Origin of the sequence: Mucilaginibacter sp. KACC 22063 (assembly GCF_028736115.1) — a bacterium.
In the GTDB taxonomy this organism is placed as follows: domain Bacteria; phylum Bacteroidota; class Bacteroidia; order Sphingobacteriales; family Sphingobacteriaceae; genus Mucilaginibacter.
Genome location: NZ_CP117877.1, coordinates 864,802 through 1,095,487, shown reverse-complemented (window position 1 = coordinate 1,095,487; position 230,686 = coordinate 864,802). Strand labels below are relative to the sequence as shown.

Here is a 230,686-nt window from a genome sequence, read left to right as displayed (position 1 = left end):
TTGTTCTATAGGAACAAGGCTTTAAGTTTTGCTGCCCGATTAGGGGCATTGAGTGCCCGAAAGGGCTTTAAAAAAGGTTGGCGCCGACCTACTCTTCCACGTTTTACCGCAGTACCATCGGCTCTGGCGGGCTTAACTTCTCTGTTCGGAATGGGAAGAGGTGGACACCGCCGATATAGGCACCTGAATATTTTTAGTTATTAGTCATTGGTCATTAGTGCATTCGTCATTGACTGACTTACGGACTTTGCTGACTTTTCTGACTCATTAACTTGACATATTATTGAAAGAAGTAGTTGAAGCTGAGAGAACAACAGCTTATTTGTTGTTTTGATGGTGGTGTGACCGGAAAGGTCACACCACTTATCTGTTGCGAAGAAAGCTTCGGGCGATTAGTATTACTCGGCTATGATGTCACCACCTTTACACCTGTAACCTATCAACGTGGTAGTCTACCACAACCCTATAAGGAAGTCTCATCTCGTGGCTAGTTTCGCACTTAGATGCTTTCAGCGCTTATCTATTCCCAACGTAGCTACTCTGCAGTACAGCTGGCGCCATAACAGATTCACCAGAGGTTAGTCCAACCCGGTCCTCTCGTACTAAGGTCAGCCCCACTCAAACTTCCAACGCCCACAACAGATAGGGACCGAACTGTCTCGCGACGTTCTGAACCCAGCTCGCGTGCCACTTTAATCGGCGAACAGCCGAACCCTTGGGACCTTCTCCAGCCCCAGGATGTGACGAGCCGACATCGAGGTGCCAAACCTCCCCGTCGATATGAGCTCTTGGGGGAGATCAGCCTGTTATCCCCAGCGTACCTTTTATCCTTTGAGCGATGGCCCTTCCATGCAGAACCACCGGATCACTATATCCGTCTTTCGACCCAGCTCGGCTTGTCTGCCTCACTGTCAAGCAAGCTTTTGCTATTGCACTCCGCGTACGGTTACCAAGCGTACTGAGCTTACCTTTGAAAGCCTCCGTTACCTTTTTGGAGGCGACCACCCCAGTCAAACTACCCGCCAAACAATGTCCCCCGCTTTGCAGGGTTAGACACCAAATACAGAAAGGGTGGTATTTCAACGTTGACTAACTGACTCCTAGCGAAGCCAGATCACAGTCTCCCACCTATCCTACACATCCTGTATCCGATATCAATGTTAAGTTGTAGTGAAGGTGCATGGGGTCTTTCCGTCCCGTTGCGGGTAACCGGCGTCTTCACCGATACCACAATTTCACCGAGCTCATGGCTGAGACAGCGCCCAGATCGTTACACCATTCGTGCAGGTCGGAACTTACCCGACAAGGAATTTCGCTACCTTAGGACCGTTATAGTTACGGCCGCCGTTTACCGGGGCTTCGATTCAATGCTTCGCCTTGCGACTAACATCCCCTCTTAACCTTCCGGCACCGGGCAGGTGTCAGGCCTTATACGTCATCTTTCGATTTTGCAAAGCCATGTGTTTTTGTTAAACAGTCGCCTGGGCCTTTTCACTGCGGCTGCATTTCTGCAGCGCCCCTTCTCCCGAAGTTACAGGGCCATTTTGCCGAGTTCCTTAGCCATGATTCACTCGAGCACCTTAGGATCCTCTCCTCGACTACCTGTGTCGGTTTACGGTACGGGTTTTTATGACCTGAAGCTTAGCAGGTTTTCTTGGAAGTCTGATTACCATCACTATCCACTCCCCCGAAGGTTTGCGGTACTATCAGCTTTCAGCAGAACTCACGTACTTTACTATGTGTCCTATACCTACGGCCTTTAACGTTCTATTCCGTCAGAACGCGGATGTGTCACTACTCCGTCACTGCATCGCAGTCATAAAAAGTACTGGAATATTAACCAGTTGTCCATCGGAATCTCCACCCGGATTATCCTTAGGCCCCGACTAACCCTGATCCGATTAGCGTTGATCAGGAAACCTTAGTCTTTCGGTGGGCGGGTTTCTCTCCCGCCTTATCGTTACTTATGCCTACATTTGCTTTTCTATAACCTCCACAGCAGCTTACGCTACTGCTTCGCCGGCGATAGAATGCTCCCCTACCAGTGTATTATTCATACAATCCATAGCTTCGGTATACCATTTAATGCCCGTTTATTATCCATGCCCGGCCGCTCGACTAGTGAGCTGTTACGCACTCTTTAAATGAATGGCTGCTTCCAAGCCAACATCCTAGCTGTCTGTGCAGCCGGACCTCGTTAGTTCAACTTAATGGTAATTTGGGGACCTTAGCTGATGGTCTGGGTTCTTTCCCTCTCGGCCCTGGACCTTAGCACCCAGAGCCTCACTGCAGCGTATATTATCAAGCATTCGGAGTTTATCTGGATTTGGTAGGATTTGACTCCCCCGCACCCAATTAGTAGCTCTACCTCTTAATAACTTTACCGCCACGCTGTTCCTAAAAACATTTCGGGGAGTACGAGCTATTTCCCAGTTTGATTAGCCTTTCACCCCTACCCACAACTCATCCGGAAGCTTTTCAACGCTTATCGGTTCGGTCCTCCAGTACGTGTTACCGCACCTTCAACCTGGTCATGGGTAGATCACAAGGTTTCGCGTCTACCTCCTCTGACTGCACGCCCTATTCAGACTCGCTTTCGCTTCGGCTTCGTGCCTTAAACACTTAACCTTGCCAGAGAAGAGTAACTCGTAGGCTCATTATGCAAAAGGCACGCCGTCATCCGTTGCCAGACTCCGACCGCTTGTAAGCACACAGTTTCAGGTTCTATTTCACTCCCCTGTTCGGGGTTCTTTTCACCTTTCCTTCACAGTACTAGTTCACTATCGGTCTCTCAGTAGTATTTAGCCTTACCGGATGGTGCCGGCAGATTCCCACAAGGCGTCTCCGACCTCGCAGTACTCAGGATCCCACTAAGTCAATATTACTTACGCTTACGCAGCTCTCATGCTCTTTGGCGGGGTTTCCCACCCCCTTCAGCTTCATTTTATTGTACTATGTCGTGGTCCTACAACCCCAGGTATGCCGTAACATAACTGGTTTGGGCTCCTTCCCTTTCGCTCGCCACTACTCAGGAAATCACTATTGTTTTCTCTTCCTCCGCTTACTTAGATGTTTCAGTTCAGCGGGTTAGCGCATTTGCGATCATTCTTCAAATGATCAGGTTTCCCCATTCGGAAATCTCCGGATTAAGTCTTATTTGCAAATCCCCGGAGCTTATCGCAGCTTATCACGTCCTTCTTCGCCTCTGAGAGCCAAGGCATCCCCTGTGTGCCCTTTCTTACTTTCTTCTACGCATACCGCTTTTGCTCGGTATGGTATGTCTTTATTTGATTCTTGTTATCTGTTGTCTGTTTCCTGTTAACGGTATTGCTACCCAACTGTCAACTCGCAACTCGTAACTGTCCTCTACTGTTGTTTTCTCAGTTTATTCAATTACTTCTTCCAATATGTCAAAGAACTTTTTTAAGCTTATGTGCTGAAAGTCTAAAGCTTAAAGCTTTTAAGGGCTTTGTGCTTTTCGCTTTCTGCTTTCCGCTTAAGCGTGGAGAATAACGGATTCGAACCGTTGACCCCCTGCGTGCAAGGCAGGTGCTCTAGCCAGCTGAGCTAATTCCCCAGTTATGATGTCTGTTGCCGGTTGCCGGTTATCTGTTGCCAGTACTTTTTACTTTCAACTTTTAACTCTTTACCTTTAACTCACCCTGTAGTCTCGAGCAGATTTGAACTGCTGACCCCTACATTATCAGTGTAGTGCTCTAACCAAACTGAGCTACGAGACTTTCTTTTGCAGTTCCGAGTTGTGAGTTCCGAGTTCCGAGTCAGCTTCGCTGTGCTAACTGCTAACTCTTCTTTCTATCGCTCCAAACGCTTTGCTGCCGATCTTGTCTTGTGCCTTACTTTTTCAGTTAGTTCACATTCCCTGATGGCTTCATCTTCTGGGTTTCTCTTTTCAGAGTAGCAAGTACCAAGTATATCGTAGCAAGATCTTCTCTTGTTTCCTATCTCTTGTTTCTTGTCTCTGTCTTTTCTCTTTTATAATAAATAAGATAACATGTAACGAGGCTTTTCCTAATTCCTGTCGTTTGACTGATAGTTTGGGATACTGCTCCAGAAAGGAGGTATTCCAGCCACACCTTCCGGTACGGCTACCTTGTTACGACTTAGCCCCAGTTACCGATTTTACCCTAGGACGCTCCTTGCGGTTACGCACTTCAGGTACTCCCAGCTTCCATGGCTTGACGGGCGGTGTGTACAAGGCCCGGGAACGTATTCACCGCGTCATTGCTGATACGCGATTACTAGCGAATCCAACTTCACGGGGTCGAGTTGCAGACCCCGATCCGAACTGTGAACAGCTTTTTGAGATTGGCTTCCTGTTGCCAGGTCGCTGCCCTCTGTACTGCCCATTGTAGCACGTGTGTAGCCCCGGACGTAAGGGCCATGATGACTTGACGTCGTCCCCTCCTTCCTCTCTACTTGCGTAGGCAGTCTGTTTAGAGTCCCCACCTTAAATGCTGGCAACTAAACATAGGGGTTGCGCTCGTTGCGGGACTTAACCCAACACCTCACGGCACGAGCTGACGACAGCCATGCAGCACCTAGTTTCGTGTCCCGAAGGACTGATACGTCTCTGTATCATTCACTAACTTTCAAGCCCGGGTAAGGTTCCTCGCGTATCATCGAATTAAACCACATGCTCCTCCGCTTGTGCGGGCCCCCGTCAATTCCTTTGAGTTTCACCCTTGCGGGCGTACTCCCCAGGTGGAATACTTAACGCTTTCGCTTAGACGCTGACCGTATATCGCCAACATCGAGTATTCATCGTTTAGGGCGTGGACTACCAGGGTATCTAATCCTGTTTGATCCCCACGCTTTCGTGCCTCAGCGTCAATCGCACTTTAGTAAGCTGCCTTCGCAATCGGTGTTCTGTGACATATCTATGCATTTCACCGCTACTTGTCACATTCCGCCTACCTCAGCTGCATTCAAGCTCATCAGTATCAAAGGCACTCCGATAGTTAAGCTACCGCCTTTCACCTCTGACTTAACAAGCCGCCTACGCACCCTTTAAACCCAATAAATCCGGATAACGCTTGGATCCTCCGTATTACCGCGGCTGCTGGCACGGAGTTAGCCGATCCTTATTCTTACCGTACATTCAGCTTCTCACACGTGAAAAGGTTTATTCCGGTACAAAAGCAGTTTACAACCCGTAGGGCCGTCTTCCTGCACGCGGCATGGCTGGTTCAGACTTCCGTCCATTGACCAATATTCCTTACTGCTGCCTCCCGTAGGAGTCTGGTCCGTGTCTCAGTACCAGTGTGGGGGGCCATCCTCTCAGATCCCCTAGACATCATGGCCATGGTGAGCCGTTACCTCACCATCTAGCTAATGTCCCGCATGCCCATCTTTATCCTATAAATATTTGATCATTGAACGATGCCGTTCTGTGATTTTATGCGGTGTTAATCTCTCTTTCGAGAGGCTATCCCCCTGATAAAGGTAGGTTACATACGTGTTACGCACCCGTGCGCCACTCTCATGAAGAGCAAGCTCCTCAATCCCGTCCGACTTGCATGTATTAGGCCTGCCGCTAGCGTTCATCCTGAGCCAGGATCAAACTCTCCATTGTAAAATGTTTTGTTTGTATCCAGACCCTATTACTCAAAATAGAAATCTGTATTTGAAGGCGAAAGTTTTTGAGCTTAAAGCTTAAAGGTAATCCTTTCTGCTTTTCGCTTTTGTCTTTCAACCTTATTGTATCTTTATACAGTATCCCTATCAGTTTAGATTTAATTAAATTAAATTGACTTTCTTTTAGGTTGATAACTTGGTTACAAGTTACCCGCTTCGCTACATGTTATTATCTTATTTAAAGAACTTTGCGCCGCCGCTCACGCTTAGGCTTCTTATGTTGGGCTTCGAGCTGCCAGTTTTCAGTGGCCGGTTATCTGTTGTCCGTATGAACTTTCAACTCGTAACTTTCCGCTTTCAACTAACCGCTTTCTGCTTACTTTCTCTTTTCATTTCCGATCCGGAGTCGCTCCGTTTCGTTTGGGACTGCAAAGGTAGAAGTCTTTTTCTTTTCTCCAAAATTTATTTGAACTTTTTTTTTCAAACTTTCTTCTGGTTACTCCCCGCTTCAGCTTCCTTCAAAATCAGCCTCCACTTATTCGTTTCCGCCTTTTTTCGTTTTCTCCGCCTTAGCTTCCTTCCCGCTTTTCAATCTCTTCCCGCTCCCGTTCGGAGCGGCTGCAAAGGTGATCATTTTTTTCTATTCTCACAAGTACTTCCCAAAAGTTTTTTTTCTTTTGTTTCTTTAGCAGAAACATATCTAAAAAACATACTTTAAAAGCCACTTATTCTCTCTCACTAACACTTGCATCTTTTCAAAAAACAATCCCGCTATCTCTTTTGCGGGCTGCAAAGGTAGCCAAGTTTCCTGCTTATGCAAACCATTCTTTCGAAATTGTTTTAATTATTTTATAACAAGCTTTATATCAGACTAAAAAGTTTATAGCAATTGTAAAAAGGGGGATATTATATCTTATTCATCATTATAAGCGTTAAAAGATGTTAAATACCATACTTAGCTAAACCTATTATATATAGCATATCTATATTAGCGCCCAAATAAATAATTGACTCATTTACTATAATCAACTATCTTTGCAGGATGTTTAAACAACAACGCTTATTTACAACTGGCTTAATTATATGCACTTTACTTGCGTTAGGCAGCTGTAAAAGCAAATTTGAGAAACTTAAGGCCAGTAACGACAACGCCAAGAAGTACCAGGAGGCCATGAAGTACTATAATAAAAAGGACTATACCAAGGCACTTGATCTTTTTGACGATCTATCACAACGTTACCGCGGCCGTGATGGTGCTGAAGACCTTTTTTACTATTATGCTTATACTAACTATAAGCTGAAAGATTACACATCGGCCAGGTATCACTTTAAAAACTTTGCAGATACCTATCCTTCAAACTCACGCGCAGAGGAGTGCCGTTTTATGGCTGCATATTGTTATTATCTTGACTCGCCTATTTATTCGCTTGATCAGGAGAACACAACCAAAGCCATTGAAGCCTTACAGTTGTTTATCAACCTTTATCCTAAAAGCGAACGTGTAGCTGAAGCCGGTAAGTTGATACAAAACCTGCGCGACAAACTTGAGCAAAAAGCTTATGCCAACGCGAAACTTTATCTAACAATCGGCGATTACCAGTCGGCAGTTATTGCATTTGGTAATGTACTGCGCGACTATCCGGATACTAAGTATGCAGAAGAAATGGATTTTCTGACCATAAAGGCACAATATAAATATGCACAAAACAGCTTTGACTATAAACAGGAAGAGCGTTTTGGACAGGCCGCTTCTTATGCCGACCAGTTTATAGAGAAGTATCCGCAAAGTAAATACATGAGTAGCGCACAGTCTTTAAAGAAAGACAGCGAATATGGCATACAACATGCCAAACAGTTACTTGCACAAGCAGAGACAGACAAAAAGCTGGCTAAGAAATTAGCAAAGAAAGATACGGTTACCACACAGCCGCCATCTGAAAAGAACAACGATAATCAAAAAATGCCGTAATATAACATAGGAAGATATGAGCAACATTAGCAATACCAAACAAACAACAGTAGCAAGCAGTACTGTAACCCGCGATCTTCGCGAGTTAGACGTTGATACTGACAATCTTTATGAGTCAATCGTTATCATGTCAAAACGTGCTAACCAGATATCAAATAATATTAAAGAAGAATTACATCAAAAACTATCTGAGTTTGCATCTTCAAATGATAACCTGGAAGAAGTTTTTGAAAACCGCGAGCAAATTGAAATTTCAAAGCATTACGAAAAAATGCCTAAACCAACTTTAGTTGCCGTTCAGGAATTTTTAGAAGGTAAAGTATACCACCGTAATCCGGCAAAAGAACAGCAATAACATTACATTTGCTATTGAAGCCTCTCTGTAAGCACAGAGGGGCTTTTTTATGATTAGGGATAGTGATGTTTTAACTATCTTTAACAGCAGCTTTTTGAAACCAGCTTTAAAATAGATACACTTGCGCAATTATGCTCGAAGGTAAAAAGATTGTATTAGGCATTAGCGGCAGTATAGCCGCTTACAAATCGGCAACGCTGGTAAGGCTGCTAATTAAAGCCGGTGCAGAAGTACAGGTAATTATGACAGATAGCGCCCGGGATTTTATCACCCCGCTAACCTTATCCACCCTATCAAAAAATCCTGTACTTACTAAATACTTTGAGCAGGAAAGCGGCGAATGGAATAACCATGTAAAATTAGGGTTATGGGCAGATTTAATGATCATAGCGCCCATCAGCGCCAACACCTTGGCAAAGCTGGCCAACGGAATATGCGATAACCTGCTGGCTGCTACCTATCTTTCGGCACGTTGCCCGGTTTATTTTGCACCGGCTATGGACCTTGATATGTGGAAACATGCTGTTACACAAAGTAATGTGGCCAAACTACTTCAATACGGAAATAAACTGATTGCACCGGAACGCGGCGAACTTGCCAGTGGCTTGCATGGCGATGGCCGTATGGCCGAACCAGAGCACATCGTTGATATTTTATGCTCAACACTTAAAAAAGGTAATCAGTTAACCAATCAAACTATTGTTGTTACGGCAGGGCCAACTTATGAAGCCATTGACCCGGTAAGGTTTATTGGCAACCACTCGTCTGGAAAAATGGGCTTTGCTATTGCTGATGAATTGGCCAACAGGGGAGCAGATGTGGTACTGATTACAGGGCCAACCAGCGAAGCAACGGCGAATAGAAATATCCTTCGCATTGATGTGACATCGGCTGATGATATGCTTAAAGCCTGCCAAAAGCATTTTGAAACTGCTAAAGCATGTGTGATGAGCGCTGCCGTAGCAGATTATACGCCTGCACAGCCAGCCAAACAAAAGATAAAAAAGCAAACCGGAGACTTGAACATTGAACTGAAGAAAACGGTTGATATATTAAAAGTACTGGGCGAAGTAAAACGCAAGGACCAGGTGTTAGCAGGATTTGCGCTTGAAACTGAGAACGAAGAGCAAAACGCCATTGCCAAAATCCAGAAGAAAAACCTGGACTTTATTGTGCTTAACTCTTTAAATGATGCCGGGGCTGGCTTCAAAACCGATACTAACAAAATCACCATTATTGACCGCGACCTTAAAAAAACATCTTTTAATTTAAAAAGCAAAACGGAAGTGGCCAATGATATTTGTGATAAACTAACCAAACTGATATTACAATGAGAAAATTGTTTGTTTGCTTTGTAATGCTCATAGCTGCCTATACCGGTTATGCCCAGGATTTAAATGCCCGTGTAACGGTAGTTGCTCCAAAAGTAGCCACAACAAACAAACGTATATTTGAGTCGCTTGAAAATGCAATGAAAGACTTTCTGAACGGACGCAAGTGGAGTGTAGATCAGATATTGCCTAATGAAAGGATCGATTGTAATTTCCTGCTTAATGTCACCTCTTGGGATGGTTCAAGTTCATTTTCAGGTGAGCTGCAAGTACAATCTACACGCCCCGTTTATAATGCATCGTACAACACAACGCTTTTTACCATCAATGATAAAGACATTGACTTTAGCTATACCGAAGGCCAGACGATAGATTATAACAATCAGACCTTTTTAAATAATCTAAGCTCTATCATGGCGTATTACGCCTATATTATTTTAGGCTTTGATTATGATAGCTTCTCAAGATATGGCGGTACACCTTATTTTGCCAATGCCCAAAACATAGTAATCAACGCACAAACATCTTCTTTTAAAGGATGGCGGGGATCTGACAATAACATTAACCGTTACTGGTTGTCTGAAAACCTTGCTAATAAAACATACATTCCGTTAAGAAGCTTTTATTACGACTACCATCGCAACGGACTTGACCTGATGGCTGACAACGCAGGCCAGGCCCGTAAAAACATCCTGGCTTTATTACCCTCCTTAACACAGTTAGACAGGTTGCGCATCGGTGCTACCCTGCCTACGCTCTTCTTTTCTGCCAAAGCAAACGAACTGATCAATATTTTCAACGGGGCTGATCCGCAGCAACGTATCTCTGCTTATAACATCCTTACAGAAGCCGACCCGGCTAACGGAACTAAATATCAGTTACTCCGAAAAAATTAATTTCAAAAATCATTTGCATTTACGAAAACCATCGTAGATATTTGTACGAAGAGATTCGTATATTATGAGTGAGATAAAAGTAACCGAAAGTGAGTTAGAGATATTGCAGGTTTTATGGCAACGCGGCGAGTGCACCGTACGCGAGGTTCATGAAGAACTGGCGAAATCAAAAGACTCGGGATATACTACTACCCTTAAGCTAATGCAGATTATGCATGAGAAAGGATTGGTTGACCGTAACACATCTACCAAGACACACGTCTATAAAGCATTGGTAAGTAAAAAGGATGCACAGAAAAGTGCGCTGGACAAGATCATCAATACCGTGTTCACCGGTTCCACTGCCGACTTAGTGATACAGGCCTTGGGCACACACCGTGCCTCAAGCGATGAGATCGAATCTATAAAGAAGTATTTGAACCAGTTTGAAAACCCTGAAAAATAAAAGTTATGGAAATGTTGCTGCATAATTTAAGCGAAGTGGTTGCTGTAAGTATCATTCATTCTTTATGGCAATGCCTGCTGATCTATTTTGTACTACGCATTTTATTGGCGGGATTGTTCGGCTTTAATGCCAACACAAAATATCACATAACCAATGCAGGCCTACTTTTATCGGCAGTATGCTTTTTGTATACCTTATTTAACCAGGCATCAAACTATAGCTGGCAGCTTACATCACAGGCAGCAAATTTTAATCACCTGCCTTTATGGCTAATGATTAAACACACTATAGCATCTTCAAATAACCGTTATGAGTTAACTATAGCCCGTTATCTGCCTTACATTACCACTACCTATGCAATAGGTTTACTTTTTAATAGCCTCCGCCTGCTTACAGGTTGGTTACAGATACAACAACTGAAACAACAGTCGCAAACAGACTATGCGTTGCAGCAAACCGTAAATCGTTTATGCGCTGTGCTTAAACTGAATAAAACAGTAACCCTGCTTTGTTCAGATAAGATCAGTATTCCCTGTATCACCGGTTACCTGAAACCGCTCATATTAATGCCACTCTCTTTGGTAAACTACCTGTCTGTACAGGAAGTGGAGTCTATTTTATTGCATGAACTGGCCCATGCAAAACGCAACGACTATCTGATCAACCTGCTGCAGCAGGTAATATCGGTGGTGTTGTTTTTTAACCCGTTTGTTTATTTAATGAGCCGTATCGCTAACCGCGAACGTGAAAACAGCTGCGACGACATGGTAGTACACTTTACCGGCAAGCCGCTTATTTATGCCCAGGCTTTATTAAAGATCGAACAAAACAGTGTGCAGCAATGGCAGCTTGCACTTGCCGCCACTGGAAAAAACAAGTTTCATTTACTTAACCGAATTGAAAGAATTATGAAAACAAAAAAGCCTACAGCTAACATTAAACAAGTACTGTTAGCATTCACCATACTTGCCTTTAGCTTAAGCTGCATTGCATGGCTTAACCCATCAATTGCAAAAGGCAGGTTATCAGTAAAAAAAATAAAGCTGGATTTAGCTGCTATTGTAGCAGATACCACTCTTACAAAAAAGACAACCAAATCAGAAAGCAAGACAGCACATAATGGTAAAAGAAAAAGGACGATTCATGTCAATAATGAATTCATCACAGAAGGCATGAATGATCCGAAACTTGAACAGCTATCTGCCGATGTACAAAAACATGGTGATGCCATCAGCAAATATTTTGAGAGCGAAGACTTCAAAAAAATGCAGGCTGATATGGAAAAGGCAGGTGCTGATATGGAAGCATACTATAACAGGGATGAGATAAAAAACCTGCAGCGCAACCAGGAAAAGTTGAGTAAAGAGATCGAAGCAAGATGGGGTGACAGTGGCGAGACCCATGAAATATCTAAAAAAATGGAAGCCATAGGCAAAAACATTGAAACTTACTTTAACAGCAGTGCTTTTAAAAAGCAGGATGCTCAATTAAGACGAAAATATAATATCCCGCAGAATTACAATTACAAGAATGGCAATAACGAAAACTACCGTAAATATCAGCAAGAGCTAAATAAATATATCCCGGCAGAGATTACAGCTCAAACAAACGAACTAAAAGATCTGGGTAATAAAATTAGCAGTCATTATGAGTCTGCTGAATTTAAAGCACAAATTAACCAGGCAAAGCTGATGGGTGACAGCCTTAGAAAAGTTTTTAATAGCGACATGGTTAAAATGCAGAAAGAAAAACTGCAAAAGCTTTCTGAGCAAATGCGCAATTACCAAAACAGCCCGGCATATAAGCGCGAACAGGAGCAATTAAAAATAGCAACTGACAAACTACGCCAATACACCAACAGCGATGAATTTAAGAAGAAAGTAAAGGCATGGAAAGAGAATGAAAAGGCTATGAATCTTAATAATGACGAAGACAACCCTTCGATTATATTATCTGCTCCGCCAGAGGTAACTGCCCCGGCAGTACCTGACGTTCCGCAAGTAACTGAAAAACCTGCACCGGCACCAGAACCCGCAAATCCATAACAACCTGCAGTTTTCTAAACTGTATATTAAATATGTAATTTAGTATCCTCATAACGGGGATACTTTTTTTATGCTTAAACAGCTCACCATAAATAATTACGCATTAATTGATAACCTGCAAATCAGTTTCAATAACGGCCTGAACATACTTACAGGCGAAACAGGTGCAGGTAAATCAATTATACTTGGCGCACTGTCACTCATTTTAGGGCAGCGTGCAGAAAGCCGGTACTTTTTTAATCAGCAAAAGAAGTGCGTGATCGAAGGGCAATTCGGTATATCGGGTTTTCATTTAAAGGAGTTTTTTGAAGATAACGATCTGGACTATGAAAGTGAAACCATACTTCGCCGTGAGATTTCTGCCGATGGGAAGTCGCGTGCGTTTGTTAACGATACGCCGGTAAACCTAACTCTGCTTAAACAGTTAGGCGAAAAACTGATTGACATCCACTCGCAGCATGCCACAGCCGAAATTAATGACCCGACGTTTCAGCTATTAGTGGTAGATGCTGTTGCAAAGCATTCTGCTTTACTGGCAGATTATCAGTCGAAGTATAAAAGTTATAAAAGCAACACAGCTAAACTACAACAGCTCATAGCCGATAATGATAAGGCAAAGGCTGATCTGGATTATTACCAGTTTCAGTTTGATGAACTGGAGAAAGCCAAATTACAGCCTGATGAACAGGAAGAGCTGGAGCAGGAGTTAAATGCCTTAAATAATGCAGAAGAAATTAAGAAGAATCTTTTAGGTGCAGTTTATCTTTTGCAGGAAGGCGAATCTGCTGCTTTGTTACAGATTAAAGAAGCGTCACAGCAGCTTGGTTCAATAGAAAGATACAGCAATGCCGCTGCTGAATTACGCGAACGTTTAAATAGTGTGGTGATCGAATTGAAAGATATTGCCGCAGAAGCAGATCAGTTAGAGCAGCACACCGTGACAGACGAGGCCCGTGCCGATGAAATGAACCAACGCCTCAGCATGATTTACAACCTGCAAAAGAAGCATCGCACTGCTAATAATGCCGAACTATTACAATTGCAGGACGAGCTATCGGAAAAGATACAGCAGGCTATGTTTGGCGATGAAGCCATTGAAAATTTGCAAAAAGAAATTGAGCTGCAAAAGCATGAACTCGATGAAATTGCCGAACAACTTTCTGCCAATCGTTTAAAAGCCATTCCTGAAATAGAAGCCGAAGTAATTAATACCCTGGCAGAAATGGGCATGGGCAATTCACTGTTGAAGATACAGCATCAAACACTCAGCAACCTTACCCCTACCGGCACAGACCAGATAAAATTTATGTTCACTGCCAATAAAGGCCATGCCCTTGCAGAAATGAGCAAGGTAGCCTCTGGCGGTGAGTTATCGCGATTAATGTTAAGTATAAAATCACTGATTGCACGTAACACTGCTTTGCCTACTATCATTTTTGATGAGATTGATACTGGTGTATCAGGTGAGGTAGCCAATAAAGTTGGTCAGATCATGGAACAACTGGCTGCAAACCTGCAGGTGATTACCATTACGCACTTACCGCAGATAGCCAGTAAAGGCAATAGCCATTATTTTGTATTTAAAGACAACAATGGCGATATCACCAAAACGCAAATACGGCAGTTAAGCGAAACCGAACGTGTTACCGAAATTGCCAAGATGCTAAGCGGTGACAAACCCGGCGAAAGTGCATTACAAAATGCAAGGGAGTTGCTGAATAGTTAACCCAACCATGAATAAACTTTTAACCTTTACCTTTTTGCTTGTTACACTTTCGGGAGCAGTGTATGCACAGAAAGTTGTAAAACGCGACACGATAAATATCAGAGGTTATATTTATGATGCCGATGGCAAACCAGCAAGGGTTTATTTGCTTTCAAAAAGCTACAGCCTGTCTATCGAAGGTAAACACATTGATGCACTTAGTGATAGTACAGGGTTCTTTCATATGGAAGGCTTAAACCCAGTAGACACAATATCTATCCTGACATTTCAATACGTTCCGCCCATTATACTTAATGGCAGCAGGTACGTGCAGGTTACTTTGCCTCAATTTCGACCTAAAACTTTAAACCCAATAAATGTAGAGGCAGCAAGAACTAAGACAAGGGAATTGCAAACGTTCAACATCATAAAGCCAGAAAGTAAATATTCTTTTTTTCCTGACTTTGAGTCGCCGGTAGATTATCCAGGTGGATTAGACAAACTTCAAAAACTTGTAGCAAAGCAAATTACTTATCCTCAAAAAGCAATTGATAATAACATAGAAGGAACGATTGAAATTGCTTTTTTAATTAACAAGAAAGGCAATATGACAGATTTTAAAATTGTAAGAGGATTAGGTTACGGCTGTGATGAAGAAGTAATCAATGCCTTAAAAAAAATACCTAAATGGAAGCCCGCTGTATATTACGGGCACCCATTAAATACTCCGGGAACTGTAAGTATAAACTTTAAACTTACTGATAAATAATTTTTACCTTTACCACCCGATTAACAATCACATATTATGGCTTATAATCTATTAAAAGGCAAAAAAGGAATTATTTTCGGCGCACTTGACGAAAAATCTATCGCCTGGAAAACCGCGCAACGCTGCCACCAGGAAGGTGCCGAGCTGATATTAACCAATGCCCCTATTGCTATGCGCATGGGTGCCATTAATCAGTTAGCCGAAGAGGTTAACGCACCTGTTATTCCTGCTGATGTTACTGTAATGGCCGATATTGAAAATCTTTTCACCCAGGCAAAAGAACATTTCAATGGTGGTGTCGATTTCATTTTACATTCAATCGGCATGAGCATTAACGTACGTAAAAGCATCGCCTACACCGAGAACAACTACGACTTTACCCACAAAGGTTTTGATATATCTGCATTAAGCTTACACCGTATTTTACAGGTAGCCCTTAAACAAGACGCTATTAACGAGTGGGGTTCTGTTGTTGCCTTAAGCTACATTGCTGCACAACGTGTATTCCCTAACTACAATGACATGGCTGATAACAAAGCTGTTTTAGAAAGTATTGCCCGTAATTTTGGTTACGAATATGGTACCCGCAAGCATGTGCGTATCAATACCGTATCGCAATCACCTACCCGCACAACTGCTGGTTCTGGGGTTAAGGGCTTCGATGGTTTTATCGACTTTGCTGAGAAAATGAGCCCGCTTGGTAATGCAAGTGCAGATCAGTGTGCTGATTACTGTGTAACATTATTCTCTGACCTGACCAAAATGGTAACTATGCAAAATCTTTTCCATGATGGTGGTTTCTCTTTCACAGGTGTTACTCCTGCTGTTATAGAGCAAATGGAGAAATAAGCCAGAGCAAAAAATATTTTTAAGCTATTCTTGACAGAATGGCTTTTTTTATGATCTTTGATACATAACTAATAAATTAGTTTATGTTAAGATTTGTATTTCTCCTCATATTAACGCCTTTATTTGGCTTTGCCCAGTATGCTGTAAAAGGCAAAATAATCAACGAAAGCGATGGCAAACCCATTGCTAAAGCAAGTATATATTTGAGCAATACCACCATTGGCACCACCACCGCTGATGATGGAACATTTAGTTTAAATAATGTGAAGCAAGGCCAATATGATTTTATTGCTTCTGTTGTAGGGTTTGAGAGTGCCCAGCTTAACATCACAGTAAATACTAACTTAAACCTGGAAACCATAAAGCTAAAGCCAACTACAACGCAGCTTAACGAGGTAGTGATAAGGCCTGACAAAGAATGGGAGCAGAATTATGCCATGTTCAAAACACAGTTATTTGGCATGACAGACTTTGCAGCGAAATGCAAAATCTTAAATCCCGAAATATTAGATCTTGAAAACGACAAGCAAAAGCATTTACTTACCGGAAAATCCAATGGCTACTTGGATATTGTGAATGACGCGCTGGGCTACAAGTTGCACTATAACTTGGTTAGTTTCGAATTCGACTATCGGCATAACTCCTTTTATTACCAATGGTCGGTTCTTTATGAAGAATTAAAAGGCAGTCGTTCGCAGCAAAAGCGATGGAGCAAAAACCGGGAAAAAGCTTATTATGGTTCTGCCGAACATTATTTTAAGTCTGCACTCAACAGTCAAACAGAGCGTGAAGGCTTTAAGACACTAACATTGCTTAAAAAGCCAAATATGCTTCGCCCGCCCGACAGCCTGATTCGCGCAAAGGTCAGAATGTTTGATGCTCTGGTCAAGGCACATTCCAGCAGGCAAAACAGTGATTCATTAAATTACTGGCTGAATAAATCAAGCCTGCCCAAGATCAATCAATACCTGATCAGCAAACCGGTGCATATCGATAGCATGATCCACCGTACCGATGTTAAAGGGATTTATGCATTGGCTTTCAAAGATTATATGTACATTATCTTTAATGAAAGCATTAAGAAAGCCGATGCTTATAATTATGAAGTCTCACCAAATACTTCGGTTGCGCAAATTACCGACCCATACCTGTTTTTCGATACTAATGGCGTAATAGCCAATTTGCATGGCGTGATTTATGAAGGCGATTGGGCCAGGCGAAGAGTAGCAACGCTTTTGCCGGTAGACTATGAACCCGAACGGAAATAAAAAAAGCTTACCTTTTCAGGTAAGCTTTAATTTTAATTAGCTCGCAAATTATTTTTGCTCTTCTTCTTTTTCTGTTTTACCGGTGTCATTACTGGCTTTACCAGAAACTTTGATGGCATCTTCTTCTCTATTGTAATCCACTTCCATGGTATCACCTTCAGAAATCTCACCTTTCAAAATCTCTTCAGCAATTGGGTCTTCCAGATATTTCTGAATGGCTCGTTTTAACGGACGGGCACCAAAGTTTAAATCATAACCTTTATCGGCAATAAAGTCTTTAGCGTTGTCGGTCAATTCAATTTTGTAACCTAAGCTGTTGATACGGCCAAATAAACCTGCAAGCTCGATATCGATAATTTTGAAGATATCCTCTTTTGTTAAAGAGTTAAATACGATCACATCATCAATACGGTTCAAAAACTCAGGAGCAAAAGCACGCTTCAACGCATTTTCGATCACACCTCTTGAATGTGCATCAACCTGGTTCATTTTAGCAGCAGTGCTGAAACCAACACCCTGACCAAAATCTTTCAACTGGCGCGCACCAATGTTTGATGTCATGATGATAATGGTGTTTCTAAAGTCAACCTTACGACCAAGTGAGTCTGTTAACTGGCCTTCATCCAGCACCTGTAAAAGGATATTGAACACATCAGGGTGAGCTTTTTCTATCTCATCCAACAATACTACTGCGTATGGTTTACGGCGTACTTTTTCAGTTAACTGTCCACCTTCTTCGTAACCTACATAGCCCGGAGGCGCTCCCACCAAGCGAGACACAGCAAATTTTTCCATGTATTCGCTCATATCAATCTGGATCAAAGCATCCTCGGTGTCAAACATAAAGCGGGCAAGCTCTTTGGCAAGCTCTGTTTTACCCACACCTGTTGGGCCAAGGAATATAAATGAACCAATTGGTTTTTTAGGATCCTTTAAACCGGCACGTGTACGTTGAATAGCTTTAGTTAATTTCTTAACCGCATCATCCTGACCGATAATTTTACCCTGGATGCTGGTAGTCATGTTCAACAGTTTCTGGCTGTCGCCTTGTCCTACTTTTTGTACCGGGATACCGGTCATCATTGCTACCACTTCGGCAACATTATCCTCGCTTACAGTGTAGCGTTTAGATTTTGTTTCTGCTTCCCAAACACCTTTAGCTTGTTCAAGCTCTTCTAACAAGTGTTTTTCAGTATCACGAAGTTTTGCAGCTTCTTCATATTTCTGGCTGCGAACCACACGGTTTTTCTCAACCTTTATCTGCTCAATCTTTTGCTCAATATCCAGTATGTTTTGTGGAACATGGATATTAGTCAAGTGAACGCGAGAGCCAGCTTCGTCTAAAGCATCAATTGCTTTATCCGGTAAAAAGCGGTCGGTTATATAACGTGCAGTTAAAGTAACACAGGCTTCAATAGCTTCCGGAGTATAAGTTACGCCATGGTGCTCTTCATATTTCTCTTTAATTCTGTTAAGAATTTCGATAGTTTCTGAAGGTGAAGCTGGTTCAACCATTACTTTCTGGAAACGACGGTCTAACGCGCCATCTTTCTCAATGTACTGACGGTACTCGTCTAACGTAGTAGCGCCGATGCATTGAATTTCACCCCTTGCCAATGCCGGTTTAAACATGTTTGATGCGTCAAGAGAGCCTGAAGCACCACCTGCACCAACAATGGTATGAATTTCGTCGATGAACAGGATAACGTCCGGAGATTTTTCAAGCTCGTTCATCACCGCTTTCATACGCTCCTCAAACTGGCCGCGGTATTTAGTACCAGCAACCAATGAAGCAAGATCAAGCGTTACTACACGTTTGTTGAATAACACACGTGATACTTTACGCTGAACAATGCGCAATGCCAAACCTTCTGCAATGGCTGATTTACCTACGCCCGGCTCACCAATTAGAATCGGGTTGTTCTTTTTACGGCGTGAAAGTATCTGAGACACACGCTCAATCTCTTTTTCCCGGCCAACAATCGGATCCAAACGGCCTTCTTCAGCAGCTTTTGTCAAGTCGCGGCCAAAATTATCCAGAACCGGAGTTTTAGATTTAATGTCTGATACCTTTTTAGGCTGGCTGAATGATTCTTCTTCTTTAAAGTCATCATCACCACCTGTTGGCGAACCAGGCATTTCGTCTGTAATGTTGTTTTTGTGTGACTCCACCTCTGCTTTAAAAATTTCGTAGTTCACGTGGAACTGCATCAGCAGCTGCGAAGCAATGTTATCTTCGTCGCGAAGAATAGATAATAACAAGTGCTCTGTACCAATTACATCGCTCTTAAATATTTTCGCTTCAAGATATGTGATCTTTAATACTTTTTCTGCTTGTTTAGTTAAAGGGATGCTGCCGATATGCACATTAGTTCCTGATGTGCCTTTAACTGCATCCTCTACCGCACGGCGTAATCTGGATGTATCAACGTTTAAGCCTTTCAGCAATTTGATAGCTATCCCGTCTCCATCGCGGATCAACCCAAGCAAAAGATGTTCTGTACCTATATAATCGTGGCCAAGACGTAAAGCCTCTTCCCTGCTATAGGAAATAACATCTTTTACGCGCGGTGAAAATTTAGCTTCCATAAAATACCTTTCAAATTAAATTGTAAACGCCCTGATGCATGAGTTGTTCTGACCCGGGCGAAGTAATTATATATTTACAACAATATTGCCAACTTTTTGCTTTGCTATAAAACTTTAATACTGTGGCAGGCAATCTATTAAATATTGCTTTAAAAAGATAATTTTTGTGATTAAAAACCCTGTTCAAAAGCACATACACTATGTTTGATCATTTTAACCCCAAATGGTTTATCTTAAACTGTCGCATTGCATCATAGCTTTATTTACACAAGCAATTTCGTCATTTGTAATGACATTAAGGCATAACAAGTTTTCTACATATTAACATTGGCATCAACATACTAAGCCACTCTGATAAAAATACGATAACTCCAATGTAATGGTTTGCTGTTATCGCCGTTTAACTTATTTGCTATATTCTTATCAGTTAAGCATATTTACACCCAATTTAAAGTATTTTCCATGAAAATTAAACCAATATTATGGGTAGCCATGCCTGCAGTACTTGCTGCGGCTTGTAATACCAAACCCAAACCGCAGGACGAAACCCCTAAGCGTACTGTATTTTTTGATAAAAGTGGTATGGATACCACAGTAAAGCCCGGCGATAACTTTTTTGAATATGCCAACGGTACATGGTTAAAGAAAACCCAGATACCGGCTACCGAGCGTGGCTGGGGTTCATTTTATACTTTGTATGATGACAACCAGAAAAATTTACACCATATCTTGGATGAGATATCAAAACAGGATAACAAAAATGGCAGCAAAGAGCAAAAGGTAAGCGACCTGTACCTGAGTGGTATGGACACAGCTGCAATTGATAAAAAAGGTTGGGAGCCCGTGAAGCCTCTGCTTACAAAAATTGATGCTTTAAAAGACAACAAACAGGTACTTGAATTCTCTGCCGACCAGTTCCAAAACGGTGATGGTTATCTGTTAGGGTTTTACGTGTCTCCTGACGATAAGAACAGCACCAAGAATGTTGCTCAGTTTGGGCAATCGGGCATTACTTTACCCAACAGGGATTACTATTTCAAAACCGATCCAGAAAGTGTAAAAATCAGGGCAGAGTACCTTAAATATATTGCAAAACTGTTTACATTAACAGGTGTTGATACTGCCACTGCTGCCAAAAATGCCAAAACTGTTTTGGCTTTGGAAACAGAGATTGCTAAATCGCACGCTACTCCGGTTGAGCTGCGCGACCCGGTAAAAAACTACAACAAATTTGTAGTAGCTGATCTGCAAAAGAAATTACCAGGCATGGACCTGAACAATATCTTTTACCGGATGGGTTTCAAAACCGATACCGTTTTAGTTGGCCAGCCTAAATATTATATGGCTTTAAACGAACTGCTGAAAACACAGCCTGTTGATGCCTGGAAAACTGAATTGAAATTTGTTACCCTTACCCGTGCTGCTGGTTACATGAGCAAAGATTTCAGAAAAGCACATTTCGATTTCTTTAATACGGTCCTTTCTGGTCAGAAAAAACCAAAAGAACGCTGGCAAGATATGATCTCGACAGTTGACGGCGGCTTAGGCGAACTATTAGGCCAGCTTTATGTGGAGCGTTACTTTACTCCGGATGCAAAAAAACGCATGAAAGAACTGGTTGATAACCTGCAAAGCGTTTATGCCGACCGCATTAAGAACCTGGATTGGATGAGCGAGGATACCAAGAAAAAAGCATTGGAAAAACTGAATGCTTTCACTAAAAAGATCGGCTACCCTGACAAGTGGAAAAATTATGATGATGTAAAGATTAGCCGCGATGATTTTTACAAAAACATGGAAGCCATTAGCAAACACGACTATACCGTTCAGCTAAACAAATTAAACAAACCGGTTGATAAAACCGAATGGGGTATGACACCGCCAACCGTTAACGCTTACTATAATCCAAGCTTTAATGAGATTGTGTTCCCGGCAGGTATATTACAATTCCCATTCTTTGATAAAGATGCGGATGATGCTATTAACTATGGTGCTATCGGTGCAGTAATTGGCCACGAAATGACCCACGGATTTGACGACCAGGGTAGCCAGTACGACAAAAACGGCAACCTGAAAGTATGGTGGACTAAAGAAGACGAAGCTAAATTTAAAGCTAAAACCGCTGCTATCGCCAATCAGTACGACCAATATGTTGTATTAGGCAACTTACATGTAAATGGCAAGCTTACTTTAGGCGAGAACATTGCCGATAATGGCGGTGTTGCTATTGCCTATGAAGCATTTAAACGCACCAAGCAAGGTAAAGGCACAGACAAGATCGACGGCTTTACCCCAGATCAGCGTTTCTTCTTGTCATTTGCACAGGTGTGGCGCATAAAAGATCAGGATGCATTTTTACGTATGCGTATCAGCGTTGACCCACACTCGCCAGAAATGTACCGCACCAACGGCCCGCTTTCAAACACAGATGCTTTTTACAAAGCGTTTAATGTAAAAGGAGGCGACAAAATGTTTAAACCAGAAGCCCAGCGTACCAAGATCTGGTAATCATATGATAATCACCTGCTGATTAAAAAGGGGAGCTTTATTAAGCTCCCCTTTTTTTGATACAATTAACTAAACTTTTTTTTAGCTAAAATTTGCTTTCATAATTTATTGCTAATATCTTTAGTCAAACAAACTTCAACACTAATTCTTATGTTTAAAAAGCCCCTATCGCTTAAAGGGCGCATCAGAAGAACTGAATATGCGCTTTCATTTTTTGTTTATGCTGGCATAGCCTTGTTTGCAACGGCAGCTATTTTTGCGCATGGCTCAATGCTTTGGCTTTTAGCTTATCCATTGCTTTTATGGTTCGGTATTGCACAGAATACAAAACGGTGCCATGATGTCGGCAATTCTGGCTGGTACCAGTTTATCCCTTTTTACGTTTTAGTGCTGTTATTTGCAGGCAGCCAACCAGGCACTAATCAGTACGGGGCTAACCCCAAAGGTAAGGAAATGCCTCAACCGGCAACTGTTGCTATATAATAACAAACACAGCCGCTTATGTAAGCGGCTGTGTTGTTTAAAGTTTTTCATTACCGATAAGCATCAAATGAGTCGGAATAGGCTACATTCCTGATATCTGTTGGATGGTCGCCAAAATTAATTTTAAGCCTGTATTGATGCCCGTTTTTTGAATAGATGACAGGTATATTTTTGAACTTATAGTTAGATATGACTGGCTTTTCTTTTGTGATTGTGTTGACAATCGCAGCACGATCAGGAGCTTCTGCGTTGATATCCAATACAATCTCCCTCCATTTATTATCAAGTAACTTTTCAAGGCTTACATAATAATATAGGGTGGACTGACTGAAAATCTTGTACTTAATCAACCTATCTTTTGATGCATTTTGCTTACTAAGTATTTCAACCTTAAGAGATTGTTGCTGTGCATTGCATGAAAAAACAGCGCAGGTAAAAAAAGCAACAGCAAAAATGTTAAGCAATAGTCGATATTTATTTATCACTGCCTGCAAAAGCACTTGTATTATCACCTTTATAATCTACCATTAAAGCAACCTTTGTAAATGACTGCCTCACGCCATTTAATAAATTGAAAATTTGAGCGTTTGTTTCTATACACCCCTGTGAGGATCCTTTCTGCGAATCATGTAAATAAAAATTACTTCTGCCAAAGGTGTTTGTAATTTTATCCGGGAATAATCCGGCTCTTGTGTTGCCCCAACCAGGATATATAATGGTTTGTCCCCTTTCGTTGGTAGTAAAAGCAGGTGTTTTCTTTATTCTTTCATCTTTACCGGATAGTGATTCATCACTTTTTTTATCAGATTGATTGATCCTGTTAGGATTAGGCATTAAGAATATCCAATATTTTCCTTTGGGAACCGACCCGGCATCTTTTTGATTAGTATTATGCGATTGTTGGTAGGCAGGTAAATCAGACGAAGCTTTATATTTAGCTATCAGCATTCCCGTTTGCCCATATGAGCCTCCATAGCAATAAACAAAGGCACCATCATATTTTAACCAAACCGGAGCATTGTCCTGAAACTTGTCTTCGAGACTATATGAATGAGTGTTTGTATTAAATATTGCATTCAAGGTTGCAATTTCAGATAATGTTAAGCTTTCCATAGGTATGGGTTTATTAATCTAACGAACCGTTCACCTAATTGTTACTTAAAATTATTTACCATAAGATAAAAAAGCCCATTGTTAGCTTAACAATGGGCTTTAATTATTTTCGGATATTACTTATTAAACCAGTTTTTTATACCTGATCCTTTTGGGCTCGATATCGCCTAAACGTTTCTTGCGGTTTTCTTCATATTCGGAATAGTTACCCTCGAAGAAGTAAACCTGTGAATCGCCTTCGAAAGCGAGGATATGCGTACAGATACGGTCAAGGAACCAGCGGTCGTGGCTGATGATTACCGCACAACCTGCAAAATTCTCTAAGGCCTCTTCTAATGCACGTAAAGTATTAACGTCAATATCGTTGGTAGGCTCATCCAGCAGCAGCACGTTCGATCCTTTTTTCAAAGTAATGGCCAGATGAACACGGTTACGTTCACCACCAGAAAGTACACTTATTTTTTTCTGCTGGTCTGCACCATTGAAGTTAAACTTAGAAACGTATGCACGCGAATTAGAGCTTTTGTTACCCAGCATAATGTTATCCAGTCCGTCAGTAATGTTTTCCCATACTGATTTCTCAGGGTCAAGGTCATCATGCATCTGGTCAACATAACCTAATGCAACAGTATCACCTACACGGAAAGTACCTGCATCAGGCTGATCCTGCCCGGTAATTAAGCGGAACAGTGTTGTTTTACCTGCACCGTTAGGACCTATGATACCCACTATACCGGCAGGCGGCAACGCAAAGGTTAAGTTCTCGAACAGCACCTTATCGCCATAAGCCTTGGTCACGTTATTGGCTTCAATAACCACATTACCCAAACGCGGGCCTGGCGGAATGAAAAGCTCCAGTTTTTCTTCTTTTTCCCTACCCTCTTCAGATGCCAGCTTTTCGTAATTAGCCAAACGGGCTTTACCTTTAGCCTGGCGGGCTTTAGGAGCCATGCGCACCCACTCCAGCTCACGCTCCAATGTTTTCTGGCGTTTGCTTTCAGTTTTTTCTTCCTGCGATAAACGCTTAGCTTTTTGATCCAGCCATGATGAGTAATTACCTTTCCATGGAATACCTTCGCCACGGTCAAGCTCAAGAATCCAGCCAGCTACGTTATCAAGGAAATAACGGTCGTGGGTTACAGCGATAACTGTTCCCTCGTACTGCTTTAAGTGTTGTTCTAACCAATCAATAGATTCTGCATCCAGGTGGTTGGTAGGCTCGTCAAGCAGCAGTACATCAGGCTGTTGCAACAATAATCTGCACAACGCCACACGGCGGCGCTCGCCACCAGATAATACAGAAATTTTGGTATCAGGCTCAGGGCAGCGCAATGCATCCATTGCACGCTCCAGTTTAGTATCAATTTCCCATGCGTTAACCGCATCAATTTTATCCTGCAATTCGCCCTGGCGAGCCATCAGCTTGTCCATTGCATCTGCATCTTCATAATATTCAGGCAAACCAAATTTTTCATTGATCTCCTCGTACTCTTTCAGGATAGCAGTTATTTCAGCAACGCCTTCCTCCACCACTTCACGCACCGTTTTTTCCGGATCAAGATGTGGTTCCTGTGCCAGGTAACCAACCGTGTATCCCGGTGAAAACACCACTTCGCCCTGGAAAGATTTGTCCAGGCCGGCAATGATCTTCAGCAATGAAGATTTACCGGAACCGTTTAAACCGATAACGCCGATTTTAGCGCCGTAGAAAAAGGAGAGATATATGTTTTTAAGAACCTGTTTTTGTGGCGGGTAAATTTTACTTACACCAGCCATCGAGAATATGATCTTTTCGTCTGCCATTGTAGTTTATAAAAGAATTCAAATATCCATCTTATAAATTGGGAATACAAGCTGTTGCAAAAAGTTATCTTCATCCTTGTGTCCTATCTCCTTTTTCTTTCTGATGTCCTTTATGTTAACAATCAACTTAATGTTAACAAATAAATAATCAGGTATTTACGTTTATCTGGAAATGAATTACATACTTTTATAAACCTCACTATAAGGTTGCTGAAAATTTACCTAATACAATTTTTATGACCTGGAGAAAATTTAGCGGTGATGTACTGCAAACACCCATCCTTGAAGAAGTAGAAAAAACCATCGAGCGTGAAATCCTGCTCGGCAACAAACTGAAAGTATGTATCGGCACTGATTCGCAGGTAAAAGGCAACGTGACCGATTTTGCTACGGTCATTGTTTTTTTACGCGAGCAACGCGGCGGCTTTATGTACATCCACCAGGAACGTACTTCGCAAAAAATGAGTATTAAAGAGCGCATGCTTACCGAAGTGCAAAAATCAATCGACATTGCTTACAAACTTTGTGATTTGCTGGACATTTATGAAGTTGACCTGGAAGTACATGCCGACATCAACACTAATCCAATGTTTAAATCAAACCAGGCGCTGCACGAAGCCATGGGTTATATCTTAAGCATGGGATTTGTATTTAAGGCCAAGCCCGAAGCATTTGCCAGCTCGTACTGTGCCAACAAAATGGTACAATAATAAAGCTTGCCTTTATCAGTCAAACACTTAACAGCTGACTTTGTTAGCTGTGTGTGAAAACATATCAACTAACCTGGCAGCAAACCATGCCTATCACACTCGAAAAGGCATGGCAATTCTTTTCGTCGCCCCTTAATTTAAGCAAGATCACCCCGGCAGACATGCGGTTTACTGTTACATCCGACTTTACGGAGGATACCGTAATGTATGAAGGGATGCTGATCACCTACAAAGTATCACCCTTATTAGGTGTAAAGCTGGATTGGGTAACGGAGATCACACACATTAAGGACAAGGAATATTTCATTGATGAACAACGCTTTGGCCCATACGCCTTGTGGCACCATGAACACCACTTTAAAGAAGTTGAAGGCGGCGTACACATGACAGATAAATTAACCTATGCCATTGGATACGGACCTTTAGGCAAAGTAGCTAATGGCCTGCTGGTAAAAAATAAAGTTAAGCAGATATTTAAGTTCAGAGAAAAGGCGGTTAACGAGCTATTTGGCGTACCGACAAACTAAAATAACCCAAACTGGTCAATCATCCAGTTGCTCAGATATTCAAATAATGAAGGTGGTACCTCGTGCCCAAGATTAGGGTAAACGAATAATTTATATTTCGATTTAATTTCGTTCAACATCACAAACTCATTGTAAGGCGGGGCAAGATTATCAAGCATACTTATACCGATAAGCGAATAGCATTCAAGATTTGGCGAAAAATTTTTGAGATCGAAGTAATCAAGCGTATTAAGGATCCTGCCCATTGGTATGCGCCTTGCTCTCGAATACTTAACAAAATCGCTCATGGGCCAATCGGAATTGCCAATCAAGTTGCGGTAATCGCAAAACACGGGGTTATTGGCCGAGCATAGTTTAATGCGTTTATCAAGGCTGGCTGTAGCAATAGCCAGGTACCCTCCCATACTTCCGCCAGAAATAATGATATTTTTTGAATCCAGTTCGGGCCTTGAGAAGATAAAGTCTACCGCCCGTATACAATCCATTATAGCTCCCCTGTAAATGTATTTGTACCTGTTTTCTACACCAGTTGTAAGGTAACCATCCCTGCTTGGGTTGATCTTATCTTTACTGTTACCCTGTCCGCGTACGTTAAATGAAAATACGGCAATTTCATTAGAGCCAAAAATGGGCTTTACGCCAACACCGCCATATCCCGGCACTACCAGCCAAACAGGAAATTTATCTTTGGGCTTACGGTCATGCTTAATGGTGAGCCATCCTCTTACGGTAATATTTTCGTACGACTTCATTTCCACCAGGTAACAATCTGTACCATTACGGCTTAACTGGGGCTGTAATGTCATAGTGGCATTCATGGGCACCTTAGCGAGTGTGTCGCGAGTGTCTTGCCAGAAAGAATCGAATCCGGAAGGTTTTGGCGTATCAGACTTTATCTTTTTAGGATCAACACCAAACACCCTGCGAATGGTATCATCGTAATCGGTTACATTAATGGTAAGGTTTAGTTTATATACGCCAAACTTCTGGGCAGGCATGTGCAAAGAAAGTTCCCTTGCTTCTTTTGTTTTGAGTTTTATCGGCTCGGATCCCTGATTTAAGATTTTGTTATGAAGATCCATGATGGTGTAGCCAACAGTGCCTTCCTGCAACTCGTTGGTATTGTTGCGCACACTGATGTCATAACCTATTTTTTCATTTTGACGAAATAGCGCATCCTTTGTTTGTGCATTAGCTGCAAAAACAACATCGTCTTCAAACGCTGTTTTTATAATAGCGGTTTTCACATCATTAAAAGAATACAGAGTCACTACAATAGCACAGCAAACCGCAAATAACAATGCTTTAAAAACCTGATGTATTATTTTTCTCATACTCACTTATCACCCTCTCGTTAACACGCACAGCGATACAATTTAAAACAAACCAAACTGATCCATCATCCATTTACTCAGGTATGAATAAATCTCAGGCGGTACTTCGTGTGCAAGTTCAGGATAAACGAACAATTTATAGTTATTCTTCAAATTGCCCAGCATTACATATTCGTTATAAGCAGGTGCAAGGTTATCGAGCAATCCGATACCTATAAGCGCTTTACACTGCAGGTTGGGTGCAAAGTTTTTAAGGTCATAGTAATCAAGCGTATTAAGTATGCGGTCTAATCCCACACGCCTTTCACGCCCGTATTTAACAAAGCTTTTCATCGGCCACTCTTTACTGCCTACCAAAGAGCGGTAATCACAAAAAACAGGATTATTAGCCGAGCATAGCTTAATACGTTTATCAAGGCTGCTCACTGCAATTGAAAGATAACCACCCATACTTGCCCCAGAACACAGGATATTATCCTGGTCAAAATCCGGCCTTGAGGCAATGTAATCTACAGCACGCATGCAATCCATGATCACCCCCCGATAGATATACTTCCACTTACTCTCCACGCCGACACTTACGTATGCTTCTTCCGTGGGGTTAATTCTATCGCGGCTGTTACCTACCCCCCTTACGTTAATAGCAAGTACGGCAAGGTCAGATGTACCGTAAATTGGTTTTACCCCGCGCGGCCCATAACCTGGCAGTACCAGCCAAACGGCAAGTTTATCTTTAATTTTGTGCTCTTTAGGAATAGTCAACCAACCCCGGATCACTACGTTTCCGTAAGAATGCAATTCGACCAGATAGCAACTGATCCCATCCCGCTCCATAGAAGGCTGTAAAGTAACTTTAGCCTGCATTGGGGTGCGCGCAAGTGTATCAATGGTTGTTTGCCAAAAGCCGTCAAAATCGCCCGGCTTGGCAAAGTCAGATTTAATTTTTTTAGGGTCTACGGCAAAAACGCGGCGAATGGTATCGTCATAGTCCGTAACGTTAACCGTGATATTTAGCTTGTACATACCCGCTGATTGCGAAGGCATTCGCAAGCTGATTGACTTTTTACCGTTCTTATCAAGTTTTACATGAACCGAATCCTGTTTCAGTACCTGATCTTTCCATGAATAGATGGTGTAGCCTACATTTCCTTTTTGATCATTATTGGTATTGTTCTTTAATTCAACATCATAAACAATCCTTTCACCCGAACCAAAGATTGCCTCTTTTTTTGCTGGTTTGGCTGTAAAAACTATATCATCTTCAAAAATGGCAGTTATTCTTTTAGCTTTTCCGTCAGGAAGTGTGTGTGCTGTTACTATTGTAGAAACAAGCATTATAATTGCAAACACATATACCTTTGTAGTAATTATCCTGTTGTACATTCAGCTTAGAACTTATTAATAAATGACAAAGAAAAATTACTGCCTATACCTGTGTTACGGCCAGCCACAAACTGGTTGTAACCTACAAAAACTGAAAAGTCTTTGGTAAAAGTATGACCCGCGCTAATTGAGGCTTGAACGTAAGAGAAATCTTTATTGGCAGCCAGGTTATTATCAAACTGCTTATAATCACTATGAGAATAAACGCCGTTGCCTGAAAAAGCCAACTGGTTTTTAGGATCGAGGTTGATACCGAATGATGCTGTACCGCGTAATTGTTGCGGGCCAGTGCTTGACGAATACTGACGCCCGCCAAGCTCAACGGTATAATAAAAACTTTTGCTGGCACTTAATTTCCCGCTGCCAGAGCCTATTATCTTCACATCGGTACCAAATGCCTGATATCCTAAGTTTTTATCAGCAGTATTTGTATACAGCGGCACAACAATGGTACCCTGTACAGCCAGGTAAAATTTAAACTTAATGTTCGTAATATAAATGCGTCCGCCTATCTCTGCATCACCCAATCCGCTTACAGTCGATTTTAAACCTGAGTTAGTAAAGGTGTTGGATACATAAGGTATCGAGGTAACAATAGTTACCACACGGCTGGCGCCAAACTCGCCATATAAATACATACTCAATGAGCGGAAATAGCCGTTGTCATCATATTGCTGTTTGCGGCCATTCTCATCCCATTTCTGGTCTGCATTAAAATAAGTACCGGTTAATGATAACAGAACCTTTCCCGGACGCACAGGCCATGCCCCGGCATTAGCGTTGCTGATACCACATGAAACAACAATGAGCGTAATAATTAAAAATTTGCAATAATGGCCGAATGGGTAACTGGATGTAAATTTATGATGCATATGTTCAAATAAAACTGACCGTATATAGCTATTACGATGCCGAAAAAAGCAACTGCATTAAAGTTAACTATTTTGAGCTTTTAATTAAAAAGTTAGACTTACGTATATAATGATTAAGCGGCTCTTCAATTGTTTTAAATAGTAATACCGACAGGGCGTTTAATATGATAAAAGCATACAAAATATTCAGGCTATCGTATTCAAAAGGCGAATGCCAGTCTACCCCCCACTTGTCATACCATTCAAAAACTTTATCGTTCAGCTGGTTCATCCAGTTGTGGATATAGTGATAGATATATCCCAGGTGAATAAGATAGAATATGTACGAGCTTTTGCCCAATAATTCTACAAATGGATTGGCCAGCACCTTCTTTAAAACTGTTGTTTCTGTAAGCAGTCCGTAGAAAAACAATGCGATGGACATGGCCAGTAAATAGTTATTGGTAACAATACCAAGCGGATGTTGTAAGCCTGCATTCCATCCTTTTGGAACCGGCAACAACGACATAATGAACGGGCAAACAAATATGAATAAGAACCCGATGTAGGTTAAAGGCAGGCTATTGGTACGTGAGAAACCTTTTCTTTGTACATACAAGGCCAATTGAATGCCGGCAAAAAATTCAAAACACCGACCCAGAAATGTATACAACATCATGAAGGTAAAGTTGCCGAAGAAGCCGTACCAGTTCACATTTCGGAATATAATTACCAGCAAAGCACCGAACCCAGTGATCAACAAAGGCTGTATGTAAAACTTTTTATACTTCTTCGCAAAGAGAAATATAAAGGGGGCAGAAAAGTAAAAACATTCTTCCACCGTAAGCGACCATCCTTGTGCAATACCCGTAAATTTAAGATCATTAAAAAAACCACGAACAAAGGTGATGTTCATCAGCATTAAGGTGAAAGGATAAGGAAAATCCGCCGTGATGCTTACATCACCTGTAGAATAAAAATAAACGAATGCCCCAATGGTGATCAGGAAGTACATTGGATAAATGCGCGCAACCCTGTTTTTGAGGTATTGCCTGAACCAATCTTTAGTTAAATGAAAATTATTATAATATCTGAAAGCAATTAAAAAACCTGATAGCACAAAGAAGATGGTTACCCCAATGTGGAATTCCTGGAAAAATCTTTTCACAAAGTGGGGAAAAGATTCATCAAATGTGTAATCGTAATGGGATATAAAAACAAGATACGCCGCTAAAGCACGCACACCAGTTAAAGCGGGAATATAGTTTTGTTGTAAGCGTTGAGACAAAGCCGGTAATATGTTTACTGTTAAGTACCGAAAAGTACAAACTAAATACCAGTAATTTAAATTAATTACAATGCAGAACCTTGAACCACCCCACGCTCAATAATGCGCTTATCAATAAAATGCTGAATTTCTGATTTTTTAAGGTCCCAGTTAGGCGCAATCAGTAGTTCCCAGTCAGAAATACCGAATAACCGTTGAATTACGACATCCGGCCTTACTAAAGGCAAAAGTTCACATAGGAAATCTGCATATTCTTCCAGGCTAAACAATTTAAAAGGCTCGCGTTTGTATTTTACGCCCATTACAGAGCCTTCAACAATATGCAGGTGATGAAACTTTACAAACTTGATTTGTTCATGGCGGTTAATTTCATCAGCATATTTCAACATCATTTCTTTGGTTTCCCACGGAAAGCCGAAGATGGTATGCACACAAATATCAAGTTTGCTATTTTTTACCAGGGCAAGCGCTTTCAGCAAATCATCATGTGAGCATCCCCGATTGATCTGGTTCAGCGTATCGTTATAAATGGATTCCATCCCCATCTCCAAATCAACATCAAACCTGTCGGTATAACTTTCAAGCAGGGCAATCTTTTCGGCATCAATACAATCGGGCCTGGTACCTACCGATAGACCTACAATATGTTCAGTATTGATACTCAACGCCTCGTCATACAGCATTTTAAGGTAATGCGCAGGTGCATAAGTATTGGTATTAGGCTGAAAATAGATGATAAATTTATCGGCCTTGTTGCCTTTGCGGGCACGCTCCATACCCTGTATCACCTGCTCGCGCAGGGAAGGGTTTTTACGGGAAACAGATGGCGTAAACGAATCCACATTGCAATAGGTGCAGCCGCCATAGCCTTTTGAGCCATCGCGGTTTGGGCAGGTAAAACCACCATCAACAATAACTTTAAACACCCGCTGGCCGTTGTATTTTTGCCTTAACCAAGGGCCGTAATTGTTGTAGCCTTTCTCCCATTGCGCCGTTGCCGAATCCGTTAACATCATATTAACCACAAAGATACAGTTTTAATCCGGCTAAGGTTATCTTGCATAAACTGATTACAATTTGATTACCGCATACCGTGCTGTAACATTTACTATGCAAGCATAGTATTAACATTAGTAATTATTAGATTTGCCTTACCGGTTATAAAATTTGCATGGAAAACATCACAGTATACAAGCCTAAGCACAAGGTTCGATTTGTAACAGCTGCCTCATTGTTTGACGGCCATGATGCTACGATAAACATTATGCGACGCATCTTACAATCTTCAGGTGCAGAAGTGATACATCTTGGCCATAACCGGTCTGTTGAAGAGGTGGTGACTTGTGCTATACAGGAAGATGTGCAGGGCATAGCCATGACATCATACCAGGGCGGGCATATCGAGTATTTTAAATATATGTTCGACCTGCTAAAAGAACGCGGTGCCGGGCACATTAAAATATTTGGTGGTGGCGGTGGTGTTATCCTGCCGGATGAGATTGAAGAACTACAGCAATATGGTATTGCTAAAATATTTTCACCGGATGATGGCCGCCGTATGGGTTTGCAAGGCATGATCAACAGTATGCTGGAGCAATGCGACTTTGAAACTAAAACCAGCCTTAATGGCGAATTGAAACATCTGCCCGAGAAGGATAATAAAGCCATTGCCCAACTGATTACGCTTGCCGAAAATCATCCGGAGCAATTTAGAGCCTCATTAAAAGCTCCCTCTCTTTTGGAGAGGGCTGCGGGTGAGGCCATTCCGGTTCTGGGTATAACTGGTACGGGCGGTGCAGGTAAATCATCCTTAGTTGATGAAATTGTACGCCGCTTTTTGGCAGAGACGGATAAAACATTGGCCATTATATCAGTCGATCCTTCAAAACGTAAAACCGGCGGTGCCTTATTAGGTGACCGCATCCGCATGAATGCGATCAACAGCCCAAGGATTTACATGCGTTCCTTAGCGACAAGGCAGGCTAACCTCGCACTGTCTGGATATGTACAGGAGTCAATAGACATTTGCAAAGCAGCGGGTTTTGATCTCATAATTGTGGAGACATCGGGCATTGGCCAAAGCGATACCATGATTACGGACTACTGCGACGTGGCCTTATATGTAATGACACCGGAATTCGGCGCAGCCACTCAACTCGAGAAAATCGACATGCTCGACTTTGCAGATTTAGTAGCCATTAACAAGTTTGACAAACGCGGCGCATTAGATGCTATACGCGATGTTAGGCGGCAGTATAAACGTAACCACATGCTTTTTGATGCCAGGGATGAAGACATGCCGGTTTATGGCACCATGGCATCGCAATTTAACGACCCGGGCATGAACAGTCTTTTTGATGCACTGATGAAAGTGATCAAAGAAAAAACTGGAATTGCGTTTAACCCGGTAGTGCCGACTGATGTGGAAGAACCGGAAAAAAGTTACGTTATTCCGCCTGACCGGATCAGGTACCTGGCAGAAATTGCCGAAAGCAGTACAGCTTATAACAATTGGGTTAACGAACAATGCAAAATTGCTCAGCAGCTGTACCAGTTGCAAGGCAGCATCAGCCTTTCGCAAAACTTCTCAAAAGGAGAAGATTTTACTGCCGGGCTTCAGGACATATACAACCAACTTGAAGAACATTTGCATCCTGATTGCAAGCGTTTGTTAAAAGAATGGCCCGATACCTTGCTCAGATACAAAGCAGATAACTTTATATACAGAGTACGTGATAAAGAAATAAAACAACCGTTGTTCACCACTTCATTATCACAGTTGCGTATTCCGAAAGTGGCATTGCCAAAATACGAAGCCTGGGGAGATATTTTACGCTGGCTGTTAACAGAAAATGTCCCAGGTGAGTTTCCTTATGCGGCAGGTGTATTCCCGTTAAAACGCGATGGCGAAGACCCTACCCGTATGTTTGCCGGTGAGGGCGGACCAGAGCGTACCAATAAACGTTTTCACTATGTATCGCTTGGCCAACCCGCACACCGCTTATCCACTGCTTTTGATTCGGTTACGCTTTATGGTGAAGACCCGCATACGCGTCCAGATATTTATGGCAAGATCGGCAATTCAGGGGTAAGCATTGCCACACTTGATGATGCTAAGAAGCTTTACTCAGGCTTCGACTTGTGCAGTCCGTCAACTTCGGTATCCATGACCATTAACGGCCCTGCCCCTATGCTACTCGGCTTTTTTATGAATGCCGCGATAGACCAGCAATGCGAGAAATACATCATCGAAAACAAACTTGAACATTTGGTAGAAGCTAAGTTTAAAGAGTTGTACGATGATAATGGATTGGCAAGGCCGGGATATAGTGCCTCACCCCAGCCCTCTCCAAAGGAGAGGGAGCTAAATCAGCATTATGGATATGAAACTGCTGACTTAAAGTTTTGGGAGATACTGAAAAACAACTCCAAATTAAACCGACAAAACCCAACAGAGGCCGAAAAAACTTTGTGGGCAAATCTTAGAAATAATCAAACAGGATTTAAAATAAGACGGCAGCATGCTGTTGATGGTTATATCGCTGATTTTATTTGCTTAGGAAAAGGGCTGATTATTGAAGTTGATGGTGGTTATCACGAGTATACAAAAGAACAGGATGAGATCAGAACCAAAATTCTTAAAGAAAAAGGATTTGATGTAATCAGATTCAATAATGAAGATGTGCTTAACAATACAAAGCAGGTTGTAGAAAAAATCACAAATCAACTCAACCAGCAACCGGAAAGAAAAGTCCTCTCCTTTGGAGAGGATTTAGGTGAGGCTCTTCTTCCTGAAGGGAATAACGGGCTTGGCCTTATGTTGCTGGGCTTAACCGGCGACCAGGTACTGCCAGCTGATGTATATCAAAAAATTAAAGCTTATGCTATAAGCACCGTGCGTGGCACCGTACAGGCAGATATTTTGAAAGAAGACCAGGCGCAGAACACTTGTATATTTTCTACAGAATTTGCCTTAAGGATGATGGGCGACATCCAGCAATATTTTATCGATGAAAAAGTTCGCAACTTTTATTCTGTCTCCATTTCGGGCTATCACATTGCCGAAGCCGGTGCCAACCCTATAACACAGCTGGCATTTACGCTTGCTAATGGGTTTACTTATGTAGAATATTATTTGAGCCGGGGCATGCACATTGATGACTTTGCCCCTAACCTTTCTTTCTTTTTCTCTAATGGCATTGATCCAGAATATGCTGTCATCGGTAGGGTGGCTCGCCGTATATGGGCAAAGGCCATTAAAAATAAATATAAAGGCAACGACAGATCCCAGAAACTGAAATACCATATCCAAACAAGCGGACGGTCATTGCACGCGCAGGAAATTGATTTTAACGATATCCGCACTACGCTGCAAGCGCTTTACGCTATATATGACAACTGCAACTCGCTGCACACTAATGCCTATGATGAAGCTATTACCACACCAACCGAAGAATCGGTAAGGCGGGCAATGGCTATTCAATTAATTATTAACCGCGAATTGGGATTAGCCAAAAATGAGAACCCTATTCAAGGGGCATTTATCATTGAAGAGCTGACCGATTTGGTTGAGGAAGCTGTACTAACAGAATTTAAGCGCATTAATGACCGCGGCGGTGTTTTAGGTGCAATGGAAACCATGTACCAGCGTAGTAAAATACAAGAGGAGTCGCTTTATTATGAAACCCTTAAACATACGGGCGAATATCCGATCATTGGTGTAAACACTTTCCTTAACAAAAAAGGTTCACCAACTTTAATACCGGCCGAAGTGATACGAGCTACAGAAGAAGAAAAGCAATACCAGATTGCTGCGCTCGAAGCATTTCAACAGCGCAATGCAGATAAAGCTCCTGCTATGCTTAAAAACCTTCAACACTCGGCAACTAGTGGCGAAAACATTTTTCAACAACTGATGGAAGCTTGCAAGTACTGTTCTTTAGGGCAGATCTCACATGCCCTATACCAAGTCGGCGGGCAATACCGAAGGAATATGTAATTCAAACCTGTTTGTTAGCTTTGCTTTATGCAGATCATCGAAGATAAAAGCTTCACAAAAGTTACGGTTGAAGAGATCAGGAAACAAGGGGCGCAGTTTGAGAATTGCTCTTTTATATATTGCGATTTAAGAACTGCACATTTATCGAATCTGGTATTTATTGATTGCCATTTTAAAGATTGTTATATGGCAAGCTGCTCGCTTCAAAATACCGGCTTGCAAAACGTAAAGTTTACCGATTGCAATTTAACAGGTGCAGACTTTAGCAAAACACGCGATTTTTTGTTTGAAGCGCACTTTGATAACTGTGTACTTGATAACACCATATTTTACAGCCGGAAGAACAAAGGCGCAAAATATATTAACTGTTCATGCAAAGAGGTTGATTTTACACAAGCCGATCTTACCAATGCCGTGTTTGATAACTGCAACCTGCACCGTGCCATATTTGATAATACCAACCTAAAAGGAGCCGATTTCACAACCTCATACAATTATATCGTTGATCCGGACAGGAACATAGTCAAAAAAACTAAGTTCTCTGTACATGGCTTGCCTGGGTTACTCACCAGGTACGATATTGTAATTAAGTAAGGGCTATAAAATCTGGTAAAGTATCCAGTTATCGGTTTCAAATACCTTACGCAAGCTTACGTTACTGTTAGCTTGTTTAAACAGCACCACATACTTCACATTTAATTCTGTATAACTGTTAGCCGGGTTTTTGCCGCTTGCAATTAAAACATAACGGTCATATTTGTGGGGGGCTTCAATTGCGCTTAAATATTCGTTTTGATAAGGCAGGGTAAGTGCGCGTATATCACTAACAAAGCTGGCAATGGGGTAAGCAATAGCATCATCAACCAGTACATGTGATGTTATAGGCAGGCTGTTAATGTAATTGGCTACACTGCGTATTTCATCCTGGTTATCTATCACCTTTTTGTGCATCAAACTCGAGATAAAGTTACGTTCTTCCAAAATAGCAGAATTATTCATGATCTCATAACCTGTATAGATCGACAAAATGAAAAACACGCCTAAAACGATCTTAAACACGCCCTCATTGCGTATGCTTTGCACCTTGGTTACAATGCATAAGATGGACAGTACCAGAAACGAAAGATAATACTGCTGGGCTATAAAAATCTTTCCGTACTTTATTTTTAAAAACTCAATGAATAAAAAAGGTGTAATCAGCGTTAAAATTTGATATGTATTATCTTTAAACAGATAAAGCGCTACAAGTATCAAAGGGAAGTATATCAATACACGTACAGAGATAAGTATAGATATTTCGGGCAGGCGATGGTTCTCTGTATCCTGCAAAGTACTGTAATCTATTTTTTCGGCTAATACATTCCAGTTTGCATATGGGCTGTCCGTAAAATAGTTAAGGTCATTGGCGTGTGTAAGGTTAAGTATCTTATATATTAATACAGATGCCAACGGCAATACAAAAAGTATGATAAAAATAGCGGTAGACTTACTGATCAGCTTACGCCTTAGCGAGGGATTGTTAAAACTTAAAAACAATCTGAAAATTGATTCCTTTTCGCCCAGGTTAAGGGTATGAAGTGAAATAGATAATACCAGCGGAATAAAGAAAAGTGTAAGCCAAACAAACTTATAATCACAAAAAATAAGTATTACAAGGCAAATACTTGCAATTGAAATATGGAAGGTAGTGTTTGAATTGTAAAACTTAAATACGTTGAGAAAAAACAGGTAAAGAAAAATCATCACCATATAGGTGGACTTGCCCGAACAGGCCATGTACAATATCCCCGGATGCAGCAAAAACAAACACAGGATAGCAATAATATAAAACTCGTCGCCCGACCGTTTTAAAAGTGTGTTACAAATAATGTAAAACAAGATGGCAGTACCTATGGCCGAGGCGAGTATAGGTGCAAGCGAATAGTTAATAATGGTAAAAAAGAAAGTACCGTAAAAAGGCAGCAGCGGGGTTGTTAAACCCATTACTTTCAACCTGTTACCTACACCCTCAAATACGATTTTCCCCTTTTCAATTAAAAAAAGTTCTTCTTTATTGAAATACCCCAGCTTTACCAGATATACACTACAAATGATATAGAATGACGCCAGTACAAACGTCAGGAAAAGTAAGTATAGGTTTTTTGACCTGATCATTTCACAACATTAACCGAGTTATTTACCTTACTTAAACCATGATTGGTTTTTTCCCAGTAAAAAGGCTTAATAATTAGCTGGTATAACCCTTTATAGGCAGCAATAGAGTGCATTAACCAATATACCGGATTAGCAACTGCAAATAAGATAAGTTCGTAAAAACGGCGTTTAAACACGGCCATCATATTTACGTAGATCATTAAGATATTGCCAATTAGCAGGTTAAATATCGAGATGAACAATACCCAATCCGGAAATAATAACCTGATAGATTTAAGGTCAAATACCAGGTAGGCAATAAACACGCTTAATAAAAATGGGTATAGCAGAAATGTGGCCGGAGTTGCGCCGATAAAGAAATTAAATCCTAAAAAGCCTTTCCAACCTACTTTTTGCCATAACTTAACCGGGTTGCGCATGTGTACAAGGTACGTTTGCATATACCCCTTTATCCAACGTGAGCGCTGGCGTATCCAGTTAAATGGCTCGTTATTGGCTTCTTCGTAAGTGGTTGAATTTACAATAGCAATTTTATAACCTTTTGCGTAAGCACGCACGCCCAAATCCGCATCTTCAGTTACGTTAAACGGATCCCACGCGCCAAGTTCTACCAGGTTATCCAGTTTAAAATGGTTGCTGGTACCACCAAGCGGAATAGGAATATCCAGGGTATCAAGCCCCGGAAGCATGTAATCAAACCAGTATGAATATTCAAGTGTAAACATCCTTGTCAGGAAGTTTTCATTTCTGTTAAAGTAATTAAGCGCGCATTGGATACAAATAAAGTGTTCGGGCAGCTTATTAAACATGGCAACTACCTTTTTTAACTGGTCGGTATCCGGGATATCTTCTGCATCATAAATGGTGAGGTACTGCCCGCGCGAAAAGTGCAATCCATAATTACAGGCCTTCGGTTTGGTTTTAGGCATATGGTATGGCACCACTATCACCTCAAATATGGCCGGGAAATCCAGGTTACGCACTGCATTCAATGTCTTATCGTCATCCTCCTCAATCAACAGCTTAATATCCAGTTGCTCGCGCGGATAATCAAGGCTTTGCAGGTTCCATATCAGCTTCTTAATTAACTTATCTTCCTTATAAACCGGTAAATGGATCGTATAAATCGGCAGTTCGTCATTCTTTACTGATTTAACTTCTTCTTTAGTTACGGCCTGATGCAGCTCAAACCTGGAACCAACAAGTGCCAAAAACAATTTGAACGTAATGGCAATAAGAAATATAGAGCTTATAATTACATTGATGATGATAGACGTTAGCGTAAAACTGACGACCAGACAGGTAACCACAAAGGCGATGGTCCCAAAAATAAACATCAGTTGTGCATTGGTAAAGGTAACCAGAGCAGAACTTTCCGGGTCTCGGTTCAGCAACTCAAAAACAGCCGACTTTACATATTTAGTGCCGATAAGCTTGTGGCTCAACCAGGTAATATCCAGGTCAGACGCAACAATTATTTCAGGCTCACAATCATAAGTAAGGCGCACAAAGTCAATGAACAATTCATCACTCGGGTTAGCCATTAAGGTAACTATCTTACCGTTTTCCTTACGCAGCGGCAATGCCAGGTGTTCATCAGCAAACTTCAGGTCTACCTTGTTAAGTATCTCCATGTCATAAGCTTCTTCGCGTATTTGCTTAAAAACATGGCCTGCATGGGTTAATGAGCGTTCGTAATTTTTACGGGATATATAGCCGAAGTTGAGCAGTATCTTTACAAAAGACAAACCTGATCTTTGAGAGAAAGCATTGATCTTCTCTATATCGGCATAGGTAATAAAACCATCCTTCACCAACAGATCAGGTATAGGCCATTTATTAAACGACAGGTCTACATCCTGCTGTTCATCATAATAGCTTTTGCTATCTGTTACTTCGCTCAATTCTTCCGGCATTACCTAACGGTTTATCTTTGCTTACTCGTTAATAATTTCCTGCGACTTCTGTACTTTGAACCTTACATACAAGAATGCGATAAGTATAAGAATCAGAATACCTAATAAGATATACAGGTTATAGTTTTCCCAGAACTTTGCAAGCGAGCTTTTAGTATCAATGTACTCCAGGTTTTCGCTTGATTTGCTGATGTTAAACAGATATTTATTATTGTTTACGTCAGCAATACATACGTTACTTGACAGCGTTGATAACTGTTCGGTAATTGAACGCGAAGCAGCCAGAAACGCATTTGCCAGGTTTTTACCGGTAGCAGTTAACACCAGGCAGGCATTGTTGCTGCGGCCGTAAAATATCTGAGCCAAGCCATTTGAAACCGAATCAGAAACGGTATATACTACTTCGTTGTTATTGTTGTTATACAGCCTGAAATCATGATTAAATTTTATAGGTGCATCCGGAAATTCTTCGATCAAAGGATCATTACGAGAGAGCAGCGCAACTATATTATACTTTTTCAGGTCGCTTTTGTTATTCCGTATCTCATCAGAGTAAACAAACTCAGGGAAATTATTTGAATTGATGTTGTTGTTCAACTCATAAATAATTTCGCCCATTGCACCTGCTGCATAGCGTGCATAATCGCGGCTTACAACAATACGGGTAGAGCTCGAGTTAAATGCCTCGGGATATTGATAAAAACTCAGATCATTGGTAATAAATGGATTTTTAGATTCCAGGTATGATTTGTCTACATCAATTTCGGCAAAGAAGTTAGTAAAGCTGTTGGTACAGTTACCACTATTAGGATAAAACCTGAACTCGGCAATCAGCGTGTTATACTTATGATGCTGATAACGGTTAATGGTAACCGCAGTATTAAGTTTACCGGATGCGTCCAGCTTTTCGCTGCTGATCAGCATACCGTTAAGATAGATATTGAAATATCCGCGGTCATTTAAATTTAAGGCGCTGTAATTGGCTATAAACCTAATCTCAACCTCTTTAGGGGTAAAGCTAAAATCACTGTTCTTAAAGTTATAAACGCTTTTTAACGATCCAACACCCGATATAAAGTTGGTTAAACCACCTATCTGGCGTAGCGTAAGTTTTGACCGGTTCTCGTCAATAGTTTTAAAGAAGTTATTGGACGCGCTATTCACCAGCAGGTAATCGCCAAAGGTAGAATTAAGGATGTTCATGTTACCCAATGCGGTAACCGTTTTTTCATACCCTTGGTCATCTCCTCCGGTAATAAATAAGATCTCCTGCGGCATCTGGTGCGTTTGTATAGAACGCGTAGGCACCATTTGTCCATTTACGGTAATTAAGTTGGTTACCGTATCGGTAAGGTTAACAACAGATTTATGCAAGTAAAACAAGCCTTGTCCGCTCGCAGGGTTAATGCGGATCAGGGCGCGCCTGTTAGCCGGCAATTGGCTAATGTTACCTACCATTATATAATTGATAACAGAATCAGGAACATGGTCGGCCTGTATTACCTGGATGTTTTTTACGTCTGATTTTTTTAGACGGGCATAAGCCCATGCAACCGCTTTTAAATCATGTAATGATGGATTAACAGGATATACAATTGCTCTTTTTGATTCAAAGCAGTTTGATATGTTTACATTATTAAAGAAATTGGTATTGCTGCGGTTAAGCGCCAGATACGAATAACCTTTAATTTTCAACCACATGGCCGGATTGTCCAGATCGCGGCATTTATCATCAGATATTTGCAACAAGGTACGCACCTGTAATTTAAGGTAACGCCGATCAGGAGATAGATCATTCCTGCTAAGGTTTAGCGTTATTTTTTGAAGAGAATCTTTTGTAAGCCGGCTGCTGTAAACCGGGTTATCATTGATCAGTACATTGATGAATGATTTATCCTTAAGCAGCGCCTGTGACGGTTCGAAGTATAGCACCAGTTTACTGCCATTCATTTCCATATAAGGATCTATGCGGATATAGTAAGAACTGGAGCCGCTCATCCCGTTTATGGCGTCATCATCACGACCAAGCGATTTAAAGGTAATAACCGTTTGCTGTGCTGAAGCTGCTTTAATTAATAATACTATAAAAAACAGAAATGATAAAAATTTCTTCATCGGTTGTATTAATTGATCACGTTAAATTCTACTCTGAAATAATTGCCGTTATAATCGCTTCTGTAACTAAGCTCGCCCCCCATCTCCTGGGTCATTAATTTGGCAATGGATAAACCTAAACCAAGGCGGCTACCGGTAGCATTTTCGCTGGTGGCATCATTTAATGTCCTCAGTTTACCAAACATACCATCCAGTTCTTCCTGCCCAATAGCAATCCCCTCATCTATAATCTCAAAAACAAACTTCTGCCGTTGCAGGCTGGTTGCTATTTTTATGCTGTTGTTGGTTTGGGAAAACTTAATGGCGTTTGACATTAGGTTTTGAAAAACCTGCCCTGCAAAAACCTTATCCAACCTAACGTTTAAAGGCAGTTTCAGGATATTATCCACTAAGGTAATATTTTTCATCTGAGCTGTTTCTATCAGCCCTTTATATACATAGCGTACTTCAGCATTAATATCAAAAATTTCAAAGTTGAACTTGATCTCCGGCGATTCAATCTCCTTTACATCCATCAACTTGTTCAGCATATATTGCATCTTATCTGCCGAATCTGAAATATATTGTAAAAACTCTTTTTGATCGGTGCTGAGGCGGTATTCTTCTTCCTTAATCATACCCGTGCTCATGATCACCGATCCGATCAGGTTTTTTAAATCATGGCCGGCAATATTAATAAAGCTGTTCTTTTGCTCATCAAGCTTACGCAGTTTATCATACTGCATATCGATAATATTATTTTTCTCGATGATATCTTTATTCTGCTCCTTTAATTGCTGGTTTGATTTTTCGATAAGTATCTGCGACTTCACATCGCGTTCGGCTACCTTATACCTCGAACTTACAATTAAGCATGAAATTACGCTTGTAATAAAAAAGTACTGACCACCGTTGCTAATGAAAAGATCCAGCGTATACTGGGACGAGATGTTAAAGAACAAAGTAAGCAATACTATTGCAAAAACTACCTGTACTACAGAATTAACCGGCTCCCAGTATACCTGCAGGTTAAAAAACAAGATAATTGCAGAATAGATAAGAAAATAAACGGTTAGCTCCTGAATGTTAACAATGGTGCAAAGTATAGCCGCAGGTATGGAGAGTAATATAAATGCTATATGCAGCAAAATGCGATAATCAAACTTACGGGTTTGGAAAACACTGTACAAACCCATTATGATCAGAACAATAATGATACGTGCAATCAAAAACTGTATCCAGATATCGCCAGCATAAATAAAATCTACTATGCTTAATAAAGGATAAAGAAAGATAATTGTCCAAATGATATTGTTAGTCTGGTACCATGCTTTCTTATTGCTTTCTTTAGCAAATTCTTCTTTATTTATTTGAACAAACATTGATTAGTGGCTGGTATTATATCGATTTACAGAGCAAAATTGCGTGTTTAAGTTAAATGAAAAAAACCTATTTTAAAACATTTGCCTGTAATGGCTTTAAAGTACTCCGGTATATGGCAGTGCTTTTAATTGTCTTTCAAATAAGTGCAGGCCATACATCTGCAAAAACTAATCCAATGGCTATCGAAAGGGTCATTGCGTTTAAGCGGGCAGCGCAATTAAACAATGGGATCAGCATATCATGGCTGGAACAAACATGGAATAATAATGCTTTAAAAGCAAGGCCGGTTAATGCTTCAGATTTTGTATTACTTAAAAAGTTAGGCTTTAAAAGTATAAGGTTACCTGTTGCCTTTGAATACTACTACACTCAGAAAATAGCACTGTCAAAAGTATTTACGCAGGTAGACTGGGTGCTTAACCAATGTAAGATGCAGGGTTTAAAACTGATTATAGATTACCATTATGGCAAAATAGACGATAACAACTACATACTGGCTACAAACACTGCTGTAAGCCTATGGAAACAGATTTCATTACATTATCTTAAAGAAGATCCCAATCAATTAATGTATGAAATTTATAATGAACCGCCTCCGATGAATCCACAACTTTGGAAAGATGCCGCTTACAATATATGTATAGCAATACGGCAAATAGACAAAAGCAAAACCCTGCTTATAGGGGCATCAAATTATAATAGTATTTATGAATTGAGCCGCTTTGTACGATTGGCTGATGAGAACATTATTTATAGTTTCCATTTTTATGAACCTTTTATTTTTACACACCAGGGTGCAGAATGGGTAGGCAACCAGGTAGCAACAACAGGGGTTCCTTTTCCATATGATGGGAAAAAAATTCCCCAACTAAATTTTAAAGCAAAAGGAACATGGGGCGAAACAAACTATTATAAATATAATAAGGACGGCAATGCACAGGCCTTATTTGATAAGTTATCTATTGTAAACAACTGGGCTCAAAAATATAATGTCCCCATCATTTGTTCAGAATATGGCGTATATAACAAATATGCCGACCCTGATAGCCGTTGTAACTATATAAAGACTATGCGTACTACATTGAAATCGCTAAAAATACCCGGGATATTGTGGGATTATAACACTAATTTTTCCATCTTTGCAGGCAAACCATCTATAGCAAGTTTACCCCTATGCATGCACGAGGCTTTATTGAACAAATAATAGCAACTGAAAATAACTTTAGCAACATTAAAACTAGTACTTTTACAATCTGTTTATAGATTATGAGATTTTTTGCCGAGCAGCGAAGCGAAGTAATGAAGCATATTGAAAAATACATGCTTGAAAACATGTTTGAGTTTTTAAAGCCTGTAGAAGACATGTGGCAACCAGCCGACCTGCTTCCTGATGCGTCACGTGACTCGTTTTTTAACGAAATAAAGGAACTTCAGGATAGTGCACGAGGCCTCTCCTATGATCTTATTGCAGTATTGATCGGTGATACCATTACCGAAGAAGCTTTACCAACTTATGAATCATGGTTAACCATGGTTGAAGGCGTATCTAAAGATGAAGCCGGTGGTTGGATGAAATGGACCCGCTACTGGAGCGCTGAAGAAAATCGTCACGGGGATTTGCTTAACAAATATCTTTATCTTTCAGGACGTGTTGATATGCGCGCTATGGAAGTATCTACCCAATATCTTATTGCCGATGGCTTTGATATTGGCACGGGTACAGATCCATACCGAAACTTTATTTACACTTCCTTCCAGGAAATGGCTACCAACGTTTCGCACAGGCGTGTTGCTGCTCAGGCTAAAAAATATGGCGATACACTACTTGCAAAAATGTGTGGTGTAATTGCATCAGACGAAGCACGACATGCCAAAGCCTATAAAGCATTTATATCAAAAATATTTGAAGTTGACCCAAGCGAGGCCATGATCGCTTTTGAAGATATGATGCGCAAAAAGATTGTAATGCCTGCGCACTTTCTTCGTGAAGTAGGTTTAAAGATTGGCCAAACATTTGGGCATTTTACTGATGCAGCGCAACGCCTCGGTATCTACACTGCTATAGATTATGTTGACATCCTAAAACAGCTGATTGAAGAATGGCATATCGAAAGTATGCCTGATCTTAATGATGCCGGTGAAAAAGCAAGGGACTATATTGTAAAGCTTCCAGACCGTTTACTACGTGTTGCCGATCGTATGAAAAATCCGATGCTTGAGTATAAGTTTACCTGGATCAACAGCTAAGATTCTTCTCCGATATATTTGATTTGATCTCTTCCCGGAAACTCGAGAAACAGGTTGTTTAAAATATCTTCGAGCGTTAGCACATTTACATCATCTGTGTAATGCTCGGATTTTATTACGTTCATTTCTGTGCCCTTGATTTCAAATCTGAACAGAAAGCCGTCATACAATCCGGTGTTATATATTTCTACCCCCTCATCATTTATTCGCGTATCGAAGGCTAATTCCAACTGCCTTTGCTTTTGAAACAGTGGGTTTAACTTCTCATCAAGAAACTGTTTCAATTCTGTTAATGATACCGGCCTCGTTGTATTAATAATTTTCATACATTTTATTACAAGAGTATACAATCAATTGTTTGACGGCCTTTTAACACTTGCGATAAAACCACTATAATTGATAAACGTTTTTATCATATGCAATACAAATTATTAGGACGCTCTGGGCTTAAAGTTTCAGAGCTTTGTTTAGGTACAATGGGCTTTGGAACAGAAGGCGGCTGGGGTGCCGACCAGGAAACCAGCTTCGCCATCATGGATAAATTTACTGAAGCTGGCGGTAACTTTATAGATACGGCAAATATTTATAAGTTAGGAACCAGTGAAAAGATAATCGGTGATTATATAAGCAATCATGATCGTGACTATTTTGTTGTGGCAACAAAATATACTTTGAAAGATAACGCGACTAACCCGAATGCATCTGGCAACAATCGCAAAAACATGATGCGTAGCGTTGAGCAAAGCCTTAAACGACTAAAGACTGATTTTATAGATGTGTTGTACCTGCATATTTGGGATGACATTACACCCATCGACGAAGTATTGCGTGGGCTGGATGACCTTATAAAACAAGGAAAAGTTAATTATGCGGCTATAAGCGATACACCGGCATGGGTTGTAGCAAAAGGGAACACACTTGCAGAACCTATGGGTTGGAGCCAGTTCATTGCTTTACAGGTAGAATATAGCCTTATACAACGCACGCCAGAGCGGGAACTAATCCCGATGGCTAAACATTTCGGCATGACGGTTACTCCATGGGCACCATTGGCAGGCGGCGCACTTACTGGTAAGTATCTGCGTGGGGAACAAGGGCGGGTAAAAGCTGAAAGCAACAGACGTAATGAAAATAGCGAACGCATTACACGTGAGGTAATGACCATTGCTGAAGAATTAAACTGTACACCTGCCCATGTGGCTTTAAAATGGATGATGCAGCAAAACTTCTCCTGCATACCAATAGTCGGTGCTACTAAAGTTGATCAGTTACAAGATAATTTAAGAACGATAGATGTAACGCTATCCACAGATCAACTAAAACGTTTAGATAATGCCAGCAATATAAGCCTTGGTTTCCCCGGAGACTTTTTTAAGGAAGAAGCTGTCAGAACTAATTCCTTTGGCGGCTTTTACGATAAAGTAGAGAAACGTTAGATACATGATATAAAGCGCCCTTAAGCGCTTTTTTGTGCTCAGAGAATACAGAGAAGTTTGAAACTAACATTTTCCCCCAGTGCTTAAACGCAAAAAAGCCCTGTTCTTTAGGAACAAGGCTTTAAGTTTTGCTGCCCGATTAGGGGCATTGAGTGCCCGAAAGGGCTTTAAAAAAGGTTGGCGCCGACCTACTCTTCCACGTTTTACCGCAGTACCATCGGCTCTGGCGGGCTTAACTTCTCTGTTCGGAATGGGAAGAGGTGGACACCGCCGATATAGGCACCTGAATATTTTTAGTTATTAGTCATTGGTCATTAGTGCATTCGTCATTGACTGACTTACGGACTTTGCTGACTTTTCTGACTCATTAACTTGACATATTATTGAAAGAAGTAGTTGAAGCTGAGAGAACAACAGCTTATTTGTTGTTTTGATGGTGGTGTGACCGGAAAGGTCACACCACTTATCTGTTGCGAAGAAAGCTTCGGGCGATTAGTATTACTCGGCTATGATGTCACCACCTTTACACCTGTAACCTATCAACGTGGTAGTCTACCACAACCCTATAAGGAAGTCTCATCTCGTGGCTAGTTTCGCACTTAGATGCTTTCAGCGCTTATCTATTCCCAACGTAGCTACTCTGCAGTACAGCTGGCGCCATAACAGATTCACCAGAGGTTAGTCCAACCCGGTCCTCTCGTACTAAGGTCAGCCCCACTCAAACTTCCAACGCCCACAACAGATAGGGACCGAACTGTCTCGCGACGTTCTGAACCCAGCTCGCGTGCCACTTTAATCGGCGAACAGCCGAACCCTTGGGACCTTCTCCAGCCCCAGGATGTGACGAGCCGACATCGAGGTGCCAAACCTCCCCGTCGATATGAGCTCTTGGGGGAGATCAGCCTGTTATCCCCAGCGTACCTTTTATCCTTTGAGCGATGGCCCTTCCATGCAGAACCACCGGATCACTATATCCGTCTTTCGACCCAGCTCGGCTTGTCTGCCTCACTGTCAAGCAAGCTTTTGCTATTGCACTCCGCGTACGGTTACCAAGCGTACTGAGCTTACCTTTGAAAGCCTCCGTTACCTTTTTGGAGGCGACCACCCCAGTCAAACTACCCGCCAAACAATGTCCCCCGCTTTGCAGGGTTAGACACCAAATACAGAAAGGGTGGTATTTCAACGTTGACTAACTGACTCCTAGCGAAGCCAGATCACAGTCTCCCACCTATCCTACACATCCTGTATCCGATATCAATGTTAAGTTGTAGTGAAGGTGCATGGGGTCTTTCCGTCCCGTTGCGGGTAACCGGCGTCTTCACCGATACCACAATTTCACCGAGCTCATGGCTGAGACAGCGCCCAGATCGTTACACCATTCGTGCAGGTCGGAACTTACCCGACAAGGAATTTCGCTACCTTAGGACCGTTATAGTTACGGCCGCCGTTTACCGGGGCTTCGATTCAATGCTTCGCCTTGCGACTAACATCCCCTCTTAACCTTCCGGCACCGGGCAGGTGTCAGGCCTTATACGTCATCTTTCGATTTTGCAAAGCCATGTGTTTTTGTTAAACAGTCGCCTGGGCCTTTTCACTGCGGCTGCATTTCTGCAGCGCCCCTTCTCCCGAAGTTACAGGGCCATTTTGCCGAGTTCCTTAGCCATGATTCACTCGAGCACCTTAGGATCCTCTCCTCGACTACCTGTGTCGGTTTACGGTACGGGTTTTTATGACCTGAAGCTTAGCAGGTTTTCTTGGAAGTCTGATTACCATCACTATCCACTCCCCCGAAGGTTTGCGGTACTATCAGCTTTCAGCAGAACTCACGTACTTTACTATGTGTCCTATACCTACGGCCTTTAACGTTCTATTCCGTCAGAACGCGGATGTGTCACTACTCCGTCACTGCATCGCAGTCATAAAAAGTACTGGAATATTAACCAGTTGTCCATCGGAATCTCCACCCGGATTATCCTTAGGCCCCGACTAACCCTGATCCGATTAGCGTTGATCAGGAAACCTTAGTCTTTCGGTGGGCGGGTTTCTCTCCCGCCTTATCGTTACTTATGCCTACATTTGCTTTTCTATAACCTCCACAGCAGCTTACGCTACTGCTTCGCCGGCGATAGAATGCTCCCCTACCAGTGTATTATTCATACAATCCATAGCTTCGGTATACCATTTAATGCCCGTTTATTATCCATGCCCGGCCGCTCGACTAGTGAGCTGTTACGCACTCTTTAAATGAATGGCTGCTTCCAAGCCAACATCCTAGCTGTCTGTGCAGCCGGACCTCGTTAGTTCAACTTAATGGTAATTTGGGGACCTTAGCTGATGGTCTGGGTTCTTTCCCTCTCGGCCCTGGACCTTAGCACCCAGAGCCTCACTGCAGCGTATATTATCAAGCATTCGGAGTTTATCTGGATTTGGTAGGATTTGACTCCCCCGCACCCAATTAGTAGCTCTACCTCTTAATAACTTTACCGCCACGCTGTTCCTAAAAACATTTCGGGGAGTACGAGCTATTTCCCAGTTTGATTAGCCTTTCACCCCTACCCACAACTCATCCGGAAGCTTTTCAACGCTTATCGGTTCGGTCCTCCAGTACGTGTTACCGCACCTTCAACCTGGTCATGGGTAGATCACAAGGTTTCGCGTCTACCTCCTCTGACTGCACGCCCTATTCAGACTCGCTTTCGCTTCGGCTTCGTGCCTTAAACACTTAACCTTGCCAGAGAAGAGTAACTCGTAGGCTCATTATGCAAAAGGCACGCCGTCATCCGTTGCCAGACTCCGACCGCTTGTAAGCACACAGTTTCAGGTTCTATTTCACTCCCCTGTTCGGGGTTCTTTTCACCTTTCCTTCACAGTACTAGTTCACTATCGGTCTCTCAGTAGTATTTAGCCTTACCGGATGGTGCCGGCAGATTCCCACAAGGCGTCTCCGACCTCGCAGTACTCAGGATCCCACTAAGTCAATATTACTTACGCTTACGCAGCTCTCATGCTCTTTGGCGGGGTTTCCCACCCCCTTCAGCTTCATTTTATTGTACTATGTCGTGGTCCTACAACCCCAGGTATGCCGTAACATAACTGGTTTGGGCTCCTTCCCTTTCGCTCGCCACTACTCAGGAAATCACTATTGTTTTCTCTTCCTCCGCTTACTTAGATGTTTCAGTTCAGCGGGTTAGCGCATTTGCGATCATTCTTCAAATGATCAGGTTTCCCCATTCGGAAATCTCCGGATTAAGTCTTATTTGCAAATCCCCGGAGCTTATCGCAGCTTATCACGTCCTTCTTCGCCTCTGAGAGCCAAGGCATCCCCTGTGTGCCCTTTCTTACTTTCTTCTACGCATACCGCTTTTGCTCGGTATGGTATGTCTTTATTTGATTCTTGTTATCTGTTGTCTGTTTCCTGTTAACGGTATTGCTACCCAACTGTCAACTCGCAACTCGTAACTGTCCTCTACTGTTGTTTTCTCAGTTTATTCAATTACTTCTTCCAATATGTCAAAGAACTTTTTTAAGCTTATGTGCTGAAAGTCTAAAGCTTAAAGCTTTTAAGGGCTTTGTGCTTTTCGCTTTCTGCTTTCCGCTTAAGCGTGGAGAATAACGGATTCGAACCGTTGACCCCCTGCGTGCAAGGCAGGTGCTCTAGCCAGCTGAGCTAATTCCCCAGTTATGATGTCTGTTGCCGGTTGCCGGTTATCTGTTGCCAGTACTTTTTACTTTCAACTTTTAACTCTTTACCTTTAACTCACCCTGTAGTCTCGAGCAGATTTGAACTGCTGACCCCTACATTATCAGTGTAGTGCTCTAACCAAACTGAGCTACGAGACTTTCTTTTGCAGTTCCGAGTTGTGAGTTCCGAGTTCCGAGTCAGCTTCGCTGTGCTAACTGCTAACTCTTCTTTCTATCGCTCCAAACGCTTTGCTGCCGATCTTGTCTTGTGCCTTACTTTTTCAGTTAGTTCACATTCCCTGATGGCTTCATCTTCTGGGTTTCTCTTTTCAGAGTAGCAAGTACCAAGTATATCGTAGCAAGATCTTCTCTTGTTTCCTATCTCTTGTTTCTTGTCTCTGTCTTTTCTCTTTTATAATAAATAAGATAACATGTAACGAGGCTTTTCCTAATTCCTGTCGTTTGACTGATAGTTTGGGATACTGCTCCAGAAAGGAGGTATTCCAGCCACACCTTCCGGTACGGCTACCTTGTTACGACTTAGCCCCAGTTACCGATTTTACCCTAGGACGCTCCTTGCGGTTACGCACTTCAGGTACTCCCAGCTTCCATGGCTTGACGGGCGGTGTGTACAAGGCCCGGGAACGTATTCACCGCGTCATTGCTGATACGCGATTACTAGCGAATCCAACTTCACGGGGTCGAGTTGCAGACCCCGATCCGAACTGTGAACAGCTTTTTGAGATTGGCTTCCTGTTGCCAGGTCGCTGCCCTCTGTACTGCCCATTGTAGCACGTGTGTAGCCCCGGACGTAAGGGCCATGATGACTTGACGTCGTCCCCTCCTTCCTCTCTACTTGCGTAGGCAGTCTGTTTAGAGTCCCCACCTTAAATGCTGGCAACTAAACATAGGGGTTGCGCTCGTTGCGGGACTTAACCCAACACCTCACGGCACGAGCTGACGACAGCCATGCAGCACCTAGTTTCGTGTCCCGAAGGACTGATACGTCTCTGTATCATTCACTAACTTTCAAGCCCGGGTAAGGTTCCTCGCGTATCATCGAATTAAACCACATGCTCCTCCGCTTGTGCGGGCCCCCGTCAATTCCTTTGAGTTTCACCCTTGCGGGCGTACTCCCCAGGTGGAATACTTAACGCTTTCGCTTAGACGCTGACCGTATATCGCCAACATCGAGTATTCATCGTTTAGGGCGTGGACTACCAGGGTATCTAATCCTGTTTGATCCCCACGCTTTCGTGCCTCAGCGTCAATCGCACTTTAGTAAGCTGCCTTCGCAATCGGTGTTCTGTGACATATCTATGCATTTCACCGCTACTTGTCACATTCCGCCTACCTCAGCTGCATTCAAGCTCATCAGTATCAAAGGCACTCCGATAGTTAAGCTACCGCCTTTCACCTCTGACTTAACAAGCCGCCTACGCACCCTTTAAACCCAATAAATCCGGATAACGCTTGGATCCTCCGTATTACCGCGGCTGCTGGCACGGAGTTAGCCGATCCTTATTCTTACCGTACATTCAGCTTCTCACACGTGAAAAGGTTTATTCCGGTACAAAAGCAGTTTACAACCCGTAGGGCCGTCTTCCTGCACGCGGCATGGCTGGTTCAGACTTCCGTCCATTGACCAATATTCCTTACTGCTGCCTCCCGTAGGAGTCTGGTCCGTGTCTCAGTACCAGTGTGGGGGGCCATCCTCTCAGATCCCCTAGACATCATGGCCATGGTGAGCCGTTACCTCACCATCTAGCTAATGTCCCGCATGCCCATCTTTATCCTATAAATATTTGATCATTGAACGATGCCGTTCTGTGATTTTATGCGGTGTTAATCTCTCTTTCGAGAGGCTATCCCCCTGATAAAGGTAGGTTACATACGTGTTACGCACCCGTGCGCCACTCTCATGAAGAGCAAGCTCCTCAATCCCGTCCGACTTGCATGTATTAGGCCTGCCGCTAGCGTTCATCCTGAGCCAGGATCAAACTCTCCATTGTAAAATGTTTTGTTTGTATCCAGACCCTATTACTCAAAATAGAAATCTGTATTTGAAGGCGAAAGTTTTTGAGCTTAAAGCTTAAAGGTAATCCTTTCTGCTTTTCGCTTTTGTCTTTCAACCTTATTGTATCTTTATACAGTATCCCTATCAGTTTAGATTTAATTAAATTAAATTGACTTTCTTTTAGGTTGATAACTTGGTTACAAGTTACCCGCTTCGCTACATGTTATTATCTTATTTAAAGAACTTTGCGCCGCCGCTCACGCTTAGGCTTCTTATGTTGGGCTTCGAGCTGCCAGTTTTCAGTGGCCGGTTATCTGTTGTCCGTATGAACTTTCAACTCGTAACTTTCCGCTTTCAACTAACCGCTTTCTGCTTACTTTCTCTTTTCATTTCCGATCCGGAGTCGCTCCGTTTCGTTTGGGACTGCAAAGGTAGAAGTCTTTTTCTTTTCTCCAAAATTTATTTGAACTTTTTTTTTCAAACTTTCTTCTGGTTACTCCCAGCTTCAGCTTCCTCCAAAATCAGCCTTAACTTATTCGTTTCCGCCTTTTTTCGCTTTCTCCGCCGTAGCTTCCTTCCCGCTTTTCAATACATTCCCGCTCCCGTTCGGAGCGGCTGCAAAGGTGATCATTTTTTTCTATTCTCACAAGTACCTACAAAAGTTTTTTTTTGCTTTTGTGAGAAGCACTTTTCCCGTCTCTTCTCTATTCTTTCACCTTCGTCTTTTCAAGTAACAACCCTCATTGCTGAGGGGATACAAATGTACCAACTTTTACCCGCCCTGCAACCTTTTTCTTTACTTTTTTAAAACATTTACTTAATACGCTGGTTTCAAAGGGTTAAGCTGCAAGGGAAGGGTGTGATACGTACACTATATATAATATAATCTGCTTAATCCTTACCTTTGGATGATATGAATAGCACCAATTTTCCGCCTAATTTTATAGAAAGCCTAAGCGGAACACCCGGTTTTAATGAGGAAAATTTTATCAAATCTCATGAAAATAATCCTGCTCCTACATCAATCCGTGTAAATCCATATAAAGAAATTAAGGTGAAAAATGCACAACCAGTGCCATGGTGTAAAAATGGATACTATTTAAATGAACGCCCGTCCTTCACTTTTGATCCTTTGTTTCATGCCGGATGCTATTATGTGCAGGAGGCGTCGTCCATGTTTATTGACACCATTATTCGCCAGATCAAACAGAAAACAGAAAACAATCCGCTTAATATCCTTGATCTGTGCGCTGCGCCGGGCGGTAAAAGCACATTATTGGCATCTGCTATGTCTGCAGAAGATCTGCTGGTTGCCAATGAGATCATTAAAACCCGTGTACCTGTATTGGGCGATAACCTTACACGTTGGGGGCTTCCGAATGTGATTGTCACTAATAATGATGCAAAAGACTTTGGCCGTTTGCCGGGATTTTTTGATGTCGTACTAATAGATGCGCCCTGCTCGGGTTCGGGCATGTTCCGTAAAGACCCTGATGCCATGAGCGAATGGTCGGAAGCTAATGTGAACCTTTGCCATCAGCGGCAGGAACGTATTTTAGCGGATGCCTACCCTACCCTGAAAGAAGATGGTTATTTAATATATAGTACCTGCTCATACTCGATAGAAGAAAATGAGCAAATCCTCGACTGGCTTTGTGACACTTTCGCACTGGAAAGTATCCGGATAGCAACTAATAGTGAATGGGGAATTGTTGAAACCCAATCTGAAAAACATAAAGCATGGGGTTACCGCTTTTATCCTGACAAAGTGAAAGGTGAAGGATTATTTGCTGCCTGTCTTGTAAAGCGTGAAAGCAGCGGACAACATTCATCGCACAAAACAAAGTTCCAGAAGATTAATACGAAAGAGATTGCTCCTTTACATATATATATAAATCATCCGGAAGACTACCACTACTTCAAAGTAAACGACGAATGGTTGGTGATACCCGAACAGCATCGGGATAGCATGCTTTTACTGCAGCAATACTTATATATCAAAAAATCGGGCGTACGAATTGGCAAATTAGCGGGTAGAGAATTAATACCAGACCATGACCTGGCTTTAAGTAACATCATCAATAAAGATACTTTCACTAAAACAGCACTTAATAAGGATCAGGCTATAGCGTATTTGCGCCGCGATAATATTATCGATCTGGAAACTGCTCAAAAAGGCTGGAGCCTAATGGAATTTGAAGGGCATACATTAGGATGGGCCAAGTTGTTACCTAACAGGATTAATAACTATTATCCTAAGGAGTTGAGGATAATTGCCTCTCCCCAGCCCTCTCCAAAGGAGAAGGAGTAAGACTGCTTGTTCCAAAATATTCTTTTAAAGTCCTCCCTGTCGGGTAGGATTTGGAGGGGTTTAATACTCTCCCGTACTCAACATCACCAATGTACATGCCGAAAGGGTTTCTATCCCGCGCTCATTAGCCATGCGGCGCAATTCGCTATTGTCGGTACCCGGGTTAAAGATGATACGTTTTGGATGAGTATCTAAAATATAATCATACAATGGCGGCTGATTTTGCGGTCCAACATATAAGGTAATGGTATCTATATCGTTATGTACGGCTTCCGGCTTTTCAATTTCCACTCCGGCAACTTCCCCCTTTTTAATCCCTACATTAACAATGCTATGGCCGCTATTCACCAAACGGCTTGCAGCCAAGTATGCGTAACGGCTTGGATCGGGTGTAGCGCCGAGTATCAAAGTTTTTTTGTCAGGCATCATAATTTCTGTTTATATGATTAGTGACTCAAATATCATGCTAAAAGAGTTTTGTATCTGCCACAGCCCATGCGACTATTAAGCATTCCGAAAAAAGTAAAATATTTTAAAATGTTCTAAAACTATAATCGTCTGTATCTTTAATGCAATTGATTACAGCACATATGGCCGAAGACAAAGCTAACCATACCCTACAAACTATTAAAGCGTATGGTAAAAGCTTGTGGTCATTCATCCGTTACAGGGTAAAAAATGATGCTGATGCCGAGGACATTCTGCAGGATGTTTGGTACCAGCTAAGTGCAGCTGTAAACGCAGAGCCTATTGAACAAACCGGGGCCTGGTTATATAAGGTAGCCCGAAACAAAATCATAGACAAGCATAAAAAGAAATCGGAATCTTTAATCAACGATCTGTTTGGCAGCGATGACGAGGATGACGAAAGTTTAGGCCAGGATTACGAGTCACTTTTGTTACCAGAATTAAATACGCCTGAAAATGCTTACATGAACCAAATGGTATGGGACGAGCTTTTTGCTGCGCTTGATGAACTACCCGAAGAACAAAAACAGGTATTTATATGGCACGAGCTTGAAGACTTATCTTTTGCCGAAATGACAGATATGACAGGCGTGCCGATACAAACATTGGTTTCGCGTAAAAGGTATGCGGTCTTGCACCTGCGCAAAAGGCTTAAGCAATTGTATGACGAGATTATAAATAGTTAGATTAAAATATTAAAAAAATGAAAAAAGTATTATTTGAAGGAAAAGCACGCTTTGTGTTCATACCTATTATAGCAGCGGCAGCACTATCCGTTTTGAGTTTAGTGATTATGCAATTATGGAACTATATATTACCAGATGCCCTGCACGCAGGTACCCTTACATTTTGGCAGGCAATGGGCTTGTTTGTGCTATGCAAGATCTTATTCGGGTTTAGCAAAGGCAACAAGTTTGGCCCGGGTGGCGGCGCACCCTGGATGATGCGTAAACGAATGAAGGAGCACATGAACTCTCTGTCGCCGGAGCAGCGCGAAATATTTAAGAAGAAGATGAAAGAACGTATGTGTGATTTCAGGAACCGTGGATGGGATAATTTTGAATGGGAGCAAACTGTGAATAACCCATCAACCCCAAATCAGCCGGAATAAATCTGCGACAAGTCACTCAGCTAAAATATATCACATGAACATAATGGTATTTAAAACAAGTGTAACCAAAGCAAGGGAAGTTAGCAGGGTGAAAGCCTTGCTGACCGTACCTGCTATAAAAAACTGGAATTTTGATTTGGATGATTGCGACAGGATATTACGCGTAATCACCGATCAGTTTTCGCCGCGAGATATTGAATCTATGCTGCAAGGTGCCGGGTTTGCCTGCCAGGAATTGGAAGATTAACCAACAATAATCTCATTCAGTATAGCTATCTGTCCTGCATGGTAGATCTGGTGTTGAACGAAGCCATCTATCAGCTCTGCATAAGTGGTCACCGGTTCCGTATTACGCTCATCAATAATTGGCTGATCCCATTTTTCTGAAAGCAGGTCTTGTATTGCTTTTACCAGGTTTACATTTACCAGTTTCAGATCATCTTTATACATCTGCCATTTTTGTTCGTCAGGTGCGCCTGTCTCAGGCCAGTCGCCACTTAATGGAACGCCTGCCGGTTTTTCGTTTAACCTGTCAAGTACCTCTTCTGTCCAACTGATCATATGCAGCAAAATTTCTGCAATATTATGCGCAGCACCCGAAGGCTTTTCATAAGCAGCTTCAAAACTTACGTTATCTATGATGTGGTAAATGGCAGTGCCATACCAGGGCTGCCCTGAAAACGAATTTTCTAATTTGTATTGCAGGATTTCGGCTGTTGTTTGCATAACCTAATAACACAGTTAGTTAAACGATGTTTATTTAATCAGTTTGGCTGCGGCATTTGCACAGTTAACACCATCTATAGCAGCAGAGATAATACCACCTGCATAACCTGCACCTTCGCCGCAAGGATACAACCCTTTTATTTGCGGATGCTGTAAGGTCTCCCTGTCGCGCGGAATTTTAACCGGTGATGATGTTCTTGATTCCACACCTACTAATATGGCCTCGTTGGTATAGTAACCTTTCATTTTTCTGCCGAAAACCGGTAAAGCTTTTTGCAGGCGTTGGTGAACACGCTTTGGCAGCACATCTTTTAGCGCTACACTTTTCGTTCCCGGTAAGTAGGAGTTCATAGGCAGATCAGCTGAAACACGGCCCTCAACAAAGTCGACCATACGCTGTGCCGGAGCTACTAAATTGCCTCCGCCCGCTGTAAAAGCAAGTTGCTCTATCTGCTTCTGGAAATTCAATAACCTGAAAGGGTCCTGTTCATCGCCCGGTATATCTTCCAGGTTGATCTGTACAACAGTCCCTGAATTGGCGTAAGGGTTATTCCGTTTCGATGGGCTCCAACCATTTACTACAATCTCATTATAATCAGTAGCACATGGGGCAATGATGCCACCCGGGCACATACAAAATGAGAACACGCCCCTATCGTCCACCTGTTCAACCAGGCTGTAATAAGATGGCGGCAGATATGGGCCGCGGTCTGCACATTTGTACTGCGCCTGGTCAATAATTTCCTGCGGATGCTCTATACGTACCCCTAAAGCAAAGGGCTTGGCTTCAATCAATATGTTTTGACGGTGCAGCATCTCAAATACATCACGAGCCGAATGCCCCGTTGCCAGTATCACAGCATCAGCCTTTAGTTTTTCGCCTGATGCCAGCTCAACACCCTCGATCTGATCAAAATTGACCAGCATACCGGTCACCTTGGTATCAAAAAGCACTTCGCCACCTGCGTTCAAAATGGTTTCGCGCATGGCGGTGATAATCTGCGGCAGTTTATTGGTACCAATATGGGGACGGGCATCTATCAATATATCCTCATCCGCACCATGATCGGTAAATACTTTCAGTACTTCGTTAACATCTCCACGCTTGGTGGAGCGTGTGTATAATTTACCGTCGGAATAGGTTCCCGCTCCTCCCTCGCCAAAACAATAATTAGATTCGGGGTTTACCAATCCTTGTTTATTGATATTGGCTAAATCGCGGCGGCGCTGTTTTACGTCTTTGCCACGCTCCAGCACAATAGGCTTTAAGCCTTGTTTTATACATTGCAAAGCAGCAAATAATCCTGCCGGACCAGCGCCGACAATAATTACCGGTTTGGCATTATTAACATTAGGATAACTGACTACCTGATGTTCCCGCGGTAATGGCTCATTAATATAGGCACGTACCTGCATTCGATAAACTACCTTACGGCTACGTGCATCGATAGAACGCTTTAAAATTTTTAGTGCGGTGATATTTTTAGCTGGGGTTTTTAATGCACCTGAAGCAATTTGCTTCAAAGCCTCCATATCCTCATGCTGTTCTGGCGAACAGACGATCTCAGTTTCTTTTGTCATGGTACCTGCCGGGTTTTTATCCCGGATGATACAAAGTTAAGAAAAGGATATCTAAGTGCATTTGATGTATCAGCCAATTTATGTACGCCCATGTACGCTTACTGTACGGTAACGAACAGTATAAATTATGATTATTTAATCAACACACTGATTATCAATTATTTAATTAATTGGTTGAAATTTTGGCATAGTAGGATCATCAAACATACATTGTCATGATATCTGAAAATAGCTTAAACAGGATTTGGGAAGGTTGCAAAAATAACGACCGCAAACAGCAGGAGTTATTATATAGAGTGTTAGCGCCAAAAATGCTTGCCGTATGCATGCGCTACACTGCCGACCGTGACGAGGCACAGGATGTACTACAGGAAGGCTTTATCAAGATCTTTAAAAATATACATAATTACCGTGGCGAAGGCAGCCTTGAAGGTTGGATGCGCCGCATCATGACGCATAGCGCTATTTCACGTTACCGCAAACTAAGGCCAATGATGCTGACTGCGGAAATATCTGAAAACTGCGTACCATTTTATAGTGCCGGGCAAACCAATAACCGCCTGGAAACACAGGAACTGTTGAGCATGATACAACAATTACCGGGCAATTACCGCTCTGTATTTAATTTGTATGCCATTGAAGGTTACTCGCACCAGGAGATTGGCAGCATGTTAGGTATTACAGAATTATTATCGCGCACTACCCTGCACCGCGCACGTGGTATCCTGAAGAAGAAAGTGATTCAGCGCGACCCAAGCTACGCAGCTTAATATCTTTCGGCTACTTATTCTTACTATATAAACAACCAAAGCCCGTTATCAGCGGGCTTTGGTTTTAAATTTTAATTTAGTGAATCTTTGCGCTATTATATATCTCTTCTCAAAGATCTTCATAAGATATATATTTTTTAAAAGAATCATCATCAGACAACCCATTATACCATTTTCTTATAGCCGGCGGCAGTTTATATTTATATATTTCAGCCCATCTTAATCTTTCTCCTTCTGGAAAAGCCTCCATGCCGAACTCATTAACAATATCATTTGAGCGTTTATAATAAATTACAAGCGCGGCTCTTTCTAAATCTAAATACTCGTGTACATATTCAGGAAATAAAGCAATATTAGTACCTGCACCATCTACTTGAACACTAGGAAACAATAAACCTGGCCAATTATCATGTTTTATAAATTCAGCATAAGCCGCTGACAGTTTATATTTATATTTTGCAGTTTTCTCAACAACCCTCGAATATTCAGATGTAAGAAAATTGTCTATCATTTTTAATTGCTCTATTTTATCAGGGTATCGCAAAACCATTTCGTTGAACGTTTCAGTTCGCTTCATGACTTGGCTTTCATTGTGCTTTAAGTTTCCAGATACTTGAACAAGTTGAAGGTCTTTTTTAACGATCCATTTACCAATCACAAATGTTTCTTTATCAATTTCATTAGATGATTCTTTTAAATCACCTAATGCTTCAAACCCACACGTATAATAGGGCTCCATAAACTCACTTCTCACTGAGCCGTAAAAAGCTGTTTTACCTTCCCAACTGGCTCTGTTAAAACCACAAGATGCCGCGTTAGGATTATATGAAATTTGAGAAATTTCATTTGGAATACCACTCCCTTTACCCTGCAAATAATTACAACTTACTGCACGCGTTACAACAGTACCTTGGGGAATTACTGTAATTATTCCTACGTGTTGACTTAGTTGAGCATATAGTGACAAAATTTCATCAAGTTCTACTGTACGTAGATCAATTGCGTTAAGCTCACTTAATACCTCTTTAATTTTGTTCAAGTCAGAAAACTGCATTAATTAAATTTTTTATTAAATATAATTAAAATGCCATATATAGATGTCAATAAAGCAATCTACAGTTGACTCGACCGTTCTACTTATGACTGCTTCTCATGTAAAATACCAGTTCGCCGCCATTCATAATATCGCTGTGTTTTATAGTTAAAACATTTAGTGTCTTACCGTTTAAAGTAATCTTTTGCACGTAAATGTTTTTATCGCTCTGATTTTTGGCAATTATAGAAAACGTTTTACCATTTTCCAGATTAATAACTGCCTTGTCTATCGCCGGGCTACCAATGGAGTAATCATCCGATCCTGGCGCTACAGGATAAAAGCCAAGTGTGCTGAAAATATACCATGCGCTCATCTGCCCGGTATCATCATTACCGCCTAAACCATCCGGGGTTGGGCCATACATTTTTTTCAGGATCATGCGGATACGCTCCTGTGTTTTCCATGGCTTATCTGTCCAGTTATATAAATAAGCAACATGGTGGCTTGGCTCGTTACCATGTACATAATTACCGATAATACCGTCGCGGGTAATGTCTTCTGTCTCTGCAAAAAATTCGTCCGGCAGGTGCATGGTAAACAGCGAATCCAGGTAACGCACCACGCGTTTATTACCCCCCATTAATTCGATCAACCCTTTTGGATCCTGAGGAGCAAACAAAGTGTAGTTCCATGCATTACCCTCAATAAAGCCCTGGTTAATGGTAGTCAGCGGATCAAAGTTTTTACGGAACGTACCATCTGCCAGTTTTGGTCGCATAAAGCCAACTTTAGGGTCATACACATTCTTGTAATTTTGCGAACGCTTAATAAACTCCTGATAGATATCATCACGGCCTAATTTTTTAGCCAATTGCGCAATCGCCCAGTCGTCATAAGCATATTCCAGGGTTGACGAAACCGAGACTGCACTGCGCTCATCAGGTATGTAACCCCTGTCTATATATTCGCCTATACCTTCATAATCGCGGTGACGTGCCGTAGCAACACATGCTTCAAGGGCTTCATTTTTGTCAAAATCGCCGTTACCTTTTATAGCAGCATCAGCTAAAACAGCCACAGCATGGTAACCGCTCATGCACCAGTTTTCGTTGCCCGAATTTGACCAAACCGGTAACATGTGCTCAGGGCTTTGCTCATAATGTTTCAGCATTGATTTAACCATGTCTGCATTGCGTTTGGTTTCTATGATATTAAACAGCGGATGCAAAGCGCGGTAAGTATCCCACAAAGAGAAAGTAGTGTAATTTGTAAATCCCTCGGCATGATGTACGTTCTGGTCAAGGCCTTTATAATCACCGTTGACATCCATATATATAGTAGGGTTGATCATAGCGTGGTACATACCGGTATAAAAGTTCTCCTTTTCAGCGCGACTTTTTGATTGTATCACAATACGGTGCAATTGCTCTTCCCATTGTTGTTGTCCTGCTTCCCTGATCTTATTAAAATCCCAGCCCGGTGCTTCAGCTTTCATATTAGCCAAAGCATTTTCCATACTCACAGGCGATAATGCCACTTTCAAATCGATCTTCTCTCCTTCGGCCGTATTGAAATCAAACCATGCCTTGATCTGCTTTCCGGCAGTTTCCGGGAAGTTTTTGGTCTGGTTAAACTTACCCCAGAACCCGCGGTAAACGCTTCCGCTGGTAAAGTTCTTGAAACCATGCGCAATAAATGGTTTTGAGAATGATAAAGCAAAATATAAGCTACGTGTACGTGCCCATCCGTTAGTCTGGCGATAGCCAATAACGGTACTGTCATTCAGCACACGCAGGTAGGTCCAAACATTTTTTTCCGGATAATTATAAATGCCGGCTACCATATCTAATATGATATGCGCCTGGTTAGATTTCGGAAAAGTGTACTGGTGCATACCAACACGTGTGGTGGTAGTTAGCTCCGCAGTAATATTATTTTTGTCAAGTTTTACCTTGTAATAATTAGCTTCTGCTATTTCGTTCTGATGCGAAAAGGTAGAACGGTAACCACCGGCAGGATTTGATGCCGTCCCCGGGTTTAACTGTAATTTCCCGACAGTGGGCATTATCAAAATATCGCCTAAGTCAGAGTGTCCGGTACCGCTAAAATGCGTGTGGCTGAAGCCGACAATCGTTTTATCATCATACTGGTAACCTGCGCAATACTTATACACATCAGGATTGTATTTACCATTTTGATCATAGGTGATGGTATCGGTTTCAGGGCTTAGTTGTACCATACCGAAAGGCACTGTAGCACCCGGATAGGTATGCCCCATACGTTGCGTACCAATTATTGGTTTAACGTATGGTGTCAGTTTGTCATTTTTAGCGGATTGTGCAAAGGCGGTTGCGCCATAAAATAGCAACGTTATAGGCAGAAACTTATTAATCATGCCCAAATATAGCGTATAGGGCTTATGAAGCGAATAGTTTTATTGCCAAGATCTTATTACATTTACGATAATGTAACAACGGTATGCAATTTGTATCTAATTGCTAAATTCAACTAAATATAACAGTTAATAAAATGAAAAGACTATTCACAGCAATATTGGTAGTGGTGGCAGCCATGTCATTAAGTTCATGCAGCTATAACGGCATTGTACGTATGGATGAAGATACTAAAGCCAAATGGGGAACCGTACAAAGCCAGTATCAGCGCCGTGCCGACCTTATCCCTAACCTTGTTGCTACTGTAAAAGGCGTAGCTAATTTTGAAAAAAGTACGCTAACGGCAGTAACCGAAGCCCGCGCAAAAGCAACTTCTATACAGGTTGACCCAACCAAGCTAACACCTGAAACTGTACAAAAATACCAACAGGCACAAGGCCAGCTAAGTACAGCTTTGGGCCGATTACTGGTAGCATCAGAAAACTATCCTAACCTAAAAGCTAATGAAAACTTTACAGCTTTACAGGCACAATTAGAAGGTACTGAAAACCGCATTAGCGTAGCACGTATGGATTTCAACAATTCGGTACAGGCATACAACAGCAAGATCCGAGAGTTCCCGGCTAACCTTACTGCCAAAATGTTCGGCTTTGCACCAAAAGGTTACTTCCAGGCAGAGGCTAACGCACAGAACGCACCGAAAGTAGAATTCTAAAAATAACAATTACTGAATGAGTGAATTAGTGAGGGACTGAATATAAGTTCTTTTATTAATTCATCATTCAGTAATTCACTCACTCAAAATTACCTCAAGGTATGGCAGTTTTTAATGACGAAGAACAGCTTCAGATACGCAGTGCCGTTGAAGCAGCTGAAAAAAATACATCGGGCGAACTCAGGGTATGTATTGAAAAAACATGCAGCGAAGATGTGCTTGACCGTGCCGCTAAATATTTCTTTGAGCTGGATATGGAAAAAACCAAACAGCGCAATGGTGTATTGATTTACCTGGCTACTGTCGACCGTAAGTTTGCCATTATTGGCGATGCGGGTATTAACTCCGTTGTACCCGCCGATTTTTGGGATGCAACCAAAGAAGCCATGCTGAACCACTTTAAAAAAGGCGACCTTGTTGAAGGTATTGTTACCGGGCTTACTTTAGCCGGGCAACAGCTTAAAAAATATTTCCCATACCAAAGCGATGACACAAACGAACTTTCGGACGATATCGCCTTTATGGATGGCAACTAACCCTATTACTATGTTCAAAAAATTATTGCTGGTTTTTGGCCTGCTGCTCACCTGCACCTTTGCATGGTCTCAGGACTTCCCTCCAAAACCAAACACTTTAGTAGCCGACTTTACCAATACTTTATCAGACGGAGACAAACAGCAGTTGGAAAATAAGCTGGTTGCCTTTAATGATTCAACCTCTACACAAATAGCGGTAGTACTTATTAAATCTGTCGGCGATTATGATATTGACGAATACGGAACCATGCTTGGCCGTAACTGGGGCATTGGCCAAAAAGGTAAAAACAACGGTATACTTGTACTGGTAGCCCTTAACGATCGCAAGGTAACTATACAAACCGGCTACGGTGCAGAAGGCGCATTGCCTGATGCGATTACGCAGCAGATCATACAACAGGATATCAAGCCTAATTTTAAACAGCAGGATTACTATGCAGGTTTGGATAAGGCAACTGATGATATAATGAAGTACATGAAAGGCGAGTACAAGGCCGACCCTACTGCTAAAAAGAAAAAACAGAAAGATGGGGGCAGCGCCGGTGTGATTATTATCATTATTATCGTAGTGCTTGTCCTGATTTTCCGCAAAGGCGGTGGTGGTGGCGGTGGCCATATTATTGGCAGCCGCGGAGGAGCCAGTCCACTATGGTGGTTTTTAGCCGGCAACATGCTTGGCCGTGGCGGTAGTGGCGGGCGTGACTGGGGAGGATTCTCTGGTGGCGGAGGTGGCAGCTCTGGCGGAGGCGGTTTCGGAGGCTTCGGCGGTGGTAGCTTCGGCGGTGGCGGCAGCAGCGGAAGCTGGTAGTTAAGCCAATAAAATATTGAATGCTGAATAAAGAATATCGAATTAATATCTATTCTTATTCAGCATTTTTTTATTGATCATTAAACAGACCTTTTCGATATTCATTATTCTACATTCTGTATTCTAAATTCTATGAGAGATTTAACCTGGAAAAAACTATCATCTACATACGTTTATAAAAGTGCATGGGCAACTTTACGCCGTGATATTTGCGAAATGCCCGATGGCCGCATCAAAAACGACTATTATGTATTAGAATATCCTAACTGGGTAAATGCCGTTGCCATAACCGAAGAAGGTAAAGTAGTGATGGTACGCCAATATCGTCATGCGGCAGAGATTGTTTCATTGGAAATACCCGGCGGTGTAATAGATGGCGATGAAGCACCCGAACATGCTATTAAACGTGAACTGTTAGAAGAAACAGGTTACGAATTTGACAATATAGAATTACTTACTGCTATATATGCCAATCCATCCACAGGTAATAACGTTACTTATTGCTACCTGGCACAAGGCGGTAAAAAAGTAGCAGGCCAATCACTGGATGAGCATGAGGAGATCATCATCGAAGAATACACCATTGATGAATTAAAACAACTGTTACTTAGCCACCAAATACCGCAGGCCTTACATTGCACTACGATTTTTTATGCGTTGTTAAAGTTGGGGGTATTGTAATAATTTGATTAATCAAAACATTGTGATTATTTTAGGATGTACTAAACCAATCACATGATGGATTTTAAAGATCAAATATTGCAGCTGGCAGCACGTGCCGAAAAAATGCTGCCACAAATTCAAACTGAGGAAGCAACCAAGAATGCATTAATTATGCCTTTTATTCAAATAATGGGATATGATGTGTTTAATCCTTTTGAGGTTAATCCAGAATTTATTGCTGACATAGGAATAAAGAAGGGCGAAAAAGTTGATTATGCTATTATGAAAGATGGCGAGCCTGCTATCTTAATAGAGTGCAAGCACCACTTAGAAAACTTAGATCCACATAATTCACAGCTATTCCGATATTTTCACACGACTTCTGCTAAGTTTGGCTTACTGTCAAATGGCATGGTGTATCGTTTCTATACCGATTTAGTGGATAAGAATAAAATGGATTCGACACCATTTTTTGAATTTAAACTTTCCGAGATTAAAGACACTGAGATATTGGAACTAAAGAAGTTTCATAAATCTTATTTTGATGTTGAGAACATTACTAATACTGCAAGTGAATTAAAGTACCTTAATGAATTAAAAGCCCTGCTCACAAGAGAAATAAATGCGCCGTCAGAAAACTTTGTCGCTTTTTTCACTAAGCAAGTATATCCAGGAGCAATTACAGCAAAAGTTAAAGAGCAATTTACACCAATCATTAAAAAATCTTTTAACCAGCTAATAAGCGAAACTATTAGTGATAGACTAAAATCTGCCTTAAATCAAGAAAAAGAGAAAGATGAGCAGGAGGCAGTTAAAATTGAGGAGAATCCTGAAAGCTCATTAGCTAATATCGTTACCACCGATGAAGAGTTAGAAGGATTTCTAATTGTAAAATCAATTTTGAGGCAATTTGTTGATCACAGGAGAATTGTTTATAGAGATGCCCAATCCTATTTTGCTATTCTCTTAGATGACAACAACCGCAAAACCATTTGCCGACTTTATCTCAACAATAAAAAGTACTTGGTTGTACTTGACGAAAATAAAAAAGAAGTAAAATATGAAATACAATCAATTGACGAGATTTTTAACTATTCAGAACCTTTGATTGATTCTATTAAAAGGCTTGAAAAAAAAGCTTAAATAAAATTTTAACTGATACTATTACGAACTAAAAGCCACGCATTGCAAAGTACTAAGCAATCTCATATAACAATGCATTATGGGGATTGCTTCTTCGTTCTGATTTATCAGAACATCATCGCAATAACAACATGAAATCTCTATTAAACTAAAAAGCCCCGCAATTGCGGGGCTCTCTGTTTGGCTTATAATTGATTAAGACATTTTCAGTTTCTTTTGGATATCAGCTACGTAGCCTTTAAATTTCTTATCGGTATCAATAAGGTCTTCTACTGTTTGGCAGGCGTAGATTACGGTTGAGTGGTCGCGGCCGCCAAAGAAATGGCCTATTGTTTTAAGCGAACTTTTTGTATGTGCTTTTGCCAGGTACATTGATATTTGACGGGCCTGTACAATCTCGCGTTTACGGGTTTGTGATTTCAGCATATCAATCGGCACCTCAAAGTATTCGCAAACCAGGCTTTGTATATACTCCATGGAAATCTCTTTGGTAGAGTTTTTCACGAAGTTCTTCAGCATCTGCTTAGCCAGGTTCAGGTCAATCTCCTTACGGTTAAGGGTTGACTGTGCCAGCAATGATACCATAGCACCTTCCAGCTCGCGTACGTTGTTATCTATATTATGAGCAACGTATTCAATTACATCATTTGATAACTCGATACCATCCTGGTAGATTTTGTTTTTGAGGATAGCCATACGTGTCTCCAGATCAGGGATCTGCAAATCTGCAGAAAGCCCCCATTTGAAACGGGATAACAGACGCTCCTCTAAACCAGCTAAATCTTTAGGCGCTTTATCAGATGTAATGATCAGCTGCCTGCCCGACTGGTGCAGGTGATTGAAGATATGGAAGAAGAAGTCCTGTGTTTTCTCTTTACCTGCAAAGTTGTGTACATCATCCATGATCAGTACATCAATAGCCTGGTAAAAATTAACAAAGTCATTTATATTATTATGCTTTAAAGCATCAACAAATTGCTGTGTAAACTTCTCGCACGATACATATAATACCAACTTATCAGGCAGGGTGCGTTTAATCTCGTTACCAATGGCCTGTGCCAGGTGGGTTTTACCCAAACCTACGCCGCCGTATATCATTAACGGATTGAAGGAAGTACCACCCGGTTTTGCGGCCACCGCATAACCTGCAGAGCGGGCAAGACGGTTGCAATCACCCTCTACAAAGTTTTCGAAGGTATAATTCTGGTTCAACTGCGGATCAACATGCAGTTTCTTTAAACCAGGTATTACAAACGGGTTCTTAATGTCCTTATTTATGGAAATCGGGATCGGCATTGACTGATTCTTTGCTTCAGCGCCGTTACCATTTGATGGCATGTTAGTGGTATACGGCTTACTTGAAGACGATTGTTCTACAACAATATTATATTCTAAACGTCCGTCTTCACCCAATTGTTTTTTAATGGTTTTACGCAGCAACCCAACATAGTGCTCTTCAAGCCACTCATAAAAGAATAAACTGGGTACCTGTATGGTTAATACACTCCCCTCAATCCTTAAAGCTTTTATAGGCTCGAACCATGTTTTATAGCTCTGTGCCGGTATATTGTCTTTAATGATCTGAAGACAGTTATTCCACACGTTAGTACAAGTTTTTTCCATACAGTTTCTACTAATATATTGATTTATAGCTTAAAGCAAATCTTACTTTCAGCCCGCTACGGAACATCGAATATTCGCAAAAAAAACGAATAAAAAAATTAAAATTTAAATTTGCTTAACATCATTTTTATGTTATAAAGAACTAAAAAATGTGACTTTATAAGCACTAAAAGCACTTTTTGAACCGAATTAAAAAACAGTATTTAATTGTAACGCTCAATATTTTACTTTAATGACATCTTTAAGGTGATTTCACGTTGTTATTAACAATTAACAGTTGTTAATAACTTACGTTAATAAAAACAGCTCATTTTTCGATGGATAAACCGCTGTAAAAGGAAAGTGTTTTGGAGTAAAAATCAGTTAGTTTTTAAGTGCTTATTTTACAGTCAGAAAAAAAATAATTAAAATCGCTATTTACTTTTAAGCAAATTATTGTAAGCAATATGCACATGGTTTCGCTTTCCAAAATCATCAATATTCGCCGAAAACTTCACGCATTACGTCTGAAATTTCGCCAAGCGTTGCATAGCTTTCTACCGCCGTTAAGATGTATGGCATCAGATTTATAGATCCTTGCGCAGCTTGTTTTAAATTACTTAATGCAACTGCTACTTGATAGTTGTCTCTTTGTTCGCGCAGTTGCCTTAACTTTTCGATCTGATGCGCTCGGATACTATCATCAACCCTGAAAACTTCAGCAAGCGGTTCTTCCTTTTCGGTAAACTTATTTACACCAACCAGAATGCGCTCACCTTTTTCAATCTCGTTTTGATAAAGATAGGCCGAAGCTGCAATCTCCTGCTGCATATAATCCTGTTCAATGGCTTTTACCGAACCGCCCATGGCGTCAATCTTATCTATATATAATTGTGCGGCGGCTTCCAGCTCGTCAGTTAAAGCCTCTATAAAATAAGACCCTGCCAATGGATCAACAGTATCTGTTACCCCGCTTTCAAAAGCAATGATCTGCTGGGTACGCAAAGCTATTTTAGCGGCTTGCTGCGTTGGTAAAGAAAGCGCCTCGTCATAACCATTGGTATGTAATGATTGCGTACCGCCTAATACAGCTGCCAGCGCCTGGTTACTTACCCTCACAATATTATTGAGCGGCTGCTGTGCCGTTAAGGTAGATCCGCCGGTTTGGGTATGGAATCTCAGCTTTTGCGCAGAAGGGTCAGTAGCGCCAAGCGACTTGGTAATGTTTGCCCACATACGGCGGGCAGCCCTGAACTTGGCTATCTCTTCAAAAAAGTTGTTATGGCAATTAAAAAAGAACGAAAGCCTTTTTGCAAATACATTTATATCCAAACCCTTGCTTAAAGCTGCCTGTAAATAGGCTTTGCCATTGGCAAGTGTAAAGGCCAGCTCCTGCACGGCGGTTGATCCTGCTTCACGTATGTGATAGCCAGATATAGATATGGTGTTCCACTTGGGTACTTCGGTACTACAATACTCAAATATGTCGGTTATCAACCGCATAGATGGTCCCGGCGGATAGATATATGTGCCGCGTGCGGCGTATTCCTTTAATATATCGTTTTGTATAGTGCCAGATATCTGCTTAATATCTGCGCCCTGCTTTTTTGCCAAAGCAATATACATGGCTAACAAAATACTTGCCGTGGCATTAATAGTCATGGAAGTGGTAATATCCTGCAGCTTAATGCCGTCAAACAATATTTCCATGTCTTTTAGCGAGTCAATAGCTACACCAACTTTACCCACTTCTCCTTCTGCCAGTTCATGATCCGAATCATAACCAATTTGCGTAGGCAGGTCAAACGCTACGGATAAACCCGTAGTGCCCTGGCTTAACAGGAAATGATAACGTTTATTTGACTCTTCGGCTGTAGAAAACCCCGCGTATTGGCGCATGGTCCAAAGCTTACCCCGGTACATGTCGGGCTGTATCCCCCTCGTATAAGGAAACTGGCCTGGTGCTTCACTTCCTTCGCCTTCGTAAACAGGCTTGATCTCTATACCCGATGTGGTAAACCTTTTATCCCCCATAGTTAAAATAACTTTTCAAGGTCCTTCTTGATCATGTTTGATGCAATATCATAAGGATTATCCTCAAGCCCGCCCAGATGAGCGAGCATCATTTTGCTCGCATCCAATCCCGATGCATCAGCTGGCAGGCTTTTAAATACATTATTTATCAGCGTAATGGTATCATCTTTAATTTTTTTGGCAACAACCCAGGCTTCAGGACTTACATAAATCTGTTGTGTTATATTATGCTGAAACTCGTTTCTAACCTCAGCTAAAACAAGTACATGTAGTTCAGCAGCTGTATAGCCGGATGCACTCAATCTTATTAACAGATTCGCAGGGTTAATGCGGTCAATCAATAAGATCAGCCGCTCATAAGCCTGCAGGCGCAAAGGCAAGGTTTGTGTACTGGTTGCTTTTTTAAATTCGAGCAATTGTAAGCTTTCAGACCTTTCCAGATATGGCTTTAATAAATAAAATGCTACCCAAACAACGCCAATACCGGCTATAGTCAATTTAATAATATCTAAAATGTAATTAAGCGAAAGCATTAGTGTTATATAAAGGTCATTTGTATGGAACGGATAACAAAAATCTGCATTTTAAGTTATATTTGTGTAGGTAATTAAAATTAAAAGATGAGTACTGTTGTTGAAACTGCCATTGCCCCTGTAACCTTTACCGAAGGTGCAGTAAAAGAAATTAACAAATTGATTGATCAGCAAGAAATTGCCGACGACTTCGGATTACGTGTAGGCGTTGAAGGCGGCGGCTGCGCTGGCATGAACTATATATTAGGTTTTGACCAGAAAAAAGACGGCGACCAGGAATATATAATCAATGGTGTAAAGGTGTATATGCATAAAGCACATGGCTTGTACCTTGCCGGTATGCAGATTGATTTCCAGGACGGATTAAACGCCCGTGGTTTCACGTTTAATAACCCTAATGCTGCCAGCACTTGCGGCTGCGGCACATCATTCTCTGTATAAAAGATATTGCTTTTAGTTTATGCAACGGCTGCGCAGTGTTACTGTGCAGCCGTTGTCGTATTAACAGTAACAGGTGAAGCTAATGCCTCATTTATTGTTTTCTTTATCCAGCCGGGATTTGCCGGACTGCCACCCTGGCTTGAGTAAGCAACCTTTCCATCGCGGTTAATTACCACATTAGTAGGATATAGATTTACACCATACTTTTGAGCCAGGTAACGGCCGCTGCTTAATAGGTGGTAGCTTAGTGGGTTTTGCTTTATAAAATCTTTAACATCGTAGCCTTCATCCAAAGCAATGGCTACAAATATTACATCCTTGTTGTCTTTATATTGTGTAGCTATCCTGTCAAGATCAGGGATTTCGGCACGGCATGGCGGGCAACCGATGAACCAAAAATTAAGCACAATTACTTTACCGGCCCAAAATTTCAGATCGATTTTTTCGCCATTAAGGTCCCTGTCTTTAAAAGGATAGAACTTGTCTCCTTCTTTAAACTGTTCGCTCCGTACAGGCTTAGGCAAGCGAGCCAACCATTCTTCTTTCTCCTTTTCAGACATTTTAACAATAAAGTACTTTTTAATAGCAGCATCATCTGATTTGGCAAACATCAATTTATAATCGCCTGAGCTTAATAACTTTCTCCAGGCTAATGCCGGATATACCATTCCCGAAGAATCAACAACAGTAATATTATCATTAGTTTTTGCCTGAGTTACCTGTTGAGCCGAAGCATTTAATACAAACAGGAATAAAGCAATTGAAAAGAAAAGCTTTTTCATTGGATAAGATTTGGTTTCAGTAAAATAAGTCAGTTAGTAGTTTACTTTTATACGTAATTAGATTTTAATAAGTTTCTTTAAAGAATATACCCAAACCTGTGTAACAAAGCGAAACATACCGGTGTCTAAATCCCAAATATTTTTAACTTTATAGCATGCCTGTACAAACCAGTTTCAAAGAAAATGTGGCTATTGCCCTGCAATCTATCAGCGGGAACCGGTTGCGTACATCGCTCACTGCACTTATTATAGCGATAGGCATTATGGCCCTGGTGGGTATACTTACCGCTATAGAGGGTATTAAACAATATACTAATGATGCCTTTGCCAGTATGGGTGCCAATTCTTTCACCATCCGTAACCGCGGTTCGGGCATTGTATTTGGCAACGGTGGTCAGCGTAAATATTACAAGGCTATACGTTATGACGAAGCTGTCCGCTTTAAAAACACCTTTAAATTACCTGTTTTAATCTCTATTAATTCATACGCTTCTTTTGCGGCCATTGCCAAATATGGCGATGTAAAAACCAACCCCAATATATCTGTATTGGGCGCTGACGAGAATTACCTGCTAACCGGGGGTTATAAATTAGCAGCAGGCCGTAACTTTTCATCATCAGAGGTTGAGCACGGATCAAACGTGGTGATCATTGGCGACGAGATCAAACAACGCCTTTTTAAAAACAGCGATCCCATAAATAAGCTGGTGCTTATTGGTTCAAATAAATACCGTATTGTAGGTTTGCTTACGCCCAAAGGCTCAAGCGCAGGTTTTGGTGGCGACAAGGTTTGTATCATTCCGGTATTTAAAGCCAAGCAGATTACCACCAACCCTAATCCCTCTTTTACCATCGGCGTAATGGTGAATAACCCGGGCGCATTAGAAGGTACTATAGGCGAGGCTACCGCTGCATTCCGCAATATCAGGGGACTGCGCATAGGCCAGGATGACAACTTTGAAATCACCCGCAGCGATTCTATACAGCAGCAGTTAGCTGGTCAGCTGGCCGGTATAACCGTTGCAGGATTTGCCGTAGGCATTATTACGCTTTTAGGTGCAGCTATTGGCTTAATGAATATTATGCTGGTTTCTGTTACCGAACGTACCCGCGAGATAGGTGTACGTAAAGCCATAGGCGCTACACCGGCTATTATACGTAAACAGTTTTTGATAGAAGCTATCGTGATTTGTATTATTGGCTGTATAGGCGGTATTATATTAGGTATGGCAGTAGGTAACCTCATAGCCATTCAAATCAGCGGGCATTTTGTGGTGCCGTGGTTATGGCTAATGGTGGCACTCTTCATCTGTACCTTTATCGGACTGGCATCCGGTTTTTACCCGGCGAAAAAAGCATCACGGCTTGATCCGGTTGAGGCCTTACGATACGAATAATTATATAAATAAGAAGGGCAGCGAAAAGCTGCCCTTCTTATTTATAGCTCAAACAATGTCTTGTTTTTTAATACCCCGCTTTTTACAAGCTTTTTAAAATAAGGCTCGCGTAAAGCCTTCTCAAAAGCGTGTGCATGGCGTGGGTGGTGCATGTCACTCGAGATCAGGTCTACCAGGCCTGCATCAATCAATTTCTCGGCAGCCTGTTTAATATGTGCGCCGTAATAACCTGTAAGGGATATCGTGTTAAGCTGCAACAGGCATCCCCATTCGCGGATGTTGGCAGCTTCTTCAATACTCAGATAGCTATAACGTTCAGGATGCGCCAGAATTGGTTTATAACCCGCAACTGTCATTTTTTGAATAATCTCAATAACATTAGGCGGCTTGTTAGCAAATGAAAGCTCGAAAAGCACATAATCATCGCCCATCGTTAAAAACTGACGGTTGGCAATACGGTCTTCAAAACTTTCGTCAAAGTAATGCTCTGCAGCTGCAAAGACATCTATGCTGATCTGCTCTTGTTTTAGTTTTTCTTTCAGCAGGTTAAGCGCACCATTAACACTTTCGGGTGTGTTACGGTAGTAATCGATCATGACATGTGGGGTGGCAATAATTTTTTTTATTCCCAGCTCCATCATCTTCCTGATCAGTACAATAGAATCTTCTACAGTTTCTGCACCGTCATCAATGCCGGGCAGTACATGCGAGTGCATATCAACTACAATTTCGCTGTAGTCAAACTCTATTTCCCCAACTTCTTTCTTTTCCTTCTTCTTAAAAAAACCAAACATAACTACCTGTTAGCATACTGCTCCTGGTAATATTGCTGATAATGGCCGGATGTTACATCATTAAGCCATTCTTCATTTGCTAAAAACCAGTCTACAGTCTTCTCCAAACCCTCTTCAAATGTTACGCTTGGTGTCCAGCCTAACTCATTCTTTAATTTTGTAGCGTCGATGGCGTATCTCAGATCATGCCCTGCACGGTCGGTAACAAAAGTGATCAGTTTTGCTGATTCACCTTCTGCACGTCCCAGCTTTTTATCAAGTATACTGCAAAGCAAACGGATCAGGTCAATATTTTTCCACTCATTATGGCCGCCAATATTATAAGTAGTGCCAGCTTCTGCTTTGTGGAAAATTAACTCTATGGCCCTTGCATGATCCTCTACCCACAACCAATCACGTACGTTCTCACCTTTACCGTATACGGGAACTGGTTTATTTTGTTTTATATTGTGGATAGCCAGCGGAATTAATTTCTCAGGAAAATGAAATGATCCGTAATTGTTTGAGCAATTAGAAATAACCGTATTCATTCCGTAAGTATCCTGGTAGGCTCTTACAAAGTGATCTGAGCTTGCCTTAGAGGCTGAATATGGAGAATGCGGATCATAAGCAGTTTCTTCGGTAAACATGCCTTCCTCACCCAAAGTACCGTAAACCTCATCGGTTGAAACATGATAAAAACGGGTTTGATCATATTTACCCTTCCAGGTATTGCGGGCTGCGTTCAGTAAATTAACCGTACCAATTACATTAGTCATTACAAACTCCAGTGGGTTTACAATAGAACGGTCAACGTGAGATTCGGCTGCCAGGTGAATTACGGCATCCGGCTGCTCAGTATCAAAAAGATTCTGAATAAAGGCAGCGTCAACAATATCTCCTTTTACAAATTTATAATTAGGCTCGTTCTCAATATCTTTCAGGTTAGCCAGGTTACCTGCATAAGTCAGTTTATCCAGGTTGATAATCTGGTATTCTGGATGATTTTTAACAAAGCGGCGCACCACATGCGAACCGATAAAACCAGCGCCACCTGTTATGATGATCTTCTTCATAGCAATAGATAATTATAAGGGATTCTGGCTAATATATTTCTGCCATTCCCAGGCAGAAGCCATCATTGAATTAATGTCAAGTTCAGCTGTCCAGCCAAGTACTTCTGTTGATTTGGTCACATCGCCCCATACCTGTTCAACATCGCCAGCGCGTGCAGGGCCAATTACATAAGGTAACTTAACACCGGTAGTTTCTTCAAAAGCATGAATCACTTCTAACACAGAATTGCCTTTTCCTGTACCTAAGTTAAACACATCGTATCCTGAAAATTCATCTTTCTCCATTAGTTTAAGTGCAGCAACGTGCGCTTTGGCCAAATCTACTACGTGTATATAATCGCGGATGGCACTACCATCGGGTGTGTTATAAGTATCGCCATAAACAGTAACCTTTTCGCGCATGCCAATTGCTGTTTGCGTGATATATGGCACCAGATTTTGAGGCACCCCTAATGGCAATTCACCAATTAAAGCTGTCTCGTGCGCACCAACGGGGTTAAAGTAGCGTAACGAGATCACTTTATATTTACTACCCGATGCCACCATATCGCGCAAAATTTCTTCGGCAACCTGCTTGGTGTTACCATAAGGTGATTCTGCGGGTTTAACCGGTGCATTTTCCGTAACCGGCAACTGGTCTGGCTGGCCATAAACCGTACAGCTTGATGAAAACACAAAATTTAACGGCTTACCATAATAAGCATTGAGTATATTAATAAGCGAGTAAAAATTGTTACGGTAATATTTCAAAGGAAGTTCAACTGATTCGCCTACTGCTTTTGATGCAGCAAAATGAATGATCCCCATAACATCCGGCTCAGAAGCAGCCAGGCTGGTTACATCACTTTCTATGCAAAGATCAAGCTCATGAAATATCGGCCTACGGCCAATGATATGGGTTAGCTGATCTAAAATTTTAATGTTCGAGTTTGATAGGTTATCCACTATCACAGGCTCATAACCGGCATTCACCAGTTCTACAACGGTATGCGAGCCAATAAAACCCAAACCGCCGGTTACCAGAATCTTTTTCATTATAATTGTTATGACAGGTAAACTTGTAGCAATTGAATTGTATCAATTATTACTTTTGCTTGCGAAGATAAGTAATTCATTTTAATGCTGCTCTTATATAACACCGCCATACAATTATACTTTTTAGCTATCCGTCTGGTTGCCAATTTTAACAAAAAAGCGGCCTTGTGGATAGCCGGCAGGAAGCAACAGCTTATCCAAAACCAAGATAACAGCATATGGTTTCATTTTGCATCGCTTGGCGAATTTGAGCAGGGAAGGCCGGTAGTGGAAGCGATAAAAAAGCGCAAACCCGGTGTGCCTGTTGTGATTACTTTTTTCTCTCCATCGGGGTATGAGATCAGGAAAAACACACCGCTTGCCGATGCTGTTTACTACCTCCCGCTTGACACCGCTACAAATGCTGCTGAATTCATCAATACGATAAAGCCGCAAATGGCCATATTTACCAAGTATGAGTACTGGTATCATTTCTTCAATGTGCTGCATAAAAAAGATATTCCTGTATATATGATCTCCAGTATTTTCAGACAGGATCAGATATTTTTTAAATGGTACGGCAGCCTGTACAGGCAAATGCTCGGCATGGTCAACCATTTTTTTGTGCAGGACGAAAACTCAAAATCATTACTGGGCAGCATAGGCTTTAATAATGTAACTGTAAATGGAGATACACGCTTTGATCGTGTGTGGGCGAACGCTAACCATCCGAATGAATTACCGCTTATTCATTTATTTAAAAATAATTACCCGGTGTTTATTGCAGGTAGTACCTGGCCTCAGGATGAACAATTACTCGCCGCTTTAATTAATAGATATCCGCAATGGAAATTCATCTTTGCTCCGCATGAAGTTGGTGAGGATAAAATAGAATCCCTTATAAAACTGCTGCCATCAGATCGAACCATACGCTTTTCAACGTTATCTGCTAACGAGCAGTTGGCCAGCAAAAACCAGGTGTTGGTAATAGATAATATTGGTATGCTATCTTCTTTGTATCAATACGGAGAGATTGCCTATATAGGTGGCGGCTTTGGCGTAGGTATACATAATACGCTCGAAGCAGCAGCTTTTGGCCTGCCCGTTATTTTCGGACCAAAATACCAGAAGTTTAAAGAAGCCCGCGATCTTATAGCGCTTAAAGCTGGCATCAGCATCAACAATCAGGAAGCACTTAATAACGCAGCAGATCTTTTCATCAACGACACTACTTACCGCGAGCTTGCCTCAAAAAAGATCAAACAATACGTGCAGGAAAATACCGGCGCTACGGCTGCTATTTTAAATAAGATTGGTTAGCTGCTTATTTATTGATTACCAGGTCCTCTAAAAGGTCGATAAACAAAGGCGAATCGTTAAGGCTTTCCACCAGTTGTACATGCTCGCCACCCAGATGTTTAAACTCGCTGCCATATTCTTCTGTAACCTCATAAACGGTTTCAAGGCAATCAGCAACAAACGCAGGGCAAAATACCAATAGTCTCTTTTTGCCTTCGGCAGCGAGCTTAGTAATGATCTCGCTGGTGTAAGGTTGCACCCAGGGATCGTTACCTAAACGCGACTGGAAACAGATGGTATATTTTTCTTTTGGTAAGCCTAATTCTTTAGCTATCAGGTGTGCCGTATCATGTGATTGAGCCGAGTAGCAGAATTTATTGACATCGTTTAAGGTATTGCAGCAGCCTTCCACTTTTTGGCAATACTTGCCCGTATGGTCGCATTTGATCAGTTGGCGCTGTGGCAAGCCGTGAAAGCTGAACAGCACATGGTCATAATTCTCGTGCCCATACTTTTTGCTGTTCTCGGCAAAGTTTTTAATCATCAAAGGATGATTGTGGAATGAGTTTACAAACGATATATCAGGTATGGTTTGCCACTCCTTAACCAGGTTCATTACCTTTTCAATAACCGAACCTGTACTTGCTGAGGCATACTGAGGGAAAAGCGGTATCACCTGTATGCTTTCAACCAAACCTTTTTTCAATCTGTCTAATGCTTCTTCTATTGAGGGGCTTTGGTAACGCATAGCCAGTTCGACATGGTAACCGTTGCCAAGTTTTTCCTGCAAAAGTTTTTGCTGAAGAATACTGTAGTATAACAAGGGCGAACCTGTTTGCTCAGACCAGATCTCTTTATAAAGCTTGGCTGATTTAGGGCTGCGGAAAGGGACGATGATACCCTTAACCAAAAAAGTGCGTAATACCGGGTTAACATCAATCACCCGCCCATCCATTAAAAATTCGCCTAAATATTTACGTACATCAGCCGTTGAGGGGCTGTCTGGTGTGCCTAAGTTTACCAGTAATATTCCTTTTTTAGCCATAATTGAAGTGCAAAAATAATATAAAGTATTGTGGTTTAAAGCGCGGGAGTATCAATCGAGTGTAATTACTCCATCACATTATTTTCTATTACCTCTTGATCCTGATTTTTGACTCTTGAACCTTCCCTTTACTTCATTCTCCACAACCTCCACCACGGGGTACCCGGCGAGGCATGATGTTCATAATGATAGCCAAAGAAGTAGCAGCTGAAAAATGCCGCTAAATGGTTCTTACTTTGCGTGCGCGACTGATGCAGGTTATCGTGCTCACCTTTATGCGGCTGGTAAGTACCAAAATAAAATAGTTGCAGCGTACTTAGCAATGATGGTGCTACCCAAAATAGCAACAGGTTTTGCTGCGGAACCCATATCTTAAGCACATTAAATAAAGCGGCCATAAACACCACCTGCCATATAGAAAGATAATTACGTATAAACCTGATATACCATGACCAGAATTTACCTTCATGATAATCCGGGTCATCGGCAGTATGTACATGCCTGTGGTGCATGTGATGCTTTTTTAACAGTTTAGGATACCAGAACGCTGCATAAAGAAATGTAGTAATATAACCTATAGCTTTGTTTACGGCTGGATTTGGTGATACCGTGCCATGCATGGCATCATGCGCAGTGATAAATAACCCGGTATACAAGTGCATCTGCAATAATATACACAGATATACCAGTGGATTAGACCAGCTAAAATGCCAGCGCATTAGCAATATAGTAGATACCATCCAACAGCCGATCACAATAATTGCAACGATTACCCCTGATGATTTAAATGATGAAGGCCTTACCTGATAATTTATATCACTCATACCAATTAAAAGACAGTAAATTGCAGCGTAAATTTTATTTATTTAGGGGGGAGACTAGCCGCTAATACTTTTCTAAAGCATCTTTAACGTTTTGCATTAGCCACATTGGTGTTGATGTTGCCCCTGCAATGCCTACAGTATCGTTAGGGCTAAACATTTCCGGATGCAATTCTTCTACTGACGAAATGAAATAGGTATTGGGGTTATGCTTCTTACAAACTTCAAATAATACCTTACCGTTAGAGGATTTTTTGCCCGACACAAAGACGATCTTATCAAACTGGACAACAAATTTATTGAGGTCCTTATCACGGTTTGATACCTGGCGGCAGATGGTATCATTTGCTTTTACCTCGTAGCCCCGGCCTAACAGTTCATTCTTAATAGCGTAAAATTTATCGGTGCTTTTGGTGGTCTGGCTATAGAGCGTAAACTTAGACGGCAATTCAACACCATCTAACTCGGCTAAATCCTGGAATACCAATGCTTCGTTGTTGGTTTGACCTTGTAAGCCTATTACTTCAGCGTGGCCATGCTTACCGAAAATTAATATCTTCTCCTGACCATCATGCGATGTTTTAATACGGTTTTGCAGTTTTAGCACTACCGGGCATGAAGCATCGATCAGCATAATATTATTTTCAAGTGCCATCCTGTAAGTTTCCGGCGCTTCACCGTGGGCACGAATCAACACCTTTTCGTTGCGCAGTTCCTTCAGTTGCTCATGATCTATAATGCGCAAACCTTTTGCTTTAAGGCGCTCCACTTCTTCATCGTTATGCACAATATCGCCCAGGCAATATAAATAGCCTTGTTCTCCAAGTATTTCTTCGGCCATGTCAATTGCATAAACAACACCAAAGCAAAAACCAGAATCCTGGTCTATAGTCACTTGCAAATTATATTCGCCCATAATGCAAAGTTACTGCAAAAGTTGATAATTGTATTACATGGCTACGTCAGTATTAGCCAGTATCAGAAAAAATAAAAACTGTACTGCCAATAACAGCGGAGCTACCCAGATTTGTTTTTTAAATTTAAACTGCTCGAACAGAAATAGCATCAAGGCACCTACTGCAAACCAGCCCAGGTAGTTTTTAAGAGGAACGATATTATCTAACCATTGCCAGTAATCAAACCGCATGGCTACCGGTTCGATCAAAAAATCGAGCAGCACCAATAAGATTGAACCCAGAATGATACGCAGCCATTTATTTTTTAAGGTGCTATATTGCATGGTAACCCCTGCTGCATAAACCAGCATAAACCAATTAAGCCCAATAGTTAAAGGGATATCCCACAACTTTACGCCCAATGTTTTACCATAATTATAATTGCCAAAGATCCAGTTTTTATGCACGCCAACCCATTCTGCAATAAAACCAAGCAGATAAACAATTAACGCAAAGCTTATAAATTTGGCATTAGGGCTATCATGACTTAATAGAATCACCACGAACATCAGCAATAAGTGAAATGGAACTATCCTCAAAAAAGACGATTGGAATGCAGGCATCATTAGCCCGAACAACCCTACTGCATGAAATAATACGATAATTGCTATTGCAATATTTTTATTTAAACGCGCCGGCCTTTCCATGTATTGGTTTTAGTAAGTTGTTTTTGTATAGCGCTAACGGCAATAACCACGAGGCTTAACATTTGCAGCGGATGCAGGAAGGTATTAATCCTGTCGCTTTGCCCTGATAAAAATGAGATCATGGTACGGCCTAAAACAATAATACCGCACATAAAAAATATTAATTGCAGATTCAAAGTAGCAATTACAATCAAAGGGCCACCTATCAGCAACAGTATATAAAGCATAAAGCCAGGGATGCTGTAATTAAACGGTGCCAGAAAGTTTTTGCTAAAGCCTTCAATGGCTTCATTGTAGCTATTGTACATGCGGCAACTGATCATGCCATTGGCTAAAATTGCTTCGCCTTTTAACCTATTGGTTTTTACCTGCCGCATAATTTCGATATCTTCTACCACCTTGTCTTTAACCATTTCGTGCCATTGGCGATGGTGATATTCCGCAGCATCAAACATCATGAATTGTCCACTTGCAGCAGAAAATGCAGGATTTTTAGATAAATAAATCAGCCGTATTGGTAACAGGTTAAGCAGTATATAATGCATTAACGGCACTACCACTTTCTCGCCAAAGGTTACCATTACCTGGTCGGTGAATAAGCTAAGCAAAGCCAGGTTATTTACGTGCATGCGGTGTACAGAACTATTGATAAGTCCGTTTTCAATTTCTTCGTCAGCATCCAGAAACAACAAATACTTACCTGTTGCCAGTCTTGCTAACTGGTAGCAGGCGTAGTTTTTCCCAAGCCAGCCTTTAGGAAGCTGCTGCCCTTTGATAACTCTAAACTTCTCATGGCTCGCTGCAAAATCATTGCACAATTCATAAGTATGATCCTCCGAATTGTCATCAAGAATGATCACCTCGTAATTGCTGTATTCCTGTTCTGCTATAGATTCCAGCAGGTTTAATATTCTTCCTGCCTCATTACGTGCGGGGATTAAGATGGAAACTTTGTCATCATACCTTTTGGTAACACGGCGCAGCTTTGGATTTGATACAAAGTTGAATAGTGTAACCGCGAAACGGAGGATGATGAAAAAGAAGATGACAGAAAGAAGAATAACCACCTTTATACAACGATTTTACCTTGTGCAAGTTTGCACTGACTATAATACTCCTGAAAACTTTTCTTTAAAGTTTCCATGTCCATAACGTGATCTGCATGCAGCTGCAAGTTAATATTTACCAAAGGCTTTTTGTACTGTAATGTTTCCATAAAGCTTACAGCAAAAAGGGTTTGAAATGCACCCGCTGCCTGTTTTATTACCCGCGATAATCCATTTTGAAATTTAATATCATCCGTAAAATTTGAATACAATGTCCCCTGTGGAAAGATGAGCACCAGGTTTTGGGGGTCTTGTAAAAGCTTTGCGGTGTATTCAAGTGAGGTAATTACATCTTTTGAGCCTTTATTGACCGTATAAGCCCCCAGATATTTCATAAAAAAGAATTTTTTACCTGTTTGCTCCAGTATCATCACATGGAACTTCTTTTTTAAGTACACCGCGTTTAAATAATATATCAAAAAGCCGTCCCACCAGCTATAATGATTAGGCAGCAAAAGCACCGACTTGTCCGCATTAATATTCACCTGATTAAAATTAACAGCCTGAAAGTTTTTTTTAACGATACGCAGTATATAGCGGTGAAAAAACGAAGCAATCAGAGTGTTTTTCTTAGGCTCAATCATGGAGAGGCAAGATAAGGCTTAGATGCAAAAAATAAGAATTGAAATATAAGATTCTCATCACTGGTTTCTCGTCTCTGGCCTCTCATTTCTGGACTCTGTTATACCCATTCACTCACAATTTTTGCCGAGAGCAATGCCAGAGGTATTCCGCCTCCGGGATGGACACTCCCCCCACAGAAATAAAGGTTTTTAACTTTGTTCGACCGGTTTGCATGGCGTAAAAATGCCGCGAACCTATTGTTTGAGCTGGTACCATAAAGCGAACCCTGGTACGATGATGTTTTTCCCTCTATGCTTCGCGGATCCAATATACTTTCGCAGGTTATCAATGCAGCTACATCTTCCTTTAACAAACGGCTTAGCTTACTGATGATATTTTGCCTGGCTTCTTCAATCAAAACGTCCCAATCCTGTCCGCTGTTTGCAGGAACGTTAATCATGACGAACCAATTTTCTTGTCCTTCGGGTGCATCGTCTTGTTTATATTTAGAACTGATGTTCACATATACCGTAGGGTCATTACCAATTGTTTTTTGCTGCCAGATCTGACTAAACTCTTCCCGATAGTCTGCACTGAAGAAGATGTTATGAAGATCGAGTTTCGGGAAGCTTTTTTTAATTCCCCAGTAAAATATTAATGCAGAGCTGCTTCGCTCCTGCTGTAATATTTTGCGCGGATGAAGCTTTTGCTGATTACTTAACAGCTTTTTGTACGTGAACCAAACATCCATGTTAGATACCAAAATGTCTCCCTTCATAATCTCGCCATTCACTTGAACACCAACTGCTCGCCTACCTTTAAGCAATATTTCCTCTACCGGCGATTGGTAATGAAACTTTACGCCTAAAGATTCGGCCAGGCTAACCAGGCTATCAGTAATCGCCTGCATACCGCCTTGCGGAAACCATGCACCATAATGCTGCTCCAAATGAGGAATTACGTTTAGGGTTGCCGGGGCTCTATATGGGTTTGACCCATTATAGGTTGCATACCGATTAAAGAACTGCACCATACGCTTATCCTTGAAAAAGCTTTGATTGGCGTTGTTCATGGTGCGCAAGGCATCAATCTGGAAAAGCCTTAATACCGATAAGGAAGTTTTAAGATTGAAATAGGTTCTTAAACGATGTAATGATTTTTCAAGAAATACGTGATTGGTCACATCGTAAATTCGTTTGCTGTATTGCAGAAAGCGTCGAATACTATTTTCTGGTTCTGAGGTAGCATCAGCTACAGATTTTGCTAATTGATCTTCTTCGGCATAAGCAGTTAAGCTTGTACCATCCTCGTAAAAATACTGACAAACCGTCTCCAGTTTTTGGTAATTGAAATGCGCCCGTGGATCTTTACCGGCTAACTTGAATAGCTCATCAACATACTGTGGCATGGTAAATAAGCTTGGGCCGGCATCAAACCGGTAACCGTCTTGCTCAAAAGAAGTGAGCTTACCACCTGGGTAAGTATTAGCCTCAAAAACTTCAACCCGGTAGCCTTTTAGCACAAGCCGAATGGAAGTTGCAATTCCGGCTATACCGGCACCAATAATTAAGGCTTTTTGTTGAGGCATGTGCAAAGATAGGAAGGAAGAAGAATATCGAACACCGAATATTAAATCATGAACATCGAATATTAATTACTCCAAAGTTCTTAATTGGAAATTCAGTGTTCGATATTTTTAGTGGGGCAATTACTCAGCATGCACACCCTCTGCAATTTCTTCAATCATTTTCTGATTAAAGGCAGGGATATCATCCGGTTTGCGGCTTGTTACCAAACCATTATCTGTAACCACTTCCTGATCAACCCAGTTTGCACCTGCGTTTACCAGATCGGTATGTAATGATGGGAAAGATGTTAAAGTGCGGCCTTTGATCAAACCTGTTTCAATCAGCATTTGCGGGCCGTGGCAAATAGCCGCCACCGGTTTGCCTTCTTCTAAAAATGTGGCTACAAATGATACTGCTTCTTTATCCTGGCGCAATTTATCAGGGTTTAATACACCGCCCGGTAACATCAATGCATCATAATCATCAGGGTTAACATCGCTTAGTTGTTTATCAACGGTGATCTCAATGCCCCAGTGATCTTTATCCCATGCTTTAATGCTGCCTGTTTTAGGCGAAATAACATGTACTGTTGCACCAGCTTCTTCCAGCGCTTTTTTTGGCTCGGTTAATTCAACCTGCTCAAATCCTTCTTCGGTAAGTATTGCTACTTTCTTGTTCTCTAAACGTGCCATTGTATTAGCTTTTAACTGTTAATTATCTGTTTAACTTGATAATTAAACTACAGCACCAACTGGCTAATGTTTTAGATTTTTGAAGCTTTTTGATAATCCAGCGCATAGTCAATAAAATTGCTGGTAAGGCCGTAATCTTCTGTGCCTTTGCGGCGAATGAAATAGAAATCGCGGGTAATTTTTAGGCCTTCTACAGGCACCTCAACCAAATCACCTTCTGCAAGCTGCCGGGTGATAGAAGGCCTTGGCATAAAGCCCAGGCATTGGTCGGCTAACAGAAAGTTCTTTAATGCCTCTGTACCACCTAAGCGTATTTTGATAGATAGATCGGCAGGCATAATATGATGGCCAGCCAATGCTTTCAGTAAAGCGTTAAGCGTTCCGGAGCCGCGCTCGCGTAGCGCTAATGGCGTTTTTTGCAGTTGCTTCAATGTAAGCTGTTTACCAGCCAGCGGACTGTTAGACGAACATACCGGTATTACCTCATCACTCATAAAAGGATAATAAGAAACTGTAGTCAGCTTGTTATCAACCTCTATGATACCCAAATCAACCTCGTGCGTAAGCAATGCATTTAGCACATACTCCGAATTGCGGTTAACCAGTTGCACATCTACATGCTGGTACTTTTGCTGAAATCCTGACAATATGCGTGGCAATATATACAAGGCGATGGTGGTACTGGCCCCTAAACGCAAACTGCCCGAAGCATGAGAAAGGTTGCTTAATACAGACAGATCGTATTCTATTTTACGTTCGATCTCCGTTGCCTGTAACAGATATTCGTATAACTTTTTCCCGGCATCGGTAAGTATAATGCTGTTGCCCTTACGTTCAAACAGCGGCAATTTATACTGATCTTCCATAGCCTTGACATGCTTGCTGATAGCAGGCTGCGTAACAAAAAGCACTTGCGCTGCTTTTGAAAAGCTCAGGTTGGCAGCTACTTCCAGAAATACACGGTGACTGAAGGAGATCATTTACAAACGTGTTATATTCAAAACGTCATTGCAATTCACAAAGCAATCACAAATTTACAGATATATTCTGCTTATAAGAGATTGCTTCGTACCTCGCAATGACGTTACTTATTTTTTTATTTATTCTAAGTCCGAAATCGAAACTCCGATTCTTCGACAAGCTCAGAATGGCAATACGCTCAACTACGCTTCTACAGTCTGCCCAACCAAGTGGTTAGCCACCAGGTATTCTGCAATTTGCACAGCATTAGTAGCCGCACCTTTACGCAGGTTATCAGATACGATCCATGCGTTTAAAGTATTAGGCTGGCTTTCATCGCGGCGAAGCCGTCCAACAAAAACTTCGTCTTTATCGTGTGCATCAAGCGGCATCGGATATTTTAAATTAGCAACATCGTCAACCACAACCACTCCCGGAGCTTTGCTTAAAATATCACGTAGTTCCGCAAGGTCAAAATCCTGCTCAAACTCAATATTTACTGATTCTGAATGGCCGCCCATTACCGGGATACGTACCGTAGTAGCCGTAACACGGATGTTGTCGTCACCCATAATTTTGTTGGTTTCCTTCACCATCTTCATCTCTTCTTTAGTATAGCCGTTCTCGGTAAATACGTCGATTTGTGGCAATACGTTCAAGTCAATTTGATATGGATATGCTTTAGGCCCTTCAATGCCTTTACGTTCGTTAAATAACTGGTCAACCGCTTTTACACCAGTACCAGTTACCGACTGGTAAGTTGATACTACCACACGTTTGATTTTATAACGATCATGCAGTGGTTTTAAAGCAACCACCATTTGTATAGTAGAACAGTTAGGATTGGCAATAATTTTATCCTCTGGAGTTAATACATTCGCATTCACTTCGGGCACAACCAGCTTTTTAGTTGGGTCCATACGCCATGCCGATGAATTATCAATAACGGTTGTACCTACCTCAGCAAATTTAGGGGCCTGCTCTAAAGAAGTGCTTCCGCCGGCAGAGAAAATAGCAATATCAGGCTTTTGCTTAATCGCGTCCTCAACAGAAACAATCTTATATTGCTTACCCTTATAAGTAACTTCTTTACCTACACTTTTTTCTGAAGCAACCGGAATCAATTCTGTAACTGGGAAGTTGCGTTCTGATAGAACCTGCAACATTTTGGTGCCTACTAATCCTGTAGCACCTACAACTGCGACTTTCATTTTTAAATTATTTTTAAATAAAACCTGAATTCCAAAGATGCAAAATTTCATTGAAAATCACGACTATATAAGTAGGTAATCAAGCCATTATAGCTCGATATGAAAATTTCAAACGCATATTCAGCTTTTGCACTTAATTTTTAAATTTGCACCATCAACATATTGCATGGGCAAAAATATTTTAGTGATAGGCGCTAACGGCCAGATCGGTACTGAACTGGTTATGGCATTAAGGGATATTCACGGAGCAGAACAAGTTATTGCTTCGGATATTAATAACGCAACAGAAGCCATCAGGGATTCAGGTCCGTTCGAGATAGTGAACGTACTTGACCCGGCAAACCTGCGCCAGGTCTTCGAAAAATATCAGCCCGACCAGGTTTACCTTTTAGCTGCCATCCTATCGGCAGTAGGCGAGCAAAAACCAAAACTTGCCTGGGACCTGAACATGAACGGACTTATTTCCGTACTCGACCTCGCAGTTGAATTTAAAACAAGCAAAGTTTTCTGGCCAAGCTCTATTGCTGTGTTCGGCCCGCACTCGCCGCAGCAAAATACGCCTCAGTATTGTGTAATGGACCCTAACACGGTTTATGGTTTTAGTAAACTGGCAGGCGAACGCTGGTGCGAATATTATCATGCAAAACACGGCCTTGATGTGCGCAGCATACGTTACCCGGGGCTGATCAGCTGGAAAGCTGCACCCGGCGGTGGTACTACCGACTATGCGGTACATATATTCCACGAGGCTTTGAAGCATAAAACCTACACGAGTTTCTTATCGGCACAAACCGCATTGCCAATGATGTATATGGATGATGCTATACGTGCAACCCTTAGCCTGATGGATGCTCCTGCCGAAAATATTACCATCCGCTCCAGCTATAACCTGGGTGGTATCAGTTTCACTCCTGAACAACTGGCGGCAGAAATAAAAAAACATATCCCTGAATTTACGATTAACTACAGCGATAACGACCCGCGGCAGGCCATTGCCGATAGCTGGCCTAAATCAATAGATGACAGCTACGCTCAAAAAGACTGGAATTGGCAGCTGGAATACAATCTTGAAAAAATGGTTGATGCCATGCTGAACAATTTAGCCGTTCTGAAGTAGTTATTTGCGATTAAGTTATTGACTTATAAAATACACTGAGTAATATTGTAGTCCGGTTTATTAGCAGGCTTAGTAAGCCTGTTTTTATTGTTGAACCGGTATAATCATCAATAATCAGTGTTATCACGATAAATTACTATGGGAAGAGCATTTGAATTCCGTAAAGAAAGAAAGTTTAAGCGCTGGGCTAAAATGGCCGTACAATTCACCCGCTTAGGGAAAGAGATTGTAATGGCTGTTAAAGACGGCGGGCCAAATCCTGAAGCTAACTCGCGCCTGCGTACGGCTATGCAAAACGCCAAAGCGGTAAACATGCCTAAAGACCGTGTTGAAGCTGCCATTAAGCGTGCATCAAGCAAGGACGAAAAGGATTACGAAGAACTGGTATACGAAGGTTATGCGCCGCATGGTGTAGCCATATTGGTTGAAACTGCTACAGATAACACCAACCGTACAGTGGCCAACGTGCGCAGCTACTTTACAAAAGTTGGCGGCACATTAGGTAAAACAGGTTCGCTTGATTTTATTTTCAGCCGTAAATCAATCTTCCGTTTTGATCCGGGTGAACGTGATCTGGAAGAACTGGAGTTTGAATTGATAGACGCCGGTTTGGAAGATCTTTTTTTAGAAAGCGACGAGGAAGGAAAAGACGTTGCAGTTATTCACGCCGCATTTGAGGATTTCGGCAAAATGCAGAAAACTCTTGAAGAGATGGGTATCGAAGTAAAATCAGCAAAATTGGAGCGTATCCCGCTTTCAACTGTTGATGTAACTGAAGAGCAGGCTGCAGATGCCCTTAAGCTAATTGATAGACTGGAGGAGGACGATGACGTTCAGGCAGTTTATCATAACATGGCGGAGTAAGCACCCGAACAAGAATTAAGCAGGAGTCAAGATAAACGATAGATTGTCATTGCTGGCGAAGCGTGGCAATCTTTTCTTATTCGGATCAAATCCGAAATTTTGTAAATCCGAAACCCGAAATCAAATGCCACTATTTACCTCACGTAAGCAACAGCAAAACATTAAGGTCTCCTTTCAGGATGATATGCTGCTTGTTGAGCATCCGGATAGTAAACAGCAGGTATTTCCGCTCGCATTCTTTCCTGCACTACGCGATGCGAATGAAGATGAGCGTAATGACTGGACGCAAACCGCAAATGGCATCCGGTGGAACAAACTTGGGTTTGATTTGTCAATTTAGTTAATTTGCCATTATTGAACAGTATTAGCAAATTGAAGTATTAGCTAATCAACTGATTGCCTCATGACTTTCGAAGAGTTTTTAAAAAAGAAAAAGATTAGCCTTGATGCCCTTTCAAAAGGCGACAGCGGCCTTTTTGCCGAATTTAAAGAACATTACGAGTTAATGGGCGAAAAAAGCTTTGACCATACCAAAAAATACTGGTTCAATAGCCTTAGGCGTTTATACCCACTTCCGCCTGAAGTTAAAGCTGAAAAAGTGGTTATAGAAAATCAATTGGCAGAACAAGCCGTTGCCGAATCATTAGCCGACCCTATTTTAGATAAAGAAAAGAAAGCCGGGTTTACATCCCGTTTTCGTGCAGGCGCAACAATTGCCAAGCCGCAAGCAGAAACACCAAAAGAAGAAATTACTGCTCCTGAAGAGAAGCCAGTAAATGATACTCCGCCTACTGCTGCACCTAAAGGGTTTACTCCGCGATTTAAAGCCGGAGTTACTTCATCAAAAAAAGAAGAAACTGCAAAAACAGAGGAAAAGCCTGCAGAAGAGCCGACAGCTGAAAAACCTACCGAAGCACCAAAAGCACCCACTGGTTTTAAGCCCAGGTTTAAGGCTGGCGTTACAAAATCGCCAAACGTTCCTCCGCATGAGTTAGGTATAAAAGACAGCGCTACAGTTACACCCGATGTAAACCAGGCAGCAACTGAACAAGCAGATATCTTGAAACAGAATCCTGATGCAGACATTAACCAGGTAAAACCTGAATTTGAAAAAGAGAAAGAACAAACACAGGAAGATGTTGGCAGCCCCGAGCGTACAGATCAGCATTTTACACCACAAGAGATTGTTGAAAGTAAAAAGCAAGATAAGAGTAGAGAAGAGGAAGGCCTCCCTGCTCCTGCCAAATTAGGTTTCAAGCCGAGGTTCAAAGCAGGTGTTACCACTACTAAAAAAGACGAGCAAGAACCTATTGAAAACAAACAGGAATCTTCTTCAGGTAACGCTCCGGAAGCCAAAGATAGAGACCAATCATCACCAGAACCACCTGTTGCACCTAAGCTTGGTTTTAAGCCTCGGTTTAAGCCGCCGCAGTCCTAACTACCTGATTGTTAATATTTGTTAAATCCGTTACAGTTAACTTTCATATGCCTATTTTAGGTCATGAAACTGACCTCCATCACTTTATTTCTGGTACTACCTTTACAGCTATTTGCGCAAAGGTTTAGTGCTGTTGTTGTGAATTCTGCAACTAAACTGCCCGTACCGGAAGCACTGGTTGTTTATCCCAACTCGGCAAGATATACTGATGTTAACGGCAGGTTTTCTATATCAAATATTCATAAGGGAGACACAGCGGTAATATCGCATGATGGCTATAAATCCTACAAGCTTGCATTCAGCAGCATGCTACCTGACACAATAAGACTCCAGCCGCTATCAGTGGTATTGAACGAAGTCACGGTAAAAGCAACGCGTAATTATGCCGCAGATTCCATCAGCAACCGTAAGGCTTTTGCGCGTGTTTTTAATTACCGGGGCAGTACAGTAAGCGACATGTTTATACCGAAGGCTAGTACTAAGTACATCCCGTATAATTATGCAAATACATTTAACAATACCACAGCGTTGGCAAGTATAAATTTATTGCAGGTGGCAAGCCTATTATCGAGTAAAAAGCAAAATACTACGCACCTGCAAAAAGTGCTGCTTAAAAATGAGGAAACCGACTATGTAGACCACCTGTTTACAAAGCAGCGGATTACATTCCTTGTTCCACTTAAAGGTGATTCTCTGCAACAATTTATGGACAGGTATCGCCCTACTTACAAAAACATTAAAAAGATGAACGAGTACGATCTTAACACATACATCAAATCTTCGTACGCAATATTTAAGAAACAGCCGAAGAACTAATCAACACGCAGGTCTTTAGGCATGCGGCCGGTTAACAGGAACTGTGCCCAGTTGTTATTACCATTGCTGCGAGCTACGGATGATGCACGGTTCCAATCATACGCTACGTTTATCTGCTCGATGTTGACATGTTCGCCATCTACTTTTACAATAGCATACTTTGCATGCGGCGTCATAGATTCCATGGCAAAACGGTACTGGTATTTTTCAGAACCCAAATAGGCTGGCAGGCCTACGCTTCCGGGGTTAAGGATTATTTTATTGTTGGTAAGATATACAAGCCTGTTTACATGCGAGTGCCCACATAAGATGATGCGCTCTTTAATACTTTTCGTTTTCTCTATCAGGTCATCGTCATTGTAAACAAACACACCTTTATCATTTACCAGCTCAAGTAAATATTCGTTGTCGCTTTCGGGTGTGCCGTGGCATGCGAAAAAAACATCATCTATGGTAGTAGTATTGGGCAAGGTTTTAAGCCATTCGATACTGCGGGCTTGCAATTCGCCTTTTACACGCTCCATTTCCGGCTTATGCGACTTCATGCCGTCGCGTTCAAGGCTTTCTAAAATGGCACGGTCTGTATTACCGCTAATGCAGATCATCGGGTTTTCACGAATGATCTCCGCAACGCCTTCCGGTTCCATAGGACCGTAAAAATGGTCGCCCAGGTTAATAATAGTTTCAATCTCCCTTGTCTTGATATCCTTCATTACCGCAAGCAGCGCCTGCAGATTACCGTGGATATCAGATATAATGGCATACGTTTTTTTCATGGTCTAAGTATTGTTGTCATTGCGAGCGTCAGCGTGGCAATCGCACACCTTAGGTTTATTACTTGAGATTGCCACGTCGCCTTAAAGGCTCCTCGCAATGACATTTAATTATTACTTAGTAATCAAATTATACAACTCGTCTAACTTAGGTGTTAACACAATTTCGATACGCCTGTTTTTGGCCAGCGCATCAGGTGTAGTACCCGGATCAATTGGCTGAAACTGTCCTTTACCTGTTGCCGTTAAACGTTTCGGATCCACATTTTCAGTCTCGGTTAAATAACGTGTTACCGATGTAGCACGTAAAACGCTCAGGTCCCAGTTATCTTTGATCTGGCCTAAATTAATTACCTTTTTAGTGTCTGTATGTCCTTCTACGGCAATGTTAATGTCAGGCTCTTTATTTAATACCAAAGCCAGTTGTTTTAAGGCTGCTTTACCTTTGTCGTCAATATTGATACTGCCGGAAGGGAAAAGCAGTTTATCCGCAAGCGACACATATACTTTACCATTTCTGATATCTACCGTTAAGCCACTTTGCTGAAAGCCCAACAAAGCCTGCTGCAATTTTGCCTTTAAAGCGTTTGTTGCCTCGTCACGGCGTTTCAATATATCTTCCACTTCTTTTAAGCGGGCTTCGCGTTTCTGCAGATCGCTTGAAAGTTCGCTTACGCGCGAGTTAGTTTTATCCAGTTTTTTATTAGCCTGGGCATAGTTATCATTCAGGGCATTGTATTGTCCCTTCAGATCGGCTATTGCGCGGTGAATACGTGCCGTATCTGCTTGCAGCTGCGCAACCTGCGCCTCTAAGCTGGTAGTACGGGTTGATAAAGAATCTCGTTCTGCAACAAGCGCATTATAGGCCTTGTTTGATAATACTTTACATGAACTAACGCCTGCAATTAATAACACGGCGACGATCAGATATTTGATTTTCATTTGGAATTAGTAATTAAGCAATAGCGTTGTTAAGAAATACGTTCAGCGGGTATATTTTAGCAAGGATGCCAGCCACTGTTTTGTGGCTATCTGCTTTAAGCAGATCAGCATCTTTAAGATCGCGCATGGCCACAAAGTCTTTCAGTTTTAGCAATGCGATATCTTCATGATCACCGCTGTAGCCTTTAGGCAGTACTTTAAGGCTGTTTCCGTTTCTGAAATCACCGAACAGTTTTACAAATGCCTTATCATCCACAATCCCTTTCAACTCGGCACCATTGTAGTCAATCTCTTGCCTTATGGCTTTAATATGTTCGGGCAATGGCTGCCAGTAACCGCCTCCGGCAAAAGAGCCACCATCAGGTTTAATATGCACATAGTAACCGGTGGTATCTGTACTGGCACCTACGGGTGAAAGGCCAATACCGAAATGATCTTTATAAGGTGTTTTGTCTTTGCTGAAACGGATATCGCGGTAAATGCGCTTAACTGCCTTTTTAGGATCAATAGCTGTAACACCCGCATCGGTTTTGCCAAGCTCATTGATCATAGCGGCTGTAAATTCAATTACATTTTCACGGGCCTGTTCATATCGCTGTTTGTTATCCTGAAACCAATCGCGGTTATTATTCAGGGTAACATCTTTAATAAAATCAAGAGTGTGTTGGACTATCATCGGTATCCAGATGTGGCTGATAATGTACTTTTGGCGAGAGCCAATATAACAATATAATACGTGAGTATCGGTAATTAAAGGGGGCCAGTAAAAAGCATCCGCCTAAAATAACGATCAGATAAAGCCAGGGTGAAGTAGTGTTGCCTGTTAAAATATAGGTAGCCAATCCTAACGTAACCGACTCGGCAACGTTAAGCGCATAACTTACATACATGGCTGCATAAAAATAGCCCGGCTCAATTTCAAAATGAAAGCCGCAATGTGGGCAGCTATCATTCATTTTATTGGTACCTATGCCATATACCTGACCGACAAACATTCTGCCACGGCGACAACGCGGGCACTTGCCTTGTACTAATGCTTTAAATTGAGGCGTTTGTGCCATAAGATAAGTATTGTTTGCAGCTCACGCTGCTTCATTAATTCAGGTGTATCTTTTCGTTGCGCATATTCAGCTCAACGTCTTTACGGCGGTATTTTTTATACCAGATGTATCCGCCAACTGCTACTGCCAGGTACGGGGCAGCCAATAAAAACAGAATGCCGTTATTAAGGCCATTCGTTTTGTTTTCATTGCTTTTTGAGTTAGCATCAACGGTTGCAGTACACATGGCACATTGCGCTTTTGCCTGCTTAACCTGTAACAGGCTTAAACCTACAAACAGCAAAACAATAAATAATTTCAGGTGCTTCATGATACAAATTACTTAAAAATTATAGTAAGGCGAAATTAGCAGATACACAATAACGCCGGTCACAGTAACGTAAAACCATATAGGGAACGTCCATCTTACCAATTTCTTATGCTTGGCTACCTGCATTTGTAAGCCACGGTAAAAACTAAGTAGTATTAAAGGTAAAACACCTGCGGCAAGTATAATGTGCGAGGTGAGTATAATTAAATAAATAGTACGCACATTGCCTACCGCAGCCAATTCCATTGCAGATAATTTACCGTTGTGGTCAAGGTCACCATAAATGGTTTCAGGAGCTATCCAGTGAAAGAAGATATAAGAAACCAGGAACAGTGCAGACAAACAAAACGTTAAAATATTTATCCGCTTGTGCATAGTGACATTCCCTTTACGGATGAAGTAAAGCGAAATCAAAAGCAATACGCTACAAGTTCCGTTAAGGATGGCGTTAAGCTTCGGAAAAAAGTAAATAAACGAAGGTATAGCAGCTGGTGCCGGAATGATATGCCGGTTAAGTAATACCACTACCGCAAATACAAATATCGAAATGGCTGCTACCAGCCTGAAAATGAGTTTATCGTTCATGTTATAATTCAGGGGCTTTAATTTTTCTCAGTTCTTCGGCTATCTGAACTTTTATCTCATCATTCAGGCGGGTCATGTCTGCAACTGACGAGCCCGAATAATATCCTCTTATCCGCTTTTCCTGATCTATCAATACCAGCTTATCATCAAGCACAAATTGATTGTTACCCATGTGCACTGCATTAAGCATGAAACCTTTAGAGGCCAGATTGTAAATGGTTGAAGTATCCCCGGTTAAAAACTGCCATTTGGCCGTTGATGCAAATTTGCCGGCATAAGCTTTTAGCACTGCAGGTGAATCGCGCTCCGGATCAATGGTAATGGACACAAAGTGAACCATCCGGTTTTTAGCATAGCCTTTTACAAGCGTATCCAGGTTAGCATTCACTTTACTGCAAAGGTCAGGACAGTGCGAATAGAAAAATCCTGCTACAAAAATGGTATTGTCGAAACTTTTAAGCGTAACTTCCTTACCATCCTGATCAGTCAGTTTAAAATCTGGAATCTTGTGATATATGGTATCAGGAATGTACTTACCATGAAACTTGTGTCCGGTTTGAGCTACCACTTTAGGCCCGAAAAAGGGCAATGGTTTGTACCTGTTTTTACCGCCTACGGTAAGTAAATAATATAAAAATCCCGGTACTGCTAATATGAGTACCAGGATCAAAATTTTTTTTATAATGCTTGTAGCTTTGCTCATTAGATTATTCTCAGATCAACCCAGTGGTGGCTCTCATTAGTAAGCACCAGGATCAAGCCGACAATAAAAATCACGGGAACTACAATTGAATATACTAAACCTACTTTTTCGAACTTTAAGTGCATAAAGTAAGCTACGATATAAAATGCCTTAGCTAAAGTTAAAACGATATATATAGGGTTAGCTACATGTAATGGAATTACGTTATGTGGTACCAGTACTAAAGCTACCATAAATTCTACAGCGGTAATCAGCGTTAAAATTAACGCTACCTGCCATATTTTTTTCTTGGTCATTGAAGCATGTTCTTCGCCATGTTCATGAGCGTGTGTCGGTTCTGCTGACATATATATTTAATCAGTTATAAGGTTAAACTAAATAGAAGAAGGTAAATACGAATACCCATACAAGGTCTACAAAGTGCCAGTAAAGGCCTACTTTTTCAACCATCAGATAGCTGCCACGTTTCTCATAAGTACCTTTAAGTACGTTTACAAGAATAATGATATTGATGATCACACCACTGAATACGTGGAAACCGTGGAAACCTGTAATGGTAAAGAACAGGTTGGCAAACTGTTGTGTATAAGTAGCTGATACTTCTTTACCATGGAAATATTCACCAAGTTCTTTAGGGATACTTCCCCACCAGAAACCTTCGCTGTGTAAGTGCGTCCACTCTAAAGCCTGGCAACCCAGGAACATGAAACCGCCAATAACAGTAGCAACAAGCCAGCCAGCTACAGCCTTTCTATCGCCTCGATGGCCTGCTTCAACACCAAGCACCATAGTTACAGAGCTGGCAATGAGGATAAATGTCATGATACCTACAAACACCAGTGGCGCACCATGTGAAATAGATGTACCTGGTACTGATTGGAAAATCAGATCAGCCGCCGGCCATACGTTTGAGCTAAAACGTAATGCGCCATAAGCAATTAATAATGACGAAAAGGTAAATGCGTCAGATAGCAGGAAAAACCACATCATTATTTTACCATATTCAACCGAAAATGGTGAACGGCCTCCGGCCCAAGGCGTGGTTTTTACTTCGTCAATTTGTGTTACTGCTGTACTCATGTGTACTAATTAGAGATTGTTATTAACGTTGGTTCAAAAGTAAAAAAACATAGAGATAAATCCATATAATATCGACAAAATGCCAAAATATAGAAGAGATATCCATACTATATACATTCATTACCTGCGGTGTGCTTCTGTAGCTTTTGCGCAGGCTGTTTATCAATAACACCAAACCCGCAAAAATGTGTAGCAAATGTGCGCCTGTCATTACATAAACAAAGCTGATAGAAGCGTTAGGGTTAATCAAAAATGCCCTCATGTCTACCAATTGTCCCCATGCAAACACCTGCAATACAAAAAATATAACGCCTAAAATCATGGTTGCCCATAAAAAAGCGCGTTGTTTTGTAAACTGTAATCCCTTAGCGGCTTTAGTAGCCATAAACATGGTTGCGCTGCTAAGCAGGATAACTGCTGTGCTGTAAATAAACAGGTTTGGTAATTGTATATTTAATTCGTGTCCCTTGCCCATACCGGTGTATACAATGAAACCACTGGTAAAAGCCATAAAAAGCATAAACGATGTGAACAGGAATATCCACAGGTTAAACTTTTTAGGTGCAAGGTTAAGTCTTTCTTTTTCTTGTTGTAATTGCGCCATCATTTCACTTTTCCGATAAAATCAAACAAAAACATTAACTGCACTATCGGCAGGTATAAAAACGAGCCAAACATTAGCTGGCGTGCGGCAGGTATTTCGCGTGTACGCATCAGGTTAAATGCCTGGAATAAGAACAACAGACTGCAAACCAATGATACACCACCCACATAGTAGCCGCCGTAATGATAAATAGTTGGCAACAGGCTAACCGGTAATAATATTAATGTACATACAAAGGTAACAATTGCACTTATTAAATCACGTTTTCCGGTAGGTAAAAGCCTGAAACCCGCTAACTTATAATCATCATCAAGCACCCAGGCTATTGCCCAGAAATGCGGCAGCTGCCACATAAATTGTATCCCGAATAAGATCAAAGCAATTTCATCTATACGCGGGTGTGCTGCCACATAACCAATTAATGGTGGCAATGCGCCAGGTATTGCCCCTACTAAAACGGCTATAGGCGATTTACGCTTCAGCGGCGTATATGCAAAGGCATAAAGTATAATAGAGAATACGGAGAGGAAACCTGTAAGCAGGTTAAGCTTGCCTAACAGATAGGTACCGCATATTCCCATAAACAGGCCAATTACCAGCGCCTGTCCGCTCGTCATGCGACCTGATGGTAAAGGCCGGTCTGATGTACGTTTCATCATACGGTCCAAATCGCGCTCTATAATCTCGTTAAATGTATTTGCAGCCCCGGTAACCAGAAAACCACCGATGATCAGCATCACCCAGTTAATCCAGTTGATGCTGCCGTTTACCTTGCTGCCTATTAAAAAAGAGATAGAGGCAGACAGTACCACCATGAAGTTAAGCCTGAGTTTAACCAGTTGTACAAAATCCTTAAACTTCAAAACTCGAGCCCTCCTTTAATGTAAACGAACGATGGATATTAAGCAGCAGGTAAAACTGTGCACCGAACACCAGGCTTGCAATTAAGATATGCGCCCCCTGTGCTATCGGCGGTAAAGCCCAATAGGTTAAAACAATACCTGTAACTATTTGCAGCATAATCATCAGGAACGTAAAACTCATTAATTGTTGCTGCTTTGAGTGCCTGTCGTAATTCTTACGGATCAAACCATACAACATTACGTTAAGCACTACCACTGCTATAGCCAGCGTACGGTGTATATCTAATGATACGCCAGCGTTATTGATCCAGTCTTCACGATAACCTTGTAGGCGATTAGCTGCTGCATCTACATTTTCCCGTACTTCGGTACCAATGACAATCTGGATAATACTTACAATCAGTGATAGCAGCGTGAGTACATTGATGATGCCTTTCGGCTTAGCCGGTAACCTGCCAAACGTAAGTGCCAGGTGATAGGTATACATACTGATGGCCAATATGGCTAATGCAACGAGCATATGCACGGTAACAACCCAACTTGTTAAATTAGTTGATACCACTAAAGAACCTAACCATGCCTGATAAACGATCAGCAGTAAATTGAATATACTTAAGATCGGGATACGCCTAACATCGCTCCAATAGCTGAATGAAAACCATACGGCGAGTAGCATAAGTATTCCTGATACCACTCCAACCAGCCTGTTAATATATTCAGTCCAGGTGTTTACGGCATTAAAATCCTCAGCAACCAAAATGGATTTGTCTTCGCGTATGCGTTGCGCTTCGGCATGGTAGCCTAAAGCATCAAGTGTTTTGGCAAAGCGTTGGTTCTTTTTAATACGTCTCTCTACGTATTTCTGCTTGAAATCTTTAGGCAGTTGAGAAGCATCGGTTGGTGGTATATACCTGCCAAAACACTTAGGCCAATCGGGGCATCCCATTCCGGATCCCGAACTGCGCACTACGCCTCCGGCTAATATGACAAGAAAAAGCGAAATAATGGCAAGGCGGTTGATTCTTTTAAAAGTTTTCCGTTGCGACAATTTGCTCATTAACTTATTTTAAAAACTTAGGGTATCCGTCCGGTAAATGTTTACGGAGCAGATACCCTAATTATATTAGACTATTTAAGTCGGTTATTATTTTACTTCTTCGTTTGTTTTTTGAGTAGCTAACCACTCTTTATGTGCCAGTAAACCAGCATCGTTATCTTCAAAGTCATGAGGTACGTTTGAGCTCATGGTTTGAGAATAAGGAGTAGTTTGCGGAATGAAGTCTGTATCATGACCAGGTTTGCTATAGTCATATGGCCAACGGTATACAGTTGGGATTTCGCCCGGCCAGTTACCGTGGATACGCTCAATAGGTGTAGTCCACTCTAATGTTGTAGCATCCCAAGGGTTTTGAGTAGCCTTTTTACCGAAGAAGATCGAGTAAATAAAGTTGAACAGAAATGCTACCTGAGCAACTGCAGCCATAATAGCAGCCCATGTGATAAATGTATTTACAGATACCCAACGTTTAAGCGACTCAATTTCAGTGAATGAGTAGTAACGACGAGGCACACCATCAAGACCCATAAAGTGCATTGGGAAGAACACCAGGTAAGCACCGATAAATGTTAACCAGAAGTGCAGGTAACCCAATTTAGGATCCATCATACGGCCAAACATTTTAGGGAACCAGTGATAAACACCTGCAAGCATACCGAAGATAGCTGCAGAACCCATTACCAGGTGGAAGTGAGCTACTACGAAATAAGTATCGTGCAAGTTGATGTCAAGCGCTGCGTTACCTAAGAAGATACCAGTGATACCACCTGAGATGAAGAATGATACTAAACCAATAGCAAACATCATTGCCGGCGTAAAACGAATATTACCTCGCCACAATGTAGCCAACCAGTTAAATGTTTTTACTGCCGATGGTACCGCAATAATCAACGTCGTGATCATGAACACCCCGCCCAGGAACGGATTCATACCCGTCACAAACATGTGGTGTCCCCATACGATGAATGATAGTACAGTAATACCGATCAGTGAATAAACCATTGCGTGGTAACCGAAGATAGGTTTACGGCTGTTTACTGCCATAACTTCTGATGCGATACCCATCGCAGGCATAATTACGATGTATACTTCCGGGTGACCAAGGAACCAGAATAAGTGCTGGAATAATATCGGGCTACCGCCTTCGTAGCTCATTACCTGTCCTTGTACAACAATTTCAGATAAGTAGAAGCTTGTACCGAAGCTACGGTCAAAAATCAATAATACCACACCTGCAACTAATACAGGGAATGCAAGAATACCAAGGATAGCGGTAAGGAAGAATGCCCAGATAGTTAAAGGCATTTTCCAAAGGTCCATACCTTTAGTACGCATGTTTAATATTGTACTTACATAGTTGATACCACCCATTAACTGAGAGGCTACGAAAAGTACCATACTGGTTAACCATAAGGTCATACCCATACCAGAACCCGGCATTGCTTTAGGCAATGCAGATAGCGGCGGGTAGATTGTCCAACCCGGACCAGCAGGGCCCTTTTCAACCATAAACGAACCTAACATGATTACGCTGGCAATAAAGAATAACCAGTAAGAAAGCATGTTCATAAATGGTGAGGCCATATCACGTACACCTAACTGTAATGGAATAAGCAGGTTACTGAAAGTACCGCTCAAGCCTGCAGTTAGTACGAAGAATACCATGATGGTACCATGAATGGTTACTAACGAAAGATAGAAGTTAGAATCTAAACGTCCGCCCGGTGCAAAACGGCCTAAAAGAGTTTCCAGAAAAGGGAAGCTTTTATCCGGATATGCAAGCTGAATACGGAAAAGGATAGATAAGATCATCGCGATAACTGCCATAACAATACCTGTGATCAGGAATTGTTTAGCGATCATCTTGTGATCCTGGCTAAATACGTATTTCGTTAAAAAAGTTTCTTTATGGTGGTGTCCGTGATCGTGGTCATGGTGTTCTACCCCGTGATGATCGTGAACTGCTAATGTTGACATAATAGCTCCTGAATTAATTATTTAATGCTAACCTATTTTCTTTTCCGCCTTTTTGCTGACCTGCATCTGCAAATTTCAACTCTTTTTTAAGTTGATCATTCAGATATGGTTTTTGCTGAGACAGCCAATCCTGATATTCTGCTTCAGTTACAACGCGTACTACTTTCTGCATATTGTAGTGACCGCCACCACAAATTTTGTTGCAATACAAGCGATACTCAAAAGTTGCATCGTCAAGTTTATTGCGCATTTCAGCAGTTGTAATTGTAGGTTTAAACTTAAAGTAAGTTGGCATCCCTGGTACTGCGTTCATTTGCAGACGGAAGTTTGGCATATAAACGCTATGAATAACGTCCTGCGCAATGATATTAAGTTTAATAGATTTATTAACCGGTAATACCAAAGTATCAGCAGTTAAATCATCCATACTGTTACGATCTTTAAAATCAACACCAAGCTTGTTGCTGCCGCTAACAAGTCTGTAATTTTTGATACCTAACTTACCATCTTTTCCAGGGTAACGGATTTCCCATGCAAACTGATGGCCTGTAAGATCAACATTGATAGAAGCAACCTCGCCTTTAGCATCAACTGTATTAGTAATTTTTCTCCAGGTAAAGAAACCGAAGATTACCAGTACTGTAAGTACGATAGCCGGTGCAACTGTCCATATTTTTTCAATGGTGTTGTCATGCGGAATATAGTATGCTTTACGTTTCTCAGACTGGCGATAAACGAAAGCAAAAGTGAATAACAGGATCTGAGTACTGATAAAAACTACTACAGTAATACCAAATGTAGTCCAGAACATGGTATCAAGTGTTTTACCGTGCTCAGATGCAGCTTCTGGTAAAATCATGCTGCCTTGTACAGTAAACGAATAATATACACCTGCTAAACCTGCTATCAGGAATACCAGGAACATTATTGCCATGATCTGGTTCCAGTTGATGCCTTTTTTGCGTTGCATTTGCAGGGTAAGGTCATATACACGAAGTATTTTACCTATGATACCCACCACAAAACATGCTACCAAAAACAGCAACACGTAGTAACCCACAGAGGTCCACATGCCTGCCTGCTGCGCCGAACTGTCGCCATTGGCAGTAGCTGTACTGTTTGAGCTGGTAGCCTGCGCCATCACCATTGAGGTTCCGGATAGCATCAGCATGCTGAACAGTGATAGTACTTTATTATTTTTTATCAGATTTATGAATCGCATTTTATAGATCGATTTGGTATTCCCAATTGAGTTACAAATTTAACAATATTATATGTGATGATGAAGGCTCTCTTCCAGGAATGGGTGTTTGGTAGGCACCAGAGACTTAGCTTTGCTTAAAGCAGTAAGCATCAGGAAGCTGAACAAACCAGCGAAACCAAGGAATATAGCAATTTCTTCAACACCGAAAGGAAATGCAGTATCATGCGGAGGAATAGTTCCAGGCATAATCATCAGGTAGTAATCTAACCAGTGGCCGATGATGATGATGATACAAGCCACCTTCATTGTTTTGAAGTAACGTTTTGAATCGCGGGACATCAATACAAATAATGGAGCAACAAAGTTAAGTACGATGTTTAACCAGAACCACCATTTATATTCAGGCTCCCAGCGTTTGTAGAAGTAAGCAGCCTCTTCCGGGATATTTGCATACCAGGTTAAGAAGAACTGTGCAAACCAAACATAAGTCCAGAAGATAGAGAAACCGAAGATCAGTTTACCTAACGTGTGAACGTGGTTTTCGTTAACCCAGCCAAAGTTGCCTTTTTCAATTAAAAATATTAATGTTAAAGCGATAACTGCTAAACCAGACACGTGTAACGCAGCAAGGTTATACCAGCCAAACATGGTTGAGAACCAGTGTGCCTCTAATGACATGATGCCATCGAAAGCAAATATTGGGAACGTGAAACCAAAAATGGCGATGAATACACAAGATGCATTGAAGTTTCTTTTGTAGTTACGCATACCGCCAACCACGTCTTCAGCTTCTGAGTTCTTAACCAGCATACGGCCTACAATTGTATAAGCTGCCAATAAAACAACTACTACAAGGAAATAAGCGCTTGGGTTGAGTAAAGATGACTTACCGGCAATGATAGGGTCATAGTTTTCGCTGCCCACGGTAGTTAAACCTTTAGTGGCCCAGTGTGCATATAAATAAGGTGCTTCAACAGTATGGCCTTCTTCAACTACTTTATGTGTAGTGAATAAACCGGCAGCAGCTACTAAAACAAATATTACTGCAGCTACAGGAAGCACTTTGATAAATGCCTGTGGAATTCTTGATATACCAGCCTGCCAGCCAGCTTGAGCAAGATAATTATAAGCTATAAAGAATGCGCCGCAAATACATACACACACAAAGTAATAGCTCATTAAAAGCAAGTTTGAGAAGGTACGTTGTACGCCCAGATCACCATGGTCAAGGAAAAAGCCGTATAGTATGCCAATTACACCTATAACTATAGCGATGAGGCTCCAGGTTTTTGCCCTACCTGCAAACTCGAAACGTTCGTCAAAACTATATTCAGTTTTCATTAATCTAAAATCTTATAAGGTTTGTAAATGGTGAATATATAAAACGACCTTCCAGCGTTCTTCAGGAGCTAATTGTGATGCGTATGAACCCATCGCGTTTACACCGTAAGTAATAGTATGGTATATTTTACCGTCTGTAAGATCTTTCATTGCACCACCACGAGATGATTGTCCTTTAGAGTATGATGGCGGCGGTGGGTAACCGTGCTGGGTAACTAAACCATCACCCTGGCCGTTTTCGCCGTGGCATGGTGAACAGAAGTGCAGGAATAATACCTTGCCCTCTTCAAAGTTCGCTTTATTATTTGCCAGCGGGTTAGCTACTTCGGCACCTGCCTGTGTGTAACCATCTTTAGTGTTTGGATAGTCAAAACGGGTAAAACCAACCGGGATAGTACCTGCAGGAGGAACCTGAGCGGTTTTGCCGTCTTTAAAGTTTGGATTTTTTTGATCCGGGTCGTAAGCGATATGTTCGTACATATTAGGTGCATACTCCCATCCGGTACTCGCTTTATCTTTACACGAGGTAACGCAAATGGCAGCAACAATAGCTATCGCCGAAGCACCTAATACTCTAAATTTATTCATAGCTAACATATTTTCTGTCGTTATGCTTAATTTCTACTGCACCAGCCTCTTGTAAGATTCTGGTAATGTCATCATGAGGCACGTTGCCTTTTGCGTCAATTGCCACTACAAAGCGGTCGTCGGTTGCACGCAGGTCCATCACACGTGGTGTACGGCCGGGGAAAAGGTGCGATGCAAAGAAGAAGGAAAGTGTCATACCAAACGCTGTCCAAAGGATGGTCCATTCGAAAGTGAAAGGAACAAAGTCAGGAATAGCGAAGTGTGGTTTGCCACCTATATTCATCGGCCAGTCATGTACTAACGTATAGTAAACCAAACTGAAGATGATGCTTCCGCCTAAACATCCAAAGCAAAATGCTGCGTAGCCTAAACGTGATTCTTTAACACCTAATTTATCCTCAATACCGTGGATAGGCATAGGAGTATACACATCATAGATCGGCACACTGTTTTTTTGCAGTAGATCTATCCCGTGCATCATTTCATCCGGGTCATCAAACAGACCCAATATCATTTTAGTGCTGCTCATGGTTATACTTTATCGTAGTCGGCAAGCTCAACGCTGTCGAATTTAGTTAATGATTGTTTATAGAACTCTACTTGTTCAGGATCAAGGTGACCATGCTCAATTTGTTCTTTCTTAGCCTGCTCGCTTGATGATTTAAGCAATAGTTTCACCTCAGCGATAGCCACTGATGGCAATACACGGATGAACAATAAGAACAAGGTAAAGAAGATACCGATTGAACCGATGAACACTGATACGTCAACCCAGGTTGGGTAGAACATAGCCCAGCTTGAAGGAACGAAGTCGCGGTGAAGAGAAGTAACGATAATTACAAAACGCTCGAACCACATACCGATGTTCACGATGATTGACAACGCCCATGAGATCGGGATGTTTATCCTAACTTTTCTGAACCACATCAGCTGCGTCATCAGGATGTTACAGCCATACATCATACAACCTGCCCACCAGTATGGACCGATGAAACGGTTTAAGAAAGTATACTGCTCATATTCGCCTCCAGAGTACCATGCGATAAAGAACTCGGTTAAATAAGCCACACCTACAATTGAACCGGTAACAAGGATAATCTTGTTCATGGCTTCAATGTGGAACATGGTAATGTAATTCTCTAAACCTAATACCTTGCGTACAACCAGTAACAGGGTTTGTACCATTGCGAAACCTGAGAAGATCGCACCCGCAACGAAGTATGGCGGGAAGATGGTAGTGTGCCATCCTGGTTCTAATGAGGTAGCAAAGTCAAATGATACAATGGTGTGTACCGAAAGTACCAGCGGAGTAGAGATACCTGCTAATATTAATGATACAGTTTCAAAACGCTGCCAGGTTTTTACTGAACCTGTCCAGCCGAATGAAAGTACAGAGTAAATTTTTTGGCGAAGGCCTTTAGCACGGTCACGGATAGCTGCGATATCTGGTAATAAACCGGTATACCAGAAAACTAATGATACCGAGAAGTAAGTAGAGATCGCGAACACGTCCATCATCAGTGCCGAGTTCCAGTTTACCCATAAAGAACCATACTGGTTTGGAAGAGGTAAACAGTAATAAGCTAACCACGGACGGCCCATGTGCGCTACGATGTAGGTTGCTGCACAGATAACCGCAAAGATGGTCATCGCTTCTGCTGCACGGTTAATTGAGTTACGCCAGTTTTGACGGAACAGTAACAATACCGCAGAGATCAGCGTACCGGCGTGACCGATACCTACCCACCATACGAAGCCGGTGATATCCCATGCCCAGCCCACTGTTTTATTCAAACCCCACTCGCCAAGGCCATACCAGAATGTCATGCTGATGGCGAACAGCCATAAACATGCGCCGATTGAGGCTACAGTAAAGCCGATCCACCAGGCTTTGTTGGGTTTGTTTTCTACCGGGAACAAAACCTCGTTAGTAACACGGCCGTAAGTGATGTTCTTACCCGTTACTAACGGTTCCCTGATTATTGATTCACTGTGAGATGCCATATATAATTATATCTCTGTTGTAAAAATTAAGCCTCTAATTCAGTTGTATTTCTAATTCTTGCCTGATAACCGATACCTGGCTGAGTGTTAAGCTCTTCAAGTACGTAGTAAGTTCTGTCGCTCTTTAATGCTTTTGACACTGCAGAGTTTGGATCATTTAAGTTACCGAATACAATGGCATTAGTTGGGCAAGACTGCTCACAAGCCATTTTGATCTCGCCGTCAACTACAGGGCGTTTCTCTAATTTGGCTTTTAATTTACCAGCCTGGATACGCTGAGCACACATGCTGCATTTCTCCATTACACCACGGAAACGGGTAGTAACATCTGGATTTAATACAAGCTCAGTGTATTCATTTTGCATGTAGTTTTCAAAACGATAGTCGTTCCAGTAGTTGAACCAGTTAAAGCGGCGCACTTTGTACGGACAGTTGTTAGCACAATAACGTGTACCAACGCAACGGTTATAAGTCATTTGGTTTAAACCCTCTGATGAGTGGGTTGTTGCCAATACCGGACATACAGTTTCGCAAGGTGCGTGGTCGCAATGCTGGCAAAGCATTGGTTGGTAAGTAACTGCAACCTGATCGAAATCTTCTAACTTGTTGATTTCGTGTTCTTCGGTTACAACTTTACCTTTATCATTAAAGCTATAGTAACGGTCTATACGGATCCAGTGCATTTCACGACGGTTACGAACCTCATCGCGGCCTACAACCGGAACGTTGTTTTCAGCTGTACAAGCCACAACGCAGCTACCGCAACCGGTACAAGCGTTAAGGTCGATAGCCATTACCCAGTTATAAGCAGGGCGTTGGTACTCGTCCCAAAGGCTGTAAACTTCTTTACCTTCACCTTTACCAACTACTGACTCAGGATTTTTAGCGTATTGCTTTAAAGTAGCTTCTTTAATTACGCTGTTACGTCCTTCGTATGAGTGGTGAGTTTGTGTTTGTGCAAATTGGTAACGCAGTGTGCTGGTTTTAGCAACATCAGCAACCATTGCAGACTGGAATGTCCCGTTACGGAAGATCTGGAATGGATAAGCGTTTTTACCTACGTTATCCCCTACCTTACCAGCTTTACTACGACCGTAACCTAAAGCTACAGAGATAGTACCCTGTGCCTGGCCTGGCTGTAACAATACAGGTAATTCGATAGTGTACCCGTTTGCAGTGATATTGATCCAGTCACCTTCTTCTAAACCTAATTCTTCAGCAGTTTTGATAGCAATAGCTGCGAAGTTATCCCAGGTAACTTTTGATACCGGGTCAGGCAATTCCTGTAACCAAGGGTTGTTTGCTTTTTTACCGTTACCGATGTTAGGGCTTTCATAAATACAAAGCTCTAATTTACCTTTGCCGGAAGCAGCCATTTGTCCGCTTTGGCTCACAATGGTTTGCACCACTGCATTAAGATCGCGGCCGAAAGTATAAGTGCCTGCTGGTTTAGCAGCCCCTTTCACAAAACCGGTTTGCAGTAAGGTTTCCCAACCGCTTGTACCAGTTAAGCCTGCTTTAGGTAAAATATTTTTCTCCCAGTTGTTACGTACATAAGTGTAGTAGCTTTTTACAGCATTGTCGCTCCAGTTAAGCAAAGTTTGCTCTGGCTGACGGGTGTTGTAAACCGGGTTAATAGTTGGCTGTACAATGGTGTAATAACCTTCGGCAGCATTTTCATCACCCCATGATTCAAGGTAATGGCTTGCCGGAGCAACGATATTACACAATGAAGCAGTTTCGTCCTGATATGGTGCGAAAGATATACGCAGGCTTACGTTGTGAAGCGCGTCTTTAAACTCTTTTGCATTGAAGTAATCGTAAGCAGGGTTAGTATCCCAGAAAATTACTGCACCAACTTCGCCGCGTTTCATTTCACCAATGAAATCAACAAACTCTGCATCGTTACCTGCATACTGGTATGACGGGTTATCAAGATCGATAGTAGTACCGTAGCTACCTAAAATAGAGTTGATCGCGTTAACTAAGATCTGAGTAGCAACATCGTTTGAACCACAAACTACCAGAGCACGGCCTTTAGCAGCCATTAACTCTTTAGCAGCAAGTGTAATTGCTTTATCAAGATTGCTGTCGCTTACTTTTTTAGAACCCGGTAAAGTAGTGCCTGTTAAAGCATTATATAAGCTGATCAAAGCTAAACCTTCTTCAGATGGTTTAACCGGCATACGAACGTCGGCATTACTACCTGTCATGCTCAGGCCAGCCTCAAACTGAATATGGCGAGACATCTTTTTAGACTCAAGCGACTTGCCTGCACGGTTAACTACATACTGGCGGTTAAACTCGGTATGTGAAATCCATGAGCCAAGGAAATCAGCGCCAAAACTTACAATTACATCAGCTTTATCAAAGTTGTAGTGCGGCAATACTGCTTTACCAAAACTGTTTTGATTAGCCTGGATAATGCCGGTGTAAGAAATGGCATCATAATTAATATGTTTTGTAGTAGGATACTGTGCAGTAAACTCAGCTAACAAAGCAATTGTAGAAGGACTGTTGATGCTTGATGAAACAATGCGGATTTTTTTACCGCTTGCTTTAATAGCAGCAAGTTGGCCTTTAACGTAAGCGTCAAGCTGGTTCCAGCCAGTTTCGCTGCCATCCTGCATTGGGTTCTTTAAGCGGCTTGAATCATAAAGATCAAGCACTGAAGCCTGTGCAGAAGATGAGCTGCCACCTTTACCAAAAATATCGTTAGGGTTACCTTCAATCTTAATCGGGCGGCCTTCGCGGGTTTTAACCAGGATAGCGCTACCCTCGTAGCTTGATACGTAGAAGTTAGCTACCCCAGGTGTAACTTCTTCTGGTTTGATCAGATATGGGATTGATTTGTGTACCGGTACTTTCTGGCAGGCAGCAAGTGATACGGCACCCACACCAAAGCCCAACGCCTTCAAAAAGTCGCGGCGCGGAGTTTTGGATTTTAAGCCATCTCCCTCTAAAATATCTTCAAGAGGAATAGGTTCAGGAAACTCGTTTTTGTTTTTCTCAACAAACTCGGGTGTTTTGTTCAGTTCTTCTAAACCTTTCCAGTATTTTTTATTGCTTTCCATTTAAGCTATATAAACTGTAATTGCTAAGTTTTAATTTATTAATAGTGGCACTTGCCGCACTCTAAACCACCAAGGGCTGCTTCGGTTACTTTCTCGCCGTTTTTAATACGGTCGTGAACCTCAATCATCTTATCATAATAAGCGCTGCCCTTGTAGTTAACCTCGGTACGTTTGTGACACTGGATACACCATTTCATTGTAAGTGGTGAATACTGGTAAACCTGTTTCATGGTTTGGATAGGACCGTGACAAACCTGGCACTGAATACCAGCAACTTTAGTGTGTTGCGAGTGGTTAAAGTATGCAAAGTCTGGCAGGTTGTGTATACGCACCCACTGAATTGGTTTAGCTTTAGTGCTGTCATATTTCTGAGTGGCTGGATCATAACCCAATGCGTCATAAATCTTGTGGATCTCTGGCGACTCGGTCTTAACCACCTTGTGACAGTTCATACAGATGTTAAGCGACGGTATAGAAGCATTCTTGCTTTTGTAAGCACCGCTGTGGCAGTACTGGCAATTGATCTTCATTACACCGGCGTGTAACTCGTGCGAATATTTGATAGGCTGCTCTGGCTGGTAGCCCTGGTGAACGTTAGTGTTCCACATGGTAACCCAGCTTAACGCACCTAATGCAATAGTACCGCAAACCACCACGAAGAAAACAAGCTTTTTGTTTTTGATCAGCTTTTTAGCTAAGGCTAAACGGTCAACAGTTGCAGTTGGCTCTTCCTCAGCTTCTTCTTCAATTGGCTCTGCTTGTTTTTTAAGTAATAATTTCTCAAGCGTACCGATAGCCCTGTTTAATACAAGGATTACAATAAACGCGATAACAATTACTGCAACAAGCGCGTAGATCATTACGCTGCTCGGGCCATTGTCTGCTGCTGCAGCACCATTAGCGCCACCAGCCGCAGGGGCAGCCTGCAATTTTTTGTAATCGTCGCGTACGTAAGCAATAATATTAGCTACATCACCATCGCTTAATTCGGTGAACACGCTCATACCTTGCTGGTTGTTGTCGTTGTAAACCTTTAAAGCTTTAGGGTCTTTAGCTGCAATAAGCGCCTGGTTGTTCTGAATCCACTTGGTTAGCCATTTATCATCAGTTTCTGACGAGATAGCAGGGCCCAAAGCCGGACCAACTAATTTTTGATCGACTTTGTGACAGGCAGTACACTTCGCTTTGAATATCGCCTCGCCTTTGGCTACGTCTGCCTGCGCATGGGCCGTGAAACCCATAGCAGCGAAACCCGCAACCAGCAAAACCGTCCTTGAAAATTGTTTAAAAATCAATGAGATATTTCTCATACAGTGTATTTGTGCTAAATAATTTCTATTTTATTTGTGTAATGCGCTTATAGATGTAGCTGACAAGCTTTTTTACAGTCCACAAAAGTATAACTTATTACAGTATCGCTGACAAATTAATGACAGTAAACTCTAATTTATAATCGTTCTAAACAAATCACAAAAAAGCCCTCAAAGTACAATAAGAGGGCTTTTATTATATATCTGTTAAAGAAATTGCATAATGTGTAACTATTACAATTTGCATTATCGCATTATTGTTTTAGTACCCAGGCAAAAATTAATGGCGCTACGATAGTTGCATCGCTTTCAACAATAAACTTAGGCGTATTTACGTCAAGCTTACCCCAGGTAATCTTTTCATTTGGCACAGCGCCTGAGTATGAACCATATGAGGTTGTTGAATCAGATATCTGGCAGAAATAACTCCAGAACGGAATGTTTTCCATTTCCATATCCTGGTAAAGCATCGGCACAACACAGATGGGAAAATCGCCTGCTATACCGCCACCAATCTGGAAAAAGCCTATTCCCTTGCCTTCAGAGTTCTTTACATACCAGTCGGCAAGCCATGCCATGTATTCGATACCGCTTTTCATGGTGGTAGCTTTTATCTGACCTTTGATAACGTATGATGCAAAGATGTTACCCATGGTAGAGTCCTCCCAGCCTGGTACAACAATTGGCAAATTACGTTCAGCAGCTGCAAGCATCCATGAGTTTTTCGGGTCGATCTCATAATATTGCTCAAGCTCGCCGCTTAATAATATCTTGTACATAAACTCGTGCGGGAAATAACGCTCGCCACTGTCGTCGGCATCTTTCCATATCTTATGGATGTGTTTTTGCAAACGGCGGAAAGCCTCTTCTTCAGGGATACAGGTATCCGTTACACGGTTGTAATGGTTTTCTAACAAATCCCATTCATCCTGCGGGCTTAAGTCGCGGTAGTTAGGCACGCGTTTGTAATGCGAGTGCGCAACCAGGTTCATGATATCCTCTTCAAGGTTGGCACCTGTACATGAGATAATATCAATTTTACCCTGACGGATCATTTCAGCAAGTGAAATACCCAGTTCGGCAGTACTCATGGCACCGGCAAGGGTAACCATCATTTTACCGCCTTCCAGCAGGTGGGTTTCGTATCCTTTAGCTGCATCAACTAATGCAGCAGCATTAAAATGCAAATAATTTCTCTCAATAAACTGAGATATCGGGCCTCTTGTAGTACTCATTTTCAACTAAATATATTGCGGGGGCAAAGGTATAGAGAATTTCGGATTTCGGGTGTTCAATTTCGGATTTTATGCTGCATGCTGCGTCTACACAATGTCAGGTGTTGCCAACTTAAATAATAATGTGCCTCGCAAGTCAACAAAAACCTTTTCTTTGCGTTCGTCAACCGTTACATGAAGAAAATACTTACACTTTTACTGCTGCTGATAGTCGCTGTACCCTCAATGGCGCAAATGAAGTTTTTGCCGGGCTTTATACGCCGCATGCTTTTTGAAAAGGACAGTACACACCGACCAAGCTTTTTCCTGCTGCCTGTACTTAGCTCTGCTCCTGAAACAGGCTTAGAGGTTGGCGGCTCGGCACTTTATTCTTTTTATACCGACACTTTGCATCCGGGAACGCGTGTATCTAACGTTTTCGGTTATGCTACAATTACTACTAAAGGACAAGAACGCGCCAGCTTAAGCACCAGCTACTGGACACCGCAAAACCAATGGCACTACATAGCTGCCGCAAGCTTTATTAACTTCCCTGCAAATTTCTATGGCATTGGGAATAATACCCTAAAAGCCAATGAGGATAAATTAGGGCAGAAACGTTTTAAATTAAACTTTGAAGCCGACAAAAACCTGGGCAATAATATTTATCTGGGAGTGGTAGCCGGAGGTTTTAATTATACCTTTCACGACCATGATCCCGGTGGCATCTTTACAACTGAGCCAAGGTTGGAAGACCCGAAAGGTGGCGGCAGTATTTTTGTAGGGCCAAGCTTTATTTATGATTCGCGTAATAACAATACGTACACTACAAAAGGTATGATCATTACCAGTTACTTTAACTGGATGCAGGGCTTGTTTGGCAATAACAGTTATCGTGGTGGATTTCTGAATATCGAATATTCCCAATTTTTTCAGTTAAGCAAACGCTTTGTATTGGGAGTTGATATACAGGATCAGAATCTTACAGGCTCGCGCTCGCCTTTTTACCTGCTCCCAGCTTTGGGCAGCGACGAAATGATGCGCGGATATTATAACGGCCGTTATCGAGACCGCAACTTGATTGCCGGACAAACCGAATTACGTTTCCGCTTAAGCGACCGCATTGGTATTGTAGGCTTTGCAGGCACCGGCACTGTGTTTAACAATAGCTTTAGTTTTAACGACCTTAAACCTAATTACGGCGGCGGACTGCGCTATTTCTTTGATGTACAAAAAGGCCTGTCAATGCGCGTAGATTATGGATGGGGAGAAAAGCGCCCCGGCGAGAACAGACAGAGCGGCTTATATCTAAGCCTTGGGGAATCGTTTTAAATTGAATAAGCGGCAATTTTAAGATTTAAAAATGCCGCTTATTCCCCTTGGTGGATCGAGACATATTTATTTCCGTTCCAATATATTATTTGACCAGCAACTTCATCTCCATCTTCTATGTTATAAATGCTAATAGCTGGATTTTTTAAAATTATCTTTTTGTTCCCTATTATATCTCCATCGGCGTTAAACATTGGTTTATAAGCATATTTACTTTTAAATATTCTCCAACCAGTAATCCAATTTGTGTCAGAAAAGATTTCATCGGCAAACTTTTTTCCACAACCAAAAACGGAGTAATTATTTTGTCCACCATCAATAATTATAATACCCTTCTTTTTACTTTTTAAATCAATTACCTGTACAGCTATATCATTTTGTTTATCTCCATTAAAATCGGCTTCAAGAAATACTGGCTTACTTGACTCAATGATTCTAAACTGCTTCTCTAATTTTAAAAAAGTAAATGTTTGTAAAAACCATTTTGGTATGGTACTATTTCCAGCATAACAGTTCGAACTAAGTACGATAATTAATAAAGCTGCTCTAATTACTTTCATCCTCTAATTCCAAATCACTCTAAAACTTGATTTTAAAATCTTCCTTCGGCTTTCCATTTCTGAAAAAAACTAACCCTATCCAAAAAAGATCGACAGTAATACTCACCTGCGGGTGCGCTTTGATGATCTCCCAGGCTTCTTTCATGCCCTTGCTCCAGTAGATATCATCAAATATCATCAATGTGCCTTCGTGTATTTTAGGCAAACTCCAGTTAAAATAGTCGAGCGTGGCCTGTTTGGTATGGTTACCGTCGATAAACACAAAGTCAAGCTGCGGCAGCTCATTGATCAACCCCGGCAAGGTATCATTAAAGTTGCCTGTAATCAGATTGATATCCTTCTCACCCGCTTCTTCAAAGCCTTGCTTTGCTACTTTCGCGGTTTCGGGGCATCCCTCTAACGTATATAGTTTAGCTTGTGGTGCCGCCTTTTGCAAATACAAAGATGTTATACCCAGGCAAGTGCCCAGCTCTATCATATTACGGGGTTGCAGGTCGGCCACCAGCCGATGCAGCAGTTGTGCTAATTTAGGTGGTTTTAAAGCATTGCGTGCAATCTGGCTTATTTGCTTTTGCTTGTTATTGTTCACATGCGAGCCGGCGCCAAGGTCGGTAACGGTAATGCTTCTATCGTCAGCCAAAAGTTGTTTTCTCAGATTCTCAACTTCAGGATATACTTTTTTTGGCTTGAAATCGTAAATTACATCATCTACCAAACGGTAAACGAAAGGAGAATGCAAACCGTGCCTGGTTTTTGCAGTTATACGGTGTTGCAGGTAATCTTTAGCAAATTGCCATTTAAACATGGTGGTAAAAATAGATAAAGGGAGACAACAATGATCGATCCATCAGAAATTAACTATTTAATAAAACTTTTAGACGATCCCGATCAGGAGATTTTCAACCACGTACACGACAAATTGTTTTCATTAGGCAGCGAAGCAATAGACTATTTAGAGAATGCCTTTGGCGAAGCCTTTGATCCGCTGTTGCAAGAACGTATTGCCGATCTGGTACATGAGATACAATTCACTAATGTTAAAAACGACTTAAAGCTATGGTACCAGGGTGGTGCATTTGATCTATTGCAAGGTGCCCTCACTATCAACAAATACCAATACCCTGACCTGGACGAGCAAAAGATCATTAATCAGATAGAGGACATTAAACGCGATGTATGGCTGCAAATGCAATACCAGGGTAGCCCGGTTGAACAGGTGAAACTGATTAACCATATATTTTACAACATACATGGTTTTAGTGGAAACACCACCAGTCACCAGGATCCGCAAAACAGTTACATCAGTCAGGTGCTGGAGTCAAAAAAGGGCAATCAGATCTCTTTAGCTATTATTTATTCTACCGTTGCGCAAAAGCTGGATATCCCGGTTTACGGCGTTAACCTGCCCCAGCATTTTATATTGGCTTATGTTGATGAAACCAGAGAAAGCGAATTTGAAAGCGGTATCCTATTTTATATCAACGCCTTTAACAAAGGGCTGATCTTTGGCCGCAGGGATGTAGACATGTTTTTAAAACAGCTTGGCCTAAAAGCCGAAAGCCAGTTTTACGAACCTTGCTCAAACCAGGATATTATTCGCCGCATATTACGCAACCTGATCAGTGCCTATGAACAATTAGGCTCAACAGATAAGGTGCGTGAATTAAATGAGTTGTTAGAGATCGTAAGCGAGTGATCCTGTGCTGATAGCCAACCTGTCATTTTGAGTGATAACGAAAAATCTTATTGAAATAGATTTCTCACTTTGCTCGAAATGACAAAGAGGCACATTACTTCTAAACTACTTTACCCAGCCGTTAAGTTTCATCCATTCGGTTAAGCTTGCAAACCAGTCTTGTTTTTCACGGGGGTTGTTTAGCCCAAAGCCATGTCCGCCCGATTGGTAAATATGCATTTCGGCTTTTACTTTATTTTTCAGCAATGCATCGTAAAACATCAGCGTGTTTTGCACCGGCACCACATCATCATCCTGCGCATGGATAATAAATACAGGTGGGGTATTAGCCGTAATTTGCTTTTCATTTGAATAAAGGTCAACCTGTTGCCGGCTGGCACTTTTTCCTACCAGGTTTTCTTTTGACCCCTGATGAGTATATTCGCCGAAGGTAATAACAGGATAAATAAGCGCCATAAAATCAGGGCGAACGCTGATATTGGCTTTATTCTCAATCACCACTTTATCAAAGTGCGTTCCTGCTGTTGATGCTAAATGACCGCCAGCCGAAAAACCGATAATACCGATCTTGTTGGGATCAACATTCCACTTAGCTGCATTTTCACGCACTATTTGAATAGCGCGCTGTGCATCCTGCAATGGACCGATACTCCTGTCCTGCATAATCAAATCACTTGGCAGGCGGTACTTTAACAAAAAAGCAGTTACCCCAATCTCATTAAAGCGTTGGGCAATCTTCATTCCCTCTTTTACGTACGACAAACCTGCATAACCCCCACCCGGGCAAATGACAATAGCCGTACCATTGGCTTTATCTTTAGTCGGCAAAAACGGCGTAAGCTGCGGCGTACTTACCAAAGTAACCCAATCGCCATTTTCCATTTTCTCTTTGTAAATAGCTGGTGTTGGCTTACTGTTAGGTATTCCGTTAGGATATAAATTTATTGGCTCTGCTTGCTGGGCGAATAGTTTTGAAAATAGCATTGCAGCAAATAGCGTTAACAAAAAGCGATTTCTCATGAGGGTATTGGTAATAATTGAGTTATCTTATAAAAGTAAGGCTTGTAATTTAAATTACAAGCCTTTTAAATCTATCCTCTTCCCCCACCAAATTCCATCAGGTAAGCTTTCAGGAATTCATCAATTTCACCATCGAGCACTGCCTGCGCATTTGATGTTTCGTAATCCGTACGTAAGTCTTTCACCAGCTTATAAGGATGTAATACATAATTACGTATTTGCGACCCCCATTCTATCTTTTTCTTAGCACCTTCAATAGCATTGCTGGTTTCCATGCGTTTACGCATTTCAATTTCATACAACTGCGATTTCAACAAGCGGATGGCGTTCTCTTTGTTTTGCAGTTGCGAGCGCGACTCCTGGTTTTTGATAATGATACCAGAAGGTTTGTGGTATAAGCGAACGGCGGTTTCCACCTTGTTCACATTCTGGCCACCTGCACCACCCGAACGGAAGGTCTCAAACTCGATATCGGCGGGGTTAACTTCAATTTCAATCGTATCGTCAACCAATGGGTAAACATACACCGAAGCAAATGAGGTATGGCGTTTGGCATTGGCATCAAAAGGGGAAACACGCACTAAGCGGTGTACGCCGTTTTCGCCTTTCAGGTAGCCGTATGCAAACTCGCCCTCCAGCTGAAGAGTAACGGTTTTAATACCGGCTACATCACCTTCCTGGTAATCCTGCTCGGTAACCTTGTAGCCGTTTTTTTCGCCCCACATAATATACATTCTCATCAGCATGCTCGCCCAGTCGCAGCTTTCTGTACCACCGGCACCTGCTGTAATTTGTAACACCGCGTTCAGCTGATCTTCTTCTGCCGAGAGCATGTTTTTAAATTCCAGTTCCTCCATGGCTTTTGTTGCCTGGTTAAACTGTTCCTGCATTTCAGCTTCGGTGGCATCGCCACTTTGGTAAAATTCAAATAAAACGCCGGTATCGTCTATAATGGATGCCACTTTTTGGTAAGCATCTGTCCATACTTTTTTAGTTTTGATAGATGCTAATACCTTTTCGGCATCTTTAGGATGGTCCCAAAAGTTGGGGCCTATGGTTATTTCCTGTTCTTTTTGCAATTCATCGAGCTTCTTGTCGATGTCAAAGATGCCTCCTCAGGGAAGCTGTTCTATCCCTCAAATCCTGGATCTGTTCTTTAGTCATAAAAGCAAAGATATAAAAGGCATACTATTTAACGGTAAGCATCTCGCATGAAATCTAAGTAATATCGTTTAGTTCATTCAGTATTGCTTTTAGCTCTTTAAGCGGTCTTCCATACTTACTTTTCAGGTGCAGTTCTGTAAACAAGTAGGTAAGCACAAAAGAGATCAGTAAAGCAGCCAATACATAACTTAAGTTAAATATCGCGTTTTGTGAATTTAGAGCTACAGATAAAAAAGCTATAGCCCATTTTCCGCATAAAAGTATAACAGCTATCATCAAGGCAAATGGCGTAACGCATAAATTGTAGGCGCGGTATAACTCCATATTTAGTTTCAGATCAAAAACTACACGTTCCACACTTTCTTTGGTGCTTACATCAAACCTCGCTATTGAATTATAGAAAATATAAAACCGTGTAAAGTAATACGTATTCAGTATCAGCAGCACAAAAACGGTTATCAGTGTGAGATTAAAGAACAATGGTGATTGTTGATTCCTGAATAAAAACCATAACATAATTGCGTAGGTGATAATTGTGACAATGAATTCCATACGCATATTGCTCCTTATTCTTTCTATGGGCGAAATACTTTTACCCATCACCATTTCTTTAAATGACGTCTCACGTGAAGGCTCATCGTTTTTCCAGGCACCTTTTAAATCATCTATATTCATGGTTCATGTTATTTATAATTTCTTTGATCTTAATTTTAGCTCTGTTTAACCTTACGCGCGCATTCCCTTCGCTTATTCCCAGGTTGTGCGCAATCTCCTGGTAAGGCTGATCTTCCATGTATAAAAAGATCAAAGCCTTGTCTATTTTGCCAAGCTGCTTTAAGGCAGCATAAAAAAGTTTCATCTGTACTTCCTTATCATTATCATATAAATCATCTTCAACATCATCAATTTGTTCAGGCATTGGCGAAGTATCAGGCCTGCGTTTTTGCTGTTTGTAAAACACAATAGCCGTATTTAATGCCACTTTGTACATCCAGGAAGTAATTTTACTTTTACCCTGAAATGAATCGAAAGCCTTCCATAGCTGCAACACCATTTCCTGCATCAGGTCTTCACGGTCAGCCTCATCATCCTGATATATGCGGCAAACTTTAAAAAGCATCCCTTTATGCTTATTAATCAATTGCAGAAATAATGCTTCCTTGTTATCCACTATATCATTAGTTACAGCTAATTAGTAGCTGCTTATAAATAATGTTACAAAAAATTACAATTGATTTTAATAGTGCTTGCAGAAGATTACTTTTACCATTAAACTTTTGGCGCACTTTCTACTCTATCTTATATAAACCTTCAACCATGACCAAACCTTTTAAACTTGTATTTGTGGCTGTGGCAGCCATACTACTAACCTCTTGCGCTATGATACGTACAGCTCAAGACCAGTCATCACCGGTCGACTTATCTGGTGTGCGTTTAGGAATGACGAAAGCAGAAGCGCAGGAAGCCATAAAGAAAAAGCCGGATAATACCATTGCCGCTGAACATTACGATGATAATACTACGGTTGAAATTGTACAATACAGCCAATGGGATTGGAACGAAAATGACCCAAGCAGAACCAAACGCAGAATTGACAGTTACTGGCTATATTTTGTAAATGATAAACTTGATCATTGGCATAAAGTAAGGCCAGACGAGCAAAGGCCCACTGATTTACGCCATTACAATGGCAGATGATTTAAATAAAAAATGCCCTTCGGTTGAAGGGCATTTTTTATTTAGTTACTCTACAAATTTGACCTGGTATAAATGCTGCCATTTTTTACCGGTGATAAAAATGCGGTTACCTGCTTTATCGTAAGCTATACCATTTAATACATCAGCCGGTGCAATGCGCGGTTCGGGATATAAGGTACCCAAATCAATTTTTTGTTCAACCGCCCCGGTTTTAGGGTTGATTACAATAATGAAATTGGTTTGCCAAACGTTGGCATACAACTTTCCGTTGATAAGTTCCAGCTCGTTTAAATTACTAACAGGGCCTTTATCATCATATACATCTATATCGCCTGTTTTTTGAAGGTTGTCTTTATTTAAGATCAGTATCTGGTTAGTACCTTCTCCACTACCCGAGCCTACAGTTGCATAAAGTTGCTTACCATCATTACATAATCCCCAACCTTCGGGTGCAGCGTTAAATGGAAGGGTTGCTAATAGTTTCATTGATGCCAGGTCATACCTGTAAGCCACCTTTTCATGGTAGGTAAGTTGAATGATCTTACCATCTAATATGGTGATACCTTCTGCAAATACTTTAGGGTCAATATCAATTTTTTGCACAGGCTTACCGGTAGTTATATTAACTTTTCGCAGGCTTGATTGCCCCTCGTCACTCACATAACCGCCATCACTTTCATACAGAAAGCCATCATGATATTCTAAACCTTCGGTAAATGATGTAGTATCATGCGGGAAGGTTTTGACTACTTCGTAGGTTAACAGATCAGGGGCTTTTGCGGCAACTATGACTACATTGGTTGAGGCTTCGTCCATATTACCCTGCGCGTATACCCTGGCAGTAATTACCTTTACACCCAATTTCATGGTGTCGGTTTTTAACTTAACCACTGCAGAATCTTTCTGAACAGCCACACGTGCCGAATCCATAAGATATACTACCGAATCGGGCTTAACATCTTTTCCATAGCCGGCTTTAACTACCAGCTCAGTACCGGCATTATAGGTTGTTCCGGCATCGGGACTGATGGTAACATTTAATCCCTGGTTTTTATTTTTACAGCTAAAAATGAATAGTGCTGCTGCAAGGGGTACAAAAATTTTGTATGCTTTCATTTGTGTATAATCAGGCCGTTGGCCAAAATGCGTCTTCGATATGTTTTATTGTATAACTGGTATCACCTTTAAATAGTACGGAGATAATATCAAAGCGTACCTCGCCCTGGTGATTCATGAGGTAAATATATTCATCTGCCGCTTCGGCTAATAATTTTTGTTTACGATTATCAACAAAATCTTCTGGCTGGCCAAAACCGGTGCCCGTGCGCGACTTAACCTCAGTGAAAATGATGACGCTGTCTTTCCAGGCGATGAGATCAATTTCGGCTTTTCCATGCACCCAGTTCTCGTCAATGATCTCATAACCCAGACTTTCAAGATGCGCTTTTGCAAGGCTTTCGCCGCGACGGCCCAGATCATTATGCTTAGCCATTATTTAAGGATCACTGAGCCCAGGTAATCTGATATATGTTTTTCCACCTTTTTCAGTTGCATATAACGTGTCATCAATATTTCCTGGTCGGTTTCATTAGTAGAGTTCTGAAGCTCTTTACGCAGGTCTTCTAAAATTTCCCCCACCTTTTGTTTTTTAAGATGGAATATAGCGCCAAGCACGGTCGCACGCATATTCATCTGCTCATCAGGTACAAATATGTTATGCATTTCGTACCAGTTTTCGCTAAGCGTATACTTTGTGGTCAGCATATCGACGGCAATATCCACTATGGCTTTATTTTCATGATGGATGAAAAACTGGTCGTCTGGCAACACCCCGTTTTCCACCTGCTGCCGGTAAATGTCAGTAAACAGTTTACACGTCGGGTCTTCAAAGGTAACGTCGCTTAATTCGGCAATTACAAACGGGCCAATGTAAGTATTGGCAATACCGTCCCAGTCAATCATGCGGCTGCCATACAACAATAGCAAACGCACTACTTCACGTTCCTGGTAAAGGCCGTTGTTTACTTCCTTAGTTAACTGTGCTTGTTCTTCAAACGGAGGTTCTTCCGGATAGGCTTCTATACGTTCTGCCTGCTGGCCGTTCTTTTTGGCTTTACTAAGCCGCATTTTATTCAGCTCAGAAAGCAGCACACGCTCTTCGATCTGCATCTGGTAGCTACATTCCTTTATAAATACCGATGCCTTGATAGAATCTGGTATTTTAGCAATGCTTTCCACTACCTCGCGAATTACTTCTGCTTTCCTTATCGGATCATTACCGGCATCCTTTAACAGGATACTGGTTTTATAGATAATAAAGTCTTTCTTATTCTGATCAATATACTGCTTAAAGGCACTGCTGCCTACCTGCCGTACATACGAGTCGGGGTCGTGCCCATCGGGGAATAACACAACCTTTACGTTAAGCCCCTCCTCCAGTATCAGGTCCAATCCGCGTAATGACGCTTTGATCCCTGCCGCATCACCATCGTAAAGGATAGTGATGTTCTTCGTCAAACGGCCAATTAAACGGATTTGCTCTACAGTAAGCGATGTACCCGACGATGCCACCACGTTTTCAATACCGGCCTGAAAAACGGAAAGCACATCGGCATAACCCTCTACCAGGTAACAGTTATCCAGATCACGGATAGCCTTTTTGGCAAAGTACAATCCGTATAATACGTTCGATTTATGGTAGATCTCCGACTCGGGCGAGTTAACATATTTCGGAACGTTCTTATCATTTTTTAACGTACGCCCGCCAAAGGCAATTACCCTGCCGGTAAAGCTATGAATGGGGAACATTACCCGGCCGCGGTAACGGTCATACATCGAACCATTATCGCGCTTTACAGATAAACCACTTTCTTCGAGAAATTCGGGCTGATAACCCGCTTTGATGGCTGCGCTTGTAAAAGCTTCCCATTGGTCGGGCGAGTAACCCAACTCAAATTTTTTGATGATCTCGGGTGTAAAGCCGCGTTCTTTAAAATAGCTAAGGCCGATGTTGGTTCCCTCTTCGGTTTCCCACATGGCTTCCTGGAAAAACTTGGCAGCATAGCTGCTGACCACCATCAGGCTTTCGCGACGGCTGTCAGCTTCCTTATTTTCTTTGCTTTCCTCCGTTTCCTCTATCTCAATGCCGTATTTTTTAGCCAGCCATTTTAAGGCTTCGGGATAGGTAAACTTTTCCAACTCCATTAAAAAGGTAATGGCCGAGCCGCCTTTGCCCGAAGAGAAGTCTTTAAAAATACCCTTAGATGGGGAAACTGTAAATGATGGCGTTTTCTCGTTTACGAATGGCGAAAGCCCTACGTAATTGGCGCCACGTTTTTTTAATTGCACAAACTCACCGATCACCTCCACAATGTCGGTAGCCTCCATAATTTTATCTATGGTGAGTTTGGTGATCATAGCCTGCAAAGATACAGACAAGCCGGGCTTGTGCTGTTTATAAATTTAAACTATTTATGACTACCTCAAACTTAATCAGCCTAATTAAATCCAAATCGGTGCAATCACTTGCTTTAAATCTGTTGAAATCAACACTTAAAATCTTAAATTTGCCACTCAATTTATTTGGAAATGAGCCAGAGAACAAAAATTAAAGCACTATTAGAGCATACCGAAACAGGTATCGAAGTTATTGTTAAAGGATGGGTACGTACCTTCCGTAATAATCAGTTTATCGCTTTAAACGACGGTTCAACCAATAATAATATCCAGGTAGTTGTTGATTTTGAAAACACCGACGAGGCTTTGCTTAAACGCATTACCACAGGTGCTGCCATTAGTGTTAAAGGCCAGTTAATAGAATCATTAGGTAAAGGACAAAAAGTAGAAGTTAAAGCTACCGAGATTGAAATTTTAGGTGATAGTGATCCTGAAAAATATCCGCTGCAACCTAAAAAGCACAGCCTTGAGTTTTTACGCGAGATTGCTCACCTGCGTTTCCGTACCAACACCTTTGGAGCTATATTTCGTGTGCGTAACAGCCTGGCATTTGCGGTGCATAAGTTTTTTCAGGAACGTGGTTTTGTATACCTGCATACTCCTGTAATTACTGCATCTGATGCGGAGGGTGCCGGTGAAACTTTCCGCGTAACCAATTTCGATATAGCTAACCCGCCACGTACCGAGAACGGCGAGGTTGATTTTAAACAGGACTTTTTCGGCAAGGCTACTAATCTTACCGTATCAGGCCAGTTAGAGGGCGAGCTTGGTGCAATGGCATTAAGCGATATTTATACCTTCGGACCAACCTTCCGTGCGGAAAATTCAAATACTACACGCCACCTTGCCGAGTTCTGGATGATTGAACCTGAAATGGCTTTTTATGATCTGGACGATAACATGGATCTGGCAGAAGGCTTGCTGAAATATGTGATCAACTATGCTTTGGAGCAAAACCGTGACGACATTGAGTTTTTAACGCAGCGTTTGCAGGAAGAAGAGAAATCAAAACCACAGAACGAGCGCAGCGAAATGAGCCTGATCGATAAGCTGCAGTTCTGTTTAGATAACGATTTTCAACGCCTTACTTATACCGAGGCTATCGATATCCTGAAAGATTCGACGCCTAATAAGAAGAAAAAGTTCCAGTACCTGATAGAAGGCTGGGGGGCCGATCTGCAATCTGAGCATGAGCGTTACCTGGTTGAAAAACACTTTAAAAAACCGGTTATCCTTACCGATTACCCGAAAGAGATCAAAGCGTTTTACATGCGCCAGAACGAAGATGGTAAAACCGTACGTGCGATGGATATCCTGTTCCCGGGAATTGGTGAAATTGTAGGCGGATCGCAACGTGAAGAGCGTTTAGATAAATTGGAGCAACGCATGAATGAAATGGGCATACCTACCGAAGAACTTTGGTGGTACCTGGACACCCGCCGCTTTGGCGCTTGTCCGCATGCTGGTTTTGGTTTAGGTTTCGAGCGTTTGGTATTGTTTGTTACCGGCATGGGCAACATCCGCGACGTGATCCCTTTCCCTCGTTATCCTAAGAATGCAGAGTTTTAATTGAAGCAGGGCGATTGCCCCGATTAAATAAATAGATTACACAGAAAAAGCCGCTTTATGCGGCTTTTGTGTTTTATAAAGTTACATTGTCATTGCGGGGCGTAGCGTGGCATATATACAGAATTGCTTATTGGGGATTGCTTCGTTCCTTGCAATGATGTTTTGTTCTTATATTTATCATATAAACCTCAATATCATGCTCAACACCTTTCCCCTCCATGCCTTTATCCCAACCTTAAACCCTACCCGCGCTAAAGAGTTTTATGGCGAAACGCTTGGTTTACCGCAGATATCAGAAACCCCATTTGCTTTAGAGTTTAATGCCAACGGTACTTTGCTGCGCTTAACAACCGTGCAGGCCTTAACTCCGCAGCCGTTTACTGTTTTAGGCTGGGGCGTAGATCATATTGAAGACATGATTGGCCAGCTAATTGCCAAAGGAATTTATTTTGAATTGTTCGGCTTTTTTGAGCAGGATGATTTAGGTATTTGGTTAGCACCTGACGGCACTAAAGTAGCCTGGTTTAAAGATCCGGACGGTAATTTGTTGTCTATAGCTGAAGGCGTAGCGTAATGTTATTAGCAGTGGTAATAGTTAGGAATCCGTCGTTCCCTGGCAATATTGATGTGAGAGTTGGAACTTGTCTTGATTCCTGATTCTCGATTCTTGCCTCTATTCCCTACTCCTTCTTATAATCCTTATGCAGGATCAGGAAGGCAGCCCGCTCTTCTTTATGGAAAGGCACGTTCCAGTTGCCCTGGTAGCTGATCTTAGTAGGTAATAATTCACCGTTGAAGCGGTTAAGCTCAATGTTCATCTGTACATTAAAGTCGAACAGCATATTGCTGTACTTCATGTCGATGTACCGCCCCAGAATTTGAAAGGTGCGTGTATCAAAAATGGTGGTCATTTCCCTGATCATGACATCATCATCGCTGGTGCTTGGCTTACGGATCACCTTAAACCGGTAAACCGGGATGCTATCCATATACGTACCGCGCGCAAATTGGTACAGGTAATAATCTTTCATATCCTTACCAAAAATCTCAGTTTTGCTGCTAATGAAAGGGATGCCGGTCACTTTGGTACCAGGGCGAAAAATCAGTGTTTTAAGCTTGTCTTTATAGCCTTCGTTTTTACCGCCTTTGTCACCGGGCAAAGCATCGCCTTTTACAAAGTCGGAGTTATAGGCATTCTGGAAGATGTAATCAAACATTTCAACCGTGTACAACTGGTATTTACCATTCTTTTTGTACAAGCTGCCACTATCGCGCTTAGCTAAGGTTTCTATAAAATGTTTTCCATTGCGATCGCCGTGGTGGAGCTTCCGATATATCTTTCCGTCAACCTTATTCTTTTTGTCGAAAGTAAAAATGCGGTTCTCGGCAATAAAATCGTAACCTTTCATATTATGAAAGGCCTTATAAAAGCTGGTATCTGTTACTACGGCATCAATAAAATCCTGCACGTTTAAGCGGTGGGCTTTAATGTTTACTATGGCAGTATCAATCACTACCGACTTTAAAGTATCCGGATCAAAGCGTTGTATTTTTTGGGCACGGGCTAAGCCGGTTAACGATAGAGCGGCTGCAACTACCAGCAAAAATTTATTCATGTATTCCTTATTAGTTGCCCAACTGGCGCAATGCTATGTACGCCATAAGGCCTGTGCTGCCCAGCAATGCCGACTCTTCAATATCAAACGTAGGTGTATGCACAGATGAAGTAATGCCGCGGCTTTCGTTACGGGTGCCTAAACGGTAGAAACAGCTATCGGCTGCATGCGAGAAATAAGCAAAGTCTTCACCTGCCATCCAGATATCCAGGTCAAGCACGTTTTCTTTACCTAAGTATTCCTCGGCAAAGCCTTTGGTACGATAGGTCAACTTCTCTTCGTTGATCAGGTAAGGATAACCCTTCATAATGTTAAACTCGCATTTAGCCCCCATGCTTTCAGCAATCCCTTCCGCCATTTTTTTCATGCGGATGTGTGCATCGGCACGCCACTTTTCATCCATCGTACGGAAAGTACCTTCCAGGTAAACCTCGTTAGGAATAACGTTGGTAGCACCATTGGCAATTACTTTACCAAACGACAATACCGATGGATTTTTAGGATCAGCAAAGCGGCTTATCACCTGCTGTAATGCAGTTAAGATATGTGCTGTAATAATAACCGGGTCAATGTTTTGTTGTGGTTGCGCACCATGCCCGCCCCTGCCTATTACCTTAACATAGATCTCATCAGTAGAGGCCATATATTTACCGGCACGGAAACCCACTTTACCTGCATCAATAAAAGGCATTACGTGTTGACCTATTACTGCCTGCGGCTTTGGGTTTTCCAGTACGCCTTCCTGAATCATCAGGTTAGCGCCGCCGGGTAGTTTTTCTTCGGCTGGCTGAAAAATCAGCTTTATCGTACCTGCAAAATCATCTTTGATGCGGGAAAGAATTTTTGCAGTACCCAATAGTGATGATGTATGCGCATCATGTCCACACGCATGCATTACGCCATTGTTCTGGGATTTATAAGGCACATCGTTTGCCTCTATAATAGGCAATGCATCCATATCGGCACGCAAAGCTACCACCTGGTCAGATGGCTTGCTACCTTTGATCAGTCCAACAAGACCATTATCAGCCATGCGTACATAAGGTATCTCTAATTCATCAAGCTTTGAAGCTACGAATGCAGAAGTAGCTACTTCGTGAAAAGAAAGTTCGGGGTTAGCGTGAAGATGGCGGCGATTGCTCACCACATCATTATAAATCTCTTCAGCAATAAGCTGTATACGGTCTTTAATCATGGCTGCGTATCTGTATCCAGTTTGGGTGGATTGATCTTTTCTGAAATGATAAACATCAGCGGGAACCATTGCCTTAGCTCCTGCATCATCTTAGTGGCTTCGAGCCGGGTACGAAAATCACCTACCCTTACCTTAAAATTGGGTTCGCGGTAAGTAATGTATGTACGAATGTTAGGGTATTGATCCTGAAATTTTGCCTGTGCAATATAAGCATCAGAACGATTGCTACCGTTGTAGATCTGCACCCGGTACCCTAATGAAGAATAAGTGCTGTTTGTATTACCCGCTCCTCTTGTGGGTGCAAACCTGCGGGCAATCAACGTATCTATGCGAGGGTCTTTTATTATTTCTACAGTTCCGCGCTGTGCAAAGCTGCTTAAACTTAAAAGCATAAAAAAACAGCACCCTGCTATACTTATAAGTGTTTTGTATAAAGGTGCTGTTTTATTCATTGATATATCATTTACATTATACTCGTCATTGCGATGAGTGTAGCGAAGAAGCAATCCCCGACTTAATAGATAATGCTAAGTTTAAGATTGCTTCGTTCCTCGCAATGACGCGATTATATTTTAGTACTGAGTAATATCGGTACCTATTTCTTAATTCTGGCCTACGCCGTGGCAGTTTTTAAACTTTTTACCACTGCCGCACGGACAAGGATCATTCCTGCCTATCTTTTGCTCAACGCGAACCGGAGTTGCTTTTATCTCTGGCATATCAGCTAATTCTACGCTGCCGCCGTCTGGTGCAAGCTCTGGTTTCGATGTACGCATCTGGCGCATATCGGTACGTGGCTCAGGGCGTGCTTCCTCAATTTCTTCAGGTGCCTGTTGAATTGGGATACCCCCTCTGAAAAGGAAGCTCACAATTTCTTTATTCACATTAGCCAGCATACCGCGGAACAATTCAAATGCCTCGAATTTGTAAACCAGTAACGGGTCTTTTTGTTCATAAACCGCGTTTTGTACCGATTGCTTTAACTCATCCATTTCGCGCAGATGCTCTTTCCAGGCATCATCGATCAAGGCAAGCGTTACGTTTTTCTCAAACGATTTAAACACTTCCAGTCCGTGATTGTCTACTGCTTTTTTAAGCGGAACAGCTACCTGTATGCCGTGGATACCATCTGTAAACGGAACAACAATATTCTCTACATACTGGCCACGTGTTCCGTAAACATCCTTAATTACCGGGAAAGCCTGTTCTGCAATTGCTTCCTGCTTGCGATGGTAGAACTCAGTGATCTCATGATAAAGCCTATCAGTTAAAACGCTAACGTTCGAACCTGCAAACTCATCCTGGCTCAGTTCGATATCTACAGAGAATAAACGGATCACTTCCAGTTTAAGGCCTTCATAGTTGTTTGATTCTTTGTATTCGGTAACCACATCTTCGATTACATCAAAAATGGTGTTATTCAAATCCACATCTAAACGCTCGCCGAACAACGCATTTTTACGTTTTGCATAAATAACGGTACGCTGAGAGTTCATTACGTCGTCATACTCAAGCAAACGCTTACGGATACCAAAGTTATTTTCTTCTACTTTCTTCTGTGCACGCTCAATTGATTTGGTGATCATGGAGTGCTGGATCACCTCCCCTTCTTCGATACCCATGCGCACCATCAGGTTAGAGATACGCTCTGAACCGAATAAACGCATCAGGTTATCTTCAAGCGATACGAAGAACTGAGAAGAACCCGGGTCACCCTGACGGCCTGCACGACCACGTAACTGACGGTCTACACGGCGCGATTCGTGACGTTCTGTACCTACAATTGCTAAACCACCGGCTTCCTTAACGCCAGGGCCAAGCTTGATATCCGTACCACGGCCTGCCATGTTGGTAGCAATGGTTACGGTACCTGCCTTACCAGCTTCAGCAACAACGTCGGCCTCTTTCTGGTGCATTTTAGCATTCAGTACGTTATGTTTAATACCGCGCAGCTTAAGCATACGGCTCAATAATTCTGAGATCTCTACCGAGGTTGTACCTACCAGTACCGGGCGGCCAGCTTGTGTAAGCTTTCCAATTTCGTCAGCAACGGCATTGTATTTCTCTCTTATCGTACGATACACCAAATCCTGGCGGTCGTCGCGCTGGATACCGCGGTTAGTCGGGATCTCAACAACGTCCAGTTTATAAATTTCCCAAAACTCACCTGCTTCCGTAACCGCAGTACCGGTCATACCGCAAAGCTTGTGATACATCCTGAAGTAATTTTGCAGCGTAATAGTAGCAAAGGTTTGAGTTGCATCTTCAACCTTTACATTCTCTTTAGCTTCAATAGCCTGGTGTAAACCATCAGAGTAACGGCGGCCATCTAATACACGGCCGGTCTGCTCGTCTACAATTTTAACTTTACCTTCATCAAGGATGTACTCAACATCTTTCTCAAATAAAGTATATGCTTTTAATAATTGGTTAACCGAGTGGATACGCTCAGATTTGATAGAGAAATCGCGCATCAGTTCATCCTTACGTGCAACTTTATCTTCGCTGCTCAGGTCTGATTTTTCGATCTCGGCAACTTCGCTGCCCACATCAGGCATCACGAAGAAATGAGGGTCTTCGCCAGATGCAGTGATCAGCTCAATACCTTTTTCAGTTAACTCAACCGAGTTATTTTTTTCATCAATCACAAAGAACAGTTCTGCATCAACCTTTGGCATTTCCTTGCCCTGGTCTTGCATGTAATAATTTTCTGTTTTTTGTAATACGGTTTTATTAGCGCCTTCGCTTAGAAATTTGATAAGCGCCTTACTTTTAGGTAAACCACGGTGAGCGCGCAATAAGGCTAAACCACCTTCATCTGAACCGGTCTTACCTTCATTAATTTGTTTCTTAGCTTCGTTTAAAGCTGTATTGATATAAGCACGCTGTGCTTCAACCAAACGCTGAATACGTGGTTTCAGTTGATAAAACTCATGCTCATCGCCACGCGGGATTGGGCCTGAAATGATCAACGGTGTACGGGCATCGTCAATTAATACCGAGTCAACCTCATCCACCATTGCAAAATGCAGTTTGCGCTGCACCAGTTCTTCTGGCGTACGGGTCATGTTATCACGCAGGTAATCGAAACCGAACTCGTTGTTGGTACCGAAAGTAATATCTGCAAGATAAGCTTTGCGGCGCTCTTCAGAGTTTGGCTCATGCTTATCGATACAATCAACTGTAAGACCGTGAAATTCATACAACGGGCCCATCCACTCAGAGTCACGACGTGCAAGGTAATCGTTCACCGTTACAAGGTGTACACCCTGGCCTGCAAGCGCATTAAGATATGCTGGCAAGGTAGCCACAAGGGTTTTACCCTCACCTGTAGCCATCTCGGCAATTTTACCCTGGTGCAATACAATACCACCAATCAGCTGCACATCATAGTGTACCATATCCCAGGTAACTTCATTACCCGCAGCAAGCCACTTATTAGCGTGTATGGCTTTGTCGCCTTTAATTACCACGTTTGATTTGCGTGCCGCCAATTCGCGGTCGCTATCCCAGGCAGTAACTTCAAGCGTAGCATTTTCTTTAAAACGACTGGCTGTTTCTTTAACCACAGCAAAAGCTTCAGGAAGTATTTCTAACAGGATAACTTCCAGTTGTTTATTGCGGTCTTTCTCCAGCTTATCTATATTGGTGTAAATAGCCACTTTTTCATTCACGTCCATGTCCGGATTGTTTTCAATCTGTTCACGGGCTGACTGAATGTCATTATCTATTTCGGCAAGTCCCTGTTTGATGCGTTCTTTAAAGTCAAGTGTTTTGCCGCGCAGTTCGTCATTGCTTAAACTTTCAAGCTTTGCAAACTCCGCTTTTGTCTTCTCAACTAAAGGCTGTATGCTTTTTAAGTCCCTTTCCGATTTGTTACCGAAAAGTTTACTGATAAATCCTAACATGCTTCTCTATAATATAATTCAAACCCTTTCAACAATTACGCCAGCACAATTGCCATAGCCATAATGGCAGCCACGAAGTTAATAATTTTATTTTAGTTGCCAGTTGCCGGTTGCGTGTTTTCGGTATTAAGAACGCTAAATCAATAGATTATCAGTTAGCCCAAATACAATTTCTCGCAACTGAAAACAGATAACTGGCAACTAAAATCCTATCTTTGCCGGTATATGAATATCCTGCTCATTGGTTCGGGTGGAAGGGAAAGCGCCTTCGCCTGGAAACTATCACAAAGCCCGTTATGCAGTCAGTTGTTTATTGCTCCGGGTAACCCAGGCACTGCTGCTTATGGCACCAACGTTAACTTAAAAGTTACAGACTTTGAAGGTATTAAGGCCTTTGCTTTAGCCAATGCAGTTAATATGGTATTAGTTGGGCCTGAAGAACCTTTGGTGAAAGGTATTCATGATTTTTTCCTGAACGACGAGCAGATCAAACACATCCCGGTGATAGGCCCGCAGCAGGAAGGCGCGCAGCTTGAAGGAAGCAAAGACTTCTCTAAGCAGTTTATGAACCGTCACAATATTCCTACGGCTAAGTCGCAAACTTTTACAAGCGAGACTTTACAGGATGGACTTACTTACCTGGCCGGGGCTGGCTTACCTGTGGTACTTAAAGCCGACGGATTGGCAGCCGGTAAAGGTGTTTTAATTTGCCTTACCCTACAGGAAGCACAAACTGAACTGGTAGAAATGCTGACCAATGCCAAATTCGGCGCTGCCAGCTCTAAAGTAGTTGTTGAGCAGTTTTTACAAGGTATAGAGCTTTCTGTATTTGTATTAACCGATGGCAACAGCTATAAAATATTACCCGAAGCAAAAGATTATAAACGTATAGGCGAAGGTGACACCGGCCTTAATACCGGTGGCATGGGTTCTGTTTCTCCTGTCCCGTTTGCAGATGCCGCTTTTATGCAAAAGGTTGAAGAACGTGTAATTATCCCTACTATTAATGGGTTAAAGCAGGATAGTATCCCTTATAAAGGTTTTGTATTTATCGGGCTGATGAATTGCGATGGCGAACCATACGTAATTGAGTATAATTGCCGCATGGGCGACCCTGAAACCGAAAGTGTAATGCCACGTATCGAATCAGACTTTGCTGATTTACTTAAAGGCGTAGCCGAAGGCACTCTTGCCGAAAAAGAACTGGTAATTTCAGATAAAGTTGCGGCTACCGTAGTTTGCGTAGCAGGTGGTTATCCGGGCGAATACCTGAAAGACAAAACCATCAGCGGCTTAGAGAATGTAAGAGGCTCTATCGCTTTTCATGCAGGTACTTATGCCGATGGCGAAGAGATCAAAACATCAGGCGGCCGTGTATTAGCTATTACTTCTTTGCAGAACGATATGTTCACAGCTTTACAGCAAGCCACGCTTGATGCCAGCCGTATTTACTATGATGGCAAATACTTTAGAAAAGATATTGGGTTTGATCTAATCTAGTATATAAGTATCAGGTAACTGGTATCGAGATTGTATTAAATAAACAAAGAAGCCTGCTGAATCCAGCAGGCTTTCTTTGTATCATTAAACCGATTGCTTACTCGGTTTTATCTTTTTTCTGGCCGAATACTTCGCCCAATTTGGCAGCAAGGTCTTCGCCTCTCAGGTTTTTACCAATGATGTGGCCTTCCGGATCAAGCAGAAAGTTTTGAGGAATAGCTTGTACACCATAAAGTTTGGCTGCCTCATTATCCCAGAATTTAAGGTCTGATACATGATTCCAGGCAAGGCCATCTTTGTGGATAGCGGCTAACCATTTGTCTTTAGCACCCGGGCGGTCAAGAGAAACGCTCAGAATAGTGAAGTTTTTATCTTTATACTGGTTAAATGCCTTTACCACATTAGGGTTTTCTGCACGGCAAGGACCGCACCATGATGCCCAGAAATCAACCAATACATATTTACCACGGAATGAAGACAATTTAACCATGTTGCCATTGGTATCAGCCTGTGCAAATTCAGGTGCTACTGCGCCGTAAGCAACGGTTTTAAGTTTTTCTAACTGATCAGCATATTTTTTACCTGATGCTGAGTTTTGAACATCGGCAGTCAAATGATGAAACAACGGCTCTACATCTTTATAGTCTGAGCTGTAAGTAAGGCTACGCAGCGCGCTTAAACTTACTACCGATGAAGGATTCTCCTGGATGAATTTTTTAGTAATTGCTTTTTCGTGGTTGTCAATTGCTTTTTCTTCAGCTGCGAATTGTTTTTTCAATTCTTCTGAAGGATTATCGCCTGCAGCTCTTTCTTTTTTATCCTGAGCCTCATACTCCGCATTAACTGCTTTTAAAGCTGCTTTATATTTTTCGTTTTCTTCGTTAATCTTTGTTCCGCCAACTTTAGCGTGTTTAGCAGAATCGGCAGCGGTAACGGTTGTAACTCCCGGTGCTACATACAGGTTTATATAATCATAAGGCGCATGTATGCCGTCGCCTTTCGCATTTACAAACAAGTTTGCAGATGAAGCTTCGGATATGTTACCTTTAAATTCAAAGGTTCCGTTTTTTAAAACTACAGAATCTGTTACACCTTTACCATTAACGCCATAACTTAAATAAGCTTTTGCGGGGGCATTATAACTGCCAATTTTTCCTTTAACTGTGAAATTAGGAGTGGTTTGGGCTATGCCGGCTGCCGGTATGGCAAGTAATGCCGCATATAATAATTTTTTCATGCTCAAGTTTTGTGTGATGTTTTTCAAATGTAATGATCAACACCTTTATTTTCAATTACCTAAAAGTCATTTTAATTTGACGGTTTAAGTGCCGACACAATCTCGTCAAGGGTTTGATCAATCGGCTTAAACTCAATACCGATGGCTTTTTTAATTTTGGAGTTATCGTAGTTCTGTACTTCAGATGCTGATCGTGCAGCAATTTTATCAATAGCCGGTGGTTTACCTGTGATTCCCCCCCATAACGCGGCCGAGCGCCATGCCATTTCCAGCATCCACGGTTTAGCTTCTTTAGCTGGTGGTTTTACACCAAATTTTTGAGCGATGTATGTTGTCAGCCTTTTATATTCCCAGTTTTCGGAGTTGATAATATAGCGCTCATCTGAGATATCGGTATCCATTAAGGCGATCATACACCTGGCCACATCTTCCACGTCCACTAAACCGCAGCTGCCACGTGTATAATAGCTTAGTCCTTTACGTACCGTTTCAAATAACTGTCCGCTGCCATCAGTGCCGGCAGAGGCACCTATAATTAATGACGGATTTACAACTACTGCATCAAGGCCTTCGGCAACACCGCGCCATACCTCCATCTCGCTTTCCAGCTTTGATATGGCATAAACATTATCGGCAGGGGTCTCCTCAATATAATGTTTCTCCGTGATCAGTTCGTTTTCCTTAGCTTGTCCAATGGCTGCTATCGAACTTACATGCACCAGCCTTGCCTGTTGCTGAAGGCACAGGTTAACTACATTGGCCGTACCATTTACATTGGTGTAGATCATCGGCTCCTTATCAGCCTGCCTGAAGGATACCCACGCCGCGCAATGATACACCTGCTCAATATCCTGCATGGCATCCTCCATACTGATAATGTCAGTAATGTCAGCATCAACCCAATCAATCAGGCTTGCATAAGCTTGCAGCGATTGGGGTATTACAGAAGTAGTCCGCTTTATACAGCGCAATGGCTTGCCATGTGCTGCAAGCTGCTTTACCAGCTCAGCACCCAAAAAACCTGTTGCACCGGTCACCAGTATCATGCGCAGTAATTTTTTAGAAAACAATGCAAATTAATTGAATTAAATTGATATTTGGACTTTTGTAAGCAACCCTTATGTCATTAGCCGATTTTCTGACGCCCGTTGATCTGAGTAAGATTACACCTCAACAGGAGTTTAATAGCAGCCAGTTTGGGCGTAAGCTTACTGTTTATACGCATGATTTTCCCGATCTGGAATCAGAGGAATTTGATATTGCGATTATCGGTGTAATGGAAGACCGCCATTCCGTTAACAATATAGGCTGTGGCGACGCCCCTAACTTTATCCGTGAAAAGCTATATCAGCTACACGAAGGAGATTTTAATCTGCGTATTGCCGATTTGGGAAATATCCGTCGCGGAGCTGCCATTACCGACACTTACGTTGCCTTAAAAACCGTGGTTAATGAATTGGTACGTATGGATGTGTTGCCTATTATTTTAGGCGGCGGACAGGACTTGACCTACGCACAATTTATGGCCTATGAAGATTTGGAGCAAAAGGTTGACTTAGTAGTTATAGATCAGGCTTTTGACCTTGATGATGATTTTGAGCGTAGCCAGATTGAAACAACCTCTACATCTTTTTTAAGCAAAATCCTTTTACACGAACCTAATTACTTGTTTAACTTCAGTAACCTTGGCTACCAAACTTACTTCACCAGCCAGGAAAGCCTGCGGGTAATGGATAAGCTGCTATTTGATGTACACCGCCTGGGTGAACTTAGCGGGCAGATACAGGTTTCAGAACCTGTTATCCGTAATGCCAGCATGCTTAGCTTTGATGTAGGCGCTATCCGTTCTGCTGATGCAATGGGTAATGCTAACGCTACGCCTAATGGTTTTTACGGAGAAGAAGCCTGCCAGATGTGCCGCTATGCAGGATATAATGATAAGCTAACTTCTATCGGCTTTTATGAATACAACCCTGCATACGATGTAAATGGCCAAACTGCGATGCTGTTGGCACAGATGATCTGGTATTTTATCGAGGGATTTTACAACCGCAAAAGCGACTTTCCGCTTAACCCTAAATCTCAATACCTTATTTATAAAACCACGCTGCGGCATGAAGACCATGAAGTGGTGTTTGTAAAAAGCAAAAAGTCCGATCGCTGGTGGATGCAGGTACCCTACCCAACCGGTGGCTCGTTGAATGAGCGTTACCATTTGGTACCATGCGGATATTCAGACTATCAGACAGCGGTATCTGGCGAAATGCCCGACCTGTGGTGGCGCACTTATCAAAAATTAAGCTAACAATACCTTTTTATCCCCTTTTCCGTTTAAGGAATTTTATATAACAGATTATGAAGCGATTGATTATTGGTGCATTAAGCATTTTACCAATTTTAGCCTTTGGGCAAACTCCAGAAAATTTTAACCTCAAAGCTAATGTAGCTAACGTAAACGCACCAGCCAAAGCCTATCTTGTTTACAAGCTCGGCGCCAATAATGTGATAGATTCGGCGATCATTAATCAAGGCGCATTCCAGTTTAGTGGCGAGGTACTTTATCCTACCAATGCCATTTTAGTCATAGATCATAAAGCAGTAGGTTTCTCAAGGCTCGACCGTTCGGCTGATGCATTAAGTTTCTATCTTGAAAAAGGCGATATTAACGTTAATGGCAAAGATTCGATAGCTACAGCACAGATCACCGGCTCACAGATCAATGATGATAACAAAAAGCTGATGTCGCAAATGTCGGCCGCAAATGCCAAGGCTAAAAAGATCTATGACGAAGCACAAGCTGCTACCCCTGCCCAAAAACAATCGCCTGATTTTCAAAATAATCTCCAAACCCGCTTTAAGTCAATACAGATTGAACGGGAGAACGATTTAAAGTCATTTATACAAAGCAACCCAAAAAGCTTTTTAAGCCTGTTGGCGCTAAGTTCGCTGGGCGGCCCATCTGCTGATCCTGCCATGCTGGACAAACTGTATTCTTCCCTTGACCCTACTGTAAAAGAAACAGAACCGGGTAAAGTATTAGGTAAAACTATTGAAGGTTTAAAGGTAACTGCTATCGGTTCAACAGCCCCTGATTTTGAATTGCCAGACGTTAACGGTAAGCCGGTAAAGCTTTCGTCCTTTAAAGGTAAATATGTACTGCTTGATTTCTGGGCATCGTGGTGCCCTCCGTGCAGACAGGAAAACCCGAACGTTGTTAAAGCTTTTAATCGGTATAAAACGAAAAACTTTACCATCGTAGGTGTTTCTTTAGATAAGCCGGGAGATAAAGCAAACTGGCAGGCTGCAATTAAAAATGATGGCCTTACCTGGACACAGGTTTCAGACCTTAAATTCTGGGATAGTGCCGCTGCACAACTTTATCAGATCACCTCTATCCCGCAAAATTACCTGATAGACCCGCAAGGAAAAATCATAGCCAAAAACTTGCGTGGCAGTGATCTGGAAAGCAAGCTTGCCGAACTATTCGGAAAGATTTAATAATTCAAATTTATAACAAGGAAAGCCGGTACTACAAATACCGGCTTTCTTGTTTCATTACTTTTCATCAACCGGGCCTTGTTGCTTATCCATCATGGAAGCAACAGCACTGTCGGGCATCATATTACTCATGCCAATCTGTACTTTATTTTTAAAGCCGGATATTACTTTATCATCATTATTCATCAAAGCTTCGTAGCCATCTTTGGCTACATCAGCCGGATCACTCAAGCCGCCGGCCTGTACTATTTTAGAATCCTGCATCTCGGCTTTGTTAAAGAAATCAGTATCGGTAGCACCAGGCAATAAAGCGGTAACAGTAATGTTGGTGTCTTTCAGTTCGGTGCGGATGGCTTCTGTGAATGATAGCACAAATGCTTTGGTACCATGATATACAGATTGCCAAGGGCCGGGCACCTTACTTGCTATGGAGGCCAGCTGCAATATTTTACCCTCGTTACGTGCAACCATATCTTTTAAAAAGCATTTGGTTAGCACCACTAATGAAGAGATGTTTAACTGAATAATATCCAGCTCGCGGTTAATGTCGGTATCTTTAAATTCACCGAATTGTCCCTGACCGGCATCATTTACTAAAACATCTACCTGTACACCGCGCTGATTAACTTCTTCGTAAAGTTCAAAAGCAGCTTCCCGCTTAAACAGGTCTTTAGCAATAGGCATCACTTCTACACCATACTGGCTGCTCAGTTCATTTGCTTTTTGCTCAAGCTCGGCCTGGTTACGTGATACAATAATCAGGTTATAATGATCTTTGGCAAATAGCTTTGCCAGCTCATAGCCTATACCACTGGTAGCACCGGTGATAAGCGCGTATTTATTCTGCATGTTTGACATAGGTCTTAATTTTAGTATTTTAACTAAAAATTAAACCACATAACCAAACGCAGGTTTTAATAAATTAAAATTTAATATTGAGCACGCCTTAGTATTTCGTCACGGATCACTGCACACTTCTCATATTCTTCGGTAATAATATACTTTTCAATGAGTGAATGCAATTCATCCGTGGTTTTACACACGTATTCTAAAAGTATAGTGTTCAGTTTAGAGATGGTTTGAAAATAACCGTCAGGGCTCATAAATCCCCATGAAGGTGCGTTACTTGTTTGCTCTGAGTTCATATCAATAAAATTAGTTTGTAAGGGCAATTCAAGTTAAGCAATTTTCAATAAAACAAAAAAATATTTGAAACATTTTCAATAAATATTACAAATTCATATAATCTTCACGATTAGGGCTAAAAATATCTATCAATTTACAATCTGTGATTGCCCTACCGCTATGCCAGGCATTTGATGGGATTAAAGCATACGAGCCCTTGTCTAATACATTAGCCGCACCTTCTATAGTAAGTTCGAATTGTCCTTGCAATACAAATGACATCTGCTCGTGTATATGTTGATGGTTTTGTACAGTGCAGCCCGCCTTTACCTCGATAAAATTAACGGTGTTGGTATCTGTGTGTATCAGCTTCGACATAAAGCCGGGTGCTATTTCTTTAACTGCGATATCATTAAAGCTGTAGATATATTTCTCGTCCATTTCATGTTCTCCTTTACCAAATATAATATCGCTTAGAGTGCAAACAGTGTGTACCCAAATTTTTACAAACCTGGCCAGCATTCATCAGTTATAATTTTCATTGAAACAAGAACTAAACATGAAGACGACCAGAAACATTTTTGCGATTGTCATGATAGCAATTGCAGCCATTTTTGCCGATAGTAATTCAGTAAAGGCATCAACAACAGATCACTACCAAGTGATCGTGAGAACACGTGTTGGCCCTGGCCACCGCGTATATCATCGCCGCTATTATCACAGGCCTTACCACAGGGCTTATTACCGCAGGACCTACTATCACAGGCCATACCATCGCCCTTATCGCCGTGTGGTGGTACACCGCCGTGTTGTGAGAAGATATTAAATAGAAAGAGCCTCCGAAATTGGAGGCTCTTTCTATTTAGGCCTGTATTTAGATTGGTTCAGTATCTTCTGCGCATCATCATCGGCCATTAACTGCGGCAACGTCACATCCGGATTTTCATCCATGTATTGCTTCACTATCTGCCACCCCGTCCATACACCCAATCTCGGAGCCGAGTTATTGTTCTCGCCTAAGCCTGGCGTAAAGGGCGCATCATTAAAGTATTGTTGTATTTTCTGATAATCGCTTTGATACAATAAGTTTTCTTCCAGAAAGTAACCCCATATCTGCGATTTAAATTCCTGGCACCATTTCAATTGCTCGCCTGTATACCTTATTTTCACACTATCTGTAACATCGGGCAGCAATTGATCCATCAGGTACATGATCTTGCCATTGTAGATCATTTTTTGCAGAAAGGTTTTATCGTTATCCTTTTCAAGATACATATCTTCTCTTATCAAAGCCTCGACCACCCGTGGTGCAATATTTTGCGGTGTAAAATGCCTTGAAATATAATGCGGAAAATTTTCGATCAAAGCCGGGTAAAATCTTGAATCCGCTCCCAGAAACAAATCGAGCCCTATACCCACATATCCGTTGCCTATAGTAGTCTGCGCCTGGAAGCCTGAGAAGTAAGCATATACTTTTGGCAGCTGCTTTTTAGGGAAGTAATACTTTATCCGGCGGAAAGCATCGGTCAGTTCTTCATTTTGCTTATTCAGGTTAGGATAAACTGAATCAACATCGTGCTTTAAATCAAGGTATGATTTATTGGAGAACACCTTACGCAGGGTATTAAAGTAGCCTGTGTCGCGGGTGCTTCCGGCTGGCAAAATACGTTCGATATAATCTTTGTAAAATGGCCCGTACTTTTGTTGCAGCACCGCAGCCTGAGCGCTCATGTTACCGGTGCGCATCTTGTCAAAATCGTGATCAAAGCGCTCAATATTAACATTAACCGGTATATTGCTTACATCAACTTTGCTATGCCTGTTACAGCTGCAAAACAGCGCCAGTGTTATGAAAATTAAGTAAAATTGTTTTGCTTTGCTAAGGGTAGCACTCATTGCCTATTCTTTGAACAAAATTAACGCTTTTTGAGTTGCAATAATAAGCAACTATTTTACACTACACCATGAAGATTGCACTTGCCCAGTTAAATTATCACATCGGGAATTTTGATGCCAATACCGCACGCATTATAAATACCATACATAAAGCAAAAGAAAACGGCGCCGATCTTGTTGTTTTCAGCGAGTTGTGTATATGCGGCTATCCGTCACGGGATTTTTTAGAATTTAAAGAGTTTATAGGCCTGTGCGAACAATCTGCACAAAAAGTAGCCGAGGCTTGCAGCGATATTGCCTGTATCATTGGCATCCCTACTTATAATAATAAGCCAGAAGGAAAGGATCTAAATAACTCGGCCTATTTTATTGCCGATGGCAAAGTACAATCTGTTGTAAACAAAGCATTGCTGCCTAACTACGATGTATTTGATGAATACCGCTACTTTGAACCTGAAACTGAATTTCACTGCATCGATTACAAAGGCCACCGCATAGCACTTACTATTTGCGAAGACTTGTGGAATACCATTGAAAATCCGCTATACGTTACCCGCCCAATGGACAAGCTGATTGAGCAAAACCCTGACGTAATGATCAATATTGCGGCATCGCCTTTTGCCTACAATCACGACGAAGAGCGTATTGCTATTTTAAGCGATAATGCCAGCCGTTACAAGCTTCCTCTGTTTTATGTAAACCATGTAGGTGCCCATACCGAGCTTATTTTCGATGGCGGGTCGCTGGTATTTGATAATACCGGAAAACTGGTTGATGAGCTGCCCTACTTTGAAGAAAAAATAGCTTACTACACCTTAAACAGTGATGCGAGTGTAGAGCCGGAGCAGGAAGTTACCTTACGCACCGACCGCCAAAGCGATATTGAACAGATCTATCTTGGCCTTAAATTGGGTATCAAAGATTATTTCACTAAATCAGGTTTTAGCCGTGCCATACTTGGCTTATCGGGCGGTATAGATTCGGCTGTGGTTTGTGCACTTGCTGCAGAGGCATTAGGACCCGAAAATGTAATGGCGGTGATGCTACCTTCTAAATTCTCAACCGACCACTCTTTAAAAGATGCGCAGGACCTGATCGATAATTTAGGTTGCAAATCTGAAAAGATTGCGATAAAAAGCATTACTGAAGCTTTTGAAGCTGCATTAGAACCACAGTTTAAAGGCTTACCATTTAACATTGCCGAAGAAAACATACAGGCTCGCAGCCGGGCTGTGTTACTAATGGCCATGAGCAATAAATTTGGCTATATCTTATTGAACACCTCAAACAAGAGCGAGGCGGCCGTTGGTTATGGTACTTTATACGGTGATATGTGCGGCGGCATTTCAGTTTTAGGAGATGTTTACAAATCGCAGGTTTTTCAATTGGCAAGATACATTAACCGCGAGCGTGAGATCATCCCGGAAAATACGATTGTTAAACCACCATCAGCAGAATTGAGGCCTGATCAGAAAGACAGCGACTCGTTACCAGATTATGATGTGCTGGATAAAATACTGGCTGAGTATATAGAACACCGCTGTTCATCTGCTGAAATTGTTAAGATGGGTTATGATGAGGAATTAGTGAGAAGGGTATTAAGGTTGGTGAATATTTCGGAGCATAAACGCTACCAGACACCGCCTATTCTGAGGGTTTCGCCGAAAGCTTTTGGCATGGGACGCAGAATGCCTTTGGTAGGAAAATATCTTTCTTAAAAACTCACAAAAAATTCATCCAGTGGTTAAACCTTTGTAAACGTAACTGTCTAATAGATACATTAATAAAACTTATGAAAAGGGTAATATATTTATCGCTGATAGCATTGGGTGTAATGCTAAGTTCAGCCTGTTCAACTTACAATTATTACAAAGCCGGCGCAAGTACCCTTAACGTTTCGAGGTATAAGTCTTTCGCCTGGATGGCAGATCCAAAAGAAGGCGAGATTCGACCGCTTAGAAACGGAAAAATTTATGCAGGCAATGTTTATTACAACAACCCTCAAGCTGTTGAAGCCATAAAATCTGCAACTATTTTATCGCTTCAAAGCAAAGGCCTGAGACAACAGAATGATGATCCGGATTTACTGGTACATTTTAGTTCTACAGTGGGCCGCGGTACCCGTTTAGATTATTATTCTACTTACCCATATTGGGGTTGGGGTGGCGGTTGGTATCGCCCTTACTGGGGATGGGGCTTCGGTTATGGCTGGGGTGGTTACGGTGGTTGGGGCGCAACCTATGCTGTGCCTGAGAACTACAAACAAGGCACCATCGTTATTGACCTGATTGACAGCAAAACCCGTAAAATTGTATGGCGTGGTTTCGGTGTAGGCGAACTGCATCACAACCCACAAAAAACAATTAATGAGTTACCAAAAGTTATTGACGGTATCTTTAAACAGCTTCCGGCTGCTATGTAATAATCATAAGTTTCACAGTAAAAGCCCGCTTCCTTATCAGAAGCGGGCTTTTGTATTTTAATAAACTGCCTTATCCAAAGTCAGGTCCTTCCTGGTCACCTTGCCCGGGTAAACTTCTACAGGATTTAATATACCATTACGGTCCGACTGATTAGCGAACAAGCTTTCGCCATCTTTAATAAACACCGAGTATTTACCCGGCTTCAGCATTAATTTGTAATGACCTGTACTATCGCTTGTAGCAGTGCCAACCAAGCTGGTATTTACCTTACTGAATGCCGGGCTTGTGCCTGTAACTTGTTGCAGCGTTGCCGGTGCGTAAACCAATACCTGGCAACTTATGGTTTTACCTTTGCTGGCGGTACTACCCGGACCGGGCATCTGGTTACCTGATTTAAGATAAACATATCCATCTACTCCCTGTCCGCCGCCAAGCGGTTGCTTCACTGTGTTACAAGCCATAAGGCTTAAACATACTATGCCGAAAAAAACTTTCATTTACAGTTATTTATCTATTCAATTTTTAAGCTAATACTCTAACTTTAACAAAGTTATTTACAATTTCTTTTAACCATCAATTATTCAAGTTATAGAAAACTTTTTTACTCATCCTTTACCATGACTAAACGCTACCTTATTCTGTTTTTGTATATACTTATATTTTCCTCTACAACAGTTTATGCACAGCAAACATTAGTAAGCGATAGTAAAAAGGCAGAGCTTAGCGCATTGGCCAGCCAATATGACCAGGCATATCAGGCACAAAAAGCAAAGATCACACAATCGGCAAAGGCATTTAACTGGCAGCTTTTGCGCAAACAAAAAAACGGCGGCATTATATCCCTCCACAGAATCAATAGCCTTGGGTTCCCTGTATTTATAAAAACAGATAATAATACCACGGCAGCGGCAACCACCCGCACAAATCTTGTACAGCCTGGCGGTAGTTTAAACCTCAATCTTAACGGCTCAAGTACATTTTTAAACGGCAAACTGGCCATGTGGGATGGCGGTTCTGTTTTAGCCAATCACCAGGAATTTTCCGGAAAAACAATTTTAATTAAAGATGCTTCGGCAAGCGTATCTGAGCATAGTACCCACGTAGCGGGCACCATGATTGCCAAAGGTGTATATGCACCCGCAAAGGGCATGTCATTCGGGGCAACTACCCTATCATCTTATGATTTTGATAACGATGTAACCGAAATGACGGCTGCCGCCCCTAACCTGCTGCTATCAAATCACTCGTATGGTGAATTAGCAGGCTGGAACTACGACGACAGTAATTCGCGCTGGGAATGGTACGGGTTGCCTGGAGACAGTGTTGATTACAATTTCGGTTTTTATGATACACAGGCACAAGCATGGGACAAGATTGCCTACAACGCGCCTTATTATCTTATTGTAGAATCTTCGGGCAATAGCCGCAGTTATAACGGGCCTGCTATTGGCGGCGATTATTGGGGTTATCGAAGCAAAACCGATCAGACATTAGTTGATAAAGGCGCTCGCCCTGCAGGCATCAGTAACAATGATGGCTATGATATTATTCCTGATTTTGCCAATGCAAAAAATATATTAACGGTAGGTGCCGTAAACCCGTTACCACAAGGGCCTACCAACCGCAATGATGTGTCCATCGCTTTTTTTAGTAGCTGGGGGCCAACGGATGATGGCCGTGTAAAACCTGATATATGCGGCATGGGGGTTAATGTGCTTTCAACAGGCAGTTCTACCTCTACATCCTATGTTACGTTATCAGGCACATCTATGGCAGCGCCTAACGTTACAGGCTCTTTACAGCTTTTGCAGGAATATTATGCACAGAAGAATAACGGTGCTTTCATGAAGTCGGCCACGCTGAAAGGCTTAGCCTGCCATACCGCGTTTGACGCCGGTAACGTTGGCCCCGACTACATTTACGGCTGGGGCTTGCTTGATATGCAAAAGGCGGCACAGGCTATTACTGACAATGGTACCAAGAGCTTAATCAAAGAAAACACCTTAGCACAGAGTGCAACGCAAACGTTCAACGTCATATCATCAGGTAACGGACCGCTTATTGCATCCATTAGTTGGACAGACCCACAAGGCACCGTAAGTGCTGATGGTACCATAAACGACCGTACACCTAAACTGGTCAACGATCTTGATATCCGTGTTTCAGATGGCAGCAACAACTACCTGCCCTGGACATTAAATCCGGCACAGCCAGCACTTGCTGCAATAAAAGGTGACAACATCAGGGATAATATTGAACAGATTTATATTGATGGCGCTATCCCCGGAAAATCATATACGATAACCGTTAGCCATAAAGGCACTTTACAATCCGGCAGCCAGGCTTATTCACTTATTGTTACGGGTGTTGGCGGTGCTGCTTATTGTGCATCGGCACCAACGTCAAGCGCCGATTCAAAAATCAACAACTTTACACTTTCAAACATTAACAATACTTCACCCGCAGGCTGTACCACCTATAACGATTACACCAACCAAACTATCTTATTAGAGCAAGCGCGCGTTTATCCGCTAAGTTTAACACTTGGTACCTGCGGCACCAATTTTAATAAGATTGCCAAGGTTTATGCAGACTGGAATGGCGACGGCGACTTTGATGATGCCAACGAGCTTATTTCCACAACGGGCGTAATTAATGGTACAGGCACTTACTCTACCAATATTGCAGTTCCGCAGGATGTGATTGTAGGTAATTATTCACGGCTGCGGGTTGTGTTAACCGAGACTACCGACGCAAATGCTGTTTTACCTTGTGGCACTTATGACAAAGGCGAAACGCAGGATTATCGCATACAGTTTACTCAACCCTCGGTAGATGCAGGCTTAACTGCCATTAACGGCAGTACCGCTGCCGGAGCATGCTCTGGCCCGACAAACATTACAGTAACCATAAAAAACTATGGCAGTACTGCTATAAGCAATGTCCCGGTTACTGTTAATATTACGTCACCTGCCAATATTGTCACCGCTTTAAACGATACCTACACAGGTACCATAGCCGCAGGTGAACAGGCCGATTTTACGCTTTCGCAAACTTTTAATGCATCGGCAGGTGCCACCTATTCCATATCAGGAAGCACCAATGTGGCTAATGATCCTATATCTGTAAACAACCAGGCAACAGCTACACTTGTAGTAGCGCCGCAACCAGTACCTGATAATTTATCAGCTTATTATTGCCTTAATACTAAAGCTTACCAGCTTTCAGGGACAGCTTCGGGTACTTTGCTATGGTATCAGAATGCCAACGATAATATTCCGGTTGCAGCGGGAAGCACAACCACTACAACCGCAGCTCCAGTTAACAATACTTACTACGCCGGAGTGAATGATTTTTCGGCAACAGTCGGCCCGCCAAGCAAAAGCACCTTTACAGGCGGCGGTTATAACCAGTTTACGCCAGGTGTTAAAATCTACACAGCAATTCCGATAGTTATTAATAGCGCAAGGCTGTACATCGGTAATTCGGGCAGCATTACATTTACCGCTACAGACTCTACAGGGCAGATAGTGGCTACTACAACCATTAATGCTGTAGCAACCCGAACCACACCTGCGGCAGGCGAATCGGCAGATGACCCGGCAGATCAGGGTAAGGTTTATGATCTTAACCTTGTTTTACCTAATGCAGGCACTTATGTTATATCTGTAGCATTTAACGATAATGCCACCATTTACCGCAGCAATGCCGGTGTAACCGGCTATCCTTTCAGTGCAGGTAATATCTTTAGTATTACAGGAAATAATGCCACTCCAAACTCTACCAACTATTACTACTATTTCTACAATATGCAGGTAAGTAGTTATGGCTGCGCGTCGGTCTCACGAAAGGCTGTTACCCTTGTAAAACCAGTAATCACACAAAATGGAACTGTTTTGAGCTCAAACTATACATCGGGCAATCAATGGTATTTTAACGGAACACCTATTAGCGGTGCCACAGGGCAAACCTTTTCCCCTGTTGAAAGCGGTAATTACCAGGTTGCTGTAAGTGTAAGTACTGGCTGTACAAGTATTTCAGATAGCGTTCGCTTTGCGCTTGTAGCATTACATCCCGACAATTCTGATATTGGTTTAGCACTTTTCCCGAACCCGGCATCAAGCACATTAAACGTTGTGTTTGTAGCTAAAGCCAATGCAGATGCAACATTTTCGTTCATCAACAGCATTGGGCAGGTAATGCGCACTGAGAAGCGCACCGTAACTACAGGCAACTACAGCACGGCACTTAATGTATCAACCCTGAAACCGGGCACCTATATTTTAAGGCTAACCCTTGGCAGTAAGGTTTACGCCAGTAAGATTGTTATTATACCATAATCAGAAAGTGTATTTAAGTCCGAGTGCGGGAGCAACGTCAAACACTGTTCCCGTGGCCAGTTCAAGACGCGGGTCAAGATCAACACTGATGCTGATAGGCGTTTGAGGCAATATATATTCAACGCCAACAACACCATCGAAACCAAATTTCAATCTGCGGTTATCGTAATAAGTACGGCCATCGTTATAATAACCTTTATCAATACCACCAATATGCACACCGCCGCCATAAAACAATTTCAATTTGTCTACATTAAAAATAGGCACGTGCATTTCATATAACCCGGTAACAACTGCACCTTTATTCCTGAAACCTAATATGGCTTCAACCGCCTGCTTTTCGTCGAAGAAGTATTTTACAGAAGGACCGATCTCATAAGGGCCAAATTTCACACCTACCCCTGTACGATAATCCTGCGCCTTAGCATTTAAACCCGTTATTGCCAGTATGCCTATTGTTAATAGTGTGTAAATTCCTTTTTTCATAATAGTTGTAGTTTGCTATAGTTAACGGCCAATACTTGTTTTTATGACACCTACATCAATTTCCAAGTCTATTTGGCTGATTTTAAGACGAAAAAAATTAAAAAGAGTTTACCAAAAAAGAACTTGAGAAAGTAATTGTACAAAAATGCGGATTGCCATAAACAACAAAGCCGACTGATTTTTCAGTCGGCTTTACAAAGTATAATTTAAAACAGATTATCCGTTTGATAATGCAGCTGCACCACTTACAATCTCGGTAAGCTCGGTTGTAATTGCAGCCTGGCGTGCCTGGTTGTATGAAAGTTTCAGGCTCTTTAACAGATCACCGGCATTTTCAGTTGCCTTGTCCATAGCTGTCATACGTGCACCATGTTCAGAAGCATTTGAATCAAGTACCGCACGGTAAAGCTGGATCTTGATGTTCTTAGGAATTAATTGAGAAACAATTTCTTCCTGAGATGGCTCAAGGATATAATCAACCTGCGGAGCTTTTGAACTTTCGCCAGCTTCTGATTTTGGAACAGGTAATAACTGCTCGGTAGTTAAGATTTGTACCGCTGCATTTCTGAAGTGGTTATAAACCAGTTCTACACGATCATATTTACCGTTAACAAAGCCTTCCATAATGTCTTCAGTAATTTTTGAGACATTGATGAAATTCAGATCGCTGTAAACCTCGTTATTGTTACCAATTACATTGTATTTACGGCGTTCGTAAAACTCCTGTGCTTTTTTACCGATAGCAACAATTGATACATTGCCTGCCCTGTATTGCGTAGCATACTTTTCGGCAATAAGTGCGTTAGCAGTTTTAATGGCATTGGCATTAAATGCACCTGCCAAACCACGGTTAGAGGTAACAACCACTACCAGCACACGTACCGGCTCGCGCTCTTGCAGGTAAGGTGATGAACCATCCTCAAGGCTTGCCGAAAGGTTAGCCAGCATTTCCTTTAGCTTGGTAGCATAAGGGCGTAGTTGGACAATAGCATTGGTTGCACGTTTCAACTTAGCCGCCGAAACCATTTTCATGGCCTTGGTAATCTGCTGAGTTGAGTTTACAGATGCAATACGATTTCTTACTTCCTTTAAATTAGCCATCTATCTTTTTGGTATCAAGTATTTGGTACCAAGTATCAAGTAATGATGACGCCTGGTCTTGCTACTCGATACTTGCTACCTGATACTAAATATTAATATTTACCTGCCAGCTCTTTAGCTACAGTTTCAAGCACACCTGTGATCTGGTCGTCAAACTTACCTGCTTTAAGGGCAGCTAAAGTTTCAGGGTGACGCATTTCCAGTTGGCTGGTGTATTCACTTTCGAATTCTTTGATTTTGTTTACAGGCACCTGGCGCATTAAGTTTTTAGTACCAGCGTAGATAATTGCAATTTGCTTTTCTACAGATACCGGCGCATACTGGCCTTGTTTCAATACCTCTACGTTACGTGCACCTTTGTCGATTACGTTTTTAGTAGCAGCATCAAGGTCTGAACCGAATTTAGAGAAAGCCTCTAACTCGCGGTATTGTGCCTGGTCAAGTTTTAAGGTACCTGCAACCTTTTTCATTGATTTGATCTGCGCGTTACCACCTACACGTGATACAGAGATACCTACGTTGATAGCCGGACGGATACCTGCGTTGAAAAGGTTCGACTCTAAGAATATCTGGCCATCAGTAATTGAAATTACGTTGGTTGGGATATAAGCAGATACGTCACCAGCTTGTGTCTCAATGATTGGAAGTGCAGTTAATGAACCACCACCTTTTACAATGCCTTTCAATGATTCTGGCAAGTCATTCATCTGGCGTGCAATCTCATCGTTAGCGTTGATCTTAGCAGCACGCTCTAATAAACGGCTGTGAAGATAGAACACGTCACCAGGATAAGCCTCACGGCCCGGTGGGCGACGAAGTAATAAAGATACTTCACGGTAAGCAACAGCCTGTTTTGACAGATCATCATAAACGATCAATGCCGGGCGGCCGGTATCACGGAAGTACTCGCCAACTGCTGCACCTGCAAACGGAGCGAAGAACTGCATTGGAGCAGGGTCAGAAGCGTTAGCTGCAACAACAATTGAATAAGGCATAGCGCCTTTTTCTTCAAGCGTACGAACGATGTTAGCTACAGTAGAAGCTTTTTGTCCGCAAGCAACATATATACAGATAACTGGTTTACCAGCTTCGTAAAATTCTTTTTGGTTGATGATAGTATCGATACAAACCGCAGTTTTGCCAACCTGGCGGTCACCAATTACAAGCTCACGCTGGCCACGGCCAATCGGGATCATTGCATCGATAGCTTTGATACCTGTTTGCAGCGGCTCGTTTACCGGCTGACGGTAAATTACACCTGGCGCTTTACGCTCAAGCGGCATTTCGTAAGTTTCACCAGCGATAGGGCCTTTACCATCAATTGGCTGGCCTAATGTATTAACAACGCGGCCAAGCATGCCTTCACCTACACGGATAGAAGCAATTTTTTTGGTACGTTTAATTGTATCACCTTCTTTAACACCCTCTGTAGCACCCAACAATACGATACCCACGTTATCTTCTTCAAGGTTAAGAACGATACCTTGCAGGCCGTTCTCAAACTCAACCAGCTCGCCTGATTGTACTTGTGTTAAACCATAAACGCGTGCAATACCGTCGCCAATCTGCAATACGGTACCCACTTCTTCTAATTCAGTTTCCGACTTAAAGCCCGACAATTGCTGACGCAAAATTGCTGATACTTCGTCTGGTCTTACTTCTGCCATTTTTTTATCTGTTTAGCGTTTGCTTATACTTTTAATTATTGAATTACCCTTTGGCTGAAATCTTTTTTCAACCTTAAAAGGCTACCGTTAACGCTGGCATCAATCTGCCTGTCACCGATGTTTAAAATAAATCCGCCAATAAGGGCAGGATCTACTTTCTCGCTCAAAATAACATCACCACCTGCAACGCGTTTAACTTCGGCAATAATCTCATTACGATTAGCTTCAGAAAGCGGGGCAGCAGATATCACTGATGCACGAACGATGTGTTTTATAGTATCATACTGGTTGATAAACTCCTGTGCAGTAGCATATAAAATCTCTGCACGGCTTTTATTCACCATTATTTTAAAGAACGAAAGGGTTGCCTTAGTTACCTTATCACCGAAGATACCTTCAAGTATCTTAACCTTTTTATCATGTTGGATAATCGGGTTACGCAATACGGCCTGAAGCTCTGTGTTAGCTTTTAAAGTTTGTACAAAAAAGCCCATATCTGCACGTACTTCCTCAAGCGAGTTTTGCTCCTGAGCTAAGTCGATCAGCGATTTGGCGTACCTTATTGCAACTGTTATTTCAGACATTTTCTTTTTATAGTTTTCAGTTATCAGTTATCAGCTGCCGGTTTACAGATGTACTGAAACTCGCAACTGGCAACAAAAACTAATTTACTTTAACATCTCTAAGCAAGTCTGCAACAAGTGCATCCTGTTCTGTTTTATTTTGAAACTGCTTACGTAATACTTTTTCAGCAATTTCGATAGAAAGTTCGGCAACCTGGCTTTTTACAGCAGCAAGCGCAACCGCTTTCTGGCTGTTAATTTCAAGGCGGGCTTTCTCAATCATACGCGCACCTTCTTCCTGTGCTGCGTCTTTAGCCTCGTTAACGATCTGATCTTTCATTTGGCGTGCCTCACGCAAAATCAAATCGCGCTCTGCACGTGCTTCTTTTAAAAGCTGCTCGTTCTCGTTGGTTAAGCGTGCCATTTCTTCTTTAGCAGCTTCTGCTTTTAACAAAGCATCTTCAATAGAACGCTCTCTTTCGGTAATGGCTGCCATAATTGGTTTCCAGGCAAACTTACCTAACAAGATCAGTAATAACACAAAAGCAACTGTAGACCAAACTACAAAGCCCAAATGATCATTTAATAAACCGTCGAATAATTCTTCCATTATCTTATAAAAATCTTTATTAACTTTTAATAAAGTAAAGCCGGCAGCCAATCGCTGCCTGGCTTTACTTTCTCGGCAAAAATTATTTGCCTAACAATGCTACTACCACACCGAAAAGAGCAACACCTTCTACAAGGGCTGCAGCGATGATCATAGCAGTTTGGATTTTTGAAGAAGCTTCAGGTTGACGAGCAATACCTTCCATGGCTTTGCCACCTACCTGACCGATACCGATACCTGCACCGATAACCGCTAAACCTGCACCTAACGCAGCAATACTTCCAGTCATGTTTGTTGAATTTAAAAGTTAAATATAGTGTATATAATTATTTTTCAATTGATTAATGATGATGCTCTTCAACCGCTGTACCGATAAATAATGCGGTAAGCATGGTGAAAATAAATGCCTGTAAGAAAGCAACCAGCAACTCTAGCACATCCATAAATAATACGAAGGCGATAGAAACCGGTGCAATAAACAGCGATTTAAATATGAAGATCAAAGAGATCAAACTTAATACGATAATGTGGCCTGCTGAGATGTTAGCATACAAACGGATCATTAACGCAAACGGGCGTGAAATGATACCGATCAGCTCCACAGGGATCATGATAGGATATAACCAAAGTGGTACATCCGGTAAAAAGATGTGTTTCCAATAGTATTTGTTAGCGCTGAAATTAACAACCAATAATACAATAGTTGCTAATACAAAAGTTAACAGGATATTACCGGTTACGTTAGCACCTCCCGGGAAAACCGGAATTAAACCTAACATGTTATTGATCCATATAAAGAAGAATATGGTCAGCAATATCGGCATGTAACGCTGATAGCGATAACCGATATTAGGTCTTGCGATCTCATCACGAACAAAAAGAATCACCGGCTCAATTAACGACTGCAGGCCTTTAGGTGCTTTACCTGTACGTTTTTTGTAAGACGAGGCTACGCTAAAGAAGATAATGAAAAGCAGGATACCTGCAATCCACAACGCAATAACGTTTTTGGTAATTGAAAAATCGTAGATCTTTTTAGAAGTAACCTTATCCAAATTACCATTAGCATCAACGGCTTTAATTTTATCGTCAATCAGCTTGTAAGCATAGTACTTACCCTGGTAAACCTGACCACCATGTTCCAGCTTGTCAGCAGAAAACATTTCAGTGCCTTTGTCTGTGAATAAAATCACAGGCAATGCAATGTAAGCATGGCCGCCTAAATGCCAGTAGTGCGAGTCGCCGATGTGTTCTAAAATCGCAGTAGTTGGATTAAAAGCCTCCTGTTCTGCATTTTTAGCCTTACCAGGCTCATTTTCGCTTTGTATAGCAAAACTTTTACATGCGAATACAGAAAGAAAAACGCTTAAAATAACGCTTAAAGCAAGTTTTTTTGAGTTCAAAATGTGGCTAAAATCCATTTACAGGGAGATTTTTACTTTTTATTTTGGACGCGCAAGTTACTTAATAAGGTGTATATTTCAAAGACAGTATTTAATAAATACAGATAAAAAAAACTAAGCATAAAAGTAATAGGCTTTACAGGCATTTTTTCGACATAAATGAGCGCAAACACCATACATGAAAGCAGCTTAACAATTGTAGCGATCAAAAATAATTGTACACCTAATTTACTTCCGTTTTGCTGCCCTAAAACTACTATGGAACAAGTGATGTAGGTAACAATAAAAAAGAAGGCGAACATACTCCAGAAACCTGGTGCAATTAGGTGGTCAAGTCCGGTACTGGCTAATATGAAAGGGGGGACAGCAATAAGTGCTGTACAGATAATGAATATAATGGATAAACGGATCAATCCTTTAATGATTTTATAACGATGTACAAAGATATAAAAACACCGGTTAGGGATAACACGGCGGTTACCCATTGCGTATGATGTTGATAATGTTTATCAATTTCATATCCCGCAAAAGACATTACACCAATAATAATGATCATTTGAAAGGCAATGCCCGTAAACTTGGCGTAGTTGCCAAGCGATTTACTTGCACCGTTATTTTCTTTTTGTTCGTTAGGCATACACAAATGTATCAAAGCGTTGTAGTATTTATTAAATTAGCAAAGCTTTTGTAAACGTAATAATTCAACATTTGAAGCCTTTAACAGCTTATCATAAATACTATATACTCGGTTTTATCGGCATTAGTTTGCTTGTAGCCTGTTCGCTCGAAAAAAAGAGTGCCATAAACAGGGGATTGCAAAATCTTACTGCACGCTATAATATTCTTTTTAATGCCAATGAACTGTTAAGGCAGAAACAAGAGATCTATGCCGCCAGCTTTGTAGATGATTACTCGGAAATACTGCGTGTATACCAGGATACCACTGCGCACAATGGCCAGCCGGATAGAGAATTAGATGGCGTACTTGGCCGTGGCCACAACATCATTAATATAAAGGAGCAAAGCCATTACATTGGCGATGCTTATATGCTGCTGGCAAAAGCCAGTTACCTATATGGCGACTATTTCAATGCCAATGAGTATTGCAATTATGTAGTACATAGTTATCCTAATGATCCACGCTTAGTAATGGAAGCGCGTAATTGGCAGGTGCGAACCTTACTTAACTTACATCAACTGTCTGCGGCTAAAGCTGTATCCGATTCGGCGTTGTACGCACTTACGGTTGCAAAAAAGAAATACAACAATGCAGGTGTGTATGCCGCGCGCCTGCAATATGACATTGATGCCGGTGATCTGAAAGAAGGCGAAGCAATGGCAAAGGCAGCCATAAAAGAGGAAGACGATGTTCCCCAACGCCGCCGTGAGGTATTTATTTTAGCTCAGCTACAGGAGCGCATGAATAAACCTGCCGAGGCTTATGCCAATTACAGCCGAATAGTTAAAAGTAATGCGGTGTTTGAAATGGCCTTCAATGCCGAGCTAAATCGTATCCGGATAGAAGACACGCAGAACAACCGCAGGCTTAGCCACCTCGACCGCCTGCGTAACCTATTGCGTAACGAGAATAACAAAGACTTTATTGACCAGATCTACTTCCAGATAGGCGAACAGGATATGGCCGAAGGCAAAACCGAAGAAGCCATAAAAAACTATCGGATGGCAATAAACCACAGCACTAAAAACCAAAATCAGAAAGGGCTTGCTTACCTGCGACTGGCAGATATCAACTTTAAAATTAAAACTGATTATGTAACAGCCAAAAGATATTATGACAGCACCCTGCTTAATTTGCTGCCTACCTATCCCGGTTATCATGCCATACAGTTAAAGGCTAATAATTTACAGATACTGGCAGAGCAGCTTCGCATTATTGCGCATGAAGATACCTTACAGCAACTGGCTAAGCTTGACGAAAATGCCCGTAATGCCCGCATTGATGAACTGACTAAACAGCATGTAACACAACTACAGATTGCTTCTGCCGCGGCTGCACCACCCCTGCCCAATAATTATAGCGGTCAAACGGTTGTAACGCCTCCGGCAACAACTTCCACCGATGCCAGTACATTCTATTTTTATAATACCAATGCCTTAAGCCAGGGCTTTACAGATTTTAAGCGCCGCTGGGGTAACCGTAAACTGGAAGATAACTGGCGCCGAAGCACCCGCTCAAACAGCGACATTACCATTAACACGCAAAATCCAACGCAAAACATAGATAACAGCGTACTTACAGCGCAACAGCAAAAATCTAAAGAAGAAATTGCCGCGGATAATTTTAAGCAACAACTGGTACAAAACTTGCCGCTTACCGCGCAGGCAATGGCAAACTCTAATAACCGTGTGTATGCTGCCTACTTTAACATAGGCAATTTTTACCGCGATATTCTGGAAGACCCGAAAGAAGCTATCGGCGCTTATGAAACGTTATTGACGCGTTTCCCTAATAATGATGACAAGGCTGCTATATATTATAATTTATATAGGCTGTACAGTAACATCAACATAGAAAAGTCCGACTATTATAAAAATCTGTTATTAAAGGATTACCCTGCTACGGCATTTGCGAAGATCATTCTCGATCCGTCCTACGCGCAAAAACTAAATGACCAGGATGCTGAATTTAATGCCTCTTATAATGATCTGTACAACTTATATGCACACAAGCAGTATACAGATGTAATCAACCAGGCAGATCAGGTACTTACCCGCTATCCGAGTAATAAATTTGCTGCACAGATTGCCTACCTGAAAGCCGTAGCGCAGGGCCACCAGGAAAAGCTTGCTCCTTTCCAGGCAGAACTGATCAGGATAGCTGCGCAATATCCCGAAGACCGTTTGATCACCCCGCTGATAAATCAGCATTTGGCTTACATACAGGCTAACCAGGCCGAGCTAGCCGCCCGCCCTGTTGTACTTGTAGATAATGATTTCACCATAAACGAATTTATACCTGCACCGGTGGTACAGCAACAAGTGGCACAACAGCCTGCGCCAAATAAACAACCTGTCGCCACGCCTGCCACAAAACAGCCAGAACAGCAACAACCTGCGCCTGCAAATAGGGCACAAAAACCAACTGCTGCACCTGTTAAACAAGCGCCGCAATTATTCTCCTTACGCGATAGTTCGAGGTACTATTTTGTAATTAATGTTAGTACAGGTACAACTAATTTATCATCTTCGCGTTTTGGTATCGGGCAGTTTAACCGTGCAAACTATGATCCATCAGCAGGTGTAACCCACCAGCTGACTACCGCCGGGCCCGACAACCAACTGATCTACGTGGGCGTGTTTCCAAGCCTTGCGGCTGTTAAAAATTATGCCCGTGCCATTATCCCGCTTTTGCCGGATATAATGAAGGTGCCAAAAGATAAATACAGCTTCTTTATTATCACCCGGGAAAATCTGGATAAATTAGCCGACAAAAAAATGTTGGATAATTATATCGACTTTTATCAAAAAAACTATTGAGATGTTCGTAAAACTAACACCCCAGGAAATTAAACGCTATAACCGTAACCTGTGGGGTTTTATAATTGGCTGCTTCAGTTTCTTTGTACTGCTGCTGCTGTGTATCAATTTTGGCTTATTCGGTGCCTTACCGTCTTTCCGCGACCTGGAAAATCCGAAAAGCAACCTTGCTTCTGAAATTTTTTCAGAAGACAAGCAGGTACTTGGAAAATATTACGTGCAGAACCGTTCAAATGTAACCTACAGCCAGATCTCACCAAACGTGATCCATGCGCTTGTTGCAACCGAGGATAACCGTTTTTTCCAGCATTCGGGTATTGATTTTGGACGTACTTTCACTATTGTTTTTTATAACCTGATCGGGCATAAACAAGGTGGCAGTACGATCACACAGCAATTAGCGCTTAACCTGTTCTCTGGTCGCGAACGCTCGCACAACCCGGTTAAACGTATCATTCAAAAATTACAAGAGTGGATCATCGCTGTACGTATAGAACGTAACTATACTAAAGAAGAGATCCTTACCATGTATTTAAATACAGTGGATTTTGGTGCTTATAATACTTTTGGAATCAGCTCTGCTGCAAATACTTATTTTCATAAATCACCATCAGACCTTACACCTGATCAGGCAGCATTGCTGGTACGTATGGTGAATGCACCAAGTTTATACAATCCTGTACGACACCCGGACAATGCCACAACAGGCCGCAACTTTGTACTTTACCGCATGAAGGAAGAAGGTTTCATTACTGATGGCCAGTACGAGGAATATAAAGCCAAGCCACTTGGTATCAACTTCCACCCTACCGATCATACCGAGGGACTTGCCACTTATTTCCGCCAGGTGCTAAAGAAAGATATTCAGAAGATATTTGAAGAGAAGTCAATCAGCAAACCTGATGGTACCCCTTGGGACTTAGACCGTGACGGACTTCGGATTTACACTACCATTAATTACGATATGCAGCAATACGCCGAGCAAGCTCAGCGTGAGTACATGAAACAGCTGCAAGCTCAATTTAACGATCACTGGAAAGGATATAATCTTCGCAAAACCATTCAGAATTATAATTTGCTGATTGATCAGGGCATGAAACGTTCTGACCGTTACCGTGCATTAAAACTGCAAGGCAAATCAGATGATGAAATTCGTGAGGATTTTAACACCCCGGCATCGCTTGAGCTATTTACATGGCATGGCGTAATTGACACTACCATGAGGCCTATTGATTCCATCGTTTACAGCAAGTTTACCTTGCGTAACGCGGTAATGAGCATGGACCCTACAACAGGAAATATAAAAGCATGGGTAGGTGGTATAGATTTTAAACACTTTAAATATGACCAGGTGCGCATGGGTACACGCCAGGTGGGTTCAACAGCCAAACCGTTTACTTATGCAGTCGCCATAGCAAATGGCTATTCGCCATGTATGCAGGTTAATAATGTGCCTGATACTATTACCGTTCCGGGTAGCCCGCCATGGTGCCCGCGTTCGTCCCCAAGCGAAACCATTCCGGGGATGCTAACACTGCGTTCGGCACTGGCACATTCACAGAACTGGATTACGGCACACATTATGAAAGAAGTTACACCGGGCCCCGTTGTTACCTTGATTAAAAAGATGGGTATTACTTCACCGGTACCAGAAGTACCTTCTATTTGTTTAGGTACGTTTAATGCCTCGGTATTTGACATGACCGGCGCTTACAGCGTATTTGCAAACCGTGGCTTGTGGACAGAACCGACATATTTGCTACGTATAGAAGATAAGAATGGCAACGTACTTTACGAAAACAAACCGCGTGTTGTACAGGCTATGGAAGAACAAGCTGCTTATGTAATGACCTACATGTTAAAAGGTGTAGTACAGGAAGGTACAGGTGCGCGTATGGGTTACAAGTACGGCTTACATAACCCGATAGGTGGTAAAACAGGTACAACAAATGATAACTCGGACGGTTGGTTTATTGGTATTACACCACAACTGGTAACCGGTGTATGGACTGGCTGCGAAGATCGTGACATACATTTCCGCAGTACACGTTTGGGTGAAGGTGCCAATACGGCGTTACCCATCTTTGCGATATACATGAAAAAGATTTATGCTAACACTGGTCTGGGTTACAAAAAGAACATTGATTTTGCGCCGCCTGCAAACGGTGTAACTACAGTGCTTGATTGTAACCAGTATAACCAGCAACAGCAGGGAACAGATGAGGTGGATAAAAAATTAGGATTTTAGGATGCCCTTATTAATAAAGGCTGTGAATTGAAATTTTCATGAACACAACTATCTTATCCGAGTTTTATTTAAAGCCCTCTCTTCTGGAGAGGGTTGGAAGAGGCAATGTTTGATTACAGGGAAGCGTTAAAACAAATACCACACAAGCCCGGTGTTTACCAATATTGGGATGAAAACAACGAGCTGATCTATATTGGCAAAGCGAAAGATCTGCGCAACCGCGTATCGTCTTACTTTGTTAAGGATCTTAATGTAAATGCTAAAACAAGGGTTTTAGTATCTAAAATACGAAAGATCACTTTTACCATTGTTGATACCGAGGTCGATGCCTGGCTGCTGGAAAACAGCATGATCAAAAAGCATCAGCCACGTTACAACGTGATGCTGAAAGATGATAAGACCTATCCCTGGATTATCATCAAAAACGAGCCTTTTCCACGCATATTCTGGACACGCCGTATTGTAAAAGACGGTTCTAAATACCTTGGCCCTTATGCATCTGTAAGTATGATGCACACCATTTTGGGTCTGATAAGGGAAACTTATCCCCTGCGCACTTGTAATCTTGCGTTAACTAAACAAAATATCGACGCAGGTAAGTTCAAAGTTTGCCTCGAATATCAGTTAGGCAATTGCAAAGGCCCTTGCCAGAACTACCAGTCGTTGGAAGATTATGAACATAATCTGGACGAGATTAAGGATATACTCAACGGCAAAACCGGCGCGGTAATCAAAAGCCTTAAAGCAGAGATGGATCAAGCGGCCATGAACCTTGATTTTGAACTGGCGCATAAGTTGAAACGAAAGTTCGACCTTTTAGAGAACTACCAGAGCAAATCAACAGTGGTTAATTCTTCCATCACCGAAGTGGATGTGTTCAGTATAGCTTCAGAGGAAAAATATGCCTTTGTAAATTACCTGAAGGTAATGAATGGCACCATTATCCAAACGCAAACCATTGAGTTAAAGAAACGCCTTGATGAAAGCGACGAAGAACTGCTTACCCTCGCCATCACCGAATTCAGGAGCCGCTACAACAGCACATCCAAAGAGATCATTGTTCCGTTTGATATTGACCTGGAAGATTCATCAATCAGGTTTACCGTCCCCAAATTAGGAGAGAAAAAGAAACTGCTTGATCTATCTGCCAAGAACGTTTCCTTCTTCAAAAGAGAAAAGATAGAACAGTACGAAAAGCTGAACCCGGATGTGAAGACAGAACGCTTGCTTACGCAGATGATGAAAGACCTGCGCATGAACCAGCTTCCTAAACACATCGAGTGTTTTGATAACTCTAACTTCCAAGGTAAGTACCCGGTTTCGGCTATAGTGGTGTTCAGGGATGCCAAGCCATCAAAAAAGGATTACCGCTTTTTCAATGTTAAAACCGTAGAAGGCCCTAATGATTTTGCCACCATGGAAGAAGCGGTACACCGCCGCTACCGCCGTATGTTAGAAGAAGGACAGGATTTGCCGCAGTTAATTATTATTGACGGTGGCAAAGGGCAACTGTCTTCAGCATTAAAAAGCTTACGCCTGTTAGGTATTGATAAGCAGGTAACCGTTATTGGCATTGCCAAACGCTTGGAAGAGCTTTACTATCCGGGCGACCAGTATCCGCTCTATTTAGATAAGAAATCAGAAACGCTGAAAATCATCCAGCAATTACGTGATGAGGCACACCGCTTTGGTATTACAGCTCACCGTAAAAAACGCGATAAAGGCACATTAGTAACCGAGCTTGAACTGATAGCGGGTATCGGCAAAACAACCTCAGAGAAGCTCTTAAAATATTTCAAGTCTGTTAAAAAGATCCGCGAAGCATCGCTCAGCGAATTGCAGGAAGTAGTAAATCTTAAGCAGGCCAATGCGGTTCACCAATATTTTGCGCAAAAAAATACCCCGGCAAGCTAAGCTTCCGGGGTATTTAATATTGTTACTTATCTCTTAGTACTGCCATAAGTTAAGCTCCCAATCCATCAGGGACTTCTTCACTCTTTCAGACTCGTAAAGTTTATCAATACCTTGAGCGTAGTCTTTAATACGTTCGTCTTTCTCGTTAGACACCTTAACGATGTAGCTTGAGAAAAGACGTTTCATAAACACGTCGTCGTAGCTTAAGCCGGTTGCATCGTTGTTACGGTTTACAACTTCCTTAGTAGCTAACACCTGGCGTGCTTCAGGGAAATACACCCAGAAGATTGGAATATAATCTGCATCAGCGCCACCAACTTTTGGTTTCATCATTGGTGCAATACCGATGATGCGTGGTTCAAATACTGAACGCTGTTTGTCGAAAATCCAGTCTTCTTTAATACGGAACTTCACAACGCTATCCGGATTAAACTCGCCGGCCTGCAATGCAGAACCAACTTTCTCGCCTGTGTTTTTATCAATTTTATCAATTACAACGCTATCAGCCAAACGGGCTTTAGCCTGGCCTGGAGTAAGCGGATGACCGAAAGCATCTCCGTTTATGTCATCTTTTGTTGGGGTCGGGTCGTAAGCTGTTAATTCGCCGTTGGCAATAGCATCAACTAAAATAGTAATCAGCGCTGCCTTAGGAGAAGACATATACCTGTTCATTTTTTCGCGGGTATCCACTTCGCGCCAAACACGTTTCTCAAACATCACATCAGATTCGCGAAGGTTGGCCATAGGGGCAACTCTTGCGTTGATGATATTCGTCTTTTTGAAATAACCGTCGAGTGGGCGTTCAAAAGGTTTCATTGCAGCCTTTTTTGAAGTATCTGCCATTGGCTGCGTACTCATGGTAGTACTTTGGGCGGCTACATTTTGCGGCTGCACGCTTGCAGGTGCAGTTTTCTTAGCGGGGGTACGCCTTTTTGTGGTGGTACGTTTTTTCTTTTGTGCAAAAGAACTACTTACAGCCAACAAGCAAAAAACAACAACTATAATCTTCTTCATATGCTTAATTTGCGCTTAGTACAATATCATCAAGTCCGCGCTGTGTGCCATCGGGGCCTACAGCTACAATATTTGTAAAAAATACTTTGGTACCCGGGCCAATTGATGCCAATGCCGAACGCATAGCACTGCTCAGCTCTGATCCTGAGGTTGTCAACTGAATAGGGTCCTGACGCGGTTTAAATACCCACATACTAAAGTGGGTTACATTAAATTTAGCGTCGAAATCAAAATTCTCAAGTCTTGCAAAAACCTTGTCCTGTGCCTTTAGGTTACCTGCAGCAACAGAACCACTGCTTTTACCTGCAAACTGTGCTTTAGGATCGGGGATACGTTTAACACGGAACTCCGTAGTACCTAAAACCTGTGTTTTACCTGGTGCAAGCTCACCCGATACAGTTACTTTAGCTGTACCTGCAGAACTTACGTTAGCCGTATAGTGCCCTCCTGAACCGCTTAACGATCCTCCTGAAATAGATACTTTTAATTTCTCTTTAGCAATACCCGGTGCCGAAACTGATATAGGATTTGGTACACCAATGTAAAGCACATTCATTTTATCAGGCGATACCACAGCCGATGGCTTAGCTACCTGATAAGTTTGAGGCGAAGTATGATATGTTTTAGTGGTACCGTCAGCTTGTTTAACGGTAATCTGACCGATCCATGTATATACGCCTTCTTTTCCTGTACCAACAGAATATAAACCTTGTCCTTCTTTAACTGGTAATGACGAACCATTAACCGAAATGGACGGATTAGATTTAGAATCATACGCGGTTAAGAAAACCTGTGCAGTGTAAGGCTGACCAGCGATAACATAGCTGCTTGGCGCCACAGCAACAGCACTAAATTTATCCAAATTAACCTGTGCCTGGTCTACTTTACCTAAAATACGTTTTACAACTTCGCTTTCTGCATTGCGAGCATCAGCCTGTAATTTTGTTAAAGCAGTAATAGAAGCGCCCATCGGGATACCTTCGCCAAAAGTAGCTTCTTCCCAGCTTTTGCTGGCAATACCGCTTTTAGGCGGGTCCTGTACAGCAAGCGCTACGTTAGTGGTTGTTTTATCTTTAGCATCAAGCAAATTGATTAAAGCTTCGCGGGTAACATCAACTTTTTTACGAAGCTGAGTGGCTACTTTCTTGCCAACCAACTCACGTGCTGACACGTCCTGATCTGCCCGGCCTTTGTAGTCATGCGTTTGTTCGTCAATACCGCCTGTTTCAGTAATCAGATCGTTCTTGATTTTTTCAACGTAATTATTAAAGTCGTCAGCAATCTGGCTTGCCTGTTTTGCTTTAGCATAAGGCTCTTTTGCCCTTTCAGGCTCATCCTTTAACTTAGTTTTTTCGAAGGCTTCAAATGTGTTAGCAATGCCGTTCTGCACATTTGATTTTGATTGCGAAAGACTGTCTGTGATATTTTTAAAGGCATCCAGTAAACTATCCGGTATTTGTAAGGCCACTAAGCCTAACAATACCAGGTACAGGATACCCATCATTCGCTGCCTTGGGGTTTCTTTACCTCCAGCCATTATTTATATCTTAATTTAAATTGATCAGTAAACAATTCAGTTAATTAAGCACGCGGCTGGTTCATTGCTGATAGCATGTTACCATAGATCGCATTTAATGAAGCAAGGTTTTTAGATAAACGGCCCACTTCTTCTTTAAACTGTTTGCTGTCGTCTAATGACTCATTAAAGTTTTGCATGGTTGAAGACAAGCTTGAATAAAATTTATTCATGGCCTTCAGATGTGCGCTTGAATCTTGCAACTCAAGCTCATATACTGCATTTAATGCAGAAAGATTTTTAGCCAGGTTATTTACCTGCTCATGGTAAGCTTTTGAATCAACATTGGTGCTTGCCATTTCGTTGATGTTAGCAGTAGCTTTAGCAAAAGCAGCACTCAGGTTATCATAGCTTGCGCCTGCTGATTTTAATTTGCTTGCAAACTCGTTAGTAGCAGCGCCTGCATCAGCAACGGTAGAAATGTTAGCAACCTTATCACCAAAAGTTCTAAGGCCGTCGCCTAATTTACCGATCAGATCAGGGCTGATGTTGGCATCAGCAAGCATCTTATCTAATGCCGCGGTATGGCCGGTTGAAACCTGCTGCGGCTGTGAACGTACAACTGGTCCGCCAGTATAAGCGGGATCTAATTCAGGATAAGCCTTTGTCCAGTCCACTTCTTCGTTTTCGCGTTGAAAACCCAAAATAAAAAACAAAATAGCTTCGGTAGTTAAACCTGCAGTGATCCAATATTCGCCTCCTGGTTTATGAAGGATCTTCATCATCAAACCAATGATTACAATAGTTGCACCCCATGAAACTACGTTGCTGATGCCGTAAGGTTTCTTTTTAGTAAGAGCCATAAATTACTTTGTAGATTTTTAAGAGTTAGTATAGATAGAATCTTTAGTTAGCGTTTATCACGTATATCGCGTCCCATAAAATTGGTCACGCACCTAAACCCGATATAAGATTTAGCACTATCCTGGTATTCATAAGTGCGGGTTGAATTTTGAAGGAAGTAACCTACATCTTTCCATGAACCGCCTCTTACCACTTTACGTTTCATCACTTCGGGATCAGTTGCTTTTGCCTCGTATACATAACTTGGCTGCATATCATGTACAAATGATGATGCTGACTCGTCATAGGCAGATGAGGTCCACTCAGCTACGTTACCAGCCATATTGTAAAGGCCGTAATCATTCGGAAAGTAAGAACGTACGTTTACCGTATAAGCTCCACCGTCATCGGTGTAATTACCACGGCCCGGCTTAAAATTAGCCAGCAAACAGCCTTTTGCATTTTTAATGTAAGGGCCGCCCCAAGGGTAATCGGTACCAATTCTGCCACCGCGTGCCGCATATTCAAATTGCGCTTCATCAGGCAGGTTATATGGTGCACGGTGAGGCAATCTGTGTGCATCTTTATATGATTCGTTGTAACGGGTGCGCCACACAGTAAATGCGCGTGCCTGGCGCCAGTTTACACCCACTACCGGGTAATTTCTGAAAGCTGGGTGTGAGAAATAGCTTTGCACCATTGGCTCGTTTGCAGCATAAGCAAAATCTTCAAGCCAAACTAAAGTGTCAGGATAAACAGGTACGGTATCGCGGAAAATGAAATCCGAACGTTTTTTGGTTTTATCGTTATGATGATCTGCCGCATCACGCAACACCATTAAGGCATAGTTATACTTTAATAAACGTACGTCAACCTCGTTACGGTCAAAAATACGATCGTCGCCCTGATAATAAATCCCCTGAAGCTTTTGTGAATTATCATTTTTGCCTTTGCCAGAAGCAAAAACAGGATGGGTCCTTACATAATCCCAGTTAATGATCTTACGGCCATTGTTATTTGCATTGTCATTACCCTTTGGTTTAAGGTAATACTTATCATCATTGATATAATTGGTAATAGCAATTGAATCGCGTACCCAGTTTACAAACTGCTTATACTGGCTGTTGGTAAGCTCTGTCTGGTCCATGAAAAATGGGGCAATAGTTACCTGTTTGTTCTGTGCGATCTGTGCAAAAGTAACATCCTGATCGGTCTGGCCCATTAAAAAAGACCCTCCCGGTATATAAACCATACCGTATGGAACTTCGGCACGGAAAGATTTTTGCGCTACCCCTCTTACTTCACCACGGTCCCCACTACGGCTACAACTACTTAAAACTCCAACTGCAAGTAAACTAAACAAATAGTATATCTTTTTCATTCGTTTTTATGAGGTACTTAATATCAATTTTTTACTTAAAAAAGTAATGATTTTCGGTATCTAAAGTACAAAAACTTTTCAATAAGAAACAACAGCTCAACCTTTAAGCAACAAATTTTTCAATTTTTGAAATAGTAAACTGAAAATTGTGTAAAAATAAGCGCAGTTACTTACAAACAACACCTTTTACGGCAAAATGTAAGAAAGGGTTATGCGAAAATTATATTTATTTATTTACCTGCTTAACGTACTGTTCAATAGCCATGGTCATTGAAGGCGCACTTGGAGTAGGCGCCGGAATATCCAGTATCAAACCTGCATCAAGTATAGCCTTATGGGTAGTGGCACCAAAAGCTGCCAAACGGGTATTGTTCTGTTTAAAATCAGGAAAGTTTTTAAACAGGGACTGTACGCTGCTTGGGCTAAAGAAAGCAATTACATCATAAAACACCTCGGCCAGGTCAGACAGATCACTGCATACCGTGCGGAATAAAACAGCAGGGGTGAAATTGTAGCCATTATCAAGCAGGAACTTCTGCGTTTCTTCGGCCGCAACATCAGAGCAAGGGTATAGGAAACGTTCGCCCGAATGCTTTTTAAGCACTTCGGCAAGGTCTGCCGCAGTTTGTTTACCAAAAAAGATCTTGCGCTTACGGTATTGAATATATTTTTGGAGATACAACGCAATAGTTTCTGACAAACAGAAATATTTCATGTCAACCGGTACTTCAAAACGCATTTCTTCACAAATGCGGAAAAAGTGATCGGCCGAGTTGCGGCTGGTAAAAATCACAGCAGTAAAATCAGCCAGGTTAATCTTTTCTTTACGAAAATCTTTTGCAGGCACACCCTCTACGTGGATAAAAGAGCGGAAGTCGATTTTCAGACTATGCTTTTTTGCAAGCTCAGCGTACGGGTTCTTGTCGTTCTCCGGTTTTGGCAAAGTAACTAAGATACTTTTTACCTTTTTCTTTCTGTCTTCCAATGTGTTTAGCTAACTCCTATGTCCTAATATTCAGTGCCTTTAACAATATTAAAATTGGGCAAATTTCGAGGGCACAAAGATAGATAAATAAATAAAATTTAGGAAATTGAAAGTTAGAAATAATGCTAATGCTGCTGCGCAGGTACTGCCATATAAAAATAATGGCTGCAATTAGCAGGGCAACGGTTAACATATACGGGATGTATTTGGCGGCAAGCAAACTGAAACAAACCGATACCGGTAAAAAGACAAAAGCTATATTAAAATAAGTAAGATAAAGCGTGGTAATATACTCGCCTACCACTTTGCCTATATTAAATACAAAACCTATAAACCTTAATATTAATAGTTTAACAGCAAATAATATAATGATCAATAAGGTTAAGAACAGAAACAACCTGATACCGCTTATTGCGTAAAATATCTCGTAAAAAGCGGATACCTGGTACAAAAACAGCCCAAAGGTAAGCCCGAATAACAAAAACATTCCTACAAACGACCATGAACTTAGCAGCGCATCCTCCTTACTTAATTGCGACAGGATCCGCTTGTCATAAAATGCCTGCATTACATTAAAAATATCTTTACTTACTGCACGATTAAGCAAAGCCGAATAGGTTATCAGTGCAATAATGATGATGATAATCTGCGGGTCGCGTTTACGGCGGTAATGCCCTTCGCGTAATATACTGCGCTGCGAAGAAGGCATTTGCATAAAGTTACCATGATAAACCTGCGTTTTCAGCATCAGGTCTACAAACTTGTTGGGCCGGTTAGGGTTGGGCGCTTTAATATACTGCTTTGCAATAGAGTCGGCAATGTATACTGAACGCATTTTTTGAGCATTGGCCACCGAATCAAGCAGCAACTGCGCTGCAGTAGGCGGCGGGCGGCGATGCACTACTACTGTATCTGGCTTATAATCGGTGCTATCCAGCTCTTGCGAAAAGCCAGGCAGATATAAACCAATTAATAATAACAATAAAAGTATCGCGCGCATAAAAGCAATTAGCCCACAAATTTAATCGAATAATCTGTTTATTAACGTAGTGATGATGAAACTGCTTATAAACGGTGTAAATATTTACGACCTGTTTGCCCCAGTGGACAGCATATTGTTTATCCCTTAAATCGTCATGACATTAAAATTCCAACCTATAATATTCACCTTATTCTCTATCAGTAAACAACATTTATTCAATGCTAATTAACACGATTAGAATTAATTCCATTGCCTTAAAAAATGATGAACAGCATAAGCATCCTGAATTTTTTCCTGAAGTTCATCAGTAAGTGTACCTGCGGCTACTAATTGCGCTTCATCAGCTGTAAATGGATAAACAATATCCGACGGCAAAAGCTTAACTTCTTCTTTTCTTTCATATTTATCGTACATGTCTGTTAGAGCAAAGGCACCTGTGGTGGATAAAATGTAACTAAAAGTTTTATGCCCCCAGGCGTAATCAGCCAATAATGAATTGCAAACTACTTTGAAGAAATTGTTTCCTGGTGCACAAGCCATGAAAGCGGTGCCTATAATTTTCTCCTTATTATATTGTTCACAATGCTCAATTGGTTCTAAAGAAAATACGCATTCAGCATCGTTTATAAGCGGATAGATACTTTCAAAACATTCAAAATCTATATCAATAAAAAGGCCGCCTATTTTATATAATATAAAATATCTCACAGCGTCTACTCGCTGTATATCATATGGATAGGATTCAAACTGCAATAAAAATGCAGGAAAATATCTTTTAATAAACTCATGGTTCATTGCATCCGTCCATAAAATATATGTCCAATCCTGATGAAATACTTTCCAGGTTTCAGAAAGTGAACGCAAATAATCCGGCGGAGAATTATCTTTCCATGTTTGATGAATTATTTTAGGAATTTTATGTTTATCAAGGTTCAATAACCCCTCAATTGTATCAATTATATAAGGTGACGATAGCGTTTTACGTGGATGATGCAAGCCCTTATGAATATTACTGAACGGAACTGGCAATTTCCAGGTGATAGTTCTGCTACAAACCGGATTTGGAACCGGATCAAAGCCGAGCATAGCAGCAATAGTGCCAAACCTAAGTTCACCAATCATTCCTCTGTATATTGGTTTTATAATTTCTTCACAAATTGCTTTCATGGCTTTTTCAGAGACCAGAATGCCGCAAAACGGAACTACTCCTGTGGCAAACATCCTTGCCTTAACAGGTAAATTAATTATGCTATTGAACCAGGGCCAGTCATCTCTCTCAGGGTATACAACTGATGAGGCTACAACGTCACAATCCCAAACATGCTTATAATATTCCTTTAAATTCATATTGCACCAACAATCCCATTCCAATAATAAATACCTCTCAGATTGTAAGTTATCACAGTTTTCTTTGTACCATAAGTATATAGCCAAATCAGTACTTAACCAAGCTTCCCGTAGATTATCAAACGGGTTCATAATAGTAATTACGTTTACTCCGGGATTGTACTCGATTAAACTTTTCCGGTTTTCTTCGAAGCATGCAATTTTATCGGGATTGGTTTCTTCAAACCAGACAATAAGAATGGTAAGTTCGGCTTTCATGATAAGGAGGTTTTATGGTATTAATATTATTGTGAATATGATTGGACAAAAACTGAAGGATTGCTACTTATAGAATTTGGGTAGTGTATCCTGCCGGTTGTGCCAATAAGGATATATGGGTGTTACCTTGCTGGCAGAGTCAAGAAATTTAATTTGATTTACAGTTAAATTCCATCCTAACACACCTAAGTTTTCTATTAATTGCTGCTCATTTCTTGCTCCTATTACTATGCTGCTTACTGTTGGCCTTTGAAGCAACCAGTTTAGTGCCACTTGGGCAACAGTTTTATTTACCTCTTCAGCAACGGCATCTAAAGCATCAATAATTTGAAACAAACGTCTTGAATCTACCGGCGGCCCAAATTGCCCGCCTTGACACAATCTCGAATCTTGTGGTGGTGGTTCACCTTTTCTGAACTTTCCGCTCAAGAGTCCGCCTGATAGCGGGCTCCAAACCATTGTGCCAACATTTTGGTCAATGCCCAAAGGCATTAATTCCCACTCAAACTCCCGGCTCAAAAGTGAATAATATGCCTGCTGGCCTATATACCTGCTCCAACCGTAGGTTTTAGATACGGCCAATGATTTCATTAAGTGCCAACCGGGAAAATTGGAACAGGCAATATAACGCACTTTACCACTTGTGACCAAATCATCTAAAGCTCTAAGCGTTTCCTCAACAGGTGTACTGCCATCCATATTGTGCAGGTGATAGATATCAATATGATCAGTATTCAATCTTTTCAAACTGGCATTACAGGCTTCTATGATGTGAAAACGAGATGCGCCATTGTCATTAGGGCCATCGCCGGTTGCTTCAAATACTTTAGTAGATATTAATGACTTGTGGCGTAAATTTCCTAATGCTTTACCTAAGATCTCTTCTGAAATACCATTTGAATAACTATTCGCAGTATCAAAAAGGTTAACACCGGCATCCAGACAAATATTAATTAATCTCTTAGCATCTTGTAAATTGGTATCACCCCAAGCTTTAAAAAAATTGTTGCCTCCACCAAAGGTAGCAGTCCCGAAGCTTAGCACAGAAACATTTAATCCTGATGCGCCCAGTTGCCTGTATTCCATAAACTGGCTTATTGTTAGTTGTATTACAAGATAGATAAAATGCGCTCTGTTTGCAAAACAGCCTGAAAGTATTATTAACCAACATTACACAAGTTAAATATTAGTTATTAAAGCATTTCGTAATTTGATACATTATTCACTCTTGCCTTTTTACACTAATCGTATAATATTGTATCTTTAATTATGTCCATAAGTAACATAAGTGTTAATTATTAGCAAAACATGCTTAATTACGCTCAGGTTACAAGCCGCATTAACTATTAAATTATATTACCTTGAACAAGCCTAACCGTATTACAACCTACATTATTACACCTGATGATCAACCTGAAACTGGAAGTGTATCAGCTACATTTGCCGGTCACGAAGAGTTTTCTTTAAATATTATTTCACGCATACCTCATGATAATAAGATAATCAGCCTAAAGAACACCGTTAAGGAAATTGTCAGGCTGGCTGTAAAAAGTGATGAAGAATATATTTTGATTTGTAACAATGAGCATCAATTCTCTGATAAGTATTCAACGGAAATATTATTTGAAGCTATTAAAAATGCAAAAGAACTAAATGCTGATATTTTATGTGGCGGTATAAACTTGTTTTGGAGTGCTGTCAGAATTTCTGAAACCCTTTTTTGGGTAGAGGATTTCACCGGGCTTCGCTTTGTACTTCTTTTTAAATCATATTATAAAAGCATTTTGGAAAACGAAAGCAAAGTTTTGCCTTATACAAATGCTAAATTTTTTATTTATCCATTTTTATCCATTCAAAAAAAGGCAACTAATGAAAGTTCGCCGATAGATCCAGGCAGCAAATTATCAGATGACTGTTCAGCGCAGGTTAAAATATTAGATTCAGTTTCAATCTTTTACAAAAGGCTTGACCACAGAATGTTTCATTTGAATGAAAATACTTATAACGATGTATCTATTCCTACTTACATTATCAATCTTGCTGAAAGAACTGACAGACTTGCACACATAAAAGATCAGTTTCATGGTAGAAACGAGTTCGACATTCAAATAGTCGAGGCCTTCAAACATCGCATTGGGGCAGTTGGATTGTGGGAAAGCATGCGTCAAATAATTAAAAAAGCAATTGTTGCCGGCCATGAATATATACTTATCTGTGAAGATGACCATGAATTTACAGCCCATTATTCAAAATCACTTTTAGTAAGAAATATTATGGAAGCGCAGCATCAGAAAGCGGAAATGCTTGCTGGTGGCATATGTGAATTTCATATGGCTGTTCCAATTACTGATGAGCGCGTGTGGGTAGACACCTCTTTTTGCACTCAGTTTATAATCATATTTAAATCTGTATTCGAAAAGATCATAAACCAACCCTTTGATGATTCAGTTACCGCAGATTCGATGCTTTCTTATTTACTTAATAATAAAATGGTTTTTTATCCATTTATTTCAACCCAAAAGCACTTCGGATACTCTGATGTAACACAGCAAAATAATGAAGATAAGGAACTGCTTACACAGTCATTTGCCCGTGAAAATGCACGATTGAAAAGATTGTATGCAGCAAAAGCAGCCTATGAAAGATTATAAATTTAAAAGCGCTGAAATTCGTCTTAATTTCAGCGCTTTTAATTACAGACCCACTTAAATGTGCCTCCCAATAAATTTAATTATATTTTATATTAAATCCTGATGCTCAAGCAGTATCTCCAGATCATCTTTTAAAGGCACTAAGTATTTAATGATCTGATTCCAATCTTCCACTGTTCTATCCCATTCCTTTTTGTTATCAAGCTGAATTTTATGCAAATCTTTAGGTAATATTCCTTGCCCAAGCAATATATGATCAATGCCATATAAATCAAACAGGTTATCCTTTACCATCGTTTTAATAACATTTTTCACAGTAGTGTCCTGCTTAGTTAAGAAACCTATTTCCTTATATAAATTAATAAATGTTTCAAACCCCGACGAATCAACCCGATCTCTGCATGCTTTCCAGTAGGCAGTATCAAATTTTCTGTTAAACTTAAAATGTATTGATAAAAAGTATCTTAAATAATCCCAATGATCATTCATATTTTTATTTAAAACAGTTCTTAGTGTGGGGTTACCCTTAAGATTTATGAAGTTATTTAACAGCATAATGATTTCTTCAATAATCATATGCACACCTGTAGATTCTAATGGCTCTACAAAAGCATAAGAATTACCTATTCCGGCAACATTCCCTTTAATAAACTCTGTATGCCTGCCAGATCTAAAGCGGATAACTCTTGTGTCCTTGCTCATTGTGGGATTTTTAAGCAACATCTCTTCATAAGCCTCATCATCTGAGCAAAAATCTGAAGAAAAAACATATCCCCTGTGATCTTCATGTCGCAGTGGAATGTTCCAGCACCATCCATTATTCATTGATTCTGCCGTTGTATAGCATTTAATATTCCCGAAGTTGGGCACTTCTGAAACAATAGCACTATCATTATAAAGGCTGCTTTTATAGCTCACATATGCTGTCCCCATCTTTTTCTCCAGCAACTGAGATTTAAATCCTGAACAATCAATATAAAAATCAAACTTAAAATGCTGGCCGCCTTCACTTATCAAACATTCAATATCACCAGTTTCAGAATTTATTTTTGCGTCCGCAATATTTTCATCTAAAAATATCACGCCTGCGTCCATGGCTTCTTCCTTTAAATAAGCAATGAATTTTTTATTGTCGAGATGATAAGCATATTTCAATGATTTTGACAGCGAATGATATTTGCTTTTTTCCCCATCAGTAATCTTCGCAACAAAGCTGGCATCATTTGACATCATCATTGAATTTAGCGAACTATGATTTATGTCCTGGTTATGAACCATGGCCGATAAAATATCTTTGCCGTCAAAGGGATAATTGAAATAGTAATCTCCCGGCAGTCCCCAAAAAAACTTGATACCCAGTTTCCAGGTAGGCTCTACTTTGTCGTAAAATTTTGCTTTATCAAGACCTAAACTATCAAATAAGTAATCTTGCATAATTGGCGTTGTGGCTTCGCCAACACCAATAGGTGGAATCTTACTTGATTCGATTACAGTAACGGGTAAATTAAAAAATTTCTTAAAAGCAATTGCTGTAAGATAACCGGCAAGCCCCCCGCCTAATATTCCAATACTCTTATATAATCTATCATCCTCAAGTTGCAGATTCCAGTAAAATGGCTCATACTGATCCATCTTAAGTTTTGACTCCTTAAAGTTTTTTAATAGCGAAAGATATTCATGTTCCATATAAATATTATTTAATAAGTAAAACACCGGCTGTAATTAGGTACACTACACATTGAAAGAAATGTATTTGAAAGTCTTCGAGGTTTTGTAGCTCAACAATTTCCAAAGCTTTATCAACAGCCTTAGAATAGGTAGCTTCTGTTGAAAATGCATACAGAACAATTTCATTAAATTTTGTCAGTTCAAGTTCTATCAGGCTTTTAGTTGTAACATCTATTAAAATCAGCGTTTCTTTTGCGCATGCCGGAACACTCTCTTTTTTAAAAGATCTGTGATCAACCCAATTCCATTTTGTTGAAATAACTCTTGAAAATTTGTTCACCTCAAACCTAAAGCTGTTTATATCAGGCTGAGAGATATCATAGATTTTTTTTATAGATTCAGCCGCGATATTTTCAAGATATTCGAGGTATTCATCATCAGGGGAATTAATTGCAAGGTAGTATCTTGTTTTTTCCAAATTAAAAACATCCTCTATCCGCGCCCGGTCAATCCCTTCAAGCTCTTGTAAAATCCTGTCAAAATCGCTAATAAAAAACTCAATATTATTGTAAGTTTTTAGATATTGACCTGTAAGAGTTTCATACAAAAAGATGGTTCGGTCAAATATTTTTCTGCAACTCAGATTATTAACTTTATGCTTCAGTGTATTGAATTTATTATCTTCTTCAATTTGAACTTCTGCAAATGCAGGCTGCAAAACATTTGACTGCCTTTTATTTTTAGCACCCTCATGTGTAAAATATTCTTTAATCCTGTAATAATATTCAGGGTAATCGATCAAAAGCCTTTTAGCTGCCAAGCTGCATGAGAATACCGCTTTTTTGTTAGCGCCAAGCAGATGCACATATTGCCGGCCAAATGGCGATATGCCAAAATGATCTAAACTAAAATAAGTGAAGGGAGTTGGGTTGTCTGATGACCATAAAGCGTGAACATCCACATTTTGAAGCCGTTCTTCTTTGTTATTATTTTCAAATACTTCAAGTGGCCCAACTACATAATTTGTAGTAAACAACCCCATGTGATCAATTTCCTGTTCTTTCAGCAGTATCGATGCTAATACCTGTTCAGCAATAAATGTTGCATAAGAAGGATTTCGCATATTATTTATTAAAGCACTGTGATTGTCAAAAAAGTCAAATGCCAGCTCACCCAGTTTTTTAAAATAAGCAATATTATTACCGCCAAGCACCCCTGCGTTTAATGCTTCAATATTATTTAAAGATGCATTTTGAATCCATTTAGGTAGTTTGGACTTATCTTCAGATAGCGCAAGGACTTCAAGGAATATTTTTTTGTAAAATTCATTACTACCCGATTCTATCTCCTTGTTCTGGTAGACCAGGCCGTGATCTAACCGTTTTTTATTGAATGGACTAAAAATAAAAATGTCTCCATCAACATGAAGAAAAGGGTCTTCCTGAAGGCTATAAGACAATAACTTAGGTGCTGACCATAGCTTACTTGAATAATTAAAATCATCAAGTGTCAAATGCACCTTCGTATAGGGAAGTTTAAAAATATCTATCAAAAGATGCTTACCAAGTTGATCGGTATAAAGCTCAACATCATTATAAAACTTTCTTAATTGAAGACAGCTTAATGCCCAGGAGAAAAAATGAAATTGTTTATCAATCCAGCCTGCGTCGAGCCCCGGTTTAGTCCACAATGTTTGAATAATTTTCATATTTATAAGCGCAGTAAATACAAATCATTAAGGTTAATAAACGGATGCCCTTGCAGTATTGAGCTGACTTTCAAATAAAGAGTAATAGCTGCCTTTTAGATTTAACAAATCATCATGAGCACCTTTTTCAACTATTTTACCATCTTCTAAAAGAATAATTTCATCAAAATCTTTAATGGAGCTCAATCGATGGCTAATTGACAGGATAATTTTATCATTAAAATGTTCGCGAAGATTTCGCAAGATATTATCCTCTTTAAAAGAATCAATTGCCGATGTTGCTTCATCGAGTATCAACATTTTAGATTTTTTTAACAAAGCCCGGGCTAAAGCAACTTGCTGTAACTGGCCGCCTGACAGATTAATACCTCCTTCACCAATTAAGGTATCAAGTTGTAAAGGCATTTTCTTTATGAAATCTGCAAGCTGTACAAATTTAAGCACACTCCAAAGGTCATCTTCACTTGCATCAGGATTACCATATAAAAGATTATCTTTTACAGTTTCAATTAAAATAAGAGGTTCTTGATGAACAATTGTGACGCTTTCATTCCAACTAAAATTGCTTATATCATTGATTTTTAAACTATCATTAACTATGATACTCCCTTTTTCTACATCATAAAACTTTCCAAGCAACTTTATCAATGTACTTTTCCCAGAACCACTTAAGCCAACGAAACCATACCTCATCCCCCGTCTCAGTTCTATATTGAACCCTTCTATAACTTTGTTTTCATCATAACCAAAGCTTACATTATTAAAAGAAATGGTATCAATTTCACTGAGTGTTATATGGTGCTGATTTTGCGTATTTTCAGTTACCTCTAACAGATCCTGAATTCTGTTCATAGACACCTTAGCTTTTACATATTCTAAATAAAGTGAAACCATATCATTTGATGGAGAATACACTCTGTTCATATACTGAATAAAAGCAACTACTGAACCTATTGACAGCAGCCCTGAAATAACAAGATGACCACCATAAGCCAGCACTATAATTGGGCCTAAAGCAACAAAAAAGGTTGCTGCATTACCGCTGATTGAGGAGTAGAGAGATGTTTTAAGGTATAAAGAGAAAATATTGTTTAACTCGGTTGTAAGTAAACGCATTTCATTGTTCAGCGCATTAAAACCTTTGATAAGTTTTATGTTTTTGATTCTGTCAATGTAGAAGCTGTATATATCCCCCTCCTTCTTACAGGACTTTTCTATGAAGTATTTTACTTTTTTATTTGAATACCTGTTTATGAAAATAGAAAATGGAAAAATCAATATAGAAACAAAAAAAAGCCTGTAGTTAAGAATGCATAACATTACAGATATGCCTATAATTGAGAAAACATTATTTAAAAGCCGGATGAGGCTATTGGTTAGAAAGTACTGAACTTTATGTATCTCATTATTTACTTTCTGAACTATATCACCCGGTTTATTCTCATCAAAATAGGCATATGGCTTATTAATTAAATTTTTAAATAATGTGATTTTAATATCATTTACTATCCGATTACTAAGCCAGGTATTTAAATAATCTGAACAGCAGCTCATGCTAAGCCTGATAATATATACAAATACTAACCCTAAGAGAATAAGTATCAACGACCGATAATCCTTTTGCGGAATTACCTTATCAATAATAATTTTCAAGCAATAAGGCGAAGCCAAACTTGCCGCAGTTCCGCCTATTATTAATAAAAACAATCCAACTTCCTTATACCAGTATGGGTATAGATATGACAAGAATATTCTGATTGTTTTTCTTTCCATAACTACATCAAAACATTACTTTCCGTGGTAAAAAATTCAACCACTTCTTCTTTTATTTTAAGATCGATTTCAGGATCATCAAAAAACAATAAGCATCCGGTTTCTTCTTTCAGCGCCTCCATTTGTTCAGACGAAATATTGTCACACCTCTCCATAAATAAAATGCATAAAACCTGGGCTTGGGTATAGCACTTTATCACTTTTATATTATTTATAATAGCTTCATAGGTATCAGTTGCATAAACTGATACAATTAAACCATCTGGTTGGGTCCCGCACAAAAAATCAATCAGCTCACCCCAATTCCCATTTGAATTAATAGTATTAGGAATTACACTTGTTACACTACCGGTGATCACAATATCAGGGCTTTTAAAGGCTTGGATTGCTTTAAGCAGGTATTTTAAAAATCTTACTTTTTGATCTGACTTTAAGTCTACCATATTGGTATGCATAAGCGGGTAAGAGAAACATGCTCCGGTAAGTTCCCCTTCTGGAACAGGTGCTATATACTCCACTGCATAGCCTGCGCTTTTTAATATCTTATATATATAACATTGAACAGAAACCACCTCTTGTATACCGACTCCAACAACTGAAATGAGTGGTGTTTTGAATGACTGCAGGTACTTGAATTTCTCAAAGTCATTCAATGTTTTTCTATTGATTTCAGGGTAGTAAATTTCAATACTTGCTGCTAATTCCTTTTTGATAGCAGACAATACATCAAATGTAGTATCGTCAAACACCATGAAATTTTTTCCGCTTTTTACCAATTCCTTTATCTCATCTATAATATCTCTCTCATTATACAGGCTAATCTTACTATTAATATGGCCAAATGCTACGGTATCAAATATTTGCCACTCCTGTTTGTTTGAAAGGCATTTAGGGATATGGTATTGCTCAAAACTTTCTTCGTGCTGTAATATGGAAAATGTATTATTTAAATAATCAAGGTCAACTTTTTCAAGAAATTTAAAATTCCTGCCATACAGCGGCACAACCAAAAGACTTGAGATCGGCTTAAATTTTAATTCCTTATGAAAATATTTATTATCAAGCCATAGCAGGTTTTCTTTATCAAACTCAGACATGGTTTGATAGGCATATTCCTTACGGATAAACAACTTCGATAAAGAGCCTTTTTCAGCTTGTTTTATTAACTTCTTCTTGATCTCTTCTATGCTGAGCTTTCCATTTTTGTGAAGAATATTTAAAACTTCTCCGGTTATTTTAGGACAGGCAAAACTACTTCCATGAAAGTGCATGTTACCCATGTCAAATTCTCCATTTATGAAAAAATCAATCGGAGAACCTTTTATATATTTTAATTTATTAGCATATGAGTTTTCCCAATCTCCAACCCCCAAAACCTTTGGATAATAGGCAGGAAAAGAAACTTTATTATCATTATGGCTAGCCGCAACAATGGGAATATTCATGCTATATGCCATATCACAGGCATTTATTAATTCATCACTAATTACTTCTGATTGTATGCCCAGGCTTACGTTAATAGCGTCAACTTTTTCGTCAAGGCACCTTTTAATAGCTTGTGTTAAAATCTCCTCGTCTGCAAACGGAGCCTTATCAAAAATTTTAACAATAAATAATTCTGTGTCTCTTAAATACGAGTAAATTATTTTAGCGCAAACAGTACCATGATTAAGGTAATCATTAAGATCTTCATCAGAATATATAAGATTGCCTGCATTATCTTTTGAAATGCAGATCCCTGTAGGTGGGTATCCATTATATTCTAATTCAGAAGTATTAATTCCACTATCTATGATACCAACCTTCAGCATGTTTCAACACTACCAGTACGGGATGCTATAATTTTTTCGGTTTCATCTGTAGAAAAGCTTTGTTCATAAATAGCAACAATCCTTTCATCCATAAAATATTTCCACCCAGAGCAAACTTTACTTTCTGCGTTTGAGACAAAACGCATGTTACAACTTTCCTCACATATTGGTAAAACTTTGCAAGTCCTACAATCTGCTGCTTTAGTCTTATCAAACTTTTTATAATGATCCATCCCCGACCCATACGGATCAAAATCGGTAACATGCTGCGTTCTATGACTTTTATCGTTAATGGTATTATAGCATTTATGAAGATATCCTCCGTCATCTACAGATATGGAGTTAGGGCTTTCAACTGTTCCGCAATAAAACTCTGCAAAACTTGGATAAGCCACCCTCAGCTTTTTGTTTTTAAACCCATTTTTATTGGCCCATTCGTTGTACTTTTTCAACTTCAAAAGGGCAAAATCTTCTTTTGACTTTTGGTATTGATAACTGGTATAATAAACATCCTTATCCTGGTTATAACCCAGGAAATTGTAAAACTTGGGCGCCCACTCATAATTAATTTCGTTTGCACGCTGTGGCCAAAGCCCGTTCTCTTCAAAATCGTTGAACATTTCATCCAGATTATCAAAAACTGCCTTATCACCATTAATACGGATGGTAACTTTAAATTTATCAGGCGGCATTAAAGCAAGATTTTCCATAATCTTATCATAGGTACCTTTCCCACTAATATAAAATCTCAAAGAGTCATGCATTTTTTTACTTCCATCTATTGTTATTTGGATGTTTTCAACTTTGCATTTTTCAAGGATCTCATAGGTTTTGGCATCCAGTAACGTACCATTTGTTATAATACTGGCTCTATAATCGATATTATTCGCTGTTGCCAGGTTGATAACAAAATCAGAGAACTCTTCAATTACTTTTTTTCTGATCAAAGGCTCCCCACCAAACCACTCTATCCTTATTTTAGTTATTGGCGTTGCGTGCGGTTCATAAACTACCTTTGCAATCATTTTCTTTAAAGCCTCCATATTTTCTTCACCGAGATATTTGGTATCAGAATTTGTAGGGGTCTTATCACCCTGATAACAGTACGGACAATTCATGTTGCAGGTATTTGTTGGTGATATGACCATAAAAAGAGTGTCCGACTGCTCACATATCTCTCTGTTTGAATTTGCCCTTTCAGCCACGGCATCAAATTCATCAATGTTTTTGGATATGATCATTCCGTTATAAATCAACGTATCAATCACATTGGTATCCAAATAATGAATTTCCATGCTATTGAGCTTTGAAAGCATTAATCCTGTTTCCCAATCAAGCTCTATCATGGCATTTGAGAATGAGTTATATATGATATAAATATTTCTCGACGGGTATGGGATGGCGAAATTGTAATAGCTGAGTTTAAGATCCGGAAGCATGCTAATTGATTTAAATTTGTGACAGGTAGTAAGTACAAGCTAAGAAGTCATTACAGAGCTTTCTGTAATGACTTCGATTTAATTTCTAAAATAGCACGTCATCTTCTGGTGTAGGGGTGCTTACACACCATGCATTGCTAGAATAGCCAGAAGCACAACTTGTAGTTTGTCCAGATGAATAACCACTACCACAATATGGTACTACCAGGCTTTGATTTAAACCACCATTCAACTCATTTTGATCAACTCTTTGTGGTTTGATCAACTCGCGTACTTTTTTTTGCTCGTTCATGATTTTTAAAATTTAAGGGTTAAATAATTAATTATATATATACATGCATGATATATCAAGGGTAAGTGGCCTTTTGACCTGCTTCGGCTATCCTAAGCGCCATCTGCATCACTTTATCTTCATAGGGATATAAATCCTTATAACTATAAAAAGGAACATATACATCAGGTTCAAGGCCTTTAAACTCTATACTATTTTCTTCTCCCGGTGGGTAAAATTTATTAAGCACATTGGTTTTAAAAACAATGTTATAAGGCAAATAAAAATATTCACCACTTGCATAAGCCCCTGATGTACGTTCATTGCCTACTATTAACGCATGACAGTTATTCTTCATAACGCTGATAAAAATCTCTGATGCACAAGCCGTTTTATTATCTATTAAAATTATAACAGGCTTTTTTGAAAGGTTGAGATAGGCATTTGGCAGAGCTATATTTGAACCATGAACTGATTTTGAATCATCAAAAGCATACATACTATGCGTAACAGTTGTCGATCTTTCTAAAAAGCAAGAAAATATTTTGTAAGCCTCTACTTCTAAACCACCACTATTCCCTCTTAAATCAAAAATTACCCCTTTACTTTTTTTCAGTTGATCTCTGTGATTGTAAAAGGTAATCCAATCTCCTGCGCCCCATACGTTCAATCTGTAATAAGCCCAGTTATTGTAGATTTTGAAATCCTGATCAACCGGTTTGAAATTAGATGGAATAACTACTTTTTTATTGTAAAACCACTTCGCACTTTTTTCTTTACCCTGATCAGTTACAGTAATAAGCGTAGAGTCTGAAACTGTTTTATAAAGCAGCCTTGATATCACCTGGTTACGGCGATCTGTAGATTGTCCATAATGGCGCAAGCGCATTAATGAGTCAATCAATTTATTAACCGGTACATTGTCAACCTTTGTAACTATAGCACCCAGATTTAATTGTTCTTTTAGTTTCGGATCTAAAACTCCTGTAATTAATAGCTCTCCGCCGATTTCTTTAATAAATACAGGCCCTGATAAAACCGGGATCTGTTTTTTTTCAAAATAAAAGTGTCCGTCAGAGAAATTATTAACAAGGCTGTCAATATATGCGAGCTTTTGATTAAACCCATGCTTTGACGAAATGACGCTATCCAAACAATGATCTATCTGGTCTTTATTTATTCGTCTTTCATTGTAGTACGGATACTTACTTATGATGAATTTTATAAGCTGTAGCGTCTGATCTTTTAGCTTATCATCTTCTTTGGTTTTAGGAATGAAACTAAATGCCTGTGAATTTAAATCACGAAATATGGTAAAACTTAATATTGGATATGAGTTTCCAACATTGTCAGTAGTATAGTTATTTGCCTTATTTTGATCATTTCCTGTTACCTGGTAAAAGAAGTACCCCCTGGCAGGAACATCCATCACCGAATCTTTTAAAAATGCACACTCTCCGATCGTGAATTTTGCGCTGCGTTTAGCATCTCTCTTAGTTAATGTAAACGTAAGTTTCTCAAATTGTAAATAATCAGAATTGGGGAAACTCTTAATTTCATCCGTAGATAGCTTACGGAAATCTGAAAGAAGATTTTGTACAGGTACTTGATAACCATCATCAGCTATTGTATACTCCTTATTATATTTATGCCCGGTTTTATCTTCTATAGATATATTATAAGCCTTTATATTATCTGTACAGATGTTTAAGTAAACAGCATCTGTTTTAATATTTACAACAGGTATATTTTTTAACAAAAATGCTTTTTGTAAAACACCGGTAGCGGGTTTAGTTACCTCTTTATCGCCAAGCTCAAGACCTTTAGATACAATATTTTCATTTAAAGTTGCGGTTGGGCCAAAAAAAGTATAACCACCAGTAAACTCAGCTGGGCGATAAGCTGATAAAACATCATAGATTACCTTTTTTTCAAACTTTTTTGTGAATATTTCCCATTGCGCAAAGGCGTTAAGAAATAACAATGAAAAAGCCGTGCAAAGAAAAAACTTTTTGGAATTTAGGGTCATTGTTCATAAGGTAAAGGTGGTATATATCTCTGTTAGAGTATATAACTAAAGGTACTGTATTTAAAATTTAAATACCTAATAATATTTAGCAAATACGCTAAATATTAATTAAATGATTAATTTTCAGGCAATTATTTTTTAATGAATTACCATAAAAAAAACCCGATATATGATTTTTACTTAAAAAGCTATCGGGTTGATTTAAAAATATCCGCTCAAGAAATTATTGATTTACTATTATGAAATGACCGGCTATAAACTCTAATATCTGCAAAACAAAGATCTTCTGCTTGCCATTTATGAGAAGAAAACCTAAAACGGCTATAGAACCTCCAAAGGCATACTAAATACCATTATAATACACCTTACAGCAGTATCATCCTATTCCTATTCAGGCATATGGAATAATATATTATAAATACTAAGTTATGGGAACTTCAGTATCTGAATAATGCAAACAGGCTGATTGAGTTAAATTGATAAATCACCTTTCCTTAATAAATGCTTATCTGCTGCTTGGATCAAAACAATACAAATAATGATGAATATCAGATTTAAAGCATGAACCTTGACAGATAGAAAAATCTGCATTAACAATGAATTATTTATAAATGATAATGCTGCAAAAAAAACGCCTCCCCCGCTTAATATAATTAATGAAACTGATACATAATAACTAACTATATTTTTTCTTGCCTGCCTGGCTAATACCAGTTTTGCCAAATCATCGGCCAAATTGAAATCAAGAACCATTGGTTCAGCAGACAATCCGTTGAACAATTCGGAATATAATTCTACAGCGTGCTTATCAAAAGTTCCATCATTTTTTTGATTTGCCTTTAATGAGTTTTCTACATATTGTTGAATATCCTCTTCAAAATCTTTGCTCATTATAATTTATTTAAATACGTTTCTAATTGATCCTTTATCTGTTTTCGTGCCCTGAACAAATAGTTTTTAACTGTCCCTTCAGGCATACCTGTAATTTCATATATCTCTTGATAACTAAACTCATTCAGATGGTAGAGTGTTAAAACAGTACGATAGTTTACAGGTAATTTATTTATCTCTTGTTGAATAAAGTTTGACTGATTTTTTTTCAATAATAAAGTTTCAGGATTTTCTTCTGTTTGATGTAAGTTTTCAAAATTTGAAATATCATCTGTTAAACCTCTTTTCCCCGAAACCTTTTTCACATAATTAATAGCAGTGAAGTAAGCAATACGGGCTATCCAGGTAGAGAGCTTTGACTCAAATTTAAACTGGCTTATATTGCTATAAACCTTTATAAATACCTCCTGAGATAAATCTTTAACATCTTCATTATTTTGAATAATTCTGCTTATAATGAACACCACGAGTTTTTCATGCTGAATTACCAGGATTTTAAAGGCTTTAACATCTTGATTTATAATTCGTGAAATTAACTCTTTCTCGTTTTCCATTCAGGCGATTAGACAAGAAGTTGTTTTTAAATGTTGCAAAAAATTAACTGCAACATTTAAAAACAACTTCTTGTCTAATGTAGCAAATCGTTAAAAATATGGAACAAAATTTTGCAGTGGCTATAATGTTTACAGTAATTGTTGTAGCGATAACCACACTAATTGTAGCTGTATTAAATTACAGGATAAAAACCCGGATGATTAAATCGGGCTTAATAGATGAGTCTACCGCTAAAGCATTCAGCAACTCCTTTACCAATTTTCAGTTTGACACTTTAAAATGGGGTATAATTCTTTTTTTTGGTGCGGTTGGTTTAATCCTACTCAACTATATTCCTTACAAATCAGACTCAACACTGCCGTATGGTATAGAAATGGCTTTCTTATCCGCAGGTTTTATTACTTACTACTATATCTCCAAGAAAGAAATGAAAAACTGAGTATAAAGCAATAAACCACATCACCAGTTTTACCTACCTAACTTATCACATGCTATGAAAAAAATTTATTTATTGCTTGCTTGTTTATTGTCGTGCCTAATTGTTAATGCACAAAATAAATCAGGGAACCACACCATTAAGGGCTTTCTTGTTGATTCGGTTACCAATAAGCCTTTACCTTATGCCACGGTGTTGTTAACAGATTCTGCCTCGAAGCAATCAATTAACACTTTAAGTACCAGTAACGGTTCATTTAACATTCGTGCCGATATAGATAAGGATTATGTATTGTCTTTTACATTTATCGGATACAACAAAAAGACGCTGTTATTTAAAAGTAATAAACAAACAGACCTTGGCACTATAAAGTTATCCCCCTTAAACAATCAACTAAAAGAGGTATCTGTAATTAGTGTCAAACCTGTGATTACTCAGGAAGTTGACCGAATAAACTATAATGTCCAGAATGACCCTGAAAATAAGATACTCAATGTTTTAGACATGTTTCGTAAGGTTCCATTTATCAGCATCGACGCAAACAATAACATTCTGTTCAAGGGTAATACCAAATTCAAAATACTGATCAACGGCAGAACGTCTTCCCTTTTTGCAAACAATCCATCTGATGTATTAAGAACTATGCAATCAAGTAACATCAAAAGGATAGAAGTAATAACAACACCACCTTCAAAATATGACGCAGAAGGATTAACCGGGATTATAAATATTATCCTTAAAAAACAAATTGACCAAGGTTATAATGCCAGTGTTAATTTACATGAGAATACAGTTAACGGACCTGCAGCTGGAGTATCATTAACTTTAAAAGAGGGGAAATTAGGGCTCCTGCTCAATACCGGAGCTAAGGATCAGATTGATAGACGTGGGAATTCAACTAATACCTTGCAAACATTTAGTCCACAGCAATCGCTTTTCACACAAGCAGGTGACCAGGTAACTAATGGGCGTAGTATGTATTCATCCTTTGAGTTAAGTTATGAGATAGATAGCTTGAATTTGATAACAGGGATAATTGACTACTCAAATGGAAAAAATAAATTCAACAGTAATTTAACGTCTCTGTTTTTTAATAGCAATAACGATTTGATTCAGTCCTATCAGCAAAGCAACAGCACAGAATCAAAATATCGCAGCACAGACTTTACGCTTAATTATCAGCTGGGATTTAAAAAAAATAAGGACCAGATCTTAACCGCATCTTACAAGTATTCTACAAGCCCTACAAATAATAAAAACAGCGTTAGCTTTAATGATATATTCAATTTTAACCAGCCAGGTTACAATCAGCAAAACAATGCTGGCACAAAAGAAAACACGCTCCAATTAGATTATTTTCATCCACTAAAGAAATTAAACATAGAAGGCGGTCTCAAAGCAATTCTAAGAAATAACACCAGTGATTTTGACACGCAAACACTTGACTCACTAAATAATTATATTAACAATCTGCAAAATTCAAATCATTTTAAATATGAGCAAAACGTTTATAGCATGTATAACTCTTACCAATTAAATCTAAACGATTGGGGATTTAAAGCAGGTATCCGTGTCGAACAAACGTCTGTAAATGCAAATTTTTTATCAAACAATACAACCTTAACTCAAAATTATAACAATGTAATTCCATCAATTTCCATACTAAGAAAACTGAAAAACAACGTCAATCTTAACATTGGATTTACAAATCGCATTGAAAGACCTGGTATTTATGAATTAAATCCGTTTACCAATCTTCAAAATCCGAGATTTGTTTATACAGGAAATCCGAATTTAAGGCCTGTAATGAACCATAATATTGACTTCGGTTTTAGCAAATACGGTAAAGGTTCATTCAATTTGACTTTAAGTTACTCGTTTGCCAATAATACTATTCAAAATGTAACTAAACTACAAGATTCGATCACCTATACAACTTATCAAAATATTGGAAGTAATAAAGTGGTAAGAGGTAACGCCAGTTTCAATTATCCTTTAACTAAAAAGTTACGCTTTAGCATAAACGGTGAGGTGTCTTATGTTAAGCTTAAAGGGTATTTCAACAACAACCTATACCAAAACAGTGGAATACAAGGATTCGGTTTTTCTGAACTTGGCTATCAAGTTACAGATACGTGGCGTACCGGGCTAAACGGTGCATGGTATAGCTCAAATGTATTGCTACAAGGGAAATCCAATGATTACTTTTTCACTTCGATCAATACCACTAAAGACATCCTAAAAAGAAAAGTAACCGTGTTCTTTTACATAAATAATATCTTACAAAAAAACAGAGATGCTATAAGTTATGTAAAAGACCCAACATTTTATAACCGGAACGTATCTGTTAATCCATACAGAACTATTGGTTTCGGTTTTTACTATCATTTTGGCAAATTAAACAAAGAAGTTAAAAGGAACCGCAGGGGCATTAATAATGATGACATTAAGAAGAGAGATAAAAATACAGAAGTACGGTAGTTACTATTTTTAACTTACTTTAGTTACGATATGAATGTATCTCACAATTAATCAACCTGCCTAATTCAATGAAGAAATCTGCTGTTTATTTATTTTATCTGCTATTATTCACAGTTTTTATAATTTCTTCATACTGGGTAATACAACAGGGTACCCTATTACAATCTTCACAAATTAAAATAAATGTACCCCGGCTTGCTAATGATCATTGGACAGAGATCCGGTCTATTCTAAGAGATAATATTGACCGGCCATTACCTGTCATTTTACTTCAGATATTAATGATCCTGGTAACGGCAAGGTTTTTCGGATTTTTATGCAATAAGATGGGGCAACCAACCGTAATTGGAGAAATCATTGCAGGCATATTTCTTGGACCTTCTTTTTTAGGCATATATTTTCCAAAGGTTTTCTCTTTCATTTTCCCGTTATCATCCTTAAATAACTTACAATATCTGAGTCAGATTGGACTCATACTCTTCATGTTTGTTATCGGCATGGAACTGGATTTCAAATTATTAAAAAGCAAATCACAAAATGCAGTAGTCATAAGCCATGCAAGTATTCTAATTCCTTTCGGCCTGGGGCTGGTACTCGCTTATTATTTATATGCAAACTACGCTCCGGCAGGTATCAGTTTTATTTCATTTTCCTTATTTATAGGGATTGCCATGAGCATAACTGCTTTTCCTGTATTGGCCAGAATAGTTCACCAACGAGGACTTTCGAAAACACCAATTGGCACACTGGTTATTACATGCGCTGCTGCTGATGATGTTACAGCCTGGTGTATGCTTGCAGCCGTTATAGCAATAGTTAAAACCGGTTCTATTATAAGTTTAACTATAACCTTAATTATGGCCTTATGCTATGTTTTAATTATGATTAAAGTTATTGGCCCCTTATTATCAAAAGCAGGTGATAAGATGAAAAACTCGGAAACACTCAATAAGCCTATGATCGCCATATTTTTTATATTATTGATATTATCATCTTACGTTACTGAAATAATAGGGATCCATGCGCTCTTTGGCGCCTTTATGGCCGGAATTATTATGCCAAGTGATGCAAGTTTCAGGAAAAATTTCATTTACAAAATAGAAGATATAGCACTTGTATTATTACTGCCATTATTTTTTGTATTTACCGGGTTAAAAACACATATCAATCTCTTAAACTCTTTGCCCTTGTGGGAAGTAACCACCATTATCATTATCGTTGCTTTTATTGGCAAGTTTTTAGGAAGTGCATTTACAGCGCGTTTTGTAGGGCAATCATGGAAGGATAGCTTAATAATTGGCGCACTAATGAATACACGTGGCTTAGTTGAGCTGGTTGTATTAAATATAGGTTATGACCTTCATATTTTATCGTCTACCATGTTTTCCATGCTTGTGATCATGGCATTATTTACAACCTTTATGACCGGCCCTATACTTGATCTAATTAATAGGTTAATGCCGGAAAAAAAGAGCTGAACAAACTTCGGTTTTAGTTTTACCAAATAATTTCAATTTATAAACCAGGGCACCGGGGCTACGGATTTATAAAGTATAGCCATGCGCTATAAACGGTGTAAATATTTACGACCTTTGCGTCCATGGCCGGAATTTACATTCATATCCCCTTTTGCAAACAGGCTTGCCATTATTGCGACTTCCATTTCAGTACTTCTTTAAAGTATAAAGACGAGATGATTGCTGCTTTGATAGCCGAGATAGCCTTGCAAAAAGATTATTTAGGCCAGGAAAGTATTAGCACTATATATTTTGGCGGAGGTACCCCTTCCTTGCTGGATATCAAAGAAATCAATCAGATCATAGATCAGATCGGTAAATTCTTCCATATCGAATCCGGTGCAGAAGTGACCTTAGAAGCAAACCCGGATGATCTAAATACAGCAAAGGTTAGTGCTTTAAAACAAACTGCTGTCAACCGCTTTAGCATTGGCATACAGTCGTTTTTTGATGACGATTTGATCTGGATGAACCGCGCACACCGGGCAAATGAAGCCGAAGCCTCCGTAAAGCGCGCGCAGGATGCCGGGTTTGAGAATATTACCGTCGACCTGATATTTGGCTATCCCCTGCTTACCGATGCAAAGTGGAAGCATAACATGGATACGGTTTTTAACCTGCAGATACCGCACGTATCTGCTTACAGCATGACGGTTGAACCGAAAACCGCGCTTGCAGCATTCATCAGGAAAAAGTATTATCCCCCACTTAACGATCAGCAAAGCGCCGAACAGTTTTTGCAATTGGCTGATGCTATGCAACAACACGGCTTTGAGCATTACGAAATCTCTAATTATGCATTGCCGGGACACCATTCGCGGCATAACACTAATTACTGGCGGGGTGTAAAATACCTGGGCATAGGGCCATCCGCACACTCCTTTAACGGAGAAACAAGGCAATGGGACTTAGCCAATAATGCGGTTTATATGAAAGAGATTGGCTTAGGCAAAGTACCCGCAGAAACAGAAGTGCTTACAGAAACCGACCGATTAAACGAGTACATCATGACCTCATTGCGTACTATGTGGGGGCTTGATCTTGAAAAGCTTAACGTCATTGCAAAAGGATCATCCGATGATTTATTGAAAGAAGCCGAAGAGCCGTTAGAGAAAGGGCTTATTAAACTTGAAAATAATATCATAACCCTTACCAGGGAAGGTCAATTATACGCCGACCAGGTGGCTGCAGATCTGTTCTTTTAGAAAGACAAATCATATTAATTACCTAATTATCAATAATATAAATTCTTTCACAGGCGCATATATACTACAAAAAAGCGCGTTTGGTTTTCGTATTTCTCACTCTAAAAACTACTGCGAAATACACTGCAATAAACAATCCGTATAGTTTTTCATCCCGTAATTGGGTTAAAATAAACTTTATAAACATGAAAAATTTATTTGTTGCGGTGTTTGCTTTAGTAGCTTTAGCAATTGCCCCTAAAACTTACGCTCAGAAAACCAAAATGGTTGGTGGAGCAGCAATGTATCCAACTAAAAACATTGTAGAAAATGCAGTAAACTCTAAAGACCATACTACCCTTGTTGCTGCAGTTAAAGCAGCTGGCTTAGTGGAAACATTAGAAGGCCCAGGCCCTTTCACTGTTTTTGCACCAACCAACGAGGCCTTTGACAAATTACCACAAGGCACAGTTGCAACCCTGCTTAAACCAGAAAACAAAGCCACGCTTACTAAAATTTTAACCTACCATGTGGTAGCAGGTCGCTTAAGCGCTGCAGACCTTATGGCTAAAGTTAAAGCAGGTAATGGTAAAGCAGAACTATCAACCGTTAGCGGTGGCAAGCTTTGGGCCATGTTGCAAGGCAAAAAACTTTACCTTGTTGATGAAAAAGGCGGCAAATCATGGGTAACCATTGCCGACGTATTTCAAAGTAATGGTGTAATACACGTTGTTAACACTGTATTAATGCCAAACTAATTTAATATTAAGTTAGTATATATTTAAATTGAAGCCTGACGATAAACATCGTTAGGCTTTTTTGTTATAGTACAGTAATAAAAAATAAATTTAAGTGCCGAAACCTTGTTTTAGCTAAATTTGCCTGTTAATCATTTGTGAACATGGGTTTGATACTATCGCAAATCGACAGAGTTGATCATATCAGCAAAGAAGATTTCATTAACAATTATTTAATTCCGCGAAAACCATTGGTAATACGCAAGGCTACCGAAACCTGGCCTGCTTTACAAAAATGGACTTTCGAATATTTAAAGGAAGTGGTAGGCGACCAGATTGTTCCTCTCTATGATAGCTCAAAAGCCGATCCATCAAAGGCGATCAATGCCTCGGCTGCAGAAATGAAATTTGGCGATTATATCGATCTTATTCAAAAAGAACCAACCGATCTTCGGATATTTTTATTTGACCCTATAAAACATGCGCCAAGCCTATTAGATGACTATCGCTCGCCTAAAGATCTAATGGGCGGCTTTTTGGACAAATACCCTAACATGTTTTTCGGTGGTGCTGGCTCAGTTACATTTTTGCACTATGATATAGACCTGGCACACATCTTCCATACCCATTTTAACGGCCGTAAGCATGTGATGCTGTTTGAGTATAAATGGCGCGAACGTTTATACTGTATCCCCTTTGCCACTTACGCATTGGAAGACTATGATATAGAGAACCCGGATTTCAGCAAATTTCCGGCTTTAGACGGTATCGAAGGCCAGGAAGCTATTCTTGAGCATGGTGATACTTTATTTATGCCTACAGGATACTGGCACTGGATGAAATATCTTGATGGTTCTTTCTCAATCTCACTTCGTGCATGGGATAAATCATGGGCTGTTAAAGCAAAAAGCCTGTACAACCTAACTATACAGCGTAACTTTGATAGTTTCCTGAAAAAGAAATTCAAGAAACAATACATGGACTGGAAGGAAAAACTCGCCGTTAAACGCGCTAACAAAGCCCTTGCAAACGGCGAACCCGGTAAGTAATTTGTTTGTAACCTTTTGATGTTAACAGAAATATAATCTCACCATTATGCTACATGTTAAATTATTGCGTTAACTTTAAACTTCCGGGTATTAAGTTAAATTTAAATAAACGCTTTAACCTCATTAACGGAACATCTGAAGTTATATGAGTTTTATTCTAAGTGCCGTTGATACGGTTGATACCATTAGCCAACAAGATTTTGCCGCTAATTATTTAAAACCCCGTCGCCCGCTGGTAATTAAAGGGCTAACCCATGATTGGCCTGCACGCGAAAAGTGGACTGCTGATTACCTAAAACAAACCGTTGGCAACAAGGAAGTACCATTGTATGATAATGCAAAGGCTGATCCGTCAAAGCCAATTAATGCAGCAGCAGCGCATATGCCCTTTGATGAATATATTGATCTTATAAAATCGCAGCCTACCGAACTAAGGATATTTTTCTTTAATATATTTAAGCAGGCCCCCGAGCTTTTGAATGATATTGTAGTACCTAAAAGCCTCATGGGCGGCTTTATAGAAAGTATGCCTGCAATGTTTTTCGGTGGGTCAAACTCGGTTACGTTTTTGCATTATGATATAGACCTTCCCCATATTTTCCATACGCATTTTGGTGGGCGCAAGCATGTAATCTTATTTGAAAATAAATGGAAAGACAGGCTATACTGCTTACCTAATGCGACGTACGCACTTGAAGATTATGACGTACTAAATCCCGACTTTGAGCAATTCCCTGCCTTAAACGGCGTTGAGGGCCAGGAAGTAATTTTAGAGCACGGAGATACCTTGTTTATGCCTACCGGTTACTGGCACTGGATGAAGTACCTGGATGGTTCTTTTTCTTTAAGCCTGCGCGCATGGGATGCATCACTAAGCCGCAAGGCAGCCAGCATTTACAATCTTGCTGTAAAAGGAGGATTAGATAGCCTGATGAAAATGGCATTAAAGGCTAATTATGCGAAATACCGCGAAAAAGTAGCTATTAAACGGGCTAACAAAGCTTTTGCAGCAGGCAGGCCTAAATAATAATTTAATAAAGATTATCGTCAGCTCAAGTTACCATACGTTTCCACCATCAGGAAGTGTGATCAACTACGATTTTCCATTGGCCGTTGATTTTCCTGAACAGTAAGGTATAATAGCCGCCTATAGGTTTTTTGGCGCGTTTTAAATTCCAGCCGCCTATTACAAAGGCATTATTTTTATCTAAAACATCTATCTTAATGATCTTGAAAGTTAAGGTTCCCATTGCGGCCTTATCAGGATAATGTTTTTTGTAGTTCTCTAAAGTAGTTTGCCAGCCATAAACCGGTCCGGTTTTACCAATAAATGCCAGTGAATCCGATTTCCAGTAGCTTTGCATAAAAGCATCGATATCGCCGCGGTTCCACGCCTGGCGCTGGCCATCCATTACTTTGGCAATGGCTTGCTTATCCTGCGCAAACAACACACAGGTAAATAACATCATCAGGCAGCTAAGTAAAAGTTTCTTCATAATTCTAAAAGTAAACATTTTATCGCTCAAAACCTTTTAGCTTAGCAGTTACGAAACTAACTATGACAAAAAAAATATTATGCTTTGGCGAAGTATTATGGGATACTTTCGGCAATGAAAAAATTGCAGGTGGTGCACCCATGAATGTTGCCTGGCATTTAAAACAGCAGGGAGCAAATGTCCATTTTGCAAGCCGTATAGGTACAGACCAATCGGGGCATGAGCTTGACGACTTCTTGCATACGCATGGTTTGCATTCATCGCTGATACAACACGATGATAATCTACCAACCTGCGAAGTAACTGTTCAGTTAGATGCCAACCAGCATGCTACCTATATTATACCGGAACCGGTATCATGGGATAACATACAACCTGAAGATCATTTGATCTCTGCAGCTAAACAGGCATCAGCTGTCATATTCGGCAGCCTGGCTTGCCGCGGACAGATAACCAGGCAAACGCTTTTCGACATGCTCGACGAAACTACCGCGCTAACTGCATTCGACGTTAACCTGCGCGCACCGCATTATGAATTAAGCACCATACAAACGCTTGCAGCCAAGGCAAAGCTGATCAAGATGAATGAGGATGAGGCCGACCTGCTGATCGGCACAAACCATGACGATCTGAAACAAAAGATCGTGCTTTTTCAGAAATCATACCACGCCGAAACCATTTGCGTAACCCGTGGCGATAAGGGAGCGCTGTTATTGCACAACAACAAATTTTATGAGCATGATGGCGTGCCTGTTGAAGTAGTTGACACCGTAGGTGCTGGTGATGCTTTTTTCGCAACTTTAATTAAAGGCATGGTAGATAATGTTAATCCGCAAACGGTTTTAGAGAATGCCTGCAAAATAGGCGCATTTGTGGCAGGCAAACGCGGAGCGACACCAACGTATTAAGGGCAAATGGTTGATGGCTAATAGATATAGGGGTGCCACAATTAACTATGATCTATTAACTATTACCTACAATCACGACACAGTCATTATTTAAAGTATCATACAACTGGAAGTCGTTTAATTAAACTTTTCAGATATTTTATCCGTTACTTTACTTATAAGAAAGGCAAAACATGCGAGGATTTGGGTTTTCCAAATATGTGCCCAACGAAGTCCCTAAGGGCGGATTCGACGAATTATTAAAATTATTCCTCGAATTACTGAACTACACATCAGGTGATGCGGGCGAAGCTTTAGCATGGATGAATGAACTTGACAAGCAGTATAACATCACTAATGATGAATACGGCATGGGCGATTTCATTGACGATCTAAAGCAAAAAGGCTACCTGACAGAAGATAATCAAAGCGGACAATTTAATATCACAGCCAAAGCAGAACAAGGCATTCGCCAGTCGGCATTGGATGAAATTTTCGGCAAGCTGAAAAAGTCGGGCCGGGGCAATCACCGTTCGCCACAGTCTGGCCAGGGTGATGAGAAAAATGCCGAACGCCGCGAGTTTGAATTTGGCGACAGCCTGGATCAGATCGATATTACACAGTCTATCCACAATGCCCAGATCAACCACGGTATCGGGGATTTCAAAATGACCGAACGCGACCTGGAAGTAGAGGAAATGGATTATAAAACACTTACTTCAACCGTGTTGATGATTGACATTTCCCACTCTATGATCCTGTATGGTGAAGACCGTATCACCCCTGCTAAAAAAGTGGCAATGGCACTGGCTGAATTAATCAAAACTAAATATCCTAAAGATACACTGGATATCGTTGTGTTCGGAAATGATGCCTGGCCTATTAGTTTAAAAGATCTGCCGTACTTACAGGTTGGACCTTACCACACGAATACGTATGCAGGATTAGAGTTGGCTACTGATATGTTACGCCGCCGTAAAACGCACAACAAACAAATTTTTATGATCACCGATGGTAAGCCTACCTGTCTAAAGGAAGGTACTAAATACTATAAGAATAGTATAGGGCTGGACCGTAAGGTGGTTAACAAGACGCTGAATATGGCCGCGCAATGCAAAAGGTTAAAAATACCGATCACTACCTTTATGATTGCCCGCGACCCTTACCTGCAACAGTTTGTACGCAAGTTTACAGAAACTAATGGCGGCCGTGCGTTTTACAGCTCGCTAACCGGTTTAGGCGAATACATTTTTGAAGATTATATCAAAAACCGCAGAAAAACAGTAAGATAGGTATCAGTCCGGAAGTCCGCGAGTCGGGAAGTCCGGAAGTTGCCTTGATAACAAAGCCCACTTTAGGGCATTTATAAAACATAAATAATCACGTTCGGTCTTACGGACTTTCGGACTAGAGCTAAGAACTAATGAGCAAAATATTAAATATTAAAACCCTCGGCGAGCTAAAAAAAACTGATTATCGCAGCCGTTCGGTTAAAGAAGAACTAAGAGAAAACCTGATTAAGCAGCTTCAAAATAAAGATGACGGTTTTGAAGGCATTATCGGTTACGAGGATACCGTTATCCCCGACCTGCAAACTGCTATCTTGTCGCGTCATAACACGTTATTGTTAGGGCTACGCGGACAGGCTAAAACACGTATTGCCCGTTTGCTGGTTAACCTGCTTGATGAGTATATACCATACATTGCTGGTTCAGAAATTTTTGATGATCCGCTGGAACCGATTTCATGGTTTGGGCGTAATGATATAGCTACTAAAGGCGATGATACGCCTATTGCATGGGTTCATCGCAGTGAACGCTACACTGAAAAACTGGCCACACCTGATGTGACCGTTGCCGATTTGATTGGTGACGTTGATCCTATCAAGGCAGCTACTTTAAAATTAACTTATGCCGATGAACGCGTAATCCATTTCGGATTAATCCCGCGTGCGCACCGTGGCATATTTGTGATCAATGAGCTTCCGGATTTGCAGGCACGTATACAGGTATCTTTATTTAATATCCTTCAGGAAAAAGATATCCAGATCCGTGGTTTTAAATTGCGATTGCCTTTAGACATACAATTTGTGTTTACAGCCAACCCTGAAGATTATACCAATCGCGGTTCAATTGTAACACCGTTGAAAGACCGTATCGAAAGCCAGATACTAACACACTATCCACGTTCACTGGATATTTCACGCCGTATTACTCAGCAGGAAGCACAGCTTACCGCAGAGCAACGCGAGAAAGTAGAAGCAGATGGCCTGGTGAAAGATTTAATTGAGCAAATTGCCTTTGAAGCGCGCGACTCAGAATATATCGATAAAAAATCAGGTGTATCTGCGCGTTTAACCATCTCAGCTTATGAAAACCTGATCAGCAATGCCGAACGCCGCATGCTGATTAACGGTGAGAAAAATACGTTTGTGCGTATCTCTGACTTTTTAGGTGTTATCCCTGCTATTACCGGTAAGATTGAGCTAGTTTATGAAGGTGAGCTGGAAGGCCCTGCCAAAGTGGCCAACATCCTTGTAGGTAAAGCAGTTAAAACTTTACTGCTGCAATATTTCCCTGATCCTGAAAAGGCTAAAAAATCTAAAAAAGGCAACCCTTATGAAAGTGTGATCAGCTGGTTTAGCGAGGGCAATACCTTGTCTCTAATTGACGACCTTTCTTTAGAAGAATATAAAAAGGCCTTAAACTCAGTTACCGGACTTAAAGAACTGGTTAAACAGTTCCACCCTCGCTTGGTAGAAAATCAGCAGTTGTTGCTGATGGAATTTATACTTCATGGCCTTGCCGAGTTTTCTCAACTGAATAAAGGTTACCTGGATAAAGGCTTCGCATTTTCAGATATGTTCGACAGCTTATTTAATCTGGAAGAAGATGATGATTTTGAGGATGATCGTTACTAAATTTGCGCAATGACGCGACAGACGATCACTCTTGTTTTTATTTCAGCACTTCTTTTATTAGCTGATCTATATATTATCAAAGGTTTAAAAAGCGCCGTAAAGTGGCGCTTTTTGCATACCAAATGGTTTACAAAAACCTACTGGACGGTATCCGTTGCACTGATTGTAGGCATGTTCCTCAGCATATTTTTTAAGCTGGGCATGGGAATAAGGGCGGCTATATTGCTTAGCTTCTTTTTATTGCTAATAGGCAAAGCCATTGTACTTGTATTCCTTTTTATTGACGATTTACGCAGAACTGGTAAATGGGCGCTTACAAAAAAGCAACCTGATGAAAGTGGGAAGTTGAAGCCCGCAAACCCAACTGATATATCCCGTTCTGAATTTTTGGTAAAGGCGGGCCTGCTTGCAGGTGCTTTACCGGTAGGCGCGCTAACCTGGGGTATTATAGATGGTGTATATGATTACAAGGTAATCCGCCAAACGCTATACCTGCCCAACCTGCCTAAAAAGTTTGATGGCATTAAACTTGGACAGATTTCTGACGTACACTCAGGCAGCTTTTACAACAAGAAAGCAGTTGCAGGCGGTGTTGACCTGCTCATGCGCGAGAAGCCTGATTTCATTTTCTTCACCGGTGATCTCGTAAACGATCTGGCAACCGAAATGCGCGACTATCAGGACATATTCGGCAAGATAAAAGCACCGTTAGGTGTTTATTCTTCTTTAGGAAACCATGATTATGGCGATTACTCTTGGTGGCCTAATGAAGCAGCCAAGCAAAAAAATCATCAGGACCTGATGGATACGCATAAACGCCTGGGCTGGGACTTACTATTAAACGAAAACCGACGTTTGAAAGTAGAAGGCGAAGAAATTGGCATTTTAGGCGTTGAAAACTGGGGACTGATCAGCCGTTTCCCTAAACGCGGCCGGCTTGACCTGGCAACCAAAAACACAGACGATCTTCCTGTAAAACTGTTGCTGTCACACGATCCGTCACACTGGCGAGCCAAGGTATTACCTGGCTATCCGCAAATTGATGTTATGTTCTCCGGCCATACGCATGGTATGCAGGCAGGTATCCGTACCAAAGAATTTCAATGGAGCCCTATTGAATATATTTACAAAGAGTGGGCTGGCCTTTACCAGGAAGGCAAGCAACAGCTATATGTAAATGTTGGTTATGGATTTTTAGGGTACCCTGGTCGGGTTGGAATATTACCGGAGATTACGATATTTGAATTAAAGTCCTCGGCGCAACCTGCGTAAGCTTTTTGACCGGGACCTGCCCTATTGAATGAAGAAACTCCTGAAGCCCGCCTTTGATTTTTTGCTGTTCAGCAATATATTTATGGCCTTATGTGCCGTGGCGCAAGGTTTGGTTACTTTTCATTTAATAGGCTCAAAGCCCGACTATGCGGTATTAAGCCTGCTGTTTGTATCTACATTGGGCTTATACAACTTCAGTATATTATTCCCCAAGCCAAAGCACCCCGAACTTTCACCTTACGTACGTGTGCATTGGTTCTTTGCACGTTACAGGCTAATGGTAAGCTTTACCATTGTAGCATTACTCATGCTTGTACCGCTGTTCTTTTTCATGTCGCTGCAGTCTAAACTACTATTGGTGTTTATGTCTGTACTTTCATTCGGTTACGGGCTACCACTGTTTAGAGTAGGCGAACAGAAATTCGGGCTGAGGCATATCCCTGGCTTAAAGCCATTTTTAATCACATTGGTATGGACACTCAGCTGTGTTCTGCTACCAGTACTGGAAGCGCTTGACGCACATACCACAACCATATCCATGCGGGACACCACCATACTTATAGCCAAACGCTTTTTATTTATCGGTGCATTGACTGTGCCGTTTGATATCCGCGATCTGTTTCAGGACCGTAAAAACAACCTCAAAACAATTGCGGTAGCCTGGGGCGAAAAAAATGCGTACCTGTTTTGTCAGATCTTACTGGCAGGCTATGTGGTGCTGATGTTCATGTTCCGCGACAATGGTTTTAGCCTTGATTTTTTTGCGCTGACCATAGTAGCCATACTTACAGGATGGCTCATTTTTAAATCAAAATGGGAGAAAAATGAATACTACTATTTCTTTTACCTTGATGGTGTTCTCATTCTGCAGTACGTATTTTTGATGGGCTTTAACATTGCTGCTAAATATATATAAACATGCCCTCCAACTACGACCATACCGCCTGGTTTTATGATTCGCTGTCGAAAGTAGTTTTTGGGCAAACCATAAAACAGGCACAAATTGCCTTACTTAAAACCATACCCGCCCACAGTGATATATTAATTGTGGGCGGCGGAACAGGTTGGATACTTGAAGAAATTGGCAAGGTACATCTGTCCGGTTTGCTGATTACATATGTGGAGGTATCTTCACAAATGAACCGGCTTTCTAAAAAACGGAACGTGGCAGATAATAAAGTGGTATTTATTACCGATGCTATTGAAAGGGTTAATATCACCGAGCCTTTTGATATAATTATTACTCCGTTTCTGTTTGATAATTTCACACCGCAGCAACTGCCCCTTATGTTTAAGCTGATGGATAAAGCGCTTAAGCCCGGCGGGTTATGGTTGTTTACTGATTTCCAGATAGCGGGACGATGGTGGCATAAACCGATGTCGAAAATGATGTATGGTTTTTTCAAACTATTCAGGGCTGTTGAAGGCCGGCAGATTCCGGATACACTGGCTTTTTTTAAGCAACATGGCTATCAGGAAATATATAAAGAAACATTTTATGGAGATTTCATAGTTTCAGGCGTTTTCAAAAAAGGCAATTGATCTTCAAACATTAATTTATTTACCTATGCTTACAGACACCTTAAAAACACTTTTTATCAGGGACCTTGAGAAACTAAAAGAAGAACTTGAGTTATACAGCAATGAAGGTAACATCTGGATAGTAGATAAAGCTATACCTAACTCTGCGGGAAACCTGACCCTTCACTTAGTTGGCAACCTGAACACTTACATTGGTGCCGTACTTGGCAATACCGGTTATATACGAAACCGGCCGGAGGAGTTCTCTTTAAAGTACATCCCGAGGCAAGAGCTGATTAGTAAACTGGAAAGTACAATAAGCATGATTGGCACTGTTTTAAGCAACATTACCGAAGAACAGATTACAGCGGAATACCCTCAGTTGATTAACGATCAGAAAGTATCTACAGAATATTTTCTAACTCATTTGGCTACGCATCTGAGCTACCATTTAGGGCAGGTTAATTATCACAGGCGGTTGTTGGATAATTAAATATAAATGTAAACTATGTTATTTGTAAACCTACTCGTGGGATCCCGAAATAAATTCGGGGATGACGGCATGGATGGATATGTTTAAGATATATTAGTATTAGCTAATTAAACTCCCCTCTTGCGTTGTGGCCGCGCGTAGGGAGGGGTGTGTTAATGTGCTCAATAAGATCACTCTTATAATTGTAATAAGAGACGAACCTAATCAGCAGGTCTATTACACAAGAAAGCCGCAAATAATATTTGCGGCTTTCTTGTGTAGTGTATCTTGTCTCTTGATTCTTTTTAATGTATTCCCCTGAAAATTCTGCTCCAGCGGATCTTATGCAGGAATGACGCATTGTCGTCCCAGCTCATCCAGATAAATAATGCTTTACCCACAATGTGATCTTCGGGTACAAAGCCCCAAAAGCGGGAGTCAAGTGAATTATGCCGATTATCACCCATCATCCAGTAATAGTTCATTTTAAAAGTATACTGATTGGTTTTAGTACCGTTAATAAATATATCATTACCCTTTGTTTCCAGCTTATTGCCTTCATAAACGGTAATGGCACGGCGATAGATAGGCAGGGTTAAAGTATCCAGCTTAACTGTCCAGCCTTTTTTAGGGATAATGATTGGGCCGTAGTTATCTACATTCCAGCGATAATGCGGATCATGCGGAAAAACTTCCGGATCATACACCCCTTTAATTGAATTATTAGGCTTTACCACTTTAATATTTGAATATGATTTCAGCGTGGCAGCGGCTTGCTTGGTCATATTCATCATATAATCTGTATTGGTAAGTTGCTGCACATCTGACAAGTGCAGATCGGTAACTATCTGTGGATTGATCTCAGACCCATCGGTTTGTACCATGTACGAAGTTTCGCCCATTTCTGGTGTTATGGCAGCTTTGCCATTAACATATACCTGCGCATCTGTAAGGCTTAGCGTATCGCCTGGTGTGCCCTGGCAGCGTTTAATATAATTTTCACGCTTATCAACCGGCCTGTAAAATGGCGAGTCGGCTTCCATGGGGTAATTAAACACTACTACATCGCCCTTTTTCACATCGCTTAGTCCCGGCAAGCGGTAGTATGGCAATTTTATGCCATCCCAATAAGCTTTGGTACCAATTAACGGCATGGTATGATGCGCAAAAGGGAAAGCAACGGGCGTCATGGGTGTACGTGCACCGTAATTTACCTTGCTCACAAAAAGAAAGTCGCCAACCAGTAACGAGCTTTCCATTGAAGGGGTAGGTATGGTATATGCCTCAATAAATAATGTACGTATCAGCGTAGCAGCAATTACAGCAAAAACAATGGCATCAACCCATTCGCGGGTAGCGCTTTTTTTCTTTTTGCCTTCTTTATTTTTTCTATTCCAAAATTTCCAGTTCATCTTCTAAAGTACCGGGCGGTAAGTTAAATATTATAAATTAAATTGAAACATATCCTGAGCCGAATAAAAACCTGTTCTGCCTTGCAGCCATTCTGCAGCAAGTACAGCACCTAATGCAAACCCGTTACGGTTATGCGCAGTATGTTTAAATTCAATACTGTCCACTTCCGAATCATAGGTAACGGTATGCGTACCGGGTACGTTTTCAATTCGTAATGATTCAATTAATACTTCGTTGCTTTTTATTACTTCGGTAGCTGTGCCGCTATCTTCTGTAAGCACATTTTTCCATTCGGATTTGGTATCAAGGTTTTCAATAATACCCTCGGCAATGGTAATGGCTGTACCGCTTGGAGCATCCAGCTTTTGGGTATGGTGTATCTCCTCAACCTGTACCTCGTAATACGGGTAATTATTCATGATACGGGCCAGCACCTTATTAACATGAAAAAATATATTCACGCCTACACTAAAGTTTGACGCCCATAATAATGCGTTTCCATTGGTTTCGCATTTTTCCTGCAACTCTGGCATATGGTCATACCAGCCGGTGGTACCCACCACTATGGGCACATTGGCATCAAGGCATTTATGTATGTTTTCTAAAACAGAATGCGGGGTGCTGAAATCGATCACAACGTCTGCCTTTTGCAGGTTTTCGGCTGTCATTTCATCCAGGTTGTTATGATCTATAATTAAAACAATCTCATGCTTACGGTCAGTAGCGATCTTTTCAATGATCTTACCCATTTTACCGTAACCTGATAAGGCAATTTTCATGTTGATTTACTTGGTTATTTGAACGCTAATGTAAGCTTTAAAGACGGAATATAATTACCCGCGCTGTTATAAGCATACATATTAGGCTGCTGTATCATTGCAGGTGATAGCCTGAAGGAAAGGTTATTATCTATGGAATAGGAATGAATAAACTTGGCATCGATATAGGCATCAATACAGTTAATGCCCCAAAAGCCTGCAAAACCAAGTATACATAACTGAAAATTACGCTGACTGGCATTGGCTGCATCATAAAATACCTGATAACTTCCTGACACATTTTTGTAGGGTCCTGTGCTTACACCACCGTTTTGCCTTATCCGGGCTTCCTTAACGTATACTTTGTAATTATTGTAGTTCCAAATGGCTATCCCTCCTAAAGTTCCTAAGCCGCCGTAAACCAAAGGAACTTTCCACCAGCGGTGATTATAAAGCTGCCCCCAGCCTGGCACCATCAGTGATCTCAGAAAAGCTTTGTGAGGGCTATGCGTACTATCCGGTAAGCCCGACTTAGTTACACGTGCGCTTGGTATAAACGGCTTTGACTTGATAGAATCGCGCGAACGGACAATGCTGTCCTTTTTACTCTTTACCTGAACTGTGTCCGGAGTTTGTGCCAGCGCATTAATTGAAATGAGGGCAAACGCCAGAAAAACAATACATATACGCATATTACCAATCCAGCATTTCTAATATCCGGTGCAGGTCATCTGCCGAGAGAAAAGGAATTTCTATAGCACCTTTACCCTGCTGGTTAACTTTAACCTGCACACGGGTACTGAATTTTGATGCCAGGTCGTCCTGTATCTTTTGCATCTGGAATGACAGTGCGCTATCCTTTTGCTTTGTATCCTTTTTATCCGGTGTTTTTTGCACTATACGGGCAAGCTCTTCCACCTTACGTACAGATAACCCCTGTTCTATAATTTGCTGGTGGATATATAACTGCCTTGCCGGATCATTTATTGTGATAAGCGCACGTGCATGCCCCATACTGATCTGCCCGTCGCGGATGGAGGCCTGTATGGCAGGCGGCAATTTTAACAGACGAAGATAATTGGTAACAGTAGAGCGGTTCTTGCTTACACGGTCGCCAAGCTCTTCCTGTTTAAGGTTACACTCATCGATCATTCGCTGAAAACTTAAAGCTACCTCAATAGCATTCAGGTTTTCACGTTGAATATTTTCGATAAGCGCCATTTCCAGCATTTGCTGATCGTTGGCGGTACGCACATAGGCCGGTATATTTTTTAAACCTGCCAGCTTAGAAGCACGGAAACGGCGTTCGCCCGAGATCAGCTGGTAATGATGTGCGCTTACCTTACGTACGGTAATCGGCTGAATTAACCCCTGCAGCTTGATAGAATCAGAAAGCTCTTGTAACGCTTCCTGATCAAAATCAGTCCGCGGCTGAAAAGGATTAACCTCTATCTCATTTAAATTTATTTCACTTATAGAACCTACGCCAACAGCTGCATCGCTGTCAGATACCATTGATCTGTTTTGTTGTTTTTGCGGTAATACGTCAGCACTATCATTAAGCAGGGCGCTCAATCCTTTACCCAGTACCCTTTTTTTATCTGCGCTCATTCTTATAATTAAACAGTTTCTGATGTAACCTGCGTTTGCCTTGTTGCAATTCCGTTTTTACGGAGTATCTCGCGTGCTAAGTTTAAATAGTTAATAGCCCCTTTACAATTGGCATCGTGCATAATAACCGAAACGCCGAAGCTTGGCGCCTCGCTTAAACGGGTGTTACGTTGTATAATGGTTTCAAAAACCAGGTCTTCAAAATGCGTACGCACTTCTTCAACCACCTGGTTTGACAGGCGAAGGCGTACATCATACATGGTCAGTAATATACCTTCGATCTCCAGTTCTGGATTAAGGCGGTTTTGTACAATTTTTATGGTATTTAACAGCTTACCCAAACCCTCTAATGCAAAATACTCGCATTGCACCGGTATAATTACCGAATCGGCAGCGGTAAGCGAGTTAATAGTAATAAGACCCAGAGAAGGAGAGCAATCAATGATAATGAAATCATACTCGCTTTTTATTTTACCAAGCACTTCTTTCATTTTGTACTCGCGGTTCTCCAAATTGATCATCTCAATTTCGGCACCTACAAGGTCTATGTGTGCAGGCAGCAGGTCCAGATTAGGCGTATCTGTTTTCTGGATAGCCTCATGCGGATCTACATGGTTAATGATACATTCGTAAATGCTGTTTTTTATAGTACGCGGGTCATAACCGATTCCCGATGTTGAGTTAGCCTGAGGATCGGCATCAACCAATAATGTTTTATACTCAAGCACAGCTAAGCTTGCTGCAAGGTTTATTGATGACGTAGTTTTCCCTACACCACCTTTCTGGTTGGCTAAAGCGATTATCTTACTCATTCTCAATACTCAAATTTTACAATAAATGCGTTGGGGCCGTTTAACAGGAAAAGCAAATTATTTATAATTTCGCACTGTTTTAACCGGGTATAAAGATACAAATATAAACAATTCAGTATCCAATCGGGTTTCCACAACTTACAAACAATCTGTACATGATAACCATTGTTGCGTCAACAAACCGGCCAGGAAGTTCAACGTTAAAAATAGCTAAGTATTATCAGCGGCAGCTGGCAAAGCGTGGCGTAGAAGCCAATGTATTATCATTAATGGATTTGCCAAGGGAAATTGCTTTTTCAGATCTGTATGGCAACCGCAGCGCCGAATTTGAACCCGTGCAACAACTGGTTACGGCTACAGACAGATTCATTTTTATTATACCCGAATACAATGGCAGTTTTCCGGGCATTTTAAAGGTTTTTATAGATGCCTGCAACTTCCCGGAAAGCTTTTATGATAAGAAAGCGGCACTGGTGGGCATATCATCCGGCAAATATGGGAATATTCGTGGTGTAGAGCATTTTACGGGTGTTTGCCATTACGTCAACCTGCATGTACATCCTATGCGCTTACATATCCCTGCCATTAACAAAGATATTGATGCCGAAGGTAACCCTCAATCTGAAGACACCATTAAATTCATCAACCAGCAGCTGGACAGATTTATAAAAATGTAATAGTAATGAAACTGCTATTCTTACTGTTTACCGCAATAGTGTCTGACGACTCTGATAATATGATAGGGCCGGATCAGTTTGCGGTAAAATAATTTAACACGTTTTGTCAATTTATGTATAACCGTAAACATTGCAGGTTATAAAAATGTATATGCTTAATAAGCTGTCTGAATAGATAACTGCATTCAGCTTTTATTTGCATATAGTACCCCCGAATTGACGCATCAGCATGAAACCAAAAAATAGTTCTATCATAATTGCTTTACTCTCTTTTGCCTTATTAATAAGTTTTTCCTGCGGGCCTAAACAGGCTTATAACAGCCCTGCAGGTTATGACCTCAATCAGCCCGAAAAATTTAACATGCCCGATGACCTTACCGAAATATCCGGTATCGCATTTAACAAAGGGAATGCAGCCACGCTTTATAGCGAAGAAGATGAAGACGGACGAGTATACCATCTAAAGCTTGGGGATAAAAGCGCCAAGTTTACAAGGTTCAAAAAAAGCGGCGACTTTGAAGATATTGCCATTTGCAATGGGCAGGTTGTTATGCTGCAAAGCAAAGGCAGGCTTTACACATTTCCGGTTACGGCAACAGACAGCGACGAGATCAGCAACGTAAAAAAGTTTGAGAACCTGCTTACCGAGGGCGAGTATGAAGGCATTGCTGCCGACGAAAAGAACAACAACATTTATGTACTGTGTAAGCACTGCAACATTGATAAAACCAGCAAAAACACAAGCGGCTTCATATTTAAACTATTGCCGGATGGTTCGCTGCAAAACAGTGGCCGCTTTGAGATTAATGTAAAGCATATTACCGAGCAGGCAAATGAAGAAAAAATCAACTTCCATCCTTCGGCCATAGCGCTTAATCCACGCACAAACGAATGGTACGTATTATCTTCGGTGAATAAGTTATTGGTTGTCCTAAATGACAACTTTAAGGTTAAACAGGTATTCCATCTTAATCCGCGGTATTTTCCACAACCCGAAGGCATGACGTTTGACAATCAGAACAATCTTTATATATCCAACGAAGGGGATAAAATTGAGCCGGGCAATGTCTTAAAGTTTAAGTATTCGGGCAAATAATAAGTATAGCATGAAAAAGCTGCTATACCTGTTGCTTACTATCCTCCCGGGCTTAGCATTTAGTCAAGGCACTATTACGCATCGTATCATTTACATTGGCGATGCCGGTGAAACAGATACACAGCAGGGCGGCGTTATTTCGCATGCGCAAGACAAAATTCTGCAGGGCAAAACCACGGTAATCTATCTTGGCGATAATATTTACCCAACGGGTATAGGCTTACCCGGCAGCAAGGAAGAAGACCACACTAAAGAGATTCTGCAATCGCAGTTTAAACCCATGCGCGCCAAAGGCGCCCCCGTTTATTTTATCCCCGGTAACCACGACTGGGACCGCATGGGGCCGCTTGGTTTGGCAAAAATGAAACGCCAGTGGGAGTACATTGATGAGCAAAAAGATTCGCTACTGAAAGTAGTGCCTAAAAATGGCTGCCCCGATCCGTACGAGATCAAGATCAACGACGACTTTGTGGTGATTGCGTTCGACTCTGAATGGTGGCTGTACGTCTATAGTAAAGAAAACCCGGATGCCGACTGCGACTGTAAAACCGAAGACGAAATTATACGGCGCTTCCGCGAATTGCTGCTAAAAAATCACGATAAGGTGATCATGCTGGCAGATCATCACCCATTTTGGTCATACGGGCACCACGGTGGATATTACAACATTGCCGATTACTTTTTCCCGCTAACATCCGTTCAGAAAAACCTTTATATACCGTTTCCGGGCATTGGGGCGCTTTACCCGCTGGTGCGGGGTACGTTTTCGTTAGCTGAAGACCAGGCCCATCCGCTTTACAAAACCATGATCTCGAAAATTGATAATGTCTTTAAAGAATTTCCTAATCTGATACATGTCTCCGGGCACGAACATGGTTTGCAATTCATAAAAGATGGCGAGCAGATACAGGTGGTAAGCGGTTCTGGTGCAAAAGAGGCTTTTGTTAAAAAAGGCAAGCATGCTTTATATGCTGAAACAACCCCAGGTTTTGTAACTGCCGATCTCATGGCAGATAAAAGCATCCGCTTTACTTACTATGCAGGCAAGGATACAAGCTTTAAGCAGGTATATGCTTATACAAAACCGTATCGTTCTGTTAAGCCTGTTACTATACCAACATCAAAGCCTGTTACCCAAGACAGTATTCTCATCAAAGCCAATCCAAACTTTGATAAGGTAAGCGGCTTTCACCGCAAGCTATTTGGCGAAAACTATAGAAAAGAATGGGCTGCGGCAGTAAAGTTGCCCGTAATAAAAATAAGCAGCTTTAAAGGCGGACTTACACCCGTTAAATATGGCGGTGCGCACCAAACTTTGGCTTTAAGACTGATAGATAAAGAAGGTAAAGAGTGGCTGCTGCGCAGTATTGAAAAATACCCGGAGATCAAACTTCCGCAAGCACGCCGGGAAACCTTTGCCACTTCGTGGAAATGGGATGCCATATCGGCGCAGCACCCCTATGCATCTTTAGTAGCGCCAGTACTGGCCAAAGCGGTTAAGGTATCGCATACCAACCCTATAGTAGGCTGGGTATCGCCAGACAGGGCTCTTGGTATTTATGAGAACGACTTTGCCAAAACCATCTGTATCCTTGAACCAAGCTTAGGCGAAGGCAGGTCTGACAATACTGGCATCATGATGAAATCGCTTGACCGTGATAACAGTAACCGGATTGATACTCTGGAGTTTCTAAGGGCACGCTTGTTAGATTGGTTCATCGGCGATTGGGACCAGCAGCAGGATCAATGGCATTGGAAAAACCGAACCAACGGAAAAAATAAATATTACAGCGCTGTACCACGAGACCGTGATCAGGCATTTTTTGTGAATGAAGGCTTGATACCACGAATGGCCGCTGTAAAATGGCGTTCACCTTTTCTGAAAGGATATCAATCAGACCAACGCGACATCAACGACTTTTACTTTAATGGCCGCGAACTGGATGTCAGGTTTTTATCGGGAATTAGCTACAATACCTGGAAGCAAACCGCCAAAACATTTGCAGCCGCATTAACAGATGATGTACTAAATGATGCATTGAACCATATGCCCACGGCTGCCAACAACATCAGGCATCAGGAACTATTAAAATTAATGCAGCGTCGCAGAGCCACTATGGTTAGTGATGCCGACAGGTTTTACCGCTTTTTCAACCGCATTGTTGATGTAAAGGCAACTGATGTAAATGAGTTATTGGTCGTTAAAGACACGGCCGGCAATAACATCAATGTATCTGTTTACAAGCGGCTTGATGATGGCAGTATCAGCTACCCGCTGTTCTCAAAAGTATTTGACCACAACATTACCAAAGAGATCAGAATTTATGCAGGTAAAGGGCAAGACAGTATCATTATTAATGATCGTAATACTTTGATTAAAGTACGTGTAATTGGCGGGCAGGGGCAAAAAAGCTTAAACATCGTATCAGCTAATAACCATACAAAATATTATGGTAAAGAAAGCAAGGCTACGTTTATCGGCACTGATTCTGTTAAAATTAGCAAGCATTTCTCAAACGATACCACCACGGTAGCTTACGTTCCGGTTAACCAGTATTTCAACTCAACTATTCCGGATGTGAGCATGGGATTTAATCCCGATGATGGTTACTGGATTAACGCAGGAGTTATATTCACAAGCCAGGGCTTCCGTAAAGCACCCGGAAGTATTCAGCAATTCAATCTTTTACATAGCTTTGGTAATGGCGCTAATAAATTTAACTATGTTGGCCAATGGTTTAACGCCGTCAAACACTCGGCAGATATAGAGGTGCAAGCCAGGTTTGATTTCCCGAATACCATTAATTTCTTTGGCAAGGGCAACGAAACAGACTTTGATAAAAACGGCCATTTTAAAACCTATTACCGCGCAAAATTCGATCTTGCCGAGGTAACCGGCTCATTAAGGTTTCATAACAGTACAGGGTCGGTTAACCTGCGCATAGGGCCTACTTTTCAATATTATCGCTTCAACAGCGATGATAATGATCGGCTAATCTATCACCCCAACTTGTTCAACAACTACGACAGCTTAACCTATACAAAAAACAAGCTGTACGCAGGTTTAACCATGACGTATATTGACGACAAGCGTAACAGTCCGCTGATGGCTTCTTATGGGGTATACATCAGCTTAAAGTTTCAACAACTGTTTGGCCTTAACAGTTACTCAAACACATTCTTCCAGTTTACACCGCAGGCAGAGCTATATAAAAGCGTAACCGCAAATTCGTCAATAGTCATCAGCTATAAGCTGGGTGGCGGTATAACGTTCGGGCAGCCCGCGTTTTATCAGTCTGTATTTTTAGGAGGCCCCGAAAGCCTGCCGGGTTTACGGCAATACCGCTATGCAGGGCAGCAGGCTTTTTATAATGTTTTACAGGGCAGGTTTAAACTCAGCAACTTTACTTCTTACATTTTACCCGGCCAGATAGGCCTTACCGCATTATATGGCATAGGCCGTGTATGGGACAAAAACCAGCCATCAAAGGTGTGGCATAACAGCGTTGGCGGCGGTATCTACTTTATGCCTGCCGATATGATGTTATTAAATTTACAAGGTGCGTACTCCGCCGATGGCTTTTATCCGTATATCACCTTAAAACTTAATCTGTAGCCTCTGGTTTAACAGTACTACTACTAACTATACACGGAAATATGCAAGTCAATATTTTTAACATTGATGACTATTTGAACAGTAACGAACTGGTTGATTATGCCTTTTCGTTCCGTGTTTTTATTGAAGATCTAAAACAACGCATAGATAACGGTAAAACCTTTAAAGCAGAATTTTATCGCTTTATTTTGGCAAGGCTCGAAAAAAATGAAGCCATACAAAAAACGCTTTCAGTTGAAGAGGCTATGCAGCATGTTGATGCGCTGGAGCTAATCTATACGGTACTCTCTCCACCTATTGCCGACGAAACGGAGTTTTATTGGGGAATAGGCACGCCTATACCCGGCAGTGTATTATATGGTACCGATGCTTATAAGGAATTTACAGAAAGCTATCTTAAGGATAAAGATGCCATTGTATACCAGGGAGGTAACCATTTTACCAGCCGACTTAAAAACTACGTTTACCGGCTAGTGTTGCAAAAGCTGTATCACATTTCTTTTGATGCCAATAACGACACATTATATACAGATGCCTCGGCTGCTAACGGACTGGAACGTTATTACCAGATACATCTGGATACAACCTATGTGGAGATCATCGCTAAGTCAAAGCTACCGGAGTTGAAACCCGAACTTATTGAGCAGTTTCTGCACCAGGGAGCAGGCTGTGAGGTATTTGAGGAATTAATGCCTTTAGAAATGTTCAGGATAGAAGGCTTTTCGGTAATTACGGTTGAGGAAATTACCATAGAGCAATCTATAAATAACATTAGGCTGGCTTTGGTAAATGATGCCCAGGATCAGAACGAGCTTTACGAAAAGGTGACCCATGCACTACAAACCCTTACCGGCAACAGCGATATCGAATTTGGCTTACTGCCGTTTTTACGCGTTAACGGTAATTTGGTTTATGATACAAAAGAATGCTTTAGCAGTGTGCTCGTTAAATCATCTATACAGCAAAGTATTGCTGAAGAAACTTACAATGCGCTGGTAACACAGTACATGAAAAACCCGCGCGCCATATTTTTTAATGAAATAAACGATTATAACGTTGAAAGCCATTTTTACCTGAAAGCGTTAAAACAGGCAGGTATTGTTTCATACGCCATACTACCCGTTTATTACAACCGCAAACTGGCCGGGGTAATGGAAATTTATTCGAAAAAGGCGGCTATCCCTTTTGAAAAACTGATCTCCAAACTCGAGGCGGCAGTTCCGTTGTTATCTCAACTGTTACATAATAGCGCCGAAAGATTTAACAACCGTATAGAGACCGTTATTAAAGATAAGTTTACCACCCTGCAAAACTCGGTAGAGTGGAAGTTTAACGAAGCCGCATGGAACTATATTAAAAGCAGGCACAATAACGAGAATAGGATCATTGACACGGTTGGCTTTAAAGACGTATACCCGCTTTATGGTGCCATAGATATCCGCAACTCAACCAACGAGCGCAACCTCGCCTTAAAAAACGACCTTACTTATCTGCTGAACAAGCTGATAGAAACGCTTAGGCAAACAGACGGGCTTAATAAAGATGCACCTCATGTTAAGCTGATCACGCAGTGTAACGATTGGATCTCAAAACTCGAAAAGCAGGTTTCGGATAATGACGAAACAAGCATTAAAACCTTTTTACAAGCTAAAGTATATCCCACTTTTGATTACCTGAAAGAAAATTTCGAACAAACTGGCCCTATTATTAAGGCATACTTTGATGAGGCTGATGAAAATAAAGGTGAAGGCTTTTTATACCGTCGTAACCTGGAGCAATCCATAACCCTGATCAACACGGCGCTGAACAATTACTTTGAGAAGGCGCAATATGATTTGCAGGAAATTTATCCTTGCTACTTTGAAAAATTCAGGACGGATGGTGTGGAGTATGATATTTTTACCGGGCAGGCTTTAGCACCCGAAAAGCCTTTTGACGAAGCCATGCTGCAGCTGTTCAGAAAATGGCAGTTAAGCTCAATGATTGATATTGTGCGCATTACCAGCAAACTTACCGGCATTATGAAATGTGTGCTGCAAACTACGCAGCTCATATTTATACATTCGGGCCAGATAGATATTTGTTTCCGTAAAGACGAGCGCCGTTTTGATGTGGAGGGTGCTTACAACATCCGTTACGAGGTGGTAAAAAAGCGCATCGACAAAGTACATATCAAAGACACCGATGAACGCCTTACACAACCTGGCAAAATAGCACTTGTATATTCAACTGAAAGTGAAGCTGATTACTTTTTAGAAAGCATCCGTGAGTTTCAGAGCAAGGGCTTATTAGCTAAGGAAATTGAGCGTTACGATTTGGAAGAATTACAAGGAGTTACAGGGCTTAAGGCCATACGGCTAAGTGTAATTACTTAGGGATGAGGAACGGTTAGCCCTACCCTGCTCCTGCGCAAAAATAATTTTTGCAGCTTCCAGGTAAGGTAAGATGTGCCTGTGCCAACTATCATTCCGCCGAGTACATCGGTTGGGTAATGTGCACCGCGATACATACGCGAATATGCCGTGGCAGCCGCAAATCCATAAGCAGGCACCGCTACATACCATTTTTTGTTAAATGACAGCGTTAATGATGTGGCCAGCGCAAAAGCATTTGAGGTATGCCCCGATGGGAACGAATAACCTGCCGCCGTACCTTGCAATGTTATCATACCCGGATAAGCGTTAAAAGGCCGGGTACGCTGAAAGGAGTTTTTCATGCCGGTTGTTACCAGGGCATTAATCAGCAGGGCTTCGCCGGTTCTGAAAGCATTTTGTTTAAGATCAGCATCTTTAGTAATTAAAGCAACAGTAAGCATAGTTACCGGGGCAGCCACCGATAAGGGCTGAATACTATTTGAAACAAAGTCCCAGGTGGGGTTAACGTGGGTAGTGTTTGGGTTAAGCTTGTTCAGCAATTTGGCATCCATACTTTGCGAATGCACATGAGCCGACAATAACAACAAAAAAGGTAATACTAATACCCGCAGTTTAAAATAAACAGGTTTAATCATTAAATAAAATTCTGATCTTAAATTAATTAGATATCAAGAGCCGGATAACGCAATTTGCTGATAAAAGGTTATATTCAAAGCTGATAATATCATCACCCAATCTCACAAAAAATTTGCGGCGTTGCCTGGCGGGGTATTAACAAATCAACGCGTGGTAGCACAAATTTTCATAATTGCTGTTGTGGTATCATTAATCTGTACAGAGTAATTACTTGCTGTTAAATGCACCTAAAAAACAATCTCAGAAAAATCTGTTTAGCCTTAACGGCAATAACCATCAATTCATTGTGTGTAAACGCACAAAAAATTACAGGTGATAGTATTACTGTTGCAGTTGAACCGGAATACAACCATGTAACCAAAGCACACAGGGTACTTTTCGGCGAGAATTACCGCAAGCTTTGGGACACACCTGTTAAGCTAAAAATATTCCACATCAGCACCGAGCAGGGCGGCCTTAAAATAGTAGGGCTTGGCGGCGGCAAACAAACGCGCTCTTTAAAACTGGTTGATGCAGCAGGTAATAATTTTGCGTTGCGAACTGTACAGAAATACCCTGAAAGGGCATTGCCTGCTAACCTGCGCAAAACTATAGTAAAAGACATTTTGCAGGACGAGGTTTCCACGTCGCATCCATTTTCTGCATTGGTGGTCCCCCCACTTGCACAAGCATTAAGCATTCCGCATAGTATACCACAGATTGTTTACGTTGCCGATGACCCGGCACTTGGCCAATACAGAAAAGAGTTTGCCAACAAGGTTTATCTTTTTGAGCAGCGCGACCCACTTGATGTTGATGATACCGACAACACTGAAAAAACCGAGAAAAAACTGGAAGACGATAACGATAATAAAGTTCTACAAAAGCTGGTACTGCGTGCCCGCCTGCTGGATATGGTTATTGGCGACTGGGACAGGCACGAAGACCAATGGCGTTGGGTGAAAGATAAAAGCGATACCGGTATTACGTATACGCCTATTCCGCGCGACCGTGATAAGGTATTTTATTCAACCTCGGGTATATTCCCTTGGTTTTTATCGCATCAGTTTTTAAAATCACAGTTACAACCTTACCGTGGCGAGATACGGGATATTGACGGCTGGAATTTCAACGCCAGGTATTTCGACAGGTATTTCCTTAACCAGTTAAGCATAGACGACTGGAAAGAGCAGATTGCAGACGTTCAGCAAAAACTAACTGACAGCCTTTTTGTAGCAGCCATGAAACGTATGCCACCTGTAATTTACAGGATGTCGGCAGCGCCTATTATTGCAGCATTTAAACAACGTCGCGACGATTTAAGCAAGTACGCTTTAACATACTATGCTTTCCTGTCGCACATGGTTGATGTACCTGCAACTAACAAACAGGAAGATTTCACCATTAACGAAAGCGATAGCGGTAAAGTAGCCATCACCATAAGAAAGATCAAAAAAAGCGGTGAGATTGATAAGGTGATCTATCAGCGCACATTTGATCCGAAGGTAACAGAAGAAGTACGCCTTTATGGCTTAAAGGGCAAAGATGTTTTTCATGTAAGCGGCAATACGCCTTCGCCAATTAAAGTTAGAATGATAGGCGGGCCTGGTGTGGATAGTTTTTATGTGGATAAGCAGCTGAACAACCGCAATAATATATATGTCTATGACCGGTCTGACCAACAAAACGGGTTCCCTTCAAAAGCCGATGCCAAACTGCGCCTGGGTAAAGATACCTCTGTCAATTACTTTAACCGTACGGCATTTAAATATAATAACACATCGCCATTGGTATCATTAGGCTATAACACGGATAATGGCGTTACACTAATTGGCGGTTTACTTATCGAAAAGCAGGGCTTCCGTAAAGAACCATATGCTTCGCACCAAACTATTCTGGCAGGATATACTGTTGAACGGAATGCCTTTTCTTTTGCCTATGTAGGCGACTTTAAAAAAGCTTTAGGCAACAACGACTTGAACGTCAACATTACATCGCGCGGCCCTCACAATGTGAGCAACTTCTTCGGCATAGGCAACGAGACAGTTTTCATTAACAAAGACCCTTACGATATCAATTACTATCGTAATCGCTACAACACGCTCGATGCAGATGTCAGGATGTTCCATACTAACCATGATCTTCAGTTGAGTATTGGCGCAACAGGTCAATTCTACTATGCATCTGCAACCGAAAACAATAACCACTTTTTAAGAGATTACGAACAGGCTCACCCGGACCAGAACGTATTTAAAAAACGTTTTTATGCCGGCGTAATTGGCGGCTTAAGATATGATACCCGTAATAACCTTACCAACCCTACATCGGGCGTATACTGGAACACGACACTTAACGGGGTAACCGGCATCAGTGATTATGCAAAATCTTACGCTAAACTGCAAACCGAATTTAACTTTTATTTTAACCCCGATCAGGATTCTGTATTGGTTATTGCCAACCGTATTGGCGGCGGTACTATTTTAGGCCATGCCGAATATTTTCAGCAAATGGCCATAGGCGGCCCATCAACCCTACGCGGTTTTCACACCTTTCGCTTTGCGGGCAGAACATCTGTTTACAACAATTTCGAAGTACGCTTAAAGCTGTTCAACTTCAACTCATATCTATTCCCCGGCACCGTTGGGTTAATTGGGTTTAATGATATGGGACGTGTTTGGGTACCAGGCGAATCGTCAAACAAATGGCATGACGGCTACGGCGGGGGCATATACCTGATACCTGCACAAGCGCTTATTGCACAGGTTGCCGTGGGCGGCTCAACAGAGGGTGCGCTTACTTACTTAACATTGGGCTACCGTTTTTAAATAAAGCTTAGGGGTTCTGCTGGTTTTGCTTTACTTTGTTAAGGCAAAACTCAAACCATGAACCGCATTGACCGTATTTCAGCTATTCTGATACAACTGCAATCGCGCAGAACTGTAAAAGCGTCTGAAATTGCAGAGCGGTTCAATATCAGCCTGCGCACCGTATACCGTGATATTAAAACGCTGGAAGAAGCCGGTGTACCATTGATAGGCGAAGCTGGAATCGGTTATTCATTGGTGGAAGGTTACCGCCTGCCGCCTGTTATGTTTACCCGCGATGAAGTAGCTTCTTTTATCACCGCCGAAAAAATGGCAGAAAAGCTAACTGATAACATTAACGGGGCAAGCTATCGTTCGGCCATGTTTAAAATACGGTCTGTACTGCGTAATACCGATAAAGATTATCTCGAAAGCATAGAGAACCGCATAGCCGTTGTACAAGGCCGGAGGCCACAATTACTTAAAGTAAACCCGCTTCAGGATATTTTACAAGCCATTGCCGAAAAGCGTGTGCTTTGTATCAGCTACCGCGCAGCATATAACAAAACCCTTACCGAGCGTTTCGTTGAACCCATTGGTGTATTTTTCCTGGAAGGTAACTGGCACCTTATTGCCTGGTGCCAGCTACGTGAAGATTACCGCGATTTTAGATTCGACAGGATGGAAGATTTGTTATGCACAGACGGTACATTTGATCAGGTCCATCCACCATTAAGTGAACACCTTAAAGATCTTTACAAAGAAGCCGATGTGATCAATATCGTTATACTGGTGAATCACAAGGCAGCCCCTTATATCGGAGAGCAGCGCTATTATAACGGCTTTACTCATGAAATTGAATACCCGGATAATGTGGAAATGCATTTTATGACACGCTCGCTGGAAGGTTTTGCCCGCTGGCTGCTCATGTTTGGCGATCAGGCAACAATAGTACACCCACCCGAACTGAAAGAAAAACTGAAAGTCTTGATAAAAGATATCTCACAAAACTTGTAAAGATTAAAAAATGCTGTGACATAACCTGCACTGCTCTCGTCTATAGTTTATAAAATATGATGAGATGAGTACAAGTTCTACAACCAACACCCTACAGGATTTTAAGATCAATGTAAAGCTTAAACTATCAGCGCTGTGGACAGCGGTAATGTTCTGTTATATCTATGGTGATTTCTTTTCCTTATTTGTACCGGGGCGCATTAAGGGTTTAATGAACGGGCACACTGGTGCAGGCGAAACCACACCATTAGTATTGCTCATGTACGCGATTCTTCTATCTATACCGCCTTTTATGATATTCTTGTCGTTAATGCTGAAGGCTGCGATTAACCGGCTGGTCAACCTGGCAATAGGGGCATTATTCACCGTAGTCATGCTGTTAGTTGTTAGTGCATCGATTGATCAATGGATGATCTTTTATATCTACTTAGGAATAATAGAGGTGATCATTACTTGTATGATTATTCGTCAGGCATGGCTTTGGCCTAAAGTTGAAGGCGATAAGCTTCAATAATTTTTCAAATAATTGTAAGGCTAAAAACTTGTTGACATAGGGCTGTCATTGGCGTATGGTTTCTTTGAATCACAAACCAAAAACAATACAATGATGTCACTAATTGAAATCTTCAAAAAAGAGTTGGAAGCCGAAGCTGTAGTAACCCGTAAAATGCTAGAGCGTGTACCTACAGAACTGTTCGACTGGCAACCACACGAAAAAAGCATGACCATGCGCCGCCTGGCAACGCACATTGCCGACTTGCCCAACTGGACTACGATGGGCCTAACCACTGATGGGCTTGATTTTCAAAGCAACAACTGGAAAGAAGAAGTTGTAAATAACACCGCAGAGTTGCTTGATTACTTTGAACGTAGCCTTAACAGCGCGCGCAAAAGCCTGAACGAGGCATCAGAAGATGTATTAGACCAGGAATGGGTTTTGCGTAACGGCGACCAGATATTGTATACATCCACTAAAGCAGAAACGGTAAGGATGTCTTTCAATCAAACGGTACATCACCGCGCACAATTAGGTGTTTACCTGCGACTTAATAATATTCCTATTCCTGCTACTTATGGTCCAAGCGCCGACGAGCATTAATAAACTTAAACAGGCGGGCTTGTTGCCTGCCTGTTTTACAATATATCTGTTAAGTTGTATTTACGTCCGTTGAAATCGAACTGATCTCCCTTTGTTTTCCCCTTTAACCGCAACCCGATTGGCGAAGCTACAGAGATGGCAATATAGGTTTTACCTTCAATAACAATATTACCTGCGCCAACGGCCATATAAAAACTACCCTGATCGGTAATTACCAGGCTGCCTGTATCTGCTACACCCGATGTATTTGCAGTAGTGCCGATCTGATTTAAAGCGGCCATTTGCTTTTTGGCTTCAAGTAATAACGCGGTATTACGGTCGTTTTCCTGCTGCATCATGGCGCGGCCGGTTTCGTACTTGTCGCCCGCACTGCTTTTGGTTTCGTTTTCAGATGCCTGCTTCGCTTCGTCAATTCCCTGCTGTGCGTTAGCTATACGCTGCTGTATAGCATTTACGCATTGCGCATGCAATAATTCTTTAATGGTATTCATAAAATTAATGAGCAAAGATATACTAGCCGGGTTACACGGCTACATCTTTATCATGGCGAGGGTCTTCTGGCAAAATTTCCAGTTGCGGAAAATCTATATAATTGGCATACCATTGTATGGCAGCAACTACATCAAGTGCATCGTCAGGGGTAATATTAATGGTTTCAAAGGCGTAAAGCTTCTGATTAGCATAACCATAAAGTTGTATCTCATTCGGGTCCGGAGAAAAATCTTCTTCAGATAAGCAAAAAACTTTTACCCTAAGCTCTGTGTCTCTGGAATGAACCACGTCATGACATGGATCTTTAGGGTCGGTTGCTAATAAAAATACGTTATGATCCATAATATAAAAATAACACGATGCTTTGAAATAAGTTTCAGTGGTAAGTTACAATTATCTATTGTAAATCAACCAGAACAAACATATTAGCAAATTGTCTTTAAGATATGAAAGCTTATGTTTTAATATCAGCCATATTATTAGCAACCCTTACCGGATGCCACGAAAACCCCAATAACAAATTTGGCGGCCCCTCTAATGCCAAAGACACAGCAGCCAGTAAACGCGATACTTCATCATCGAGCACACGCGCCGGCGATTACGGCAAATAATTAGTTTTTCTTTTTTAAGGCTGCCTGCCCAAACTTAAGCAGTTCATTGGCATCAATATAGCCTACGGCATAAAGCACAGGCTTGCCTTGCTCGTCAAATACATATAATGTTGGGTAAGCCTGTAGTTGCCAGGCCTGCGCCAGTTGTGGCCCCTGCCCTTTTTCCATATCAAGGGCTGCATTAATAAAGTTTTTATTGAAAAATTCAATCACCCGTTTATCTTTAAACGTGGTTGACCGCATCATTTTACATGGGCCGCACCAAGTGGCATAAGCATCAACAAAAATATATTTATGTTTAACAGAAGCCTGTTTCAAAGCTTCCGGCCATGAATTTTCTATAAAAATTAAACCCGGCGCTGCTGATTTACGCGATGCATTTTTACTGATAGCATAAAACGCAATACCGGCAACAATCACAAACACTGCTATTGATCTCAGAAAAATTTTCATGGATATAAAAATAGCACATAACCGGCAATTATCAGCTATGTGCTATTCATTTATATCAGCTGCAAATTAAGGACGTTCAGGCCTTTCGCGCTGATCCCTTTGATGCTGCTGTGGTTGCGGCTGCGGCTGTTGTTGTTGTTGTTGTTGTTGTTGTTGCTGCTGACGTTGCTGTTGCATCTGTTGCTGGCGTTGTTGCTGCATCTGCTGTTGACGCTGCTGATCCTGTTGCTGCATCTGCTGTTGGCGTTGTTGCTGCATTTGCTGCTGGCGCTGCTGGTCCTGTTGCTGCATCTGCTGTTGACGTTGTTGCTGCATTTGTTGCTGACGCTGCTGTTCTTGCTGCTGCATCTGCTGTTGACGTTGTTGCTGCATTTGCTGCTGGCGCTGCTGGTCTTGCTGCTGCATCTGCTGTTGGCGTTGTTGCTGCATTTGTTGCTGACGCTGCTGTTCTTGCTGTTGCATCTGCTGTTGGCGTTGTTGCTGCATTTGTTGCTGACGCTGCTGTTCTTGCTGTTGCATCTGCTGTTGACGTTGCTGGTCTTGCTGCTGATTTCGTTGATCACGTCTTTGCTGCCATTGCTGAACTTGTGGCTGTGGCTGCTGTTGTGGTTGTTGGCCCTGCTGGTTATCTTGCAATACACGTTGTTGGCGTTGCTGTTCTAACTGCTGGTTACGCTGCGCATTCTGATCGTTTTGTTGCTGATTACGTCTTTGCTGCCACTGTTGTCCTTGCTGCGGCTGGCCTTGTTGTTGCTGCTGTTGCGCGCGGTTAGCATCTGGCCTGCCCACGTTATTAGGGATATTGCCACGGCTCTGCCTGTTATTGTTCTGGTTATTTTGCTGCGCATTACGGGCTTCCTGTGCTAAACGCTCGGCATTTTGGCGGTTAATGTAACCGTCGCGGCTTGGTACGGCAATCCTGTTATTAGGGTTACGGCTGCGGTAATCGTTAGCATTAATAATGTTTGCAGGGCGCGCATTAGGCTGGCGGCCAACGCTTGGCCTGTAAATAGTTACAGCATTATTACCTAAGGCTGGTCGGCCTGGCCTGCCTGCATCATTAACACGATAAACATTTATTGGCCTGCCTACCCTGCGCTGTATATCATCACGGCGTGGGCCTGCTATATAGCGGTAGTTGTTATTAACGTAAACGTTACGGATATAAGTAGTATTACGGATAATGTTTACCACACGTGTACGCGGCACATAGTAATTATAAATTGAAGGACTGGTTATATATGCTGATGGAGCGAAGGTCCAGTAAAAATCTGGCGCGTTATACCCAAAGCTTGCTTCAACATCAATACCCGGAGATAATGGTGCCCAGCCATAATAGTCGTTACTGCTGCGCCAGCTCACCCATGCCGGTGCCCATTCGTAACCTGGTATCCATTCCCAGCCGTAATAATCGTCGAAACGCCAGCGGCCATAGTGGAACGGCGCCCAGCCCCATTCATAGTCTGATACCCAAGTATTACCATATTCTGTAAGCACCCAATGCCCGTTAGTGGCATAAGGCCTGAAATCTTCGTCTACATCAGGTATCCATACATCACCATAGTCAGGATCATCAACCCAGGTACCGTATGGTTGTAACTGGTCGTAAAAATCCTGAAAAGTGATAGCGCCTCCCTGGGCCCTACTTTTTTCGGGCATTATCAGCAATGCGCCAAACAGCAGCATGCTAAGGCAAAATATTTGAGTTAATCTTTTCATGTTATATTTTGTTATCAGGGGCATCTGTAATCATTGACTGCAATAAACCCTAAGCGTTTAATTAATTATATTGTTTGCTCATTTTTAAACATCCTGCTGACGAAACAAAATATTAGTCGGATGTTTGTAACTCTAATAATAGTAAATTTACAATTATGAGTACAGTAAATATTCCGAGGCTCGACCTGAATACCTATGTAAATGGTACGCCAAAAGAGCGCAAAAAGTTTTCTGATGAGATTGGCCGTGCCTTTAACGAGACCGGCTTTGTCACTATTACCAATCATGGTTTAAGCAAAGAACTTATTGACGATTTATATGCACAGGTTAAAGCGCTTTTTGCTTTGCCCGAAGATGTAAAATTAAAGTATGAAAAGCCAGAACTGGCCGGCCAGCGCGGCTATACCAGCAAAGGCAAAGAAACTGCCAAAGGCTTTAAAGTACCCGACTTAAAAGAGTTTTGGCAAATTGGCCAAACCGTTACTGATAACGACCCGGTTAAGGATATTTATCCGGAAAATGTAATTGTTGACGAGTTGCCTAAGTTTAACACCGTAACCCGCGAGGTTTACCAGAAGCTGGAAAGCGCAGGTAAATATTTACTCCGTGCCATTGCAGTTTACCTTGGCTTGGACGAAAATTACTTCGATGATAAGGTACACAACGGCAATTCTATCTTGCGTACATTGCATTACTTCCCTATTGAAGATCCGGATGCATTGGCACCTGATGCCGTACGTGCAGGCGCGCATGAAGACATTAACCTGATCACCCTGTTAATTGGCGCAAGTGCAGATGGCCTTGAGTTGTTTACCCGTGAGAACACCTGGTTCCCGGTAAAAGCACATGGCGAAGACGTAGTAGTTAACGTAGGTGATATGCTGCAACGTTTAACCAACGGTAAGCTAAAATCGACTACCCACCGCGTAGTTAACCCGCCACGCGAACTGATGGGCCAGTCGCGTTTTTCGGTGCCTTTCTTTTTGCACCCTAAATCAGATATGGATTTAACCAGCTTACCATCAACCATTGATGCAGCGCATCCAAAACAATTTAGCGACATGACCGCCGGTGAATATCTGGACGAGCGTTTACGCGAAATTGGGTTGAAGAAATAACACCCCTCCTAACCTCCCCTAGAGGGGGAGGAATTAAGAATAACAAGCAAGCCCTTCAAGTTTTTTGAAGGGCTTGCTTGTTTTAAAAACATTCGCAATTTAACAACTGTTAAAAAGCGATGATCTCTGTAAGAAAAAGAAAGTTGATGTTTTTGGTCATTGGTATTATCTGCCTAGGCTTTACGATACTTAGCATTTATGTAGCTTATAACTCTACAGATAGTTTTGACGAGAGCTTTTCGCGCCATATACAGGCACACCAAAATCCAACGCTTGATACTGTTATGCAGATCATTAGCTGGTTTGGTTATTCACCGGGATCTATTATTATGGTAACAACAGCTCCACTTATTTTCCTGATCTTTAAATACAAGCGCGAAGCCTTATTTATGCTGCTTACTTCGCTTTCCGGGTTGGTGAGCACGATATTAAAGATCATTGTAAACAGGCCGAGGCCGTCTGAACCGCTGGTACATGTATTCAGAAAAGCTACTGAACAAAGCTTCCCCAGCGGGCATGTGTTGTTCTACGTCGTTTATTTTGGTTTTTTGGTTTTGCTGATGGTGCAGCTAAAAACCATTCCATTTATAATCAGGTCTGTGGTGTTTACCATTTCGGTATTCCTGATATTTACCGTACCGTTCTCTCGCATATACCTTGGAGCGCACTGGTTTACCGATGTTTTAGGCGGCGCATTGGTGGGCGTGATCTTACTTAACCTGCTGAGTTACTTGTACGAATCCGGCGCAACCAAACAATAAAAAAAGAGGCGCAAATCCTGCGCCTCTCTACTATATCTTATACCTGATACTCGATACTATAAGATGTGTTATCTCACAATATAGTTCCAGCCGAAAGTATCTTTTACGTTACCGCAGCGGATATCATCTAAAGTTTTTAAAACCTTTTGTGAAAATTCGCGGGTTGACGGGTCACTTAACGTATAATCTTCGCCTTTGTAATGGAACGAGCCAACCGGTGCAATAGTAGCTGCTGTACCTGCGCCAAAAGCGTCGGTAAGTTTACCATTTTTGGCACCTTCTACCACCTCGGCAATAGATACGCGGCGTTCTTCAACCGGCATACCCCATGATTTTGCAAGTGCAATTACCGTATCGCGGGTAACGCCATCTAAAATAGTGTCGCGGGTTGATGGCGTAACCAGTTTACCATCCAGTACAAACATTACGTTTGCCGCGCCCATTTCCTCTACGTATAAATGCTCTTTGGCATCTGTCCAGATCAGCTGGTCAAAGCCTTCTTCAGCCGCTTTTTTAAATGGCAGCATTGAACCACCGTAGTTACCGGCAGCCTTTGCATAACCAAAACCGCCTTCGGCAGCACGCGTGTAGTACTCCTCAAATTTAACACGCAACGGTTTACTGAAATACGGGCCTACGGGGCAGGTAAGTAATACGAATTTATACGTTTTAGATGGGGTAACACCTAAAAACGCATCGGTAGCAAACATTACCGGGCGAATGTATAACGAATGGTTAGGCTTAGCCGGGATCCAGTCGCGATCAATATCTACTAATGCAGATACGCTTTGCAAAAACAGGTCTTCTGGTAGCTCTGCCATACATAAACGTTCTGCTGATTTATTAAAACGCTGCGCATTCTTTTCCGGACGGAACACCGAAATAGTGCCGTCTTCGTGCTTATACGCTTTTAGTCCTTCAAAAAATGCCTGTCCGTAATGCAGTGCAGAAATAGCCGGGCTAAGCGCAATTTCGCCGTAAGGCAAAATCTCGAAGTTTTTCCACTCGCCGTCTTCGTAATCTGCTACCAGCATATGGTCAGAAAAAGTACGGCCAAAAACCAGGTTCTCAAAGTCCGTTTGTGCTAAACGGCTATTGGTTGTTTTTGTGATTTTGATGTCCAGTGTGTCTGTCATGGCCTTGTATATTAAGAGTTTGGCAATTTAGGCGTTTTAGGGCAGATATAATATATTCTGTCCAAGATTTTATTTAGCAACATCGGCCAATGCATCCTCTACCCAGCCCTTTCCCCAGTTATCTATTTGTTCTGCCGTCCATAGTTCCGGGTAAAATATCCGTTTCTGAAAACGCGGAGGCAGGTATTTTTGCCAGTTGGTACCGCCCGTTGCTTTGATCTCTTCAGGTTCGCGGTGCAGGTAACGCACCGCTGATTTATAATGCGCCAGCGGCCAGTTCACATTTACATGTATATCCAGCTTACGCAACTCTTCTTCCAGTTCGGCGGTAGGCTCACCGCTTTGCTGCAGCTTTTTAATTAATGTATTAAAATTACAGTCGTGACACTTTTCACCAAGCTCGATAAAAGTTTTAGCATACTTTTTCTCAAACTGCTTTAGGGTAAGTGTCTTTTTACCGGTAGATAGTTCTGTGGCGCCAAACTTCCAGTAAATGTATTCGAACTGTTCCTGTACACTTGCATTACGCAGCTCTTCTCGTTTATCTTTAGCAACCAGGTTGATGAAATCAGTTGCATGGATCTCAATCATGCGGTACTGGCCCGATTGAAAACCACTGGCAGGTAAAAGCGACATCCTGAATTTAAGAAACTGCTCTTTTTCCATACCCTGCACCATTACTTCGAACGAGTTTACCAGCGCATTAAAATAACTGTTGATACGTTTTACACGTGCGGTAAAAAAAGCTACATCCAGATCAGGCTTTGCGGCAATCTGCTTGCACTCATGCAGGGTAAGCTTAAAATATAGTTCGGTGATCTGGTGATACATAATGAATATCTCCTCGTCAGGAAAGGGAGTCTTTGGGCTTTGTAGGCTCAGTAAGGTATCCAAATGAATATAGTCCCAATAGGTAAGGAAATCGGCATACAACAAACCATCCAGGTACGATGCCATATCCTGGCCCATAGCCTCATACTTTTGCTGCAATTGTTCAAGCCGGTTGGTGATTTCAGGCGTTAAGTTCATGTACAAAACTAATAAAAGAAAAAGTGCAAGTTAAGCTATTGCAGCAAAAGGTTTTTTACCACATATTTGCATTATAACGAAGGGCGATGGTGCTCCGCCTATTTGAACCGCTGCAAAGCTGATGGCGCCTACACAAATAAGTTTAATTATTTGCTTGCAGGCGTATGTTTAAAAAATTCTTTTCCAATCAATTTAGTTTAATTGCTTACAGCTTCCGCTGGACACTTATTGTTTTACCCACCGCCATTGCTATTGGCAGTACGGTAGCTTTTTTTCTGTGGTTGCTCAATTGGGCTATCCATTATCGTTTTACGCATACATGGCTACTGTATCTGTTACCTGTAGCAGGTGTAGCTATTCATTTTTTATATAAGCTTTACGGAAGGTCTGCCGAGCGCGGCAACAACCTGATTATTGACGAGATACATCAACCCGGCGGTGGTGTACCCAAACGCATGGCCCCGCTGATATTAATTACTACCGTTATTACGCATTTGTTTGGTGGTTCGGCAGGGCGCGAAGGTACGGCAGTACAAATAGGGGGCAGCCTTGCCAATTTGTTCAGCAGGTTGTTCAAGCTAAATGAATTAGACACCCGTTTGCTGCTTACAGCTGGTATTGCCGCAGGTTTTGGAGCGGTATTTGGCACTCCGCTTACCGGGACAGTTTTTGCTATTGAAGTTTTAACCGTTGGCCGGATACAATACACAGCCCTGCTACCCTGCCTGGTAGCAGGATTTGTTGGCGATGCCACGGTATCTGCCTGGGGTGTGCACCATACCATGTATCATATTGATGTGCTTAAAACATCCGCCGAATATTATCATCACCACTTACCACTTGATCTGGTATTGCTGCTAAAAGTAATTGTAGCTTCAGCTGTTTTTGGGTTGATCAGCATGGCTTTTGCCAACACAACCCACTTAGTAAAAGACTATGCTGTAAAGTGGATAAAAACTGACTGGCTGATACCTGTTTGCGGTGGTTTAGCCATTATAGCGCTCACATTTGCTATTGGTAAGCCCGACTATTTAAGCCTCGGTGTGGAAGGGGAATATCCAGGTGCAGTAACTATTGTTTCGGCATTTCATCAAAATGGCGCCGACTTTTTCAGCTGGTTATGGAAACTAATTTATACCGCCATTACATTGGGCACCGGCTTTAAGGGTGGCGAGGTAACACCATTGTTTTATATGGGCGCAACGGCAGGCAACACCCTTGCCACAATTTTAAACGCACCTGTAAGCCTTTTTGCTGCCCTGGGTTTTATTGCCGTTTTTGCCGGAGCCACCAAAACCCCATTAGCTTGCACCATTATGGGTATTGAACTGTTTGGCACCGAGCATACCTTACTATTTGCCATAGCTTGTTTTACTGCTTATTATTTTAGCGGCGACGCAGGTATTTACAGTGCACAAAGAAGAAATAAGGACGGGGATGTGAGTGTATGAGGTTTGCTGCGAGTTTCTGAGGTGAGGGTGTCCGAGATGCGCATATTTTAGGAACTAGGTTAAGTTAATAGTCAAAATTGTTGGTTATAGAATTTGATTATTGGTTTTGCTGCTTATCGTCTTTTTTAAGCCGCTTAGTGTAACGTCTTTTAGGCTTGGGCTGGGGTGTCTCAATAAAGAAATACATCACACAACCAACCATTAAACCGGCTAATAAACCGCCGATATGTGCAGCATTATCAATGCCGCCGGTAAGTCCAGCTATAAGGGTTATTCCAATAAATACAGCATTATTAAACAGCAGAAACACTTTTATATTTTTATCAGTTTTCTTGGTCAGCAATAAAGCGGTAAGCACACCATATAATCCCATGATAGCCCCCGACGCCCCAACACTTATTGTTGCCGGATGCCAATATATACTTGCCAGGCTTGCAAGTACACCACATAAAATGTAAGCAATTACATATTTAACTCTGCCTAAAATGGGCTCAATAAATATAGAAACCCAAAGCAAGCCGTAAATGTTAAATAAAATATGCATGAAGCCTGCATGCAAAAACACATTGGTCAGTAACCGCCACCATTGCCCTTCAAGTACGGCCGGCCGGAAGTTAGCACCCCATGCATACAAATCCTGCGAATTGAATGATATAAAGCCTAACCCGGCAAATACCATAACAACAAAAACCAAAACATTTAAAGCAATAATGATGAAGAATGCAGGAGACTTCTTATTGATCTTTATGGATGAAAAAAATGCCAGAGCTGTGTTAAACTGATCTTTAAAACTATATTCCGGAAGTTTTTTTAATTGTTTTTTATCAATAGCCGGGAATAACAGCATCACAAACCAAATCCCTGCGCCAATAGCAAAGGATTTAAACACCCAGCCCAGTTTATTGCCGTTTCTTGCTGCAAATGGCTCATTTTTGGCCTCTAAAATTATAGCGATATAGTTCTTATATTGAGGCGAGGACTTAATAGCGGCAGCATAACCTCTTCGTTTATCATTGTTTCCAATACGGTCTAAGTAAATAAACTGATCAAGATTTTGCTTATTAAAGCTCTCATTAGCTTCCGTATTTAACTGCTTATAGGCAGCTTCCTTTTCTGCATCAGTGCTACGATTACTGACCTGTTTTTCGTATTCAGTTCCCAGCCATGCAGGCGGAGCATTTAATTTCAGTGTGCTATCATTTTTTCCGGTTGGTAATTTGTTTAAAATTGGAGAAGCAACATATATATGAAAAGTCAGATATTCATCGTGCCTGCCACTTACCTCTGTTTGCTGATACACCGCAGCATGTTGCTTATCTATATAATGGTTTGAAATAACATAATATTTTGTGAGCGGCTTTTGAGTAATTTCTTCAATATTGTTCAGTTTGGTTAACTTTCCTGTAGCGGTAATCAGATAGTTTTGCAAAACAATAGTAGGCGCACTTATAGCTAAACAGGCGGCAAAATAATACACAAAAGAGAGGTTGCTGTTTGTATCGGGAAACAGCAATTTAATTCTGGGCTTAAGCCAAATATGTCCCGGGGGGGCGGGTAAGAAAAACGGCAACCAGAAACTAATCAGATCCTCACTTAAGGGTAGCAGTTCAAACCGGTACACCATCAGCCAGATAAAAAAAGAATAAGAGGCAATGAAGCCGATCGCTATCATTAGAAATTGCAGATAGATTAGCCTGATCTTGATGATTAACTGGGACATTGAACCTGATGGCTACTGTGAATGTTAAATATATTAATTAATCCTATCAGTCCCTTTCAATATCAAAAAACTCACAAACCGTTCATCGTATAATTCAAACATATTTTATTTTAAGTGCTTATCTTTATCAGTACTAACATCAACCATTATGATAACCTTCAAAAAAATATTAATAGGTGTTGACAACAGCAAATTTGCTGATTATGCCGCCAAAGCCGGCTTTGAACTGGCGCAGAAATTTGAAGCGCATGTAGGCCTTGTACACATTGTAGAGCCTGCTTATATACCTGCTCCGGTAGCTGATTCAACTATCGGGATGCCGATAGAGCCTGCTATTAACCCTGCTATTGAAATGGAGATTATGAATGCCCAGGATAAAGTTTCTGATGATATTTTAGCAAACACCATAAGTAAGTATGCGGGCAACCTTGAGGTGACCAATTTTACAGATTATGGCTCTACCGCTGATGGCATTTTAAACTGTGCCAAAGAATTTGAAGCGGACCTGATTGTAGTAGGTACCCACAGCCGCAGCGGATTAGACCGTTTGTTTATGGGCAGCGTAGCTGAAAACGTAGTACGCCACTCGCCTGTGCCGGTATTGGTTGTACCGCTTAATGAAAGTGAATAATTGCGATCTGGCGAATTAATGATTTACTTATTCACTAACTCATTAATTCGCTAATTCAAAAATAATAGTGAGCTAATGAGTTAATTAAGCATATTCAATAACTCAGTAATTCACTCATTCAAAATTAATATAGCAGCCTGAATTTGATGGTATGGTCAATGGCTTTCAGTTGCTCTAATACTTCTGCACCGTAGCCTGCATCAACGTCTGTAATTACATAACCGATCTGCGGATTAGTTACCAGGAACTCACCAACGATATTGATATTATGCTTCGCGAAAACTTCGTTGATCTGAGCTAAAATACCCGGAACGTTTTTGTGGATGTGAATTAGCCGGTGGGCATTGCTTACACGCGGCGGCTGCAGATCAGGGAAATTACAGCTGGTGTGCGTTTTACCCTCGT

General features: G+C 41.2%; 197 protein-coding genes, 4 tRNA genes, 6 rRNA genes and 1 riboswitch (1 of these 208 cut by a window edge). Of the genes, 80 read left to right on the top strand and 127 right to left on the bottom strand.

All coding sequences use genetic code 11. From position 1 onward, the window contains the following. Positions 1-75 precede the first annotated feature (75 nt). The 5 genes from rrf (PQ461_RS04815) to PQ461_RS04795 form a co-directional block, all read right to left on the bottom strand. A 5S ribosomal RNA gene (rrf, locus tag PQ461_RS04815) occupies positions 76-187 on the bottom strand. A 185-nt stretch (positions 188-372) separates the two neighbouring features. Further along, positions 373-3,249 (bottom strand): 23S ribosomal RNA (locus PQ461_RS04810). Between the two features lie 254 nt (positions 3,250-3,503). Further along, a tRNA-Ala gene (locus tag PQ461_RS04805) sits at positions 3,504-3,577 on the bottom strand. Between the two features lie 88 nt (positions 3,578-3,665). Next, positions 3,666-3,740: transfer RNA gene (locus PQ461_RS04800), tRNA-Ile, on the bottom strand. A gap of 332 nt (positions 3,741-4,072) precedes the next feature. Beyond that, a 16S ribosomal RNA gene (locus tag PQ461_RS04795) occupies positions 4,073-5,593 on the bottom strand. The 16S, 23S and 5S rRNA genes sit together here with 2 tRNA genes alongside, the layout of an rRNA operon. A 1,044-nt stretch (positions 5,594-6,637) precedes the next feature. On the opposite strand from PQ461_RS04795, the gene PQ461_RS04790 reads away from it, so the two are divergent. The 10 genes from PQ461_RS04790 to PQ461_RS04745 all read left to right on the top strand — a co-directional run bounded on the left by PQ461_RS04790 (position 6,638) and on the right by PQ461_RS04745 (position 17,227). Beyond that, positions 6,638-7,564: an outer membrane protein assembly factor BamD gene (locus PQ461_RS04790; protein WP_274302231.1), complete on the top strand. Its 927-nt coding sequence runs from the start codon at positions 6,638-6,640 to the stop codon at positions 7,562-7,564. A gap of 16 nt (positions 7,565-7,580) precedes the next feature. Then, positions 7,581-7,919 carry a DNA-directed RNA polymerase subunit omega gene (locus PQ461_RS04785; protein ID WP_274302230.1) on the top strand — a complete coding sequence of 113 codons (339 nt, stop codon included), beginning with the start codon at positions 7,581-7,583 and terminating at the stop codon, positions 7,917-7,919. Positions 7,920-8,050: 131 nt separating this feature from the next. Continuing rightward, positions 8,051-9,253, top strand: coding sequence for a bifunctional phosphopantothenoylcysteine decarboxylase/phosphopantothenate--cysteine ligase CoaBC (gene coaBC / locus PQ461_RS04780; RefSeq protein WP_274302229.1), 1,203 nt, complete (start codon positions 8,051-8,053; stop codon positions 9,251-9,253). Continuing rightward, complete coding sequence (porD, locus tag PQ461_RS04775) at positions 9,250-10,146, top strand: type IX secretion system protein PorD (protein WP_274302228.1); 897 nt, start codon at positions 9,250-9,252, stop codon at positions 10,144-10,146. The genes coaBC and porD overlap by 4 nt, the downstream gene beginning before the upstream one ends. A 64-nt stretch (positions 10,147-10,210) precedes the next feature. Continuing rightward, positions 10,211-10,591: a BlaI/MecI/CopY family transcriptional regulator gene (locus PQ461_RS04770; protein ID WP_274302227.1), complete on the top strand. Its 381-nt coding sequence runs from the start codon at positions 10,211-10,213 to the stop codon at positions 10,589-10,591. Between the two features lie 5 nt (positions 10,592-10,596). Further along, positions 10,597-12,636 (top strand): M56 family metallopeptidase, encoded by a 2,040-nt coding sequence (locus PQ461_RS04765; protein WP_274302226.1) that lies wholly within the window; start codon positions 10,597-10,599, stop codon positions 12,634-12,636. 70 nt (positions 12,637-12,706) lie between these two features. Next, positions 12,707-14,362, top strand: coding sequence for a DNA repair protein RecN (recN, locus tag PQ461_RS04760; RefSeq protein WP_274302225.1), 1,656 nt, complete (start codon positions 12,707-12,709; stop codon positions 14,360-14,362). A 7-nt stretch (positions 14,363-14,369) separates the two neighbouring features. After that, positions 14,370-15,110, top strand: a complete 741-nt coding sequence (locus PQ461_RS04755) for a TonB family protein (protein WP_274302224.1) — start codon at positions 14,370-14,372, stop codon at positions 15,108-15,110. 36 nt (positions 15,111-15,146) lie between these two features. Then, positions 15,147-15,959: an enoyl-ACP reductase FabI gene (locus tag PQ461_RS04750; RefSeq protein WP_274302223.1), complete on the top strand. Its 813-nt coding sequence runs from the start codon at positions 15,147-15,149 to the stop codon at positions 15,957-15,959. Between the two features lie 83 nt (positions 15,960-16,042). Continuing rightward, positions 16,043-17,227, top strand: coding sequence for a carboxypeptidase-like regulatory domain-containing protein (locus PQ461_RS04745; protein WP_274208494.1), 1,185 nt, complete (start codon positions 16,043-16,045; stop codon positions 17,225-17,227). 48 nt (positions 17,228-17,275) lie between these two features. Here the strand turns inward: PQ461_RS04745 and PQ461_RS04740 are convergent, their stop codons facing one another. Next, positions 17,276-19,816 (bottom strand): ATP-dependent Clp protease ATP-binding subunit, encoded by a 2,541-nt coding sequence (locus PQ461_RS04740; protein ID WP_274208493.1) that lies wholly within the window; start codon positions 19,814-19,816, stop codon positions 17,276-17,278. A gap of 462 nt (positions 19,817-20,278) precedes the next feature. Between PQ461_RS04740 and PQ461_RS04735 the strand changes: the two genes are divergently transcribed. Then, the gene (locus tag PQ461_RS04735) at positions 20,279-22,324 is read left to right on the top strand and encodes a M13 family metallopeptidase (RefSeq protein WP_274208492.1); all 2,046 of its coding nucleotides are present in this window, start codon (positions 20,279-20,281) and stop codon (positions 22,322-22,324) included. A gap of 150 nt (positions 22,325-22,474) precedes the next feature. Beyond that, positions 22,475-22,807 carry a DUF805 domain-containing protein gene (locus PQ461_RS04730; protein ID WP_274208491.1) on the top strand — a complete coding sequence of 111 codons (333 nt, stop codon included), beginning with the start codon at positions 22,475-22,477 and terminating at the stop codon, positions 22,805-22,807. Positions 22,808-22,857: 50 nt separating this feature from the next. Here PQ461_RS04730 and PQ461_RS04725 read toward each other — a convergent pair whose 3' ends face one another. The 3 genes from PQ461_RS04725 to ettA form a co-directional block, all read right to left on the bottom strand. Then, complete coding sequence (locus tag PQ461_RS04725; RefSeq protein ID WP_274208490.1) at positions 22,858-23,271, bottom strand: hypothetical protein; 414 nt, start codon at positions 23,269-23,271, stop codon at positions 22,858-22,860. Between the two features lie 10 nt (positions 23,272-23,281). Then, a complete protein-coding gene (locus tag PQ461_RS04720; RefSeq protein ID WP_274208489.1) occupies positions 23,282-23,920 on the bottom strand; it encodes a tlde1 domain-containing protein in 639 nt (212 codons plus the stop codon). Between the two features lie 123 nt (positions 23,921-24,043). Further along, on the bottom strand, positions 24,044-25,723 hold the full coding sequence (gene ettA / locus PQ461_RS04715; protein ID WP_274208488.1) for an energy-dependent translational throttle protein EttA: 1,680 nt from the start codon (positions 25,721-25,723) through the stop codon (positions 24,044-24,046). Positions 25,724-25,959: 236 nt separating this feature from the next. On the opposite strand from ettA, the gene PQ461_RS04710 reads away from it, so the two are divergent. Together PQ461_RS04710 and PQ461_RS04705 are read left to right on the top strand one after the other, a co-directional pair. Continuing rightward, the gene (locus tag PQ461_RS04710; RefSeq protein WP_274208487.1) at positions 25,960-26,433 is read left to right on the top strand and encodes a ribonuclease H-like YkuK family protein; all 474 of its coding nucleotides are present in this window, start codon (positions 25,960-25,962) and stop codon (positions 26,431-26,433) included. 53 nt (positions 26,434-26,486) lie between these two features. After that, complete coding sequence (locus PQ461_RS04705; protein ID WP_274208486.1) at positions 26,487-26,960, top strand: SRPBCC family protein; 474 nt, start codon at positions 26,487-26,489, stop codon at positions 26,958-26,960. Here the strand turns inward: PQ461_RS04705 and PQ461_RS04700 are convergent. The 5 genes from PQ461_RS04700 to mnmL form a co-directional block, all read right to left on the bottom strand. Then, a complete protein-coding gene (locus tag PQ461_RS04700) occupies positions 26,957-28,294 on the bottom strand; it encodes an acetylxylan esterase (RefSeq protein WP_274208485.1) in 1,338 nt (445 codons plus the stop codon). The genes PQ461_RS04705 and PQ461_RS04700 overlap by 4 nt on opposite strands. Positions 28,295-28,336: 42 nt before the next feature. Continuing rightward, positions 28,337-29,629, bottom strand: coding sequence for an acetylxylan esterase (locus PQ461_RS04695; protein ID WP_274208484.1), 1,293 nt, complete (start codon positions 29,627-29,629; stop codon positions 28,337-28,339). 53 nt (positions 29,630-29,682) lie between these two features. Then, positions 29,683-30,549 carry a hypothetical protein gene (locus tag PQ461_RS04690; protein ID WP_274208483.1) on the bottom strand — a complete coding sequence of 289 codons (867 nt, stop codon included), beginning with the start codon at positions 30,547-30,549 and terminating at the stop codon, positions 29,683-29,685. 67 nt (positions 30,550-30,616) lie between these two features. Further along, positions 30,617-31,771: an acyltransferase family protein gene (locus PQ461_RS04685; protein WP_274303982.1), complete on the bottom strand. Its 1,155-nt coding sequence runs from the start codon at positions 31,769-31,771 to the stop codon at positions 30,617-30,619. A gap of 110 nt (positions 31,772-31,881) precedes the next feature. Continuing rightward, on the bottom strand, positions 31,882-32,829 hold the full coding sequence (mnmL, locus tag PQ461_RS04680; RefSeq protein WP_443192789.1) for a tRNA modification radical SAM protein MnmL/YtqA: 948 nt from the start codon (positions 32,827-32,829) through the stop codon (positions 31,882-31,884). A 158-nt stretch (positions 32,830-32,987) separates the two neighbouring features. Here mnmL and PQ461_RS04675 point away from each other — a divergent pair, with 158 nt between their 5' ends. Together PQ461_RS04675 and PQ461_RS04670 are read left to right on the top strand one after the other, a co-directional pair. Next, entirely contained in the window at positions 32,988-36,815 is a 3,828-nt protein-coding gene (locus PQ461_RS04675) for a methylmalonyl-CoA mutase family protein (RefSeq protein WP_274208481.1), read from the top strand. Between the two features lie 27 nt (positions 36,816-36,842). Continuing rightward, positions 36,843-37,409, top strand: a complete 567-nt coding sequence (locus PQ461_RS04670; RefSeq protein WP_274208480.1) for a pentapeptide repeat-containing protein — start codon at positions 36,843-36,845, stop codon at positions 37,407-37,409. 3 nt (positions 37,410-37,412) lie between these two features. On the opposite strand, the gene PQ461_RS04665 is transcribed toward PQ461_RS04670, so the two are convergent. Genes PQ461_RS04665 through PQ461_RS04650 form a run of 4 tightly spaced genes read right to left on the bottom strand, consistent with a single transcriptional unit; the run spans position 37,413 to position 44,361 of the window. Continuing rightward, complete coding sequence (locus tag PQ461_RS04665) at positions 37,413-38,969, bottom strand: hypothetical protein (RefSeq protein WP_274208479.1); 1,557 nt, start codon at positions 38,967-38,969, stop codon at positions 37,413-37,415. After that, complete coding sequence (locus PQ461_RS04660) at positions 38,966-40,885, bottom strand: glycosyltransferase family 2 protein (RefSeq protein ID WP_274208478.1); 1,920 nt, start codon at positions 40,883-40,885, stop codon at positions 38,966-38,968. The genes PQ461_RS04665 and PQ461_RS04660 overlap by 4 nt, the downstream gene beginning before the upstream one ends. Positions 40,886-40,906: 21 nt before the next feature. After that, on the bottom strand, positions 40,907-43,000 hold the full coding sequence (locus PQ461_RS04655; protein WP_274208477.1) for a cellulose biosynthesis cyclic di-GMP-binding regulatory protein BcsB: 2,094 nt from the start codon (positions 42,998-43,000) through the stop codon (positions 40,907-40,909). Between the two features lie 8 nt (positions 43,001-43,008). After that, entirely contained in the window at positions 43,009-44,361 is a 1,353-nt protein-coding gene (locus PQ461_RS04650; RefSeq protein WP_274208476.1) for a sensor histidine kinase, read from the bottom strand. 56 nt (positions 44,362-44,417) lie between these two features. On the opposite strand from PQ461_RS04650, the gene PQ461_RS04645 reads away from it, so the two are divergent. Further along, entirely contained in the window at positions 44,418-45,566 is a 1,149-nt protein-coding gene (locus PQ461_RS04645; RefSeq protein WP_274208475.1) for a glycoside hydrolase family 5 protein, read from the top strand. 62 nt (positions 45,567-45,628) lie between these two features. Continuing rightward, positions 45,629-46,609: an acyl-ACP desaturase gene (locus PQ461_RS04640; protein ID WP_274208474.1), complete on the top strand. Its 981-nt coding sequence runs from the start codon at positions 45,629-45,631 to the stop codon at positions 46,607-46,609. Here the strand turns inward: PQ461_RS04640 and PQ461_RS04635 are convergent. After that, complete coding sequence (locus PQ461_RS04635; RefSeq protein WP_274208473.1) at positions 46,606-46,935, bottom strand: hypothetical protein; 330 nt, start codon at positions 46,933-46,935, stop codon at positions 46,606-46,608. The two genes, PQ461_RS04640 and PQ461_RS04635, sit on opposite strands and share 4 nt — an antisense overlap. Before the next feature lie 90 nt (positions 46,936-47,025). Between PQ461_RS04635 and PQ461_RS04630 the strand changes: the two genes are divergently transcribed. Then, entirely contained in the window at positions 47,026-48,045 is a 1,020-nt protein-coding gene (locus PQ461_RS04630; RefSeq protein WP_274208472.1) for an aldo/keto reductase, read from the top strand. 175 nt (positions 48,046-48,220) lie between these two features. On the opposite strand, the gene rrf (PQ461_RS04625) is transcribed toward PQ461_RS04630, so the two are convergent. The 5 genes from rrf (PQ461_RS04625) to PQ461_RS04605 form a co-directional block, all read right to left on the bottom strand. Then, a 5S ribosomal RNA gene (gene rrf, locus PQ461_RS04625) occupies positions 48,221-48,332 on the bottom strand. Between the two features lie 185 nt (positions 48,333-48,517). After that, a 23S ribosomal RNA gene (locus PQ461_RS04620) occupies positions 48,518-51,394 on the bottom strand. Positions 51,395-51,648: 254 nt separating this feature from the next. Then, positions 51,649-51,722 (bottom strand) — tRNA-Ala (locus PQ461_RS04615). An 88-nt stretch (positions 51,723-51,810) separates the two neighbouring features. Further along, positions 51,811-51,885 (bottom strand) — tRNA-Ile (locus PQ461_RS04610). Positions 51,886-52,217: 332 nt separating this feature from the next. Continuing rightward, positions 52,218-53,738: ribosomal RNA gene (locus PQ461_RS04605) — 16S ribosomal RNA — on the bottom strand. 918 nt (positions 53,739-54,656) lie between these two features. Here PQ461_RS04605 and PQ461_RS04600 point away from each other — a divergent pair. After that, positions 54,657-56,054: a methyltransferase RsmF C-terminal domain-like protein gene (locus PQ461_RS04600; RefSeq protein ID WP_274208471.1), complete on the top strand. Its 1,398-nt coding sequence runs from the start codon at positions 54,657-54,659 to the stop codon at positions 56,052-56,054. 60 nt (positions 56,055-56,114) lie between these two features. On the opposite strand, the gene PQ461_RS04595 is transcribed toward PQ461_RS04600, so the two are convergent. Further along, positions 56,115-56,480 carry a CoA-binding protein gene (locus PQ461_RS04595; RefSeq protein ID WP_274303980.1) on the bottom strand — a complete coding sequence of 122 codons (366 nt, stop codon included), beginning with the start codon at positions 56,478-56,480 and terminating at the stop codon, positions 56,115-56,117. 143 nt (positions 56,481-56,623) lie between these two features. On the opposite strand from PQ461_RS04595, the gene PQ461_RS04590 reads away from it, so the two are divergent. From PQ461_RS04590 to PQ461_RS04580, 3 genes are read left to right on the top strand one after another with little or no spacing between them, the layout of a single operon-like run. Continuing rightward, complete coding sequence (locus PQ461_RS04590; protein ID WP_274208470.1) at positions 56,624-57,208, top strand: RNA polymerase sigma factor; 585 nt, start codon at positions 56,624-56,626, stop codon at positions 57,206-57,208. A 17-nt stretch (positions 57,209-57,225) separates the two neighbouring features. Continuing rightward, complete coding sequence (locus PQ461_RS04585) at positions 57,226-57,633, top strand: hypothetical protein (RefSeq protein WP_274208469.1); 408 nt, start codon at positions 57,226-57,228, stop codon at positions 57,631-57,633. A gap of 34 nt (positions 57,634-57,667) precedes the next feature. Next, the gene (locus tag PQ461_RS04580) at positions 57,668-57,880 is read left to right on the top strand and encodes a hypothetical protein (protein ID WP_274208468.1); all 213 of its coding nucleotides are present in this window, start codon (positions 57,668-57,670) and stop codon (positions 57,878-57,880) included. On the opposite strand, the gene PQ461_RS04575 is transcribed toward PQ461_RS04580, so the two are convergent. After that, a complete protein-coding gene (locus tag PQ461_RS04575) occupies positions 57,877-58,359 on the bottom strand; it encodes a DinB family protein (protein WP_274208467.1) in 483 nt (160 codons plus the stop codon). The two genes, PQ461_RS04580 and PQ461_RS04575, sit on opposite strands and share 4 nt — an antisense overlap. Positions 58,360-58,389: 30 nt before the next feature. Continuing rightward, positions 58,390-59,940 (bottom strand): NAD(P)/FAD-dependent oxidoreductase, encoded by a 1,551-nt coding sequence (locus PQ461_RS04570; RefSeq protein ID WP_274208466.1) that lies wholly within the window; start codon positions 59,938-59,940, stop codon positions 58,390-58,392. A 215-nt stretch (positions 59,941-60,155) separates the two neighbouring features. Here PQ461_RS04570 and PQ461_RS04565 point away from each other — a divergent pair, with 215 nt between their 5' ends. After that, positions 60,156-60,710 carry an RNA polymerase sigma factor gene (locus tag PQ461_RS04565; protein ID WP_274208465.1) on the top strand — a complete coding sequence of 185 codons (555 nt, stop codon included), beginning with the start codon at positions 60,156-60,158 and terminating at the stop codon, positions 60,708-60,710. 109 nt (positions 60,711-60,819) lie between these two features. On the opposite strand, the gene PQ461_RS04560 is transcribed toward PQ461_RS04565, so the two are convergent. Together PQ461_RS04560 and PQ461_RS04555 are read right to left on the bottom strand one after the other, a co-directional pair. Further along, positions 60,820-61,764: an RES family NAD+ phosphorylase gene (locus PQ461_RS04560; protein WP_274208464.1), complete on the bottom strand. Its 945-nt coding sequence runs from the start codon at positions 61,762-61,764 to the stop codon at positions 60,820-60,822. 79 nt (positions 61,765-61,843) lie between these two features. Continuing rightward, on the bottom strand, positions 61,844-64,141 hold the full coding sequence (locus PQ461_RS04555) for a GH92 family glycosyl hydrolase (protein ID WP_274208463.1): 2,298 nt from the start codon (positions 64,139-64,141) through the stop codon (positions 61,844-61,846). Positions 64,142-64,275: 134 nt separating this feature from the next. On the opposite strand from PQ461_RS04555, the gene PQ461_RS04550 reads away from it, so the two are divergent. The 5 genes from PQ461_RS04550 to PQ461_RS04530 all read left to right on the top strand — a co-directional run bounded on the left by PQ461_RS04550 (position 64,276) and on the right by PQ461_RS04530 (position 68,004). Next, a complete protein-coding gene (locus tag PQ461_RS04550; protein ID WP_274208462.1) occupies positions 64,276-64,854 on the top strand; it encodes a LemA family protein in 579 nt (192 codons plus the stop codon). Between the two features lie 101 nt (positions 64,855-64,955). Further along, on the top strand, positions 64,956-65,390 hold the full coding sequence (locus PQ461_RS04545) for a TPM domain-containing protein (RefSeq protein WP_274208461.1): 435 nt from the start codon (positions 64,956-64,958) through the stop codon (positions 65,388-65,390). Positions 65,391-65,400: 10 nt separating this feature from the next. Beyond that, positions 65,401-66,198, top strand: coding sequence for a TPM domain-containing protein (locus tag PQ461_RS04540; RefSeq protein ID WP_274208460.1), 798 nt, complete (start codon positions 65,401-65,403; stop codon positions 66,196-66,198). A gap of 132 nt (positions 66,199-66,330) precedes the next feature. Beyond that, the gene (locus PQ461_RS04535; RefSeq protein ID WP_274208459.1) at positions 66,331-66,879 is read left to right on the top strand and encodes an NUDIX hydrolase; all 549 of its coding nucleotides are present in this window, start codon (positions 66,331-66,333) and stop codon (positions 66,877-66,879) included. Positions 66,880-66,933: 54 nt separating this feature from the next. Continuing rightward, positions 66,934-68,004 carry a type I restriction endonuclease gene (locus PQ461_RS04530; RefSeq protein WP_274208458.1) on the top strand — a complete coding sequence of 357 codons (1,071 nt, stop codon included), beginning with the start codon at positions 66,934-66,936 and terminating at the stop codon, positions 68,002-68,004. A gap of 195 nt (positions 68,005-68,199) precedes the next feature. Here PQ461_RS04530 and dnaA read toward each other — a convergent pair whose 3' ends face one another. The 3 genes from dnaA to PQ461_RS04515 all read right to left on the bottom strand — a co-directional run bounded on the left by dnaA (position 68,200) and on the right by PQ461_RS04515 (position 72,173). Then, a complete protein-coding gene (gene dnaA / locus PQ461_RS04525; protein WP_274208457.1) occupies positions 68,200-69,627 on the bottom strand; it encodes a chromosomal replication initiator protein DnaA in 1,428 nt (475 codons plus the stop codon). A gap of 474 nt (positions 69,628-70,101) precedes the next feature. Then, positions 70,102-71,640: an acyl-CoA mutase large subunit family protein gene (locus PQ461_RS04520; protein WP_274208456.1), complete on the bottom strand. Its 1,539-nt coding sequence runs from the start codon at positions 71,638-71,640 to the stop codon at positions 70,102-70,104. Positions 71,641-71,642: 2 nt separating this feature from the next. Next, a complete protein-coding gene (locus PQ461_RS04515; protein ID WP_274208455.1) occupies positions 71,643-72,173 on the bottom strand; it encodes a DUF7935 family protein in 531 nt (176 codons plus the stop codon). Between the two features lie 87 nt (positions 72,174-72,260). Here PQ461_RS04515 and PQ461_RS04510 point away from each other — a divergent pair, with 87 nt between their 5' ends. Next, on the top strand, positions 72,261-72,614 hold the full coding sequence (locus PQ461_RS04510; RefSeq protein ID WP_274208454.1) for a HesB/IscA family protein: 354 nt from the start codon (positions 72,261-72,263) through the stop codon (positions 72,612-72,614). 38 nt (positions 72,615-72,652) lie between these two features. Here the strand turns inward: PQ461_RS04510 and PQ461_RS04505 are convergent, their stop codons facing one another. Further along, a complete protein-coding gene (locus PQ461_RS04505) occupies positions 72,653-73,396 on the bottom strand; it encodes a TlpA family protein disulfide reductase (RefSeq protein ID WP_274208453.1) in 744 nt (247 codons plus the stop codon). Positions 73,397-73,551: 155 nt separating this feature from the next. On the opposite strand from PQ461_RS04505, the gene PQ461_RS04500 reads away from it, so the two are divergent. Next, positions 73,552-74,793, top strand: a complete 1,242-nt coding sequence (locus tag PQ461_RS04500) for an ABC transporter permease (protein WP_274208452.1) — start codon at positions 73,552-73,554, stop codon at positions 74,791-74,793. A 41-nt stretch (positions 74,794-74,834) separates the two neighbouring features. Here PQ461_RS04500 and PQ461_RS04495 read toward each other — a convergent pair whose 3' ends face one another. The 3 genes from PQ461_RS04495 to galE are packed head-to-tail and all read right to left on the bottom strand — an operon-like array spanning position 74,835 to position 77,677. Continuing rightward, positions 74,835-75,587 (bottom strand): tyrosine-protein phosphatase, encoded by a 753-nt coding sequence (locus PQ461_RS04495; protein ID WP_274208451.1) that lies wholly within the window; start codon positions 75,585-75,587, stop codon positions 74,835-74,837. Positions 75,588-75,589: 2 nt separating this feature from the next. After that, positions 75,590-76,642, bottom strand: a complete 1,053-nt coding sequence (gene rfbB, locus PQ461_RS04490) for a dTDP-glucose 4,6-dehydratase (RefSeq protein WP_274208450.1) — start codon at positions 76,640-76,642, stop codon at positions 75,590-75,592. A 12-nt stretch (positions 76,643-76,654) separates the two neighbouring features. Continuing rightward, positions 76,655-77,677, bottom strand: a complete 1,023-nt coding sequence (gene galE, locus PQ461_RS04485; protein WP_274208449.1) for a UDP-glucose 4-epimerase GalE — start codon at positions 77,675-77,677, stop codon at positions 76,655-76,657. A gap of 84 nt (positions 77,678-77,761) precedes the next feature. On the opposite strand from galE, the gene PQ461_RS04480 reads away from it, so the two are divergent. After that, positions 77,762-78,976 (top strand): 3-deoxy-D-manno-octulosonic acid transferase, encoded by a 1,215-nt coding sequence (locus PQ461_RS04480; RefSeq protein ID WP_274208448.1) that lies wholly within the window; start codon positions 77,762-77,764, stop codon positions 78,974-78,976. A gap of 4 nt (positions 78,977-78,980) precedes the next feature. Here PQ461_RS04480 and hemH read toward each other — a convergent pair whose 3' ends face one another. From hemH to PQ461_RS04430, 10 genes are all read right to left on the bottom strand, one after another. Further along, positions 78,981-80,000 (bottom strand): ferrochelatase, encoded by a 1,020-nt coding sequence (gene hemH / locus PQ461_RS04475; protein WP_274208447.1) that lies wholly within the window; start codon positions 79,998-80,000, stop codon positions 78,981-78,983. A 128-nt stretch (positions 80,001-80,128) separates the two neighbouring features. Continuing rightward, positions 80,129-80,824, bottom strand: a complete 696-nt coding sequence (locus PQ461_RS04470; RefSeq protein WP_274208446.1) for a fatty acid desaturase — start codon at positions 80,822-80,824, stop codon at positions 80,129-80,131. Between the two features lie 61 nt (positions 80,825-80,885). Further along, entirely contained in the window at positions 80,886-81,737 is an 852-nt protein-coding gene (locus PQ461_RS04465) for a 4-hydroxy-3-methylbut-2-enyl diphosphate reductase (RefSeq protein WP_274208445.1), read from the bottom strand. A gap of 33 nt (positions 81,738-81,770) precedes the next feature. Continuing rightward, on the bottom strand, positions 81,771-82,424 hold the full coding sequence (locus PQ461_RS04460; protein WP_274208444.1) for a carotenoid biosynthesis protein: 654 nt from the start codon (positions 82,422-82,424) through the stop codon (positions 81,771-81,773). Further along, entirely contained in the window at positions 82,403-83,491 is a 1,089-nt protein-coding gene (locus tag PQ461_RS04455) for a glycosyltransferase family 2 protein (RefSeq protein WP_274208443.1), read from the bottom strand. The genes PQ461_RS04460 and PQ461_RS04455 overlap by 22 nt, the downstream gene beginning before the upstream one ends. A gap of 2 nt (positions 83,492-83,493) precedes the next feature. Next, positions 83,494-84,114 (bottom strand): 1-acyl-sn-glycerol-3-phosphate acyltransferase, encoded by a 621-nt coding sequence (locus tag PQ461_RS04450; RefSeq protein WP_274208442.1) that lies wholly within the window; start codon positions 84,112-84,114, stop codon positions 83,494-83,496. A gap of 98 nt (positions 84,115-84,212) precedes the next feature. Next, a complete protein-coding gene (gene crtD / locus PQ461_RS04445) occupies positions 84,213-85,682 on the bottom strand; it encodes a 1-hydroxycarotenoid 3,4-desaturase CrtD (protein ID WP_274208441.1) in 1,470 nt (489 codons plus the stop codon). 120 nt (positions 85,683-85,802) lie between these two features. Further along, entirely contained in the window at positions 85,803-86,354 is a 552-nt protein-coding gene (locus PQ461_RS04440) for a type 1 glutamine amidotransferase domain-containing protein (protein ID WP_274208440.1), read from the bottom strand. A gap of 71 nt (positions 86,355-86,425) precedes the next feature. Further along, positions 86,426-87,334, bottom strand: a complete 909-nt coding sequence (locus tag PQ461_RS04435; RefSeq protein WP_274208439.1) for a LysR substrate-binding domain-containing protein — start codon at positions 87,332-87,334, stop codon at positions 86,426-86,428. A gap of 183 nt (positions 87,335-87,517) precedes the next feature. Then, complete coding sequence (locus PQ461_RS04430; RefSeq protein WP_274208437.1) at positions 87,518-88,525, bottom strand: aspartate-semialdehyde dehydrogenase; 1,008 nt, start codon at positions 88,523-88,525, stop codon at positions 87,518-87,520. 166 nt (positions 88,526-88,691) lie between these two features. Between PQ461_RS04430 and PQ461_RS04425 the strand changes: the two genes are divergently transcribed. The 5 genes from PQ461_RS04425 to PQ461_RS04405 all read left to right on the top strand — a co-directional run bounded on the left by PQ461_RS04425 (position 88,692) and on the right by PQ461_RS04405 (position 92,760). Continuing rightward, positions 88,692-89,642 (top strand): NAD-dependent epimerase/dehydratase family protein, encoded by a 951-nt coding sequence (locus PQ461_RS04425; RefSeq protein ID WP_274208436.1) that lies wholly within the window; start codon positions 88,692-88,694, stop codon positions 89,640-89,642. A gap of 138 nt (positions 89,643-89,780) precedes the next feature. Then, the gene (locus PQ461_RS04420) at positions 89,781-90,506 is read left to right on the top strand and encodes a YebC/PmpR family DNA-binding transcriptional regulator (RefSeq protein ID WP_274208435.1); all 726 of its coding nucleotides are present in this window, start codon (positions 89,781-89,783) and stop codon (positions 90,504-90,506) included. A gap of 124 nt (positions 90,507-90,630) precedes the next feature. Continuing rightward, positions 90,631-90,846 carry a DUF2442 domain-containing protein gene (locus PQ461_RS04415; protein WP_274208434.1) on the top strand — a complete coding sequence of 72 codons (216 nt, stop codon included), beginning with the start codon at positions 90,631-90,633 and terminating at the stop codon, positions 90,844-90,846. A gap of 63 nt (positions 90,847-90,909) precedes the next feature. Continuing rightward, positions 90,910-91,944 carry a hypothetical protein gene (locus PQ461_RS04410; RefSeq protein ID WP_274208433.1) on the top strand — a complete coding sequence of 345 codons (1,035 nt, stop codon included), beginning with the start codon at positions 90,910-90,912 and terminating at the stop codon, positions 91,942-91,944. A gap of 63 nt (positions 91,945-92,007) precedes the next feature. Further along, a complete protein-coding gene (locus PQ461_RS04405; RefSeq protein ID WP_274208432.1) occupies positions 92,008-92,760 on the top strand; it encodes a peptidase associated/transthyretin-like domain-containing protein in 753 nt (250 codons plus the stop codon). On the opposite strand, the gene PQ461_RS04400 is transcribed toward PQ461_RS04405, so the two are convergent. The 21 genes from PQ461_RS04400 to PQ461_RS04300 form a co-directional block, all read right to left on the bottom strand. Beyond that, the gene (locus PQ461_RS04400) at positions 92,757-93,536 is read right to left on the bottom strand and encodes a metallophosphoesterase family protein (RefSeq protein WP_274208431.1); all 780 of its coding nucleotides are present in this window, start codon (positions 93,534-93,536) and stop codon (positions 92,757-92,759) included. The genes PQ461_RS04405 and PQ461_RS04400 overlap by 4 nt on opposite strands. 111 nt (positions 93,537-93,647) lie before the next feature. Continuing rightward, entirely contained in the window at positions 93,648-94,475 is an 828-nt protein-coding gene (locus tag PQ461_RS04395) for an OmpA/MotB family protein (protein ID WP_274208430.1), read from the bottom strand. A gap of 13 nt (positions 94,476-94,488) precedes the next feature. Beyond that, positions 94,489-95,151, bottom strand: a complete 663-nt coding sequence (locus PQ461_RS04390) for a DUF2461 domain-containing protein (protein ID WP_274208429.1) — start codon at positions 95,149-95,151, stop codon at positions 94,489-94,491. Continuing rightward, positions 95,129-95,536 carry a DUF983 domain-containing protein gene (locus tag PQ461_RS04385; protein ID WP_274208428.1) on the bottom strand — a complete coding sequence of 136 codons (408 nt, stop codon included), beginning with the start codon at positions 95,534-95,536 and terminating at the stop codon, positions 95,129-95,131. Before PQ461_RS04385 ends, PQ461_RS04390 begins: the two co-directional genes overlap by 23 nt. A gap of 34 nt (positions 95,537-95,570) precedes the next feature. Then, entirely contained in the window at positions 95,571-95,846 is a 276-nt protein-coding gene (locus tag PQ461_RS04380; protein ID WP_274208427.1) for a hypothetical protein, read from the bottom strand. A gap of 12 nt (positions 95,847-95,858) precedes the next feature. Then, on the bottom strand, positions 95,859-96,431 hold the full coding sequence (locus tag PQ461_RS04375; protein ID WP_274208426.1) for a DUF420 domain-containing protein: 573 nt from the start codon (positions 96,429-96,431) through the stop codon (positions 95,859-95,861). 1 nt (position 96,432) lies between these two features. Beyond that, complete coding sequence (locus PQ461_RS04370) at positions 96,433-97,134, bottom strand: SCO family protein (RefSeq protein WP_274208425.1); 702 nt, start codon at positions 97,132-97,134, stop codon at positions 96,433-96,435. After that, on the bottom strand, positions 97,134-97,481 hold the full coding sequence (locus tag PQ461_RS04365) for a cytochrome C oxidase subunit IV family protein (protein WP_274208424.1): 348 nt from the start codon (positions 97,479-97,481) through the stop codon (positions 97,134-97,136). Before PQ461_RS04365 ends, PQ461_RS04370 begins: the two co-directional genes overlap by 1 nt. A gap of 22 nt (positions 97,482-97,503) precedes the next feature. After that, positions 97,504-98,214, bottom strand: a complete 711-nt coding sequence (locus PQ461_RS04360; protein ID WP_274208423.1) for a cytochrome c oxidase subunit 3 — start codon at positions 98,212-98,214, stop codon at positions 97,504-97,506. Positions 98,215-98,236: 22 nt separating this feature from the next. Further along, positions 98,237-98,821: a cytochrome c oxidase subunit 3 gene (locus tag PQ461_RS04355; RefSeq protein ID WP_274208422.1), complete on the bottom strand. Its 585-nt coding sequence runs from the start codon at positions 98,819-98,821 to the stop codon at positions 98,237-98,239. Continuing rightward, positions 98,818-99,681, bottom strand: coding sequence for a heme o synthase (gene cyoE / locus PQ461_RS04350; RefSeq protein ID WP_274208421.1), 864 nt, complete (start codon positions 99,679-99,681; stop codon positions 98,818-98,820). The genes PQ461_RS04355 and cyoE overlap by 4 nt, the downstream gene beginning before the upstream one ends. After that, positions 99,671-100,738: a COX15/CtaA family protein gene (locus PQ461_RS04345; RefSeq protein WP_274208420.1), complete on the bottom strand. Its 1,068-nt coding sequence runs from the start codon at positions 100,736-100,738 to the stop codon at positions 99,671-99,673. The genes cyoE and PQ461_RS04345 overlap by 11 nt, the downstream gene beginning before the upstream one ends. An 87-nt stretch (positions 100,739-100,825) precedes the next feature. Further along, positions 100,826-102,715, bottom strand: coding sequence for a cytochrome c oxidase subunit I (locus tag PQ461_RS04340; protein WP_274208419.1), 1,890 nt, complete (start codon positions 102,713-102,715; stop codon positions 100,826-100,828). A gap of 13 nt (positions 102,716-102,728) precedes the next feature. Continuing rightward, entirely contained in the window at positions 102,729-103,937 is a 1,209-nt protein-coding gene (locus PQ461_RS04335) for a cytochrome c oxidase subunit II (protein WP_274208418.1), read from the bottom strand. A gap of 48 nt (positions 103,938-103,985) precedes the next feature. After that, positions 103,986-105,260 carry a quinol:cytochrome C oxidoreductase gene (locus PQ461_RS04330; RefSeq protein ID WP_274208417.1) on the bottom strand — a complete coding sequence of 425 codons (1,275 nt, stop codon included), beginning with the start codon at positions 105,258-105,260 and terminating at the stop codon, positions 103,986-103,988. A 12-nt stretch (positions 105,261-105,272) separates the two neighbouring features. After that, positions 105,273-105,857 (bottom strand): c-type cytochrome, encoded by a 585-nt coding sequence (locus PQ461_RS04325; RefSeq protein WP_274208416.1) that lies wholly within the window; start codon positions 105,855-105,857, stop codon positions 105,273-105,275. Further along, complete coding sequence (locus PQ461_RS04320; RefSeq protein WP_274208415.1) at positions 105,841-106,377, bottom strand: DUF3341 domain-containing protein; 537 nt, start codon at positions 106,375-106,377, stop codon at positions 105,841-105,843. Before PQ461_RS04320 ends, PQ461_RS04325 begins: the two co-directional genes overlap by 17 nt. 2 nt (positions 106,378-106,379) lie before the next feature. After that, complete coding sequence (gene nrfD / locus PQ461_RS04315; RefSeq protein WP_274208414.1) at positions 106,380-107,852, bottom strand: NrfD/PsrC family molybdoenzyme membrane anchor subunit; 1,473 nt, start codon at positions 107,850-107,852, stop codon at positions 106,380-106,382. 26 nt (positions 107,853-107,878) lie between these two features. After that, a complete protein-coding gene (locus PQ461_RS04310) occupies positions 107,879-110,926 on the bottom strand; it encodes a TAT-variant-translocated molybdopterin oxidoreductase (RefSeq protein ID WP_274208413.1) in 3,048 nt (1,015 codons plus the stop codon). 38 nt (positions 110,927-110,964) lie between these two features. Then, positions 110,965-112,236, bottom strand: coding sequence for a c-type cytochrome (locus PQ461_RS04305; protein WP_274208412.1), 1,272 nt, complete (start codon positions 112,234-112,236; stop codon positions 110,965-110,967). A gap of 254 nt (positions 112,237-112,490) precedes the next feature. After that, a complete protein-coding gene (locus PQ461_RS04300; protein WP_274208411.1) occupies positions 112,491-113,471 on the bottom strand; it encodes a deoxyhypusine synthase family protein in 981 nt (326 codons plus the stop codon). Between the two features lie 174 nt (positions 113,472-113,645). On the opposite strand from PQ461_RS04300, the gene PQ461_RS04295 reads away from it, so the two are divergent. Beyond that, entirely contained in the window at positions 113,646-114,782 is a 1,137-nt protein-coding gene (locus PQ461_RS04295; protein ID WP_274208410.1) for a BamA/TamA family outer membrane protein, read from the top strand. Between the two features lie 38 nt (positions 114,783-114,820). On the opposite strand, the gene PQ461_RS04290 is transcribed toward PQ461_RS04295, so the two are convergent. Together PQ461_RS04290 and PQ461_RS04285 are read right to left on the bottom strand one after the other, a co-directional pair. After that, complete coding sequence (locus PQ461_RS04290) at positions 114,821-115,342, bottom strand: hypothetical protein (RefSeq protein WP_274208409.1); 522 nt, start codon at positions 115,340-115,342, stop codon at positions 114,821-114,823. A 19-nt stretch (positions 115,343-115,361) separates the two neighbouring features. Continuing rightward, positions 115,362-116,147, bottom strand: coding sequence for an O-methyltransferase (locus PQ461_RS04285; RefSeq protein WP_274208408.1), 786 nt, complete (start codon positions 116,145-116,147; stop codon positions 115,362-115,364). A gap of 30 nt (positions 116,148-116,177) precedes the next feature. On the opposite strand from PQ461_RS04285, the gene PQ461_RS04280 reads away from it, so the two are divergent. Further along, a complete protein-coding gene (locus tag PQ461_RS04280) occupies positions 116,178-117,038 on the top strand; it encodes a transglutaminase-like domain-containing protein (protein ID WP_274208407.1) in 861 nt (286 codons plus the stop codon). 105 nt (positions 117,039-117,143) lie between these two features. On the opposite strand, the gene PQ461_RS04275 is transcribed toward PQ461_RS04280, so the two are convergent. The 4 genes from PQ461_RS04275 to PQ461_RS04260 form a co-directional block, all read right to left on the bottom strand. After that, on the bottom strand, positions 117,144-118,058 hold the full coding sequence (locus tag PQ461_RS04275) for an alpha/beta hydrolase (protein WP_274208406.1): 915 nt from the start codon (positions 118,056-118,058) through the stop codon (positions 117,144-117,146). A gap of 71 nt (positions 118,059-118,129) precedes the next feature. Then, positions 118,130-119,222, bottom strand: a protein-coding gene (prfB, locus tag PQ461_RS04270; RefSeq protein ID WP_274208405.1) for a peptide chain release factor 2 whose coding sequence is annotated in 2 segments (ribosomal slippage) — positions 118,130-119,161 and positions 119,163-119,222 — 1,092 coding nt in all. Because the reading frame shifts where the segments join, the coding sequence is not laid out codon by codon here. Between the two features lie 54 nt (positions 119,223-119,276). Continuing rightward, a complete protein-coding gene (locus tag PQ461_RS04265; RefSeq protein ID WP_274208404.1) occupies positions 119,277-119,897 on the bottom strand; it encodes a hypothetical protein in 621 nt (206 codons plus the stop codon). Then, entirely contained in the window at positions 119,884-120,393 is a 510-nt protein-coding gene (locus tag PQ461_RS04260) for an RNA polymerase sigma factor (RefSeq protein WP_274208403.1), read from the bottom strand. Before PQ461_RS04260 ends, PQ461_RS04265 begins: the two co-directional genes overlap by 14 nt. A gap of 146 nt (positions 120,394-120,539) precedes the next feature. Between PQ461_RS04260 and PQ461_RS04255 the strand changes: the two genes are divergently transcribed. Further along, positions 120,540-120,920 (top strand): hypothetical protein, encoded by a 381-nt coding sequence (locus PQ461_RS04255; protein ID WP_274208402.1) that lies wholly within the window; start codon positions 120,540-120,542, stop codon positions 120,918-120,920. 45 nt (positions 120,921-120,965) lie between these two features. Here the strand turns inward: PQ461_RS04255 and PQ461_RS04250 are convergent, their stop codons facing one another. The 3 genes from PQ461_RS04250 to dnaG are packed head-to-tail and all read right to left on the bottom strand — an operon-like array spanning position 120,966 to position 124,337. Continuing rightward, positions 120,966-122,036 carry a glutaminyl-peptide cyclotransferase gene (locus PQ461_RS04250; RefSeq protein ID WP_274208401.1) on the bottom strand — a complete coding sequence of 357 codons (1,071 nt, stop codon included), beginning with the start codon at positions 122,034-122,036 and terminating at the stop codon, positions 120,966-120,968. Positions 122,037-122,046: 10 nt separating this feature from the next. After that, positions 122,047-122,412 (bottom strand): YraN family protein, encoded by a 366-nt coding sequence (locus tag PQ461_RS04245; RefSeq protein ID WP_274208400.1) that lies wholly within the window; start codon positions 122,410-122,412, stop codon positions 122,047-122,049. Next, complete coding sequence (gene dnaG, locus PQ461_RS04240) at positions 122,412-124,337, bottom strand: DNA primase (protein WP_274208399.1); 1,926 nt, start codon at positions 124,335-124,337, stop codon at positions 122,412-122,414. The genes PQ461_RS04245 and dnaG overlap by 1 nt, the downstream gene beginning before the upstream one ends. 171 nt (positions 124,338-124,508) lie before the next feature. On the opposite strand from dnaG, the gene asnS reads away from it, so the two are divergent. Further along, positions 124,509-125,945, top strand: coding sequence for an asparagine--tRNA ligase (gene asnS, locus PQ461_RS04235; RefSeq protein ID WP_274208398.1), 1,437 nt, complete (start codon positions 124,509-124,511; stop codon positions 125,943-125,945). Positions 125,946-126,141: 196 nt separating this feature from the next. Continuing rightward, positions 126,142-126,519, top strand: a complete 378-nt coding sequence (locus tag PQ461_RS04230; RefSeq protein WP_274208397.1) for a VOC family protein — start codon at positions 126,142-126,144, stop codon at positions 126,517-126,519. A gap of 106 nt (positions 126,520-126,625) precedes the next feature. Here the strand turns inward: PQ461_RS04230 and PQ461_RS04225 are convergent, their stop codons facing one another. The 4 genes from PQ461_RS04225 to secA all read right to left on the bottom strand — a co-directional run bounded on the left by PQ461_RS04225 (position 126,626) and on the right by secA (position 132,664). After that, positions 126,626-127,561: a hypothetical protein gene (locus tag PQ461_RS04225; RefSeq protein ID WP_274208396.1), complete on the bottom strand. Its 936-nt coding sequence runs from the start codon at positions 127,559-127,561 to the stop codon at positions 126,626-126,628. A gap of 10 nt (positions 127,562-127,571) precedes the next feature. Continuing rightward, positions 127,572-128,756 (bottom strand): M20 metallopeptidase family protein, encoded by a 1,185-nt coding sequence (locus PQ461_RS04220; RefSeq protein WP_274208395.1) that lies wholly within the window; start codon positions 128,754-128,756, stop codon positions 127,572-127,574. Continuing rightward, a complete protein-coding gene (locus tag PQ461_RS04215) occupies positions 128,753-129,148 on the bottom strand; it encodes an SPOR domain-containing protein (RefSeq protein ID WP_274208394.1) in 396 nt (131 codons plus the stop codon). The genes PQ461_RS04220 and PQ461_RS04215 overlap by 4 nt, the downstream gene beginning before the upstream one ends. A gap of 210 nt (positions 129,149-129,358) precedes the next feature. Further along, positions 129,359-132,664 carry a preprotein translocase subunit SecA gene (gene secA / locus PQ461_RS04210; protein ID WP_274208393.1) on the bottom strand — a complete coding sequence of 1,102 codons (3,306 nt, stop codon included), beginning with the start codon at positions 132,662-132,664 and terminating at the stop codon, positions 129,359-129,361. Positions 132,665-132,889: 225 nt separating this feature from the next. On the opposite strand from secA, the gene purD reads away from it, so the two are divergent. Then, on the top strand, positions 132,890-134,164 hold the full coding sequence (purD, locus tag PQ461_RS04205) for a phosphoribosylamine--glycine ligase (protein WP_274208392.1): 1,275 nt from the start codon (positions 132,890-132,892) through the stop codon (positions 134,162-134,164). Between the two features lie 97 nt (positions 134,165-134,261). Here the strand turns inward: purD and PQ461_RS04200 are convergent, their stop codons facing one another. Together PQ461_RS04200 and PQ461_RS04195 are read right to left on the bottom strand one after the other, a co-directional pair. Further along, positions 134,262-135,401 carry a TlpA disulfide reductase family protein gene (locus PQ461_RS04200; protein WP_274208391.1) on the bottom strand — a complete coding sequence of 380 codons (1,140 nt, stop codon included), beginning with the start codon at positions 135,399-135,401 and terminating at the stop codon, positions 134,262-134,264. 71 nt (positions 135,402-135,472) lie between these two features. Continuing rightward, positions 135,473-136,471, bottom strand: coding sequence for an SDR family NAD(P)-dependent oxidoreductase (locus tag PQ461_RS04195; protein WP_274208390.1), 999 nt, complete (start codon positions 136,469-136,471; stop codon positions 135,473-135,475). A gap of 50 nt (positions 136,472-136,521) precedes the next feature. On the opposite strand from PQ461_RS04195, the gene PQ461_RS04190 reads away from it, so the two are divergent. Both PQ461_RS04190 and PQ461_RS04185 read left to right on the top strand, forming a co-directional pair. Then, positions 136,522-137,706, top strand: a complete 1,185-nt coding sequence (locus PQ461_RS04190; protein ID WP_274208389.1) for a formimidoylglutamase — start codon at positions 136,522-136,524, stop codon at positions 137,704-137,706. 50 nt (positions 137,707-137,756) lie between these two features. Then, complete coding sequence (locus tag PQ461_RS04185) at positions 137,757-138,899, top strand: TlpA disulfide reductase family protein (RefSeq protein ID WP_274208388.1); 1,143 nt, start codon at positions 137,757-137,759, stop codon at positions 138,897-138,899. 57 nt (positions 138,900-138,956) lie between these two features. Here PQ461_RS04185 and PQ461_RS04180 read toward each other — a convergent pair whose 3' ends face one another. The 3 genes from PQ461_RS04180 to PQ461_RS04170 all read right to left on the bottom strand — a co-directional run bounded on the left by PQ461_RS04180 (position 138,957) and on the right by PQ461_RS04170 (position 140,465). Then, positions 138,957-139,757 carry an SDR family NAD(P)-dependent oxidoreductase gene (locus tag PQ461_RS04180; protein WP_274208387.1) on the bottom strand — a complete coding sequence of 267 codons (801 nt, stop codon included), beginning with the start codon at positions 139,755-139,757 and terminating at the stop codon, positions 138,957-138,959. 71 nt (positions 139,758-139,828) lie between these two features. Continuing rightward, positions 139,829-140,044, bottom strand: coding sequence for a hypothetical protein (locus tag PQ461_RS04175; RefSeq protein ID WP_274208386.1), 216 nt, complete (start codon positions 140,042-140,044; stop codon positions 139,829-139,831). Between the two features lie 85 nt (positions 140,045-140,129). Then, complete coding sequence (locus PQ461_RS04170; protein ID WP_274208385.1) at positions 140,130-140,465, bottom strand: cupin domain-containing protein; 336 nt, start codon at positions 140,463-140,465, stop codon at positions 140,130-140,132. A 118-nt stretch (positions 140,466-140,583) separates the two neighbouring features. On the opposite strand from PQ461_RS04170, the gene PQ461_RS04165 reads away from it, so the two are divergent. After that, positions 140,584-140,850, top strand: coding sequence for a hypothetical protein (locus tag PQ461_RS04165; protein WP_274208384.1), 267 nt, complete (start codon positions 140,584-140,586; stop codon positions 140,848-140,850). A gap of 32 nt (positions 140,851-140,882) precedes the next feature. Here PQ461_RS04165 and gldB read toward each other — a convergent pair whose 3' ends face one another. Next, positions 140,883-141,920 (bottom strand): gliding motility lipoprotein GldB, encoded by a 1,038-nt coding sequence (gldB, locus tag PQ461_RS04160; RefSeq protein ID WP_274208383.1) that lies wholly within the window; start codon positions 141,918-141,920, stop codon positions 140,883-140,885. Between the two features lie 68 nt (positions 141,921-141,988). Between gldB and PQ461_RS04155 the strand changes: the two genes are divergently transcribed. After that, positions 141,989-143,638 carry an NAD+ synthase gene (locus PQ461_RS04155; protein WP_274208382.1) on the top strand — a complete coding sequence of 550 codons (1,650 nt, stop codon included), beginning with the start codon at positions 141,989-141,991 and terminating at the stop codon, positions 143,636-143,638. Positions 143,639-143,712: 74 nt separating this feature from the next. Further along, the gene (locus tag PQ461_RS04150; protein ID WP_274208381.1) at positions 143,713-144,342 is read left to right on the top strand and encodes a DUF4136 domain-containing protein; all 630 of its coding nucleotides are present in this window, start codon (positions 143,713-143,715) and stop codon (positions 144,340-144,342) included. Positions 144,343-144,399: 57 nt separating this feature from the next. On the opposite strand, the gene PQ461_RS04145 is transcribed toward PQ461_RS04150, so the two are convergent. After that, complete coding sequence (locus PQ461_RS04145; RefSeq protein WP_274208380.1) at positions 144,400-144,840, bottom strand: hypothetical protein; 441 nt, start codon at positions 144,838-144,840, stop codon at positions 144,400-144,402. 120 nt (positions 144,841-144,960) lie between these two features. Here PQ461_RS04145 and PQ461_RS04140 point away from each other — a divergent pair, with 120 nt between their 5' ends. After that, complete coding sequence (locus PQ461_RS04140; RefSeq protein ID WP_274208379.1) at positions 144,961-148,683, top strand: S8/S53 family peptidase; 3,723 nt, start codon at positions 144,961-144,963, stop codon at positions 148,681-148,683. Here the strand turns inward: PQ461_RS04140 and PQ461_RS04135 are convergent, their stop codons facing one another. The 8 genes from PQ461_RS04135 to PQ461_RS04100 form a co-directional block, all read right to left on the bottom strand. Next, positions 148,684-149,169 (bottom strand): hypothetical protein, encoded by a 486-nt coding sequence (locus PQ461_RS04135; RefSeq protein ID WP_274208378.1) that lies wholly within the window; start codon positions 149,167-149,169, stop codon positions 148,684-148,686. Positions 149,170-149,385: 216 nt separating this feature from the next. Beyond that, the gene (gene atpG, locus PQ461_RS04130) at positions 149,386-150,270 is read right to left on the bottom strand and encodes an ATP synthase F1 subunit gamma (protein WP_274208377.1); all 885 of its coding nucleotides are present in this window, start codon (positions 150,268-150,270) and stop codon (positions 149,386-149,388) included. A gap of 92 nt (positions 150,271-150,362) precedes the next feature. Next, positions 150,363-151,937 carry a F0F1 ATP synthase subunit alpha gene (gene atpA, locus PQ461_RS04125; protein WP_274208376.1) on the bottom strand — a complete coding sequence of 525 codons (1,575 nt, stop codon included), beginning with the start codon at positions 151,935-151,937 and terminating at the stop codon, positions 150,363-150,365. Positions 151,938-151,972: 35 nt separating this feature from the next. Then, positions 151,973-152,521 (bottom strand): ATP synthase F1 subunit delta, encoded by a 549-nt coding sequence (gene atpH, locus PQ461_RS04120; protein ID WP_274208375.1) that lies wholly within the window; start codon positions 152,519-152,521, stop codon positions 151,973-151,975. A 79-nt stretch (positions 152,522-152,600) separates the two neighbouring features. After that, the gene (atpF, locus tag PQ461_RS04115; RefSeq protein ID WP_274208374.1) at positions 152,601-153,110 is read right to left on the bottom strand and encodes a F0F1 ATP synthase subunit B; all 510 of its coding nucleotides are present in this window, start codon (positions 153,108-153,110) and stop codon (positions 152,601-152,603) included. 82 nt (positions 153,111-153,192) lie between these two features. Continuing rightward, the gene (gene atpE / locus PQ461_RS04110; RefSeq protein ID WP_245130222.1) at positions 153,193-153,399 is read right to left on the bottom strand and encodes an ATP synthase F0 subunit C; all 207 of its coding nucleotides are present in this window, start codon (positions 153,397-153,399) and stop codon (positions 153,193-153,195) included. Between the two features lie 52 nt (positions 153,400-153,451). After that, complete coding sequence (gene atpB, locus PQ461_RS04105) at positions 153,452-154,531, bottom strand: F0F1 ATP synthase subunit A (RefSeq protein ID WP_274208373.1); 1,080 nt, start codon at positions 154,529-154,531, stop codon at positions 153,452-153,454. A 391-nt stretch (positions 154,532-154,922) separates the two neighbouring features. After that, on the bottom strand, positions 154,923-155,150 hold the full coding sequence (locus PQ461_RS04100) for an AtpZ/AtpI family protein (protein WP_274208372.1): 228 nt from the start codon (positions 155,148-155,150) through the stop codon (positions 154,923-154,925). A 71-nt stretch (positions 155,151-155,221) separates the two neighbouring features. On the opposite strand from PQ461_RS04100, the gene porW reads away from it, so the two are divergent. From porW to uvrC, 3 genes are all read left to right on the top strand, one after another. Continuing rightward, the gene (gene porW / locus PQ461_RS04095) at positions 155,222-158,011 is read left to right on the top strand and encodes a type IX secretion system periplasmic lipoprotein PorW/SprE (protein ID WP_274208371.1); all 2,790 of its coding nucleotides are present in this window, start codon (positions 155,222-155,224) and stop codon (positions 158,009-158,011) included. A 1-nt stretch (position 158,012) separates the two neighbouring features. Beyond that, on the top strand, positions 158,013-160,259 hold the full coding sequence (locus PQ461_RS04090; protein ID WP_274208370.1) for a penicillin-binding protein 1A: 2,247 nt from the start codon (positions 158,013-158,015) through the stop codon (positions 160,257-160,259). A 105-nt stretch (positions 160,260-160,364) separates the two neighbouring features. Then, positions 160,365-162,173 (top strand): excinuclease ABC subunit UvrC, encoded by a 1,809-nt coding sequence (uvrC, locus tag PQ461_RS04085; RefSeq protein WP_274208369.1) that lies wholly within the window; start codon positions 160,365-160,367, stop codon positions 162,171-162,173. A gap of 33 nt (positions 162,174-162,206) precedes the next feature. Here the strand turns inward: uvrC and porN are convergent, their stop codons facing one another. From porN to PQ461_RS04045, 8 genes are all read right to left on the bottom strand, one after another. Continuing rightward, positions 162,207-163,187, bottom strand: coding sequence for a type IX secretion system ring subunit PorN/GldN (gene porN / locus PQ461_RS04080; protein ID WP_274208368.1), 981 nt, complete (start codon positions 163,185-163,187; stop codon positions 162,207-162,209). Positions 163,188-163,191: 4 nt separating this feature from the next. Next, entirely contained in the window at positions 163,192-164,724 is a 1,533-nt protein-coding gene (gene porM, locus PQ461_RS04075) for a type IX secretion system motor protein PorM/GldM (protein ID WP_274208367.1), read from the bottom strand. Between the two features lie 44 nt (positions 164,725-164,768). Continuing rightward, positions 164,769-165,566, bottom strand: a complete 798-nt coding sequence (gene porL, locus PQ461_RS04070) for a type IX secretion system motor protein PorL/GldL (RefSeq protein ID WP_274208366.1) — start codon at positions 165,564-165,566, stop codon at positions 164,769-164,771. A 47-nt stretch (positions 165,567-165,613) separates the two neighbouring features. Next, complete coding sequence (porK, locus tag PQ461_RS04065; RefSeq protein ID WP_274208365.1) at positions 165,614-166,927, bottom strand: T9SS ring complex lipoprotein PorK/GldK; 1,314 nt, start codon at positions 166,925-166,927, stop codon at positions 165,614-165,616. 226 nt (positions 166,928-167,153) lie between these two features. Then, positions 167,154-167,912 (bottom strand): uroporphyrinogen-III synthase, encoded by a 759-nt coding sequence (locus PQ461_RS04060; RefSeq protein WP_274208364.1) that lies wholly within the window; start codon positions 167,910-167,912, stop codon positions 167,154-167,156. A 16-nt stretch (positions 167,913-167,928) separates the two neighbouring features. Further along, entirely contained in the window at positions 167,929-168,912 is a 984-nt protein-coding gene (locus PQ461_RS04055) for a DUF4271 domain-containing protein (protein ID WP_274208363.1), read from the bottom strand. Positions 168,913-169,134: 222 nt separating this feature from the next. Then, positions 169,135-170,499, bottom strand: a complete 1,365-nt coding sequence (locus tag PQ461_RS04050) for a glycosyltransferase family 32 protein (protein WP_274208362.1) — start codon at positions 170,497-170,499, stop codon at positions 169,135-169,137. 63 nt (positions 170,500-170,562) lie between these two features. Then, positions 170,563-171,585, bottom strand: coding sequence for an aldo/keto reductase (locus tag PQ461_RS04045; protein ID WP_274208361.1), 1,023 nt, complete (start codon positions 171,583-171,585; stop codon positions 170,563-170,565). Positions 171,586-171,860: 275 nt separating this feature from the next. Between PQ461_RS04045 and PQ461_RS04040 the strand changes: the two genes are divergently transcribed. Next, complete coding sequence (locus PQ461_RS04040) at positions 171,861-173,150, top strand: glycosyltransferase family 25 protein (protein WP_274208360.1); 1,290 nt, start codon at positions 171,861-171,863, stop codon at positions 173,148-173,150. Positions 173,151-173,237: 87 nt separating this feature from the next. Here PQ461_RS04040 and PQ461_RS04035 read toward each other — a convergent pair whose 3' ends face one another. The 9 genes from PQ461_RS04035 to PQ461_RS03995 form a co-directional block, all read right to left on the bottom strand. Beyond that, complete coding sequence (locus tag PQ461_RS04035) at positions 173,238-174,836, bottom strand: tryptophan halogenase family protein (protein ID WP_274208359.1); 1,599 nt, start codon at positions 174,834-174,836, stop codon at positions 173,238-173,240. A 7-nt stretch (positions 174,837-174,843) separates the two neighbouring features. Next, positions 174,844-176,526 carry a DUF6734 family protein gene (locus PQ461_RS04030; RefSeq protein ID WP_274208358.1) on the bottom strand — a complete coding sequence of 561 codons (1,683 nt, stop codon included), beginning with the start codon at positions 176,524-176,526 and terminating at the stop codon, positions 174,844-174,846. 33 nt (positions 176,527-176,559) lie between these two features. Next, a complete protein-coding gene (locus PQ461_RS04025) occupies positions 176,560-178,299 on the bottom strand; it encodes an ABC transporter ATP-binding protein (protein WP_274208357.1) in 1,740 nt (579 codons plus the stop codon). A 2-nt stretch (positions 178,300-178,301) separates the two neighbouring features. Further along, positions 178,302-180,110 (bottom strand): S8 family peptidase, encoded by a 1,809-nt coding sequence (locus PQ461_RS04020; protein ID WP_274208356.1) that lies wholly within the window; start codon positions 180,108-180,110, stop codon positions 178,302-178,304. Further along, positions 180,104-181,456, bottom strand: a complete 1,353-nt coding sequence (locus PQ461_RS04015; RefSeq protein ID WP_274208355.1) for a radical SAM/SPASM domain-containing protein — start codon at positions 181,454-181,456, stop codon at positions 180,104-180,106. The genes PQ461_RS04020 and PQ461_RS04015 overlap by 7 nt, the downstream gene beginning before the upstream one ends. 178 nt (positions 181,457-181,634) lie before the next feature. Further along, positions 181,635-181,841, bottom strand: coding sequence for a hypothetical protein (locus PQ461_RS04010; RefSeq protein ID WP_274208354.1), 207 nt, complete (start codon positions 181,839-181,841; stop codon positions 181,635-181,637). Between the two features lie 55 nt (positions 181,842-181,896). Continuing rightward, positions 181,897-183,849: a S41 family peptidase gene (locus tag PQ461_RS04005; RefSeq protein ID WP_274208353.1), complete on the bottom strand. Its 1,953-nt coding sequence runs from the start codon at positions 183,847-183,849 to the stop codon at positions 181,897-181,899. A gap of 471 nt (positions 183,850-184,320) precedes the next feature. Next, positions 184,321-184,740, bottom strand: a complete 420-nt coding sequence (locus PQ461_RS04000; protein ID WP_274208352.1) for a hypothetical protein — start codon at positions 184,738-184,740, stop codon at positions 184,321-184,323. Then, positions 184,740-185,294 carry an RNA polymerase sigma factor gene (locus tag PQ461_RS03995; RefSeq protein ID WP_274208351.1) on the bottom strand — a complete coding sequence of 185 codons (555 nt, stop codon included), beginning with the start codon at positions 185,292-185,294 and terminating at the stop codon, positions 184,740-184,742. The genes PQ461_RS04000 and PQ461_RS03995 overlap by 1 nt, the downstream gene beginning before the upstream one ends. A 98-nt stretch (positions 185,295-185,392) precedes the next feature. Between PQ461_RS03995 and PQ461_RS03990 the strand changes: the two genes are divergently transcribed. From PQ461_RS03990 to PQ461_RS03960, 7 genes are all read left to right on the top strand, one after another. Further along, complete coding sequence (locus PQ461_RS03990) at positions 185,393-185,734, top strand: DUF6249 domain-containing protein (RefSeq protein WP_274208350.1); 342 nt, start codon at positions 185,393-185,395, stop codon at positions 185,732-185,734. 54 nt (positions 185,735-185,788) lie between these two features. Then, positions 185,789-188,212, top strand: a complete 2,424-nt coding sequence (locus PQ461_RS03985; protein ID WP_274208349.1) for an outer membrane beta-barrel family protein — start codon at positions 185,789-185,791, stop codon at positions 188,210-188,212. 68 nt (positions 188,213-188,280) lie between these two features. Further along, on the top strand, positions 188,281-189,690 hold the full coding sequence (locus PQ461_RS03980) for a cation:proton antiporter (RefSeq protein ID WP_337993492.1): 1,410 nt from the start codon (positions 188,281-188,283) through the stop codon (positions 189,688-189,690). A gap of 122 nt (positions 189,691-189,812) precedes the next feature. Next, positions 189,813-190,934: a radical SAM family heme chaperone HemW gene (gene hemW, locus PQ461_RS03975; protein WP_274208348.1), complete on the top strand. Its 1,122-nt coding sequence runs from the start codon at positions 189,813-189,815 to the stop codon at positions 190,932-190,934. A 185-nt stretch (positions 190,935-191,119) separates the two neighbouring features. Beyond that, positions 191,120-191,671, top strand: coding sequence for a fasciclin domain-containing protein (locus PQ461_RS03970; RefSeq protein ID WP_274208347.1), 552 nt, complete (start codon positions 191,120-191,122; stop codon positions 191,669-191,671). Between the two features lie 143 nt (positions 191,672-191,814). Then, complete coding sequence (locus tag PQ461_RS03965; protein ID WP_274208346.1) at positions 191,815-192,699, top strand: cupin-like domain-containing protein; 885 nt, start codon at positions 191,815-191,817, stop codon at positions 192,697-192,699. A 145-nt stretch (positions 192,700-192,844) separates the two neighbouring features. Further along, positions 192,845-193,726 carry a cupin-like domain-containing protein gene (locus PQ461_RS03960; protein ID WP_274208345.1) on the top strand — a complete coding sequence of 294 codons (882 nt, stop codon included), beginning with the start codon at positions 192,845-192,847 and terminating at the stop codon, positions 193,724-193,726. Positions 193,727-193,775: 49 nt separating this feature from the next. Here PQ461_RS03960 and PQ461_RS03955 read toward each other — a convergent pair whose 3' ends face one another. After that, positions 193,776-194,195, bottom strand: a complete 420-nt coding sequence (locus tag PQ461_RS03955; protein ID WP_274208344.1) for a YybH family protein — start codon at positions 194,193-194,195, stop codon at positions 193,776-193,778. Positions 194,196-194,257: 62 nt separating this feature from the next. On the opposite strand from PQ461_RS03955, the gene PQ461_RS03950 reads away from it, so the two are divergent. The 7 genes from PQ461_RS03950 (at position 194,258) to PQ461_RS03920 (ending at position 201,288) form a co-directional block, all read left to right on the top strand. Continuing rightward, positions 194,258-195,103 carry a carbohydrate kinase family protein gene (locus tag PQ461_RS03950; protein WP_274208343.1) on the top strand — a complete coding sequence of 282 codons (846 nt, stop codon included), beginning with the start codon at positions 194,258-194,260 and terminating at the stop codon, positions 195,101-195,103. Positions 195,104-195,276: 173 nt separating this feature from the next. Continuing rightward, positions 195,277-196,374 (top strand): vWA domain-containing protein, encoded by a 1,098-nt coding sequence (locus PQ461_RS03945; RefSeq protein ID WP_274208342.1) that lies wholly within the window; start codon positions 195,277-195,279, stop codon positions 196,372-196,374. Positions 196,375-196,505: 131 nt separating this feature from the next. Then, positions 196,506-198,002, top strand: coding sequence for a sigma 54-interacting transcriptional regulator (locus tag PQ461_RS03940; RefSeq protein ID WP_274208341.1), 1,497 nt, complete (start codon positions 196,506-196,508; stop codon positions 198,000-198,002). Positions 198,003-198,011: 9 nt separating this feature from the next. After that, a complete protein-coding gene (locus tag PQ461_RS03935; protein ID WP_274208340.1) occupies positions 198,012-199,274 on the top strand; it encodes a metallophosphoesterase in 1,263 nt (420 codons plus the stop codon). Positions 199,275-199,302: 28 nt separating this feature from the next. Further along, positions 199,303-200,190, top strand: a complete 888-nt coding sequence (locus PQ461_RS03930) for a UbiA prenyltransferase family protein (protein ID WP_274208339.1) — start codon at positions 199,303-199,305, stop codon at positions 200,188-200,190. A 2-nt stretch (positions 200,191-200,192) separates the two neighbouring features. After that, complete coding sequence (locus PQ461_RS03925) at positions 200,193-200,816, top strand: class I SAM-dependent methyltransferase (protein ID WP_274208338.1); 624 nt, start codon at positions 200,193-200,195, stop codon at positions 200,814-200,816. A gap of 25 nt (positions 200,817-200,841) precedes the next feature. Then, positions 200,842-201,288, top strand: a complete 447-nt coding sequence (locus tag PQ461_RS03920) for a DinB family protein (protein ID WP_274208337.1) — start codon at positions 200,842-200,844, stop codon at positions 201,286-201,288. A gap of 284 nt (positions 201,289-201,572) precedes the next feature. Here PQ461_RS03920 and lepB read toward each other — a convergent pair whose 3' ends face one another. The 5 genes from lepB to PQ461_RS03895 are packed head-to-tail and all read right to left on the bottom strand — an operon-like array spanning position 201,573 to position 205,861. Beyond that, entirely contained in the window at positions 201,573-202,679 is a 1,107-nt protein-coding gene (lepB, locus tag PQ461_RS03915) for a signal peptidase I (protein ID WP_274208336.1), read from the bottom strand. Positions 202,680-202,709: 30 nt separating this feature from the next. Then, entirely contained in the window at positions 202,710-203,459 is a 750-nt protein-coding gene (gene dapB / locus PQ461_RS03910; protein WP_274208335.1) for a 4-hydroxy-tetrahydrodipicolinate reductase, read from the bottom strand. Positions 203,460-203,473: 14 nt separating this feature from the next. Next, positions 203,474-204,130: a DUF5683 domain-containing protein gene (locus PQ461_RS03905; protein WP_274208334.1), complete on the bottom strand. Its 657-nt coding sequence runs from the start codon at positions 204,128-204,130 to the stop codon at positions 203,474-203,476. Between the two features lies 1 nt (position 204,131). Next, positions 204,132-205,049, bottom strand: a complete 918-nt coding sequence (locus PQ461_RS03900) for a ParB/RepB/Spo0J family partition protein (RefSeq protein ID WP_274208333.1) — start codon at positions 205,047-205,049, stop codon at positions 204,132-204,134. Positions 205,050-205,057: 8 nt separating this feature from the next. After that, complete coding sequence (locus tag PQ461_RS03895) at positions 205,058-205,861, bottom strand: ParA family protein (RefSeq protein ID WP_274208332.1); 804 nt, start codon at positions 205,859-205,861, stop codon at positions 205,058-205,060. A 155-nt stretch (positions 205,862-206,016) separates the two neighbouring features. On the opposite strand from PQ461_RS03895, the gene PQ461_RS03890 reads away from it, so the two are divergent. The 4 genes from PQ461_RS03890 (at position 206,017) to PQ461_RS03875 (ending at position 213,625) form a co-directional block, all read left to right on the top strand. Continuing rightward, positions 206,017-206,538 (top strand): NADPH-dependent FMN reductase, encoded by a 522-nt coding sequence (locus PQ461_RS03890; protein WP_274208331.1) that lies wholly within the window; start codon positions 206,017-206,019, stop codon positions 206,536-206,538. Positions 206,539-206,767: 229 nt separating this feature from the next. After that, complete coding sequence (locus tag PQ461_RS03885; protein ID WP_274208330.1) at positions 206,768-207,634, top strand: SdiA-regulated domain-containing protein; 867 nt, start codon at positions 206,768-206,770, stop codon at positions 207,632-207,634. A gap of 10 nt (positions 207,635-207,644) precedes the next feature. Next, entirely contained in the window at positions 207,645-211,250 is a 3,606-nt protein-coding gene (locus tag PQ461_RS03880; RefSeq protein WP_274208329.1) for a metallophosphoesterase, read from the top strand. 41 nt (positions 211,251-211,291) lie between these two features. Beyond that, positions 211,292-213,625 (top strand): GAF domain-containing protein, encoded by a 2,334-nt coding sequence (locus tag PQ461_RS03875; protein WP_274208328.1) that lies wholly within the window; start codon positions 211,292-211,294, stop codon positions 213,623-213,625. Here PQ461_RS03875 and PQ461_RS03870 read toward each other — a convergent pair. Continuing rightward, positions 213,622-214,260, bottom strand: coding sequence for a phosphatase PAP2 family protein (locus PQ461_RS03870; RefSeq protein WP_274208327.1), 639 nt, complete (start codon positions 214,258-214,260; stop codon positions 213,622-213,624). The genes PQ461_RS03875 and PQ461_RS03870 overlap by 4 nt on opposite strands. 222 nt (positions 214,261-214,482) lie before the next feature. On the opposite strand from PQ461_RS03870, the gene PQ461_RS03865 reads away from it, so the two are divergent. The 4 genes from PQ461_RS03865 to PQ461_RS03850 all read left to right on the top strand — a co-directional run bounded on the left by PQ461_RS03865 (position 214,483) and on the right by PQ461_RS03850 (position 219,160). Further along, positions 214,483-217,065, top strand: coding sequence for a BamA/TamA family outer membrane protein (locus PQ461_RS03865; RefSeq protein ID WP_274208326.1), 2,583 nt, complete (start codon positions 214,483-214,485; stop codon positions 217,063-217,065). 57 nt (positions 217,066-217,122) lie between these two features. After that, entirely contained in the window at positions 217,123-218,061 is a 939-nt protein-coding gene (locus PQ461_RS03860) for a helix-turn-helix transcriptional regulator (protein ID WP_274208325.1), read from the top strand. Positions 218,062-218,125: 64 nt separating this feature from the next. Continuing rightward, positions 218,126-218,575: a DUF6326 family protein gene (locus tag PQ461_RS03855; RefSeq protein WP_274208324.1), complete on the top strand. Its 450-nt coding sequence runs from the start codon at positions 218,126-218,128 to the stop codon at positions 218,573-218,575. A 90-nt stretch (positions 218,576-218,665) separates the two neighbouring features. Continuing rightward, positions 218,666-219,160, top strand: coding sequence for a DinB family protein (locus PQ461_RS03850; RefSeq protein WP_337993491.1), 495 nt, complete (start codon positions 218,666-218,668; stop codon positions 219,158-219,160). A gap of 35 nt (positions 219,161-219,195) precedes the next feature. Here the strand turns inward: PQ461_RS03850 and PQ461_RS03845 are convergent, their stop codons facing one another. Both PQ461_RS03845 and PQ461_RS03840 read right to left on the bottom strand, forming a co-directional pair. Further along, on the bottom strand, positions 219,196-219,651 hold the full coding sequence (locus tag PQ461_RS03845) for a 3-oxoacyl-ACP synthase (protein WP_274208323.1): 456 nt from the start codon (positions 219,649-219,651) through the stop codon (positions 219,196-219,198). A gap of 31 nt (positions 219,652-219,682) precedes the next feature. Further along, positions 219,683-219,994, bottom strand: a complete 312-nt coding sequence (locus PQ461_RS03840; protein WP_274208322.1) for a hypothetical protein — start codon at positions 219,992-219,994, stop codon at positions 219,683-219,685. 104 nt (positions 219,995-220,098) lie between these two features. Between PQ461_RS03840 and PQ461_RS03835 the strand changes: the two genes are divergently transcribed. Further along, the gene (locus PQ461_RS03835; protein WP_274208321.1) at positions 220,099-220,263 is read left to right on the top strand and encodes a hypothetical protein; all 165 of its coding nucleotides are present in this window, start codon (positions 220,099-220,101) and stop codon (positions 220,261-220,263) included. Here the strand turns inward: PQ461_RS03835 and PQ461_RS03830 are convergent, their stop codons facing one another. Beyond that, positions 220,264-220,716, bottom strand: coding sequence for a thioredoxin family protein (locus tag PQ461_RS03830; RefSeq protein WP_274208320.1), 453 nt, complete (start codon positions 220,714-220,716; stop codon positions 220,264-220,266). Between the two features lie 66 nt (positions 220,717-220,782). Beyond that, positions 220,783-222,435, bottom strand: a complete 1,653-nt coding sequence (locus tag PQ461_RS03825; protein WP_274208319.1) for a DUF6600 domain-containing protein — start codon at positions 222,433-222,435, stop codon at positions 220,783-220,785. A gap of 155 nt (positions 222,436-222,590) precedes the next feature. Here PQ461_RS03825 and PQ461_RS03820 point away from each other — a divergent pair, with 155 nt between their 5' ends. Both PQ461_RS03820 and PQ461_RS03815 read left to right on the top strand, forming a co-directional pair. Beyond that, entirely contained in the window at positions 222,591-223,553 is a 963-nt protein-coding gene (locus tag PQ461_RS03820) for an isopenicillin N synthase family dioxygenase (protein WP_274208318.1), read from the top strand. Between the two features lie 119 nt (positions 223,554-223,672). Continuing rightward, positions 223,673-224,314 (top strand): phosphatase PAP2 family protein, encoded by a 642-nt coding sequence (locus PQ461_RS03815; RefSeq protein ID WP_274208317.1) that lies wholly within the window; start codon positions 223,673-223,675, stop codon positions 224,312-224,314. 68 nt (positions 224,315-224,382) lie between these two features. Here the strand turns inward: PQ461_RS03815 and PQ461_RS03810 are convergent, their stop codons facing one another. After that, positions 224,383-225,450: a branched-chain amino acid aminotransferase gene (locus PQ461_RS03810; RefSeq protein ID WP_274208316.1), complete on the bottom strand. Its 1,068-nt coding sequence runs from the start codon at positions 225,448-225,450 to the stop codon at positions 224,383-224,385. 69 nt (positions 225,451-225,519) lie between these two features. Continuing rightward, a complete protein-coding gene (locus PQ461_RS03805) occupies positions 225,520-226,479 on the bottom strand; it encodes a tryptophan 2,3-dioxygenase family protein (protein ID WP_274208314.1) in 960 nt (319 codons plus the stop codon). 73 nt (positions 226,480-226,552) lie between these two features. Next, positions 226,553-226,617, top strand: a riboswitch (Fluoride riboswitch). A gap of 26 nt (positions 226,618-226,643) precedes the next feature. Here PQ461_RS03805 and PQ461_RS03800 point away from each other — a divergent pair. Beyond that, entirely contained in the window at positions 226,644-227,930 is a 1,287-nt protein-coding gene (locus PQ461_RS03800) for a voltage-gated chloride channel family protein (protein WP_274208312.1), read from the top strand. A gap of 97 nt (positions 227,931-228,027) precedes the next feature. Here PQ461_RS03800 and PQ461_RS03795 read toward each other — a convergent pair whose 3' ends face one another. Then, positions 228,028-229,650 carry a rhomboid family intramembrane serine protease gene (locus tag PQ461_RS03795; protein ID WP_274208310.1) on the bottom strand — a complete coding sequence of 541 codons (1,623 nt, stop codon included), beginning with the start codon at positions 229,648-229,650 and terminating at the stop codon, positions 228,028-228,030. A 148-nt stretch (positions 229,651-229,798) separates the two neighbouring features. Here PQ461_RS03795 and PQ461_RS03790 point away from each other — a divergent pair, with 148 nt between their 5' ends. After that, complete coding sequence (locus PQ461_RS03790; protein ID WP_274208309.1) at positions 229,799-230,281, top strand: universal stress protein; 483 nt, start codon at positions 229,799-229,801, stop codon at positions 230,279-230,281. Between the two features lie 124 nt (positions 230,282-230,405). Here PQ461_RS03790 and PQ461_RS03785 read toward each other — a convergent pair whose 3' ends face one another. Next, positions 230,406-230,686, bottom strand: the 3' portion of a protein-coding gene (locus PQ461_RS03785) for an HAD-IB family phosphatase (RefSeq protein WP_274208308.1). Its footprint extends 1,012 nt past the window's final position; only the last 281 of its 1,293 coding nucleotides appear in the window; its start codon lies beyond the right edge, outside the window — the gene reads right to left on this strand; it ends in the stop codon at positions 230,406-230,408.

What these genes read in the sequence shown, in the direction of transcription:
- PQ461_RS04010 (WP_274208354.1), bottom strand. Translation starts at nt 181,841, where the DNA reads ATGAACGAGCAAAAAAAAGTACGCGAGTTGATCAAACCACAAAGAGTT.
- PQ461_RS04535 (WP_274208459.1), top strand. Translation starts at nt 66,331, where the DNA reads ATGAGAGATTTAACCTGGAAAAAACTATCATCTACATACGTTTATAAA.
- PQ461_RS04360 (WP_274208423.1), bottom strand. Translation starts at nt 98,214, where the DNA reads ATGAGTACAGCAGTAACACAAATTGACGAAGTAAAAACCACGCCTTGG.
- PQ461_RS04405 (WP_274208432.1), top strand. Translation starts at nt 92,008, where the DNA reads ATGAAACTGACCTCCATCACTTTATTTCTGGTACTACCTTTACAGCTA.
- dnaA (WP_274208457.1), bottom strand. Translation starts at nt 69,627, where the DNA reads ATGGAAAAAACTTGTACTAACGTGTGGAATAACTGTCTTCAGATCATT.
- PQ461_RS04035 (WP_274208359.1), bottom strand. Translation starts at nt 174,836, where the DNA reads ATGGAACATGAATATCTTTCGCTATTAAAAAACTTTAAGGAGTCAAAA.
- PQ461_RS04340 (WP_274208419.1), bottom strand. Translation starts at nt 102,715, where the DNA reads ATGTCAACATTAGCAGTTCACGATCATCACGGGGTAGAACACCATGAC.
- PQ461_RS03940 (WP_274208341.1), top strand. Translation starts at nt 196,506, where the DNA reads ATGAGCAAAATATTAAATATTAAAACCCTCGGCGAGCTAAAAAAAACT.
- PQ461_RS03960 (WP_274208345.1), top strand. Translation starts at nt 192,845, where the DNA reads ATGAGTTTTATTCTAAGTGCCGTTGATACGGTTGATACCATTAGCCAA.
- PQ461_RS03905 (WP_274208334.1), bottom strand. Translation starts at nt 204,130, where the DNA reads ATGCGTATATGTATTGTTTTTCTGGCGTTTGCCCTCATTTCAATTAAT.
- PQ461_RS04740 (WP_274208493.1), bottom strand. Translation starts at nt 19,816, where the DNA reads ATGGAAGCTAAATTTTCACCGCGCGTAAAAGATGTTATTTCCTATAGC.
- PQ461_RS04025 (WP_274208357.1), bottom strand. Translation starts at nt 178,299, where the DNA reads ATGGAAAGAAAAACAATCAGAATATTCTTGTCATATCTATACCCATAC.
- PQ461_RS04220 (WP_274208395.1), bottom strand. Translation starts at nt 128,756, where the DNA reads ATGATTAAAGACCGTATACAGCTTATTGCTGAAGAGATTTATAATGAT.
- PQ461_RS04005 (WP_274208353.1), bottom strand. Translation starts at nt 183,849, where the DNA reads ATGACCCTAAATTCCAAAAAGTTTTTTCTTTGCACGGCTTTTTCATTG.
- PQ461_RS04720 (WP_274208489.1), bottom strand. Translation starts at nt 23,920, where the DNA reads ATGGAAAGCTTAACATTATCTGAAATTGCAACCTTGAATGCAATATTT.
- PQ461_RS04690 (WP_274208483.1), bottom strand. Translation starts at nt 30,549, where the DNA reads ATGCATCATAAATTTACATCCAGTTACCCATTCGGCCATTATTGCAAA.
- PQ461_RS04530 (WP_274208458.1), top strand. Translation starts at nt 66,934, where the DNA reads ATGATGGATTTTAAAGATCAAATATTGCAGCTGGCAGCACGTGCCGAA.
- PQ461_RS03935 (WP_274208340.1), top strand. Translation starts at nt 198,012, where the DNA reads ATGACGCGACAGACGATCACTCTTGTTTTTATTTCAGCACTTCTTTTA.
- PQ461_RS04765 (WP_274302226.1), top strand. Translation starts at nt 10,597, where the DNA reads ATGGAAATGTTGCTGCATAATTTAAGCGAAGTGGTTGCTGTAAGTATC.
- PQ461_RS04430 (WP_274208437.1), bottom strand. Translation starts at nt 88,525, where the DNA reads ATGAAAGTCGCAGTTGTAGGTGCTACAGGATTAGTAGGCACCAAAATG.
- PQ461_RS03945 (WP_274208342.1), top strand. Translation starts at nt 195,277, where the DNA reads ATGCGAGGATTTGGGTTTTCCAAATATGTGCCCAACGAAGTCCCTAAG.
- PQ461_RS04190 (WP_274208389.1), top strand. Translation starts at nt 136,522, where the DNA reads ATGTCATTAGCCGATTTTCTGACGCCCGTTGATCTGAGTAAGATTACA.
- PQ461_RS04515 (WP_274208455.1), bottom strand. Translation starts at nt 72,173, where the DNA reads ATGCTTTCGCTTAATTACATTTTAGATATTATTAAATTGACTATAGCC.
- PQ461_RS04275 (WP_274208406.1), bottom strand. Translation starts at nt 118,058, where the DNA reads ATGAGAAATCGCTTTTTGTTAACGCTATTTGCTGCAATGCTATTTTCA.
- PQ461_RS04170 (WP_274208385.1), bottom strand. Translation starts at nt 140,465, where the DNA reads ATGGACGAGAAATATATCTACAGCTTTAATGATATCGCAGTTAAAGAA.
- atpF (WP_274208374.1), bottom strand. Translation starts at nt 153,110, where the DNA reads ATGGAAGAATTATTCGACGGTTTATTAAATGATCATTTGGGCTTTGTA.
- PQ461_RS04505 (WP_274208453.1), bottom strand. Translation starts at nt 73,396, where the DNA reads ATGAAAAAGCTTTTCTTTTCAATTGCTTTATTCCTGTTTGTATTAAAT.
- PQ461_RS04585 (WP_274208469.1), top strand. Translation starts at nt 57,226, where the DNA reads ATGAAAAAAGTATTATTTGAAGGAAAAGCACGCTTTGTGTTCATACCT.
- PQ461_RS04400 (WP_274208431.1), bottom strand. Translation starts at nt 93,536, where the DNA reads ATGAAAAAAACGTATGCCATTATATCTGATATCCACGGTAATCTGCAG.
- PQ461_RS04575 (WP_274208467.1), bottom strand. Translation starts at nt 58,359, where the DNA reads ATGCAAACAACAGCCGAAATCCTGCAATACAAATTAGAAAATTCGTTT.
- PQ461_RS04045 (WP_274208361.1), bottom strand. Translation starts at nt 171,585, where the DNA reads ATGGAATACAGGCAACTGGGCGCATCAGGATTAAATGTTTCTGTGCTA.
- hemW (WP_274208348.1), top strand. Translation starts at nt 189,813, where the DNA reads ATGGCCGGAATTTACATTCATATCCCCTTTTGCAAACAGGCTTGCCAT.
- PQ461_RS04495 (WP_274208451.1), bottom strand. Translation starts at nt 75,587, where the DNA reads ATGTTTGGTTTTTTTAAGAAGAAGGAAAAGAAAGAAGTTGGGGAAATA.
- crtD (WP_274208441.1), bottom strand. Translation starts at nt 85,682, where the DNA reads ATGCCTCAACAAAAAGCCTTAATTATTGGTGCCGGTATAGCCGGAATT.
- PQ461_RS04595 (WP_274303980.1), bottom strand. Translation starts at nt 56,480, where the DNA reads ATGCCTGACAAAAAAACTTTGATACTCGGCGCTACACCCGATCCAAGC.
- porL (WP_274208366.1), bottom strand. Translation starts at nt 165,566, where the DNA reads ATGGCTCTTACTAAAAAGAAACCTTACGGCATCAGCAACGTAGTTTCA.
- PQ461_RS03950 (WP_274208343.1), top strand. Translation starts at nt 194,258, where the DNA reads ATGACAAAAAAAATATTATGCTTTGGCGAAGTATTATGGGATACTTTC.
- PQ461_RS04460 (WP_274208444.1), bottom strand. Translation starts at nt 82,424, where the DNA reads ATGGAAAGGCCGGCGCGTTTAAATAAAAATATTGCAATAGCAATTATC.
- PQ461_RS04785 (WP_274302230.1), top strand. Translation starts at nt 7,581, where the DNA reads ATGAGCAACATTAGCAATACCAAACAAACAACAGTAGCAAGCAGTACT.
- PQ461_RS03860 (WP_274208325.1), top strand. Translation starts at nt 217,123, where the DNA reads ATGAACCGCATTGACCGTATTTCAGCTATTCTGATACAACTGCAATCG.
- PQ461_RS04280 (WP_274208407.1), top strand. Translation starts at nt 116,178, where the DNA reads ATGATCGATCCATCAGAAATTAACTATTTAATAAAACTTTTAGACGAT.
- PQ461_RS03825 (WP_274208319.1), bottom strand. Translation starts at nt 222,435, where the DNA reads ATGAAAAGATTAACTCAAATATTTTGCCTTAGCATGCTGCTGTTTGGC.
- PQ461_RS04665 (WP_274208479.1), bottom strand. Translation starts at nt 38,969, where the DNA reads ATGATCAGGTCAAAAAACCTATACTTACTTTTCCTGACGTTTGTACTG.
- PQ461_RS04500 (WP_274208452.1), top strand. Translation starts at nt 73,552, where the DNA reads ATGCCTGTACAAACCAGTTTCAAAGAAAATGTGGCTATTGCCCTGCAA.
- lepB (WP_274208336.1), bottom strand. Translation starts at nt 202,679, where the DNA reads ATGAACTGGAAATTTTGGAATAGAAAAAATAAAGAAGGCAAAAAGAAA.
- PQ461_RS04245 (WP_274208400.1), bottom strand. Translation starts at nt 122,412, where the DNA reads ATGGCTAAGCATAATGATCTGGGCCGTCGCGGCGAAAGCCTTGCAAAA.
- PQ461_RS04745 (WP_274208494.1), top strand. Translation starts at nt 16,043, where the DNA reads ATGTTAAGATTTGTATTTCTCCTCATATTAACGCCTTTATTTGGCTTT.
- PQ461_RS03790 (WP_274208309.1), top strand. Translation starts at nt 229,799, where the DNA reads ATGATAACCTTCAAAAAAATATTAATAGGTGTTGACAACAGCAAATTT.
- PQ461_RS04660 (WP_274208478.1), bottom strand. Translation starts at nt 40,885, where the DNA reads ATGCCGGAAGAATTGAGCGAAGTAACAGATAGCAAAAGCTATTATGAT.
- uvrC (WP_274208369.1), top strand. Translation starts at nt 160,365, where the DNA reads ATGTTTGATTACAGGGAAGCGTTAAAACAAATACCACACAAGCCCGGT.
- PQ461_RS04295 (WP_274208410.1), top strand. Translation starts at nt 113,646, where the DNA reads ATGAAGAAAATACTTACACTTTTACTGCTGCTGATAGTCGCTGTACCC.
- PQ461_RS04150 (WP_274208381.1), top strand. Translation starts at nt 143,713, where the DNA reads ATGAAAAGGGTAATATATTTATCGCTGATAGCATTGGGTGTAATGCTA.
- PQ461_RS04265 (WP_274208404.1), bottom strand. Translation starts at nt 119,897, where the DNA reads ATGAATATAGATGATTTAAAAGGTGCCTGGAAAAACGATGAGCCTTCA.
- PQ461_RS04370 (WP_274208425.1), bottom strand. Translation starts at nt 97,134, where the DNA reads ATGAGCAAAGCTACAAGCATTATAAAAAAAATTTTGATCCTGGTACTC.
- PQ461_RS04100 (WP_274208372.1), bottom strand. Translation starts at nt 155,150, where the DNA reads ATGCCTAACGAACAAAAAGAAAATAACGGTGCAAGTAAATCGCTTGGC.
- PQ461_RS03850 (WP_337993491.1), top strand. Translation starts at nt 218,666, where the DNA reads ATGATGTCACTAATTGAAATCTTCAAAAAAGAGTTGGAAGCCGAAGCT.
- PQ461_RS03875 (WP_274208328.1), top strand. Translation starts at nt 211,292, where the DNA reads ATGCAAGTCAATATTTTTAACATTGATGACTATTTGAACAGTAACGAA.
- PQ461_RS03820 (WP_274208318.1), top strand. Translation starts at nt 222,591, where the DNA reads ATGAGTACAGTAAATATTCCGAGGCTCGACCTGAATACCTATGTAAAT.
- PQ461_RS04555 (WP_274208463.1), bottom strand. Translation starts at nt 64,141, where the DNA reads ATGATTAATAAGTTTCTGCCTATAACGTTGCTATTTTATGGCGCAACC.
- PQ461_RS04420 (WP_274208435.1), top strand. Translation starts at nt 89,781, where the DNA reads ATGGGAAGAGCATTTGAATTCCGTAAAGAAAGAAAGTTTAAGCGCTGG.
- PQ461_RS04345 (WP_274208420.1), bottom strand. Translation starts at nt 100,738, where the DNA reads ATGAGCAAATTGTCGCAACGGAAAACTTTTAAAAGAATCAACCGCCTT.
- PQ461_RS03990 (WP_274208350.1), top strand. Translation starts at nt 185,393, where the DNA reads ATGGAACAAAATTTTGCAGTGGCTATAATGTTTACAGTAATTGTTGTA.
- PQ461_RS03955 (WP_274208344.1), bottom strand. Translation starts at nt 194,195, where the DNA reads ATGAAGAAACTTTTACTTAGCTGCCTGATGATGTTATTTACCTGTGTG.
- PQ461_RS04325 (WP_274208416.1), bottom strand. Translation starts at nt 105,857, where the DNA reads ATGTTAGCTATGAATAAATTTAGAGTATTAGGTGCTTCGGCGATAGCT.
- PQ461_RS03855 (WP_274208324.1), top strand. Translation starts at nt 218,126, where the DNA reads ATGAGTACAAGTTCTACAACCAACACCCTACAGGATTTTAAGATCAAT.
- PQ461_RS04750 (WP_274302223.1), top strand. Translation starts at nt 15,147, where the DNA reads ATGGCTTATAATCTATTAAAAGGCAAAAAAGGAATTATTTTCGGCGCA.
- PQ461_RS04305 (WP_274208412.1), bottom strand. Translation starts at nt 112,236, where the DNA reads ATGAGAAATATCTCATTGATTTTTAAACAATTTTCAAGGACGGTTTTG.
- dapB (WP_274208335.1), bottom strand. Translation starts at nt 203,459, where the DNA reads ATGAAAATTGCCTTATCAGGTTACGGTAAAATGGGTAAGATCATTGAA.
- PQ461_RS03920 (WP_274208337.1), top strand. Translation starts at nt 200,842, where the DNA reads ATGCTTACAGACACCTTAAAAACACTTTTTATCAGGGACCTTGAGAAA.
- PQ461_RS03815 (WP_274208317.1), top strand. Translation starts at nt 223,673, where the DNA reads ATGATCTCTGTAAGAAAAAGAAAGTTGATGTTTTTGGTCATTGGTATT.
- PQ461_RS04510 (WP_274208454.1), top strand. Translation starts at nt 72,261, where the DNA reads ATGAGTACTGTTGTTGAAACTGCCATTGCCCCTGTAACCTTTACCGAA.
- PQ461_RS04390 (WP_274208429.1), bottom strand. Translation starts at nt 95,151, where the DNA reads ATGATAGTCCAACACACTCTTGATTTTATTAAAGATGTTACCCTGAAT.
- PQ461_RS04230 (WP_274208397.1), top strand. Translation starts at nt 126,142, where the DNA reads ATGCTCAACACCTTTCCCCTCCATGCCTTTATCCCAACCTTAAACCCT.
- PQ461_RS04165 (WP_274208384.1), top strand. Translation starts at nt 140,584, where the DNA reads ATGAAGACGACCAGAAACATTTTTGCGATTGTCATGATAGCAATTGCA.
- PQ461_RS04695 (WP_274208484.1), bottom strand. Translation starts at nt 29,629, where the DNA reads ATGCTTGTTTCTACAATAGTAACAGCACACACACTTCCTGACGGAAAA.
- PQ461_RS04590 (WP_274208470.1), top strand. Translation starts at nt 56,624, where the DNA reads ATGCAATTGATTACAGCACATATGGCCGAAGACAAAGCTAACCATACC.
- PQ461_RS03795 (WP_274208310.1), bottom strand. Translation starts at nt 229,650, where the DNA reads ATGTCCCAGTTAATCATCAAGATCAGGCTAATCTATCTGCAATTTCTA.
- PQ461_RS04290 (WP_274208409.1), bottom strand. Translation starts at nt 115,342, where the DNA reads ATGAAAGTAATTAGAGCAGCTTTATTAATTATCGTACTTAGTTCGAAC.
- PQ461_RS04140 (WP_274208379.1), top strand. Translation starts at nt 144,961, where the DNA reads ATGACTAAACGCTACCTTATTCTGTTTTTGTATATACTTATATTTTCC.
- PQ461_RS04770 (WP_274302227.1), top strand. Translation starts at nt 10,211, where the DNA reads ATGAGTGAGATAAAAGTAACCGAAAGTGAGTTAGAGATATTGCAGGTT.
- PQ461_RS04675 (WP_274208481.1), top strand. Translation starts at nt 32,988, where the DNA reads ATGGAAAACATCACAGTATACAAGCCTAAGCACAAGGTTCGATTTGTA.
- porK (WP_274208365.1), bottom strand. Translation starts at nt 166,927, where the DNA reads ATGAAAAAGATATACTATTTGTTTAGTTTACTTGCAGTTGGAGTTTTA.
- PQ461_RS03830 (WP_274208320.1), bottom strand. Translation starts at nt 220,716, where the DNA reads ATGAAAATTTTTCTGAGATCAATAGCAGTGTTTGTGATTGTTGCCGGT.
- PQ461_RS03965 (WP_274208346.1), top strand. Translation starts at nt 191,815, where the DNA reads ATGGGTTTGATACTATCGCAAATCGACAGAGTTGATCATATCAGCAAA.
- PQ461_RS04155 (WP_274208382.1), top strand. Translation starts at nt 141,989, where the DNA reads ATGAAGATTGCACTTGCCCAGTTAAATTATCACATCGGGAATTTTGAT.
- PQ461_RS04175 (WP_274208386.1), bottom strand. Translation starts at nt 140,044, where the DNA reads ATGAACTCAGAGCAAACAAGTAACGCACCTTCATGGGGATTTATGAGC.
- PQ461_RS03840 (WP_274208322.1), bottom strand. Translation starts at nt 219,994, where the DNA reads ATGGATCATAACGTATTTTTATTAGCAACCGACCCTAAAGATCCATGT.
- PQ461_RS04015 (WP_274208355.1), bottom strand. Translation starts at nt 181,456, where the DNA reads ATGATAGAGCTTGATTGGGAAACAGGATTAATGCTTTCAAAGCTCAAT.
- nrfD (WP_274208414.1), bottom strand. Translation starts at nt 107,852, where the DNA reads ATGGCATCTCACAGTGAATCAATAATCAGGGAACCGTTAGTAACGGGT.
- PQ461_RS04180 (WP_274208387.1), bottom strand. Translation starts at nt 139,757, where the DNA reads ATGTCAAACATGCAGAATAAATACGCGCTTATCACCGGTGCTACCAGT.
- gldB (WP_274208383.1), bottom strand. Translation starts at nt 141,920, where the DNA reads ATGAGTGCTACCCTTAGCAAAGCAAAACAATTTTACTTAATTTTCATA.
- PQ461_RS04440 (WP_274208440.1), bottom strand. Translation starts at nt 86,354, where the DNA reads ATGGCACGTTTAGAGAACAAGAAAGTAGCAATACTTACCGAAGAAGGA.
- PQ461_RS04000 (WP_274208352.1), bottom strand. Translation starts at nt 184,740, where the DNA reads ATGAGCAAAGATTTTGAAGAGGATATTCAACAATATGTAGAAAACTCA.
- PQ461_RS03865 (WP_274208326.1), top strand. Translation starts at nt 214,483, where the DNA reads ATGCACCTAAAAAACAATCTCAGAAAAATCTGTTTAGCCTTAACGGCA.
- hemH (WP_274208447.1), bottom strand. Translation starts at nt 80,000, where the DNA reads ATGGCTAAAAAAGGAATATTACTGGTAAACTTAGGCACACCAGACAGC.
- PQ461_RS04330 (WP_274208417.1), bottom strand. Translation starts at nt 105,260, where the DNA reads ATGAAAACTGAATATAGTTTTGACGAACGTTTCGAGTTTGCAGGTAGG.
- PQ461_RS04410 (WP_274208433.1), top strand. Translation starts at nt 90,910, where the DNA reads ATGACTTTCGAAGAGTTTTTAAAAAAGAAAAAGATTAGCCTTGATGCC.
- PQ461_RS04380 (WP_274208427.1), bottom strand. Translation starts at nt 95,846, where the DNA reads ATGAAGCACCTGAAATTATTTATTGTTTTGCTGTTTGTAGGTTTAAGC.
- PQ461_RS04415 (WP_274208434.1), top strand. Translation starts at nt 90,631, where the DNA reads ATGCCACTATTTACCTCACGTAAGCAACAGCAAAACATTAAGGTCTCC.
- PQ461_RS04375 (WP_274208426.1), bottom strand. Translation starts at nt 96,431, where the DNA reads ATGAACGATAAACTCATTTTCAGGCTGGTAGCAGCCATTTCGATATTT.
- PQ461_RS03970 (WP_274208347.1), top strand. Translation starts at nt 191,120, where the DNA reads ATGAAAAATTTATTTGTTGCGGTGTTTGCTTTAGTAGCTTTAGCAATT.
- atpH (WP_274208375.1), bottom strand. Translation starts at nt 152,521, where the DNA reads ATGTCTGAAATAACAGTTGCAATAAGGTACGCCAAATCGCTGATCGAC.
- PQ461_RS04395 (WP_274208430.1), bottom strand. Translation starts at nt 94,475, where the DNA reads ATGAAAATCAAATATCTGATCGTCGCCGTGTTATTAATTGCAGGCGTT.
- galE (WP_274208449.1), bottom strand. Translation starts at nt 77,677, where the DNA reads ATGAAAAAGATTCTGGTAACCGGCGGTTTGGGTTTTATTGGCTCGCAT.
- PQ461_RS04630 (WP_274208472.1), top strand. Translation starts at nt 47,026, where the DNA reads ATGCAATACAAATTATTAGGACGCTCTGGGCTTAAAGTTTCAGAGCTT.
- PQ461_RS04355 (WP_274208422.1), bottom strand. Translation starts at nt 98,821, where the DNA reads ATGATGGCGCAATTACAACAAGAAAAAGAAAGACTTAACCTTGCACCT.
- asnS (WP_274208398.1), top strand. Translation starts at nt 124,509, where the DNA reads ATGAGCCAGAGAACAAAAATTAAAGCACTATTAGAGCATACCGAAACA.
- recN (WP_274302225.1), top strand. Translation starts at nt 12,707, where the DNA reads ATGCTTAAACAGCTCACCATAAATAATTACGCATTAATTGATAACCTG.
- PQ461_RS03985 (WP_274208349.1), top strand. Translation starts at nt 185,789, where the DNA reads ATGAAAAAAATTTATTTATTGCTTGCTTGTTTATTGTCGTGCCTAATT.
- PQ461_RS04600 (WP_274208471.1), top strand. Translation starts at nt 54,657, where the DNA reads ATGAATAGCACCAATTTTCCGCCTAATTTTATAGAAAGCCTAAGCGGA.
- PQ461_RS03925 (WP_274208338.1), top strand. Translation starts at nt 200,193, where the DNA reads ATGCCCTCCAACTACGACCATACCGCCTGGTTTTATGATTCGCTGTCG.
- PQ461_RS03800 (WP_274208312.1), top strand. Translation starts at nt 226,644, where the DNA reads ATGTTTAAAAAATTCTTTTCCAATCAATTTAGTTTAATTGCTTACAGC.
- PQ461_RS04545 (WP_274208461.1), top strand. Translation starts at nt 64,956, where the DNA reads ATGGCAGTTTTTAATGACGAAGAACAGCTTCAGATACGCAGTGCCGTT.
- PQ461_RS04735 (WP_274208492.1), top strand. Translation starts at nt 20,279, where the DNA reads ATGAAAATTAAACCAATATTATGGGTAGCCATGCCTGCAGTACTTGCT.
- PQ461_RS03900 (WP_274208333.1), bottom strand. Translation starts at nt 205,049, where the DNA reads ATGAGCGCAGATAAAAAAAGGGTACTGGGTAAAGGATTGAGCGCCCTG.
- PQ461_RS04385 (WP_274208428.1), bottom strand. Translation starts at nt 95,536, where the DNA reads ATGGCACAAACGCCTCAATTTAAAGCATTAGTACAAGGCAAGTGCCCG.
- PQ461_RS04710 (WP_274208487.1), top strand. Translation starts at nt 25,960, where the DNA reads ATGACCTGGAGAAAATTTAGCGGTGATGTACTGCAAACACCCATCCTT.
- PQ461_RS03880 (WP_274208329.1), top strand. Translation starts at nt 207,645, where the DNA reads ATGAAAAAGCTGCTATACCTGTTGCTTACTATCCTCCCGGGCTTAGCA.
- atpA (WP_274208376.1), bottom strand. Translation starts at nt 151,937, where the DNA reads ATGGCAGAAGTAAGACCAGACGAAGTATCAGCAATTTTGCGTCAGCAA.
- purD (WP_274208392.1), top strand. Translation starts at nt 132,890, where the DNA reads ATGAATATCCTGCTCATTGGTTCGGGTGGAAGGGAAAGCGCCTTCGCC.
- PQ461_RS04790 (WP_274302231.1), top strand. Translation starts at nt 6,638, where the DNA reads ATGTTTAAACAACAACGCTTATTTACAACTGGCTTAATTATATGCACT.
- PQ461_RS03810 (WP_274208316.1), bottom strand. Translation starts at nt 225,450, where the DNA reads ATGACAGACACACTGGACATCAAAATCACAAAAACAACCAATAGCCGT.
- PQ461_RS04335 (WP_274208418.1), bottom strand. Translation starts at nt 103,937, where the DNA reads ATGCGATTCATAAATCTGATAAAAAATAATAAAGTACTATCACTGTTC.
- PQ461_RS04565 (WP_274208465.1), top strand. Translation starts at nt 60,156, where the DNA reads ATGATATCTGAAAATAGCTTAAACAGGATTTGGGAAGGTTGCAAAAAT.
- PQ461_RS04365 (WP_274208424.1), bottom strand. Translation starts at nt 97,481, where the DNA reads ATGTCAGCAGAACCGACACACGCTCATGAACATGGCGAAGAACATGCT.
- PQ461_RS04570 (WP_274208466.1), bottom strand. Translation starts at nt 59,940, where the DNA reads ATGACAAAAGAAACTGAGATCGTCTGTTCGCCAGAACAGCATGAGGAT.
- PQ461_RS04435 (WP_274208439.1), bottom strand. Translation starts at nt 87,334, where the DNA reads ATGATCTCCTTCAGTCACCGTGTATTTCTGGAAGTAGCTGCCAACCTG.
- PQ461_RS03890 (WP_274208331.1), top strand. Translation starts at nt 206,017, where the DNA reads ATGATAACCATTGTTGCGTCAACAAACCGGCCAGGAAGTTCAACGTTA.
- PQ461_RS04255 (WP_274208402.1), top strand. Translation starts at nt 120,540, where the DNA reads ATGACCAAACCTTTTAAACTTGTATTTGTGGCTGTGGCAGCCATACTA.
- PQ461_RS04250 (WP_274208401.1), bottom strand. Translation starts at nt 122,036, where the DNA reads ATGAAAGCATACAAAATTTTTGTACCCCTTGCAGCAGCACTATTCATT.
- PQ461_RS04215 (WP_274208394.1), bottom strand. Translation starts at nt 129,148, where the DNA reads ATGCTTTTAAGTTTAAGCAGCTTTGCACAGCGCGGAACTGTAGAAATA.
- mnmL (WP_443192789.1), bottom strand. Translation starts at nt 32,829, where the DNA reads ATGTTAACGGATTCGGCAACGGCGCAATGGGAGAAAGGCTACAACAAT.
- PQ461_RS04730 (WP_274208491.1), top strand. Translation starts at nt 22,475, where the DNA reads ATGTTTAAAAAGCCCCTATCGCTTAAAGGGCGCATCAGAAGAACTGAA.
- PQ461_RS03980 (WP_337993492.1), top strand. Translation starts at nt 188,281, where the DNA reads ATGAAGAAATCTGCTGTTTATTTATTTTATCTGCTATTATTCACAGTT.
- PQ461_RS04185 (WP_274208388.1), top strand. Translation starts at nt 137,757, where the DNA reads ATGAAGCGATTGATTATTGGTGCATTAAGCATTTTACCAATTTTAGCC.
- PQ461_RS04470 (WP_274208446.1), bottom strand. Translation starts at nt 80,824, where the DNA reads ATGAGTGATATAAATTATCAGGTAAGGCCTTCATCATTTAAATCATCA.
- PQ461_RS04425 (WP_274208436.1), top strand. Translation starts at nt 88,692, where the DNA reads ATGGGCAAAAATATTTTAGTGATAGGCGCTAACGGCCAGATCGGTACT.
- PQ461_RS04225 (WP_274208396.1), bottom strand. Translation starts at nt 127,561, where the DNA reads ATGAATAAATTTTTGCTGGTAGTTGCAGCCGCTCTATCGTTAACCGGC.
- PQ461_RS04135 (WP_274208378.1), bottom strand. Translation starts at nt 149,169, where the DNA reads ATGAAAAAAGGAATTTACACACTATTAACAATAGGCATACTGGCAATA.
- PQ461_RS04310 (WP_274208413.1), bottom strand. Translation starts at nt 110,926, where the DNA reads ATGGAAAGCAATAAAAAATACTGGAAAGGTTTAGAAGAACTGAACAAA.
- PQ461_RS03845 (WP_274208323.1), bottom strand. Translation starts at nt 219,651, where the DNA reads ATGAATACCATTAAAGAATTATTGCATGCGCAATGCGTAAATGCTATA.
- secA (WP_274208393.1), bottom strand. Translation starts at nt 132,664, where the DNA reads ATGTTAGGATTTATCAGTAAACTTTTCGGTAACAAATCGGAAAGGGAC.
- porN (WP_274208368.1), bottom strand. Translation starts at nt 163,187, where the DNA reads ATGAAGAAGATTATAGTTGTTGTTTTTTGCTTGTTGGCTGTAAGTAGT.
- PQ461_RS04645 (WP_274208475.1), top strand. Translation starts at nt 44,418, where the DNA reads ATGAAAAAAACCTATTTTAAAACATTTGCCTGTAATGGCTTTAAAGTA.
- PQ461_RS04700 (WP_274208485.1), bottom strand. Translation starts at nt 28,294, where the DNA reads ATGAGAAAAATAATACATCAGGTTTTTAAAGCATTGTTATTTGCGGTT.
- PQ461_RS04550 (WP_274208462.1), top strand. Translation starts at nt 64,276, where the DNA reads ATGAAAAGACTATTCACAGCAATATTGGTAGTGGTGGCAGCCATGTCA.
- PQ461_RS04560 (WP_274208464.1), bottom strand. Translation starts at nt 61,764, where the DNA reads ATGCAGTTTTCTGACTTGAACAAAATTAAAGAGGTATTAAGTGAGCTT.
- ettA (WP_274208488.1), bottom strand. Translation starts at nt 25,723, where the DNA reads ATGGCAGACGAAAAGATCATATTCTCGATGGCTGGTGTAAGTAAAATT.
- PQ461_RS04020 (WP_274208356.1), bottom strand. Translation starts at nt 180,110, where the DNA reads ATGCTGAAGGTTGGTATCATAGATAGTGGAATTAATACTTCTGAATTA.
- PQ461_RS04755 (WP_274302224.1), top strand. Translation starts at nt 14,370, where the DNA reads ATGAATAAACTTTTAACCTTTACCTTTTTGCTTGTTACACTTTCGGGA.
- PQ461_RS03895 (WP_274208332.1), bottom strand. Translation starts at nt 205,861, where the DNA reads ATGAGTAAGATAATCGCTTTAGCCAACCAGAAAGGTGGTGTAGGGAAA.
- PQ461_RS04145 (WP_274208380.1), bottom strand. Translation starts at nt 144,840, where the DNA reads ATGAAAGTTTTTTTCGGCATAGTATGTTTAAGCCTTATGGCTTGTAAC.
- PQ461_RS04320 (WP_274208415.1), bottom strand. Translation starts at nt 106,377, where the DNA reads ATGAGCAGCACTAAAATGATATTGGGTCTGTTTGATGACCCGGATGAA.
- PQ461_RS03930 (WP_274208339.1), top strand. Translation starts at nt 199,303, where the DNA reads ATGAAGAAACTCCTGAAGCCCGCCTTTGATTTTTTGCTGTTCAGCAAT.
- PQ461_RS04670 (WP_274208480.1), top strand. Translation starts at nt 36,843, where the DNA reads ATGCAGATCATCGAAGATAAAAGCTTCACAAAAGTTACGGTTGAAGAG.
- PQ461_RS04030 (WP_274208358.1), bottom strand. Translation starts at nt 176,526, where the DNA reads ATGAAAATTATTCAAACATTGTGGACTAAACCGGGGCTCGACGCAGGC.
- PQ461_RS03805 (WP_274208314.1), bottom strand. Translation starts at nt 226,479, where the DNA reads ATGAACTTAACGCCTGAAATCACCAACCGGCTTGAACAATTGCAGCAA.
- PQ461_RS04650 (WP_274208476.1), bottom strand. Translation starts at nt 44,361, where the DNA reads ATGTTTGTTCAAATAAATAAAGAAGAATTTGCTAAAGAAAGCAATAAG.
- PQ461_RS04200 (WP_274208391.1), bottom strand. Translation starts at nt 135,401, where the DNA reads ATGAAAAAATTATTATATGCGGCATTACTTGCCATACCGGCAGCCGGC.
- PQ461_RS03870 (WP_274208327.1), bottom strand. Translation starts at nt 214,260, where the DNA reads ATGATTAAACCTGTTTATTTTAAACTGCGGGTATTAGTATTACCTTTT.
- PQ461_RS04520 (WP_274208456.1), bottom strand. Translation starts at nt 71,640, where the DNA reads ATGGGGGATAAAAGGTTTACCACATCGGGTATAGAGATCAAGCCTGTT.
- rfbB (WP_274208450.1), bottom strand. Translation starts at nt 76,642, where the DNA reads ATGAAGAAGATCATCATAACAGGTGGCGCTGGTTTTATCGGTTCGCAT.
- PQ461_RS04055 (WP_274208363.1), bottom strand. Translation starts at nt 168,912, where the DNA reads ATGCGCGCGATACTTTTATTGTTATTATTAATTGGTTTATATCTGCCT.
- PQ461_RS03885 (WP_274208330.1), top strand. Translation starts at nt 206,768, where the DNA reads ATGAAACCAAAAAATAGTTCTATCATAATTGCTTTACTCTCTTTTGCC.
- PQ461_RS04580 (WP_274208468.1), top strand. Translation starts at nt 57,668, where the DNA reads ATGAACATAATGGTATTTAAAACAAGTGTAACCAAAGCAAGGGAAGTT.
- PQ461_RS04300 (WP_274208411.1), bottom strand. Translation starts at nt 113,471, where the DNA reads ATGAGTACTACAAGAGGCCCGATATCTCAGTTTATTGAGAGAAATTAT.
- PQ461_RS04090 (WP_274208370.1), top strand. Translation starts at nt 158,013, where the DNA reads ATGTTCGTAAAACTAACACCCCAGGAAATTAAACGCTATAACCGTAAC.
- PQ461_RS04050 (WP_274208362.1), bottom strand. Translation starts at nt 170,499, where the DNA reads ATGAAAGCCGAACTTACCATTCTTATTGTCTGGTTTGAAGAAACCAAT.
- PQ461_RS04640 (WP_274208474.1), top strand. Translation starts at nt 45,629, where the DNA reads ATGAGATTTTTTGCCGAGCAGCGAAGCGAAGTAATGAAGCATATTGAA.
- PQ461_RS03835 (WP_274208321.1), top strand. Translation starts at nt 220,099, where the DNA reads ATGAAAGCTTATGTTTTAATATCAGCCATATTATTAGCAACCCTTACC.
- dnaG (WP_274208399.1), bottom strand. Translation starts at nt 124,337, where the DNA reads ATGATCACCAAACTCACCATAGATAAAATTATGGAGGCTACCGACATT.
- PQ461_RS04285 (WP_274208408.1), bottom strand. Translation starts at nt 116,147, where the DNA reads ATGTTTAAATGGCAATTTGCTAAAGATTACCTGCAACACCGTATAACT.
- PQ461_RS04635 (WP_274208473.1), bottom strand. Translation starts at nt 46,935, where the DNA reads ATGAAAATTATTAATACAACGAGGCCGGTATCATTAACAGAATTGAAA.
- PQ461_RS04480 (WP_274208448.1), top strand. Translation starts at nt 77,762, where the DNA reads ATGCTGCTCTTATATAACACCGCCATACAATTATACTTTTTAGCTATC.
- porM (WP_274208367.1), bottom strand. Translation starts at nt 164,724, where the DNA reads ATGGCTGGAGGTAAAGAAACCCCAAGGCAGCGAATGATGGGTATCCTG.
- atpE (WP_245130222.1), bottom strand. Translation starts at nt 153,399, where the DNA reads ATGACTGGAAGTATTGCTGCGTTAGGTGCAGGTTTAGCGGTTATCGGT.
- atpG (WP_274208377.1), bottom strand. Translation starts at nt 150,270, where the DNA reads ATGGCTAATTTAAAGGAAGTAAGAAATCGTATTGCATCTGTAAACTCA.
- PQ461_RS04465 (WP_274208445.1), bottom strand. Translation starts at nt 81,737, where the DNA reads ATGGGCGAATATAATTTGCAAGTGACTATAGACCAGGATTCTGGTTTT.
- PQ461_RS03995 (WP_274208351.1), bottom strand. Translation starts at nt 185,294, where the DNA reads ATGGAAAACGAGAAAGAGTTAATTTCACGAATTATAAATCAAGATGTT.
- PQ461_RS04540 (WP_274208460.1), top strand. Translation starts at nt 65,401, where the DNA reads ATGTTCAAAAAATTATTGCTGGTTTTTGGCCTGCTGCTCACCTGCACC.
- PQ461_RS04655 (WP_274208477.1), bottom strand. Translation starts at nt 43,000, where the DNA reads ATGAAGAAATTTTTATCATTTCTGTTTTTTATAGTATTATTAATTAAA.
- coaBC (WP_274302229.1), top strand. Translation starts at nt 8,051, where the DNA reads ATGCTCGAAGGTAAAAAGATTGTATTAGGCATTAGCGGCAGTATAGCC.
- porD (WP_274302228.1), top strand. Translation starts at nt 9,250, where the DNA reads ATGAGAAAATTGTTTGTTTGCTTTGTAATGCTCATAGCTGCCTATACC.
- atpB (WP_274208373.1), bottom strand. Translation starts at nt 154,531, where the DNA reads ATGGATTTTAGCCACATTTTGAACTCAAAAAAACTTGCTTTAAGCGTT.
- PQ461_RS04450 (WP_274208442.1), bottom strand. Translation starts at nt 84,114, where the DNA reads ATGATTGAGCCTAAGAAAAACACTCTGATTGCTTCGTTTTTTCACCGC.